The sequence below is a fragment of the Pantoea sp. GW821-FHT03E06 genome (assembly GCF_059420725.1).
Genome location: NZ_JBWKUG010000001.1, coordinates 1,720,090 through 1,950,775 on the forward strand (window position 1 = coordinate 1,720,090; position 230,686 = coordinate 1,950,775).

General features: G+C 54.4%; 214 protein-coding genes, 3 tRNA genes, 1 other RNA gene and 1 other annotated feature (2 of these 219 running past the window's edge). Of the genes, 121 read left to right on the forward strand and 97 right to left on the reverse strand.

From position 1 onward, the window contains the following. The 10 genes from cheA to AC07WB_RS08050 form a co-directional block, all read left to right on the forward strand. Window positions 1-1,847, forward strand: partial view of a chemotaxis protein CheA gene (cheA, locus tag AC07WB_RS08005; RefSeq protein ID WP_494941059.1) — the 3' portion only. 136 nt of this gene lie to the left of the window's left edge; only the last 1,847 of its 1,983 coding nucleotides appear in the window; its start codon lies off the left edge, out of view; it ends in the stop codon at window positions 1,845-1,847. A 22-nt stretch (window positions 1,848-1,869) separates the two neighbouring features. Further along, window positions 1,870-2,367 carry a chemotaxis protein CheW gene (gene cheW / locus AC07WB_RS08010; RefSeq protein ID WP_097094148.1) on the forward strand — a complete coding sequence of 166 codons (498 nt, stop codon included), beginning with the start codon at window positions 1,870-1,872 and terminating at the stop codon, window positions 2,365-2,367. A 163-nt stretch (window positions 2,368-2,530) separates the two neighbouring features. Further along, window positions 2,531-4,210 (forward strand): methyl-accepting chemotaxis protein, encoded by a 1,680-nt coding sequence (locus AC07WB_RS08015; protein WP_494940283.1) that lies wholly within the window; start codon window positions 2,531-2,533, stop codon window positions 4,208-4,210. Window positions 4,211-4,479: 269 nt separating this feature from the next. Then, the gene (locus tag AC07WB_RS08020) at window positions 4,480-6,144 is read left to right on the forward strand and encodes a methyl-accepting chemotaxis protein (protein WP_400455512.1); all 1,665 of its coding nucleotides are present in this window, start codon (window positions 4,480-4,482) and stop codon (window positions 6,142-6,144) included. Between the two features lie 165 nt (window positions 6,145-6,309). Beyond that, window positions 6,310-7,989, forward strand: a complete 1,680-nt coding sequence (locus AC07WB_RS08025; protein WP_097094145.1) for a methyl-accepting chemotaxis protein — start codon at window positions 6,310-6,312, stop codon at window positions 7,987-7,989. 103 nt (window positions 7,990-8,092) lie between these two features. Then, window positions 8,093-8,968, forward strand: coding sequence for a protein-glutamate O-methyltransferase CheR (gene cheR / locus AC07WB_RS08030; protein ID WP_097094144.1), 876 nt, complete (start codon window positions 8,093-8,095; stop codon window positions 8,966-8,968). After that, a complete protein-coding gene (locus AC07WB_RS08035; RefSeq protein WP_097094143.1) occupies window positions 8,965-10,014 on the forward strand; it encodes a protein-glutamate methylesterase/protein-glutamine glutaminase in 1,050 nt (349 codons plus the stop codon). Before cheR ends, AC07WB_RS08035 begins: the two co-directional genes overlap by 4 nt. 39 nt (window positions 10,015-10,053) lie before the next feature. Beyond that, entirely contained in the window at window positions 10,054-10,443 is a 390-nt protein-coding gene (cheY, locus tag AC07WB_RS08040) for a chemotaxis response regulator CheY (RefSeq protein WP_007892562.1), read from the forward strand. Between the two features lie 9 nt (window positions 10,444-10,452). Further along, a complete protein-coding gene (gene cheZ / locus AC07WB_RS08045) occupies window positions 10,453-11,094 on the forward strand; it encodes a protein phosphatase CheZ (RefSeq protein WP_097094142.1) in 642 nt (213 codons plus the stop codon). Window positions 11,095-11,361: 267 nt separating this feature from the next. Beyond that, complete coding sequence (locus AC07WB_RS08050) at window positions 11,362-12,798, forward strand: YchO/YchP family invasin (protein ID WP_176519183.1); 1,437 nt, start codon at window positions 11,362-11,364, stop codon at window positions 12,796-12,798. Between the two features lie 82 nt (window positions 12,799-12,880). On the opposite strand, the gene AC07WB_RS08055 is transcribed toward AC07WB_RS08050, so the two are convergent. Beyond that, window positions 12,881-13,954, reverse strand: a complete 1,074-nt coding sequence (locus AC07WB_RS08055) for a porin (protein WP_097094141.1) — start codon at window positions 13,952-13,954, stop codon at window positions 12,881-12,883. Between the two features lie 877 nt (window positions 13,955-14,831). Here AC07WB_RS08055 and AC07WB_RS08060 point away from each other — a divergent pair. The 6 genes from AC07WB_RS08060 to spy all read left to right on the forward strand — a co-directional run bounded on the left by AC07WB_RS08060 (window position 14,832) and on the right by spy (window position 21,738). After that, window positions 14,832-16,052 (forward strand): aspartate aminotransferase family protein, encoded by a 1,221-nt coding sequence (locus AC07WB_RS08060; RefSeq protein ID WP_097094140.1) that lies wholly within the window; start codon window positions 14,832-14,834, stop codon window positions 16,050-16,052. Beyond that, window positions 16,049-17,080, forward strand: coding sequence for an arginine N-succinyltransferase (astA, locus tag AC07WB_RS08065; RefSeq protein WP_097094139.1), 1,032 nt, complete (start codon window positions 16,049-16,051; stop codon window positions 17,078-17,080). The genes AC07WB_RS08060 and astA overlap by 4 nt, the downstream gene beginning before the upstream one ends. Beyond that, window positions 17,077-18,543, forward strand: a complete 1,467-nt coding sequence (gene astD, locus AC07WB_RS08070) for a succinylglutamate-semialdehyde dehydrogenase (RefSeq protein WP_494940284.1) — start codon at window positions 17,077-17,079, stop codon at window positions 18,541-18,543. The genes astA and astD overlap by 4 nt, the downstream gene beginning before the upstream one ends. Beyond that, entirely contained in the window at window positions 18,543-19,871 is a 1,329-nt protein-coding gene (astB, locus tag AC07WB_RS08075; protein WP_494940285.1) for an N-succinylarginine dihydrolase, read from the forward strand. The genes astD and astB overlap by 1 nt, the downstream gene beginning before the upstream one ends. Before the next feature lie 46 nt (window positions 19,872-19,917). Further along, window positions 19,918-20,913, forward strand: coding sequence for a succinylglutamate desuccinylase (gene astE, locus AC07WB_RS08080; protein WP_345826833.1), 996 nt, complete (start codon window positions 19,918-19,920; stop codon window positions 20,911-20,913). A gap of 327 nt (window positions 20,914-21,240) precedes the next feature. Beyond that, window positions 21,241-21,738 (forward strand): ATP-independent periplasmic protein-refolding chaperone Spy, encoded by a 498-nt coding sequence (gene spy / locus AC07WB_RS08085; RefSeq protein WP_097094135.1) that lies wholly within the window; start codon window positions 21,241-21,243, stop codon window positions 21,736-21,738. A gap of 76 nt (window positions 21,739-21,814) precedes the next feature. Here spy and cho read toward each other — a convergent pair whose 3' ends face one another. From cho to AC07WB_RS08100, 3 genes are all read right to left on the reverse strand, one after another. After that, a complete protein-coding gene (gene cho, locus AC07WB_RS08090) occupies window positions 21,815-22,675 on the reverse strand; it encodes an excinuclease Cho (RefSeq protein ID WP_097094134.1) in 861 nt (286 codons plus the stop codon). A 110-nt stretch (window positions 22,676-22,785) separates the two neighbouring features. Beyond that, window positions 22,786-23,613, reverse strand: a complete 828-nt coding sequence (nadE, locus tag AC07WB_RS08095) for an NAD(+) synthase (protein WP_097094133.1) — start codon at window positions 23,611-23,613, stop codon at window positions 22,786-22,788. A gap of 117 nt (window positions 23,614-23,730) precedes the next feature. Then, entirely contained in the window at window positions 23,731-24,921 is a 1,191-nt protein-coding gene (locus tag AC07WB_RS08100) for a multidrug effflux MFS transporter (RefSeq protein WP_097094132.1), read from the reverse strand. Window positions 24,922-25,113: 192 nt separating this feature from the next. Between AC07WB_RS08100 and osmE the strand changes: the two genes are divergently transcribed. Beyond that, window positions 25,114-25,449 carry an osmotically-inducible lipoprotein OsmE gene (gene osmE, locus AC07WB_RS08105; protein WP_007892614.1) on the forward strand — a complete coding sequence of 112 codons (336 nt, stop codon included), beginning with the start codon at window positions 25,114-25,116 and terminating at the stop codon, window positions 25,447-25,449. 54 nt (window positions 25,450-25,503) lie between these two features. Here osmE and AC07WB_RS08110 read toward each other — a convergent pair whose 3' ends face one another. The 6 genes from AC07WB_RS08110 to hxpB all read right to left on the reverse strand — a co-directional run bounded on the left by AC07WB_RS08110 (window position 25,504) and on the right by hxpB (window position 30,791). Then, window positions 25,504-25,881: a DUF6515 family protein gene (locus AC07WB_RS08110; RefSeq protein ID WP_400455531.1), complete on the reverse strand. Its 378-nt coding sequence runs from the start codon at window positions 25,879-25,881 to the stop codon at window positions 25,504-25,506. 197 nt (window positions 25,882-26,078) lie between these two features. Next, window positions 26,079-27,470, reverse strand: coding sequence for an L-cystine transporter (locus tag AC07WB_RS08115; protein WP_097094130.1), 1,392 nt, complete (start codon window positions 27,468-27,470; stop codon window positions 26,079-26,081). Window positions 27,471-27,623: 153 nt separating this feature from the next. Further along, the gene (locus tag AC07WB_RS08120; protein WP_097097547.1) at window positions 27,624-28,214 is read right to left on the reverse strand and encodes a metal-dependent hydrolase; all 591 of its coding nucleotides are present in this window, start codon (window positions 28,212-28,214) and stop codon (window positions 27,624-27,626) included. 140 nt (window positions 28,215-28,354) lie between these two features. Further along, entirely contained in the window at window positions 28,355-29,116 is a 762-nt protein-coding gene (kduD, locus tag AC07WB_RS08125; protein WP_494940286.1) for a 2-dehydro-3-deoxy-D-gluconate 5-dehydrogenase KduD, read from the reverse strand. Window positions 29,117-29,128: 12 nt separating this feature from the next. After that, entirely contained in the window at window positions 29,129-29,965 is an 837-nt protein-coding gene (gene kduI, locus AC07WB_RS08130; protein WP_345826831.1) for a 5-dehydro-4-deoxy-D-glucuronate isomerase, read from the reverse strand. Between the two features lie 157 nt (window positions 29,966-30,122). Further along, a complete protein-coding gene (gene hxpB / locus AC07WB_RS08135) occupies window positions 30,123-30,791 on the reverse strand; it encodes a hexitol phosphatase HxpB (RefSeq protein ID WP_494940287.1) in 669 nt (222 codons plus the stop codon). 142 nt (window positions 30,792-30,933) lie between these two features. Between hxpB and AC07WB_RS08140 the strand changes: the two genes are divergently transcribed. After that, window positions 30,934-31,470, forward strand: a complete 537-nt coding sequence (locus AC07WB_RS08140) for a YniB family protein (RefSeq protein WP_345826829.1) — start codon at window positions 30,934-30,936, stop codon at window positions 31,468-31,470. Between the two features lie 4 nt (window positions 31,471-31,474). On the opposite strand, the gene AC07WB_RS08145 is transcribed toward AC07WB_RS08140, so the two are convergent. Both AC07WB_RS08145 and ghoS read right to left on the reverse strand, forming a co-directional pair. Beyond that, window positions 31,475-32,368: a fructosamine kinase family protein gene (locus AC07WB_RS08145; RefSeq protein WP_494940288.1), complete on the reverse strand. Its 894-nt coding sequence runs from the start codon at window positions 32,366-32,368 to the stop codon at window positions 31,475-31,477. An 89-nt stretch (window positions 32,369-32,457) separates the two neighbouring features. Continuing rightward, window positions 32,458-32,748, reverse strand: a complete 291-nt coding sequence (gene ghoS / locus AC07WB_RS08150) for a type V toxin-antitoxin system endoribonuclease antitoxin GhoS (RefSeq protein ID WP_494940289.1) — start codon at window positions 32,746-32,748, stop codon at window positions 32,458-32,460. A gap of 332 nt (window positions 32,749-33,080) precedes the next feature. Here ghoS and AC07WB_RS08155 point away from each other — a divergent pair, with 332 nt between their 5' ends. From AC07WB_RS08155 to AC07WB_RS08230, 16 genes are all read left to right on the forward strand, one after another. Next, on the forward strand, window positions 33,081-33,842 hold the full coding sequence (locus tag AC07WB_RS08155; protein ID WP_097094123.1) for a DUF481 domain-containing protein: 762 nt from the start codon (window positions 33,081-33,083) through the stop codon (window positions 33,840-33,842). A 246-nt stretch (window positions 33,843-34,088) separates the two neighbouring features. Next, window positions 34,089-36,026 (forward strand): threonine--tRNA ligase, encoded by a 1,938-nt coding sequence (gene thrS, locus AC07WB_RS08160; protein ID WP_494940290.1) that lies wholly within the window; start codon window positions 34,089-34,091, stop codon window positions 36,024-36,026. Continuing rightward, a complete protein-coding gene (infC, locus tag AC07WB_RS08165) occupies window positions 36,022-36,573 on the forward strand; it encodes a translation initiation factor IF-3 (protein WP_036621995.1) in 552 nt (183 codons plus the stop codon). The genes thrS and infC overlap by 5 nt, the downstream gene beginning before the upstream one ends. Window positions 36,574-36,672: 99 nt before the next feature. Then, a complete protein-coding gene (gene rpmI, locus AC07WB_RS08170; protein ID WP_004157374.1) occupies window positions 36,673-36,870 on the forward strand; it encodes a 50S ribosomal protein L35 in 198 nt (65 codons plus the stop codon). Between the two features lie 94 nt (window positions 36,871-36,964). Continuing rightward, window positions 36,965-37,321: a 50S ribosomal protein L20 gene (gene rplT / locus AC07WB_RS08175; protein ID WP_007892678.1), complete on the forward strand. Its 357-nt coding sequence runs from the start codon at window positions 36,965-36,967 to the stop codon at window positions 37,319-37,321. A 115-nt stretch (window positions 37,322-37,436) separates the two neighbouring features. Then, window positions 37,437-37,563 (forward strand) — a sequence feature (Phe leader region). Then, window positions 37,442-37,486, forward strand: a complete 45-nt coding sequence (gene pheM, locus AC07WB_RS08180; protein WP_121626058.1) for a pheST operon leader peptide PheM — start codon at window positions 37,442-37,444, stop codon at window positions 37,484-37,486. (Overlaps the previous feature by 45 nt.) 71 nt (window positions 37,564-37,634) lie before the next feature. Then, window positions 37,635-38,618: a phenylalanine--tRNA ligase subunit alpha gene (gene pheS / locus AC07WB_RS08185; protein WP_007892680.1), complete on the forward strand. Its 984-nt coding sequence runs from the start codon at window positions 37,635-37,637 to the stop codon at window positions 38,616-38,618. Between the two features lie 14 nt (window positions 38,619-38,632). Then, window positions 38,633-41,020 (forward strand): phenylalanine--tRNA ligase subunit beta, encoded by a 2,388-nt coding sequence (gene pheT, locus AC07WB_RS08190; protein ID WP_494940291.1) that lies wholly within the window; start codon window positions 38,633-38,635, stop codon window positions 41,018-41,020. A gap of 4 nt (window positions 41,021-41,024) precedes the next feature. Continuing rightward, window positions 41,025-41,327 (forward strand): integration host factor subunit alpha, encoded by a 303-nt coding sequence (gene ihfA, locus AC07WB_RS08195; RefSeq protein WP_007892687.1) that lies wholly within the window; start codon window positions 41,025-41,027, stop codon window positions 41,325-41,327. A 190-nt stretch (window positions 41,328-41,517) separates the two neighbouring features. After that, on the forward strand, window positions 41,518-41,883 hold the full coding sequence (locus AC07WB_RS08200) for a DUF2502 domain-containing protein (protein ID WP_494940292.1): 366 nt from the start codon (window positions 41,518-41,520) through the stop codon (window positions 41,881-41,883). A 90-nt stretch (window positions 41,884-41,973) separates the two neighbouring features. Continuing rightward, on the forward strand, window positions 41,974-42,957 hold the full coding sequence (gene btuC / locus AC07WB_RS08205; protein ID WP_494940293.1) for a vitamin B12 ABC transporter permease BtuC: 984 nt from the start codon (window positions 41,974-41,976) through the stop codon (window positions 42,955-42,957). Window positions 42,958-42,996: 39 nt separating this feature from the next. Beyond that, window positions 42,997-43,542 carry a glutathione peroxidase gene (locus AC07WB_RS08210; RefSeq protein ID WP_494940294.1) on the forward strand — a complete coding sequence of 182 codons (546 nt, stop codon included), beginning with the start codon at window positions 42,997-42,999 and terminating at the stop codon, window positions 43,540-43,542. Next, window positions 43,543-44,289, forward strand: a complete 747-nt coding sequence (gene btuD, locus AC07WB_RS08215) for a vitamin B12 ABC transporter ATP-binding protein BtuD (protein ID WP_494940295.1) — start codon at window positions 43,543-43,545, stop codon at window positions 44,287-44,289. 69 nt (window positions 44,290-44,358) lie between these two features. After that, window positions 44,359-44,817, forward strand: a complete 459-nt coding sequence (locus tag AC07WB_RS08220; protein WP_097094116.1) for an NlpC/P60 family protein — start codon at window positions 44,359-44,361, stop codon at window positions 44,815-44,817. A 313-nt stretch (window positions 44,818-45,130) separates the two neighbouring features. Further along, on the forward strand, window positions 45,131-45,874 hold the full coding sequence (locus AC07WB_RS08225; RefSeq protein ID WP_097094115.1) for an EAL domain-containing protein: 744 nt from the start codon (window positions 45,131-45,133) through the stop codon (window positions 45,872-45,874). A gap of 99 nt (window positions 45,875-45,973) precedes the next feature. Further along, window positions 45,974-47,413, forward strand: coding sequence for a protein adenylyltransferase SelO (locus AC07WB_RS08230; RefSeq protein WP_494940296.1), 1,440 nt, complete (start codon window positions 45,974-45,976; stop codon window positions 47,411-47,413). A 3-nt stretch (window positions 47,414-47,416) separates the two neighbouring features. On the opposite strand, the gene AC07WB_RS08235 is transcribed toward AC07WB_RS08230, so the two are convergent. Both AC07WB_RS08235 and ppsR read right to left on the reverse strand, forming a co-directional pair. Next, the gene (locus AC07WB_RS08235) at window positions 47,417-48,466 is read right to left on the reverse strand and encodes a 3-deoxy-7-phosphoheptulonate synthase (protein ID WP_494940297.1); all 1,050 of its coding nucleotides are present in this window, start codon (window positions 48,464-48,466) and stop codon (window positions 47,417-47,419) included. A gap of 288 nt (window positions 48,467-48,754) precedes the next feature. Continuing rightward, on the reverse strand, window positions 48,755-49,582 hold the full coding sequence (ppsR, locus tag AC07WB_RS08240; RefSeq protein ID WP_097094112.1) for a posphoenolpyruvate synthetase regulatory kinase/phosphorylase PpsR: 828 nt from the start codon (window positions 49,580-49,582) through the stop codon (window positions 48,755-48,757). 450 nt (window positions 49,583-50,032) lie between these two features. Between ppsR and ppsA the strand changes: the two genes are divergently transcribed. Further along, the gene (gene ppsA / locus AC07WB_RS08245; protein ID WP_494940298.1) at window positions 50,033-52,420 is read left to right on the forward strand and encodes a phosphoenolpyruvate synthase; all 2,388 of its coding nucleotides are present in this window, start codon (window positions 50,033-50,035) and stop codon (window positions 52,418-52,420) included. A 99-nt stretch (window positions 52,421-52,519) separates the two neighbouring features. Here ppsA and rprA read toward each other — a convergent pair. Together rprA and ydiK are read right to left on the reverse strand one after the other, a co-directional pair. Continuing rightward, window positions 52,520-52,627, reverse strand: an RNA gene (gene rprA / locus AC07WB_RS08250) — antisense sRNA RprA. 369 nt (window positions 52,628-52,996) lie between these two features. Continuing rightward, window positions 52,997-54,109, reverse strand: a complete 1,113-nt coding sequence (ydiK, locus tag AC07WB_RS08255; protein ID WP_097094110.1) for an AI-2E family transporter YdiK — start codon at window positions 54,107-54,109, stop codon at window positions 52,997-52,999. Between the two features lie 205 nt (window positions 54,110-54,314). On the opposite strand from ydiK, the gene ydiJ reads away from it, so the two are divergent. Further along, on the forward strand, window positions 54,315-57,368 hold the full coding sequence (gene ydiJ / locus AC07WB_RS08260; RefSeq protein WP_494940299.1) for a D-2-hydroxyglutarate dehydrogenase YdiJ: 3,054 nt from the start codon (window positions 54,315-54,317) through the stop codon (window positions 57,366-57,368). A gap of 30 nt (window positions 57,369-57,398) precedes the next feature. On the opposite strand, the gene AC07WB_RS08265 is transcribed toward ydiJ, so the two are convergent. Further along, window positions 57,399-57,803 (reverse strand): hypothetical protein, encoded by a 405-nt coding sequence (locus AC07WB_RS08265; protein WP_097094108.1) that lies wholly within the window; start codon window positions 57,801-57,803, stop codon window positions 57,399-57,401. A gap of 388 nt (window positions 57,804-58,191) precedes the next feature. Here AC07WB_RS08265 and sufA point away from each other — a divergent pair, with 388 nt between their 5' ends. The 7 genes from sufA (at window position 58,192) to AC07WB_RS08300 (ending at window position 64,835) form a co-directional block, all read left to right on the forward strand. Next, window positions 58,192-58,566 carry a Fe-S cluster assembly scaffold SufA gene (sufA, locus tag AC07WB_RS08270; protein ID WP_097094107.1) on the forward strand — a complete coding sequence of 125 codons (375 nt, stop codon included), beginning with the start codon at window positions 58,192-58,194 and terminating at the stop codon, window positions 58,564-58,566. Between the two features lie 7 nt (window positions 58,567-58,573). Further along, window positions 58,574-60,067 carry a Fe-S cluster assembly protein SufB gene (gene sufB / locus AC07WB_RS08275; protein ID WP_097094106.1) on the forward strand — a complete coding sequence of 498 codons (1,494 nt, stop codon included), beginning with the start codon at window positions 58,574-58,576 and terminating at the stop codon, window positions 60,065-60,067. A gap of 34 nt (window positions 60,068-60,101) precedes the next feature. Further along, window positions 60,102-60,848 (forward strand): Fe-S cluster assembly ATPase SufC, encoded by a 747-nt coding sequence (gene sufC, locus AC07WB_RS08280; RefSeq protein ID WP_008102973.1) that lies wholly within the window; start codon window positions 60,102-60,104, stop codon window positions 60,846-60,848. Then, window positions 60,823-62,100, forward strand: coding sequence for a Fe-S cluster assembly protein SufD (gene sufD / locus AC07WB_RS08285; RefSeq protein WP_097094105.1), 1,278 nt, complete (start codon window positions 60,823-60,825; stop codon window positions 62,098-62,100). Before sufC ends, sufD begins: the two co-directional genes overlap by 26 nt. Beyond that, window positions 62,097-63,320, forward strand: coding sequence for a cysteine desulfurase SufS (gene sufS, locus AC07WB_RS08290; protein WP_345826818.1), 1,224 nt, complete (start codon window positions 62,097-62,099; stop codon window positions 63,318-63,320). The genes sufD and sufS overlap by 4 nt, the downstream gene beginning before the upstream one ends. Window positions 63,321-63,340: 20 nt before the next feature. Further along, window positions 63,341-63,757, forward strand: a complete 417-nt coding sequence (gene sufE / locus AC07WB_RS08295; protein ID WP_097094103.1) for a cysteine desulfuration protein SufE — start codon at window positions 63,341-63,343, stop codon at window positions 63,755-63,757. A gap of 61 nt (window positions 63,758-63,818) precedes the next feature. Beyond that, window positions 63,819-64,835 carry a L,D-transpeptidase family protein gene (locus AC07WB_RS08300; RefSeq protein ID WP_345826817.1) on the forward strand — a complete coding sequence of 339 codons (1,017 nt, stop codon included), beginning with the start codon at window positions 63,819-63,821 and terminating at the stop codon, window positions 64,833-64,835. Between the two features lie 75 nt (window positions 64,836-64,910). Here the strand turns inward: AC07WB_RS08300 and AC07WB_RS08305 are convergent, their stop codons facing one another. The 6 genes from AC07WB_RS08305 to AC07WB_RS08330 form a co-directional block, all read right to left on the reverse strand. Further along, window positions 64,911-65,147 (reverse strand): major outer membrane lipoprotein, encoded by a 237-nt coding sequence (locus AC07WB_RS08305; protein WP_007892735.1) that lies wholly within the window; start codon window positions 65,145-65,147, stop codon window positions 64,911-64,913. A gap of 305 nt (window positions 65,148-65,452) precedes the next feature. After that, window positions 65,453-66,865 carry a pyruvate kinase PykF gene (gene pykF, locus AC07WB_RS08310; protein WP_097094101.1) on the reverse strand — a complete coding sequence of 471 codons (1,413 nt, stop codon included), beginning with the start codon at window positions 66,863-66,865 and terminating at the stop codon, window positions 65,453-65,455. A gap of 340 nt (window positions 66,866-67,205) precedes the next feature. Then, a tRNA-Val gene (locus AC07WB_RS08315) sits at window positions 67,206-67,282 on the reverse strand. A 19-nt stretch (window positions 67,283-67,301) separates the two neighbouring features. Then, window positions 67,302-67,378 (reverse strand) — tRNA-Val (locus AC07WB_RS08320). Window positions 67,379-67,381: 3 nt separating this feature from the next. Continuing rightward, window positions 67,382-67,458: transfer RNA gene (locus AC07WB_RS08325), tRNA-Val, on the reverse strand. Window positions 67,459-67,611: 153 nt separating this feature from the next. Then, on the reverse strand, window positions 67,612-68,985 hold the full coding sequence (locus AC07WB_RS08330; protein ID WP_494940300.1) for an MATE family efflux transporter: 1,374 nt from the start codon (window positions 68,983-68,985) through the stop codon (window positions 67,612-67,614). Window positions 68,986-69,183: 198 nt separating this feature from the next. Here AC07WB_RS08330 and AC07WB_RS08335 point away from each other — a divergent pair, with 198 nt between their 5' ends. After that, window positions 69,184-69,825 (forward strand): riboflavin synthase subunit alpha, encoded by a 642-nt coding sequence (locus tag AC07WB_RS08335; RefSeq protein WP_494940301.1) that lies wholly within the window; start codon window positions 69,184-69,186, stop codon window positions 69,823-69,825. 48 nt (window positions 69,826-69,873) lie between these two features. Here the strand turns inward: AC07WB_RS08335 and cfa are convergent, their stop codons facing one another. Together cfa and punC are read right to left on the reverse strand one after the other, a co-directional pair. After that, complete coding sequence (cfa, locus tag AC07WB_RS08340) at window positions 69,874-71,022, reverse strand: cyclopropane fatty acyl phospholipid synthase (RefSeq protein WP_097094098.1); 1,149 nt, start codon at window positions 71,020-71,022, stop codon at window positions 69,874-69,876. 301 nt (window positions 71,023-71,323) lie between these two features. Next, complete coding sequence (gene punC, locus AC07WB_RS08345) at window positions 71,324-72,526, reverse strand: purine nucleoside transporter PunC (protein ID WP_494940302.1); 1,203 nt, start codon at window positions 72,524-72,526, stop codon at window positions 71,324-71,326. 110 nt (window positions 72,527-72,636) lie between these two features. Between punC and punR the strand changes: the two genes are divergently transcribed. Next, on the forward strand, window positions 72,637-73,548 hold the full coding sequence (gene punR / locus AC07WB_RS08350; RefSeq protein WP_097094096.1) for a DNA-binding transcriptional activator PunR: 912 nt from the start codon (window positions 72,637-72,639) through the stop codon (window positions 73,546-73,548). Here punR and purR read toward each other — a convergent pair. After that, complete coding sequence (gene purR / locus AC07WB_RS08355) at window positions 73,545-74,570, reverse strand: HTH-type transcriptional repressor PurR (protein WP_097094095.1); 1,026 nt, start codon at window positions 74,568-74,570, stop codon at window positions 73,545-73,547. The genes punR and purR overlap by 4 nt on opposite strands. 274 nt (window positions 74,571-74,844) lie before the next feature. Between purR and cydH the strand changes: the two genes are divergently transcribed. Next, entirely contained in the window at window positions 74,845-74,934 is a 90-nt protein-coding gene (gene cydH, locus AC07WB_RS08360) for a cytochrome bd-I oxidase subunit CydH (RefSeq protein WP_097094094.1), read from the forward strand. A gap of 60 nt (window positions 74,935-74,994) precedes the next feature. On the opposite strand, the gene AC07WB_RS08365 is transcribed toward cydH, so the two are convergent. Next, the gene (locus tag AC07WB_RS08365; protein ID WP_494940303.1) at window positions 74,995-75,786 is read right to left on the reverse strand and encodes a C40 family peptidase; all 792 of its coding nucleotides are present in this window, start codon (window positions 75,784-75,786) and stop codon (window positions 74,995-74,997) included. 364 nt (window positions 75,787-76,150) lie between these two features. Here AC07WB_RS08365 and AC07WB_RS08370 point away from each other — a divergent pair, with 364 nt between their 5' ends. Beyond that, window positions 76,151-76,486 carry a Grx4 family monothiol glutaredoxin gene (locus tag AC07WB_RS08370; RefSeq protein ID WP_175501675.1) on the forward strand — a complete coding sequence of 112 codons (336 nt, stop codon included), beginning with the start codon at window positions 76,151-76,153 and terminating at the stop codon, window positions 76,484-76,486. 35 nt (window positions 76,487-76,521) lie between these two features. On the opposite strand, the gene rnt is transcribed toward AC07WB_RS08370, so the two are convergent. The 5 genes from rnt to eptA form a co-directional block, all read right to left on the reverse strand. Continuing rightward, complete coding sequence (gene rnt, locus AC07WB_RS08375; protein WP_494940304.1) at window positions 76,522-77,193, reverse strand: ribonuclease T; 672 nt, start codon at window positions 77,191-77,193, stop codon at window positions 76,522-76,524. Between the two features lie 108 nt (window positions 77,194-77,301). Continuing rightward, window positions 77,302-77,709, reverse strand: a complete 408-nt coding sequence (gene gloA, locus AC07WB_RS08380) for a lactoylglutathione lyase (RefSeq protein WP_007892766.1) — start codon at window positions 77,707-77,709, stop codon at window positions 77,302-77,304. A gap of 100 nt (window positions 77,710-77,809) precedes the next feature. Further along, on the reverse strand, window positions 77,810-78,907 hold the full coding sequence (locus AC07WB_RS08385; RefSeq protein ID WP_097094091.1) for an alkene reductase: 1,098 nt from the start codon (window positions 78,905-78,907) through the stop codon (window positions 77,810-77,812). 51 nt (window positions 78,908-78,958) lie between these two features. Further along, window positions 78,959-79,555, reverse strand: coding sequence for a TetR/AcrR family transcriptional regulator (locus tag AC07WB_RS08390; RefSeq protein WP_345826812.1), 597 nt, complete (start codon window positions 79,553-79,555; stop codon window positions 78,959-78,961). A gap of 45 nt (window positions 79,556-79,600) precedes the next feature. Further along, complete coding sequence (gene eptA, locus AC07WB_RS08395; protein WP_494940305.1) at window positions 79,601-81,232, reverse strand: phosphoethanolamine transferase EptA; 1,632 nt, start codon at window positions 81,230-81,232, stop codon at window positions 79,601-79,603. 228 nt (window positions 81,233-81,460) lie between these two features. On the opposite strand from eptA, the gene AC07WB_RS08400 reads away from it, so the two are divergent. The 4 genes from AC07WB_RS08400 (at window position 81,461) to AC07WB_RS08415 (ending at window position 83,867) form a co-directional block, all read left to right on the forward strand. Then, window positions 81,461-81,700, forward strand: a complete 240-nt coding sequence (locus AC07WB_RS08400; RefSeq protein WP_097097546.1) for a DUF1289 domain-containing protein — start codon at window positions 81,461-81,463, stop codon at window positions 81,698-81,700. 72 nt (window positions 81,701-81,772) lie between these two features. Beyond that, window positions 81,773-82,669, forward strand: a complete 897-nt coding sequence (locus AC07WB_RS08405; RefSeq protein ID WP_494940306.1) for an aldo/keto reductase — start codon at window positions 81,773-81,775, stop codon at window positions 82,667-82,669. An 81-nt stretch (window positions 82,670-82,750) separates the two neighbouring features. Further along, window positions 82,751-83,269, forward strand: a complete 519-nt coding sequence (gene sodC, locus AC07WB_RS08410) for a superoxide dismutase [Cu-Zn] SodC (RefSeq protein WP_400455589.1) — start codon at window positions 82,751-82,753, stop codon at window positions 83,267-83,269. A gap of 130 nt (window positions 83,270-83,399) precedes the next feature. Continuing rightward, window positions 83,400-83,867: a hypothetical protein gene (locus AC07WB_RS08415; RefSeq protein WP_494940307.1), complete on the forward strand. Its 468-nt coding sequence runs from the start codon at window positions 83,400-83,402 to the stop codon at window positions 83,865-83,867. Here the strand turns inward: AC07WB_RS08415 and AC07WB_RS08420 are convergent, their stop codons facing one another. Genes AC07WB_RS08420 through AC07WB_RS08430 form a run of 3 tightly spaced genes read right to left on the reverse strand, consistent with a single transcriptional unit; the run spans window position 83,868 to window position 86,976 of the window. Further along, window positions 83,868-85,868, reverse strand: coding sequence for an FUSC family protein (locus AC07WB_RS08420; RefSeq protein WP_494940308.1), 2,001 nt, complete (start codon window positions 85,866-85,868; stop codon window positions 83,868-83,870). Between the two features lie 7 nt (window positions 85,869-85,875). Then, window positions 85,876-86,733: an efflux RND transporter periplasmic adaptor subunit gene (locus tag AC07WB_RS08425; protein WP_097094084.1), complete on the reverse strand. Its 858-nt coding sequence runs from the start codon at window positions 86,731-86,733 to the stop codon at window positions 85,876-85,878. A gap of 6 nt (window positions 86,734-86,739) precedes the next feature. Then, window positions 86,740-86,976 (reverse strand): DUF1656 domain-containing protein, encoded by a 237-nt coding sequence (locus AC07WB_RS08430; protein WP_097094083.1) that lies wholly within the window; start codon window positions 86,974-86,976, stop codon window positions 86,740-86,742. A gap of 151 nt (window positions 86,977-87,127) precedes the next feature. Between AC07WB_RS08430 and slyA the strand changes: the two genes are divergently transcribed. After that, entirely contained in the window at window positions 87,128-87,565 is a 438-nt protein-coding gene (gene slyA / locus AC07WB_RS08435; protein ID WP_007892783.1) for a transcriptional regulator SlyA, read from the forward strand. A 40-nt stretch (window positions 87,566-87,605) separates the two neighbouring features. Here the strand turns inward: slyA and slyB are convergent, their stop codons facing one another. Then, a complete protein-coding gene (slyB, locus tag AC07WB_RS08440; RefSeq protein ID WP_097094082.1) occupies window positions 87,606-88,073 on the reverse strand; it encodes an outer membrane lipoprotein SlyB in 468 nt (155 codons plus the stop codon). A gap of 273 nt (window positions 88,074-88,346) precedes the next feature. Here slyB and anmK point away from each other — a divergent pair, with 273 nt between their 5' ends. The 5 genes from anmK to pdxY all read left to right on the forward strand — a co-directional run bounded on the left by anmK (window position 88,347) and on the right by pdxY (window position 92,816). Continuing rightward, entirely contained in the window at window positions 88,347-89,468 is a 1,122-nt protein-coding gene (gene anmK / locus AC07WB_RS08445) for an anhydro-N-acetylmuramic acid kinase (RefSeq protein ID WP_097094081.1), read from the forward strand. Between the two features lie 9 nt (window positions 89,469-89,477). Then, a complete protein-coding gene (locus tag AC07WB_RS08450; RefSeq protein ID WP_097094080.1) occupies window positions 89,478-89,807 on the forward strand; it encodes an MliC family protein in 330 nt (109 codons plus the stop codon). A 22-nt stretch (window positions 89,808-89,829) separates the two neighbouring features. Next, window positions 89,830-90,486, forward strand: a complete 657-nt coding sequence (gene pdxH, locus AC07WB_RS08455) for a pyridoxamine 5'-phosphate oxidase (protein ID WP_097094079.1) — start codon at window positions 89,830-89,832, stop codon at window positions 90,484-90,486. A 139-nt stretch (window positions 90,487-90,625) separates the two neighbouring features. Continuing rightward, complete coding sequence (gene tyrS / locus AC07WB_RS08460; RefSeq protein WP_494940309.1) at window positions 90,626-91,900, forward strand: tyrosine--tRNA ligase; 1,275 nt, start codon at window positions 90,626-90,628, stop codon at window positions 91,898-91,900. A 52-nt stretch (window positions 91,901-91,952) separates the two neighbouring features. Then, a complete protein-coding gene (gene pdxY / locus AC07WB_RS08465) occupies window positions 91,953-92,816 on the forward strand; it encodes a pyridoxal kinase PdxY (protein ID WP_176519181.1) in 864 nt (287 codons plus the stop codon). Window positions 92,817-92,990: 174 nt separating this feature from the next. Here the strand turns inward: pdxY and gstA are convergent, their stop codons facing one another. The 3 genes from gstA to dtpA form a co-directional block, all read right to left on the reverse strand. Next, a complete protein-coding gene (gstA, locus tag AC07WB_RS08470; protein ID WP_097094076.1) occupies window positions 92,991-93,596 on the reverse strand; it encodes a glutathione transferase GstA in 606 nt (201 codons plus the stop codon). 100 nt (window positions 93,597-93,696) lie between these two features. Then, on the reverse strand, window positions 93,697-94,578 hold the full coding sequence (locus AC07WB_RS08475; protein WP_345826803.1) for a LysR family transcriptional regulator: 882 nt from the start codon (window positions 94,576-94,578) through the stop codon (window positions 93,697-93,699). A 151-nt stretch (window positions 94,579-94,729) separates the two neighbouring features. After that, entirely contained in the window at window positions 94,730-96,235 is a 1,506-nt protein-coding gene (dtpA, locus tag AC07WB_RS08480) for a dipeptide/tripeptide permease DtpA (protein WP_345826802.1), read from the reverse strand. A 653-nt stretch (window positions 96,236-96,888) separates the two neighbouring features. Between dtpA and AC07WB_RS08485 the strand changes: the two genes are divergently transcribed. Then, window positions 96,889-97,578 (forward strand): CTP synthase C-terminal region-related (seleno)protein, encoded by a 690-nt coding sequence (locus tag AC07WB_RS08485; RefSeq protein ID WP_097094073.1) that lies wholly within the window; start codon window positions 96,889-96,891, stop codon window positions 97,576-97,578. A gap of 342 nt (window positions 97,579-97,920) precedes the next feature. Here the strand turns inward: AC07WB_RS08485 and AC07WB_RS08490 are convergent, their stop codons facing one another. The 10 genes from AC07WB_RS08490 to ydgT all read right to left on the reverse strand — a co-directional run bounded on the left by AC07WB_RS08490 (window position 97,921) and on the right by ydgT (window position 105,323). Beyond that, window positions 97,921-98,076 (reverse strand): hypothetical protein, encoded by a 156-nt coding sequence (locus AC07WB_RS08490; protein ID WP_494940310.1) that lies wholly within the window; start codon window positions 98,074-98,076, stop codon window positions 97,921-97,923. 26 nt (window positions 98,077-98,102) lie between these two features. Continuing rightward, window positions 98,103-98,738 carry an endonuclease III gene (nth, locus tag AC07WB_RS08495; RefSeq protein ID WP_400455608.1) on the reverse strand — a complete coding sequence of 212 codons (636 nt, stop codon included), beginning with the start codon at window positions 98,736-98,738 and terminating at the stop codon, window positions 98,103-98,105. Beyond that, complete coding sequence (locus tag AC07WB_RS08500; protein ID WP_097094071.1) at window positions 98,735-99,436, reverse strand: electron transport complex subunit E; 702 nt, start codon at window positions 99,434-99,436, stop codon at window positions 98,735-98,737. Before AC07WB_RS08500 ends, nth begins: the two co-directional genes overlap by 4 nt. After that, entirely contained in the window at window positions 99,429-100,064 is a 636-nt protein-coding gene (gene rsxG, locus AC07WB_RS08505) for an electron transport complex subunit RsxG (RefSeq protein ID WP_494940311.1), read from the reverse strand. The genes AC07WB_RS08500 and rsxG overlap by 8 nt, the downstream gene beginning before the upstream one ends. Window positions 100,065-100,066: 2 nt before the next feature. Beyond that, complete coding sequence (gene rsxD / locus AC07WB_RS08510; RefSeq protein ID WP_097094069.1) at window positions 100,067-101,125, reverse strand: electron transport complex subunit RsxD; 1,059 nt, start codon at window positions 101,123-101,125, stop codon at window positions 100,067-100,069. Beyond that, window positions 101,126-103,279 (reverse strand): electron transport complex subunit RsxC, encoded by a 2,154-nt coding sequence (rsxC, locus tag AC07WB_RS08515; RefSeq protein WP_494940312.1) that lies wholly within the window; start codon window positions 103,277-103,279, stop codon window positions 101,126-101,128. Next, a complete protein-coding gene (gene rsxB / locus AC07WB_RS08520; protein ID WP_097094067.1) occupies window positions 103,272-103,850 on the reverse strand; it encodes an electron transport complex subunit RsxB in 579 nt (192 codons plus the stop codon). The genes rsxC and rsxB overlap by 8 nt, the downstream gene beginning before the upstream one ends. Next, the gene (gene rsxA, locus AC07WB_RS08525) at window positions 103,850-104,431 is read right to left on the reverse strand and encodes an electron transport complex subunit RsxA (RefSeq protein WP_007893776.1); all 582 of its coding nucleotides are present in this window, start codon (window positions 104,429-104,431) and stop codon (window positions 103,850-103,852) included. The genes rsxB and rsxA overlap by 1 nt, the downstream gene beginning before the upstream one ends. Window positions 104,432-104,551: 120 nt before the next feature. Beyond that, complete coding sequence (locus AC07WB_RS08530; protein ID WP_345826795.1) at window positions 104,552-104,998, reverse strand: DUF2569 domain-containing protein; 447 nt, start codon at window positions 104,996-104,998, stop codon at window positions 104,552-104,554. A 109-nt stretch (window positions 104,999-105,107) separates the two neighbouring features. Continuing rightward, window positions 105,108-105,323 carry a transcription modulator YdgT gene (gene ydgT / locus AC07WB_RS08535; RefSeq protein ID WP_097094065.1) on the reverse strand — a complete coding sequence of 72 codons (216 nt, stop codon included), beginning with the start codon at window positions 105,321-105,323 and terminating at the stop codon, window positions 105,108-105,110. 674 nt (window positions 105,324-105,997) lie between these two features. Here ydgT and ytfQ point away from each other — a divergent pair. Genes ytfQ through yjfF form a run of 4 tightly spaced genes read left to right on the forward strand, consistent with a single transcriptional unit; the run spans window position 105,998 to window position 110,523 of the window. Beyond that, window positions 105,998-106,954, forward strand: coding sequence for a galactofuranose ABC transporter, galactofuranose-binding protein YtfQ (gene ytfQ, locus AC07WB_RS08540; RefSeq protein WP_097094064.1), 957 nt, complete (start codon window positions 105,998-106,000; stop codon window positions 106,952-106,954). Between the two features lie 56 nt (window positions 106,955-107,010). Continuing rightward, entirely contained in the window at window positions 107,011-108,531 is a 1,521-nt protein-coding gene (locus tag AC07WB_RS08545) for a sugar ABC transporter ATP-binding protein (RefSeq protein WP_494940313.1), read from the forward strand. Beyond that, the gene (gene ytfT, locus AC07WB_RS08550; protein ID WP_097094062.1) at window positions 108,524-109,540 is read left to right on the forward strand and encodes a galactofuranose ABC transporter, ATP-binding protein YtfT; all 1,017 of its coding nucleotides are present in this window, start codon (window positions 108,524-108,526) and stop codon (window positions 109,538-109,540) included. Before AC07WB_RS08545 ends, ytfT begins: the two co-directional genes overlap by 8 nt. Continuing rightward, a complete protein-coding gene (gene yjfF, locus AC07WB_RS08555) occupies window positions 109,537-110,523 on the forward strand; it encodes a galactofuranose ABC transporter, permease protein YjfF (RefSeq protein ID WP_494940314.1) in 987 nt (328 codons plus the stop codon). Before ytfT ends, yjfF begins: the two co-directional genes overlap by 4 nt. 553 nt (window positions 110,524-111,076) lie before the next feature. Here yjfF and araA read toward each other — a convergent pair. Next, window positions 111,077-112,579 carry an L-arabinose isomerase gene (gene araA, locus AC07WB_RS08560; protein WP_097094060.1) on the reverse strand — a complete coding sequence of 501 codons (1,503 nt, stop codon included), beginning with the start codon at window positions 112,577-112,579 and terminating at the stop codon, window positions 111,077-111,079. Between the two features lie 12 nt (window positions 112,580-112,591). Then, window positions 112,592-114,277 (reverse strand): ribulokinase, encoded by a 1,686-nt coding sequence (locus AC07WB_RS08565; RefSeq protein WP_494940315.1) that lies wholly within the window; start codon window positions 114,275-114,277, stop codon window positions 112,592-112,594. 365 nt (window positions 114,278-114,642) lie between these two features. Between AC07WB_RS08565 and AC07WB_RS08570 the strand changes: the two genes are divergently transcribed. The 5 genes from AC07WB_RS08570 (at window position 114,643) to AC07WB_RS08590 (ending at window position 120,344) form a co-directional block, all read left to right on the forward strand. After that, complete coding sequence (locus AC07WB_RS08570) at window positions 114,643-115,626, forward strand: arabinose ABC transporter substrate-binding protein (RefSeq protein ID WP_494940316.1); 984 nt, start codon at window positions 114,643-114,645, stop codon at window positions 115,624-115,626. A 91-nt stretch (window positions 115,627-115,717) separates the two neighbouring features. Continuing rightward, on the forward strand, window positions 115,718-117,238 hold the full coding sequence (gene araG, locus AC07WB_RS08575; protein WP_097094057.1) for an L-arabinose ABC transporter ATP-binding protein AraG: 1,521 nt from the start codon (window positions 115,718-115,720) through the stop codon (window positions 117,236-117,238). Window positions 117,239-117,255: 17 nt separating this feature from the next. Next, window positions 117,256-118,242, forward strand: coding sequence for an L-arabinose ABC transporter permease AraH (gene araH, locus AC07WB_RS08580; RefSeq protein WP_097094056.1), 987 nt, complete (start codon window positions 117,256-117,258; stop codon window positions 118,240-118,242). A gap of 66 nt (window positions 118,243-118,308) precedes the next feature. After that, on the forward strand, window positions 118,309-119,226 hold the full coding sequence (gene araC / locus AC07WB_RS08585; RefSeq protein WP_345826789.1) for an arabinose operon transcriptional regulator AraC: 918 nt from the start codon (window positions 118,309-118,311) through the stop codon (window positions 119,224-119,226). A gap of 77 nt (window positions 119,227-119,303) precedes the next feature. Next, window positions 119,304-120,344, forward strand: coding sequence for an oxidoreductase (locus AC07WB_RS08590; protein ID WP_494940317.1), 1,041 nt, complete (start codon window positions 119,304-119,306; stop codon window positions 120,342-120,344). A 142-nt stretch (window positions 120,345-120,486) separates the two neighbouring features. Here the strand turns inward: AC07WB_RS08590 and add are convergent, their stop codons facing one another. From add to malX, 3 genes are all read right to left on the reverse strand, one after another. Next, window positions 120,487-121,485: an adenosine deaminase gene (gene add, locus AC07WB_RS08595; protein WP_494940318.1), complete on the reverse strand. Its 999-nt coding sequence runs from the start codon at window positions 121,483-121,485 to the stop codon at window positions 120,487-120,489. Window positions 121,486-121,603: 118 nt separating this feature from the next. Further along, complete coding sequence (locus AC07WB_RS08600) at window positions 121,604-122,782, reverse strand: MalY/PatB family protein (protein WP_494940319.1); 1,179 nt, start codon at window positions 122,780-122,782, stop codon at window positions 121,604-121,606. Beyond that, the gene (malX, locus tag AC07WB_RS08605) at window positions 122,782-124,368 is read right to left on the reverse strand and encodes a maltose/glucose-specific PTS transporter subunit IIBC (protein WP_097094051.1); all 1,587 of its coding nucleotides are present in this window, start codon (window positions 124,366-124,368) and stop codon (window positions 122,782-122,784) included. Before malX ends, AC07WB_RS08600 begins: the two co-directional genes overlap by 1 nt. A gap of 174 nt (window positions 124,369-124,542) precedes the next feature. Between malX and malI the strand changes: the two genes are divergently transcribed. Next, on the forward strand, window positions 124,543-125,571 hold the full coding sequence (gene malI / locus AC07WB_RS08610) for a Mal regulon transcriptional regulator MalI (protein ID WP_097094050.1): 1,029 nt from the start codon (window positions 124,543-124,545) through the stop codon (window positions 125,569-125,571). A 28-nt stretch (window positions 125,572-125,599) separates the two neighbouring features. Here the strand turns inward: malI and AC07WB_RS08615 are convergent, their stop codons facing one another. Further along, a complete protein-coding gene (locus tag AC07WB_RS08615) occupies window positions 125,600-127,099 on the reverse strand; it encodes a YdgA family protein (RefSeq protein ID WP_494940320.1) in 1,500 nt (499 codons plus the stop codon). 130 nt (window positions 127,100-127,229) lie between these two features. Further along, window positions 127,230-128,405, reverse strand: coding sequence for a mannose-6-phosphate isomerase (manA, locus tag AC07WB_RS08620; protein WP_400455642.1), 1,176 nt, complete (start codon window positions 128,403-128,405; stop codon window positions 127,230-127,232). 197 nt (window positions 128,406-128,602) lie between these two features. Between manA and fumC the strand changes: the two genes are divergently transcribed. After that, a complete protein-coding gene (gene fumC, locus AC07WB_RS08625) occupies window positions 128,603-130,000 on the forward strand; it encodes a class II fumarate hydratase (protein WP_494940321.1) in 1,398 nt (465 codons plus the stop codon). A gap of 50 nt (window positions 130,001-130,050) precedes the next feature. Here fumC and AC07WB_RS08630 read toward each other — a convergent pair whose 3' ends face one another. The 4 genes from AC07WB_RS08630 to tus form a co-directional block, all read right to left on the reverse strand. Further along, complete coding sequence (locus AC07WB_RS08630; protein ID WP_494940322.1) at window positions 130,051-130,698, reverse strand: anti-sigma factor; 648 nt, start codon at window positions 130,696-130,698, stop codon at window positions 130,051-130,053. Continuing rightward, entirely contained in the window at window positions 130,695-131,249 is a 555-nt protein-coding gene (locus AC07WB_RS08635) for a sigma-70 family RNA polymerase sigma factor (RefSeq protein WP_494940323.1), read from the reverse strand. Before AC07WB_RS08635 ends, AC07WB_RS08630 begins: the two co-directional genes overlap by 4 nt. A 43-nt stretch (window positions 131,250-131,292) precedes the next feature. Continuing rightward, window positions 131,293-131,856, reverse strand: a complete 564-nt coding sequence (locus tag AC07WB_RS08640) for a fasciclin domain-containing protein (RefSeq protein WP_097094044.1) — start codon at window positions 131,854-131,856, stop codon at window positions 131,293-131,295. A gap of 92 nt (window positions 131,857-131,948) precedes the next feature. After that, the gene (gene tus, locus AC07WB_RS08645; protein WP_345826781.1) at window positions 131,949-132,878 is read right to left on the reverse strand and encodes a DNA replication terminus site-binding protein; all 930 of its coding nucleotides are present in this window, start codon (window positions 132,876-132,878) and stop codon (window positions 131,949-131,951) included. 157 nt (window positions 132,879-133,035) lie between these two features. Here tus and AC07WB_RS08650 point away from each other — a divergent pair, with 157 nt between their 5' ends. Continuing rightward, the gene (locus AC07WB_RS08650) at window positions 133,036-134,229 is read left to right on the forward strand and encodes an MFS transporter (protein WP_494940324.1); all 1,194 of its coding nucleotides are present in this window, start codon (window positions 133,036-133,038) and stop codon (window positions 134,227-134,229) included. Between the two features lies 1 nt (window position 134,230). Here AC07WB_RS08650 and AC07WB_RS08655 read toward each other — a convergent pair whose 3' ends face one another. Genes AC07WB_RS08655 through AC07WB_RS08665 form a run of 3 tightly spaced genes read right to left on the reverse strand, consistent with a single transcriptional unit; the run spans window position 134,231 to window position 135,619 of the window. Then, window positions 134,231-134,647, reverse strand: coding sequence for a hypothetical protein (locus tag AC07WB_RS08655; protein ID WP_494940325.1), 417 nt, complete (start codon window positions 134,645-134,647; stop codon window positions 134,231-134,233). After that, window positions 134,644-134,946 (reverse strand): hypothetical protein, encoded by a 303-nt coding sequence (locus AC07WB_RS08660; RefSeq protein ID WP_400455653.1) that lies wholly within the window; start codon window positions 134,944-134,946, stop codon window positions 134,644-134,646. The genes AC07WB_RS08655 and AC07WB_RS08660 overlap by 4 nt, the downstream gene beginning before the upstream one ends. Continuing rightward, window positions 134,897-135,619: a hypothetical protein gene (locus tag AC07WB_RS08665; protein ID WP_494940326.1), complete on the reverse strand. Its 723-nt coding sequence runs from the start codon at window positions 135,617-135,619 to the stop codon at window positions 134,897-134,899. Before AC07WB_RS08665 ends, AC07WB_RS08660 begins: the two co-directional genes overlap by 50 nt. Before the next feature lie 572 nt (window positions 135,620-136,191). Here AC07WB_RS08665 and AC07WB_RS08670 point away from each other — a divergent pair. After that, complete coding sequence (locus AC07WB_RS08670) at window positions 136,192-136,677, forward strand: RrF2 family transcriptional regulator (RefSeq protein WP_008110154.1); 486 nt, start codon at window positions 136,192-136,194, stop codon at window positions 136,675-136,677. A 112-nt stretch (window positions 136,678-136,789) separates the two neighbouring features. Here the strand turns inward: AC07WB_RS08670 and oqxB are convergent, their stop codons facing one another. Then, window positions 136,790-139,942 carry a multidrug efflux RND transporter permease subunit OqxB gene (gene oqxB / locus AC07WB_RS08675; RefSeq protein WP_494940327.1) on the reverse strand — a complete coding sequence of 1,051 codons (3,153 nt, stop codon included), beginning with the start codon at window positions 139,940-139,942 and terminating at the stop codon, window positions 136,790-136,792. Between the two features lie 18 nt (window positions 139,943-139,960). Continuing rightward, window positions 139,961-141,115 (reverse strand): efflux RND transporter periplasmic adaptor subunit, encoded by a 1,155-nt coding sequence (locus tag AC07WB_RS08680; RefSeq protein ID WP_097094037.1) that lies wholly within the window; start codon window positions 141,113-141,115, stop codon window positions 139,961-139,963. A 293-nt stretch (window positions 141,116-141,408) separates the two neighbouring features. Between AC07WB_RS08680 and AC07WB_RS08685 the strand changes: the two genes are divergently transcribed. The 3 genes from AC07WB_RS08685 (at window position 141,409) to AC07WB_RS08695 (ending at window position 142,554) form a co-directional block, all read left to right on the forward strand. Further along, window positions 141,409-141,756, forward strand: coding sequence for a helix-turn-helix domain-containing protein (locus AC07WB_RS08685; protein ID WP_097094036.1), 348 nt, complete (start codon window positions 141,409-141,411; stop codon window positions 141,754-141,756). An 88-nt stretch (window positions 141,757-141,844) separates the two neighbouring features. Continuing rightward, the gene (locus AC07WB_RS08690) at window positions 141,845-142,279 is read left to right on the forward strand and encodes a ribonuclease domain-containing protein (RefSeq protein WP_097094035.1); all 435 of its coding nucleotides are present in this window, start codon (window positions 141,845-141,847) and stop codon (window positions 142,277-142,279) included. 2 nt (window positions 142,280-142,281) lie between these two features. Beyond that, window positions 142,282-142,554, forward strand: a complete 273-nt coding sequence (locus AC07WB_RS08695) for a barstar family protein (RefSeq protein WP_494940328.1) — start codon at window positions 142,282-142,284, stop codon at window positions 142,552-142,554. A gap of 1 nt (window position 142,555) precedes the next feature. Here AC07WB_RS08695 and AC07WB_RS08700 read toward each other — a convergent pair whose 3' ends face one another. From AC07WB_RS08700 to AC07WB_RS08715, 4 genes are all read right to left on the reverse strand, one after another. Continuing rightward, window positions 142,556-144,928, reverse strand: coding sequence for a virulence factor SrfC family protein (locus AC07WB_RS08700; RefSeq protein WP_494940329.1), 2,373 nt, complete (start codon window positions 144,926-144,928; stop codon window positions 142,556-142,558). Next, entirely contained in the window at window positions 144,925-147,897 is a 2,973-nt protein-coding gene (locus tag AC07WB_RS08705) for a virulence factor SrfB (protein ID WP_494940330.1), read from the reverse strand. The genes AC07WB_RS08700 and AC07WB_RS08705 overlap by 4 nt, the downstream gene beginning before the upstream one ends. Before the next feature lie 2 nt (window positions 147,898-147,899). Next, the gene (locus tag AC07WB_RS08710) at window positions 147,900-149,243 is read right to left on the reverse strand and encodes an SrfA family protein (RefSeq protein ID WP_494940331.1); all 1,344 of its coding nucleotides are present in this window, start codon (window positions 149,241-149,243) and stop codon (window positions 147,900-147,902) included. 153 nt (window positions 149,244-149,396) lie between these two features. After that, window positions 149,397-150,575, reverse strand: coding sequence for a benzoate/H(+) symporter BenE family transporter (locus AC07WB_RS08715; RefSeq protein WP_494940332.1), 1,179 nt, complete (start codon window positions 150,573-150,575; stop codon window positions 149,397-149,399). A 96-nt stretch (window positions 150,576-150,671) separates the two neighbouring features. Here AC07WB_RS08715 and AC07WB_RS08720 point away from each other — a divergent pair, with 96 nt between their 5' ends. From AC07WB_RS08720 to AC07WB_RS08730, 3 genes are all read left to right on the forward strand, one after another. Further along, entirely contained in the window at window positions 150,672-151,217 is a 546-nt protein-coding gene (locus AC07WB_RS08720) for a helix-turn-helix domain-containing protein (RefSeq protein WP_345826773.1), read from the forward strand. A 157-nt stretch (window positions 151,218-151,374) separates the two neighbouring features. Continuing rightward, window positions 151,375-151,800 (forward strand): MarR family winged helix-turn-helix transcriptional regulator, encoded by a 426-nt coding sequence (locus AC07WB_RS08725; protein WP_097097443.1) that lies wholly within the window; start codon window positions 151,375-151,377, stop codon window positions 151,798-151,800. Between the two features lie 17 nt (window positions 151,801-151,817). Continuing rightward, on the forward strand, window positions 151,818-152,372 hold the full coding sequence (locus tag AC07WB_RS08730) for an isochorismatase family protein (protein ID WP_494940333.1): 555 nt from the start codon (window positions 151,818-151,820) through the stop codon (window positions 152,370-152,372). Window positions 152,373-152,479: 107 nt separating this feature from the next. Here AC07WB_RS08730 and pqqU read toward each other — a convergent pair whose 3' ends face one another. Further along, window positions 152,480-154,591 (reverse strand): TonB-dependent receptor PqqU, encoded by a 2,112-nt coding sequence (pqqU, locus tag AC07WB_RS08735; protein WP_494940334.1) that lies wholly within the window; start codon window positions 154,589-154,591, stop codon window positions 152,480-152,482. Between the two features lie 220 nt (window positions 154,592-154,811). Between pqqU and AC07WB_RS08740 the strand changes: the two genes are divergently transcribed. Together AC07WB_RS08740 and AC07WB_RS08745 are read left to right on the forward strand one after the other, a co-directional pair. Further along, the gene (locus tag AC07WB_RS08740) at window positions 154,812-155,675 is read left to right on the forward strand and encodes an NAD(P)-dependent oxidoreductase (protein ID WP_400455674.1); all 864 of its coding nucleotides are present in this window, start codon (window positions 154,812-154,814) and stop codon (window positions 155,673-155,675) included. A 1-nt stretch (window position 155,676) separates the two neighbouring features. Continuing rightward, entirely contained in the window at window positions 155,677-156,459 is a 783-nt protein-coding gene (locus AC07WB_RS08745; RefSeq protein WP_400455676.1) for an AraC family transcriptional regulator, read from the forward strand. On the opposite strand, the gene leuA is transcribed toward AC07WB_RS08745, so the two are convergent. Next, entirely contained in the window at window positions 156,410-158,095 is a 1,686-nt protein-coding gene (gene leuA, locus AC07WB_RS08750) for a 2-isopropylmalate synthase (protein WP_494940335.1), read from the reverse strand. The two genes, AC07WB_RS08745 and leuA, sit on opposite strands and share 50 nt — an antisense overlap. Before the next feature lie 186 nt (window positions 158,096-158,281). Between leuA and AC07WB_RS08755 the strand changes: the two genes are divergently transcribed. The 7 genes from AC07WB_RS08755 (at window position 158,282) to pqqF (ending at window position 164,991) form a co-directional block, all read left to right on the forward strand. Continuing rightward, window positions 158,282-159,307, forward strand: a complete 1,026-nt coding sequence (locus AC07WB_RS08755) for a dipeptidase (protein WP_494940336.1) — start codon at window positions 158,282-158,284, stop codon at window positions 159,305-159,307. Window positions 159,308-159,458: 151 nt separating this feature from the next. Next, window positions 159,459-159,530: a pyrroloquinoline quinone precursor peptide PqqA gene (gene pqqA, locus AC07WB_RS08760; RefSeq protein ID WP_002905689.1), complete on the forward strand. Its 72-nt coding sequence runs from the start codon at window positions 159,459-159,461 to the stop codon at window positions 159,528-159,530. 55 nt (window positions 159,531-159,585) lie between these two features. After that, entirely contained in the window at window positions 159,586-160,512 is a 927-nt protein-coding gene (gene pqqB / locus AC07WB_RS08765; RefSeq protein WP_097097437.1) for a pyrroloquinoline quinone biosynthesis protein PqqB, read from the forward strand. Further along, window positions 160,509-161,264, forward strand: a complete 756-nt coding sequence (gene pqqC / locus AC07WB_RS08770) for a pyrroloquinoline-quinone synthase PqqC (protein WP_494940337.1) — start codon at window positions 160,509-160,511, stop codon at window positions 161,262-161,264. Before pqqB ends, pqqC begins: the two co-directional genes overlap by 4 nt. Window positions 161,265-161,268: 4 nt before the next feature. Continuing rightward, window positions 161,269-161,547 carry a pyrroloquinoline quinone biosynthesis peptide chaperone PqqD gene (gene pqqD, locus AC07WB_RS08775; protein ID WP_097097435.1) on the forward strand — a complete coding sequence of 93 codons (279 nt, stop codon included), beginning with the start codon at window positions 161,269-161,271 and terminating at the stop codon, window positions 161,545-161,547. After that, complete coding sequence (pqqE, locus tag AC07WB_RS08780; RefSeq protein ID WP_097097434.1) at window positions 161,534-162,673, forward strand: pyrroloquinoline quinone biosynthesis protein PqqE; 1,140 nt, start codon at window positions 161,534-161,536, stop codon at window positions 162,671-162,673. Before pqqD ends, pqqE begins: the two co-directional genes overlap by 14 nt. Beyond that, complete coding sequence (pqqF, locus tag AC07WB_RS08785) at window positions 162,673-164,991, forward strand: pyrroloquinoline quinone biosynthesis protein PqqF (protein ID WP_494940338.1); 2,319 nt, start codon at window positions 162,673-162,675, stop codon at window positions 164,989-164,991. The genes pqqE and pqqF overlap by 1 nt, the downstream gene beginning before the upstream one ends. On the opposite strand, the gene AC07WB_RS08790 is transcribed toward pqqF, so the two are convergent. Then, on the reverse strand, window positions 164,982-165,281 hold the full coding sequence (locus tag AC07WB_RS08790) for a helix-turn-helix domain-containing protein (protein WP_007891812.1): 300 nt from the start codon (window positions 165,279-165,281) through the stop codon (window positions 164,982-164,984). The two genes, pqqF and AC07WB_RS08790, sit on opposite strands and share 10 nt — an antisense overlap. 1 nt (window position 165,282) lies before the next feature. Next, a complete protein-coding gene (locus AC07WB_RS08795; protein ID WP_494940339.1) occupies window positions 165,283-165,633 on the reverse strand; it encodes a type II toxin-antitoxin system RelE/ParE family toxin in 351 nt (116 codons plus the stop codon). 219 nt (window positions 165,634-165,852) lie between these two features. On the opposite strand from AC07WB_RS08795, the gene AC07WB_RS08800 reads away from it, so the two are divergent. Beyond that, entirely contained in the window at window positions 165,853-166,437 is a 585-nt protein-coding gene (locus tag AC07WB_RS08800; RefSeq protein ID WP_345826764.1) for a YceI family protein, read from the forward strand. Window positions 166,438-166,581: 144 nt separating this feature from the next. On the opposite strand, the gene dld is transcribed toward AC07WB_RS08800, so the two are convergent. Beyond that, window positions 166,582-168,282, reverse strand: a complete 1,701-nt coding sequence (gene dld / locus AC07WB_RS08805) for a D-lactate dehydrogenase (protein ID WP_494940340.1) — start codon at window positions 168,280-168,282, stop codon at window positions 166,582-166,584. Between the two features lie 435 nt (window positions 168,283-168,717). On the opposite strand from dld, the gene AC07WB_RS08810 reads away from it, so the two are divergent. The 15 genes from AC07WB_RS08810 to AC07WB_RS08880 all read left to right on the forward strand — a co-directional run bounded on the left by AC07WB_RS08810 (window position 168,718) and on the right by AC07WB_RS08880 (window position 180,716). Beyond that, complete coding sequence (locus tag AC07WB_RS08810) at window positions 168,718-169,698, forward strand: 6-phosphofructokinase (RefSeq protein WP_345826762.1); 981 nt, start codon at window positions 168,718-168,720, stop codon at window positions 169,696-169,698. A 10-nt stretch (window positions 169,699-169,708) separates the two neighbouring features. Next, window positions 169,709-170,023 (forward strand): PTS sugar transporter subunit IIB, encoded by a 315-nt coding sequence (locus tag AC07WB_RS08815; protein ID WP_034827292.1) that lies wholly within the window; start codon window positions 169,709-169,711, stop codon window positions 170,021-170,023. Further along, window positions 170,016-171,389 (forward strand): PTS sugar transporter subunit IIC, encoded by a 1,374-nt coding sequence (locus tag AC07WB_RS08820; RefSeq protein WP_097097429.1) that lies wholly within the window; start codon window positions 170,016-170,018, stop codon window positions 171,387-171,389. Before AC07WB_RS08815 ends, AC07WB_RS08820 begins: the two co-directional genes overlap by 8 nt. Beyond that, the gene (locus AC07WB_RS08825) at window positions 171,376-172,218 is read left to right on the forward strand and encodes a class II fructose-bisphosphate aldolase (protein WP_494940341.1); all 843 of its coding nucleotides are present in this window, start codon (window positions 171,376-171,378) and stop codon (window positions 172,216-172,218) included. The genes AC07WB_RS08820 and AC07WB_RS08825 overlap by 14 nt, the downstream gene beginning before the upstream one ends. Before the next feature lie 62 nt (window positions 172,219-172,280). After that, window positions 172,281-172,550 carry a hypothetical protein gene (locus tag AC07WB_RS08830; RefSeq protein WP_097097427.1) on the forward strand — a complete coding sequence of 90 codons (270 nt, stop codon included), beginning with the start codon at window positions 172,281-172,283 and terminating at the stop codon, window positions 172,548-172,550. Between the two features lie 9 nt (window positions 172,551-172,559). Beyond that, window positions 172,560-172,997 (forward strand): PTS sugar transporter subunit IIA, encoded by a 438-nt coding sequence (locus AC07WB_RS08835; protein ID WP_345826761.1) that lies wholly within the window; start codon window positions 172,560-172,562, stop codon window positions 172,995-172,997. After that, on the forward strand, window positions 172,994-173,578 hold the full coding sequence (locus AC07WB_RS08840) for a P-loop nucleotide/nucleoside kinase family protein (protein WP_400455693.1): 585 nt from the start codon (window positions 172,994-172,996) through the stop codon (window positions 173,576-173,578). Before AC07WB_RS08835 ends, AC07WB_RS08840 begins: the two co-directional genes overlap by 4 nt. Before the next feature lie 162 nt (window positions 173,579-173,740). Beyond that, window positions 173,741-174,535 carry an SDR family NAD(P)-dependent oxidoreductase gene (locus AC07WB_RS08845; protein WP_494940342.1) on the forward strand — a complete coding sequence of 265 codons (795 nt, stop codon included), beginning with the start codon at window positions 173,741-173,743 and terminating at the stop codon, window positions 174,533-174,535. 203 nt (window positions 174,536-174,738) lie between these two features. After that, window positions 174,739-175,095 (forward strand): hypothetical protein, encoded by a 357-nt coding sequence (locus tag AC07WB_RS08850; RefSeq protein WP_494940343.1) that lies wholly within the window; start codon window positions 174,739-174,741, stop codon window positions 175,093-175,095. A 49-nt stretch (window positions 175,096-175,144) separates the two neighbouring features. Continuing rightward, complete coding sequence (locus AC07WB_RS08855) at window positions 175,145-177,145, forward strand: protein-disulfide reductase DsbD family protein (RefSeq protein WP_494940344.1); 2,001 nt, start codon at window positions 175,145-175,147, stop codon at window positions 177,143-177,145. Continuing rightward, window positions 177,145-177,867: a DsbA family protein gene (locus AC07WB_RS08860; RefSeq protein ID WP_494940345.1), complete on the forward strand. Its 723-nt coding sequence runs from the start codon at window positions 177,145-177,147 to the stop codon at window positions 177,865-177,867. Before AC07WB_RS08855 ends, AC07WB_RS08860 begins: the two co-directional genes overlap by 1 nt. Further along, the gene (locus tag AC07WB_RS08865) at window positions 177,864-178,361 is read left to right on the forward strand and encodes a protein disulfide oxidoreductase (RefSeq protein WP_097097421.1); all 498 of its coding nucleotides are present in this window, start codon (window positions 177,864-177,866) and stop codon (window positions 178,359-178,361) included. Before AC07WB_RS08860 ends, AC07WB_RS08865 begins: the two co-directional genes overlap by 4 nt. Window positions 178,362-178,546: 185 nt before the next feature. Then, a complete protein-coding gene (locus tag AC07WB_RS08870) occupies window positions 178,547-179,185 on the forward strand; it encodes an RpiB/LacA/LacB family sugar-phosphate isomerase (RefSeq protein WP_494940346.1) in 639 nt (212 codons plus the stop codon). Between the two features lie 144 nt (window positions 179,186-179,329). Next, the gene (gene zntB, locus AC07WB_RS08875) at window positions 179,330-180,313 is read left to right on the forward strand and encodes a zinc transporter ZntB (protein WP_345826755.1); all 984 of its coding nucleotides are present in this window, start codon (window positions 179,330-179,332) and stop codon (window positions 180,311-180,313) included. A gap of 256 nt (window positions 180,314-180,569) precedes the next feature. After that, window positions 180,570-180,716 carry a hypothetical protein gene (locus tag AC07WB_RS08880; RefSeq protein WP_176519178.1) on the forward strand — a complete coding sequence of 49 codons (147 nt, stop codon included), beginning with the start codon at window positions 180,570-180,572 and terminating at the stop codon, window positions 180,714-180,716. 58 nt (window positions 180,717-180,774) lie between these two features. Here the strand turns inward: AC07WB_RS08880 and ttcA are convergent, their stop codons facing one another. Continuing rightward, window positions 180,775-181,710, reverse strand: a complete 936-nt coding sequence (gene ttcA / locus AC07WB_RS08885; protein ID WP_494940347.1) for a tRNA 2-thiocytidine(32) synthetase TtcA — start codon at window positions 181,708-181,710, stop codon at window positions 180,775-180,777. Window positions 181,711-181,991: 281 nt separating this feature from the next. Here ttcA and AC07WB_RS08890 point away from each other — a divergent pair, with 281 nt between their 5' ends. Then, window positions 181,992-182,192: a DUF2767 family protein gene (locus tag AC07WB_RS08890; protein WP_097097417.1), complete on the forward strand. Its 201-nt coding sequence runs from the start codon at window positions 181,992-181,994 to the stop codon at window positions 182,190-182,192. A 40-nt stretch (window positions 182,193-182,232) separates the two neighbouring features. On the opposite strand, the gene nifJ is transcribed toward AC07WB_RS08890, so the two are convergent. Together nifJ and AC07WB_RS08900 are read right to left on the reverse strand one after the other, a co-directional pair. Continuing rightward, window positions 182,233-185,760, reverse strand: a complete 3,528-nt coding sequence (gene nifJ, locus AC07WB_RS08895) for a pyruvate:ferredoxin (flavodoxin) oxidoreductase (RefSeq protein ID WP_494940348.1) — start codon at window positions 185,758-185,760, stop codon at window positions 182,233-182,235. A 138-nt stretch (window positions 185,761-185,898) separates the two neighbouring features. Then, a complete protein-coding gene (locus tag AC07WB_RS08900) occupies window positions 185,899-186,555 on the reverse strand; it encodes an MgtC/SapB family protein (RefSeq protein ID WP_097097415.1) in 657 nt (218 codons plus the stop codon). 188 nt (window positions 186,556-186,743) lie between these two features. Between AC07WB_RS08900 and AC07WB_RS08905 the strand changes: the two genes are divergently transcribed. After that, entirely contained in the window at window positions 186,744-187,016 is a 273-nt protein-coding gene (locus AC07WB_RS08905; RefSeq protein ID WP_097097414.1) for a putative hemolysin, read from the forward strand. Window positions 187,017-187,032: 16 nt separating this feature from the next. On the opposite strand, the gene AC07WB_RS08910 is transcribed toward AC07WB_RS08905, so the two are convergent. Beyond that, complete coding sequence (locus AC07WB_RS08910) at window positions 187,033-188,025, reverse strand: 2-hydroxyacid dehydrogenase (RefSeq protein ID WP_097097714.1); 993 nt, start codon at window positions 188,023-188,025, stop codon at window positions 187,033-187,035. Window positions 188,026-188,195: 170 nt separating this feature from the next. Here AC07WB_RS08910 and AC07WB_RS08915 point away from each other — a divergent pair, with 170 nt between their 5' ends. Genes AC07WB_RS08915 through AC07WB_RS08925 form a run of 3 tightly spaced genes read left to right on the forward strand, consistent with a single transcriptional unit; the run spans window position 188,196 to window position 191,328 of the window. Further along, window positions 188,196-190,814, forward strand: a complete 2,619-nt coding sequence (locus AC07WB_RS08915; protein WP_494940349.1) for a YdbH family protein — start codon at window positions 188,196-188,198, stop codon at window positions 190,812-190,814. After that, window positions 190,811-190,996 carry a YnbE family lipoprotein gene (locus AC07WB_RS08920; protein ID WP_097097412.1) on the forward strand — a complete coding sequence of 62 codons (186 nt, stop codon included), beginning with the start codon at window positions 190,811-190,813 and terminating at the stop codon, window positions 190,994-190,996. The genes AC07WB_RS08915 and AC07WB_RS08920 overlap by 4 nt, the downstream gene beginning before the upstream one ends. 11 nt (window positions 190,997-191,007) lie before the next feature. After that, entirely contained in the window at window positions 191,008-191,328 is a 321-nt protein-coding gene (locus AC07WB_RS08925) for a YdbL family probable chaperone protein (RefSeq protein ID WP_400457073.1), read from the forward strand. Between the two features lie 83 nt (window positions 191,329-191,411). Here AC07WB_RS08925 and azoR read toward each other — a convergent pair whose 3' ends face one another. After that, window positions 191,412-192,011, reverse strand: a complete 600-nt coding sequence (azoR, locus tag AC07WB_RS08930; protein WP_097097410.1) for an FMN-dependent NADH-azoreductase — start codon at window positions 192,009-192,011, stop codon at window positions 191,412-191,414. Window positions 192,012-192,243: 232 nt separating this feature from the next. Here azoR and hrpA point away from each other — a divergent pair, with 232 nt between their 5' ends. Further along, window positions 192,244-196,140, forward strand: a complete 3,897-nt coding sequence (hrpA, locus tag AC07WB_RS08935; protein WP_494940350.1) for an ATP-dependent RNA helicase HrpA — start codon at window positions 192,244-192,246, stop codon at window positions 196,138-196,140. Window positions 196,141-196,245: 105 nt separating this feature from the next. Here the strand turns inward: hrpA and AC07WB_RS08940 are convergent, their stop codons facing one another. From AC07WB_RS08940 to rstA, 6 genes are all read right to left on the reverse strand, one after another. Next, complete coding sequence (locus AC07WB_RS08940; protein ID WP_097097408.1) at window positions 196,246-197,052, reverse strand: trypsin-like serine peptidase; 807 nt, start codon at window positions 197,050-197,052, stop codon at window positions 196,246-196,248. A gap of 116 nt (window positions 197,053-197,168) precedes the next feature. After that, window positions 197,169-197,249 carry a small membrane protein YdgU gene (gene ydgU, locus AC07WB_RS08945; protein ID WP_455843913.1) on the reverse strand — a complete coding sequence of 27 codons (81 nt, stop codon included), beginning with the start codon at window positions 197,247-197,249 and terminating at the stop codon, window positions 197,169-197,171. Window positions 197,250-197,331: 82 nt separating this feature from the next. Beyond that, window positions 197,332-197,805, reverse strand: a complete 474-nt coding sequence (asr, locus tag AC07WB_RS08950; RefSeq protein ID WP_097097407.1) for an acid resistance repetitive basic protein Asr — start codon at window positions 197,803-197,805, stop codon at window positions 197,332-197,334. 169 nt (window positions 197,806-197,974) lie between these two features. Continuing rightward, window positions 197,975-199,462: a carboxypeptidase M32 gene (locus AC07WB_RS08955; RefSeq protein ID WP_097097406.1), complete on the reverse strand. Its 1,488-nt coding sequence runs from the start codon at window positions 199,460-199,462 to the stop codon at window positions 197,975-197,977. A gap of 12 nt (window positions 199,463-199,474) precedes the next feature. Beyond that, window positions 199,475-200,785, reverse strand: coding sequence for a two-component system sensor histidine kinase RstB (rstB, locus tag AC07WB_RS08960; RefSeq protein WP_097097405.1), 1,311 nt, complete (start codon window positions 200,783-200,785; stop codon window positions 199,475-199,477). Next, on the reverse strand, window positions 200,782-201,507 hold the full coding sequence (rstA, locus tag AC07WB_RS08965) for a two-component system response regulator RstA (RefSeq protein WP_097097404.1): 726 nt from the start codon (window positions 201,505-201,507) through the stop codon (window positions 200,782-200,784). Before rstA ends, rstB begins: the two co-directional genes overlap by 4 nt. 176 nt (window positions 201,508-201,683) lie before the next feature. Here rstA and AC07WB_RS08970 point away from each other — a divergent pair, with 176 nt between their 5' ends. Continuing rightward, the gene (locus tag AC07WB_RS08970) at window positions 201,684-202,097 is read left to right on the forward strand and encodes a hypothetical protein (protein WP_097097403.1); all 414 of its coding nucleotides are present in this window, start codon (window positions 201,684-201,686) and stop codon (window positions 202,095-202,097) included. Here the strand turns inward: AC07WB_RS08970 and AC07WB_RS08975 are convergent. Then, window positions 202,094-203,485: an amino acid permease gene (locus tag AC07WB_RS08975; RefSeq protein WP_345829814.1), complete on the reverse strand. Its 1,392-nt coding sequence runs from the start codon at window positions 203,483-203,485 to the stop codon at window positions 202,094-202,096. The two genes, AC07WB_RS08970 and AC07WB_RS08975, sit on opposite strands and share 4 nt — an antisense overlap. Window positions 203,486-203,696: 211 nt before the next feature. Beyond that, a complete protein-coding gene (gene ydgH, locus AC07WB_RS08980) occupies window positions 203,697-204,653 on the reverse strand; it encodes a DUF1471 family protein YdgH (protein WP_097097402.1) in 957 nt (318 codons plus the stop codon). A 538-nt stretch (window positions 204,654-205,191) separates the two neighbouring features. Here ydgH and pntA point away from each other — a divergent pair. Beyond that, complete coding sequence (gene pntA, locus AC07WB_RS08985) at window positions 205,192-206,721, forward strand: Re/Si-specific NAD(P)(+) transhydrogenase subunit alpha (RefSeq protein WP_494940351.1); 1,530 nt, start codon at window positions 205,192-205,194, stop codon at window positions 206,719-206,721. 11 nt (window positions 206,722-206,732) lie between these two features. Then, window positions 206,733-208,121 carry a Re/Si-specific NAD(P)(+) transhydrogenase subunit beta gene (gene pntB, locus AC07WB_RS08990; RefSeq protein WP_494940352.1) on the forward strand — a complete coding sequence of 463 codons (1,389 nt, stop codon included), beginning with the start codon at window positions 206,733-206,735 and terminating at the stop codon, window positions 208,119-208,121. Between the two features lie 76 nt (window positions 208,122-208,197). Here pntB and uspE read toward each other — a convergent pair whose 3' ends face one another. Both uspE and fnr read right to left on the reverse strand, forming a co-directional pair. Next, window positions 208,198-209,154: a universal stress protein UspE gene (gene uspE, locus AC07WB_RS08995; RefSeq protein WP_099686945.1), complete on the reverse strand. Its 957-nt coding sequence runs from the start codon at window positions 209,152-209,154 to the stop codon at window positions 208,198-208,200. Between the two features lie 117 nt (window positions 209,155-209,271). After that, window positions 209,272-210,024, reverse strand: a complete 753-nt coding sequence (gene fnr, locus AC07WB_RS09000) for a fumarate/nitrate reduction transcriptional regulator Fnr (protein WP_097097399.1) — start codon at window positions 210,022-210,024, stop codon at window positions 209,272-209,274. A 297-nt stretch (window positions 210,025-210,321) separates the two neighbouring features. Here fnr and smrA point away from each other — a divergent pair, with 297 nt between their 5' ends. Further along, window positions 210,322-210,888 carry a DNA endonuclease SmrA gene (gene smrA, locus AC07WB_RS09005; protein ID WP_097097398.1) on the forward strand — a complete coding sequence of 189 codons (567 nt, stop codon included), beginning with the start codon at window positions 210,322-210,324 and terminating at the stop codon, window positions 210,886-210,888. Here the strand turns inward: smrA and AC07WB_RS09010 are convergent. Further along, the gene (locus AC07WB_RS09010; protein WP_345829808.1) at window positions 210,885-211,805 is read right to left on the reverse strand and encodes a LysR substrate-binding domain-containing protein; all 921 of its coding nucleotides are present in this window, start codon (window positions 211,803-211,805) and stop codon (window positions 210,885-210,887) included. The genes smrA and AC07WB_RS09010 overlap by 4 nt on opposite strands. Window positions 211,806-212,128: 323 nt before the next feature. On the opposite strand from AC07WB_RS09010, the gene AC07WB_RS09015 reads away from it, so the two are divergent. After that, window positions 212,129-213,463 (forward strand): MFS transporter, encoded by a 1,335-nt coding sequence (locus AC07WB_RS09015; protein WP_494940353.1) that lies wholly within the window; start codon window positions 212,129-212,131, stop codon window positions 213,461-213,463. 88 nt (window positions 213,464-213,551) lie between these two features. Then, a complete protein-coding gene (gene hglS, locus AC07WB_RS09020) occupies window positions 213,552-214,895 on the forward strand; it encodes a 2-oxoadipate dioxygenase/decarboxylase HglS (protein ID WP_400455734.1) in 1,344 nt (447 codons plus the stop codon). A 50-nt stretch (window positions 214,896-214,945) separates the two neighbouring features. On the opposite strand, the gene AC07WB_RS09025 is transcribed toward hglS, so the two are convergent. Beyond that, window positions 214,946-215,380 (reverse strand): DoxX family protein, encoded by a 435-nt coding sequence (locus AC07WB_RS09025; RefSeq protein WP_097097395.1) that lies wholly within the window; start codon window positions 215,378-215,380, stop codon window positions 214,946-214,948. 192 nt (window positions 215,381-215,572) lie between these two features. Here AC07WB_RS09025 and AC07WB_RS09030 point away from each other — a divergent pair, with 192 nt between their 5' ends. After that, a complete protein-coding gene (locus AC07WB_RS09030; protein ID WP_494940354.1) occupies window positions 215,573-217,090 on the forward strand; it encodes a carboxylesterase/lipase family protein in 1,518 nt (505 codons plus the stop codon). Window positions 217,091-217,303: 213 nt separating this feature from the next. Further along, on the forward strand, window positions 217,304-218,974 hold the full coding sequence (locus AC07WB_RS09035) for a methyl-accepting chemotaxis protein (protein ID WP_345829801.1): 1,671 nt from the start codon (window positions 217,304-217,306) through the stop codon (window positions 218,972-218,974). Here the strand turns inward: AC07WB_RS09035 and AC07WB_RS09040 are convergent. Beyond that, a complete protein-coding gene (locus AC07WB_RS09040; RefSeq protein ID WP_494940355.1) occupies window positions 218,971-219,813 on the reverse strand; it encodes a LysR family transcriptional regulator in 843 nt (280 codons plus the stop codon). The two genes, AC07WB_RS09035 and AC07WB_RS09040, sit on opposite strands and share 4 nt — an antisense overlap. 126 nt (window positions 219,814-219,939) lie before the next feature. Between AC07WB_RS09040 and AC07WB_RS09045 the strand changes: the two genes are divergently transcribed. Together AC07WB_RS09045 and AC07WB_RS09050 are read left to right on the forward strand one after the other, a co-directional pair. After that, window positions 219,940-221,106: a methionine aminotransferase gene (locus AC07WB_RS09045; protein WP_400455742.1), complete on the forward strand. Its 1,167-nt coding sequence runs from the start codon at window positions 219,940-219,942 to the stop codon at window positions 221,104-221,106. Window positions 221,107-221,122: 16 nt separating this feature from the next. Further along, the gene (locus AC07WB_RS09050) at window positions 221,123-221,902 is read left to right on the forward strand and encodes a transporter substrate-binding domain-containing protein (protein ID WP_345829795.1); all 780 of its coding nucleotides are present in this window, start codon (window positions 221,123-221,125) and stop codon (window positions 221,900-221,902) included. A gap of 72 nt (window positions 221,903-221,974) precedes the next feature. On the opposite strand, the gene pepT is transcribed toward AC07WB_RS09050, so the two are convergent. Continuing rightward, window positions 221,975-223,201 (reverse strand): peptidase T, encoded by a 1,227-nt coding sequence (gene pepT / locus AC07WB_RS09055; protein ID WP_494940356.1) that lies wholly within the window; start codon window positions 223,199-223,201, stop codon window positions 221,975-221,977. A 126-nt stretch (window positions 223,202-223,327) separates the two neighbouring features. Between pepT and AC07WB_RS09060 the strand changes: the two genes are divergently transcribed. Then, a complete protein-coding gene (locus tag AC07WB_RS09060; protein ID WP_494940357.1) occupies window positions 223,328-224,923 on the forward strand; it encodes an ABC transporter substrate-binding protein in 1,596 nt (531 codons plus the stop codon). A 1-nt stretch (window position 224,924) separates the two neighbouring features. On the opposite strand, the gene AC07WB_RS09065 is transcribed toward AC07WB_RS09060, so the two are convergent. Continuing rightward, window positions 224,925-225,851, reverse strand: coding sequence for a LysR family transcriptional regulator (locus AC07WB_RS09065; protein ID WP_097097387.1), 927 nt, complete (start codon window positions 225,849-225,851; stop codon window positions 224,925-224,927). A 148-nt stretch (window positions 225,852-225,999) separates the two neighbouring features. Between AC07WB_RS09065 and AC07WB_RS09070 the strand changes: the two genes are divergently transcribed. Further along, entirely contained in the window at window positions 226,000-227,421 is a 1,422-nt protein-coding gene (locus AC07WB_RS09070) for a M20 family metallopeptidase (protein WP_345829791.1), read from the forward strand. Beyond that, window positions 227,418-228,692, forward strand: a complete 1,275-nt coding sequence (locus AC07WB_RS09075; protein WP_494940358.1) for an MFS transporter — start codon at window positions 227,418-227,420, stop codon at window positions 228,690-228,692. Before AC07WB_RS09070 ends, AC07WB_RS09075 begins: the two co-directional genes overlap by 4 nt. A 38-nt stretch (window positions 228,693-228,730) precedes the next feature. Here the strand turns inward: AC07WB_RS09075 and aldA are convergent, their stop codons facing one another. From aldA to AC07WB_RS09090, 3 genes are all read right to left on the reverse strand, one after another. Continuing rightward, the gene (gene aldA, locus AC07WB_RS09080) at window positions 228,731-230,167 is read right to left on the reverse strand and encodes an aldehyde dehydrogenase (protein WP_494940359.1); all 1,437 of its coding nucleotides are present in this window, start codon (window positions 230,165-230,167) and stop codon (window positions 228,731-228,733) included. A 202-nt stretch (window positions 230,168-230,369) separates the two neighbouring features. Beyond that, entirely contained in the window at window positions 230,370-230,468 is a 99-nt protein-coding gene (locus tag AC07WB_RS09085) for a YoaK family small membrane protein (RefSeq protein ID WP_141400252.1), read from the reverse strand. Between the two features lie 14 nt (window positions 230,469-230,482). Next, on the reverse strand, window positions 230,483-230,686 hold the 3' portion of the coding sequence (locus AC07WB_RS09090) for a hypothetical protein (protein ID WP_097097383.1). It continues 120 nt past the right edge of the window; only the last 204 of its 324 coding nucleotides appear in the window; the start codon falls outside the window, past its right edge; its stop codon occupies window positions 230,483-230,485.

Below are 230,686 nucleotides of genomic sequence, written 5' to 3' on the forward strand. Positions count from 1 at the left end.
ACTCCATCAAAGGGGGCGCCGGTACGTTTGGCTTTACGGTTTTACAGGAAACCACCCACATCCTGGAAAACATTCTGGATGGTGCGCGCCGCGGCGAGATGCAGCTCAGCACCGATATCATCAACCTGTTTTTGGAAACCAAAGATATTATGCAAGAACAGCTCGATGCCTATAAAACGGCGCAGGAGCCGAATGCAGAAAGTTTTAAATACATCTGCGAAGCGCTGCGCCAGCTGGCCCTGGAAGCAAAAGGCATCGCGCCTGAAGCGGCAAACGTCGCCGAGGTGGTGGCCATCGCCGCGCCGGCTGCCACCTCAGGCCTGCGCCTGCAGCTGGTTGATCTGAAAGAAAAAGAACCGGAGCTAATGCTGGAAGAGCTCGGCAACCTTGGCACGGTCAGCAATGTGATAAAGAGCGCGAATTCACTCGAGGTCACGATTGATGGCGTGGGCCAGGATGACATCGTCGCCGTGCTCTGTTTTGTGCTGGAAGAAGCACAAATCCTCTTCCCGCAAGAGCGCGCCCCCGCTGCTGCCGAGACGCCGATGGCCGACGCGGTGGTCGCGGAACCGGCACCGGTACAAACTGCCACCGTGACCGAGATTACCCCCGCCGCGAAACGCGAGCCTAAGCGTGCAGCGGCACCGGCGAAAGTGAGCGAATCCAGCAGCATTCGCGTGGCGGTGGAAAAAGTTGACCAGCTGATCAACCTGGTGGGCGAACTGGTGATCACCCAATCGATGCTGGCGCAGCGTTCTGGCGCGCTGGATCCGGTGGCACACGGTGACCTGCTGAATAGCATGGGACAGCTGGAACGCAACGCCCGCGATTTGCAGGAATCGGTGATGTCGATTCGTATGATGCCGATGGAGTATGTCTTCAGCCGCTTCCCACGGCTGGTACGCGATTTGGCCAGCAAGCTGGGCAAAGAAGTGGAGCTCACGCTACTCGGCAGCTCGACTGAACTGGATAAGAGTTTGATCGAACGCATCATCGATCCGTTAACGCACCTGGTGCGAAACAGCCTCGATCACGGCATCGAAACCCCGGAGAAACGCCTCGCGTCCAGCAAAACCGCGGTCGGTAATCTCACGCTGTCTGCGGAACATCAGGGCGGCAATATCTGCATCGAAGTGATCGATGACGGTGCCGGTCTCAACCGCGAACGCATCCTGGCCAAAGCGCTCTCATCCGGCTTGCCGGTCAGCGAAAGCATGAGCGATGAAGAAGTCGGCATGTTGATCTTCGCCCCGGGCTTCTCCACCGCCGAGCAGGTTACCGACGTGTCAGGCCGTGGCGTGGGCATGGACGTGGTGAAACGAAATATTCAGGAGATGGGCGGCCACGTCGAAATTTCCTCGAAGCAGGGTAAAGGCACCACCATTCGCATTCTGCTGCCACTGACGCTGGCGATCCTTGATGGCATGTCGGTGCGCGTGGCGAATGAAGTGTTCATTCTGCCGCTCAACGCGGTGATGGAATCGCTGCAGCCAACCGCCGAAGAGTTGAAACCGCTGGCCGGCGGCGAGCGCGTGCTGGAGGTGCGTGGCGAATATCTGCCGCTGGTGGAGCTGTGGAATGTGTTTGAGGTAGAGAACGCCAAAACAGACGCCACGCAAGGCATCGTGGTGATCCTGCAAAGCGCAGGCCGTCGCTACGCACTGCTGGTCGATCAGCTGATTGGGCAGCATCAGGTGGTAGTGAAGAACCTTGAAAGCAACTATCGCAAAGTGCCGGGCATCTCAGCCGCCACCATTCTTGGCGATGGTAGCGTGGCGCTGATTGTGGATGTCTCAGCACTGCAATCGTTGAACCGTGAAAAACGTGTGGCCGGTGCCGCAGCGTAATAGATAACTAAAGGGTAAAAAAATGACTGACATGGCAACCGTGACCAAAATCGCTGGCGAAACCGTTGGCCAGGAATTCTTAGTTTTCACTCTGGGTGACGAAGAGTACGGCATCGACATTCTGAAAGTGCAGGAGATCCGCGGCTACGATCAGGTCACCCGCATCGCCAATACGCCAGAGTTCATCAAAGGCGTCACCAATTTGCGCGGCGTGATCGTGCCAATTATCGACCTGCGAGTGAAATTCTCGCAGCCGGATGTGGAATATAACGAAAATACCGTGGTTATCGTGCTGAATCTGGTTCAGCGCGTGGTGGGTATTGTGGTTGACGGCGTTTCGGATGTGCTGTCGCTGACGCAAGAGCAGATTCGCCCGGCACCGGAATTTGCTGTCACCATGTCTACCGAATACCTCACCGGCCTTGGCGCGTTGGGTGAACGCATGCTGATTCTGGTCGACATCGAAAAGCTGCTGAGCAGCGAAGAGATGGCGCTGGTGGACAACCTGCGTTCCGCGTAAGAAACCAACGGGTCGCTGCGGCGGCCCGTTATCATCACGCCCGTGAATTAATTCTTTGTTAGTAAACAAGAAAATAGTAAAATACCCGCGTTTTTCCTCAATATTCCAGCCGCTCAGTCGATAACTGCTCTGTACGATTTTTCTTCATTTTCCAGGGCAAGCTATGTTTACGAAAATCCGCGTTGTGACCAGTTTATTGCTGGTGTTGTTGGTATTTGGTTTTCTGCAGTTGTCGTCCGGCTCGCTGTTTTTCAAAGCGCTGAGCGATGACAAAAACAGTTTTAACGTTTCACAGCTGGCGAGCAAAAATATCGCCGCCATCAACGATGCCTTCATGAGTCTGAATCAAAGCCGTGTGGTATTAACCCGCATCCAGCTCCGCATGGCAACCAGCAAGCTCAGCGGCAGTGAAGCGGATGTGGCGGGCTTGTATGAAGACAGCAAAGCCTTCCAGAAAGATGCGGCGGATAACTACCAGCTGTTTAAAGCCACGCCGGATACGCCGGGACAGGATGCTGCGCTGAATCAGCGGGTTGATGATACCTATTCAGCTTACGCGCGCGCGCTGGCTCAGATGCAGGATGCGCTGGTGGCAAAAGATTTGGTGCAGGCCGGCAAGGTCCCGGTGGCGCCAAGCCAGAGTGCATTCCTGAAAGAGTACCGCCAGTGGCGTGCCGACCAGGACCGTTTAACGGCGGCGGGCGCGGCGGCCAACAGCCTGGCGTATCAGCACATGATATGGCTGCTGAGCGCGGTCATGGCGCTGGTGGTGGCCGTGATTGTGCTGTGCTGGTTTGGCATGCGCAAAATCCTGATTACCCCGCTCAACGGGAATATTCAACACATCCAGCATATCGCGCAGGGCGATCTCACCCAGCACATCGTTGTGACGGGCCGTAATGAGATGAGCCAGCTGGCGGCCAGCCTGCATGATATGCAGCAGTCGCTGGTGCGTACGGTGAGTGATGTGCGCGACGGTTCGGATGCCATTTTTACCGGAGCCAGTGAGATTTCCGCCGGTAATAACGATCTCTCGGCGCGTACTGAAGAGCAGGCTGCCTCACTGGAGCAGACCGCGGCCAGCATGGAACAACTAACCGCAACGGTAAAACAGAACGCGGAAAATGCGCGTCAGGCGTCGCAGCTGGCGCTGAGCGCGTCAGGAACCGCCCAGAAGGGGGGCGATGTGGTGCAGGGCGTGGTGCGTACCATGAGCGACATCGCCGGTAGTTCGAGGAAAATTGCCGATATCACCAGCGTGATTGACGGCATCGCTTTCCAGACCAATATTCTGGCACTGAACGCTGCGGTAGAAGCCGCGCGTGCCGGGGAACAAGGGCGCGGATTTGCGGTCGTCGCGGGTGAGGTGCGTAATCTGGCGCAGCGTAGCGCTCAGGCGGCGAAAGAGATTAAAGCCTTGATTGAGGATTCGGTGAACCGCGTCAATTCAGGCTCGAAGTTGGTGGGCACCGCCGGTGAAACCATGAGCGATATCGTCAATGCGGTCACACGCGTCACCGATATCATGGGAGAAATTGCGTCGGCGTCAGATGAGCAGAGCCGCGGCATCGATCAGGTCGGCCAGGCCGTGACGGAGATGGATCGCGTCACGCAGCAGAACGCCTCGCTGGTGGAAGAGTCTGCCGCAGCGGCGGCCTCGCTGGAAGAGCAGGCGAGCCGCTTGAGCCAGTCGGTGGCGGTGTTCCGCGTGCCGCGTGCTGCATCTTCGTCGCCGCAGGCAACTGCGGGTATGCGTCACCCGCAGATTGCGCCGCCAACCCTGAGCGCACCGCGTAAAGCGGTGATCGCCGCGGCAGGCGACAGTAACTGGGAAACGTTTTAATTCGCTGAAAGTCCGGTCAGCATCAATGCCGACCGGACACGATTGACCCGTAGGGGCGCCATTCATGGCGACCAGAACAACCCTGAAAATGCGCCTTTATCGCTCACCCGATAAAGGCGCATTTTTTTTAGTGTTAATTTCTTTAGTTATAAAACACTGCAATCACACTAAAACACAGAATTTTAATTCGTAAACTCGTGTAGGCACCCTGAAAAATTCAGATTGCCGGTCGATAACTGGGGGAGCCGAAACACATTTCTGGAGACCCCATGTTAAAACGAATCAATGTTGTGACCAGTTTAATCGTTGTATTGCTGGTTTTTGGTGCTTTGCAGTTACTTTCTGGCGGCCTGTTCTGGTCCGCATTACAAAAGGATAAAGAGGCATTTGCCGTTGCGCAGATCTCAAGCAACAACGTGGCGGCGATGTCCGATGCCTGGATCGAACTGAATCAAACGCGCACGGTACTGAATCGCGCCATGTTGCGTATGCAAGGCACCATGGCCGCGCAGGCTAACGGCGGTCAGCTCGGCGCGCTGATTGCGCAAACCGAAAAACAGCTCGATGTCGCCGCGGGCCATTATCAGCGTTATGCCAGTTTGCCCGCCACGCCGGGCTTGCCGCAGGCGCTGCGCGATAAGTTAGAAGCCAACTACGCTGCGTTTAACGACGGGCTGAAAGCGATGCTGGAACGCCTGAAGGCGAACGATCTACAAGGCATGTTTGCGCAAAATATCGAAACCAAACAGGTGGCAATGAAAGCCACCTACGAAGAGTGGCGCAGCGCGCAAAGTGAGCTGGCAGCGGAAGGCGTGGCGCAAAATCAGCGTGCTTTCCAGACCATGATGTGGCTATTGGCGGCGGTTGCGCTGGTTGTCGTGGTGGTCATTATCGGCTGCTGGTTTGGCCTGCGCAGCGTGCTGATCCAGCCGCTGCATCAATTACTGGGACATATTCGTCATATCGCGGCGGGCGATCTTACCCAAACCATTGCGGTGGAAGGACGTAACGAAATGAGCCAGCTGGCGAGCAGCCTGCATGAGATGCAGCAGTCGCTGGTTAGCACCGTAAGCAATGTGCGTGATGGTTCCGACGCCATTTTCACGGGCGCCAGCGAAATTTCTGCCGGGAACAACGATCTATCGGCGCGTACCGAAGAGCAAGCCGCGTCGCTGGAGCAAACGGCCGCCAGCATGGAACAGCTGACTGCCACGGTGAAACAGAACGCCGAGAATGCGCGTCAGGCATCACAGCTGGCGCTAAGCGCTTCTGATACCGCGCGCAAAGGTGGAGAAGTGGTAGACGGCGTTGTCCGTACCATGCATGACATTGCCGGTAGCTCGAAGAAAATCGCCGATATTATCAGTGTGATCGATGGCATTGCCTTCCAGACCAATATCCTGGCGCTGAACGCGGCAGTGGAAGCGGCGCGTGCCGGTGAGCAGGGCCGTGGCTTTGCGGTGGTGGCTGGTGAAGTGCGTAACCTCGCACAGCGCAGCGCCCAGGCGGCGAAAGAGATCAAAGGGCTGATTGAAGATTCAGTTAATCGCGTGAATAACGGCTCTCAGCTGGTGGGCACCGCTGGTGAAACCATGAATGATATCGTCGGCGCGGTGACGCGTGTCACCGATATCATGGGTGAAATTGCCTCGGCTTCCGATGAGCAGAGCCGTGGCATCGACCAGGTAGGGCAAGCGGTAACCGAGATGGATCGCGTTACGCAGCAGAATGCCTCACTGGTGGAAGAGTCCGCCGCTGCTGCCGCTTCGCTGGAAGAGCAGGCCAGCCGTCTCAGCCAGTCGGTGTCGGTGTTCCGCATTCCGCGTGCATCGCAGGCTCAGCCAGTCAAAACTCCCCTCGCGCGTCAGGTCATCAACGCGCCGCGCAAAGTGGTTGCCGCGCCGGTCAGCGACGGTAACTGGGAAACGTTTTAACGCTGAGTAGCAGGTCGGCATACATGCCGACCCTACGAAATCGGTACTTCAGCCGCAGGGTCGCCATTGATGGCGACCTCCTTCCTCTTTCCCTCCACGAACACACATAAAGATCCCCTCGCATACGCCGATAACAGGAGCGTTCCGCCAACCAATGAGGTGTTTATGTTTAGTCGTATTCGTGTTGTTTCCGGCCTGCTGTTTGTGCTGGCGCTGTTTGCCTTACTGCAGCTGTTTTCGGGGGGAGTGTTCTATTCCACGGTGAAAGCCGATAAAGATAATTTTGCCTATAACCAGCGTCTTAGCACGCTGCAGCGGGCGATGGGCACCTCATGGGTATCGCTGGTGCAGGCGCGTAATACGCTGAACCGTGCGGGGATCCGCTATCTGCTGGACAGCCAGCAGGCGGGATCGGGCGCTACCGTAAAAGATCTGGTGGCGCTGGCAAGTGAGGAGTTGAAAAACGCAGATGCGGGGTTCGCCGAATTTAACGCCAATTTGTCCGAAAAGGGCAAAACGGCGGAAAACGTGCTGACGCTGCAGGCCAACTACAACGCCTATCGTGGGGCACTGAGCGAGCTGATCGATTTCCTGGGAAGCGGGAATTTCAAAGGATTTGTCGATCAGCCGACGCAAGGATTCCAGGACAAATTTGCTAAAGATTACAACGCGTGGATGGCCTACAACATCGTGCTGGCCAATAAAGGGGTGGAGTCCAATAACGCGGCCTACAGCCAATCCATCATGCTGGTGGTTGGCACGTTGCTGGTGACCTTGCTGGTGATTGCGCTGGTATGGAGCGGCATGCGCAGCGTGCTGATCCGTCCGCTGAAGCAGAGCATCGAGCATATCCGTCATATCGCCCGCGGTGACTTGACGCAGCAGGTGGAAATCAACGTGCGCAATGAGATGGGTGAGTTGCTCACTTCGCTGCAAGAGATGCAGCAAGCGCTGGCGAGTACGGTGCGTACCGTACGTGATGGCTCCGATGCCATTTATACCGGTGCCAGCGAAATCGCCATGGGCAATAACGATCTCTCCTCGCGTACCGAGCAGCAGGCGGCCTCGCTGGAAGAGACAGCGGCCAGCATGGAGCAGCTTACCGCCACGGTGAAACAGAACGCGGAAAACGCCCGCCAGGCATCGAAGCTGGCGCTAACCGCCTCAGAAACTGCGCAGCAGGGCGGCAAAGTGGTGGATGGCGTGGTTACTACCATGAAAGAGATTACCGGCAGTTCGAAGAAAATCGCTGACATCATCAGTGTGATTGATGGCATCGCCTTCCAGACCAACATCCTCGCACTGAACGCAGCGGTTGAAGCCGCGCGTGCCGGTGAGCAGGGCCGTGGTTTTGCTGTGGTGGCGGGTGAAGTGCGCAGCCTGGCACAGCGCAGTGCGCAAGCGGCCAAAGAGATTAAAGCCTTGATTGAAGACTCGGTTAGCCGCGTCAACACCGGCTCAGTGCTGGTAGAGAGCGCTGGCGAAACCATGACGCATATCGTGAATGCGGTCACGCGCGTCACCGACATCATGGGCGAAATCGCCTCGGCGTCGGACGAGCAGAGTCGTGGTATCGATCAGGTTGGACTGGCGGTGAATGAGATGGATCGCGTCACGCAGCAGAACGCCGCGTTGGTTGAGGAGTCTGCCACTGCCGCCGCCGCGCTGGAAGATCAGGCAAGTCGACTGAAACAGTCGGTTGCGGTGTTCAATATTGGTAAAGAATTTGTCGTTCAGGCCGTTAACGTATCTACAGCGGCAAAAAATTTGCGTTCGGTAGCGCCAAAAACACTGGCACAACCCGCAGGCGCACGTAGCTCTGACGATAACTGGGAAACCTTTTAACCCTTGTGGCCGCCGCAGGGCGGCCCATAAGCATGGCGCGACTGGCAGCACAGTAGCAACCGCAGTATCACAATTTAATCAGTTTGTTGCCGGGTGACCTGAAATGAAGAAATCGACGTTATTGGATCAAAGTGAAGCGACAACGCTGCTCTCGCAAATGGTGCAGCGTTTACCGCTCTCGGATACTCATTTTCGTCGTATTAGCCAGCTGATCTATCAGCGAGCGGGCATTGTGCTGGCCGACCATAAGCGCGAGATGGTTTACAACCGTTTAGTGCGTCGCCTGCGTATGCTGAATATTGATGACTTTGGCCGCTATCTGGCGCTGCTGGAACAGGACCAAAACAGTGCGGAGTGGCAGGCATTTATCAATGCGCTGACCACCAACCTGACCTCCTTCTTCCGCGAGGCGCACCACTTTCCGATCCTCGCGGAACATGCGCGCAAGCGTACGGGTAATTACAGCGTCTGGAGCACGGCCGCCTCAACGGGCGAAGAGCCATACTCCATTGCCATGACGCTGGCAGAAACGCTGGGCACCGGCCCGGGCAAGTTCCAGGTGCATGCCAGCGATATCGATACGCAGGTGTTAGAAAAAGCCGTTGCCGGCGTCTATCGCCAGGAAGAGCTGCGCACCTTATCGCAGTCGCAGCTGCAGCGCTTTTTCCTGCGCGGTACCGGTCCGCACGAAGGCATGGTGCGCGTGCGTCCTGACCTCGCCAACATGGTGAACTATACGCAACTGAATTTACTGGCTCATGACTGGGCGTTGCCCGGCCCGTTCGACGCCATTTTTTGTCGCAACGTGATGATTTACTTCGATAAAGAGACGCAGGAACAGATTCTGCGCCGTTTCGTGCCCCTGCTGAAACCCGGCGGCCTGCTGTTTGCCGGGCATTCAGAGAACTTTAGTCAGATCAGCAAAGAGTTCTGGCTGCGTGGACAGACAGTCTATGGACTGAGCAAGGAAAGACGATGAGCAAAATCACCGTGATGTGCGTGGATGACTCTGCGCTAATGCGTCAGCTGATGACGGAAATCATCAACAGCCATCCCGATATGGAGATGGTCGCGAGTGCGCCAGATCCGCTGGTGGCACGGGATTTAATCAAACAATACAACCCACAGGTGTTAACGCTGGATGTGGAAATGCCGCGCATGGATGGCCTCGACTTCCTTGAGAAGCTGATGCGCCTGCGTCCGATGCCGGTGGTGATGGTTTCCTCACTGACCGGCAAAGGCTCTGAAGTGACGCTGCGTGCGCTGGAGTTAGGCGCGGTGGATTTCGTCACCAAACCGCAGCTCGGCATCCGCGAAGGCATGCTGGCCTATAGCCAGATGATTGCCGATAAGATTCGCGCCGCAGCGCGCGCCAAACTGCATGCGCGTGCGGCCTCGCCGATGCCGGTGACGCTTAAGGCCGGTCCGCTGCTGAGTAGCGAAAAGCTGATTGCCATCGGCTCTTCCACCGGCGGCACCGAGGCGATTCGCCACGTACTCCAGCCGCTGCCGGCCACCAGCCCGGCGCTGCTGATTACGCAACATATGCCGCCAGGGTTTACCCGCTCGTTTGCCGAGCGGCTGAACAAGCTGTGCCAGATCACCGTGAAAGAAGCGGAGGATGGCGAGCGTATTTTGCCGGGCCATGCCTATATCGCGCCGGGCGCAATGCACATGGAACTGGGGCGCAGTGGCGCCAACTATGTGGTGAAACTGAATGACGGTCCGCCGGTGAACCGACACAAGCCCTCGGTGGATGTGTTGTTCCGTTCGGTGGCGATCCATGCAGGACGAAATGCGGTTGGGGTGATCCTGACGGGGATGGGGAATGACGGCGCGGCCGGGATGCTGGAAATGCATCGCGCGGGTGCCTGGACCATCGCCCAGGATGAAGCCAGCTGCGTGGTATTTGGCATGCCGCGCGAAGCGATAGCGATGGGCGGCACCAGTGAAGTGGTCGATTTAGGCCACATCAGTCAGCACATGCTGGCGAAAATTAGCGCCGGACAGGCATTGCGAATTTAACGAGCCCGTCCTGCTGGACGAGACAACACAGGAGTAGATATGGCTGATAAAAATATGCGCTTTTTGGTGGTGGATGACTTCAATACGATGCGTCGTATCGTCCGTAACCTGCTAAAAGAGCTGGGATTCAATAACGTCGAAGAAGCAGAAGACGGCGTGGATGCGCTGACCAAACTGCGTGCTGGCGGCTTTGATTTCGTGGTCTCTGATTGGAACATGCCCAACATGGACGGTCTGGAACTGCTGCAGACCATTCGTGCAGATGCCGCGCTGAGTAAACTGCCGGTGCTGATGGTGACCGCCGAAGCGAAGAAAGAAAACATCATCGCGGCAGCACAGGCGGGTGCCAGTGGCTACGTAGTGAAACCGTTCACTGCCGCCACGCTGGAAGAGAAGTTAGGCAAAATATTCGAAAAACTGGGTATGTAAGGAGATGTGATGAGCGACCTTCCGAAATCAACCGAAGAAGCCTCGGCACACGACATTATTACCCGCATCGGCTCACTGACGCGCATGCTGCGTGACAGTCTGCGTGAGCTCGGGTTAGACCAGGCGATTGCTGAAGCGGCGGAAGCGATTCCTGACGCGCGCGATCGTCTGGACTATGTTGTGCAAATGACGGCGCAGGCGGCTGAACGTGCGTTGAACTGCGTTGAAGCCGCGCAGCCACACCAGGACCAAATGGAAGCCAACGCCAACCAGCTGAAAGGCCGCTGGGACGCGTGGTTTGAAAATCCGATTGAACTGACCGATGCGCGCGAGTTGGTTTCGGATACGCGCCAGTTCCTGACTGACGTTCCGGGACACACGTCGTATACCAATAAGCAGTTGCTCGAAATCATGATGGCACAGGATTTCCAGGACCTTACCGGTCAGGTGATCAAGCGCATGATGGATGTGATTCAGGAGATCGAACGTCAACTGCTGATGGTGCTGCTGGAAAACATGCCAGAAGCGAACGCGGCGGCCCGTAAAGAGGGCAATAGCCTGCTGAACGGTCCGCAGATCCATGCCAATGCACCCGGCGTGGTGGCGAACCAGGATCAGGTTGATGACCTGCTGGATAGCTTAGGTTTTTAATGTTTGGCTAGCGGTGGGCATAAATGCCCACCCTACAAAACTACGTAGGGTGGGCATTTATGCCCACCTGGTCAACGCGTGCCGTAACATCACGATGCCGCACGTTTTCTTCACCCTTCCGCTCAGCAAAATCGTTGTCCCCAACTCGTCATTGTCCTAATCCGCACCCGACATCCCCGGCACTTAGCGCAGAATGTGCTAGGGTAGACAGATGCAATTTTGTGATCTACCTCTAATTATGAGCTGAGCCGAACCCTATTTTTGACTATGTTATCTACTTTGCTATCACTCAAAAGCGTGCGTTACGTTTCTGGCATATCCTTACTGGCCGCTGCCACGCCCGCTCTGGCGCTGATTACCGATACTAAACTCTCGGATACGCCGTTTAGCGATCCCACACGTTTCCAGAAAATGGCCGATGCGTTGCCAGCATTGGGCTATCAGGACGAAACGGCGGCATTCGATAAAAAACTGGCGACCATCGCGAAAAGTATTGGCGAAGCCAGCCAGAACAGCAGTGATGATAATGCCCTGAGCCAGCAAGCCAGTCTCTGGGCTTTTAATCATTTCCGCGATGAAGTGGGAAGTCGGCTGGTGGATGAAGGGCAGTCGCTGCTGTCACCTTATGGCAGAGCGCAGATCGACTTTAACGTCGATATCGACGGAAACTTCAACGGTAGCGGCGCCTCACTGCTGACACCCTGGGCCGATAACTACCGTTATCTGACGTTCAGCCAGGTGGGGTTTCATCAGACCGATGATGGATTGGTGGGCAACGTTGGCCTTGGCCAGCGCTGGGTCGCGGGTAAATGGTTGCTGGGTTATAACGGTTTTGTCGATCGTATGTTCAATAGCGGGCAGCAACGTGCCTCGCTGGGAACGGAAGCGTGGGGCGATTATCTGCGTTTTTCCGCCAATTATTACACCCCGCTGTCAGGATGGCAGGATCGCGATCCCTTCCAGCAACAGCGTCTGGCGCGTGGCTATGACTTCACCACGCAGGGCTATTTGCCTCAGTATCGTCAGTTAGGCGCATCGGTTAGCTGGCAGCAATATCTGGGGGATGACGTTGATCTCTTTAGTTCCGGTAACCGCTACCATAATCCTTCAGCGCTGACGTTTGGTGTGACCTATACGCCGGTGCCGCTGGTCACGCTGTCGGCCAGCCATAAAACCAGCGATACCGGTGAAAGTCAGGATCAGCTGGGCTTACGCCTCAACTACCGTTTTGGTGTGGCGCTGAGCCAGCAGTTAAGCCCCAATAACGTTGCGGAAGCACACTCGCTGCGCGGCAGCCGCTACGATAATGTCACGCGTTCCACCACGCCGGTGCTGGAGTTCCGTCAGCGCAAAACGCTATCGGTATTTCTCGCTACGCCGCCGTGGCAGCTGAATGGCGGGGAAAGTTTGCCGCTTAAATTGCAGATTCGTAGCACCAATCCCATCGCGAAAGTGCTGTGGCAGGGCGATACCCAGGCGCTGAGCCTGACGCCAGGCGCAAATCCGAATGATCCACAGGGCTGGAGCGTGATTATCCCCGCGTGGGATAGCTCGCCAGGGGCTCGCAACAGTTATCGCTTGTCGGTGATGCTGGAGGACACTAAGCAGAATCACGTCACATCGAATGAAATCATCCTACAGCTGCAGCCGCCATTCTCGCTGGATCAGGACCAGGAGAGCCGCTTTAATTTGCTGGCACCCTGAGAAAACAAAAAAGGGCAGCTTGCGCTGCCCTTTGCTCATCTTCAGCCGACACTAGCCGAAGATGCCATGAGGGTACTGCCGGTTAAAACTGATACACCAAACCTACCGCGGTCACATCGTCAGTTGGAATATTCAGCGCATTGTTGTCTTTCAACAGGTTGATTTTATATTCGCTGTACACAGACATGTTTTTGTTGAAGTAGTAGGTTACGCCGACTGCAACGTATTTAAAGATGTCAGCATCGCCAATATTTTCAATGTCTTTGCCTTTCGACGAGACATAGCCAACAGAGGGACGCAGACCGTTCAGGAACTGATACTGCGCAACCGCTTCAAAGTTCACTGCTTTGTTCGCAAAGCCACCGCTAATTGGCGTGGCGTTCAGCGTTTCGCCGTAGATGGTGGCCAGGTAGATCTGGTTAGCATCGTATTTCAGGCCGGCAGTCCAGTGCTGTGCTTTCTCGCCTTCACCACGTGTGGCCAGGTTCTGCGCATTGGTGCGATCCAGGCTGGCGTATGCGCCGACCAAACTCAAACCGAAATCGAAATCATAGGAGGTAGAGAGCGCGTAGCCATCCCCATTCGAACGGCGCACCGCGACACTCGGATCGGTGCGATCGTTTTTACCTTCATACTGAGCGGCCACGCTCCAGCCTTTTACCAGACCGAAGAAATCTTTATTGCGCCAGGTCAGCACGCCGCCCGAGCGGCCAGAAAGAAATGCATCGGTATAACCGGAATCACCGCCGAAGAATGGCAGCATATCGGTATAGCCCAGCACGTCATAGATCAGGCCATAGTTACGACCATAATCCACGGAACCGAACTGACCAAACTTCAGACCGGCAAAGCCCAGACGGGTTTTGTTGCCGGTCTGCGCGTCGGTGCCTTCAGAGTTGCTCAAGCTGTACTGGTACTGCCACTGACCATATCCGGTCAGTTGGTCATTAATTTTGGTTTCGCCTTTAAAGCCCAGACGGGTATAAGACGAATTATCACCATCGGCCGCATCGTTATCAGAAAACAGATGCGAGACGTTAATTTTGCCGGTCAGATCCAGCTTATTGCCATCTTTGTTATAGATTTCGGCGGCCTGAGCCGTAGAAAGTCCCAGCAGTAAAGGCATCACTGCTGCCAGTAAGGAGCGCTTCATCATTTAATTTTTACCCTGTGATATTTTTTAATTTTATCCCCAGCTTTGGGGTGAAAAGAAAATGACACAAAAGGTTCAAGATCGACAGTGCAATATATGTAACTAAATATTTCCAATTGGCTTTTTGTGTGATTTTTAATCTTTAATTCCATTATGCGGAATTTTACATTGGAGAAACTTATCCATAATAAGCAAGGGTTAAAACTAGAACTAATACTTAGTTAATTGATATTAGTGCAATTTTTATAAATTAAAGATGCGTAAATATCTTAAATTCATTGTTGGTTAAATAGCACAAGCCTATGCATTATTGTTCGAAAGGAAATATTCAAATCTGGCTAATCATTAGCAGGGTAATTACTTGGTTCATGGCTTTGTGTCTGTTTATTTCCATTATGATAATAACCTTCGTCATGAAATGATATTGAACGTTGGATAAACGCATGCCTGCTTAAATAATATTCAACCCTGCCACGCAATTGTTAAAACACTCTGACATTGAGCACGCCCGGTTCGACCCACTTTTTATCTTTATTTGCACCACGCGCGAGCATGTATGCCCCAAAAAAGTGCTTCAGCTGCGCCTTTTTGGCGAAATATTTCCTGTGCGATCACAAAAGCAATATTTCATTTTGCAGATGCATAAATCAGCTAAATAAATCTCTGGCGTTCAACGTTCATCAGACATTTATTCACTTTTTATGCAATTTATGTGAATAGTGGTGGTGATTAAGTTATTGATATTTCGTAGTGTCCAGGCATTTATGCATTTTCCCTGCTGGCTGGCACGCTAACTGCAATATACAGTAGAGCGGTCACTTAACATTTTTAACAATTTTAAAACAAAGGCTTTGCTAAATGTGAAGCAGGAGAACGGGCTATGTCACTGCAGGTTTCGCGTCACGATTTCGATCAATGGATGATGCCGGTTTATGCTCCGGCGGCTTTTGTACCGGTACGCGCTGAGGGCTCAACGCTGTGGGATCAGCAGGGAAAAGAGTATATCGATTTTGCCGGCGGCATTGCCGTTAACGCGCTGGGTCATGCACATCCTGCGTTACAACAGGCGCTGACTGAGCAAGCCGGCAAATTGTGGCATACCGGGAATGGCTACACCAATGAACCGATTCTGCGTCTTGCCAAACAGCTGATTGATGCCACTTTTGCCGACCGCGTGTTCTTTTGTAACTCCGGTGCTGAAGCGAATGAAGCGGCACTTAAGCTGGCGCGTAAAACGGCACACGATCGTTTCGGGGCCGAGAAAAATGGCATCGTGGCGTTTAAGAATGCCTTCCACGGCCGCACGCTGTTCACCGTGACTGCGGGTGGGCAGCCAGCTTACTCCCGCGATTTTTCTCCGCTGCCTCCGGCGATTGACCATGCTGTCTTTAACGATTTGGCGTCAGCGGCGGCATTAATTAATGATCAAACTTGCGCGGTGATCGTCGAGCCTATCCAGGGTGAAGGCGGCGTGCTGCCTGCCGACCCTTCTTTCCTGCGCGGCCTGCGTGAACTGTGCGATAAACATCACGCGGTGCTGATCTTTGATGAGGTACAGAGCGGCGTAGGCCGAACCGGTTCGCTGTATGCCTACATGCACTACGGTGTGACGCCAGATGTGCTCACCACCGCTAAAGCGCTGGGTGGCGGCTTCCCGATTGGTGCCATGTTAACGCGCGAAGATTTGGCGCAGGTGATGGGCGTGGGTACGCATGGCACCACCTATGGCGGCAACCCGCTGGCCGGTGCCGTGGCGGGAAAAGTGATGGAGCTGATCAATCAGCCTGATTTCATGGCGGGCGTGGCCGAGCGTCATCAATGGTTTGTCGCCGCGCTGCAAGAGTTGAATCAGCGTCTGCCGGTATTTAAAGAAGTACGCGGCCTTGGCCTGTTAATTGGCGCGGTACTCAATGACGACTTCGCCGGTAAAGCCAAGCAGTTCAACCTTACTGCTGCCGAAGAGGGCGTAATGGTTCTGATTGCTGGCGCCAACGTGGTGCGCTTTGCGCCCGCGCTCAACATCAGCGAGCGTGAGGTGAAGGAAGGATTGGCACGCTTCGAACGTGCCTGTGAACGCGTGCTCAAAGGAGCCACATCATGATGGTCATTCGCCCCGTCGAACGTGACGATCTTGCGCAGTTATTGTCGCTGGCGGGCAAAACCGGAGGCGGCTTAACCTCGCTGCCTGCGGATAGCGATACGCTTAAAGCCCGCATTGAGCGGTCGCTGCTCACCTGGCAAGGCGCGCTGCCGCGTGCCGAACAAGGCTATGTGTTCGTGCTGGCCGACAGCGAAGACAATCGCGCCGTCGGCATCTGTGCCATTGAGGTCGCCGTTGGCTTGCAGGATCCCTGGTATAACTTCCGCGTGGGGACGCAGGTGCATGCCTCGAAAGAACTTAACGTTTACGCCAGTTTGCCCACACTATCGCTGAGCAACGATCACACCGGCAGCAGCGAGATGTGTACCCTGTTTCTCGATCCCGATTACCGCGATGGCAAGAATGGTCATCTGCTATCGAAATCGCGCTTTCTGTTTATGGCTAACTTCCGCGATCGCTTTATGAAACGTGTTGTCGCGGAGATGCGTGGCGTCAGCGATGACAACGGGCATTCGCCATTTTGGGATAGCGTAGGTAGCCGCTTCTTCTCCATGGAGTTCAGTAAAGCGGACTTCCTCAGCGGCACCGGACAGAAAGCGTTTATCGCCGAGCTGATGCCGAAACATCCGCTCTACATTCACTACCTGTCTGAAGCGGCGCAAAAAGTGATTGGCGAGGTGCACCCCAAAACGGCACCGGCGCGCGCGGTGCTGGAGGCCGAAGGATTCCGCTACCTCAACTATGTCGACATCTTTGACGGCGGCCCCACGCTGGAGTGCGAAATCGATCGCATCCGCGCCATTCGCAAGAGTCGGCTACTGCATGCCGCCGAGGGTGAAGCCGAGGAGAGTTGGCCGCTTTGCCTGGTGGCCAATGCAGATTACCAACATTTCCGGGTAGCGATGCTGCCGGTAGATATCGCTTCCGGCGTGGTGCGTCTTAATGAGCGCCAGCGCACGGCGCTGCACTGTAATAATGGCGATGAGCTGCGTGTGGTCACGCTGTGTCGCGAGGAGAAAAAAGCATGACGCATTTTATTAATGGTCAATGGGTGACCGGCGGCGCTGACGCCTTGAGCAAAAACAATCCGGTTACCGGCGAGACACTGTGGCAGGGCAAGGCCGCCAGCGGTGAGCAAGTAGCGGCAGCCTGTGAAGCGGCGCGCGCGGCGTTCCCGCAGTGGGCGAGAATGCCTTTTACGCAGCGTCAGGATCGGGTAGAGCGCTTTGCGCGTTTACTCGAAAGCCATAAAACCGCGCTGGCGGAAACCATCGCGCAGGAAACCGGCAAGCCGCGCTGGGAAACCCTGACGGAAGTGCAGGCGATGATCAATAAAATTGCCATTTCAATTAAGGCTTACCACAGTCGCACCGGCGAGCAGGCGGAAGGTGAGAGTTCACTGCGCCATCGTCCACACGGCGTGCTGGCTGTGTTTGGTCCTTACAATTTCCCCGGCCATCTGCCAAACGGTCATATTGTACCTGCGCTGCTGGCAGGTAACTGTGTGGTGTTTAAGCCGAGCGAACTGACGCCTAAAACCGCCGAAAAAACCGTTGAGCTGTGGCAGCAAGCGGGATTACCCGCAGGAGTGATTGCGCTGGTGCAGGGCGGCCGTGAAACGGGTCAGGCGCTGGCGAACGCGTCACAAATTGATGGCCTGCTGTTTACCGGCAGCGCCGCCACTGGATACCACCTGCATCGTCAGTTTGCCGGTCAGCCGGAAAAAATGCTGGCGCTGGAGATGGGCGGCAACAACGCGTTGATTGTCGACGATCCTGCCGATCGCGATGGCGCGGTGCATATTGCCATTCAGTCGGCCTTTATTACTGCTGGACAACGTTGCACCTGTGCACGCCGTCTGCTGGTGAAGCGGGGTGCGGCAGGTGATGCCTTCCTGCAACGTTTAGTCGAGGTGTCCGCACGCCTGCAGCCTGGCGCGTGGAATGCCGAGCCGCAGCCGTTTATGGGCAGCGTCATCTCGCCAGCGGCGGCCGGACAGATTTTTGCCGCCTGGCAGCAGCACGTTGAACGCGGCGGCAAAGTGTTACTGGCGATGCATTGGCCGGATCGTGACAGCGCAATCATCACCCCGGGCATTATTGATGTGACGAATGTTGCTGACCTCCCCGATGAGGAGGTGTTTGGTCCGCTGCTGCAGGTGATTCGCTATGACAGCTTTGAACAGGCGATTGCTATTGCCAATAACACTCGCTATGGCTTGTCATGCGGCTTGATTTCACCGCAGCGCGCGCAGTTTGAACAACTGTTACTGGAGGCGCGCGCCGGGATTGTTAACTGGAACAAACCGCTCACCGGCGCGGCCAGCACCGCGCCATTTGGTGGCATTGGTGCCTCGGGCAACCACCGCGCCAGTGCGTGGTATGCAGCAGATTACTGCGCCTGGCCGATGGCCTCGCTGGAAAGTCCAAGTCTGGCCATGCCTGCCAGCTTGTCGCCGGGACTCGATTTCTCGCCACAGGGAGCAAAATAATGAAAGCGTTTGAAGCCAACTTTGATGGATTGGTCGGTTTGACGCACCATTATGCCGGGCTGTCGTTTGGTAATGAGGCGTCGACGCGCAATCAGCTGCAACCTTCGAATCCGCGTTTGGCGGCGAAACAGGGGTTGCTTAAGATGAAAACGCTGGCTGATATGGGCTACGTGCAGGGGGTGATCCCGCCGCATGAGCGTCCTAATCTGCCGCTACTGCGTCAGCTTGGCTTTAGCGGCAGCGATGAGCAAGTGCTGGCGCAAGCGGCAAAGCAGGCACCGCAACTGCTTTCGTCGGCTAGCTCGGCTTCAGCTATGTGGGTGGCGAATGCCGCTACGGTTTCTCCCTCGGCTGACAGCGCCGATGGTCGCGTCCACTTCACCGTCGCCAACCTCAATAACAAATTCCACCGCGCTATCGAAGCGTCGGAAACGGCCGATCTTTTGCGCGCCATTTTCCGCGACACCCAGCACTTCAGCGTGCACGATGCGTTACCACAGGTGGCGCAGTTTGGTGATGAAGGTGCGGCGAATCATAATCGCTTTGGCGCTGACTATGGTGAAGCTGGCGTGCAATTGTTTATCTATGGTCGTGATGGCCAGCAGCAGGGTGCCACACCTGCACGCTATCCGGCACGGCAAACGCGTGAGGCCAGCGAAGCGGTGGCGCGTTTGCATCAGCTTAACCCTGAGCGCACGCTGTTTGCCCAGCAGAATCCAGCGGTTATTGACCAGGGCGTATTCCATAACGACGTGATTGCGGTGAGTAATCAGCAGGTGCTGTTCTGCCATCAGGATGCATTTGTTAATCAACCGCAACTGCTCAACGATCTCGCCGCGCGCGTCAGCGGTTTCCAGCCGATTGAAGTGCCGCGTGATAGCGTCTCGGTTAGCGATGCAGTAAATACGTATTTGTTTAACAGCCAGCTGTTACAACGTGCTGAGGGCGGCATGCTGCTGGTGCTGCCGGAAGAGTCGCGTCAACATGCTGGCGTGTGGCGCTATCTCAGTGAGCTGGTAGAGAGCGGCGGCCCCATTCGTGAACTTAGCGTGTTTGACCTGCGAGAAAGTATGTTTAACGGTGGCGGTCCAGCATGTTTACGCTTGCGCGTGGTGTTAACGGAAGCTGAGCGCCAGGCGCTGAATCCAGCCGTACTGATGAACGATCGTCTGTTCGCCACATTGAATGATTGGGTTGACCGTCACTATCGCGATCGCTTAACCCAGGCGGATTTAGCCGATCCGCAGCTTCTGCGTGAAGGGCGTATTGCGTTGGATGAGCTGACGCAGCTGCTAGACTTAGGCAGTGTCTACGCGTTTCAGCGTTAACGCCGGGGCGAGAGGTTCGCCCCACGTCGTTAAAAAAGGAGTGAACATGCAGGATTTTTTACAGCAGACACTGTCTGGTGTGCCGCCACAGCAAAAAGAGGGCAGCAACGAACATCTTCGTTGGCAATGGCATAATGAGGGACTGTTGTCTCTCACACCGCATACCGCGACGCAGCAGGCTTTGGTGCTTTCCGCCGGCATTCACGGCAATGAAACCGCGCCGGTTGAAATTCTCAACCTATTGCTGACGCCGCTGTTAAAAGGTGAAAAGCCGCTAGCGGTGCGCCTGCTGGTGATTTTAGGTAATCCCGCGGCGTTACGCAGCGGTAAACGCTATCAGCAATACGATATCAACCGGCTGTTTGGCGGACGCTGGCAGCAGGTGGCTGATGTGCCGGAAGCGCAGCGTGTGTTACAGCTGGAGCAGGAGCTGGAGAATTTCTGGCGTGCCTGCCTCGATCATGAAGTGCGCTGGCATCTCGATCTGCATACTGCTATTCGCGGCTCATATCATGCGCGATTTGGCGTGATGCCGCTCAATCCGAATCCGTGGCCTGAAGAATTTATGCATTGGTTAGCGGCGGCGGAACTGGAAGCGCTGGTGTTCCATCGTTCACCCGGCGGCACCTTTACCCATTACAGCTGTGAACACCATGATGCGGCGAGCTGCACGCTGGAGCTGGGAAAAGCTTTACCTTTTGGTGAAAACGATTTGAGCCAGTTTGCAGGGGTACAGCAGGCGCTGGCGGCGCTGCTGTATGGCGAGACGTTGCCGGAAGTGCGTGAACGTCCGCGTCATTATCGCGTGGCGCAGCAAATTACCCGCCACGGTGAGAAGTTTGTCCTGCATATGGGGCCGGAAACCTTGAACTTTACCGCCTTCCCGCAGGGCACGCTGCTGGCAGAGGAGGGCGACACGCGCTATTACGTGCAGCAAGCGCGCGAATTTGTGCTGTTTCCCAATCCTCACGTCGCACCAGGATTACGCGCAGGACTGATGCTGGTGGAAGAGAATGAGCAGACGCAGGCGCTGGCGCTTTAATGTGCTTTCACCTTCACCCTAATCCTCTCCCGCCGATGGGAGAGGGACATTTCGGAGATGACGCTGGCACCGCCCACATTTCCCTTTCTGAAAACCGACAATGCCGTTACACTCCTCCTTAATTCCTGCCTTTTTCCTTTGATTGTCATAAACTTTTTCAATTCCTCACGCATTTCTTCGCTTTCTCTCCATGATTGCCTGATTTTTGTCTTTTATGCTTTCAGGGCTTTACTCAGCCTCTGAGTAGTTGACGTTCAGCGTCGTATGCTTGTTTCCGAAGACGCGACACAGGCTGTCGTCATTAAACTGATAAGTAAGGACAATATTATGCGTAAATTAACTTCTGTTTTCCTGGCTACCGCAATGGCTCTTGGTGCTGCAAATATCGTCCATGCTGCGGCAGACAACCTGACTCCGCCGCCAGCGGGCAGTGAAAAACCGATGCACAAGCCGCCGATGCGCCATCACGGCATGGAGATGATGTTTAAAGGACTGAATCTGACGGATGCGCAGAAAGCGCAAATCAAAACTATCCTGCGAGATAGCCATAAAGAGATGAAACGCCCGTCGCTGGAAGAGCGTCGTGCTGACCATGCCATCATCGCTTCCGATACCTTTGACCGCGCGAAAGCCGAAGCGCAGGCCGAGAAGATGACCGCGAACGCGAAAGATCGCGCTCTGCAGATGATGGAAACCCAGAACAAAATCTATAACGTGCTGACGCCAGAACAGAAAAAACAGTACAACGCGAACTTTGAGAAACGCTTAACGGAAAAAGGTCCGCACGATGGCAAAACCCCGCCAGCGCCGGCTGATGCTGAGTAAGCATTTTCGCTAACTGAATAGAGACCGCCGACGTTGTCCATTGCGTTCGATGCTTTGGGCAACGTTGGCGGTTTTTTTATAGCTCGATCAGCGGGAACACGCCTGAGAGCAGCGGACGGCAGAGAATTTTGTAGCCATCATGATCAAAGCCGTGCGAGGCACGCTGCAGCTGGCGCGCTTCGGCTTCGCTACTCACCGAACCCAACCAGAACCAGTGATCGATCACATGGATTTGCGTAATATCGGCACCGCGCTCCACCATGCCAACCGGACCTTGCCATGGCCAGCACAGGATACGCATCTGCTCTAAGGCGGCATGCAGACGCTGCTGATGCGCAGCAACCGACTCCTTTCCGCAGCACGCGCCGGCACAGCGGTTAAGCGCCGCACGAAAACAACCTCGCCCCGGACGCAACGATTCCAGTCCCAGCAGGCCGTGACACAAGCGCTGCTCATCGGCAAGCGTTTTCAGTTTCTCCAGCGCGGCAAAGCGGCTGCGAAACAGGCCATAAAGGTTGGGCGAACGGGAGAAGTCGAGATCCTTCGCATAAACCACCTGCGGCGCGCCGTCGCCTAATTGCAGCGAACAGAGCTGACGATTTTTACGAAGTCGCTTGTTGAATAGCGGCTGCTGAGTTTTGATCATTTGTGCTTCCAGCAGCTGCGCACCGACATCTCCTGCGGTGGGGATCCAGGTCACGCGCCGCGCCTGACGCAGCATGCTGGCTTCATCTGGCGTACGAAAATGTGCCATGACCCGACTGCGCAGGTTAACGCTTTTGCCGATATACAACGGCAGATTTTCATTTTCGCCATGGAAGGTATACACGCCTGGCTGGTTAGGTAACCCTTCCAGCCATTGACGTAGATGTTCGGGATATTGATAGATTGCTGCCGCATCGAAATCGAGGCGGTGGCTGGCTGCACGTCTGACCAAAGCACACTCCGATTACTGGTTGTCCATCCAGTGTATCAAAGTGTGCTTTTTCTCGCCAGTCAGCGGGGAGGAGAAAGTTTCCCGCATAGACGGCGGGAAAGGAGGAGCGCTTACTTCTTCCAGAAGTCGTCGAACACGGTAATCGGCGGACGACGTTTGTGCTCGGTTTTCAGATACCAGCCTTCAATGGTTTTTGCTGCGGCGGCATCAATGGTTTTGCCTTCCAGATAAGCGTCGATTTGCTGATAGGTGACACCAAGCGCCACTTCATCCTGCAAGCCGGGGCGATCATCTTCCAGATCGGCCGTCGGATGCTTCAGATAGAGATGTTCCGGGCAGCCGAGCGTTTTCAGCAGCTGTTTGCCCTGGCCTTTGTGCAAGCGGAAGATCGGATTGATATCGCTGCCGCCATCGCCGTATTTTGTGAAGAAGCCGGTGATCGCCTCAGCCGCATGATCCGTTCCTACCACCACACCTTTGGTCATGCCGGCAATGCTGTACTGCGCTTTCATGCGCTCACGGGCTTTCTCATTGCCACGCACGAAATCTGAAACGGTAATACCCGCCTCTTTCAATGCACGTTCACTGGCTAGGATCGCTTCTTTAATATTCACTACCAGCGTGCGGTCCGGCTGGATAAATGCCAGCGCATCCTGACAATCCTGCTCATCGGCCTGCACGCCATACGGCAAGCGTACGGCGATAAAGGTGTAGTCATTATCGCCGGTCTCTGCACGCAGTTCGCGAATTGCCGTTTGTGACAAAATGCCGGTAAGCGTGGAATCCTGGCCACCGCTGATACCGAGGACCAGCGTTTTCAAAAACGGGTGGGCTTGCAGATAGGATTTCAGGAAATCAACGCTGACGCGGATCTCCTGCTGCGGGTCAATAACGGGCTTAACACCAAGGGCTTCAATGATTTCCTGTTGCAATGACATGGACCTCTCCTCAAGTCAGTAGCCTGACGGCACAATGCGAATCATCTGCTAAAGCTAACGCCTCTGTCCCCAAACAACAAGCCGCACGGATTATTGTCGAAGTTAAAAGCTTACAAATCAGGCGCTTTTTGATTTCTGTACCAATATATTGAATGACACAATCGCCAGCATGAAGCAGCCAAAAATCGTGCCCGTCATGCTCACCACCGAGGTGCCGCCCAGGCCGGTGATTGGCACGCTAATGGCACCAAAGGTAAACATACACACGCCGATAACCGCCGATGCGCTGCCCGCACGATGTCCCTGGCTCTGCATTGCCAGGGAGGAGGCTGTAGTGGCAATCACGCCATTACTGGCAATGGTGAAGAACAGGGCCACCAGCAGGATCGGCAGCGCGGCACCTGTTAGTCCAGCCAGTAGTAAACAGCTTGACGCCACAAACGCCAGCGTAAGACCGCCTTTCAACACACGATACTCTCCCCACAGCGGGCAGAGGCGTGCACTGGTTTGGGATGCAATAATCAGGCCGAGGCCGTTGGCGGCGAAGCAGAAGCTGAATGCTTGCGGCGTGAGTCCGTAAAGCTGCTGCAGCACAAACGGTGACGCCCCGATGTAGGCAAACATACCGGACATCATGAAACCCTGCGTCAGGCAGAAGCCCATGAACTGACGATGCGTCACCACCTGGCCCAGTGCTGCCCACGCTGAAAAAATCGAGCCCTGGCTACGACGTTCGGCCGGTAAGGTTTCATGCAGCTTCCAGCGCGTGAGGAAAATTAACACAATGGCAATGCAGCCGAGCACCACGAAAATGCCGCGCCAGTTAAGCACCGTCATTAACGCGCCGCCCAGCACCGGCGCACCAATCGGTGCCAGGCCGTTGACCAGCATCAGCAGAGCAAAGAAACGCGTTAATTCATGGCCGCTGTACATATCGCGGGCAATGGCGCGCGACAGCACGGCACCGCCCGCACCGGCCAATCCTTCAAACAGACGAGCCACCAGCAACGCGTTGATATCTTTTGCCAGCGCGCAGCCAATCGAGGCAATAAACAGCAATATCAGCGATAACAGTAACGGACGGAGGCGACCAAATTTGTCGCTCATTGGTCCAAACAGCAGCTGACCGGCCCCCAAACCGAGCAAACCTGCCGTTAGGCTCAGCTGCGCCGTGGCCGTTTCGGTGTGCAGATCGCGCGCCAGTTCCGGCAGCGCAGGTAGATAAAGATCGATACAAAGTGGCCCGAGTGCCGCGAGCAGCCCCAGCGTAATGGCATAAACCAGGCGGTGAGAAGGTGCAGGTGTCATTTATCCTCAGTCTTAATTCATTGCTATCGGTATTTTTTCGCGGGTGATTATACGAACCCTGGCGCATCAACACAGCATTTTTACGAAAACCTGACGCTTAAGATTTTGGTGAAATTTATCCCATAAAGTTGATAAATCTGGATTTATGTTCCAGGCTTACTTCACATGGACAAAAAAACGAGGAACAACAACATGAATAAAGTGATGGGATGTATCGCTGCCGCTATGACGCTGGCAGCCCTGTCGGGTTGTACGACTTATGACAAAGCTGAAAGCTACGTAACCAAGCCGGTGGTAAAGGATGTGAAAAAAGGCATGACGCGTGATCAAGTGCGTCAAATCGCAGGTCCAGCCTCAACCGAAATCACCATGGTTCATGCGCGCGGTACCTGCCAGACTTACGTGATTGGCGAGCGTGACGGTAAACCGCAGACCTACTTCGTGAGCTATAACGATACCGGTCGCGTGATGAATTACGGCTTCCAGAGCTGTAAGGATTACGATACCGACCCGCAAGCGGCGCAATAAGCGCAGCAGAATAATAAACGGCCCGTCATTGACGGGCCGTTTTTCGTTGCAGGCTTATAAGCCGTAAGGGCGAGGCACTTCAATATAGCTGCCGCCGATTTCGCGCTGGTAGTAATGGCCTTCCTGCACATAGTAGCGCTTGCCATTGAAATCGAGCACGCGCATGCCGCCAGCGGGCGGGCTGTCAGGCGGTTGTACTACCACGTAAGTGTCGCCCTGACGCTGATAGTAGCTGCCATTCAGCATGTAGTAGGTGAGTCCGCCAATCAGCACCGCCGTTGCCGCTTCAGGTAAGAAGCGTAGCGGGCCAGGCCCACCCCAATGCGGGCCTCTCCCCCAATGTGGACCAGGGCCCCAACCGCCGGGATACGCATGACTGATAGCTGGTGTTAATAAGGTTAACGCCAGCACCGAGGCGATAACATTTTTCATCGGTGATTCTCCTGCTGTGATTAGCAGCAGAATTGGCCTTCTGGCGGCAAAACTCAAGCGAAAAGCGGTCGATTTTTCCTCTTTTTACTATGCTTAACGCTTTCCTGACACAGCCGCCATGATTGGGGTGAATTGGGGAGAAAAGAGCATAAAAAAACGGCAGGCCCATTGGCCTGCCGTTGTGTTAATGCGGTGCGTTAGCGGTGCGCCAGTTCAGCGTGTTCGTCGCTCTCCAACACTTTTTTGTCGGTCAAACCGAGCCAGCGGCTGGTAAGTGAACCGGCCGTCATTGAGCCATTAACGTTGAGCGCGGTACGGCCCATATCAATCAGCGGCTCGATGGAGATCAGCAGCGCGACCAGCGTGACCGGCAGGCCCATCGCCGGCAACACGATCAGCGCGGCAAACGTTGCACCGCCACCGACGCCCGCCACACCGGCGGAACTCAGCGTCACGATACCCACCAGCGTGGCAATCCACATCGGATCGAAGGGATTGATGCCAACCGTAGGAGCAACCATTACCGCCAGCATCGTCGGATACAAGCCCGCACAACCGTTCTGACCAATGGTGGCACCAAACGATGCAGAGAAGCTGGCAATGGATTCGGGTACGCCGAGGCGACGCGTCTGCGTTTCCACATTCAACGGAATGCTCGCGGCGCTGGAGCGGCTGGTGAAAGCGAAGGTGATCACCGGCCACACTTTACGGAAGAAGCGCATTGGGTTGATACCGTTGACCGACAGCAGCAGGGCGTGCACGGCAAACATAATGGCCAGACCGAGATACGATGCAACAACAAAACCACCCAGCTTAATGATGTCCTGCAGATTGGAGCCGGCCACCACTTTGGTCATCAACGCCAGCACACCGTACGGCGTCAGCTTCATGATCAAACGTACCAGCTTCATCACCCAGGATTGCAGAGTATCGATCGCCACCAGCACGCGCTCGCCTTTGACCTTGTCATCTTTCAGTAGTTGCAGCGCCGCCACGCCGAGGAAGGCAGCGAAAATCACCACGCTAATGATGGAAGTAGGGTTGGCACCGGCCAGATCGGCAAACGGGTTTTTCGGAATGAACGACAGCAGCAGCTGCGGCGTGCTGAGGTCAGCGACTTTGCCAACATAGTTGCTTTGAATTGCACTCAGACGCGCGGTTTCCTGCGCACCCTGTACCAGACCTTCAGCGCTTAGGCCGAACAGGCCGGTAACCAGTACGCCGACCAGCGCGGAAATCGCGGTTGTCACCAGCAGCACGCCAATGGTTAGCACGCTGATTTTACCTAGCGATGAGGCATTATGCAGACGCGCAACGGCGCTCAGAATCGAAGCGAAAACCAGCGGCATCACAATCATTTGCAACAGCTGAACGTAGCCATTACCGACGATATTGAACCAACCAATTGACGCTTTTACCGTGGCGCTGTTTTCGCCGTAGATGGTTTGCAGCGCCAGACCGAAGGCCACGCCTAATACCAGACCGGTCAGCACGCGCTTTGACAGGCTCCAGCTTTGGTTGCCAATGCGGTTCAACAGAATCAGTAGCGCGATAAACGCCACAATATTAATGATTAGGGGAAAATCCATGCTCAACTCCAGAGTGTGCCGCGCCAGCAGATTATGATGGTGCGGATAACAGTAAGTCCCCGTTAGGGAATATTTAGAATGTTATCAGTTCAGCGTTGGGCGGGCTTATACCCAAAAAGAATGTTTTATAACTTTATCGCTGTATTTGTGTGGTTATTGACCGTTTCGACCATTAACCATGCGACCGACGCCATTTTGTAGCGTATTGAACAGTTGTTCCGGCCAGCCATTGGCACCAAAAGAGGGCATTCCGGGCGGGAACCATAAGGCATAACCGACCAGCGCGAGACAAAGCGCGCGTTCAAGTTGGTTACCTTTTTGACTATTAAGAATCGGTAAGCGGAAGCGCCAACGGCAGGGCCACAGCAGCGGCACGCCTGCGGGGGTGAGCATATCGGCCACGATATGGCTGAGATAGCCAAGCGTCATGCCTTGCAGCACATCAGCGGGCAAAAACCAGTCGGCAGGCACGTTAATCTGGAATAGCCACAACCCCACCGCCACGGCCAGTAAACTGTGAGTAAAGCCGCGGTGACCAAAAGCGCGGGCAATGGGGTGCGATAGCCACCTTAGCCGCTGGCCTAACACGGATTTAGGGTGATCGATATCGGGCAGCAGACAGGTTAGCAATGCAGCAGGCACCAAATGCCACCAGTCGGCGCTGGCCAGGACTGGCGTCAGTTCCGCACGCTTGGCAAAAATGGCGCTGGCAATGGCAAAAATGATATGGCCTTCGGCCGTCATGATGGAACCTGGCTGCATAAAACTGTCGATGCATCCAGTATAGGGATTTATCCAGTAAATGAGAATGGTGACGCTGTAACGAAGCGTTAATAATTTCTGCTTTCCCGCGCCACAATGACGCGGGAAAATAAGGGGTTAGCTTAGCGTGCTAACCATCCGCCGTCGACAGCCAGCGTGTAACCGTGCACGTAGTCTGCAGCGCTTGAGGCAAGGAAGACAATCGGCCCCATCATGTCGTCAGGAATGCCCCAGCGTCCGGCAGGAATACGGCCTAAAATCTCCTCATTGCGCGCTTCATCACTGCGCAACTGCTCAGTATTATTGGTCGCCATATAACCCGGCGCAATGGCGTTGACGTTGATACCGTGTTTTGCCCATTCATTTGCCATCAGGCGTGTTAAGCCCATCACCGCGCTTTTCGAGGCGGTATAGGAGGGCACGCGAATGCCGCCCTGGAACGAGAGCATTGAGGCAATATTGATGATCTTGCCGCCATGGCCTTGCGCGATAAACTGACGCGCCACCCGCTGCGACAGGAAGAACAGACTCTTACTGTTAATGTTCATCACATCATCCCAATCTTTTTCGCTGAAATTAAGCGCATCTTCGCGGCGAATAATGCCAGCGTTGTTGACCAGAATATCAATACGACCGGCGTGGGCTACCGCCTGTTCAACAACGTGTGGAACCACGGAAGATTGGGTGAGATCGGCCTGTATCGACCAGAAGCGGCGTCCTAGCGCCGCGACTTTAGCTTGGGTATCGTCAGGCCCCGCGCGGTTGACGCCAATAATGTCACAACCCGCCTGCGCTAAACCGAGCGCCATGCCCTGGCCCAGTCCGGTATTGCAGCCGGTGATCAGCGCCACTTTGCCTTCCAGATTAAATGCATTGAGTATCATGATTGCTCCTTGTTAGCGCAGCGCGCTGATGTTGACGTGGTCCATGTCATCAAATACCTGGTTTTCACCCACCATCCCCCAGATAAAGGTATAACGCTGCGTACCGACGCCAGCATGAATCGACCAGCTGGGGGAAATCACCGCCTGCTCATTGTGCACCAGCAAATGACGCGTCTCTTGCGGCTGGCCCATCATGTGGAATACCGCGCTGTCATCGGCCATATCAAAGTAGAAATAGACTTCCATGCGGCGCTCATGCGTGTGACACGGCATGGTATTCCACAAGTTACCGTCATCGAGGCGGGTTAAGCCCATGGTCAGCTGGCAGGTAGGCAACACATCCGGCACGATGAATTTATTGATAGTGCGACGATTCGAGGTGGCGGCATCGCCCAGCGTGGCTTTAACCGCTTCGTTGAGGGTGATTTTTTTGTCAGGATAACGCGTGTGCGCCGGTGCGCTGTTGTAGTAAAACTTCGCGGGATGATGGGCATCGCTGCTGCGAAAAATCACGCTCTGCGCACCTTGCCCAACATACAGTGCTTCCTGCTGGCCAATCTCCCAGGTTTTGCCGTCTACTTCAATTAAGCCCGGTCCGCCGATGTTAATCACGCCGAGCTCGCGGCGTTCGAGGAAGTAACTGACGCCTAACTGCTTGCCGACTTCATGGCCAATAGTGACTGCAGTGTGCACCGGCATTACGCCACCGATGATGATGCGGTCAATATGGCTGTAGGTGAGGGTGTAATTGTCAGCGTCGAAAATTTTCTCGATGAGAAACTCGCGGCGTAAACCGGCGGTGTCGAGGGTTTTGGCGTGATCGCTGTGTATGCTTTGACGAACGTCCATCTCAGGCCTCTCAAGAGTCAAAGGAAGTGGTCCCGATGCGGGTCTTTGGGCATCTTAGGCAGGATGGGATGTGAATTCAATAAAAATGAAACGATGTTTTATTTATTTGAGCAGTTGATCAAATTGCATAAAAAAGCCCGCGTTCAGCGGGCGACGGTTAACCGTGCAGATGCTCGGGTTTGAGCTGGGTTAAATCATCAAGAATAACATTCGCCAGCGACCAGCGCGCATCATCACGATGTTCGGGGGCAGGCACTACAATCGAACGCATGCGTGCCGCTTTGGTAGCGATCATGCCGTTGAACGAGTCTTCCAGCGTTACGCAGTTCAAGGGATCAATCCCCAGTTTGGCTGCCGCATCCAGGTAAACCTGCGGGTGCGGTTTGCTGTAGGGCAACGCTTCGGCTGAAGCCAGCACGTCAAAGTAGTTGCGCAGGTCGAACATCTCCAGCACGCGTTCCAGCATGTGCAGGGGCGAAGCGGAGGCGAGACCGATTTTCAAACCCTGCTGCTGGCACAGTTGCAGTGCCTGCTCCACGCCCGGCAGCAGCGGACGTGTCTCTTCAACCAGCGCGATCGCACGCGCAATGATGCGCTTTGTCACTTCCTGCTGGTCCGGACCGCTCCAGGGCAGCGCTTCAAACCACATGCGCACGGTTTGATCGATGCGCAGACCTAGCGTATCCGGTAATTCATGGCGGCGGGTGATATCCACATTGAGGCTGGCGAAAATATCCAACTCAGCCCGATCCCATAACGGTTCAGAGTCAATCAACAATCCGTCCATATCAAAGATGGCGGCCAAAACAGGACGACGGTATGACATAAAACTGCTCCCTAAGACATTTTGCTTACCTTAGCACGAGTGCTCAAAAAAGCCGACTTACGGCAGGTTACGCATTTTTCAGGAAAAATTGCGATAGTGCAGGTAGACTTAGGCAAAACGATGATCAGTTCAGGGAGACTCCATGACTTACCAACAGGCTGGCCGCATCGCCATCCTTAAGCGCGTGGCTGGTTGGGTGATTTTTATACCTGCATTGCTGTCCACCCTTATTTCGCTACTGGGTTATATGTTTAAGCACAGTGAAAAGCAGCCCGGCATTGATGCGGTGATGCTCGATTTTGTGCATGTGATGGTCGATATGGTGAAATTCAATACGCCGTTTCTTAACGTGTTTTGGCAGAACTCGCCGATACCGGAATTTCACGGCGGCACGAATGTGGGCTTTTGGCTGATCTACATTCTGATTTTTGTTGGCATCGCGTTACAGGCTTCAGGCGCACGCATGTGGCGTCAGTCACGCCACATTAAAGAAGGTATTGAGGATCAGTTGATTCTGGAGCAGGCCAAAGGAAGTGAAGGGCGAACGCGTGTGCAGCTGGAAGATAAAATCCACATACCGCGTCACACCATTTTCTTACAGATTTTTCCGCTCTATATTTTGCCCGTCATTATCGCTATCGCCGGATACTTCGTGCTGAAGCTGCTCGGTATGTTGTAAAGCGTCAGGCCGGTCTGGCCTGACGTTCTCCCAATACATCTTCATCTAACAACTGGCCGACGGCCAATTGCGCTGCGCCGGTCCAGTTGCCGCCAAAGACATTGGCGCGATTGAGCAGGTAATAGAGCTGATAAACGGGCTGTCGCTGCGAGAAACCGTCCGCCAGCGGCCACACAGCCTGGTAGCCATCAAAAATCTCACGCGGAAGATCGGCGTAGTAGCTCAGCATCGCCAGGTCGCATTCACGATCGCCCCAATAACAAGCCGGATCAAAGAGCCAGGGCCCGTTCGTGCTGCCCGCACAGTTGGCTGGCCATAAATCGCCATGCAATAAAGAAGGCTGCGGGTGATGGTTGGCCAGCGCGCGCTGTACGCAATCAACAATCAGTTCGGTATCGCCGTAATGCACGCCTTTTTCCGCTGCTAACTGCAGCTGCCAGCCGATGCGTTGTTCAGCGAAAAACACCGACCAGCGGCGTAGCCAGCTATTAGGTTGTGGTGTGGTCGTGATGTTGTTGTCGAAATCGAGGCCAAATTGCGGTTGCTCGCTCCATTGATGCAGATGCGCTAATTGCTGGCCGAGCTGAAAAGCACTTTGATGATTGAACGGCTCGGGCGAGATGTACTCCAGCAGCAGGAAGCTGGTGTCGCGATCGTTACCGACGCCATACACTTTTGGCACCCGTACGGTCTGCGTGCGCGCTAACAGGTCAAGCTGGTCCGCTTCCCAGCTAAATAGGGTGAGCATATCGCGAGTGTTGCATTTAACGAACACATCTAACTCGCCATAACGAATGCGCCATGCCGGATGGACATCGCCGCCGGGCAGTTCCTGACGTTCGGTAATGTCGGCATCGCCGGCGTACTCGCTTAACAGTCGACTAATGGCTGACCACATCGGGTAATCCTCTTTATTCGCTGTGTAAGTTCGATTGTAACGCGCAAAACTTCAGCAAACCTGACGTCGATGCCGTTTTTTGCAATGAGTCAGGATTGTTCTTTCAAAAAAGCGTCCAGCGTCGTGATTTTAACCTCAGGTTTATGTTTCAAGGCAATTTCGGCATAGCCCGCCGCTTGCTCTGCCACTTCACGTTCCTCTAAAGCACTGACGAAACCGAAGCTATTGGTTCCCAGTTCGTGTGGATGGCCGTCATCATCGCTGAGAGTGGTGCTAAATCCAGCATTGATCATTGCACTGTTAACCGACTGGAGGTCACCCAATCCATTTTCTTGATACTTCAACGTGACAATGTAACGTTTGACATCATGGTCGCTCATTATTCACCTCATTGTTATCGAACAGATTTCAGCGTAGACCAGCAGGCAACATAGAGCGAATTTTAGGCGATTTAACGCTGCTAAGTGGAGGGTAAATCTTCGTCAATAAGGTTCGGAAAATTCTTGTGGCTTTTGGGCTGCTATTTAATTAATTGCCTCCTATAATGCGCAGCGAAAATGGGAAGATTCCCATTAAATAAGCGCTTCAGCGACTTTTTTGGCTTTTTTTGTGAGTACATGCTTTTTTACAAAACTTACGCTAAATTGCATTGCTTGGCCGGAGAAACGCTTCAAACTCTTCGTTTTTTAAACTGTCGTACGGGTTACTTTTAATGAAAGCCTTCAACAAGCTGTCCGCTGTTTTATTGCTCTCTGCTGGAGCATTTTGTCACCAGGCATTTGCAGATAACGCCGTTTTCACCTCTATGGATGACCCTTCCACGGCAAAAAAACCGTTTGAAGGCAATCTTTCAGCGGGTTATCTGGCTCAAACAGGTAACACCACCAGCTCGTCGCTGAGTGCTGCTACCAATATGACATGGTACCAAACCAATACCGCATTGAGTCTGTGGGGCAACGCTTCGAACAACTCTTCAAATGATGAGCGTTCGTCTGAGACCTACAACATTGGTGGCCGTAGTCGTTATAACCTCAACAGCGCCGATTACCTGTTTGGCCAGGCAAGTTGGTTGAGTGACCGTTTCAACGGTTATGACTCACGCGATGTACTGACTGCCGGTTATGGTCGTCAGATCCTTAACGGTCCTGTTCACTCACTGCGTGCTGAAGTCGGTCCAGGTGTGCGTTACGACGACTTCCATGATGGCGGACATGAAACCAAAGCGCTGGGTTACGGTGCGGTGAGCTATCAATGGCAGCTGACGGATACCACCAAATTTATTCAGGGTGTATCTGTGCTGAGCAGCTTCGGTGAAGACACCACGCTGAACTCAGAAACTGCGCTGCAGGTGGCGATTAATGACCACTTTGCGTTGAAACTAGGTTACAACGTGACCTGGAATAACAATCCGCCAGAATCTGCACCGGATCGTACTGATACCAAAACGACGATCCAGCTCTCATACGCAATGTAAGCGAGCCCGATATAAATCACCGCTGCCAGGCCTGTGCCTCGCGGCGGTTTTTTTTATTTCTCTTTAGCTTAGCGAATCTCTGCACGGGTTTTGATCGGCAGCGAAAGCTGCTATTATCATCGCCGCTTTACATTCCTGGCGTCATTCCGACAACGTGGGTCTGACATTACGCCGGGTTACTTATTACCAAACTGATTTTTGCATGTAGGCTTTCGTGTGGCTTACCACTGCAATTAAGGATATGAAATGCCAGTAATTACTCTTCCTGATGGCAGCCAACGCAGCTTTGACCGTCCCGTCAGCGTGATGGATATCGCTTTGGATATTGGGCCAGGTTTGGCGAAAGCCTGTATCGCCGGTCGCGTGAATGGCGAATTGGTTGATGCGGTTGATCCGATCACCGAAGATGCTCAGGTAGCGATTATTACCGCTAAAGACGAAGCCGGTTTAGAAATCATTCGTCACTCTTGCGCGCACCTGTTAGGGCATGCGATTAAGCAGCTGTGGCCAAACACCAAGATGGCTATCGGCCCGGTGATTGATAACGGTTTCTATTATGACGTTGATCTGGACCACACCTTAACGCAGGAAGATCTTGAGCTGCTGGAAAAGCGTATGCACCAGCTGGCTGAAAGCAATTACGATGTGGTTAAGAAGAAGGTGAGCTGGCAAGAAGCACGTGATGTGTTTGCTGAGCGTGGCGAAAGCTACAAAACCACCATTCTTGACGAGAACATCAGCCATGACGATCGTCCTGGCCTGTATCATCATGAAGAATATATCGACATGTGCCGCGGTCCGCACGTGCCGAACATGCGTTTCTGCCATCACTTTAAACTGCAGAAAATCTCCGGGGCTTACTGGCGCGGCAACAGCGATAACAAAATGCTGCAGCGTGTTTACGGTACGGCCTGGGCGGATAAAAAGCAGCTGGCTGCTTACTTGCAGCGCCTGGAAGAAGCGGCAAAACGCGACCACCGTAAAATCGGTAAGCAGCTTGATCTCTACCACATGCAGGAAGAAGCGCCGGGCATGGTGTTCTGGCACAATGACGGCTGGACCATCTTCCGCGAGCTGGAAGTGTTTGTGCGTACCAAGCTGAAAGAGTACGACTATCAGGAAGTGAAAGGTCCGTTTATGATGGACCGCGTGCTGTGGGAAAAAACGGGTCACTGGGAAAACTACAAAGAAGCGATGTTCACCACCTCATCCGAGAACCGTGAATATTGCATCAAGCCCATGAACTGCCCAGGCCACGTGCAGATCTTCAACCAGGGTCTGAAATCCTACCGCGACCTGCCGCTGCGTATGGCGGAATTTGGTAGCTGTCATCGTAACGAACCTTCAGGTGCGTTGCATGGCCTGATGCGCGTGCGTGGCTTTACTCAGGATGATGCTCACGTCTTCTGTACCGAAGATCAGGTACGTGATGAGGTGAACAGCTGTATCCGTATGGTATACGACATGTACAGCACCTTCGGTTTTGAAAAAATCGTGGTGAAACTGTCGACCCGTCCGGAAAAACGTATCGGAACCGACGAAATGTGGGACCGTGCGGAAGTAGATTTAGCAGAAGCCCTGAAAGAGAATGACATTCCATTCGAATATCAGCCGGGAGAAGGTGCCTTTTATGGCCCGAAAATTGAGTTTACCCTGTACGATTGCCTCGATCGCGCCTGGCAGTGTGGCACCGTTCAGCTAGACTTCTCCCTGCCTAAGCGTCTGGACGCTACTTATGTAGGCGAAAACAACGATCGCCAGACACCGGTAATGATTCACCGTGCAATTCTCGGTTCGATGGAGCGCTTTATTGGCATCCTGACCGAAGAATTCGCAGGATTCTTCCCGAGCTGGTTGGCGCCGGTGCAGGCTGTGGTGATGAATATCACCGATAGTCAGTCAGAATATGTCAGCGAATTGACAAAGAAATTGCAGAATGCGGGCATTCGTGTCAAAGCAGACTTGAGAAACGAGAAGATAGGCTTTAAAATCCGCGAGCACACATTACGTCGCGTCCCTTATATGCTGGTTTGCGGTGACAAAGAGGTGGAAGCAGGCAAAGTTGCCGTGCGCACCCGCCGTGGTAAAGACCTTGGGAGCATGGACGTAGATGTGTTTGTTGAGAAGCTGCAACAAGAGATTCGCAGCCGACATCTTCACCAATTAGAGGAAACAGGTTATTAAAGGCGGAAAACGAGTACAACCAACACGTCCGAACCGTATCAACGGCGAAATCCGAGCCACCGAAGTGCGCTTAACTGGCGTAGACGGTGAGCAACTTGGCATTGTCACCTTGCGTGAAGCCATTGAGAAAGCTGAAGAAGCTGGCGTAGATTTAGTTGAAATCAGCCCGAACGCCGAACCGCCGGTTTGCCGTATTATGGATTACGGCAAGTTCCTTTATGAAAAGAGCAAGTCTTCTAAGGAACAGAAGAAGAAGCAGAAAGTTATCCAGGTTAAGGAAATCAAATTCCGTCCTGGTACCGATGATGGCGACTATCAGGTCAAACTACGCAACCTGATTCGCTTTCTGGAAGAGGGCGATAAAGCCAAAATCACGCTGCGTTTCCGCGGTCGTGAGATGGCGCACCAGCAGATCGGTATGGAAGTGCTTAACCGCGTCCGTAAAGACCTGTGTGAAGACATGGATTTGGCGATTGTCGAATCCTTCCCTTCGAAGATCGAAGGTCGTCAGATGATCATGGTGCTCGCTCCTAAGAAGAAGCAGTAGGCCTTCAAGTAATAAAACCGCGCAGCGCTTGCGTTGTGCGGATTTTTATTCGCCTATCTGATTCATTTTATTAACAATGCGAAGTGGATATTTGTAAAAATGCCAAAGATTAAAACTGTACGTGGCGCCGCTAAGCGCTTCAAGAAGACCGCTTCTGGTGGCTTCAAGCGTAAGCACGCAAACCTGCGTCATATTCTGACTAAAAAGTCTACTAAGCGTAAACGTCACCTGCGTCCGAAAGGCATGGTGTCTAAAGGCGATCTGGGTCTGGTTATTGCCTGCCTGCCGTACGCATAAGTAAACTTTTTATAAATTTGCCTGAAAACGTTGCGTAACAGCCATTGGCTTGCAGGGTATAAGGCGTCACAGAATATGATATAGGAGAGCTCACATGGCTCGCGTTAAACGTGGTGTAATTGCTCGCGCACGTCACAAGAAAATCTTAAAACAAGCTAAAGGCTACTACGGTGCACGTTCACGTGTATACCGCGTTGCTTTCCAGGCTGTTATCAAAGCTGGTCAGTATGCTTACCGTGACCGTCGTCAACGTAAGCGTCAGTTCCGTCAACTGTGGATCGCGCGTATCAACGCTGCGGCTCGTCAGAACGGTATCTCTTACAGCCGTTTCATCAATGGCCTGAAAAAAGCCTCTATTGAAATCGACCGTAAGATTCTGGCTGACATCGCTGTATTCGACAAAGTGACATTTACTGCACTTGTTGAAAAAGCAAAATCAGCTCTGGCGTAAGTCAGTTGAAAAAGGGAGCTTGCTCCCTTTTTTATTGCCTGCAACTCACGCAAAAGATTGACATTTTGGCCGCTGCGCATTTCAATAGTGCGTTTTCTATCATTACCAGGTAACGCAAGCATGCATGCTGCAATTTTCCGTTTCTTTTTTTACTTTAGCGCCTGAACATCAGGGGCTTTTGCGCATTAAGAAAAGAAACGAAAAATCGCGCTGAAAGCCTCCCTCGTGGAGGCTTTTTTGTTTCTGGCGACACTTAATCGGATCACACGATCCCAACGAGAACTGACCAGCCCGGCTGGAAGAAGAGGAAATCATGTCCCAACTCGCAGACCTGGTGGCCCGTGCCACGGCCGCCATCGACGAGGCGGCGGATATCGCTGCTCTGGACGCCGTGCGCGTCGAATTTCTGGGTAAGAAAGGGCACCTGACGCTGCAAATGACCACCCTGCGTGAATTGCCGGCAGAAGAGCGCCCGGCCGCAGGTGCGGTTATTAACGACGCCAAGCAGCAGGTGCAAGACCGTCTCACTGCCCGTAAAGAGACGCTGGAAAGCGCCGAGCTCAACGCGCGTCTGGCTGCCGAAACTATCGATGTGTCATTGCCGGGTCGCCGCGTTGAGAATGGCGGCTTGCATCCGGTGACGCGTACCATCGATCGTATCGAAAACTTCTTTGGCGAATTGGGTTTTGCGGTGGTAACCGGGCCTGAAATCGAAGACGATTATCACAACTTCGATGCATTAAACATTCCGGGCCATCACCCGGCACGTGCCGATCATGACACCTTCTGGTTTGATGCCACGCGTCTGCTGCGTACCCAAACCTCAGGCGTGCAGATTCGTACCATGAAAAATCAGCAGCCGCCAATCCGCATCATCGCGCCAGGACGCGTTTATCGTAACGACTACGATCAGACGCACACGCCGATGTTCCATCAGATGGAAGGTTTGATCGTCGATAAAGACATCAGCTTCACCAACCTGAAAGGCACGCTGCATGATTTCCTGAACAACTTCTTCGAAGAGAATCTGCAAATCCGCTTCCGTCCTTCTTACTTCCCGTTTACCGAACCCTCTGCTGAAGTGGACGTGATGGGTAAAAACGGCAAGTGGCTGGAAGTGCTGGGCTGTGGGATGGTACATCCCAATGTTTTGCGCAACGTGGGCATCGATCCGGAAGTGTATTCCGGCTTTGCCTTTGGCATGGGCATGGAGCGTCTCACCATGCTGCGCTACGGTGTGACCGATCTGCGCGCCTTCTTCGAAAATGATTTACGTTTCCTCAAACAATTTAAATAAGGGCAGGTTATCCAATGAAATTCAGTGAACTCTGGTTACGCGAATGGGTAAATCCAGCCCTGGATAGCGCTGCGCTGTCTGAGCAAATCACCATGGCCGGACTTGAAGTCGACGGCGTGGAGCCGGTTGCCGGTGCGTTCCACGGTGTTGTCGTGGGTGAAGTGGTTGAGTGCGGCCAACATCCTAATGCTGACAAACTGCGCGTTACCAAAATCAACGTCGGTGGCGACCGCCTGCTGGATATCGTCTGTGGCGCACCAAATTGCCGTCAGGGTCTGAAAGTCGCGGTTGCCACCGTTGGCGCGGTACTGCCGGGTGATTTCAAAATCAAAGCGGCAAAACTGCGCGGTGAACCCTCTGAAGGCATGTTGTGCTCGTTCTCGGAACTGGGTATTTCCGACGATCACAGCGGCATCATTGAGCTGCCTGCCGATGCACCGGTTGGTGCCGACATCCGTAGCTATCTGCAGTTGGATGACAACACCATCGAAATTAGCGTGACGCCAAACCGCGCCGATTGCCTCGGCATCATCGGTATTGCGCGTGACGTCGCGGTGCTGAACGGATTACCGTTGACTGCACCAGCCATTGAGCCGGTTAACGCGACCATCGCCGATACGTTCCCGATTCGCGTCGATGCGACCGCCGCGTGCCCACGCTACCTTGGCCGCGTGGTGAAAGGTGTGAATGTAAAAGCCGCCACGCCGTTGTGGATGCGTGAGAAGCTGCGTCGCTGCGGCATTCGCTCAATCGATCCTGTCGTCGATATCACTAACTATGTGCTGCTGGAACTGGGCCAACCGATGCATGCGTTTGACCTCGATCGCATCGAAGGCGGCATCGTGGTGCGCATGGCGAAAGAGGGCGAAGTGCTGACGTTGCTGGATGGCACCGAAGCCAAACTGAGCAGCGATACGCTGGTGATTGCCGATCACTACAAAGCGCTGGCGATGGGTGGCATCTTTGGTGGCGAGCATTCTGGCGTCAACGAAGAGACGCAAAACGTCCTGTTCGAATGTGCCTATTTTGATCCGCTGGCAATTACCGGCCGCGCGCGTCGTCAGGGCCTGCATACCGATGCCTCGCATCGCTACGAACGTGGCGTCGATCCGGCGCTACAGCACAAGGCGATTGAACGCGCCACGCAGCTGCTGCTGGATATCTGTGGTGGCGAGGCGGGCCCGGTGATCGATCAAACTGACGCCAGTGCACTGCCGCCGCGCGCCACCATTACGCTGCGTCGTGAAAAGTTAGACCGCTTAATTGGTCACGTCATTGCCGACGAGCAGGTGACGGATATCCTGACGCGTCTCGGCTGCGAAGTGACGATCGGCAAGGGTGAATGGCAAGCCGTTGCGCCAAGCTGGCGTTTCGATATGGCCATCGAAGAGGATTTAGTGGAAGAAGTCGCGCGTATTTACGGCTACAACAACATTCCCGATGTGCCGGTTAAAGCCAGCCTGATCATGACTCAGCATCGTGAAGCTGATTTGTCGTTGAAGCGTGCGAAAAATCTGTTGGTCGATAAAGGCTATCAGGAAGCGATTACCTACAGCTTCGTTGATCCGAAGGTACAGCAGTTGCTGCATCCGGGCGAAGAAGCGCTGATTCTGCCAAGCCCCATCTCCAGTGATATGTCTGCGATGCGTCTGTCGCTGTGGACCGGCTTACTAAGTGCGGTGGTGTACAACCAAAACCGTCAGCAGGGGCGTGTACGCCTGTTTGAGAGCGGCTTGCGCTTTGTTCCTGATACACAGGCCGATCTGGGCATTCGCCAGGATCTTATGCTGGCCGGTGTTTTAAGCGGTAATCGCTACGAAGAGCATTGGGATCTGGCGCGTCAGACGGTTGACTTCTATGATTTGAAAGGCGATTTAGAGTCGCTGCTGGATTTGACCGGTAAACTTGATGAGATTTCCTTCCGTGCGGAAGCCAATCCGGCGCTGCATCCAGGACAAAGTGCCGCAATTTATTTACGCGGCGAACGAATCGGATTTATCGGGGTGGTTCATCCAGAGCTGGAACGTAAGCTGGATCTTAACGGTCGCACCTTAGTGTTTGAACTGCTTTGGAATAAGGTCGCAGACCGCGTCCTGCCTGATGCGCGCGAGATTTCCCGCTTCCCGGCAAACCGTCGTGATATCGCCGTTGTGGTGGCTGAAAACGTGCCTGCAGCAGATATCATTGCGGAGTGTAAGAAAGTTGGCGTAAATCAGGTAGTTGGCGTAAACTTGTTTGACGTGTACCGTGGTAAGGGCGTAAACGAAGGCGAAAAGAGCCTGGCGATTAGCCTAATTTTGCAGGATACCAGCCGGACACTCGAAGAAGAGGAGATTGCCGCGACCGTTGCCAAATGCGTTGCGGCATTAAAAGAGCGATTCCAGGCAACCTTGAGGGATTGAACCTATGGCGCTTACAAAAGCTGAAATGTCAGAGTACCTGTTTGAAAAACTCGGGTTGAGCAAACGCGATGCCAAAGAGTTGGTGGAACTTTTTTTTGAAGAGGTTCGCCGCGCGTTGGAAAACGGAGAACAGGTAAAGCTGTCCGGATTTGGTAACTTTGATCTGCGTGACAAAAACCAGCGTCCGGGCCGTAACCCGAAGACGGGGGAAGATATTCCTATCACCGCGCGCCGAGTGGTGACATTCCGTCCGGGACAGAAGTTGAAAAGTCGCGTCGAGAACGCGACACCCAAGGATGCTGACTAATTTCAGTACGACAAAAAGGCCGCTTAGCGGCCTTTTTTTTGCCTGAAAATTGGCCGTTCTGCATGATTTATACATGATGTAAGGATTTTGTAAGTATGCAGAAAATATGACGAAAATCGGGACCCGCTGATAGTGACCGCTGCAAGCTATTTGTTATAACAGCGCCATCACATTACAAGAGGTTTCGCTGATGAAAAAGACAGCACTTTTATTAAGCATCCTATTAGGGATGCCGCTGCTGGCAAGCGCCAACGTGTCCGTTAATATCAATTCGCCGGGCGTTTCGATTCATATCGGCGATCAGGATAAGCGCGGCTATTATTGGGATGGCTACGACTGGCGTGCGCCAACGTGGTGGAAGCAGCATCACAATCAGCGCATTGGCACCAAGGGTCCGCACGGCTACTGGAATGGTAACGGTTGGCAGGCGCAGCATCCGGGCAAAGGGCCGCACAAGGAGAATTCGCGTCAGCCGCATCCGCAGCAGCGTCACGATCAGCACGATGATCATCAGCAGCATGATAATCACGGTCAGCCAATTCCCCCGCATCAGTAATGCACTTCCAGCGGCGCCTGCACAGCGCCGCTTTCTTTTTGCTGCAATCCCACTACAATCAAATCTCTGTTTTCTCAGCCAATCTTACCTATGACTCTGCTGGATCAGCTTGCCCGTCAGGCAAATCGCCGCAGTCAGCGCTGGCTCATCGCACTTAGCGTGCTGTTAATGCTGCTCATCGGACTTAGCCTGTGTGCCGGTGAGAGCTGGATTTCTCCTGGCCAATGGTTTTCGACCCGCGGCGAGCTGTTCGTCTGGCAACTGCGTATGCCGCGCACGCTGGCGGTGCTGCTGGTGGGCGCGGCGCTGGCGGTGTGCGGGGTAGTGATGCAGGCGCTGTTTAATAATCCACTGGCTGAACCGGGTTTACTTGGCGTCTCCAACGGTGCAGGCATTGGATTGGTATTAGGCGTGATGCTCGGCAACGGTTCGCTCTGGAGCTTAGCGCTGGCGGCGATGGCGGGAGCCTTACTGATCACGTTGATCCTGCTGCATTTTGCCCATAAACAGCTGTCAGTGAGCCGTTTGCTGCTAACCGGCGTGGCGCTGGGCATTATCTGTAGCGCCATCATGACGTGGGCGGTGTACTTTAGCACCAGTCTCGATCTGCGCCAGCTGATGTACTGGATGATGGGCGGCTTCAGCGGCATTGACTGGCGCTATGGCTGGATGATGCTGGCGCTGCTGCCGGTAACGCTATTGCTGCTAACTACCGCACGAACGCTGAATTTACTGGCGCTGGGCGAAACCTCGGCACGTCAGTTGGGATTACCTCTGCTGCTGTGGCGCAATCTTCTGGTACTGGCGATGGGATGGCTGGTCGGCGTGAGTGTGGCGATGGCCGGTGCGATTGGTTTTGTTGGCCTGGTGATCCCGCATTTATTGCGGCTGAGTGGGTTTAGCGATCATCGTTATCTGCTGCCCGCCGCGGCGTTGGCCGGTGCGGGTGTGCTACTTGGCGCGGATATCATTGCGCGGCTGGTGCTCACCTCCGCTGAACTGCCAATTGGTGTCGTCACCGCCACACTCGGCGCACCCTTGTTTATCGTGTTATTAGTGAAGTCTTCGCGCTAGCTTTGGCTGGCAACTTGTTATCAACAACAGGAATCGACTATGAGCATTTATCAAACTGCACTGGTTACGCTGGATGGTGAGAAAACCTCTCTGGCAGAGTTTGAAGGCAAAGTACTGCTGGTCGTAAACGTGGCGTCAAAATGTGGTCTGACGGCACAGTATGAGCAGCTAGAATCGCTGCAGAAGGCCTGGCAGGATAAGAACTTCAGCGTACTGGGCTTTCCGTGTAATCAATTCCTCGAGCAAGAGCCGGGCAGCAATGAAGAGATTAAAACCTTCTGCAGCACCACATATGGTGTGACCTTCCCGATGTTCGATAAAACCGACGTTAACGGCGAGCATCGTCATCCTTTATATGCCCAATTGACTGCGGCGCAACCGGTGGCGCAACGCCCGGAAGGCAGCGGTTTCCTTGAGCGGATGGAGAGCAAAGGCCGCGCGCCGAAAGCGCCGGGCGACATCCTGTGGAATTTCGAGAAATTCCTCATCAATAAGCAGGGCAAAGTGATTGCGCGCTTCTCGCCGGATATGACGCCAGACGATCCTATTATCCTCAAAAGCATTGAGCAGGCGCTGGCCGGGTAAATGGTATTGCAGTGTCAGGGAGTCAGCGTCCCAGGACGGTTGGCTCCCGTTGACCTCAACGTCAATGCCGGTCAGCTGGTGCATCTGGTCGGGCCGAACGGCGCAGGGAAAAGCACTTTGCTGACTGTGCTTTCTGGCCTGCTATCAAGTCAGGGTACGATTCTGCTGGATGGCAAGCCGCTGTCCGCCATGAACGGTGCTGCACTGGCGCAGCTGCGTGGCTGGTTGCCGCAGCAGCAGATAGCGCCGGGACAAATGCCGGTATGGCACTATTTGCGCATGCACGCTGCCACGGAGGCGGTACAAGCGGACGCTATTTTGCACGATGTGTTAGACCAGCTCGGCCTGCAAGACAAATTATTGCGCAGCCTAACGCAGCTTTCCGGCGGGGAGTGGCAGCGCGTACGCCTGGCGGCGGTGGTCATGCAAATTCATCCGCAGCTCAATCCACGTGGGAAAGTATTGCTGCTGGATGAGCCGATGAGTGCATTAGACGTGGCACAGCAGCGGGCTGTAGACAGGTTGCTGGCAGAACTTTGTCACAGCGGTCTGGCGATTGTTGCCAGCGGGCACGATCTCAATCACAGCTTGCGCCATGCCGATCGTGTGTGGTTAATGCATCAAGGTAACGTCGTGCGCCAGGGAAGCGGCAAAGAGGTGTTAACCGCAGCCCAATTAGCGCCGCTCTACCAAACCACGTTTGAGCAAATCGATACCCCACAAGGGCCGCTGCTGTTTATTCCCTGAGACCTTATTGCACGCTGAGGCGCTTTGCCGCTAAAGTGTTTGCCGGGCGAGGGATGAAGGAAAACACTGATGCGGCTACTGATTTTTATTCTGGCACTGTTGTTGGCGGGCTGTAGCCATCACGCGCCGCCACCCAATGGTCGCCTGTCTGACTCCATCACCGTCATTGCCCAACTTAACGATCAGCTGAGCCGCTGGCGGGGAACGCCGTATCGTTATGGCGGTCTTAGTCGCGGTGGCGTCGATTGTTCTGGCTTTGTCTATCTCACTTTCCGCGATAAATTTGATATGCAGCTGCCGCGCTCAACGATCGATCAGACCGATATTGGTACGCGCATCGACAAGGATGAACTGCTGCCAGGCGATTTGGTGTTCTTTAAAACCGGCAGCGGTGAAAATGGTTTGCATGTGGGTATTTATGATACAGATAATACCTTTATTCACGCCTCTACTAGCCAGGGTGTGATTCGCTCTTCGCTGGATAATGTTTACTGGCGTAAAGTATTTTGGCAGGCGCGTCGCATCTAAACGCGGTTTACTTGTGCGTTAAAAGGCGCGAAAAAAGAAAGGTTATCCCACCCTGAATTAATTCCGAATTGTGCCGATATTTAACTATCATTTAAAATGGCACTTTACCCGCCATTGATTTAATACTAAAAATAAAGCTAAGTTTATTTAATTGGTATGGACATTAACCCCGGCTATTTGGCTTAAGTGTTATTTACGGCTTAAAACAGCGTAATAGTACAAAAAACGTCTTCTCTTCTAACGTTTGGTCCTATTGCCTGACTGTTTTCGTTGATATACGATGCGCTAATTGCCACTGCCTCTGGCTTGTAAAATGAAAGTCCATTTATCTGCCGACTATCAGTCGGAAACCTGGTTTTATCCAGCATACTCTCCGACGGGCCAACTGACCGCGGTGGAGCTGGTTACGCAATTTGTTCATGATAGCGCGCCTATTACGCTGCCTCAGGATCTGCTGTTGCCACAGTTAGATGATGCTCAGCAATTGCGTTTGCTCCAGAGCCAGCTTTCATTGCTGGAAAAGTACCGCGACTTTTTTGAGCTTAATCAAATTATCGCTTTGGTTCGTATTGATGATTCGATGGCAAATACGCTTTTATCCAGCGAGTTTTTGTTAAGGAAATTCAAACAAATTTCTTTTCTTGTTTTGGATATCAGTGAAGCATTTCCACAATTATCATTGGGTAAAGAGCAACCGTTGCTCGCGGCTTTACAGCGGGAATTCCGCTTATCGCTTTCTCAATTTGGTGCAGGAAAAGCACCGGCAACCGCAGTGTACGATAATCTGTTTAGCGTGCTAAAACTGGATAAAACCTTTATTCAAGAGTTGGCTAAACGTGCATCCTTTACGCCATTTATTCAGACGGTTATCGATAACTTTTCGGATTTTGCCGAGCAAATTATTATTTGCGGCATTGATGATAATTTGATGCTGGAAAAAATGACCACGCTTCGCGGCGCACATCTGCAGGGTAGCCTGTTTCCGGTGGTAAAAGCCGACCGATTAAGCGATCTCATTTATTCCGATCTTAATTTACACACGCCTTCTCAGCAGTAATCCTTTCACCTGTCATCCTGGCAGCGTCAGCGTTACACTCTTCCTTATGTTAAAAACTCAATGCTGGTGCCTTATCTAAGTGCACCTTCAGGAGTATCGATGCAATTTACTAATAGCTGGCAGCAAGAATTAACTGGATTCTACACCGCACTGGACCCAACGCCGCTGGCGGGAGGACGACTGTTTTACCACAATGCTGCGCTGGCAAAGGAGATGGGGTTAGATGATGCTCTGTTTCAGGGCAGCGGTCATGGCGTGTGGTCAGGACGTGAAATGCTGCCGGGTATGTCGCCGCTGGCGCAGGTCTACAGTGGCCATCAGTTTGGCGTCTGGGCCGGGCAGTTGGGTGATGGACGCGGTATCTTACTCGGCGAGCAACAGCTGGCGAATGGACGCAAGCTTGATTGGCACTTGAAAGGCGCGGGGCTAACGCCTTATTCGCGTATGGGTGACGGACGCGCCGTCATCCGCTCCAGCGTGCGCGAGTTTCTCGCATCAGAGGCGTTGCACCACCTTGGCATTCCTACCACGCGTGCGCTGGCATTAGCGATTGGTGATGAGCCCGTACTGCGTGAAACCCAGGAGCGCGGCGCGATGCTAATGCGTATCGCCGAGAGCCATTTGCGTTTCGGCCATTTTGAACACTTTTATTACGGCGGCGAGCAGGACAAGGTACGCATGCTGGCGGATTACGCTATTCGCCATCACTGGCCCCACCTGCAGGATGAGGCCGATCGCTACCTGCTGTGGTTTACCGATATCGTGAAACGCACGGCCGGATTAATAGCACTTTGGCAAAGCGTTGGCTTTGCGCATGGCGTGATGAATACCGATAACATGTCGATTCTTGGCTTGACGTTGGATTATGGGCCTTATGGATTCCTTGACGACTATCAGCCCGGTTACATCTGCAATCACAGCGATTATCAGGGGCGCTACGCCTTCGAAAATCAGCCAATGATTGGTTTGTGGAATCTGAATCGCCTGGCTCACGCGTTATCCGGCCTGATGACCACCGAGCAGCTCAAGCAGGCACTAAGCCATTATGAAAGCGAGTTGATGCGAGTTTGGGGTGAAAAGATGCGTGCCAAACTCGGTTTGCTGACCGCGGAGAGTAACGACAACACCATCCTGACCGGCTTGCTGGCGCTGATGACGGCAGAGCGCAGCGATTACACGCTGACTTTCCGCATGCTTAGCGAGACGCAGCAGGATGAAACCCGCTCGCCGCTGCGTGATGAGTTTATCGACCGCGCCGCTTTTGATGGCTGGTATAGCGATTACCGCCAGCGCTTGTTACGCGATCAGGCTAGCGACGAGCAGCGTCAGACGGTGATGAAGGCGGCCAATCCAGCGCTGGTATTGCGCAATTATCTGGCGCAGCAGGTGATTGAAGAGGTAGAGAAAGGCGAAACGGCCGCATTAGAAAAGCTGCATAACGCACTGCAACAACCCTATAGCGATGCGGCCGTGAGCGCGGAGCTGCGCCAACGGCCGCCTGAGTGGGGCAAAACGCTTGAGGTAAGTTGTTCGAGCTAGGCGTTAATTAAAGCGGCTGTCGACTGCGGCAGCCAGTTTCTCCAGCACCTCAGCGCTCTCTTCCCAGCCGAGACACGGATCGGTGATTGACTGACCATAGATCAGCGTTTCGCCGCTGACCACTTTCTGGTTCCCTTCCTGCAGGAAACTCTCAATCATCACGCCCGCGACCGCTCGTGAACCGGCGCGGATTTGCGCCGCCACATCATCGGCGACATCCCGTTGGCGACGATGCTGTTTCAGGCAGTTGCCATGGCTGAAGTCGATCACCAGCTGTTCTGGCAGATTGAAATCGCGCAGGTTGGCCGCCGCCGCCGCCACGTCTTCAGCGTGATAGTTTGGCTGACGACCGCCGCGCAGAATGACATGACCATGTGGATTGCCGCTGGTTTGATAAATGGTCATCTGACCGTTTTTATCCGGCGACAGGAACATATGACTGGCGCGCGCGGCGCGGATCGCATCAACCGCGATTTGCACGTTACCGTCGGTGCCGTTTTTGAACCCCACCGGGCAAGAGAGCGCCGAAGCCATCTCACGGTGTATCTGGCTTTCAGTGGTGCGAGCACCAATGGCACCCCAGCTAATCAGGTCGGCAATAAACTGGCCGATCACCATATCAAGGAATTCGGTGGCGGTCGGCATGCCCAGCGCGTTGATGTCCAACAGCAGTTTACGTGCGATAGCGATACCGCGATTCACATCGTAGCTGCCATCCAGATCGGGATCGGAAATAAGACCTTTCCAGCCAATCACGGTACGCGGTTTTTCGAAGTAGGCGCGCATCACGATCTCCAGGCGATCCTGATGACGTTCACGCAGTTCATTCAGACGTTTAGCGTATTCAATCGCTGCTTTAGGATCGTGTAGCGAGCAGGGGCCAATAATGACCAGCAAACGCGGATCTTCGCCGGTCAGAATACGTGCAATACGTTGACGGGCCGCAGTAACGTTGGCGGCGATTTCCGCCGAAATAGGATGTTCTTGCGCGAGCGCAGCTGGAGTCAGCAGGCTGCCGATGCGCGCAGTGCGCAGTTCATCAGTCTTGTTCATTGGGATTCTCAAAAAATGGTTCTTCGCAGCGGTGAAATACCGGGAAGTGATGGTGATCACAATAAACCATTAGCCTGCGAATTCAACCTGCTAAAAACAAAGGTCTTAAAACAAGACGGAAGCCAGGCTTTACGATCGTATTACCGATGAGGTCACCATAAATGGCGACTCTACGTTTACAGAGCTGGGTTTTTGTAGGGTGCGCATTCATGCGCACCTGCATAATCAGGCAATGATTTGCTTAAGTGAGCAGCATTACGCCATAAATGGCGACCCTACAGAAGGCAGTTAATACATGCTACGACTCAGGCCCATGATATCGAGGATTTTGGTGGCAATCTCTTCCACCGAATAGTTGGTACTGTTGAGGTAACGAATTTGGTTGGTGCGGAAGAGCGCTTCTACTTCTCCCACTTCCAGACGACATTGGCGCAGCGAAGCGTAACGAGTATTTTCCGCACGCTCCTGACGAATCGCTTCCAGACGTTCCGGATCGATAGTTAATCCAAACAATTTATGCTGATGCGCACGCAGCGCCGGCGGCAGCTTCAAATTGTCCATATCATCGGCGATAAACGGATAGTTAGCGGCCCGCACGCCAAACTGCATCGCCAGGTACAAGCTGGTGGGCGTTTTACCGCAGCGCGACACGCCAAGCAAAATTACCTGTGCATCTTCAAGGCCGCGCAGGGAAATGCCATCGTCATGCGCGAGGGTATAGTCGATTGCCGCGATGCGCGCGTCATATTTGCCAAGGTTACTGGCAGTCAAACCATGCGTACGGTGCGCCACCGGCATCGAAGCCACACCTAATTCGCTTTGTAACGGTGCCACCAACGCTTGAACGATATCCTGACAAAAGCCTTCGCTCTCCAGGATAATTTCACGCACATCGGGCGTGACAATCGAAAAGAATACCAGCGGCCGCACGCCGCTCTGCTGATAGAGTGCATTAATCTGCGCTTTCACGGCTTGTGCACGCTGAACATTCTCCACAAAGGGTAGCGTGACGCTGTTGGTGATAACCGGGAACTGTGAAAGCACCGCGTGCCCCAGCACTTCGGCAGTGATGGCGGTACCATCAGAAATGTAGAAGACGCTACGTTCAGTGCTCATAGTCTGCTTAACCCTCATGTCTATAAATGACAGATATCATCAACCTTACTATTTCATTTTAAAGTGATAAGAAATGAAATATCCATACTGTTTAATGCTCGTTGGCGAAAATGAGCAAGTTGATAATCAATATTAGATGAAATGCTGTTTTGAAAAGCGTTATTTTCGCGCATTTTCTTTTTCGCGCATGAAATAAAGTTTGCAGGCGTTGCGCAACGTAAATCAATGGCTAACCCTCTGAAAAAGGGAAAAATAACGATATAGCAGTTTGTTAGCGTTAAATCGGCCGTTTGCGCAACATCATTAATTCTGGGTACTAATCCTATTTTGCCGCTCTTTTCCTGCTTTAACGATTCAACACTTAGTCTTTATTTATGGGTTGTGCCAAGCTATTTCTGCGAATAGCAAAATGTTCCATGTGTGAACCAATCATTTAAAAGGATAATCTCAATGTCCATTCAAGACCAACAGTCGCTAGTGCTCTGGTACAACCAGCTTGGCATGCATGATGTTGATCGGGTGGGAGGCAAGAATGCTTCCCTCGGAGAAATGATTACGAATTTGTCGTCGCTGGGTGTTTCCGTTCCCAACGGTTATGCGACCACATCTTACGCGTTTAATCTGTTTCTCGATCAAAGCGGACTGAACCAGCGCATTTATGATTTGCTGGATAAAACGGATGTTGATGATGTTGCTGAGCTCGCGCAAGCGGGTAAACAGATTCGTCAATGGGTGGTGGACACGCCATTCCAGCCTGAGCTGGAAGCGGCGATTCGCAGTGCCTACGAACAACTCTCTGCTGATGATGCCGAAGCCTCCTTCGCTGTGCGTTCGTCGGCCACCGCCGAAGATATGCCCGATGCCTCATTTGCCGGTCAGCAGGAGACTTTCCTGAACGTGCAGGGCTATGACGCGGTGATTATCGCGGTTAAGCACGTATTTGCTTCCTTATTTAACGATCGCGCCATCTCTTACCGTGTGCATCAGGGCTACGACCATCGCGGCGTCGCGCTCTCTGCAGGTGTTCAACGGATGGTACGATCGGATCTCGCATCGTCCGGCGTGATGTTTACCATTGATACTGAATCGGGCTTTGATCAGGTGGTGTTTATCACCTCGGCGTTCGGTTTGGGTGAGATGGTAGTGCAAGGCGCTGTCAACCCGGATGAGTTCTACGTGCATAAACCGACGCTGGCAGCCAATCGCCCAGCGATTGTGCGCCGTACCATGGGCTCGAAAAAGCTGCGCATGGTCTACGCCGATTCACAGGAACATGGCGAGCAGGTGCGCATTGAAGACGTCGAGCAAGAGCAGCGCGATCGCTTCAGTTTAACCGATGACGAAGTGCAGGCGCTGGCGCGTCAGGCGGTGCTGATTGAGCAGCACTACAAGCGCCCAATGGACATTGAGTGGGCGAAAGATGGCCACACCGGTAAGCTGTTTATTGTGCAGGCGCGGCCGGAAACAGTGCGATCTAACGGTCAGGTGATGGAGCGCTATACGCTGCAAGGCAAGGGCAAGGTCGTAGTAGAAGGACGCGCCATAGGCCATCGCATCGGTGCCGGTGAAGTTAAAGTTATCCATGACATCAGTGAAATGCACCGCATTGAAAAAGGCGATGTGCTGGTCACTGACATGACCGATCCCGATTGGGAACCGATCATGAAGAAAGCCTCAGCGATCGTAACCAATCGCGGTGGACGAACCTGTCATGCGGCCATTATCGCCCGTGAGCTGGGCATCCCTGCCGTAGTGGGTTGTGGTGATGCGACCGACCATCTGAAAGATGGCCAGAAGGTGACGGTGTCCTGTGCCGAGGGCGATACCGGTTATGTGTATGGTGAACTGCTGGACTTTGAAGTCACCAGCTCGCAGGTGGATACCATGCCGGATCTGCCGCTGAAAATTATGATGAACATCGGTAACCCCGATCGCGCCTTCGACTTTGCCTGCTTGCCGAACGAAGGTGTGGGTCTGGCGCGTCTGGAATTCATCATTAACCGCATGATTGGCGTGCATCCGAAAGCGCTGCTGGAGTTCGATCAGCAAACGCCTGAGCTGCAGCAGCAGATTCGCCAGATGATGAAAGGTTTTGATGATCCAATTGAGTTCTACATCGGTCGTCTGACAGAAGGGATTGCCACCCTGGGGGCGGCGTTTGCGCCGAAGCGCGTTATCGTTCGTCTCTCTGATTTCAAAACTAACGAATACGCTAACCTGGTGGGCGGCGAGCGTTATGAACCGGAAGAAGAGAACCCGATGCTGGGATTCCGTGGCGCCGGCCGCTATGTGGCTGACAGCTTCCGCGACTGCTTCAAGCTGGAGTGTGAGGCGGTGAAACGTGTGCGCAATGAAATGGGATTGACCAACGTCGAAATCATGATCCCCTTCGTGCGTACAGTGGATCAGGCCGAAGCGGTGGTTGCGGAGCTGGCGAAAAATGGCCTGAAGCGCGGCGAAAACGGTTTGAAGGTCATTATGATGTGTGAAATCCCTTCAAATGCCTTGCTGGCAGAGCAGTTCCTCGAGCACTTTGATGGCTTCTCGATTGGTTCCAACGACATGACGCAGCTGGCGCTGGGTTTGGATCGCGACTCCGGCGTGGTGTCAGCGCTGTTTGACGAGCGTAATGATGCCGTCAAAGCATTGCTCTCCATGTCCATTAAAGCCGCGAAGAAACAAGGTAAATACGTGGGGATCTGTGGTCAGGGTCCATCTGATCATCAGGATTTTGCCGCGTGGCTGATGGAGCAGGGCATTGACAGCCTGTCCCTCAATCCAGACACGGTAGTAGAGACATGGCTGAGTCTGGCAGAACTGAACGCCGTGAAACACTGATCAAGAGGAATAAAGACACGTTAGAGGTGAATCTAATGTGTTCTTAATGAAATCATTAAGGCCAGCGCTGCTGGCCTTATCTTTTTACGTGAAAAACAGGCAAAAAAAAGCCCATCACAGGGGATGGGCAAAGACTACACACAGCAATTCTTCACTTTACTCAGGGGAATAAGGTTGTTTAGAAATCAGTAGCTTGATTTCAAACATAGGAAACATGTTATTCATCAGGCCTTGTGGCGTCTTTAAGAATCCTCTTATTAGTTTAAAGCTGATAATCTTTCATGGTCATTTTCATCGGTGTACCCCCTTGATTCAGTCCGAAAAATAATCATTCCATTAGCCAAACCCCGCTAAAGCCGCTAAAACATCGTTTTTTCTTAAAAATCGCTTATGAAAAAAAATAATTCCTGCAGGGTAATGACCGATGACGATGAAGTGGCATTAGGCCGGTTTAAGTAAGGCCAATCTAAAGCGGAGAAATTGCAATGTTACTTTGCAGAGCGTAATGCTTACGGGGCGGGGGTAAAGCGGGTCGCCATTCACGCGCGGCGACCCTACAACGGTGCGCGACAAAACTTAATGTGGGTGTTCTTCGTGATCGTCAAGCGCTTCGATAGCCGTTTGCATATCATCATCCGGCTCGGGTGCTTCATGCATCCACACCGTTACCAGGCGATAAGAGACCGCCAGCACCACGGGGCCAATAAACAGCCCAATCATGCCAAAGGCAATTAAGCCACCAATGACGCCGGAAAGAATCAGGATCATCGGCAAATCCGCGCCCATACGAATCAGTACCGGCCGCAGCACGCTATCCAATGTGCCTACCACGCAACTCCAGACTAATAGCACGGTGCCCCATGTGGTATCACCGCTCCAGTACAGCCAGATAATGGCCGGGACCAACACCACCAGCGGGCCGAGTTGCACCAGGCAAGTCAGAATCATCAGCACGGTTAATAATGTGGCATAGGGGATACCGGAAATGGCCAGGCCAATGCCGCCGAGCACGCCCTGTACCAGCGCCGTGACCACCACGCCCAGCGCCACGGCACGAATCGCCTGACCTGCCAGCAGCACGGCGGCATCACCGCGGCGACCACTCATACGGTAAGCAAAATGTCGGATGCCTTGCCCAACTTGCTCCCCGCGCCAATACAGCAGCACGCTGAACAGCAACATCACGACGAGATGCATCATGAAGCGGCCAAAGTGTCCGGCCTGCGCCACAAAGAAGCCGGTAGTACGACCTATATAGGGTTGTACCTGGCTCAACATCGCCGATCCTCCGCCATCCACTAATTTGTGATAGCTCGAATAAAGCTTGTTGCCACCATAAGGAATGTCACGTAGCCAGGCAAAATCGGGCATCACCAAATGGCGTTGCGTTGCCCAGGCGATCACCGGCGCGCTGTTATCAATTAAGCTGCTTACCAGCAGGGCGATAGGAATAATGAACAACAGCAAGAGCAGTAGCGTCATGGCAATAACCGCCAGCGAGCGTCTTCCCCACATCAGCTGTTGCAGGCGGATCATCAATGGCCAGGTAGCGATCACCACCATGCTGGCCCAGGCGAAGCCCAGAATAAACGGCTGAACCACCCACAGACAGGCGACGATCATGATCAGAATGAACATCAACGAGAACAGCATTTGCGGTAAATCCATACCGCGTTGCAGGCTTTTCATCACAACATTTAACCTCGATTGAATCCTTCAGAGTGGGGCTGAACGGCCCTAATTAATGATGATCTATTTCCGGGAAATTAAACAGGAAAAGCAGCGGCGGCCATGCGCTTTCCTGAAAAAACAGCGTGCGGCAAAAAAGTATGATAAAACCAAGGGCTGAAAAAAATCACGACGCAAACGTTTACAACATCTCGGTCACTCAATAATGATCCCACAGATTTCTCAGGCACCGGGCCTCGTTCAACTGGTGCTGACATTCCTGCAGTCCTTAAAAGAGCAAGGGTTCACTGGCGATACGGCCACCAGCTATGCCGATCGCCTGTCGCTATCCACCGATAACAGTATTTACCAACTGCTGCCTGATGCGGCGCTGTTTCCGCGATCGACGGCTGATGTGGCGCTGATTGCGCGTCTGGCCGCAGAGGCGCGTTTTAATAGCCTGGTCTTCACCCCGCGTGGTGGTGGCACCGGTACTAACGGGCAATCGCTTAATCAGGGCATCGTGGTTGATATGTCGCGCTACATGAACCGCATCCTCGAAATCAACACCGAACAGGGTTGGGTGCGGGTTGAAGCGGGCGTGGTGAAGGACCAACTTAATGCGTGGCTAAAACCTTACGGCTTCTTCTTCTCGCCGGAACTCTCTACCAGTAACCGCGCCACCTTAGGTGGCATGATCAATACTGACGCCTCCGGGCAAGGTTCGCTGGTGTATGGCAAAACCTCCGATCACGTCGAAGGGCTACGCGCGGTGCTGTTGGGCGGCGATATCCTCGATACGCGCGCGATGCCAACCGAACTGGCAGAACAGCTGGCGAGCACGCCAACCGCTGAAGGGCGCATCTATCAGCAGGTATTAACGCGCTGCCGTGAACAGCGCAGTTTGATTCTGGAAAAATTCCCTAAGCTGAACCGCTTTCTGACCGGTTACGATCTGCGGCATGTGTTTAGCGATGATCTGCAAACCTTCGATCTCACGCGCCTATTATGCGGTGCGGAAGGTACGCTGGCCTTTATCACTGAAGCGCGCCTGGATATCACGCCCATTCCCAAAGTGCGTCGTTTGGTGAATATCAAATATGATTCGTTCGACTCGGCGTTACGCAATGCACCTTTTATGGTGGAAGCCAAAGCCCTGTCGGTGGAAACGGTTGATTCGAAAGTATTGAACCTGGCGCGTGAAGATATCGTCTGGCACTCGGTGCATGAATTGATTACCGATGTGCCAGATAAAGAGATGCTGGGCCTGAACATCGTGGAGTTTGCCGGTGATGATGCTGAGCTGATCGAGCAGCAAATTGCAACGCTGTGCCTGCGTCTGGATGCGTTAATGCTGCAGCAATCCGGCGGCGTCATTGGTTATCAGCTGTGTAACGATGTGGCCGGCATTGAGCGCATCTATAACATGCGCAAAAAAGCGGTGGGCCTACTAGGTAACGCCAAAGGGCGCGCTAAGCCGATACCGTTTGTTGAAGATACGGCGGTACCGCCAGAACAGCTGGCCGATTACATCGTTGAGTTTCGCGCGCTGCTCAACAGCCACGGCCTGAGTTACGGCATGTTTGGCCACGTGGATGCGGGCGTGCTGCACGTGCGCCCGGCGCTGGATATGTGCGATCCGCAGCAGGAGCTGTTGATGAAGCAGATCTCCGATGAAGTGGTCGCGCTAACCGCCCGCTACGGCGGTTTATTATGGGGCGAGCACGGCAAAGGTTTCCGCGCACAGTACAGCCCGGCATTCTTCGGTGAAACGCTGTTCAATGAGCTACGTCGTATTAAAGCGGCGTTCGATCCCGACAACCGCCTCAATCCTGGCAAGATCTGCACACCGCTGAAGAGCAACGAACCAATGATGCAGGTGGATGCGGTGAAACGCGGTACCTACGATCGTCAGATTCCCGTCACGGTGCGCAATGAGTGGCGCGGTGCGATGGAGTGTAACGGCAACGGTTTGTGCTTCAATTTTGACGTGAACAGCCCGATGTGCCCGTCGATGAAAATTACCCGTAATCGCATTCATTCGCCGAAAGGCCGCGCCACGTTAACGCGTGAATGGTTACGTTTGCTCTCTGAGCAGGGGGTTGATCCTCTGCAACTGGAACAGGCTTTGCCCAAACAGGGTGCCAGCCTGCGCACCTTGATTCAACGCACGCGTAATTCCTGGCACGCGAAGAAAGGGGAATATGACTTCTCCCATGAGGTAAAAGAGGCGATGTCGGGTTGTCTGGCCTGTAAAGCCTGTTCGACGCAGTGCCCAATCAAGATTGATGTGCCGAATTTCCGTTCGCGCTTTTTGCAGCTTTATCACACCCGCTATTTGCGTCCAGTGAGCGATCATCTGGTGGCAACCGTTGAAAGTTATGCGCCGTTGATGGCGAAAGCCCCTAAGGTGTTCAACTTCTTCCTGAAACAGCCGTGGATGCGCGATCTCAGTAAAACGCACATTGGTATGGTGGATTTGCCGCTGCTGTCATCACCGAGCCTCAAGCAACAGTTGAGCGGTCATCCGGCGATGAACCTCACGCTGGAGCAGCTAGAGGCAATGGAGACCACACAACGTGAAAACTGTGTGCTGGTGGTGCAGGATCCCTTTACCAGCTATTACGAAGCGCAGCTGGTGACCGATTTCGTCAAGCTGATCGAAAAGCTCGGTTATCGCCCGGTGCTACTGCCGTTCTCTCCCAATGGCAAAGCGCAGCATGTAAAAGGCTTCCTGCAGCGCTTTGCGCGTACCGCCAGTAAAACCGCAGATTTCCTCAATCGCGTGGCGAAACTTGGCGTGCCAATGGTGGGCGTCGATCCGGCAACCGTGCTTTGTTATCGCGATGAGTACAATCAGGTGCTGGGTGAGCAGCGCGGTGAGTTTAACGTGCAGCTGGTGCACGAATGGCTGCACACGGCGCTGGCTGAGCGTGCGGTGCAAACTGCCAGCGGCGAGGCTTGGTATCTGTTCGCGCACTGCACCGAAGTAACGGCACTGCCGTCCACGCCGAATCAGTGGCAGGGCATTTTTGCTCGCTTTGGCGCAAAGCTGGAGAACGTCAACGTGGGCTGTTGTGGCATGGCAGGTACTTACGGCCATGAGAGTAAAAATCTGGAGAATTCGCTGGGGATTTACGAGCTGTCATGGCATCCAAAGCTGCAAAAGCTGCCACGTCAACGCTGCCTGGCTACCGGCTTCTCCTGTCGCAGTCAGGTGAAGCGCGCGGAAGGCAACGGGATGCGTCATCCGTTGCAAGCATTACTGGAAATGATGTAAACAAATTGTAGGAGTCGTCACAAAGCTGGATTAGAATATCCAGCCTGCGTGACGGACGAAATCACTCTGCAGGCGGGTAGCTTGATCCCACTCGCCGCTGAGCGCCAGTTGATGACACAAACGTGTTAATGACAGGCGCGCCAGTTGATAGGCCTGAATGCGAAATAAACGGTCACGATCGGCATTGCCCATCTCCTGGACTAAGCGGTGATGGAGCTTACCCATGGCGTGCAAAAAACTGAGGTCGTCACCATTTATCTCACAGATTTCTGCCATGTCGAGACAGGTGTCATTGAAACGGCGCAGTTGTTCGAGAGTGCAATCGGTGCGGTTGAGCTTTGCCTGAGCCATATAGAAGTCCACGGTGATATCGCGCACCGCAAACTTATAGTCGTCGATTTTATGTTGTAACCAGGCTGAGACGGTAAGCGTCATATCGCCACCTTAAATAGGTTAATGATAATCATTATCATATTCAACCGTGTCAGGAATGCAATTCCCGCCGTGAATTTTATTGATTCCCTCTGCCTGTTAATAAAATCGGCAATAACAATTTCTTTACATACTAGAAAGGCGTAACCTATCAATTATGAATGAAACGTAAAATTGATTTATAAAATTTTACGCCAATTTAAGGGGTTACGTTGCAGTGGTGCGCACGGGAATGCCGCCGTCAATCTGCTTTGAAGCGACTATGCTTAATAAAGCAGCAGTAAAAATAGCACGAGATGATTATCCCTGCAAAACAAGAGGTTGAAGTGATATCTGATATCACTACCATAGGGGGATAGCCTGAAAAGGCCCAGACTTACGAGGTAGCACAATGTCATCAGTTAATGCCGACTCTTTTTCACCCGAAGATTTCGTCTGGAAAGGGCTCACGCTGACCGAATCGGCAGCGAAACAGATTCTTAACCTGGTAGAACAAGACCCTGAAGTCAAGGGTTTGAAACTGGGTGTGAAAACGTCCGGCTGTGCCGGTTTTGGGTACGTTATGGACCTGGTGAAAGAGCCTGCCGATGACGACCTGCAGTTTGAGCAGTTTGGCGCAAAACTGTTTGTGCCGCTTCAGGCGATGCCGTTTGTTGACGGTACCGAGCTGGATTATGTCCGCGAAGGCCTTAACCAGATTTTTAAATTCAACAACCCTAAAGCTCAACACGCCTGCGGGTGCGGTGAGAGCTTTGGCGTCGAGTAAGTGAAATATGTCACGACACAGCGAAGCATCTGACGATGTACAAATGTGGGAAGGCAAGCTCAATTATAAAGAGGGCTTCTTTACCCAGTTACAAACCGACGAATTTGCCCACGGCATCAATGAAGATGTGGTGCGCGCGATTTCGGCCAAACGTAACGAACCTGAATGGATGCTTGAATTTCGTCTGAAGGCGTTCCGCGCCTGGGAACAGATGGAAGAGCCGCACTGGCTGAAAGCGCACTACGAAAAACTGGATTATCAGGATTACAGCTACTACTCCGCGCCGTCCTGCGGCAACTGCGACGACAGCTGTGCGTCTGAACCCGGCGCTACCCAAACTTCCGGCAGCGTCGCGTCCAGCGATTATCTGACTCAGGAAGTGGAAGATGCGTTCAACCAGTTAGGTGTTCCGGTGCGTGAAGGACGTGAAGTCGCGGTCGACGCTATTTTCGACTCCGTTTCCGTCTCAACAACTTACCGCGACAAGCTGGCCGAGCAGGGCATCATTTTCTGCTCCTTCGGCGAAGCGATTCACGATCATCCTGAGCTGGTACAGAAGTATCTTGGCACGGTCGTGCCGCCAAACGATAACTTCTTTGCTGCGCTGAACTCCGCTGTGGCCTCCGACGGTACCTTCGTTTACATCCCGAAAGGCGTACGTTGTCCGATGGAGCTGTCGACCTATTTCCGCATCAATGCGGCAAAAACCGGTCAGTTCGAACGCACCATTTTGGTGGCCGATGAAGACAGCTACGTGAGTTATATCGAAGGTTGCTCGGCACCGGTGCGTGACACCTATCAGCTGCATGCCGCTGTGGTTGAAGTGATTATCCACAAAAATGCCGAAGTGAAATATTCCACCGTACAGAACTGGTTCCCGGGCGGTGAAGGCGAGGGCGGTATCCTCAACTTCGTGACCAAACGTGCGCTGTGCGAAGGCGATCACAGTAAGATGTCTTGGACGCAGTCCGAAACGGGTTCAGCGATCACCTGGAAATATCCTAGCTGCATTCTGCGCGGTGATTACTCGATTGGTGAGTTCTATTCCGTTGCCCTGACCGCAGGTCGCCAGCAGGCGGATACCGGCACCAAGATGATTCACATTGGTAAAAACACCAAGTCGACCATCATCTCAAAAGGGATTTCTGCCGGTAAGAGCCAGAACACCTATCGCGGCCTGGTGAAAATCATGCCAACCGCCACCAACGCGCGTAACTTCACCCAATGTGATTCGATGCTGATTGGTGCTGAGTGCGGCGCGCACACTTTCCCGTACGTGGAAACGCGCAACAACACGGCACATCTGGAGCACGAGGCGACCACTTCGCGCATCGGTGAAGATCAGATGTTCTACTGCTTGCAGCGTGGCATTAGCGAAGAAGATGCGATTTCAATGATCGTCAACGGCTTCTGTAAAGACGTTTTCTCCGAGCTGCCACTGGAATTCGCCGTGGAAGCGCAAAAATTGTTAGCTATCAGCCTTGAGCACAGTGTGGGCTGATGCCCGTTGCCGGAAGCAATGTGAAGGAAAGAGTATGTTAAGCATTAAAGATTTGCAGGTTAGCGTTGAAGACAAAGAGATTTTGCGCGGTCTGAACCTTGAAGTAAAACCGGGCGAAGTCCACGCGATTATGGGACCAAACGGTTCAGGTAAAAGTACCCTGTCTGCAACGCTGGCTGGTCGTGAAGATTACGAAGTCACTGGCGGTTCGGTTACCTTTAAAGGCAAAGATCTGCTGGAGCTGGAGCCAGAAGAGCGTGCCGGTGAAGGCATCTTCATGGCGTTCCAATATCCGGTAGAAATCCCGGGCGTCAGCAACCAGTTCTTCCTGCAGACTTCAGTCAACGCGGTACGTAAATACCGTGAGCAGGAGCCACTGGATCGTTTCGATTTCCAGGATTTTATCGAAGATAAAATCCAGCTGCTGAAAATGCCGGAAGATCTGCTGACCCGTTCAGTAAACGTCGGCTTCTCCGGTGGTGAGAAGAAGCGTAATGACATCCTGCAGATGGCGGCTCTGGAACCTGAGCTGTGCATCCTTGATGAAACCGACTCCGGTCTGGATATCGATGCGCTAAAAATCGTGGCAGAAGGCGTGAACAGCCTGCGCGATGGTAAGCGCTCTTTCATCATCGTTACGCACTACCAGCGCATCCTGGATTACATCAAGCCAGATCATGTACACGTGCTGTATCAGGGTAAAATCGTTAAGTCTGGCGATTTCTCACTGGTTAAACAGTTGGAGGAGCAAGGCTATGGCTGGCTTACCGACCAAGAGTGATAACGCTCTGCAGCAGTGGCATCATCTGTTTGAATCGCGCGGTGAAGTCCGTTCACTGCAGGCACAGCAGCACTGGCAGCAACTGATGCGCGTCGGCCTGCCGACGCGTAAGCATGAGAACTGGAAGTACACGCCGCTTGATGGTCTGCTGGCGCAGCAGTTTGTGCTGCCTCAGCCGCAGGACGTGAGCGCGGAACAGGTTGATGCGCTGGCATTGCCAATTGATGCGGTGCGTCTGGTGTTTGTTGATGGCCGTTTCCATGCCGAGTTAAGCAGTCGCGATACTGGCCTGTTTGAGATTCAACATGCGCAAGCCTCCGATCGTCGTCCGTTACCGGCACCTATTCAGCCGGAAGTGTTCCTGCATCTGACCGAAAGCCTGGCAGAAGAGGCCACGACGATTCGTCTGGCGCGTGGCAAATCAGCGGCCAAACCGCTTTATCTGCTGCACATTACCAGCGGTCAGGATGCAGGCACTACTACCGTGCATCATCGTCACCATCTGCAGCTGGAAGCCAGTGCAGAAGCGGAAGTGATTGAACACTACGTCACTCTGAATGATGTGGCGCATTTTACCGGCGCACGTTTTACCTTCGACGTGGCCGATAACGCTAAACTGCAGCATATCAAACTGTCATTTGAGAGCGAGAAGGCTTACCACTTCGCGCACAACGACGTGGTGATGGGCCGTGATGCGAATGTGTCAACCACCAGCTTCCTGCTAGGGGCCGGCTTATCGCGCCACAACACCAGTGCGCAGCTGAATGGCGAAAATACCAATCTGGCGATTAATAGCTTGTCATTGCCGGTGAATCAGGAAGTGTGCGATACCCGCAGCTACCTCGAGCACAATAAAGGCCACTGCATTAGCCGTCAGATGCACAAAGTTATCGCGCGCGACAAAGGGCGTGCGGTGTTTAACGGTATGATCAAAGTGGCACCTCACGCGCTGAAAACCGACGGCCAAATGACCAACAATAATCTGTTGCTGGGCCGTTTGGCGGAAGTGGACACCAAGCCGCAGCTGGAAATCTACGCTGACGACGTGAAGTGCAGCCACGGTGCGACCATTGGTCGTATTGATGAAGAGCAGATGTTCTATCTGCGCTCGCGCGGCATCGATGAGACTGCCGCCCAGCGTATGATCATTCATGCTTTTGCCGCTGAACTCACCGAAACGCTGGAGAATCCGGTACTGCGTCAGGTGGTGCTGCAGCGCATTGCCGCGCGTATCCCGGGAGTTGAGTCATGAGTTTCGATCTCGAACGCATCAGAGCGGAATTTCCGATTCTGAAACGTGAGGTCAACGGACATCCGCTGGCCTACCTTGATAGCGCGGCCAGCGCACAGCGCCCGCTCGCGGTCATCAATGCGGAAAGTTATTTCTATCAGCACGGCTATGCAGCCGTGCACCGCGGTATCCATTCGCTGAGCGCGCAGGCGACCACCGACATGGAGAACGTACGTCATCAGGCGGCGCGTTTCCTCAATGCTGCTACGCCCGAAGAGATCATCTTTGTCAAAGGCACCACTGAAGCCATCAATCTGGTGGCGAACAGCTGGGGTGGCAGTCAGCTGCAGCCGGGCGATAACATCATCGTCACCGAGATGGAGCATCATGCGAACATCGTGCCGTGGCAGATGGTGGCACAGCGCACCGGCGCAGAGATTCGCGTACTGCCGCTTAATGCGCAGGGTGAACTGGCGCTGGAGCAGCTGAGCGGCTTGATCGACAGCCGTACCCGTTTGTTGGCGGTGACTCACGTTTCTAACGTGCTCGGCACGGTTAACCCGGTGAAAGCCCTCGTCGCGCAGGCGAAAGCGGCCGGCGTAGTCACCCTGGTGGACGGCGCGCAGGCGGTGATGCATCACACGGTGGATGTGCAGGATATTGACTGCGATTTCTACGCGTTCTCAGGCCATAAAATTTATGGTCCGACTGGCATTGGTGTGTTGTACGCGCGTAAAGCGTTGCAAGAGATCATGCCACCATGGGAAGGCGGCGGTTCGATGATTTCTGAGGTTGTGTTGCCAACGGGCACCACCTGGAATACTGCGCCGTGGCGTTTTGAAGCGGGTACGCCCAATACCGGCGGTATCATCGGTCTTGGTGCAGCGTTAACCTGGATCACCGAGCTGGGCCTTGATGTGATTCATCAGCGCGAATCAATGCTCATGCGCTATGCGTTGGATAAGCTGGCGTCGGTACCGGATCTGATTATTTATGGTCCGGAAAGCCGCAGCGGTGTGATTGCCTTTAACCTCGGCAAGCATCATGCGTTTGACGTTGGCAGCTTCCTTGATCAATACGGTATTGCGATCCGCACTGGCCATCACTGCGCGATGCCGCTGATGCGTCATTATGCGGTGCCGGCAATGTGTCGTGCCTCCTTCGCGTTGTACAATACCGAAGAGGAAGCCGATCGTCTGGCCGCAGGTTTAACCCGTATTCATCGTCTGCTGGGTGGTTGAGCAGATTTCAGGAGTGATTCATGGCGAATTTGCCAGATAAAGAGAGACTGGTGCGTAACTTTAACCGTTGCGCAAACTGGGAAGAGAAGTACCTCTACATCATTGAACTCGGTGGGAAATTACCAGAATCCTCCGAAAGCTTACAGCAGCCTCAATACGTAATTTCAGGTTGTCAGAGCCAGGTGTGGATACGCATGACACCACAGGCGGATGGTACCATCGCTTTCGAAGGTGATAGTGATGCTGCCATTGTTAAAGGCTTGATTGCAGTGGTATTTAGCCTGTATCAAGGGCTTAAGGCGCCGGAGATTCTCGATCTCGATGTGCGTCACTGGTTCGGCGAATTAGCGCTAACCTCACATCTCACCCCCTCGCGTTCGCAGGGGCTTGAAGCGATGATTCGCGCGATCCGTCATAACGCTCAGAGCCTCAGCTAAGTTACACTCTCCAGACCCCGGCTTGACCGGGGTCTGTTCTATCCGACAAAGAGAAAATTGCATGAAACCTGCCTTACGTTTAGCCGGTGCATTGCTGTTGTCCTGTTGCGGACTCTCTGCACCTGCATTTGCAACGGAATATCCCCTGCCTGCCGATAACAGCCGTTTAATTGGCGAGAATACCCTGACCATCGTACCAGATGACAAAAGGCCGCTAGAGCGCATTGCAGCGCATTACAAGATAGGCTTACTTGGCATGCTAGAGGCCAATCCTGGCGTCGATCCCTGGCTGCCGAAAGCGGGCACCCAATTGACCGTACCGCTACAGATGCTGCTTCCCGATGCGCCACGTGAAGGAATCGTCATTAACCTTGCTGAGCTGCGGCTTTACTACTATCCCAAAGGCGAAGATCGTGTCGTGGTCTACCCGATTGGTATCGGTCAGTTGGGCGCTATGACGCCGACGATGGTCACCAGCATTAGCCAGAAAATCCCAAATCCAACCTGGACACCGACCACCAATATCCGTAAACGCTATGCCAAAGAGGGCATCACCTTACCTGGCGTGGTGCCAGCAGGACCGGATAATCCCATGGGCCTGTTTGCCATGCGTCTGGCGCGCGGTACCGGGCAGTACCTGATTCACGGTACCAATGCGGATTTCGGGATTGGTATGCGAGTGAGTTCGGGCTGCATTCGCCTGCGTCCTGATGATATCGAAGCACTGTTTAATAGCGTGCCAAAAGGAACGCGCGTGCAGGTCATCAACCAGCCAATCAAGTATGCGATCGAACCTGACGGTAAGCGTTACGTTGAGGTGCATCAGCCCTTGTCGCGCAATGAGCAGGACGATCCGCAAACGATGCCGATTGCACAATCCACTGCGCTGAAATCTTTCATTAAGAGCGCGGGGAGCGATACGGCCCTGATCAAGGAGGCGATAACGCGCCGTTCTGGTATGCCGGTGTTAGTGAGCAGCGGAGAGCCGGTAACGGATGAGGCAGAGATACAGCAGGGAAGGGGTTCGGAGCAGACAAAGATTGTCGAGGCGAAAGGTGAAGCGGTGACGCAACCTTAAATTCGGGCCAGCGCATCACAGAATCAAGACAAAAAAAATGGTGCCACATGGGCACCATTTTTCAAACCAGAACTCTTACTTACGGTAAGAGTGAGCCTGGTTGTCCAGACGCTGGTTAGCGCGAGCTGCGTCATCTTTAGCAGCCTGAACGTCAGAACGGATTGCGTTCACGTCGTTGCTCAGCTGATCAACTTTAGCGTTCAGAGTCTGAACGTCTGAAGACAGCTGATCGATTTTAGCGTTGCTTGAGCAACCAGCCAGCATAGTTGAAGCCAGGATTACCGCGCCCAGTACCAGTTTAGTACGATTCATTCTTTATACCCTCTAGATTGAGTTAATCTCCATGTAGCGTTACAAGTATTACACAAAGCTTTTTGAGTTGAGAATAAATTTTTGATGAGAACATGCTTAAATTTGATCGTTCGCTCAAAGAAACAGCATTTAACAGAAGATGATGAAAATAATTAGCTAAAACAGAGAGATTTAATCGGACTAACCTTAATCATACGAGATTTTGAATAGTTAATTTCGATTGGAAATTTCTACTATTTGTATTACCCGAGGAATAAAAAAAGCGCCTGTAAAAGGCGCTTTTTAAATAAATATTCAGTAGCTAATCAGAGTACGTGCACAGAAGCGGTGTTTGTCGTTCCGCTTGGTACTAATGCACCTGAAACCATTACCACAACATCGCCTTTTTGCGCATATCCGCTTTCCAGCGCCATTTCTTTTCCAATGCGGTAGAAATCATCAGTTGAGGCAATTTCTTTAACCAGATGCGTTTCGATGCCTTTGCTCAGAATCAGCTGGCGAGCAGTGGTTTCATTGGTGGTCAGCGCCAGAATGGTGGCATCCGGGAAATATTTACGGATAGCTTTCGCTGATTTACCGCCTTCGGTAGCTACAACAATCAGTGGTGCTTCCAGCTTCTCGGCAGTTTCCACCGCGCCACGGCACACCGCTTCGGTAATGCGCAGTTTACGTGAGTCCTGCAGTGAATCGATGCGGGATTTCATCACGCGATCGGTACGCTCACAGATGGTTGCCATGATGGTAACCGACTCCAGCGGATAACGGCCTTTTGCGCTCTCGCCAGACAGCATTACCGCATCGGTACCATCAAGGATGGCGTTAGCCACATCGCCTGCTTCCGCGCGGGTAGGGCGTGGGTTTTTGATCATGGAATCCAGCATTTGCGTTGCGGTGATAACCACTTTGCGTGCTTTATTACATTTTTTGATCATCATCTTCTGCGCGAAGATCACTTCTTCAACCGGGATTTCAACGCCCAGGTCGCCACGTGCCACCATGATGCCGTCAGAAGCTTCCAGGATTTCGTCAAAGTTGTTCAAGCCTTCCTGGTTCTCGATTTTCGAGATGATCTGAATGTGCTCGCCGCCGTGAGCTTTCAGGTGCTCACGGATTTCCAGCACGTCAGAGCGCTTACGGATAAAGGATGCTGCAACAAAATCAACGTTCTGCTCGCAGCCGAAGATCAGGTCGCGTTTATCTTTTTCGGCCAGCGCAGGCAGCTGAATGGAAACACCCGGCAGGTTAACGCCTTTGTTCTCACCCAAATCACCGTTGTTCAGTACATTACATACCACGGTATTTTCAGTGACTTCCGTTACCTGCATACCGATCAAGCCATCATCGACCAGCACGGTGTTACCAATTTTCAAATCTTCGGTGAAACCGGCGTAGGTAACGGCAACACGTTCGCTGTTACCAATTACCGATTGATCGGTGGTGAAGGTGAAGGTTTGGCCCGCTTTCAACGACACATCATTGCCACCTTCCAGCTTCATGGTGCGAATCTCTGGGCCTTTGGTGTCCAGCAGAATGGCGGCCTGACGACCGGTTTTTTCCATAACGGCACGCATATTAGTAATGCGTTGACCATGCTCGGCGTAATCCCCATGAGAGAAGTTCAGGCGCATAACGTTCATGCCTGCTTCCAGCAATTGGGTCAGCATCTCTTCAGATTCGGTTTTTGGGCCGATAGTACAAACGATTTTGGTCTTTTTCATGTCAGGTTTTCTGTAAGTTGTGATGGATGATAAAGGTCGGAATTCGATGCATACGGCACCGAAGTGAGAATGTGTATGGTGTTGGAACGGATTTCACAGAAATAAGAATAGGAGACGAAAGCAAAGCGTGCAGAGAAGTTATGCAGTACGCGAGAGAACTGGCTGAGCAGTGTTGCGCAAATTATGTGAGTTGTTTGCATAGGCACGTTAGCGCTGAAACCTTTCAGTGGAACAACGCGGCATAGTATAGTCGCTAAGTATGCGAAAACCAATATAAAAGCGGCGCCAGAAAAACGATGCAGATCAAGAAAAGGGTGTTGCGCAAGGAGATAAACCAGAGTGGTGCGCTCTAATGGACTCGAACCATCGACCCCCACCATGTCAAGGTGGTGCTCTAACCAACTGAGCTAAGAGCGCATTCAGAAAATTCAGTAATTGGTGCGTCCGAGTGGACTCGAACCACCGACCCCCACCATGTCAAGGTGGTGCTCTAACCAACTGAGCTACGGACGCACTTGGTGCGCTCTAATGGACTCGAACCATCGACCCCCACCATGTCAAGGTGGTGCTCTAACCAACTGAGCTAAGAGCGCAACACGCTGTCAGGGCGACAGCGGGGACGAATATTAACGGCAGGCCGTGATGCTGGCAAGGGGAAAAAGCGATTTTCCCCGGTGACTGACCAGCAACTGTGCTATGCGTCGTTTTTTTCGCCGCTGGGAACCAAATAATGCACGTTCAGGAACTTAGCGCGCAGCACGTGCCAGAATGACCTGCGCGGGTAAGCGCTGTAAACGACGTATACGCCAAATCATCATTACGGCTGCCGAGGTGAGTCCGACAATAAAGCCGCACCAGAATCCGGCAGGACCAAGCTTCGGTAATACCCGATCTGTCATCGCCAGCACATAACCCACGGGCAAACCCAGCACCCAGTAAGCAATAAAGGTGATGAAAAAGATGGAACGGGTGTCTTTGTAACCACGCAGTATGCCGCTGCCAATCACCTGAATCGAGTCGGAGAACTGATAGAGAGCCGCCAGCAGCATCAGCTGCGCGGCAAGGGTAATCACTTCCGGATTCGCGGTATACAGCGCAGCGATATCATGACGGAAGATCACGGTAAACGTTGCCGTCAGCACCGCCATGCTGATGCCTACACCCTGTCCAGTCCATGCGGCGACCCGCGCCTGTTCGGTCGATCCTTGCCCCAACCGATAGCCAACACGAATGGTCGTTGCCACACCCAGCGACAGCGGCAAGACAAACATCAGCGAGCTGAAGTTAAGCGCAATTTGATGACCCGCGACTTTGACAATGCCGAGCGGTGACACCAGCAGAGCGACGACGGCAAACAAGGTCACTTCAAAGAACAGCGCTAAAGCCACCGGCAAGCCCAGCGTGAACAGGCGAGACAGGATAGCTCTTGAAGGCGCAGACCAGCGTGCGTTCATACGGATATCGCGCATATTCGCCATGCGTTTTACCCAAAAGCGCATCACCAGGAACATTACCCAATAGACCGAAGCCGTTGCAACACCGCAGCCAACCCCGCCCAATGCCGGCATGCCAAAGTGACCATAGATGAATACATAGTTAAGAGGAATGTTCACCATTAATCCGAGGAAGCCGAGCAGCATCGCAGGCTTGGTTTTCGACAAGCCTTCACACTGGTTACGCATTACCTGGAAGAGGAGATAACCGGGCGCTCCCCACAGCAACGCATGCAGATACCCTTCGGCTTTCGCGGCCAACGCAGGATCAATATCATGCATGGTGTTAATGAAGTAGCCGGCGTTCCACAGCACCACCATAATTAATAGTGCGACGCCGATCGCCATCCAATATCCCTGACGCACTTGTTCCGCGATGCGTTCACGTCGTCCTGAACCGTTGAGTTGCGCAACGGTGGGCGTCAAAGCCAGCAGTAGACCATGGCCAAACAGAATGGCGGGAAGCCAGATAGAGGTGCCGACAGCAACGGCGGCCATATCCGTGGCGCTTACCGCACCGGCCATAACAGTATCTACAAATCCCATTGCAGTCTGAGCCACCTGAGCAAGGATGACCGGGATCGCAAGGGCCAGCAATTGACGCGCTTCTGTAAAATACTTCTGCACGTAACACCTGCTTAATTTAAGAAGAGAGCGGGGAGAAATCCCCAAAGAATGCGCGGCATAGTGTAGCGGTCGCGATGGCTTCCGCCAAACGTTGTTCGCATTTTGTTTCGTTATTTGTGTAAAGTTTGAACTCCGCCAAATTAAGCTGTGGCTGACAAGCTGTGATAAACTGACGCAAACTTTGCAGAGGCTGAGATTATGTTTACTGGAATTGTGCAAGGCACGGCTGAGATTGTTGCCATTGAAGAAAAAGAGCTGTTTCGCACTCATACTGTACGTTTACCCGCAGATCTCGTGCCGGGTCTGGCGCTGGGCGCATCAGTGGCGCATAACGGCTGCTGCCTGACCGTGACAGAGATTAAGGGCGATCTTGTTAGCTTTGATTTGATCAAAGAAACACTGCGCATCACCAACCTTGGCGAATTAAGCGCCGGTGATGTGGTGAATATTGAACGTGCGGCGAAGTTCAGTGATGAAATTGGCGGCCATTTAATGTCCGGTCATATTATGACCACGGCGGAGATCTGCAAAATAATCCAGTCAGAAAATAATCGCGAAATCTGGTTTAAATTGCAGGACGCCAGCCAGATAAAATATATTCTGCATAAAGGTTTTGTGGGAATAGACGGAATAAGTCTGACGGTAGGCGATGTCACTAAAAGCAAGTTTTGTGTCCACCTCATCCCAGAAACATTAGAGCGTACCACCCTGGGCGCCAAGAGATTGGGTCAAAAGGTCAACATTGAGATCGATCCCCATACCCAGGCGATTGTGGATACCGTTGAACGCGTACTGGCTCAGCGAGAAGCGGCCTTAATTCACGCGGATAGCACAGAATAACGCAATAAAAAAGGCGCCATTTGGCGCCTTGATTTTTTCATCAGATGATTAACGCGCTACGCGCAAACCACCCTCTTTACCGCGACTGAATACGACCTGCCAAAGCTGAATATCACGCGCGCGGAATGCACCCGCGCAAGCATTGAGATAATAGTCGAACATGCGTTTAAACCGTTCACCATATTTCTCGGCCAGCTGTGGCCAGGCAATTTGAAATCGTTCATGCCAGGCCATTAGCGTCGTATCATAATCTGCGCCAAAGTTATGCCAATCTTCCATAACGAAATGAGGCTCACTGGCTTCGGCGATTTGTCGAACAGACGGTAGACAACCGTTCGGGAAGATATATTTGTCAATCCACGGATCAACGTTCATATCCGTGCTGAGGGCACCAATGGTGTGCAGTAAAAATATGCCGTCTGGTTTTAGGTTGCGATCGGCAACTTCAAAATAAGTGGCATAGTTTTTCGGCCCGACGTGTTCAAACATGCCGACGGAGACAATACGATCATATTGCTGATTAAGATCGCGATAATCCTGCAGCAAAATCGTAACGTCTAATCCTTCACAGCGTTGCTGTGCCAATTTCTGTTGCTCGGCAGAAATGGTAACGCCATGCACCTTCACGCCATAATTACGTGCGGCATATTCCGCTAATCCGCCCCAGCCGCAGCCAATATCGAGAAGTGTCATGCCGGGCTCGAGTTGCAGCTTACGGCATATCATATCCAGTTTTGCCTGCTGAGCATTTTCCAGCGTGTCCGCATCTTTCCAGTAGCCACAAGAATATTGCATATAGGGATCGAGCATCAGTGAGAAAAGATCATTACCCAAATCGTAATGTTCTTTACCGACAATCCAGGCACGCTTTTTCGACTGTAAATTAGTAAGACGTGCCGCTGCAATTCGCAGCGTGTCTTTGAAATGACGCGGTAATTGTTTATCCAGATGGTGTTTCAATACGCGATGGAAGAACATATCGAGCTGTTCGCACTCCCACCAACCATCCATGTAACTTTCACCTAAGCCCAGTGAACCTTCTTCCAGGACGCGTTTAAAAAAATCTGGATGCTTTACCTGAATATCCCAGGGACGAGTGCCATTCACTGCAATATCAGCGCGCTCTAGCAGTTCATTGACGATACGATACCAGTGGTTTTCTTCAAGGCTCACTTCTTCTATAACAGATGAACTCATAGCTTCTCCATCACCTTCCGATCTGAACCTGAGAAATAGAATAGTCAATTTCTCAAGAGCTGTGAGAGAACTCACGGAAATTCCGTGCGCCAGAAATCCGACGTTTTACAGAGGTATGCTTTTGAATAGAACAGTTTGACGCAACACAGCAGCATCGTGCAGACGCCATCCCACGACAGAGTCGTAAAGGTATTACATTTATATTATTGATTTATAGCAGAAATACTGACCCAGTGATTATATGCTCACGTGGGTCAATATTCAACGGCTTATCGTTAGTTTGCTAACGATAATCGTTGCCTTAATGATTATCTTCGCAGGGACGGGAAGTGTGGGCAATATCACTTTGTGCGCTTACACCGCGTTGGCAGACAAAGCCAACCCAAGCGAGTGCGACGGTTGCTACCATGACAAGTGTGGTGTTGTAGAGCGCATGCGCTAATCCAGCAGAGACCAGCAGGCTGGCAACAAAACACAGACCTAGCTGGAAAAGGTTTTGCAAACCTGCTGCTCTCCCGGTCGCATGCGGGAAAGGGGAGAGCGCGCTAGCCACCACAATGGGATAGATTGCGCCATTAGCGAGCGCCATGCCGCAGAAAGGCATCAGCAATGCAAACAGTGGCGTTGCTGGCATTAATGCCACCACAAACAGGCTAAGGATGCTCAAACTGTAAAGCACCAGCAACCATGGCAACAATTGAGCGCCTTGATAGCGGTTGAGCAGCGCGCGGCAGCCAAATCCGCCCATTAAAAAGGCGATGGTTTGAGGAATATAGCTCAGCCCAATATCGGCAGGCGTTAAGCCGGCGGCGGCGAGAATAAAGGGCGAACCGGTCAGCCAGGCAAAGAAACTTGCGGAGCAGGCTGAATAAATCAAGACGTTACCACTATACACTCGCGTACTAAGTAAAGTTAGCCAGCCGGGCTGGGTGCTCTTAGCGACGTTTTCGCGTTTCGGCGAGGTTAACCGCAGCGTGCCAACCAGCAATACCACTGCGACAAGCGTGAGGGTGATAAAGATGCTGCGCCAGTGGAAGTGACTGATTAGCCAGGCTCCCAGCAGCGGAGCGAGCGCCGGTGACAAGGCGACCAGCGGCATAATCGTGGCAAAAACTTTATGAGCCTGTGCTTTTGGATAGCGATCAACGACCAATGCCTGCCAGCTCACCGCTGCAGCACATACCCCAATCGCCTGCACAAAACGTAACGCCAGCATCAGGCGTACATCGGTCACCCAAAGCATACCAAGACAGCCAAGTGCAAAGATGGCTAAGCCCGCCAGCAGAATAGGTTTACGACCGTAGCGATCTGATAGCGGTCCCCAAAAGACCTGCGCACAAGCAAAGCCGGCAAGGAACAGACTCAGGCTGGCACTGATGGTGCCCGGTGCAGTGGCAAAATCACGTTGCATATCGCCAAAGGCGGGTAAATACATATCCGTGGCAAGAAAGCCGAGCATGCTGAGCACGGCAAGGTAGGGCATAAATGCTTTAGACGACAACATGTTATTTCTCTTATGGGCAGGTTGAACGCGGGGGAGTGTAAAAGGATGCAACACGCTTTGTGAAACGCTAATATTTGCACAGTGCTGTTAAATTTTTTGAAGGTGAATTCATGTGGTCAGAATACGCGCTTGAAGTGGTAGATGCCGTAGCGCGAACCGGCAGCTTCAGCGCCGCGGCGCAGGAGTTGCACCGTGTGCCTTCTGCCATCAGCTATACCGTACGCCAACTGGAAACCTGGCTGGCGGTACCGCTCTTTGAGCGCCAGCATCGGGAAGTGGTAATGACACCGGCAGGTGAGCATTTTGTGCGTGAAGGACGATCTGTTATCAAAAAAATGCTCGCCACCCGCAGGCAGTGTCAGCAGCTGGCCAATGGCTGGCGCGGTGAGTTGAGCATCGCCATTGACTGTATTGTAAAACCGCAGCGTACGCGGCAATTAGTGAAGGACTTCTATCGCCATTTCCCGGACATGGAGTTGATCATCAGTTATGAAGTGTTTAATGGCGTCTGGGACGCGTTAGCCGATGGACGCGTTGATGTCGCGATTGGCGCCACCCAGGCAATTCCGGTTGGGGGACGTTTTGCTTTTCAGGATATGGGGGCGCTTAACTGGCGCTGTGTCGTGAGTCCTCATCATCCTTTAGTCAGTAGCGTTGAACTGGATGATGAAACTCTGCGGGCATGGCCTTCGCTGGTGCTGGAAGATACCTCGCGAGCGTTGCCGCGCCGCATGACATGGACGCTCGATAATCAGCGGCGCCTGGTGGTGCCAGAATGGGAAACCGGGCTCGACTGCTTGCAGGCAGGATTGTGCGTTGGGATGGTGCCGGGCCATTTAGCCCGACCGCTGCTGGATAACCATGCGTTGGTGGAGCTGCAATTGCCGCAGGCCTTTCCAGACAGCCCCTGCTGCGTTAGCTGGTCAGAACAGCGCGCGTCGCCGGCGCTGGATTGGCTATTAGCCTATCTCGGGGATGCCGAAACGCTGAACCACGAATGGCTCAGTGAAGTGACACACTAGCGACGATAGTCGCGGAATGGCCCGTCTGCCACGGAGCGGCGCTCAATCAGCGTGGGTTGAACCTCAATGGTTTGTGGCTCTTCGCGCTTGCTGGTGATGCGATCGAGCAGCATCTCCAAAGCTTTTTCACCTAATTCGGCTTTAGGCTGATGCACGGTGGTCAGGGCGGGCGTGAAATAACGCGCGTTGCGCACGTTATCATAGCCAATCACTGAGATATCCTGCGGCACGCGCAAACCCATTTCATCTGCTGCGCAAATTGCGCCCATCGCCATAATGTCACCACCGCAGAACACGGCGGTGGGGCGCTGTTTCTGATTAAGGATTTGCTGCATCGCCTGATAACCCGATTCCGGTTCAAAGTCGCCCTGAACGATCCATTCCGGGCGCACAGTGATGCCCGCTTCATTCATCGCCTGAAGGAAACCGGCATGACGTCCGCCGCCGGTATTGCGCTCCAATTGGCCAGGAATTGCGCCAATGTCGCGGTGACCACGTTCAATCAGATATCGACCAGCGAGATAGCCACCCTGGAATGCATTATCCTGCACGGTATCGGTAAAATCGCCGCGCGAAGCACCCCAATCCATAACAACCATCGGAATATTGCGATTTTCTTCAAGCATTTGCAGCAAATCATCGGGATATTCTGAACACATCACGAGCAATCCATCGACACGCTTCTGCGCCATCATGGAGAGATAAGCGCGCTGCTTTTGTAAGTCGTTATGCGCGTTACCCAGAATCAACGTATAGCCGCGATCGAAGCAGTGATTTTCTACCGCTTCAATAATTTCGGCAAAATAAGGCGCTTCACTGGAGGTCGCCAGCAGGCCCAACGTTTTGGTGTGATTGACTTTCAGGCTACGCGCCACGGCGCTTGGCGAGTAGTGCAATGCTTTGATCGCTTCCCATACGGCGTTACGCGTCTCTTCTGCTACGAAACGCGTTTTGTTGATGACATGCGAAACCGTGGTGGTCGAAACACCCGCGCGTTTTGCCACATCTTTAATTGTTGCCATGAAAATGGTACTCCTGGGCTTATCGCAACTTACTGATAAGTATATTGTTAAACGTTTGCGTCTGCTAATGCTTTTATCGCCCAAAATAAGGGGCAAAACGGTGTGGTTTAGCAGACAAAATCACTTTATCGCGCTGTAAACACACCCTGCACAAAATGTGTTGCGCAACGAAAGGCGGCGATTCTAGCAAGCCCGGGCGGATAACACGAGATTTTTGCCCATCGCTGTGCGAAAATCGGTTTAACCCTAAGAAATGTGTGACTAAGGAGGAGTAATGAGTACGGATTTGAAGCTGGCGCTAATGACAACCGTTGGTGCTCTGTTAATGATTATTGCCTTTAGCTTTACTGCAATCATGCATTAATAAAAAAAGCCGGAGCAGCTCAATGCAGCGTCCGGCTTTTTTCTGCGCGTTGCGCAACAACTAACGAATGGTTTTCGGCGTCATCATACGACGCGCCCCAACATAGTGTTTCTGCCAGTAATCCTCACCCAACGCGCTAATCTGAATATCTTTGCCGGTACGCGGCGACTGAATGAATTTGCCATTACCAAGATACACGCCAACATGATCGGCAGTGCCACGATTATTGATGCGGAAGAACACCAAATCACCTTTTTCCAGCATTTCACGCTTAATTGGTGCAGCATCGCGCAGGTGATACATCTCATTGGCGGTGCGCGGGAACTTGAACTTCACCAAATCTTTATAGGCGTACCACACCAGGCCGCTGCAGTCGAAGCCGGTATGCGGGGAGGTGCCGCCCCATTGATAAGGTTTGCCGAGCTGGCCCATTAATTTTGTCATCGCAGTTTCACGCGCCTTTTGATAACGCTGGCGATGCGCCTTGCTCATTTTGATGCCGGTGAGCGGCAATGCTTCATCATCAACGTCGACGTCTGCGGCTTTTTTTATCTGTCGTTGATGACCATATTTCTTCGTCGTGGGTTTTAGCAGGGATTTTTTGCGGCTGGTTTTAGTTAGTGCGATTTCTGGCTTTGCCAGTTTTTTAATTTTGAGTTTTTGGACGGCAGGCAGCCGCGATTTTTTCGTAGTGGTTTTCACCGGACGTCGTTTGCGGCGCTCGTCTTCACGTGCGCTCTTTTTCTCTGCTTTTTGCGAGCTGGCATTAACCGGCGCATGCGGAGACGCAGAGGCCACGTTAAAGAACAGTTGGGCAAAAGCCAGTATGAAAAGCGTAATCAGTAAACGCATAATCCGGTTATAGGTTCAGCAGGCTGGAAACAAACAGACTGCGGCAGAGTGAGAGTAATCTGATCAAACGATCAGCGCCGAGGCAATTCTAATCCACTTTTTTTCCAAAAGGTAAGGCCTTTTTCTATTAAACTGTTACCAGATTGATTCTGTCGCAAAAATGAACTAATTCAGCTGGTTAACGCAGCGAAACTATTGCTAATTATTAATTTAGTCATGCCTATTAATGATATGAAAATGTTATTTGTGGCGGCCCAACTTAACAAACATGGCGATTCCCCGACGCTAACGTAAAATCCCGTTTTCAGTACGGGAGCGAAATCGCTACAATAAACAAACACGAAGTGAAGCATTAAGGAAGGCAATAATGAGTACTGTTGAAAAAATTCAGCGTCAGATCGCAGAAAACCCGATCCTGCTGTACATGAAAGGTTCGCCAAAGCTGCCAAGCTGCGGTTTCTCGGCGCAAGCCGTGCAGGCGCTTTCTGCGTGTGGTGAGCGTTTCGCCTACGTGGACATTCTGCAGAACCCGGATATCCGCGCTGAAATGCCTAAGTACGCTAACTGGCCAACCTTCCCGCAATTGTGGGTAGATGGTGAACTGGTTGGCGGCTGCGACATTATCGTTGAGATGTTCCAGCGCGGCGAACTTCAGCCCCTGCTGAAAGAAACCGCAGAGAAGTATAAAGAAGCGGAATAATGAAGAAGGCCGACAACGATGTCGGCCTTTTCTTTTTACTCTTCGGACGATGCGTCTTCCTTCGGCGCGTCATCAAAGGCCAGCGGCCAGCCGCCAAGGCGCTTCCAGCGGTTCACCAGTTCGCAGAACAGCGTTGCGGTTTGCTCGGTGTCATACAGTGCCGAGTGCGCCTGAGTGCTATCAAAATCCATTCCTGCCGCTTTACAGGCTTTCGCCAACACCGTTTGCCCGAACACTAAACCGCTTAACGCGGCCGTATCAAAAGTGGCAAAAGGGTGAAAGGGATTGCGCTTCAGGCTGGCACGCTCGGCGGCTGCCATCACGAAGTTGAGATCGAAAGTGGCGTTATGCGCCACGATAATGGCGCGATTGCAGCCGCTGTCTTTTGTGCCTTTGCGCACCATTTTGAAAATGGCATGCAGGGCTTCGTATTCACTTACGGCGCCGCGCAGCGGATTAGTGGGATCGATACCGGTAAACGCCAGCGCCGCTGGATTAAGAATGGCGCCTTCAAACGGTTCCACGTGGAAATGCAGCGTTTCGTCACGATGCAACCAGCCATCTTCATCCATCTTGAGCGTGGTGGCCGCAATTTCCAGCAGCGCATCGGTTTGCGCGTTAAAACCGGCCGTTTCGACGTCGATCACTACAGGATAAAAACCGCGGAAGCGTTGGTGGAGAGCGTTTAAAGCGTTCGATTCAGACATCAGGATCTCATGGCAATAAATAGGGCAGCGCGCATTATGGCAAAAATCGCAGGAGGGTGCAGCAGGAGAGGGAAGTCAGCCCGCAAATAAGCAGGCTGACAAGCAACATTAGTTGCCGAGGCCGTGACCGGCATGTTTGTTTTCAATCAACTCGATTTTATAACCGTCTGGATCTTCAACAAACGCAATAATGGTGGAGCCGCCTTTTACCGGGCCCGCTTCACGCGTCACGTTGCCGCCAGCGCTGCGGATACGCTCGCAGGTGTCAGCCACGTTATCCACGCCCAGCGCGATATGACCGTAAGCATTGCCGAGGTCGTATTTATCCACGCCCCAGTTGTAAGTAAGCTCAATCACCGCGCCTTCACTCTCTTCGGTGTAGCCAACAAACGCAAGGGTGTATTTGTACTCGGTGTTTTCGCTCTGGCGCAGCACGCGCATGCCTAGCACACGGGTGTAGAAATCGATTGAACGTTGCAAATCGCCAACGCGTAACATGGTGTGAAGTAAACGCATAACATCCTCTTTTTTAAAACGTCATCAGTGAATGACAAGACAACTTAGTATACACACTGATGAAACAACGCTGCCGCCTATCCACAGCGGCAGCCATTACTTACAGCGTTGGATAATCGGTATACCCTTCTGCTCCGCCGCCGTAGAAGCTTTCTGGACGCTGTGGGTTGAGTGGGGCATCTTGCTGCAGACGCGCCACCAGATCCGGGTTAGCGATAAAGTCGCGACCAAAGGCCACGGCATCAATCAGGCCGCGCGCGATCAGATCGTCGGCTTTTTCAACGGTATAAGCGCCAGCGCCAATGATCACGCCAGGGAACAGCGCACGCACTTTCTCGCGGAAGGCATCGCTGTAAGGCTGGCCACCCGCCCAGTCTGGCTCGGAGAGATGCAGATACGCCAGGCCACGTTTGCCCAGTTCCGCGATATACCACAGTGCGGCTTTCTCTTCTTCCGGACCATTTTCCAGGTTTTGGAAGGCACCGATAGGCGAAATACGGATGCCGATGCGATCGGCCGACCAGTTGGCAATCGCCGCATCCACCACTTCCAGTGCGAAACGGCCACGTTTCTCGATGGAACCGCCGTATTCATCGTTGCGCTGGTTTGAGTCTGGCGCGAGGAACTGATGCATCAGATAACCGTGTGCAGAGTGCAGTTCCAGCAGGTCAAAGTCCGCTTCGCGTGCATTTGCCGCCGCCTGGCCAAAATCTTTCACAATCTGCTGAATTTCAGCTACCGACAGTTCGCGTGGCAGCGACGTATCCTCACGATAAACGCTGCCATCGGCGGCACGCAAAGAGGTGCGGGTGCCTGCGGCCAGCGCGGTTGGTGCCACCGGCGCTTTACCTTCTGGCTGCACGCTGTTGTGAGAAATACGGCCGGTATGCCACAGCTGTACAGCGCTGTGACCGTGCGCAGCGTGGATACCTTCATTAATTAATTTCCAGGCGGCGATTTGCGGCTCAGTGTGCAGACCCGGCGCACCGGCATAGCCTTTCGCCTGGAAAGAGATCTGGGTTGCTTCGGTGATGATCAAACCGGCACTGGCACGCTGCTGATAATATTCAGCCATCAGCGGCGTGGGGATATCGCCCGGTTCAATACTGCGCAGGCGCGTCAGCGGGGCCATGAAAATGCGGTTTGGTACGGTAATCGCGCCCACTTTCAGTGGGGAGAACAACTGCTTACTCGCCATAATGACTCCTCTGGGAAGACCGGTCGTCTAGTAACTGCGGTTTTTTAAAAATCAGCGACTTATCAGCCACTGTTCGATAGTTTCAAGAGCCAGGCTAATGGGGCCAGGCTCGCGGGAAATCTTGCTTTGTAAGCTGGCACCCAGCCAAAGTAAGTAACAACGCTGTGCCAGCTGCTGCGGCGTTTGGTTAAAAGGCAACGGCTGCTCAGCCGCTACCTCGGTTAAGCAGCGCGTGTAGGCGGCAATAATCGCATTAGCGCCATGCTGCAATGCATCACGCATCGGCTCGGAGAGATCGCACACCTCTGCGGACAATTTCACGCCCAGGCAACCCACAATATGGCCCTGCTCGATAAACAGCGTTTCGGCATAACGAAAATGCTGTAACAGACGCTCAGTCGGCGTAAGACCCGGCTGGTTTAATTGCTGTTCAATCTGCTGTAAAAAGTTGGCGAAGTAGCGTTCAAGCAACGCCACGCCGAACGCTTCTTTTGAGCGGAAATAGTGATAGAACGAGCCCTTGGTGACGTCTGCCAGCGCCAGCATCTCGATCAACCCCATGCCGGTAAAACCGCGCTGCAAACAAACCTGCTCGCCAGTAGCGAGCAGATGTTCACGGGTGTCGATGCGTTGCGATGTCTTATTCATGGCACGCAGGTTATTAGACCAGTCAGTCTAATGCAACTGTCCGGCTCAGCTTTGGCACGATCTGATCATATCCAGCTGCGGCTGGTACGCCTGTGTTTGCACGTTAAACATGGCAAGCACCGTATGGAAGAGATTGTCCTGCGAGACTTTCGCGTCCGCTGCTTGCTGGCGCAAACAGGATGCGTTGATGTGCAAGGCGGCGGCATAGCCGGGTGACATCCACAGCAGCAGAGGGATGTGCGTTTGCTGGGTTGGGGCAAAAAGATAGGGCGCACCGTGCAAATACATGCCGCGTTCGCCGAGTGATTCGCCATGGTCAGAGAGATAAATCAGCGCCACATTAAAGCGGTCGCTGAGCCCTTTCAGTTTATCGATGGTGCGGCTGACCATATCGTCGGTGTAGAGCAGCGAATTGTCGTACGTATTGACCAGCGCCTGATGGTCGCAATCCTGGATTTGGTTGCTGTCACAGGTTGGTGTAAACCGGCGGAACTGCGCGGGGTAACGCTGATAATAGGCTGGACCGTGGCTGCCCATCTGATGCAGCACAATCATCCCGTCGTTGTGTAAGCCAGCAATATAGTTATCAAGGCGGTGCAGCAGCACATCATCCTGACAGAAACCGTCATGACAATATTCCGGCAATTTCCATTGGGTCATGTCCGTGTGCGGTACACGATCGCAGGCGCCTTTACAGCCACCGTCATTCTCACGCCATAGCACGCTGACACCAGCGTGGGCAAGGATGTCAAGCACGCCTTCCTGATGATGCGCCAGATTAGCGTCATAGTGCACGCGTGGCATATTCGAAAACATACAGGGCACTGAAATGGCGGTTTCTGTACCACAGGAGGTGGTATTTGGATAATAGATCACCTGCTGTTTTTTCAGTTCTGGGTTAGTTTCTCGCCCATAGCCCCCGAGTGAAAAATTCTCCGCACGCGCGGTTTCACCCACCACTAATACCACCAGCGTTTTTTTGGCTGCTGCGCTCATTAACGGGCCTTTGTGTGCATCCTGTCCGATTTTCACCAGCGCCTGGTCACCTTGCAGATAGCGCTGATCGACATAATGGCCAGTACCGCTGACGATATTGGCTGGCGTAATCATTTTCACCAGACCTTTGTTATTGCGGATCAGCGAGGCGTAATCTTTGTAAAACAGTACCGCCATCAGCAGAATCAATAATATCGCGCCCAACGCGCCGACCAGCCGTTGTAATAGATTCCACCACCAACGTTGTCCCCGACGAATGCGCACTAAACAGAGGACGACGGCCGGTATCACGCCCATTAAAAACATCCATACCACATAGCGACTGCTTATCAATGCCCCGGCTTCTTGCGGATCCGATTCAAAGACATTTTGCATCATATTGGCATCGATAACCGTGCCGAAACTGTGCATGAAATAGTTGGCGGCAGCGCTGATGAAGACCAGCACAATCAGCAATGGCTTACGGATATAAGGCCATGCAGCAAGCGAGAAAAGAAAATAAAAAGCGCAGGCGAGGACGACTGGAATACTGGCGGCAAACAGATAGTCGTGAAGATGATCGTAGGAAATCATTTCCCAGGCGCGCAGCAAGAAAAGTGCATTCAGTACGAATGCGAAGAACAGAGCAGCAATAAGGTTAAACCCGCTGGTGCCGCACTGCAGTGTGTTCGGGAATCTCATGAAAACTCAACGGTAGGGAGTAGTGTGACAATCGTATGAAGACAATATGAGGAAAACCTTAACCAAGGTTAAACATACCCAATCTAAAACATCATCTTGCTGGATATTTGGTAAACAGTGGTTACGAAGTGCGGCGATGTATTGATTGCGAGCAATTAACGTTTACTCTTTGTACTATGTCATCAAGCTGTGATCGCTGTGCAACCAGATGTTAATTCCGGAGTGGATGTGGCCGAACAATTAGAGTTCTTTCCTGTTCCCAGCCCGTGCCGTGGCATTTGCCAAAGTGATGCGCGTGGCTATTGTCGTGGTTGTTTGCGCAGCCGGGAAGAGCGCTTTAACTGGATGAAACTCACCGATGCGCAAAAGCGAGATGTGCTGCGTTTATGCCGTCAACGCTGGCTGCGGTTGCATCGCCAGCAGAAACTCGATGAAGATCATGATCCGCAACAACCAGAGCTGTTTTAACAAAGCGCTGGATTGCCGTTCCGTTATACTCCTGCTTTCGCCATCTGGATTTGTGATTGAGGGAGTTTAACCATGTTACAACCGCAACTAATTGCACCGCAGGGACCGTCTTTTTCACCGCTGATTGCGGGCTACTGGCGCTTGATGGAGTGGGGCATGACGCCACAGCAGGTCGTGCAATTCATTGAGCACCATCTTTCTCTCGGGGTCACCACCGTCGACCACGCCGACATTTATGGCGATTATCAGTGTGAAGCCGCCTTTGGCGCTGCGCTGCGGCTGGCGCCGGGATTACGCGAAAAACTGCAGATCGTCACCAAGTGCGGTATTGCAACGCGTGCAAAACCAGAACACCGTATCGGTCACTACATTACCGAAGCCAGCCATATTCTGCACAGTGCCGAAAACTCGCTGCGTCATTTCAATACTGATTACCTCGATCTCCTGCTCATTCACCGTCCCGATCCGTTGATGGACGCGGATGAAATTGCCCAAGCCTTTGTTGCACTGCATCAGAGCGGCAAGGTGAGCCATTTTGGCGTTTCTAATTTCACGCCTTCCCAATTCACACTGCTGCAATCGCGCTTACCTTTCAGTTTGGTCACCAACCAACTGGAAATTTCACCGCTGGAGCAAACCGCGCTGCTGGACGGTTCGCTCGATCAGTGCCAGCAGGGACGTATTCGCCCCATGGCATGGTCGTGCCTGGGCGGCGGCCGACTGTTTAACGATCCGCATTATCAACCGTTGCGTGATGAGCTTGAACAGGTGAAGCAGGAAATTGGCGCGCGCAATATCGAGCAGGTGGTGTATGCGTGGGTGATGAAACTGCCAAGTCGTCCACTGCCGATTATCGGCTCAGGTAAAACCGAACGCGTTACCGAAGCGGTGGCAGCAAGCCAGTTAACGCTTGATCGCCAACAGTGGTTCCGTATTCGTAAAGCCGCAATCGGCTACGATGTGCCCTGAAGCGTAAAACTGCGTCAAATTACGGCAGCCTGGATGAAAGCGGTCCAGGCTTAGTGAGTATCTCAACCGTAAGGAGACGTTATGAAGAAAACCCTGATTGTTATGCTTGCTCTGGCCTGCGCCGCTGGCGCGCAAGCTGCCTCTGAAGAAGTCACGCTGCATCAAACCACGGCGCAAGGCATTGGCGCGGCCATAGGTAAAGTCACCATTAGCGAAACACCCTATGGTCTGCAATTTACGCCCGCCTTAACCGGCCTGAAGCCGGGCATTCATGGTTTCCATGTGCACGCTAAAGGTAGCTGTGAACCGGGTGAGTCCGATGGCAAAACGGTAGCGGCCGGCGCGGCGGGAGGACACCTCGATCCGCAAAACAGCGGCAAACATCTTGGGCCGTATGCTGATGGGCATCTGGGCGATCTGCCCGCGCTGTTCGTCACGGAAGAGGGCAAAGCGGATTATCCCGTGGTTGCGCCACGCATCAAATCTCTAAGTGAAATCAAAGGTAAAGCGTTAATGGTGCACGTTGGCGGTGATAATCATGCCGACCATCCGCAACCGCTCGGCGGCGGCGGGGCACGTTTCGCCTGCGGCGTCATTTAACGGCTAGGGCGGCAGCGCCTTGTCGCCCTCATTAACCGCGCCTGAAAAAAGTTGACCCATTTTGTTGCTACTCTCTGCGTTTTTTCCGTCCTATGATATTGATTCAGGAATAAAACGTGCAGGGGCAGGAATGAAAACGCGTGGGATGATGCTGTTATGTTTATTGTTGGTAGGATGCGATCAGCCGAATGACACGCAGCTGCGTCTGGATGCCAGCCGGCAATTGCAGCGCACCATCGATACTAATCCGCTACGCAGCAGCTGTGAAAATATTGCCCGCGGTCGCGAATGGTTGACTCAGCACACCGTTGAGCGTCTAAAAGCCCAGGGCTGTGAAAATGTATTTCGTAGCGCCACCGAAACCAATTTTGTCCGCAGTGAAACGTATCGTCATGCAATGACGGTAGTTTGTGGTGCCATTGAGGGTAAAAGTTTCACGGGGAGCACGCTGAATCGACGTTTTATCTACTCTTCTGAAGAGAAGGCGCTGGTGATCGAGCCCATGTCCGATCAGGATAAAACCCGGTTTGAAGGGCAGAAATCGCTGCAACAGCTGCAGGACGATTTCAACCGTCAAACCAGCCAGTATTGCCAGTGATCAATCCGGTACTGCCTGCGCTAACTGTGCAAGTGAACAGCGCAGCCGCCACAAAATACCGGCCAGAGTGTTGGCTTCGCTCTCCGGCTGCCGTTGAAGCTGATCAATCATCGTTTCCAACTCATCCAGCGTGGCTTGTAACGCAGTGTGATGTACGCCACGCAGGCTCATAATGCGCTGTAAATCCTGCAGGCCGCTATCGCGCATCTGAGTTAAGGTCGCGGATGCGGGCTGCCATTCGCGGAGTTGCCAGACAATGTGCGAACAGTTCAGCAGCACCACGCCCCAGCGCAATAGCCAGACTCGTGCCTGCTCATCGCGGCTACTGCTTAGCTGACTAATGTGGTGATAAATCTGCGATTCAAAATGGCTTTCACTCAGCCGTGGATGGCGACGTAACTGATCGAGGAAGGCATGACGCAAGGCGCGAATATGGCGACGGCTGCGGCGTGCATCGGAACTGGGACGCAATACCTGAAAGGCTAACCACGCTAATAATACCCCGCACACTTTGGCCAGATTATCATTCAGGAAGCTTTGAAAATCCCAATCCGGCGGATTGGTAACGGCAATAAACGATCCCATAAAAACAATAAATTGCCCCCACATGCCTGCGCGCTTCTTCTGCTGCAATTTGAATAACTGCAAAGTGATGAGCAGCGGGAAGAGCACCAGTAAAAATTGCCACAGCGCGCTAATCTGTACCATCAGGCCAAACTGCAGCACAAAGCTAAACACGGATAGCCATAGCAAGGTTTTCAGCAGAAGCGATACGCTACCACTCGGCGAAGGCGCGGAGGAGTAGAGCACGCAGGCAATCGCCGTCAGCGTTAGCGCGGCAGCGCCTGAATCCCACTGGGTGATGATCCAAAAGGCGCAGCCGAGCATGATCACGCTAAAAGTGCGTAATGCGCTCCAGCCGGCTTCTGCGCTATCACTCTCGCGCGCCAACGAAGGGGCATATGGCGGCTGGAAGCGGGTATCAGCGTCGGCGCGTTCAATCAAACGAATCCACCGATTCACATTGAGGTATACCCAGCAGAAATAGCGCAGGCGCTGTACAAAGGCGCGCTGACGAAAATCGCCGGTTGCGGGCGGCGTAATGCCGCGCAGGATCAGCGCCAGCCGGTACTTATCACACTGCGGTGCGGCGAGCTCTTGCAACAGCTGAGACATCGCATTGTAGAGTTCCGGTGGCGCATCGGGCCAGTTCAGCAGCATCCGGCGCAGACTGGAAAGGACGCTGGTAAGTCGCAGTTGCTGATGAAGCACATAGTTCAGCACGTTGTTCTGCCGGCGGAAGCGGTAATGACTCCAGAATGCCTGGATACGCAGCAGGTTCATCGTCAAAATCTGGCTGATGACATTCTCATGGGCGGTACGGACGTTATCGGTGCTGCCCTGCTGCAATAGCAGCACCGCATGATCCAGCAGGCGCGCATGCATCTGGCGCAGCGAACTCATCAGTGCGCTGCCATCAGACGTACTGGGCAGAATCATCATCATGAGTCCGGCGCACAGAATGCCTGAGATGACTTCACAGACACGCGCCTGGGCGATATCCCACAGCTGGGTCACGTCGGTGATATTTACGCTGCTAAAGGCAATAATAGCGGCGGTGTAGCCCGCCAGCGAGAACGCATAAGCGACGTTATTTTGGTAGTGATTGGCAATCCAGGTGCAAAATGCCAGCCAGCCGGCCATGAAAAAGGCAAATAGCCAGGGTTCGTTTAGTGTATGCCCGGCAATCAACAACGCTGCTGAGGCACCAAGCAGGCTGCCGACAATACGTCCCAAACTTTTACTGATCGCACCGCCAACGGTGGGGAAACTCACTACCGCCGCCGAGGTCATCGCCCAATAAGGCTCGTCAAGTTGCAGCGCATAGGCGATGGTCAATGCCAGGCACATCGCAATAGCGTTGCGCAACGCGTAGCGCCACTCGCCACCGGTTGCTTTTATCCAGGGTAAATTTTGCCAGGCCAGCCACTGAAAATTCATCGCGGCCTCAGTGGGCAATAGAAATGGTGCAGGTGGTGCCTGCGACCAGCGCCATGCCATCCGGCAGCGCGTCCAAACGAATACGTACCGGCACGCGCTGCGCCAGACGCACCCAAGGCACGTTGGGCTTAATATCGGGCACCAGGCCACCATCGCTGGCGACGCTCTGGTCATAAATCGCACGGCCAATACTTTCCACCTGGCCTTTTAAGCGTGCGCCGTTGCTGTACAACACAATGTTTGCCGCCGCGCCGGGTTGGATGTGACGCAATTTAGTCTCTTCGAAATAACCCATCACGTAATAAGAGTGGCTATCGACTAATGCGAACAGCGGCGTGCCGGCGCTGGCATAGTTGCCGGTGCGCAGCGTCAGGTTGCTGATCCAGCCATCGGTGGGCGCGGTGATGGTCGTTTGATCGAGGTTCCAGCGCGCCTGATTGAGACTGGCCTGCGCAGCTTTCGCTGTGGCTGCCGCCGCATTGGCAGTTAAGCGCGATGCGTCCATATCCTCCGCTGAAATCACATTGCGCGGCAGGCTCGCACGGCGATTAGCTTCATGCTGCGCCTTGGCGAGATCGGCTTGCGCTTTAGCCAGTTGCGCTTCGGCGTTCGCCTCGGCAATCTGCCATGGCACGGGATCGAGCTTGAGCAGCGTGTCGCCTTTGTGCACAAACTGATTATCTCGCACCTCAAGCGCCACAATGCGTCCTGAAACTTCGGGCGTGATATCAACCAGTTCGGCGCGCACTTTGCCGTCGCGCGTCCACGGCGATTGCATGTAGTAATTCCACATCCACCATCCCGCGAGTAAAGCCAGTGCAAAGATCACTACGGTTGAAAAGTATTTAAAAGGGTTGAATTTCATAGTGATTTATCCGAGGCTCAGTAACCACAATGCGCTCGCAACGCAAAGTACAAAGAGGGAAAGATCCATTAACGTGGGATGCCAGACATCGCCGGAGTACATCCAGCCACGCAATAGCGGGTGGATCAGCAGCCAGAAAAAGAAACCGAGCAGTACCGCTTTAAACAGCGGTGGAAAAAATAGCGAGGCGCCGAAAACCAGATCGGTTAGCGGTGCGCTGGTGGAAAAAGCGGTTAGGGACACGTGTCATCATCCTTTTTGACCGGGAATCATCTCAATAGAGTCTAGACAGCAAGCGTATCGTCCGGGGTGGGATTTGTAATTTGCCCTGTAAACTCGCAGAATAGTGTAAAATCTGGCTTAATAGCTAGCAAGCTAATTATAAGGAGATGCAATGGATACGCCCTTGGGAACCGATCTATCTCGCTTAGTGCGCATTTGGCGCGCGTTAATCGATCAGCGTTTGAAACCGCTCGAGTTGACTCAAACACACTGGGTAACGTTACACAACATTCATCAACTTCCGCCAGAACAGTCGCAAATTCAGCTGGCAAAGGCGATTGGCATTGAGCAACCTTCGCTGGTGCGCACGCTGGATCAGCTGGAAGAGAAGGGGTTAATTACGCGCGCTACCTGTGCCAACGATCGCCGTGCTAAGCGTATCAAACTGACCAAGCAGGCTGAGCCTATCATTGAACAGGTCGAAAATGTGATTGATGCGACGCGCGATGACATTCTCTCCGGTATCAGTCTGGAGGAGATCAATCAGATGGTGACGCTGATTGCGCGATTGGAAAAAAACATTCTCGAATTTCATAACCGCGAGAAATAAAAAAACCGACGCCCAGCGTCGGTTTTTTTTATCTGCCTGCTTAACGCGGAGAAACGGTAACCTGGCTGCCGTTGGAGGCCATCACAACGCGCTGACCCACCGAGTAACGGCTGGCGGCCTGCTTCTGAACCACCATGATGGTATTGCCATCATCCTTGCGGATCTCCAGCTCAACACCGTCAGATTTGTTGACTGCACCCTGAACGCCCTGACCGGCTACGCCACCGAGTACTGCACCGCCCGCAGTCGCCAGACTGCGTCCCGCACCGCCACCAATGGTGTTACCGAGGAATCCACCCAGTACCGCACCACCAATCGCGCCAATCACATTGTTCTCATCGCCACCCTGGATTTTTACCGGACGAACCGATACCAGCGTACCGTAAGAAACACTTTGTACTTGTTTGGCTTCGTTGGCACTGTAAACGTCCCCGGAGAGGGTGTCGTTGTTGGCACAACCTGCCAGAGTTAAGCCGGCTAATGCCACGGCTACATAACGCTTAATCATCAGAACGCTCCTTAATGCAAAATAACACCATGTTCTCATCCTGTACTGCAAAGAGTATAAGACAGAAAGCTAGTAATTGACGCTAAGTCCGAACAAAACGCGGCTGGGCGAAGCATAGACCATCTCCCCTCAACAAAAATTCAATTACATGACGAAAATATTTCTTCGCTGGAATAGATGGCGCAGTGACGCTGAAAAGCGGAATTTTATCATAGAATTAGCCTGTGTAATTTGCCAGGCTTAACCCAGATGATGTTAAGGGAGTGAACCGCGATGAAATCAGGACGCTATATCGGCGTGATGTCTGGAACCAGCCTTGATGGTGTAGACGTGGTGCTGGCAGCGATTGATGGCCAGATGGTGGCGCAGCAGGCCAGCTACTGCCATCCCATACCGCAGGACATACGGCAGCAGGTGTTGGCGATTTGCCAGGGACAAACGCTCACGCTATCGCAACTTGGGCAACTCGATACGCGTTTAGGCAAGCTGTTCGCCGACGCAGTGTTGACGCTGATGAAGCAACAATCGCTCGAGGCCAGCGACATCATGGCGATTGGTTGTCACGGGCAAACGGTATGGCATGAGCCGCAAAGCGATGCGCCGAATACCCTGCAAATTGGGGATAACAATCAGATTGTCGCCGCCACCGGGGTTACGGTGATTGGTGATTTTCGCCGTCGTGACATGGCGCTGGGTGGGCAGGGCGCGCCGCTGGTACCGGCCTTTCATCAGGCGCTGCTAATGGATAGCGTAGAGCGCCGCATGGTGCTGAATATTGGTGGCATCGCGAATCTCTCCCTGCTGATCCCCGGGCAACCGGTACGCGGCTTTGACACCGGTCCTGGCAATATGCTGCTTGATGCATGGATTTGGCGCAATAAAGGCCTGCCTTATGATAAAGATGCGGCCTGGGCGCGTAGCGGTCAGGTGGTTCCTGCACTACTGGAGTTGATGCTGAGCGATCCCTGGTTTGCATTGCCGCCGCCGAAAAGTACCGGGCGTGAATACTTCAATCTCGGTTGGATCGAACAGCAATTGCAGCGTTTTCCGGCGCTGGCTCCTCAGGACGTACAGGCCACACTCAGTGAACTCACGGCTCTGACCATTGCGCAACAGGTGCAACTTAATCACGGCTGTGACCGTTTGATGGTATGCGGCGGCGGCGGTCGGAACCCTCTGCTGATGGCGCGTCTCTCAGCGCACCTGCCAGGCACTGAAGTGGGTAGCACCGACGAAGCGGGCATTCGCGGTGATGATATGGAAGCATTAGCATTTGCCTGGCTGGCGTTTCGCACGCTGAATGGTTTACCGGGAAACTTGCCGGCAGTAACCGGCGCACAACAAATGAGTGTATTGGGCGCGATTTATCCGGCCAATGCCCGACCAATACGTTAAGAGGTGAACATGAAAAAAAGGGTGATAGTGCTGACGAGCATTGCGATATTAAGCGGTTGCGGCATGCTGCATAAACCAGAGCAAACGCCGCAGCAGTTGCATTACCAGTGCGGCACGCTGCCGCTGACGGTCACGCAAGATAACGCAAAGCAGCAGGTAAGCTTTATTCTTGATGGCAAACCGCTGACGCTGACACAAACCGAAGCCGCATCCGGCGCGCGCTACAGTGATGGTACCTACGTCTTCTGGTCAAAAGGCGATAGCGCTTTTGTTGAACGTAACAACAAAATCGTGATTAATGATTGTGCATTGCAGAACGCGGATACGTCCGTTAAGTAAACGTCAGAGAATGAGAAACAGCATGAGCGACAGTGACAGCTTGCAAAATATTGCCCATCTGCGTCGTGAATACACCCGCGGTGGGCTGCGACGTAAAGATTTGCCAGAAACGCCTCTGGCGCTGTTTGAGCAGTGGTTGCAGCAGGCCTGTGCTGCACAGCTGCCCGATCCAACGGCGATGACGGTGGCTACCGTTGACAGCAGCGGTCAGCCGTATCAGCGTATTGTGTTACTCAAGCACTACGACGATAAAGGGATGGTGTTTTACACCAACCTTGGCAGCCGCAAAGCGCTACAGCTGGCTGAGAACCCGCGCATCTCGCTGCACTTCCCGTGGCACTTCCTGGAACGTCAGGTGATGGTGCTGGGTGAAGTGGAAAAACTGTCGCCGCTCGACGTGCTGAAGTACTTCAGTAGCCGCCCGCGCGACAGTCAGATTGGCGCCTGGGTGTCGAAGCAATCGAGCCGCATCTCGGCACGTGGCGTGCTGGAAGGTAAGTTTCTCGAACTCAAACAGAAATTCCAGCAGGGCGAAGTGCCGTTGCCAAGTTTCTGGGGGGGTTACCGCGTTAAATTTCATACCATGGAGTTCTGGCAGGGCGGCGAACATCGCCTGCACGATCGCTTCCTCTACCAGCGCACAGAAAATGGCTGGACGATTGACCGCTTAGCCCCGTAAAACTACGTTTTAACGCCTTTCAACGCTGGCGCAGTTGGCGTCAGCGCTTTATGCTATAGCCCTCTTTTTTTTCGTCTCCGCGCGTCGGCGGAAAGCTGTGTACCAGCCAAGGTGCAGTCTGATCAATTTGGAGTCAGTGATGACCAGCAGTAACCTGATACAACAATTGCAAGAAAGGGGCTTAGTCGCCCAGGTAACGGATGAAGAAGCGTTAGCAGAGCGACTGGCGCAAGGGCCAATTGCACTCTATTGCGGCTTCGATCCGACCGCTGATAGCTTGCATTTGGGCCATCTGGTGCCGCTGCTCTGCCTGAAGCGTTTTCAGGATGCCGGACACAAGCCGGTCGCGCTGGTGGGTGGTGCCACCGGCTTGATTGGCGATCCCAGCTTTAAAGCAGCAGAACGTAAACTCAACACCGCGGAAACCGTGGGTGAGTGGGTAGATAAAATCCGCAATCAGGTTGCGCCATTCCTGAGTTTTGATTGCGGTGATAACAGCGCCATCGCGGCTAACAACTATGACTGGTTTGGCGGCATGAATGTACTGACCTTCCTGCGCGACATTGGCAAGCACTTCTCCGTAAATCAGATGATCAACCGTGAAGCGGTGAAACAGCGTCTGAATCGCGAAGATCAGGGTATTTCGTACACCGAGTTCTCCTACAACCTGCTGCAGGGTTATGATTTTGCCGAACTGAACAAGCGTCACGATGTGGTGCTGCAGATTGGCGGTTCCGATCAGTGGGGCAACATTACATCAGGTATCGATCTGACGCGCCGTCTGCATCAGCAGCAGGCTTGGGGGTTAACTGTACCGCTGATCACCAAATCTGACGGCACCAAGTTCGGCAAAACCGAAGGTGGCGCGGTGTGGCTGGACGCGAAGAAAACCAGTCCGTACAAGTTCTATCAATTCTGGATCAACACGGCGGATGCCGACGTTTATCGCTTCCTGAAATTCTTCACCTTCATGAGTATTGAAGAGATCAATGCGCTGGAAGAAGAAGATAAAACCAGCGGTAAAGCACCGCGTGCGCAATATGTATTGGCCGAGCAGGTGACGCGTCTGGTGCATGGCGAAAGCGGTTTGACGGCGGCGCAGCGTATTACCGAAAGCCTGTTCTCAGGCAGCCTGAGCGCAATGACCGAAGCTGACTTCGAGCAGCTGGCGCAGGACGGTATGCCAACCATTACGCTGAATGCGGAAGACGATCTGCAGCAGGCGCTGGTGGCAGCAGAGTTGGTACCATCACGCGGTCAGGCACGCACCATGATCGGTTCTAACGCGGTATCACTTAACGGTGAAAAGCAGTCAGATGCTGAGTACCGCTTCAGCGATAGCGATAAACTGTTTGGACGCTTCACGCTGTTGCGTCGCGGTAAAAAACATTACTGCCTGATTAACTGGCAGTAAGCGTTGAGGGCCGGCAACCGGCCCTTTTTTCATGGCAAGGCAGTACAGGGCAATAATGAAAAATATCCTCGCAATTCAATCTCACGTTGTTTACGGACACGCCGGCAACAGCGCCGCCGAGTTCCCGATGCGCCGCATGGGCGCAAACGTTTGGCCGCTGAATACCGTGCAATTTTCTAATCACACGCAGTACGGTCACTGGACCGGCACCGTGATGCCTGCTACGCATTTGACGGATATCGTCAAAGGTATCGCTGCTGTCGATCGTTTAAAAACCTGTGATGCGGTGCTGAGTGGCTATTTAGGCTCGGCCGAGCAGGGCGAACAGATCCTGGAGATCGTGCGTCTGGTCAAAGAGGCGAATCCGAAGGCATGGTTCTTCTGCGATCCGGTGATGGGTCATCCGGAAAAAGGCTGTATCGTGGCACCGGGCGTGGCGGAATTCCATTGCAAAATGGCCTTGCCTGCGAGCGATATTATCGCGCCAAATCTGCTCGAGCTGGAAATGCTCAGTGGACATGAAGTATCCAATATTGAGCAGGCGGTGGTTGCCGCGCGCGAATTAATCGCGGTGGGCCCGAAAGTGGTATTGGTTAAGCATCTGGCGCGCGCCGGACGCCGTAGTGACCGTTTCGAAATGCTGCTGGTCACCGCCGATGAGTGCTGGCACATCAGCCGTCCGCTGGTGGACTTTGGTGTGCGTCAGCCGGTGGGCGTGGGCGATCTTACCAGCGGTCTGCTGCTGGTCGATCTGCTGCACGGTAAGTCGCTGCAGGATGCACTTGAGCACATCACCGCTGCGGTATATGAGGTGATGCTGAAAACCCACGAAATGGGCGAGTATGAATTGCAGCTAGTGGCGGCGCAGGACGCAATTGCTAAGCCGACCCAACATTTCTCAGCCGAAAAGCTTTAAGCGCACACATTGTAGCGGCGCAGTTCATTGCGCTATAAATCGCGCCGCTACAGAATGTGCGGTGATTTAATGCCGCTCAGTTAGGCGTGAATCGGGCACCATGCATGGCGCCCCTGGGTGGATATAGCCGGATTTTCGTAGGGTGCGCGTTCATGCGCACCCTGGCATCAATGTTTACACCAAACCTTCTGCTTTCATCGCCGCTTGCACCGCAGGGCGCTCCGCGACGCGGCTAAACCAGGTTTCCAGCGCATCCAGTCCACTCAGATTCAACTTGATAGCTTTAGCCCAGCGGGTCACCACGAACAGATAGACATCCGCGACGGTGAAGCGCAGCCCTAACAGCCACTGCTTATCCTGCAGCGCCTGATTCACCGCCTGATACTTTTTCTCCAGCTGTGCACGCACAATGTTTTTGTACTCTTCTGGCGTATCCGAGCGAAACAGCGGGCTGAAACTCTTGTGCAATTCGCTACTCACAAAGCTAAGCCACTCCAGGGTGTGGTAGCGCGTCAGGCTGCCCGTCGGCGCCAACAGATTGCGATCCGGTTTGAGGTCCGCCAGATACTGCACAATAGCCACACCTTCCGTCAGTATGCTGCCATCATCTAACTGCAGTGCCGGCACTTGTCCTTTCGGGTTTATTTGCCAGTAATCGTCTCCCTGCTCGGTAACTTTCTTTTGCAGATCGACATTGACCTGCGTAAAGTCCAAATCGCATTCAAGCGCGACGATATGCGGTGAAAGTGAACAGGCTCCGGGCTTGCAATAGAGTTTCATCGAGGCTTCTCCTGAAGTGATGTTGCGATCGAGGTAGCATAAGTCTGCCCGCTATTTTTACCAATGATCGCGTTCAGGATTTGCGGTTATCCTTCAGCTTTTATTCAGCAAAGCAGGGCAGTAACGGCAGCTTTTCGAGCGCAAAATCCCAAAAATGCCGGACTTTGGGCGTCATATTTTTAACACGTTGTGTCACCAACTGTACCGGCAACGGTGCGGGTTCCCACTCAGGCAGTAAATGCAAAAGCTTACCATCATGGATATCGTCAATAACCTGATACGACAATAAACGACCGATACCCTGGCCGCTACGCAGGGCCTCCAGTTGGCTCTCCACATCATTTACACGTAGACGCGGCGCAATACGCACCCGCAAATCCTGGGCGAAACGCCATTCACGCGTATGACGCAGGCTCGTCACGATGGCATGTTGCGCGAGCTCAGTGGGATGCGTTGGCGTTCCAGCTCGTGTTAGATACTCAGGACTAGCAACCAGCGTTGAACGTACGCTGCCAACCTGACGCGCCACCATCGAGGAGTCTTGCAGCTCGCCGATTCGCAGGGCGATATCCAGAGCGTTTTCGATCAGATCCTGATAACTGTCGCTCAGCACCACTTCAATCTGCATTTCCGCATGCCGCTGCAAGAAGGCGTTGACTAAGGGCATAACGTGCCGGCGACCGAACTGCACCGGCGCCGTTACCCGCAGCAGGCCGTGCAGGCCACTATGATGAGCGCTGTCCACGGCACGCTGATAGTCACTTAGCAAACGTTGTGCCTGTTCAAACAGCTGCCAGCCGGCTTCCGTTGGTGCCAACTGGCGCGTGGTGCGCTCAATCAAGGTCGTTGCAAGACGCGCTTCGAGCGTATTCAGCGTACGGGTAATAACCGGTGGCGATCGCTGTAATAGACGCGCGGCACCCGCCAGGCTGCCTTGCTGAATGACAGCAACAAATACCTCTAGCTCATCAAACCTATCCATGATTGTTCCCGTCTGGTAACCGTGAGCTGTCATGATGAAGTTAAGTGAGTGAAAAGCGAAGCGTTGACGGCAGAAAACGTTAAAGGGGATGCGAACAATGGGAAGATGAGAGAGTGGGTGAAAAAAAGCCGGGACATGCCCGGCTCTGATTTTACTGATTCGCGTTAGCGCGTTTCAGTTCAGTTTGTTCATCATCCTGTGTCATGCGATTAAGCAGCGGCGCAGTGATCAACATCAGAAGAGCGATTGCGCCGGTGGCGATACCAATCTGCTGGAATACCTGGCTGTAAACGGCCAGCGAAGCGTGCGGGTCGGTTACGTTTTCGGGCACTGCCATCAGATTAGCGACTTTACCGGCAATCATCGCGGCACCGGCGGTAGTCAGGAACCATGAACCCATGATAAAGCCCATCAGACGCTGAGGGACCAGCTGCGCCACCATCGCCAGGCCCAGGCCGGAAATCATCAGCTCGCCAATACTCTGCAGGGCGTAGCTAATAATCAACCAGTTAACAGAGACGATCCCGGCGTCATTGGCAAATTTGGCACCAAACGGCAGCACCAGGAAAGCACCTGAACACAGCACCATACCGATGGCAAATTTGTGCGGCATCGGCATTTTGTCACCCAGCTTGTTATACACCGCGGCCAGAATCGGACTCGCCAGCATAATCCAGAACGGGTTCAGCGCCTGGAACTGCTCTGGCTCAAAAGTGATACCAAGAATCGCGTGTTCAACGTTGCGGATAGCAAAGAAGTTGAGTGAGGTTGGCATCTGCATATAGAGCACGAAGAACACAATCGCTTCAACCATCAGCAGGAAGGCGACAATCATCTTACGACGTGCAGCGCCCTTGAGAGCAAAGGCTTCTTTAGCGAAGATCACTACGATACCCGCGGCAATCACGCCCAGCGTCATGCGTGCGATGCTCTGGTGATGCAGCAGCCAGGCCGCCAGCGCAACCAACGCCACTACGCCGACCAGCGTCATCAGTAATTTACCCATCTGCAAGGGAGCAAAATCAGGCTTGGAGCCGTAATTCTTCACCAGACGCTGGCAGAACAGGAAGTTCAGCAGAGTGATGACCAGACCCACCACGGAGAGCGAGAACGCCGCGCCCCAGCCATATTTTGCCGCCAGCCACGGTGTCAGCATCATGGAGAACAGCGAACCAATGTTGATCGACATGTAGAACATGGTGAAAGCACCGTCGAGGCGCGCATCATCTTTCTCATAGCAGGTCGAAAGCAGGGAGGAGGGGTTCGCTTTGAACAAGCCGCTACCGACGGCGATGGTCGCCATGCCGATATAGACCATTGAGGTGTCATGGCCGGAGAAAGCGATCAGTGCGTAGCCCAGCGCCAGTACAATAACGCCCAGCACGATCACACGTTTGGTGCCCAGCACTTTATCACCGAGCCAGCCGCCAATGGCGACTAAACCGTAAACCAGCGCGCTAAACGAGGTAAACAGCGTAATGGAGTCCGCTTCGGACATCCCCAGCTGCTTCACCAGGTAAACCGCCATAATGGCCTGTAGGCCGTAGTAGCCAAAACGTTCCCATAGCTCGATGGAGAAGATCAGATAAAACGCTTTGGGTTGCTTAAAAGCGTTGAGGCTTGGCGCCCCTTCAGTGTGTTTGTTTGCAGTTGACACATGTACCTCAGTTTATACATAGCCTGTTTTGCGACAGGAATTAAGTCTGCGTCGGGCTGGGTAATCCCGCGCAACATTGTTATTAGAAAGGAAAAACGGCGACTAATTTGGCTGAATCAGTCCATCAGGGCAAGCATTTTCTGCACGCTGAAATACTTGCTATAGGTAGGGTTAATGCCGTTATACAAAGTTGTAAATCAGTGTTAAATCTTGCTGTGCGGTATTATATCAGGAGAAAGATGCTAAATGGAGATCTGGAAGCGCTTTTTCCTGATATAAACTGCTTCTGCGCTGTTTTTTGGAATATAACGCTAAAGTACGTAATTTATACCAATTATTTTATTGTCTATGCTCACAATGTAAGCACAATAGATTGATTGATGAGCATATTAAGCAGTCAAAAGATTCCAGAACGCTAATTAATTGATCCTGCGCACAAAACCACGAATTAATTAAATCGGCAAAAGAAGTAAACGTTTGCGCCGCTGGCGATTGTCGAATATTTCCTCACCTTAAGGCGGTTTATACCGCATAAAGATGCTGCTTTAAACGCAATGCGTGGAAACGAAAGGCAGAAAATGAAACCGGTTTTGCTATTTAGACAGCGTGGCAACTTTGCTGTAACCTCCTTTTTTCCCTGAAAGGACGTAATCATGACGCAGTCGATTCGTGTCGCCCTGATTGGCGATTACCGTGCAAATGCCGTAGCACATCAGGCTATTCCTCCCGCTATACAACTTGCCGCACAAGCCCTTTCCCTGAACGTCAACGCAAACTGGATTGCCACGCCTGAACTCGAGCAGCATAACCTCGCCGACTACCATGCGATTTGGCTGGTGCCGGGAAGTCCTTATCTTAATGATGAAGGCGTGTTTGCCGCGCTGCGTTGGGTGCGTGAAAGCGGAAAGCCTTTTCTGGGATCTTGCGGGGGCTTCCAGTATGCCATCGTGGAGTACGCGCGTAATGTGCTGGGCTGGGCAGATGCCTCGCATGCCGAAACCGATCCTGCTGGCCGCTGGGTGATTGCGCCGCTGGCCTGTTCGCTGGTGGAACAGCGCGGTACCGTTAGCTTCCAGCCAGACTCACGCATTGCGCGTGCTTATGGCGCCCTGCAGAGTGATGAAGGCTATCACTGCAACTTTGGCGTTAATGCGGAATTCAGTGATGCACTGGCGACACAAAATCTACGGGTGACTTCCTGGGATCTTGAAGGCGACGTGCGCGGCATTGAGTTAACCGATCACCCGTTCTTCGTCGCCACGTTATTCCAGTCTGAGCGGGCGGCGCTACAAAATCGGTTATCGCCGCTGGTGGTCGCCTGGCTGCAGGCCGCCGCAGGCTAAACCTACACCTGACGACAATCGCGTAAAGCAGCCGTAAGGTCGCCATTCATGGCGTAATGCTCGTCAGTTAAGCGTGAATCGGTCACCATGAATGGTGACCCTACGTGAATATCGCCGGGTTTTCGTAGGGTGCGCATTCATGCGCACCTGCATAAACAGGCATTTTTTTGCTTAAGTGAGCGGCATTACGCCATTCATGGCGACCGTTATTACAATAGCTGTAACAACGGCTTACGATCCCGGCCCGATTGATGATAGCAGTGGATCGCCTCGCGCCATTGTGCCAGCGGGAAAATCTCTACCTCACCGCAATCACTGACACGTAACAGCGGCCAAAGCGCCTCAAACAGCCGCCGTGGGCAGCGCTTGCCAAATCGATTGCCCGATGTCCCCGCCGACCGCATCAAACACGATATCGCAGTGCCGCGCGGCGATGGCGATGTCTGCACGCTGGTTTTCGAGCAAGGAAGCAATGCCTAACGCTTGCAACCAGCGCACGATTTTGCGTGGCTATCGGCAGCGTGTCACAGGTCGGTTTTGGCGTCGAACTCACACAAATCTTCGATCAGGCAGGATCCGCAGCGCGGTTTACGCGCCACGCAGGTATAGCGGCCATGCAAAATTAGCCAGTGATGACAATCAACCTTAAACGCGGCTGGTACCACTTTGAGCAGCTTATCTTCCACTTCCTCGACATTCTTGCCGGGGGCAAAACGGGTGCGATTGCTGACGCGGAAAATATGGGTGTCAACGGCAATGGTCGGCCAGCCGAACGCGGTATTAAGCACCACGTTGGCGGTTTTGCGGCCCACGCCCGGCAACGCTTCCAGCGCCGCGCGATCTTCCGGCACTTCGCCAGCGTGTTGCTCCAGCAAAATGCGGCAGGTCTTGATGACGTTTTCGGCTTTGCTATTAAACAGGCCGATGGTTTTGATGTATTCCTTCACGCCATCGACGCCCAACGTCAATATGGCCGCCGGCGTGTTCGCCACCGGATAGAGCTTAGCGGTGGCTTTATTGACGCTCACGTCTGTCGCCTGTGCGGAAAGCAGTACCGCGATCAGCAATTCAAACGGCGAGCTGAAGTTCAGTTCGGTGGTTGGATGCGGATTCTCATCGCGCAGGCGCGTCAAAATCTGGTGACGTTTCTCTTTATTCACACCACTTTCCCGGCTGCGCCCTGCGGCTCTACGTCTGGTGCTGCGGCGCGAAGGGCCGCGCGCTGTTTCATCTTCTGATCGATCAGGTATTTACCCGCCAACAACATGCCAAGGCCGATAAAGGCGCCCGGCGGCAGCATCGCCAGTAGCATCGGTGAATCAAAATGGACGACTTCAATGCGCAGCGCTTTGGCCCACGGGCCTAGCAGCTGATCCGCTCCGTTAAACAGCGTGCCGCTGCCAATCAGTTCGCGAATCGACCCCAGCGTCACCATCGCGCAGGTGGCGCCCATGCCGATGGCAAAGCCATCCAGCGCGGACAATGGAATGCTGCTTTTTGACGCAACCGCTTCGGCGCGGCCCACCACGATGCAGTTGGTGACGATGAGCGGGATGAAGATGCCGAGCGACTGATACAAACCGTATGCATAGGCATTGATCAGCATCTGCACGCAGCTCACCACTGACGCAATGATCATGACATAAATAGGAATACGGATTTCCGCAGGCACCCAGCGGCGCGAGGCTGAAATTGCGCTGTTGGTGATGGTCAGCACCAGCGTAGTTGCCAAACCCAGGCCTAAGGCGTTTGTGGCGGTAGAGGTGACCGCCAGCAGCGGACACAGGCCGAGCAGCTGGACCAGCGCAGAGTTATTTTTCCACAGTCCGCCGACCAGTAAATTTTTGGCTTCACTCATTTGCATCTCCACATTCAGGCAACGAAGCGAGCTTCGCTGGCAGTGTTTCAATTAGCAGCGCGGTGCGCTTAGTGGCATTCACCACGGCGCGAGGCGTAATGGTTGCGCCGGTAAATTGGTCGAATTCACCGCCGTCTTTTTTCACCGCAAAACTTTTATCATCTGCACCGTGGATCACCTTGCCGTTAAAGCTGTTGATCCAGTCGGAAATACGCAGTTCGATTTTATCGCCGAGCCCCGGCGTTTCATGATGCTCAACAACGCGCACGCCCAGCACTTTGCCATGGAAATCGGCACCGACTAACATCTGAATCGCCCCAGAATAGCCATCTGGCGCGGTGGTCTCAAGCGCCGCCGCCACCGGTTGGTCGCCTTTACGCGCGATATAGAGATGGTGCGGCTTATCATTACCGAGCGCCACGGCATCAGTCACCAGAAAACACTCTTGCTGGATGTGATTGTCGTACAGATCGGTCGGCACCACCTGATCTAACAGATTTTTCTGTTGCAGTGCAGTTTGATGTTCTACCGTGGGTTTCGTGACATAGTTAACCACCGCCGTCACGCCGGTGGTAATCACAGCAAAAGCTGCCAGCGTTACCGCATTTTTACGAATAGCCTCGATCATCTTCAATCCTTGCGATGGCCGTAAACGCGCGGCTGGGTGTAGTAATCAATCAGCGGCACACAAATGTTAGCCAGCAATACAGCGAAAGCGACGCCGTCCGGATAGCCGCCAAAGCTACGAATCAGCCACACCAGCAGGCCAATCAGCGCGCCGTAAACCAGGCGTCCGCGATTAGTGGTCGATGCCGTTACCGGATCGGTAGCAATAAAGAACGCACCCAGCATGGTGGCGCCGGAGAACAGGTGAATCAGCGGTGAATTCAGCGATTCCGGCGCGAACAGCCAGCCGAGCGTGGCGCAGAACGCCAGCGAAACCAGGAAACTTACCGGGATATGCCAGCGAATGGCATTTTTTGCCAGCAGCAATACGCCACCCAATAAATAACCGAGATTAATCCACTGCCAGCCCAGGCCGGCTAACACGCCGGTATAGATTGGCTCGGCCAGCAGCTGTTCGGCGCTGTGTCCGGCACGCAGACCGGTTTTGAACGTATCCAGCGGTGTCGCCTGGCTAACCCCATCAGCGCCGAGCTGCAGCTGCTGCATGGTCTCACCGGCCAGCGTGTGGTGGGTGAAGATCATGCTGAGCGAATCCATCAGACCGGGCTTGATGGCCTGTAAGCTATCAGGCGGCAGCCAGCTGGTCATCTGCACCGGGAAGGAGATCAGCAGCACCACGTAACCAACCATGGCTGGGTTGAACGGGTTTTGCCCCAAGCCGCCGTACAGCTGTTTGGCGATAACGATGGCGAAAATCGTGCCTAACACCACCAACCACCACGGCGCGAGCGGCGGCAGGCTGATACCCAACAGCAGCGCGGTAAGCAGAGCAGAGTTATCAGACAGGGTTGGCACCACCGGAGCTTTGCGCAGGCGCAGAATCGCCCCTTCGGTTGCCCATGCGGTGGCGATGGCCAGCAAAACCTGAATCAGGAATCCAATGCCAAAGAAATACCACTGTGCAGCCATGCCCGGCAGCGCGGCGAGTACCACCAACAGCATGATATTGCCGGTGCTGCGGCGGTTGTGGGTATAAGGAGAACTTGCAATACGAAAAGCCATTTATTCCTCAGTCGTCGAAGGCTGCTGCTGCGCTTTACGCGCTTTGGCACGGGCGACCGCAGCGGCAATCGCCGCTTTACGTGGGTCGGCGGGGTCAGGAGAGGCAGCAGCCTCCACTTCAGGCGGTGTTGATACTTCTGACGGCTGCGCGGCAGAAGCCGCCGCCTTTTTGGCTTTAGCGCGGGCAATCGCCGCTTCAACTGCGGCTTTGCGTGGATCGACTTCGGGTTCAGCCGCCGGTGCGACTTCGGCCGGTTGCGCGGCGGCGGCCTTTTTAGCCTTAGCGCGGGCAATCGCCGCTTCAACCGCGGCTTTGCGCGGATCGACTTCCGGTTCAGCCGCCGGTGTGGCTTCGGCCGGTGGCGCGGCGGCGGCCTTTTTAGCCTTAGCGCGGGCAATCGCCGCTTCAACTGCGGCTTTACGCGGATCGACTTCTGCCTCCGCGGCCGGCGCTATCTCAGCTGGTTGCGCTCCGACTTTTTTGGCTTTAGCGCGCGCAATCGCCGCTTCAACCGCAGCTTTGCGCGGATCAACAGCTTGTCGGCTCAGCGCCTGAGTTTCGGCTTGTTTCTCGGCCTGCTGGGCTAAGGCCTGAGCGTGACGTGCTTCGCGTTCGGCGGCATCTTGTTCCGGCGTTTTTTCCTGACGTGCTTTAATGCGTGCCACGGCAGCATCGCGTTCACCCTGATCGCTACTCGCCACGCGCTGTTTAGCCTGCTCATGGCGGGCTTCACGCGCCTGTTTTTCACGTTCTAAACGCATCTGCCGCGCTTCAAAACGGGCCTTCGCTTCGGCGGTGCGCTGCGCCTCGAGGTCGATAGCGCGCAGTTCAGCTTTCTCCTGGCGATAATATTGCACCAGCGGAATGTTACTTGGGCAAACATAGGCGCAGGCGCCACACTCAATGCAGTCATCGATATGGTGCGCGCGGGCTTTGTCGTGATCGCCGCCCTGGCTATACCAAAACAGCTGCTGAGGCAGCAGCTTGGCCGGGCAGGCATCGGCGCAGGCACTGCAGCGAATGCAGGATTGTTCTTCCTGATCGTTGCCCATTTCGCTGGCGGAAGGGGCCAGAATGCAGTTGGAGATCTTCACCAGCGGCACATCCAGCGATGGCAGAGTAAAGCCCATCAACGGACCGCCCATGACCACCATCTGACGTGATCCTGGCGTAAAGCCTGCGTGCTGCAGCAGGTGGCTAACCGGCGTACCAAGCCGTCCCCACACATTGCGCGGGCGTGCCAGCGCTTCACCGGTCAGCGTTACCACGCGTTCGGTAATCGGTTCACCATCAACGATGGCGCGCTTCACCGCCCAGGCGGTGCCCACGTTCTGCATCAGTACACCGATATCGGTGGATCGTCCGCCGTGCGGGACTTCGAGTCCGGTCAGAATTTGCGTGAGCTGTTTGGCGCCGCCGGACGGATATTTGGTGGGGATGACGCGAATTTGCAGTTCACGATCGCCGCCTAAGGCCTTTTTCAGCGCGGCAATCGCCTCTGGTTTATTATCTTCTATGCCGATCAACACCCGCTCAGCCTGCAGTACCCAGGCGAGAATTCGACAACCTTCCAGCACTTCTGCGGCGCAATCCTGCATTAAGCGATCGTCGGCGGTAATATACGGCTCGCACTCTGCAGCATTGATGATCAGCGTTTTGACGCCGCGCAGGCCGCCGCGCAGTTTGGTGGCGGTGGGGAAGCCCGCACCGCCCAGACCAGCAATACCGGCATCGTGGATACGCTTAACGACGTCTTCACGTGAGAGCGCGCGATAATCGGGCTGCGGATCGAGCGTGGTCCAGCGGTCTTCGCCATCGGCGCGCAGGAAAATGCACAGCTCCGATAAACCGGAAGGATGCGCCGTCATATGTGGCGCAATAGCTTCGATGGTGCCGGAGGTCGGCGCGTGCACCGGCAACATGCGTCCGCCGCCAAACGTCAGCGGCTGCCCGCGCAGCACCTTGTCACCGGGTGTGACACAAATTTCGCCTTCATGGCCAATATGCTGTTTCAACGGAATAATAAAGCGTTCAGGCAGCGGTAGCTGGCTGAGCGGCGTACCGTTTGACTGGGTTTTCATTTCCGGCGGATGGATGCCGCCCTGAAAATCCCACAGTTTCTCTTTGCGGAACAGGTTGAACAAATTAAGCATGGGTTTCTACCGGGATCACCCGTACAGGAATGGTGTCGAGATTCCACTTCCAGTTGGCCGTGGTGGTGGCAACCGGGCGCATCTCAATACAGTCGGTTGGGCAAGGCGCAACGCAGAGGTCGCAGCCGGTGCAGACGTCGCTCAGCACCGTATGCATAGCGCGCGTGGCGCCTACAATGGCATCAACCGGGCAAGCCTGAATACATTTGGTGCAGCCAATGCAGTTCGCTTCATCGATCCACGCCACGGTACGGATCGGCTCCAGTACCTCGGCACCGCCGTCCAGCGGTTGTGGTTCAACGTTGAGCAGCGATGCCAGCTTGAGCATGGTTTGCTCGCCACCGGGCGCACATTTATTGATTGCTTCGCCGTTATTACCCACCGCATCCGCGTACGGGCGGCAGCCGGGATAGCCGCACTGACCACACTGGCTCTGCGGCAGAATGGCATCAATCTGCTCAACAATCGGATCTTCTTCCACCTCGAAGCGACGCGAGGCGTAACCGAGCAGGGCGCCAAACACCAGGCTCAGCGCCGCGAGTACCGCAATAGCAATCCAAATCGCGGTCATTAGAATTTCACCAGCCCGGTGAAGCCCATGAAGGCCAGCGCCATCAAACCTGCAGTGATCAGCGCGATCGAATTGCCTTTGAACGGTGCAGGGACGTTAGCCAGCACTAAACGTTCGCGCATGCCGGCGAATAACACCATCACCAGCGAGAAGCCGAGTGAAGCACTGAAGCCATACAGCGCGGCCTGCAGGAAAGTGTGGTTCAGGTTGACGCTCAGCAGCGGCACACCCAGCACCGCACAGTTGGTGGTGATCAGCGGCAGGAAGATGCCCAGTAAACGATAGAGCGACGGACTGGTTTTACGCACCACCATTTCGGTGAACTGCACCACTACCGCGATGACCAGGATGTAGGCCATGGTACGCAGATAAACCAGATCGAGCGGTACCAGGATCAGATGATTCACCAGCCAGGCGCAGATCGCCGCCAGCGTGATCACGAAAGTGGTGGCAAGTCCCATGCCAATGGCCGTTTCCAGTTTTTTTGACACGCCCATAAATGGGCAAAGGCCGAGGAATTTGACCAACACGAAGTTGTTCACCAGCACGGTGCCAATAAAGAGAAGTAAATAATCGGTCATTTTTTAACCTGGGAAGCCGAAAGGCGTCTATTATCCGGAATTGAGAGGTGCATCTCAACCTTCACGCCGTTTGTGTGGTCGTTGAGAGCACTCAGAATTAAATTGCTGACGAAACTGGCGTCATTCGGGCTGGATAAACGTCTGTTTTACGCGTTGCGAGCGTTTGAAATAGGGCACAAACACTGCCGCAGCCAGCAGCGACAACAGCAATGTCTGAATCGCTTTACTGTCCGCAACCGGAGTAAATGCGAAGGTTTTTAGCGCCAGCAGCACGGTCATCAGCAACCACAGGATGTAATGGCGGGGTAAACGTTGCGAACGTTTACAGAAAATCCAGCACACCCAAATGCTGTAAAGCCAGACGACAGCAGCGGTGAGCAACGAAATGGACCATTGCGTCAGCAGCGTGCCGCCGTGTGAAAACAGCGTCGTACGCAATTCGGTATTAAATAGCGGGCTCAAATACATCGCCACGACAAGCGCACTGGTGAGCATGGTCATAATCAGCCACGCCAGCGGCAGCAGCAGCCAGCCAGCAATACGTGGCGGATTCACTTGTTTGATCATCTCAAAGATCCTGTTTGCGAAAAGAGGGCGATGCAGAGCGTATCATGTCCAAACGGGACACGCCCGACCTGGACAACGCAAAAGCGCAGATAAAGAGAGGGGGAATCAATTAGATCACGTAGCGCCATACAGTTTTAGGCACGCGTCCAAGATCGTACAAACGACCGCCTGAAACCAATTCGGCACGTCGATGGTCAGCCGCACGATACATATTGATGATCTCATTATCATCAGTCAGCGAATAATTGAGATGGTCATAGAGCTTTTCCAGACTATCGAGATTATTCACCTTACGGAATTTCAGCAGGTAATCTAATGCAGTCATGATTGCCATTTAAAAATAAAGTACTCGGAAGTGCCCAAGTATAGGGAGCGGGCGGCCAGAGTCCATACGCTGCTTATAAAAAAATACAAAATTCAGACAACATGCGCTAATTCGCTCATGAAAGGACACTTTTGTGACTTTTTAACTTTTTTAACGCGCATTTATTGCGCGATATCAGGCAAATTAAAACGCGCGATACCCGGGGTTGTGAGAAAAACTCACCATATTTGGCGTGTTAATCAAGGCCGCTATTTGTGCGTCTCTATAATAGTATTTTCCTCTATTGTCGCCGGGTAATCCGTTATTTATTCCGAGCAGGTTGGCAAAATCATGAACACGCAATGAAACTGTCATTCACAATCTGTGCGAATAATCACAAATCTCATAATTCCTCGCGGGTTCTGCCCACAACCATTCTTTACGTATTCGCTGTAATCGTTTCCAGTACTTTGCTGCATAACCGATTCTGTTTATTACATTTATTTAACGACAGAAGCGTTAAGCACCAATCGTTTTGTCCATAACGATTAGACTTTATAAGTTATACCCATTCGCGTAACTCCTTTAATTCACTCTGATTTGTGAGGTATGTCGCGCTTGTTTACGCGCTTTTAGGCCAGGCTTAATTCGCGTTTTGTACCCCTACAGCACACTCCCTTCAGAGGAATGAAATTATGTGGAAACGTTTACTCTTAACCGCCATGGTGAGCTCGGCACTGAGTACGTCGGTGCTTGCCGCTGATATGACGGTGGGCTTCTCACAGGTTGGCTCGGAATCTGGCTGGCGTTCAGCGGAAACCAACGTGGCGAAAAGTGAAGCGCAGAAGCGCGGTATCACCTTGAAAATCGCTGATGGTCAGCAGAAGCAGGAGAACCAGATCAAAGCGGTACGCTCCTTCATTGCACAGGGTGTCGATGCCATCTTCATTGCGCCCGTGGTGCAAACGGGATGGGAACCGGTGCTCGAAGAAGCGAAAGACGCCAAGATCCCGGTGTTCCTGTTAGACCGCGCTATCGTGGTGAAAGACAAGTCCCTCTACATGGCGGTGGTCACCGCGGACAACGTGCTGGAAGGCAAGTTGATTGGCGACTGGCTGGTAAAAACCGTTGCTGACAAAAAATGTAATGTCGTTGAGCTGCAAGGCACGGTTGGTGCCAGCGTGGCGATTGACCGTAAGAAAGGCTTTGCCGAAGCCATCGCCGGCCATAACAACATCAAAGTAATTCGCTCGCAGTCGGGAGACTTTACCCGCAGTAAAGGTAAAGAGGTGATGGAGAGTTTTATCAAGGCGGAAAACAACGGCAAAAACATCTGCATGGTTTACGCACATAACGATGACATGGCCATCGGTGCCATTCAGGCGATTAAAGAAGCGGGCCTGAAGCCAGGCAAAGATATCCTTACCGGCTCAATTGATGGCGTACCGGATATCTATAAAGCGATGTTGGCTGGTGAAGCCAATGCCAACGTGGAGTTAACGCCAAACATGGCGGGGCCGGCCTTTGACGCCCTGGAGAAATTCAAGAAAGACGGCACGCTGCCGCCAAAAATCATCAAAACCGAATCGAAACTGTATCTGCCCGACTCCGCGCAGGCGCAGCTCGATACCAAAAAAGGCATGGGTTACTGATCCCCGCAACCGCCCTGCGGGGCGGTTTTTGATGACGTAAGGCGAGGTAGAACCTGATGAGCACCTCCGATGAAACCGCACTGCTGACCATCAGCGGCGTCAGCAAAGGTTTTCCCGGCGTGAAAGCGCTGGATAATGTTTCGTTCAGCATTCGCAAAGGCGAGATCATGGCATTGCTGGGCGAAAACGGCGCGGGCAAATCCACGCTGATCAAAGTGCTGACCGGCGTCTATACGCGTGATGCCGGCACAGTCACGCTCAATGGCAAGGCGATTACGCCACACAATACCGCCGATGCGCAGGAAATGGGCATCGGCACCGTTTACCAGGAAGTGAATCTGCTGCCGAACATGTCGGTGGCGGATAATTTATATATTGGCCGTGAACCGCGCCGTTTTGGCATGATCGACCGTAAACGCATGGTACGTGATGCGGATACGTTAATGCACAATTACGGTTTTGCGCTCGATGTGACGCGCCCACTCGGCCACTACTCGGTAGCGATGCAGCAAATCATTGCGATTTGTCGCGCGGTGGATCTCTCTGCGCAGGTTTTGATTCTGGATGAGCCAACCGCCAGCCTTGACGCCAGCGAAGTTGAAATGCTGTTTACCCTGATGGCGCAGCTTAAAGCCAAAGGAATGAGTCTGATTTTTGTCACCCATTTTCTCGACCAGGTTTACCGCATAACCGATCGCATCACCGTGCTGCGCAACGGGCAGTTTATTGCTACCCGGGATACCGCCACGCTGCCGCAGATTGAACTGATCAAACTGATGCTGGGCCGCGAGCTGCTGGAAACCGCCTTACAGCGTCAGGGCAGTACGCTGCGCAGCAACCAGCCAATCGTTTCGTTTGAAGATTATGGCAAGAAGGGCACCATCGAACCGTTCAATTTGCAGGTGCGGCCCGGCGAAGTGGTGGGTCTGGCCGGTTTGCTGGGTTCAGGTCGTACCGAAACGGCGGAAGTACTGTTTGGCATTCGCCGCGCCGATCGCGGCACCGCGACCATTAAAGGCAAGGTGCAAAACATTCGTACACCGGCGAAAGCATCCCGCCTCGGCATGGGCTTCTGCCCGGAAGATCGTAAAACTGACGGCATTATCGGCGCTGCCTCGGTACGCGAAAATATCATTCTGGCGCTGCAGGCGCAGCGCGGCTGGCTACGGCCACTCAAACGCCGTGAGCAGCAGGAGATTGCCGAACGCTTTATTAAAAGTCTGGGCATTCGCACGCCGCATGCCGATCAGCCGGTTGAGCTGCTGTCCGGCGGCAATCAGCAGAAAGTGCTGCTGTCGCGCTGGCTGGTAACCAAACCCCAATTCCTGATCCTCGACGAGCCGACGCGCGGCATTGATGTGGGCGCGCACGCCGAGATCATTCGCTTAATTGAAACCTTATGTGCCGACGGACTGGCGCTACTGGTTATCTCCTCTGAACTCGAAGAGCTGGTGGGCTACGCCGATCGCGTATTGATCATGCGTGATTTGAAGCAGGTGGCTGAAATCCCGCTAGAACAGCTGTCGGTGGCATCCATCGTCAACGCCATCGCCGATGGAGGAGCACAACATGCTTGAATCCCCTATGACACATGAAAAACCCGTACGGCGTAAGCCGAAGCTGCCGCCTGGGATGCCGCAGATTATTGCGCTGATTCTGGTGCTGCTGGTGGATAGTCTGGTGGCGAATAACTTTTTTGCCATCCATATACAGGACGGGCGCCTGTTCGGCAGTCCGATTGATATCCTCAATCGTGCTGCGCCGGTTGCGCTGTTGGCCATTGGCATGACGCTGGTGATTGCCACCGGCGGCATCGATTTGTCCGTGGGCGCAGTGATGGCGATAGCCGGGGCCACGGCGGCAACCTTAACCGTCGCGGGACACAGTCTGCCCTTTATTATTCTGGCCACGCTCGGCACGGGTCTGGCGTGTGGTTTGTGGAATGGCGTACTGGTGGCGCTCCTCAAAATTCAGCCGTTTGTTGCCACGCTGATTTTGATGGTGGCGGGGCGCGGTGTGGCGCAGCTGATTACCCAAGGTCAAATTGTCACCTTTAATAGCGATAGCCTGGCGTGGTTCGGCAGCGGTTCGCTGTGGCTACTGCCGGTGCCGGTGTGGATTACGCTGCTGGTGGCGTTGCTGGTATGGCTGCTGACGCGCAAAACCGCACTTGGGCTGTTTATCGAAGCGGTGGGCATCAATCTGCGCGCGGCACGTAATGCGGGCGTCAATGGCTGGCTGGTGGTGATGTCAACCTATGTTATCAGCGGCGTGTGTGCGGCAGTTGCGGGGATGATTGTCGCGGCGGATATTCGCGGTGCCGATGCTAATAACGCCGGTTTGTGGCTGGAGCTGGATGCGATTCTGGCGGTGGTAATTGGCGGCGCCTCGCTGATGGGTGGACGGTTTAATCTGGTGCTGTCGCTGATTGGTGCGCTGATTATCCAATCAATGAACACCGGCATTCTACTGTCCGGCTTCCAGCCTGAACTCAATCAGGTGGTGAAAGCGGTGGTGGTGATGTGCGTGCTGTTGCTGCAGTCGCCTCGCTTTATTGCCATGTTGAAACGGAGACGCCCGAAATGATTAAACGTCATCTGCCTTTAATGATCACGCTGCTGGTGTTTGTCGCGGGTTATCTATTCTGCCTCAGTCAATTTCCCGGTTTCGCCTCGACGCGCGTGATTTGCAACATCCTCACTGATAACGCCTTCCTCGGGATTATTGCCGTGGGGATGACCTTCGTGATTTTGTCCGGCGGCATTGATTTGTCGGTGGGCGCGGTGATTGCCTTTAGCGGCGTGTTCCTGGCGCGGGTGATTGGCGATTACCATGTCGATCCGCTGCTGGCGTTTGCATTGGTATTGGCGATGGGCGCGCTGTTTGGCGCGATGATGGGCTGGCTGATTGATGCGCTGAAAATCCCGGCCTTTATCATTACGCTGGCGGGGATGTTTTTCCTGCGCGGCTGTAGCTATCTGGTGTCGGAGAATTCGATTCCTATCGACCATCCGCTCTATACCACGCTGTCGAGTTTGGCATGGAAGATACCGGGCGGCGGCCGACTCAGTTTGCTGGCGGTGATTATGCTGATAGTGGTGAGCGGCGGCATTATTTTGGCGCACCGCACGCGCTTTGGTAATCAGGTGTACGCAATTGGCGGCAGCCTGACCTCGGCGCAGCTGATGGGCGTTTCAACCCGCGCGACCACCATTAAGATTTATATGTTATCGACCACGCTGGCGACGCTGGCGGGCATTGTGTTCTCTATCTATACCTCGGCGGGTTATGCGTTAGCGGGATTAGGCGTCGAGTTGGATGCCATTGCCTCGGTAGTGATTGGCGGCACCTTGCTGTCTGGCGGCGTGGGCACGGTGTTGGGCACGCTATTCGGCGTGTTAATTCAGGGATTGATTCAGACCTGGATTAACTTTGACGGCACCCTGAGTTCGTGGTGGACGAAGATCGCCATCGGCATTCTGCTGTTCGCTTTTATCGCGCTGCAACGTCTGCTGACCGTGATGTGGGATCGCCAGCAGAACGCGCCGGTTAAGCGTTTAATCTCTTAAGTACTAAACCCCATTGTTTCTGAAACATCGTAGGGTGGCCATTTATGGCCACCTGGTTTGCCTTGTGGCTGTGGGATTGGGTGCTCCGGCCAGGAAAGGCCTTGTGGACAATCTCATTGCTGCTATGGGCAGTAAAATTAAACTTTCTGCCCGGTCGTAGCGGCGCAATTTATTGCGCAATGTTGGGATGGGCTTGATGCCGCCATCGCCATTCTGCTGTTCGTCTTGCTCACTTTCGTAGGGTGGCCATTTATGGCCACTTGGTTTGCTTTGTGGCTGTGGGATTGGGTGCTTCGGCCAGAAAAGGCCAGCCCGATCGCAAAGAAACCCTGCATCCATGCAGATCGGCCTCGCCATCCCTGGCTCGGACGCTTTGCTCTTCGGGCTGGCCTTTCCCGGCCTTGTGGACTATTTCATTGCTGTTTACACCTGGTGCGCATAAATGCGCACCCTACAGAACTCCGGATCGACTTTTGTAGGGGCGCCATTCATGGCGACCAACACCGATAAAAAAAGCCGCGAATCATCGCGGCCTTGGTTAATCCATTTCACTTCAACGCGCTAAGCGGTAATACGCCTCGTTCCAGCGCAGCGCATCTTTAAAGGCCGGCAAACGCGTTTCTTCATCAATCACCACGACTTCAATGCCGTTCAGCTCGCCGTAAAGATACATATCATCCAAATCCAGCGCCTGGCTAAACACCGTGTGGTGCGCGCCGCCGGCCAGAATCCAGGCTTCGGAGGCGGTGGCCAGCGACGGCTGCGCACGCCACAGCGCACGCGCCACCGGCAGCTTCGGCAGCGGTTTTGGCTGTTCGATGGCATCCACCACATTCACCAGCAAACGGAAACGATCGCCGAGATCGATCACGCTGGCATTCACCGCGCGTCCTGCCGGCGTAGAGAAAATCATGCGCGCCGGGTCGGCTTTAGCGCCAATGCCGAGGAACTGCACATCAATCAGCGGCTTCTCCTCTTTGGCGATAGACGGGCACACTTCCAGCATGTGCGAGCCCAATACCAAATCGTTACCCGGTGAGAAGTGATAGGTGTAATCCTCCATAAAGGAGGTCCCGCCCGCACGAGCGCCCGCTTGTACCTTGAGGATGCGCAGCAGCGCGGCAGTTTTCCAGTCGCCTTCACCGGCAAAACCATAGCCCTGGCCCATCAGGCGCTGCACCGCTAAACCCGGCAGCTGCGTCATGCCATGCAACGTCTGAAAGTTGGTGGTGAAGGCTTTGCAGCCTTCGGCTTCAAGGAAGCGCTTCAGTCCCAGTTCGATGCGCGCCGCATCCAGCACGTTTTGACGTTTATCCCCGTTGACGGCGGCCACCTCGCTAAAGCGATATTGGCTCTCATATTCGTCGATCAGCGTGTTGACGTCGCCATCGCTGACGCTGTTCACCACCTCGACCAAATCACCGACGCCCCAGCCGTTCACCGAGTAGCCGAACTGAATCTGCGCCGCCACTTTATCGCCTTCGGTCACCGCCACTTCACGCATGTTGTCACCGAAGCGGGCCACTTTCAGCTGCTGGCTGGCCTGTTTCGCCAGTGCAGCATTGATCCAGCGTCCAATGCGCTGCTGGCTGGTTTTATCCTGCCAGTGGCCGGTCACCACGCTGTGCTGCAAACCCATGCGCGCGCCGATAAAGCCGAATTCACGGCCGCCGTGTGCGGTTTGGTTGAGGTTCATAAAGTCCATATCCATGCTGTCCCACGGAATTTCTGCGTTGAACTGGGTATGGAATTGCAGCAGCGGCTTATTCAGGATGCTCAGGCCGCCAATCCACATCTTGGCCGGAGAAAAGGTGTGCAGCCAGGTAATGATGCCGACGCACTGATTGTCGTGATTAGCATCACGGCATAAGGCCAGCGCTTCGTCGGGTGATTTCACCAGCGGCTTCAGCACCAGCGGCACCGGTAAGGTTCCAGCCTGATTTAATCCTTCCATCACCTGGCGAGCGTGTTGCTCCACCTGACGCAAGGTTTCCGCGCCGTAAAGGTGCTGCGTGCCAATAACAAACCACACCTGTTGTGCGTTGTGCTGTTCCATTAAATCTCTCCTTTACTGAGCGGATGCGGTGCGTGCGGCATACTGCGGTTCAGCGGCCTGGCACCAGTGTTGATAACGTTGATAAAGTCGCTGATAAACCACAACGCGCTCGGCGTTGGGTTGTAGCGTCACGTCGATTGGACTTGCCATTACCTGTTGCGCAGCAGGTACATCGGCATATACGCCAGCAGCCACGGCGGCAAAAATGGCGGCACCCAGCGCGCAACATTCGTCAGAGGCAACGATATCCAGCGGCCGGTTCATTACATCGCAGCAGGCCTGCATGATGGCGGGGGATTTGCGTGCAATGCCGCCGAGCGTCAGGATGCTCTGCACCGGGATCTGCTGCTGCTCGAAACACTCCATAATGGCGCGCGCGCCAAAAGCGGTGGCGGCGATAAGGCCACCAAACAGCGCAGGCGCATCGGTACCAAGATTGAGATCGGTGATCACACCTTTTAAGCGCTGATTGGCATCCGGCGTGCGACGACCGTTGAACCAGTCCAGCACCACTGGCAGGTGATTAAGCTGGGGATTAGCGGCCCAGGCTTCCGTGAGATTGTGGATCAGATCCTTTTGCAATGCGGCCAGCTGCGGCTGCATTTCCGGATGCTGCAGCGCGGCCTGTTGCAACGGCCAGCCCAGCAGGCGGCTGAACCAGGCATAAATATCACCAAATGCTGATTGACCGGCTTCACAGCCGATCGCGCCCGGCACCACGCTGCCATCCACCTGGCCGCAAATGCCTTTAATGGCGCGGTCGCCGACGGTGTCGCTGTCTGCAATTAAGATGTCGCAGGTTGAGGTACCAATCACCTTCACCAGCGTATAAGGCTGTGCGCCAGCACCAACCGCGCCCATATGGCAGTCAAAAGCACCACCCGACAACACCACCTGTTCGGATAAGCCGAGACGCTGCGCCCACTCGCGGCTCAGCGTGCCGACCGGGATATCGGCGGTCCAGGTTTCAGTGAAGAGCGGGGAGTCGAGCTTATCGCTCAGGATCGGATCGAGCGCGTTGAAGAAGTCAGCCGGCGGCAGGCCTTGCCATTCCGGATGCCACAATGATTTGTGTCCGGCAGCACAGCGCCCACGGCGCAGTTGCGCCGGTGCGGTGGTGCCGCTCAACAACGCGGGAACCCAATCACACAGTTCCACCCAAGACACTGCCGCATCTCGCACCGTAGCATCCGCGCGCGACACGTGCAGTATCTTGGCCCAGAACCACTCCGACGAATACACGCCGCCAATATAGCGGGTGTAGTCGTTGAAACGACCGCTGCGACACAGCTGATTGATCTCTTCGGCTTCCTCAATCGCGGTGTGATCTTTCCACAGCACAAACATCGCATTTGGATTGCTGGCGAACTCAGGACGCAGCGCCAGCACGTTGCCATCGCGATCGATCGGTGCCGGTGTGGAACCAGTGGAATCGACGCCGATGCCGACAACCGCAGCGCGCTGCTCCGGTGTTAACGCCTTCACCACCGCCACAATCGCCTGTTCCAGCGCATCAATGTAGTCCTGCGGATGATGGCGAAAGCGGTTGCTATGGGGATCGCAGAATTCCCCCCTGGCCCAGCGCGCGTAGTTCACGACGGCTTTTTCCAGCTCTTTACCGCTGTGGCAATCCACGGCCAACGCGCGCACCGAGTCACTGCCAAAATCCAGCCCAATTGTTATGGTGCCAGCACCCATTGGGATTCTCCTGTGTGAGTTATCTGGCTCTATCCTGGAATGGGGGGCAATTAGCGGTTAGTCACCAGCGGCTGAGAATATGCACTTTTCTGTCATCGGTAAGGTTGTGTGATCCATAGCAAAAGTTAATGGCCGGTTAAATTCGCTGAATATATGGAGGATTTTGTCATCGTTTTGGGATGTGATACCGCTCTACATTTTTCCTTTCCATTCTCGCTACAACTAGCCCAGCGTTTGCGCAGCCTTTGCACAACCGTTGCGCTAACGCACTGATTTTCAGCCTTGCCCTACAAGTAAATTTGATTGGTAGCGTTTACACCGATTGGTTAATAACAGCCAAAAACACCATTGTGCCGGAGAGCATCATGCATAAATTCACTAAAGCGCTGGCGGCGGTTGGTCTCGCCGCGGTTATGTCACAATCCGCTATTGCCGAGACCATGAAGCTCGGTTTTCTCGTTAAGCAACCGGAGGAACCCTGGTTCCAGACCGAATGGAAATTCGCTGATAAAGCGGGCAAGGATCTTGGCTTTGAAGTGATCAAAATTGCGGTGCCTGACGGTGAGAAAACCCTCAACGCCATCGATAGCCTCGCCGCCAGCGGCGCGAAAGGCTTTGTTATCTGTACGCCTGATCCTAAGCTGGGTTCGGCGATTGTCGCCAAAGCGCGCGGTTATGGTCTGAAAGTGATTGCCGTTGACGACCAGTTCGTCACCGCCAAAGGCAAACCAATGGATACCGTTCCGTTAGTGATGATGGCGGCGACCAAAATTGGTGAGCGCCAGGGACAAGAACTCTACAAAGAGATGCAGAAACGCGGTTGGGATGTGAAAGAGACCGGCGTGATGGCGATCACGGCTAATGAGCTCGACACCGCGCGTCGTCGTACCAGCGGTTCGATGGACGCCCTGAAAGCCGCCGGTTTCCCGGAAAAGCAGATCTATCAGGTGCCGACCAAATCTAACGATATCCCAGGCGCGTTTGACGCCGGTAACTCGCTGCTGGTGCAGCATCCGGAAGTGAAACACTGGCTGGTTCTCGGCATGAACGATAACACCGTGCTGGGTGGCGTGCGCGCCACCGAAGGTCAGGGCTTTAAAGCGCCGGACGTCATCGGTATCGGCATCAATGGCGTGGATGCGGTGAGTGAGCTGTCGAAAGGGTCCGCCACCGGTTTCTATGGCTCGCTGCTGCCAAGCCCGGACGTGCACGGTTATAAGAGCAGCGAAATGCTCTACAACTGGGTCACCAAGGATCAGGAACCGCCGAAGTTCACCGAAGTCACCGATGTGGTGCTGATTACCCGCGATAACTTCAAAGCCGAACTGGATAAGAAAGGGCTGAAGTAAGCATCAGCGGTCGCCATTAATGGCGACCCTACGATGCGGTTTTGTAGGGTGCGCATTTATGCGCACCTCGGCCAATGACTGAGGAGTAACCATGAACTTAGATTCTGAATTTCTTTCGTTTCATGGCATTAGCAAGACCTTCCCGGGCGTAAAAGCGCTGCAGGACATCTCATTCAGCTGCCGCGCCGGTGAAGTGCACGCGCTGATGGGGGAAAACGGTGCCGGTAAATCGACATTGTTAAAGATCCTCAGCGGCAGCTATCAGCCGAGCGGCGGTGAAATTCGCATCAAAGGCCAGCCGAAGAGCTTCAACAATACGGTGGATGCGCTGGATGCCGGCGTTGCCATCATTTACCAGGAGCTGCATCTGGTGCCGGAAATGAGCGTGGCCGAGAACATCTATCTTGGCCAGCTGCCGCACAAGCGTGGGCTGGTGAATCGTAAACTGCTGCGCTATGAAGCCGGGTTACAGCTGCAAAATCTGGGGATGAATATTGACCCGGATATGCCGCTGAAATACCTGTCGCTGGGCCAGTGGCAGATGGTGGAAATCGCTAAAGCACTGGCGCGTAATGCACGCATCATCGCTTTTGATGAACCCACCAGTTCGCTGTCAGCGCGCGAAATCGACCATCTGTTTCGCGTGATCCGCCAGCTGCGCGAGCAGGGTCGCACCGTGCTGTACGTCTCGCACCGCATGGAGGAGATTTTTGCCCTTAGCGATGCCATAACCGTGTTCAAAGATGGCCGCTACGTGCGCACATTCACCGATATGAAAAACACCCATCACGATGATCTGGTACAGGCGATGGTGGGACGCAATCTCGGGGATATTTATGGTTACGCGCCGCGTGAGCTGGGGCCGGTGCGGCTGCAGCTGGACAATGTTGAGGCGAAAGGCGTGCGTATGCCGATTTCGCTGACGGTGCGTGCGGGTGAAATTGTTGGCCTGTTTGGTCTGGTCGGCGCGGGACGCAGCGAGCTAATGAAAGGGCTATTTGGTGCCACCAAACTGCGTGGCGGCACGGTGACGCTGGATGGCAAAAAGCTCAATATTCGCCAGCCGATAGATGCGATCCGCGCCGGCATTATGCTGTGCCCGGAAGACCGCAAATCGGAAGGCATCATTCCGGTGCATTCGGTGCGCGATAACATCAACATCAGCGCGCGTCGCCACAATCTCACCGCCGGCTGCCTGATTAAACCGGGCTGGGAAGCGAAAAACGCGGACATCCACATTCGTTCGCTGAATATCAAAACGCCCGGCCCACAGCAGCTGATCATGAACCTCTCCGGCGGCAACCAGCAGAAGGCGATTCTGGGGCGTTGGCTGTCGGAAGAGATGAACGTGATTCTGCTGGATGAGCCGACGCGCGGCATTGATGTCGGTGCCAAACACGAAATCTACAACCTGATTTATCAGCTGGCGAAGAAGGGGATTGCGGTGCTGTTTGCCTCCAGCGATCTGCCCGAGGTGATGGGCCTGGCCGACCGCATTCTGGTGATGCGCGAAGGCGAAATTGCCGGTGAATTGCCACACGATACCGCCACAGAGCAGCTGACGCTGAGCCTGGCGATGCCGAAAACCCCTCAAGCGGCCGCCGTGGCCTGATGTAAAGGAGAGCAATAATGGCTTCATCTACCACTTCCAACACGCCACCGGTACAGCGCAATGGCTTGCAGCTGGGGCGAATTTGGGACAACTTCGGCATGCTGGTGGTGTTCGCGCTGCTGTTTATCGTCTGTGCCATTTTTGTGCCGAACTTTGGTTCAATCATCAACATGAAAGGGCTCGGCCTGGCGATGTCGATGTCCGGCATGGTGGCGTGCGGCATGCTGTTCTGCCTGGCATCTGGTGACTTTGATCTGTCTGTGGCTTCAGTGATCGCCTGTGCCGGTGTGGTCACCGCCGTGGTGATCAACATGACCGAAAACCTGTGGATTGGCGTGGCAGCCGGTTTATTGCTGGGCATGGCGACGGGTTTTATCAACGGTTTCGTTATCGCCCGACTGAAAATCAACGCCTTAATCACCACGTTGGCCACCATGCAGATTGTGCGCGGCCTGGCCTACATCTTCTCCGACGGTAAAGCAGTGGGAATCGAAGATGAGCGCTTCTTTACCCTCGGTTACGCCAACTGGCTCGGCGTGCCCGCGCCCATCTGGCTTACCATTGCGACCATGGTGCTGTTTGGCTTCCTGCTGAATAAAACAACGTTTGGTCGTAATACGCTGGCGATAGGTGGCAACGAAGAGGCTGCCCGTCTGGCGGGTGTGCCGGTGGTGCGTACGCGCATCATTATCTTTATCCTGTCCGGCCTGGTGTCGGCGGCGGCGGGGATCATTCTGGCTTCACGCATGACCAGCGGCCAGCCGATGACCTCACTCGGTTATGAGTTGATCGTCATCTCGGCCTGCGTGCTGGGCGGCGTCTCGCTGAAAGGCGGCATCGGCAAAATTTCTTACGTGGTGGCGGGGGTGCTGATTCTCGGTACGGTTGAGAATGCGATGAATTTATTGAATATCTCGCCATTCTCACAGTATGTGGTGCGCGGTTTGATACTGTTAGCGGCGGTGATTTTTGACCGTTACAAACAGAAAAACAAAACCGCCTGATAATCCCCGGCTGAGCGCCTCATCTAGGGCGCGCTCAGCGCATTTCACGCGAAAAGTGAGGGCACTATGTACCATCGTGAACCCCCGAGTGAGCAGCAGAATCCCTTATTGCCGGGTTATCCCTTTAACGCCTGGCTGGTGGCGGGATTGACGCCGATTAACGCCAACGACGCGCTGGATTTCTTTATTGACCGTCCGCACGGCATGAAAGGCTACATTCTGAACCTGACGATCAAGGGCCAGGGCCGCGTGTTCGATGGTGAATCGGCTTTCGATTGTGAACCCGGTGATTTGCTGCTGTTTCAACCGAAAACGCCGCACTATTATGGCCGCGCGCCGGATAGCCCGTGCTGGTTCCATCGCTGGGTCTATTTCCGTCCACGCGCTTACTGGACGGATTGGCTGCAGTGGCAGGATGAAAGTCAGGGCGTCGGGCGGTTACGTTTGTCGGAAGCTCAGCGCGCCGAGTTTGATCGCCTGTTTGCCAGTATCGAACAGACGCACAACTCCGGGCGCCGTTTCGCCGAAGAATTGGCGATGAATCTGCTGGAGCGTTTGCTGCTGCGTGCAGTGGAAGAGGATCCGCGCAGCCATCAGCAAATTCGCGATCCGCGCGTGATTGAAGCCTGTCAGTACGTCACCAATCATCTGGCGGGCGAGGTGAAGATTGAAGAGGTGGCGCGCCACGTCTGTTTATCGCCGTCACGTCTGGCACACCTGTTCCGTGAGCAGATGGGGATTAATCTACTGCGCTGGCGTGAGGACCAGCGCGTGATCCGCGCCAAGCTGCTGCTGCAAACCACCCAGGAACCGATTGCCTCGGTGGGGCGTGAAGTGGGGTACGATGACCAACTCTATTTCTCGCGCGTGTTCCGCAAACGCGTGGGTGTTAGCCCCAGTGATTTCCGCCGCCGCAGTCAGGATGCGCAGGATGCTTTAGTGGCGCATGAGAGCTGGCAATCCGCACGGAGTGCTATTTCCTGAGTTTTCAGGTGATTCCGCCTTGTTCTTATAGACTGATTCGTCTTAAATCAGTCTGGTAACGAACAAGAGGAATGAGAATGAGCGATAAATTACGTGTCGGCCTGATTGGCTACGGTTTTGCCAGCAAAACCTTTCATGCACCCTTGATCGCCGGTACGCCGGATGTTGAGCTGGCGGCGATCTCAAGCAGCGATGCCAGCAAAGTGCATGCAGACTGGCCTTCAGTGCAAGTGGTATCCGATCCACAAGCGCTGCTGGATGACCCGACACTGCACCTGATTGTTATTCCCACCCCGAATGACACCCATTTCCCGTTAGCCAAAGCGGCGCTGAACGCCGGTAAACATGTGGTGGTCGATAAACCCTTTACCGTGACGTTGTCACAAGCTCGCGAACTGGATGCGCTGGCAAAGGCCAAAGGTCTGCTGCTATCAGTGTTCCATAACCGCCGCTGGGACAGTGATTTCCTGACGCTGAAAAATCTGCTTAACGAGGGAACGCTGGGCGAAGTACGCTACTTTGAATCCCACTTTGACCGCTTCCGTCCGGAAGTGCGTCAGCGCTGGCGCGAAATGAAAGGTGCGGGCAGCGGTATCTGGTTCGATCTTGGACCGCACGTGCTGGATCAGGCTTTGCAGCTGTTTGGAACGCCGGTGGCTATCAATGTGGATATGGCGGAGCTGCGTCCAGGCGCACAAACCACCGATTACTTCCATGCGGTGCTGACCTATCCCTCCCGCCGCGTGGTGCTGCATGCCAGCATGCTGGTGGCGGCAGAATCTGCGCGCTTCGTGGTACACGGCACGCGCGGCAGCTACGTTAAATATGGTCTTGACCCGCAGGAAGATCGCCTGAAAGCAGGTGAACGGCCGCCGCAGGAAGATTGGGGCTATGACATGCGCAACGGCACGCTGACGCTGGCGGAAGGCGATGTGATGGTCGAAAAAGAGTTGCTGACGCTGCCAGGCAACTATCCGGCGTACTATGCAGGCATTCGCGATGCGATTGCGGGTACCGGTGCCAATCCGGTGCAGGCGGAAGAGGCGATTCAGGTGATGGAGTTGATCGAGCTGGGCTTGCAGTCTGCCGAGAAGCGCCAGACTATGTCGTTGCGATAATCGCTTACTACCTTTCCGTTGGGAGCGCTGATACTCGCTTTACTCCCTCTCCCTTTGGGAGAGGGCCGGGGTGAGGGAAAGAAGACTCCGTGCGCTTTATCCCTCACCCTAACCCTCTCCCGCATGCGGGAGAGGGAATGTTTTATCCCGCCACGCGCGCACGCAGCGCTGCTTTCTCTGCATCGTTGAGGAACGCGATGGTCACGCCATTGTCCTGCGCCTGACGTATCTCTTCAGCGCTTAATCCTGCCTGCGGCGCCGCCACTTCATATTCATGTGCCAACTCAACGCCCTGAACGGCCGGATCGTCAGTGTTAATGGTGGCGAGAATGCCGTGTTGCAGGAAGGTTTTCAGCGGATGATTGTTCAACGACGACACCGTGCTGGTTTGAATATTCGACGTCAGGCAAGATTCAATTCCAATACGTTGTTCGGCGAGGAAATCCATCAACGCGCGATCTTCAATCGCTTTAACGCCGTGACCAATACGTTCTGCACCCAGTTCACGAATCGCCTGCCAGATACTCTCCGGGCCCGCCGCTTCACCGGCATGCACCGTAATGCGGAAACCGGCATCGCGTGCACGATTAAAGTGGCTTAAGAATTCGCTGCCCGGGAAGCCAAGCTCGTCGCCTGCCAAATCGACCGCAGTGATGCCATCGCGATGCGCCAGTAAACCTTCCAGCTCACGCAGGCAGGCTTCTTCGCCAAACGTACGGCTCATGATGCCCGTCAGGCGCACATCGACACCGTATTGCTCAATACCGGCACGCACGCCGTCAATTACCGCTTCAACCACGCCGGCAATCGGCAGGTTGTGCGTCATCGCCATATAGCCTGGAGAGAAGCGCAGTTCCGCATAATGAATACCGGCACGCGCCGCATCCTCGACGTTTTCCAGCGCAATGCGACGGCAGGCATCAAGATCGCCCAGCACTTTCACGCCCCAATCCAGTTTCTGCAGGAAGCTCACCAGGTCCGGCTCATTGGCGGTAACCTGCACGTGCGGACGCAATGCATCGAGTGAATCGGCGGGCAGCGCGAGATTATACTGGCGACCTAAATCGAGAATGGTTTGTGCGCGGATATTGCCATCAAGATGGCGGTGAATGTCGGTGAGGGGGAGTTTAAGATCAATCATGGCGCACTCGCTTAAGTTTCATAAAGTGCAGAGGATTATAAAAACATCTTGCGCAACAGCGCCAGCGATTTGCGCAAACAGTAAAACGGATGCTGAATTAATCAGCATCCGTGGCATTTTAGAACGATTTTAACCCGGCGATCAGCCGATCCAACCCATCATCGAGTTTGCTGCGCGGGCAACCGGCGTTGAGACGCAGATAACCGCGACTCGCCGTACCGTAAGTCGAACCAGGCATGATCGCTACTTTGTGTTGCTGTATCAGGCGCTGTTGCAGCGCCTGTTCATCAACGCCCAGCGGATTAAGATCGATCCACGCCAGGTAAGTGGCAGCGGGCGGCTGCCAGTTGAGCTGCGGAAACTCAGCATTCAGGCGCAGGGCGATATGTTGCAAATTGCCGCGCAGGTAAGCGCGCAGCGCATCCAGCCACGGTGCGCCATCACGATAGGCGGCGATGGTTGCCGCGATCGCCATCACCGCCGGCGAGGAGAGGCCGTCTTGTTGCTTCAACGCGCGAAACCATACCTGACGATCGTGCTCGTTGGGAATGATGCCCCACGCGCCGGTCAGCGCCGGAATATTGAAGCTCTTGGAAGCCGAGGTAAACAGCGCCCAATCGGAAGTTGCCACCTGGCTCCATGGCGTATGCGGCATATCACTTAGCACCATATCCATATGGATTTCATCGCTGATAACCTTGACGCCATGCCGTTCGCACAGCGCCGCCATCTGCTGCAACTCCTGCAATTGCCACACTTTTCCTGTTGGATTATGTGGACTGCAAAGCAGCATCACTTTGCAGCGCGGGCGTGCCAGCAGCGTTTCCAGCTGTGCCATGTCACAAACCCATTGGTTACCGTGACGCTGCAGCGGCAGTTCCAGCACGTGACGCTGATTGCCGTTGATGGTGTTGTAAAACGCATCGTAGGCGGGCGTGTGGATCAGCACTTCATCGTCGGTCTGCGTCCAGTGGCGCAGCAGCTGCGCCACCATATAAATCACTGACGGACCATAAACGAATGATTCTGCCGGGATTTCAGTATGAAAACGGCTGCGCATCCAGTGCTGAAGTGCGGAGAGAAAATCAGCGTGCTGCCAGCGGCTGTACCCGAACACGCCATGCTCGAGTCGCTGCTGGAGCGCCGCAACAATGCACGGGGCGGTGGCGAAATCCATATCGGAGATAGTGAAGGGCAGTAAGTCCGCCACGCCGAAGCGATCGGCGACGAAATCCCACTGCGTACACCAGCTGCCGTGGCGATCGACCACGTGATTAAAATCGAAATCCTGCATCATTACACCGTTGCGCTCATCAGGTGCGCCATCTCGTCTTTCACCGACTGCACCTGCGGCCCCATCACCACTTGCAGGTTAGTTTGATTAACGTGCACCACGCCAATCGCGCCGTTAGCTTTCAACGCTGCGTCATCCACTTTGCTCATATCGACGACGGTCAAACGCAGGCGCGTCAGGCAGTTATCCAGCGAGGCGATGTTCTCCACGCCGCCCAACGCTGACAGAATCGCCGGCGTATTAAAGCCAGATTTACCTACGCTCGCACGGCTAACCTGCTGTGCAACGCTGTTAGTTTCAACTTCGCGGCCCGGCGTTTTGATGTTGAAGTGACTGATTGCAAAACGGAAGATGGCGTAATAACCCACGAACCACACCGCAGCAATCACTGGCACCCAATACCATTTAGTTGAGAGACCATGCAGCACACCAAAGACGAAGAAGTCGATCACGTTACCGTCGGTATTACCGATAGTGACGCCGAGTATCGCCATGACGGTAAAGCCTAAGCCAGTCAGCAGCGCGTGGATGAGATACAGCACTGGCGCGACAAACAGGAACAGGAATTCGAGGGGTTCCGTGGTACCGCCTACTACGCAAGCCACCACGCCGGAAATCAGCAGGCCTTTAATCTTGTGGCGATTTTCAGGGCGTGCGCAGTGATACATCGCCAAGGCTGCGCCCGGCAAGCCACCGAGGAAGGCCGGCATTTTACCCTGCGACAGGAAGCGTGTGGCGCTCTCGGCAAAGCCGTGCGTGTCCGCACAAGCAAGCTGCGCCTGGAAAATAGTTAATGCGCCGCTGACGCTTTTGCCGCACACATCCAGCGTGCCGCCAGCATCGGTAAAGCGAATGATCGCCACCAGAATATGTTGTAAGCCAAACGGCAGCAGCAGACGTTCACCGGTACCGAAGATCATCGGGCCAAATTCACCGGCGCTGTTGATCACCCAGCCAAGGCCGGTAATGGCGCGCGCAAAGAAAGGCCAAATCAGCGGCACCACTAAGCCCAGCACGCCCATGGCCATCGCCGTGACGATCGGGACAAAGCGCGTCCCGCCAAAGAACGCCAGCGCATCCGGCAGGCGAATGTTATGGAAACGTTCGTGCAGCCAGAACACCACGATGCCAACAATCACCGCACCGAGAATACCGGTATCTATCGATTGGATGCCAAGGATGTTTTGGACGTTATTGGCTTTCAGCACGGCCGCATCGGTCGTGGGCAGAATGCCATTGATGTTGAGCCAGAAATTGATGCTCAGGTTCAGCACCGCATATCCGACAAAGCCGGCAAATGCCGCGACGCCTTTGTTCTCACGCGCCATGCCCAGAGGAATCGCGATAGCAAACATCACCGGCAGGTAGCTGAAGGCAAAAGAACCGATCTTCGCCAGCCAGATAAACAGGTACTGCAGCAGCGGCTGATCGAGCAGTGGGATCAGCGTAAGTACGTCGTGGCTGCTGAGTGAACTGCCAATCCCTAACAGAATGCCGCAGAACGACAGCAGGGCGACGGGCAACATAAAGGTTTTACCCAGACTTTGGAAAAACTCCCAAAGCGACATTTTAGGACGGCTAGCGGGCATATTCTCTCCTGGCAATAAAAAGGAAGGTGTTCAATGTGGTCAAGGATGATAAAACGTTTTATCACTTATTTTTGTGGCTATAATCACAAAGAGTGACTAATTGCAGACTTTATTTTTGATGAAATCAGTGTAACGTTTTAGCCCTTTGTATCTGGACGTTGGTAACGGAACGCTATGTCCCAGCAGAAAACCACAATTCATGACGTGGCATTGGTCGCCGGGGTTTCGGTCTCAACCGTGTCATTGGTGCTCTCCGGAAAAGGGCGCATCTCACCCGCCACAGCCACACGCGTCAACCAGGCGATTGAACAGCTCGGCTACGTCCGCAATCGCTCGGCATCCATTTTGCGCGGTGGTGAAAGCGGCGTGATCGGCTTGATTGTGCGCGATCTCAGCCAACCGTTTTATGCGGCGATGACCGCTGGACTCAGCGAAGTGCTAGAGCAACAGGGCAAAGTGCTGGTGCTAACGCAAAGCGGTCAGCATGGGCAGCACCTTAAACGGTGCTTTGATACGCTGGTGGCGCAGGGTGCGGAGGGTATTGTGCTCGGCGGTGCGGTAGCACAGGCGGAAACGCTGGTACCGTTAGCGCAGGAGCAGAGCATTGCTTTAGTCTGCGCCGCGCGCGCCAGCAGTCTGGACAATGTCGATTCATTACGTCCCGACAACAGCCAGGCCGCGCGCATGGCCACCGAATATCTGATTCGACAGGGACATCAACGCATCGCCTGGATGGGCGGATTAGGTTCGTCATTGACGCGCGCTGAACGCATTGGTGGCTATTGTGCCACCTTGCTGCAGTACGGCTTACCTTTTCGATCTGACTGGATTATTGAGTGCGACGATCGTCAGCAAAGCGTCTCGGCGTTGACGCTTGAGTTATTGCGGCAACATCCGGGCATCACGGCGATTCTGGCGCACAACGGCAGCACCGCGCTCGGCTGCTATTTTGGTGCGCTGCGCTGTGGGCGAACGTTTGGTGAAGGGGCGGTAGACAGTTATTACACGCAGCAGCTGGCGTTGGTTGGATTCAACGACGATCCGCAGCGCGAGCTGCACGATCCCACCATGACCTTTGTCAGCAGCGAAGCGCGGGACGTGGGAAGGCGAGCGGCCGAACGAATGATGCAGCGACTGGCACAGCCGGAAGCAGAAATACAAAGTTTGATCGTGCCGCCCCAGCTGGTGCGCGGGGAAGCGTAAGGGCGGCCGGTCGACCGCCCACGAACGATTACTCCGGCATACCTTCGCTGGTTGGCGCACCCAGCATATAGCGTGACAGGAACTGCTCAAGCGTCATCTTATCGCCATTCATCGTCACCTGACCGTTGCCGTACTGCAGGCTGGTAACGATGTTGTCATCCTGCTGCTGCGTCAGGCGGAACATCTGGCCCATCGCCGCTAAACCTTTCACCTGCTGGTCCGCCAATTTCTGCGCATCGTCGCCCTGATAGCCTTCCGCCAAACCAACGTGACGCATGGTTTCGGTCGCCATTGGCATATTAACCGTCAGCTTGCCGTCGAGGGTTTTCAGCACGCGATCCACTGCGGCCCCCAAACTTTGCGCTTCGCCGGTCACGGTAGCCGGATCGTTAAAGCCCAGGTTCAGAGTGAAGCTGCTTTCGCCCTTGTCATTTTTCCAGCTCAGCGGCGCAATGCTTAACGTTGGCGAGCCTTTTAACAGCGTGGGCAGGTTGTTACGCAGGATGGTTTGCACGCTGGCCTGATAGCGAATCGGATCTTCCGCTACGCCCGGCTGGCTCAGCAGATCCTGCATCTGGGCATTGTAGGTGTCGGAGAAGGCTTTCACGGCCTGCGCATCGAATTGCGCGAACGTCATCGCCAGTTTGGCTTCACCAAACGGCTGCTTCTGCAGGGTGATTTTGTCAACGTTGACGTCCAGCTTGCCGCCAATCTTGCCGTCTTTATTATCGAAGGAAGAGGTGGTTTTCAGGTTCTCCAGCGAGAGACCTTCCTGGCCGTTGATGCTGGCATTCAGTTTATCGAGGGAAACCGATTGATCGCCTACGCGCACGCCTTCCGGGCTGAGATGGGTATCACCGCTCAGTTTCAGGCCATTGAGCGTGAATAGCACCGGCATGTCGACCTGATTTTTACTGGTTACCGCAATGCTGGAGAAATCGCCGTCAAGGCTGACTTTATCGCCTTTACTGTCGGCGCTGATGTTGAGCGTGCCGCCGTTGGTCGCCAGACGATCGCCAGTTTGCGCATTATTGTAATCCACGGCTAACAGGTTGAGATCGGTGTCGGTGGCTCCGCTGTAGCCCACGCGGGTATCCGCGTTAACCAGTGATTTACCGTTGGTCAGTTCAAATAACTTCTTCACCGCATCGGTGTTTTCCAGCTCGGTGTGCACTGACGCCATGCTTGGGATCAGGCTGCCGCGCTTCAGCTGTGCGAACGGGAAAGGGCCGTGATCGATAATCTCGTTTAGCACGATGCTTTGACCTGGCTTCAACAGCGGATTGTCATTGGTTTGTGAACTGGCCTGCACCACCAGTTTCGTTTTGCTGCTGAACACGCCGCGCTGATAATCCTGATAGCTCAGCGTTAAGCGGCTGTTAGGCGCATAGGCATTCAGCTGTGCGTTGGCATTCTGCAACATTTCATCCATGTGGCTTTCAAGCTGTTTACCGGTAAACCATGAAGCGCCAGTCCAAATCACGCCGAGCGCCACAATCACACCTACGGCAACCTGGGTCTTTTTCATCGCTGTGTCGTCCTTATCCTTGCGTCCGCACGCCGCTGGTCGGTGCGCGACGGGTGAAGAAAAACGCCCGCAGGCGTTTTAAATTAATAGTTTGAAAGAATAGCAGTTAATGCTGGAAGCGTCAGCCGGATCAGTTCAGCGTATTAAACACGCGCGCCAGACGTCCGGTGCCCGCGGCGCTCACCGGCGACTCTTCAGCGGTGATAAAGCAGGATTCACCGGGTTTTAGCACCAGCTGTTGACCGGACTTCTCAATCACCGCCTGGCCTTCAATGCAGAACAGCACCGCCGCGCTGTTTTGCGCCAGCGATTGGGGTGTGGCAGAAAGTGCATGAATGGCAAAGGCAAAATCGTCAACCGGGATCGGGAAGTTCAGCGTGTCGCCGTCACGCTGGGGTTGGGTCAGCAGCGTGGCGGCCGGTTTTGCCTGGAATTTCAGATTGGCCAGCAGCTCCGGGATATCGATAAACTTCGGCGTTAAACCGGCACGTAATACGTTATCAGAGTTCGCCATCACTTCCAGCGCCACGCCTTTCAGATAGGCGTGCGGCGTTTCAGCGAACAGGAACATCGCTTCGCCTGGTTGCAGCGTGATGACATTGAGCAACAGCGGGGAAAACAGCCCGCTATCGTCCGGATAATCGACGGCAATCGCTTTAATGGTTTGCCATGGTTCGCCTTCACGGGCATTCAGCGCGGATTTCAATACGCCAATCGCGCGCGATTTCGCCTCATCCTGCAAGGACAACAGCGTGGCGAACAGTTTGGCCAGATTGGCTTCGTTGGCATTTTCCAGGAAGTGCGCGATTTGCGGATGCGCACCGGCTACTGGTTCAAGCAGCGAGACAATCTCATGCAGCTCGCGGAAGCCGTTCATCGCCTGGAAGGAGGTCAGCGCATACACCAGCTCCGGCTTATGATTGGCATCTTTATAGTTGCGTTCGGCGGCGCTGAGCGGAATACCTGCCGCATTTTCACGCGCAAAACCTTCTTCAGCGGCGGCTTTGCTGGGATGGACCTGAATTGACAGCGGCTGATCGGCGCACAGCACTTTAAACAGGAAGGGCAGCTCGCCAAACCGTTCAGCGACCGCTTTGCCCAGCGTCGCTGGCTTATCGGCATCAATCACCTCACGCAGCGAACGCGCTTCACCGTTGATCTCCACGGTTGAAGGACTTTTCGGGTGCGCGCCCATCCACAGTTCTGCCATCGGCAATCCCTGCGGATTCTCAATGCCGTAAAGTTCAGTCAGCGCAGTTTTGCTGCCCCAGGCGTAATTTTGCAGCGAATTGTTCAATTTTTGCATCGTTTACCCTTAATAACCGTAAGTAAATAGGCTTATTAAAGCAGAAAGTGCCATAGAAAATACACGAACATGTGCAATAAACGCGATAGGCTCGCATAATGTTAAATTCTTGTATGTGACAATCTTGCTCGTTCTGCAGCGCCGCGGGAAGGCGTTGGGAGCGGAAACCTCAAAATCTGAGCTAAGGAGACGTAGTCATGGCAGCCAATCGCATTGAAAAAGACTCAATGGGACCGATCGAAGTACCGGCAGATAAGTTGTGGGGCGCACAAACGCAGCGATCGCTGGAGCATTTCAAAATCTCAACCGAGAAGATGCCGGTGGCACTGGTGCATGCGCTGGCGCTGACCAAGCGTGCGGCAGCTCAGGTCAATCAGGATCTCGGCCTGCTGCCTGCCGATCGTGCAGAAGCGATTTTGAAAGCCGCTGACGAAGTACTGGCTGATAAGCACAGTGATGAGTTTCCGCTGGCGATCTGGCAGACCGGCTCCGGCACCCAGACCAACATGAACATGAATGAAGTGTTGGCTAACCGCGCCAGTGAAATTCTGGGCGGCGAGCGCGGCATGTCCCGTTTGGTGCATCCGAATGATGATGTGAATAAAAGCCAAAGCTCGAATGATGTGTTCCCCACCGCCATGCACGTGGCCGCGGTCATCGCCGTGCGGGAGCAGCTGATTCCGCAGATTCATGTACTGAAAAAGACGCTGAGTGAGAAATCCGAGGCATTTAAAGACATCGTTAAGATTGGTCGTACCCACCTGCAGGATGCAACGCCGTTGACGCTGGGCCAGGAGATCTCCGGCTGGGTCGCAATGCTGGAGCACAATCTCAAGCACATCGAAAACAGTATCCCACACGTGGCGGAGCTGGCACTCGGCGGCACCGCCGTTGGTACCGGCCTGAATACGCATCCGGAATACGCGGTGCGCGTAGCAAAAGCGCTGGCCGAACTGACCAAACAGCCGTTTGTTACCGCGCCGAACAAGTTCGAAGCGCTGGCAACCTGTGATGCGCTGGTGCACGCGCATGGCGCACTGAAAGGTCTGGCAGCCTCGCTGATGAAGATTGCCAACGATGTCCGCTGGCTGGCATCCGGCCCGCGCTGCGGTATCGGCGAACTCGCTATCCCGGAAAACGAACCGGGCAGCTCTATTATGCCGGGCAAAGTAAACCCAACGCAGTGCGAAGCGCTGACGATGCTGTGCTGTCAGGTGATGGGCAACGATGTTGCGGTAAACATTGGCGGCGCATCCGGCAACTTTGAGTTGAATGTCTTCCGCCCGATGGTGATCCACAACTTCCTGCAATCAGTACGCCTGCTGGCCGACGGCATGGACAGCTTTAACCATCACTGCGCGGTGGGTATTGAACCGGTGCGTGAGCGCATCGATCAGCTGCTAAACGAATCGCTGATGCTGGTTACCGCGCTGAATACGCATATCGGCTACGATAAAGCGGCGGAAATCGCGAAGAAAGCCCACAAAGAAGGTCTGACGCTGAAAGGCTCGGCGCTGAAATTGGGTTATCTGACCGAAGAGCAGTTTGACGAGTGGGTGCGTCCGGAAGAGATGGTTGGCAGCATGAAGCAGTAATCTGCCGCTAACCGTAATGAAGGCCGTTCATCTGAACGGCCTTTTTTATGCTACAGCTGCCCGCTGTACAATACCGGTCCGGTTGGCTGACCGGTAGGCGATCCGCCCTGCGGCTCCAGGCTGATGGCAATGATGCCCGTGCCCGTAAGTTCGCGATCGTTTAGCGCAATGGCGGTGGCAGTATTGCTGTTGAGCAAGCCCAGCGAAATCGGCGCTTTGCCGGCCAGAATCAGCCACAGTTCAAGGCTATTGCTGGAGGCGACCGCGATCGGATGCAGCGGCGTCAAACTCAGTTGCTTAAGTTTGTTATCAGCACTTACCACCCATTGTTCACGATGCTGTGTGTCGCTCAACACGGTTAATGGCGAGAGCGTTGCGGGCTGCAAAACAAGCTGAACGATCAATGCAATCGCCGCAATACTGGCGGCCACCATCCAACCAGCGTAGGAGCGTTTAGCCGGCACCACAGGTTTCTCAGGCAAGCTGAGCGTAATCTTTTTCCACACTTTTTCTGGCGGAGTGATGGGCGCGAGCTGACTATCGAGCCCTGCCAGCAAGGTCTGCCAGCGCGCCACGCTAGCCGCGAGTTCCGGCTCAGTGTGCAGCCTTCTCGCGAAGCGCAAACGCGCAAGGCCGCCTAATGTTCCCAGCGCATATTCCGCGGCTAACGCATCATCACGTTGTTGTCTATCGTTCATAGGCCCACACACTCCCGCAGATGCTCCAGCGCGCGGCGGATCCAGCTTTTTACCGAGCCAACCGGCTGCTGCAGCCAGGCGGCAATATCACTGTGTGACATCCCCTGATAATAGGCGAGCGTGATGCTTTGCTGCTGTTCGCTGCTCAGGTGGCTAATGCAGTGTCGCAGGCGATCGGCTTGCGCCGGATCGTGCCAGTTATTGCGATCCTGTTCTTCGGCGATCTGTAGCTCATCATTAAATACCTCGGTGGCCAGCGCCACGCGCGCTTGTCCACTTCGCAAACCGTCAATACAACGATTGCGTACAATGTGCGTTATCCACGTCATTGGGGCGCTAAGGGCACTATCATAAGATGCTGCGCGGTTCCAAATGGTGAGATAACAGTCATGCAGCACCTCTTCAGCCCAACCTTGCTGGCGCAACATCCGTAAGGCGAGGGCGTAAAGGTGCGGTGAAGTGAGTCGATAAAGCTGCTCAAAAGCGCGGCGATCGCCCTTAGCGATCGCCGGCAATAATGTCTCTAGCCGTTCAGTCAGCTTTGCGTCCATATTTATCCCGGTTGGCTAAAACGCCCAATCCGAGTATAGGCAATTACTTAGGCATCAATACGGTATCAATCACATCGATTACGCCATTTTTCTGATTGACGTCATAAGTGCTGATATTTGCCACATTGCCCTGACCATCTTTCAGCTGAATGTTGTGCGGGCCATTGTTCATGATCCACAGCGGCTGGCCGTTTACGGTTTTCAGCTCAGCATGTCCGCCACCTTGCTTAATTTTCTTCTCCAGCGCTTGCATGTCGTATTTACCGGCCACCACATGATAAGTGAGGATCGCGGTCAGTTTGGCTTTGTTCTCCGGCTTGACCAAATTATCAACGGTGCCGGCAGGCAGTTTAGCGAAAGCCGCATTGGTTGGCGCAAAGACGGTAAACGGCCCTTTGCCTTCGAGGGTTTCTACCAGGCCAGCAGCTTTGACTGCCGCCACCAGGGTGGTGTGATCTTTGGAATTAAGCGCATTTTCGACGATGTTTTTTTGCGGGTACATCGCGGCTCCGCCTACCATCACCGAGCCATTGTCCATGGCGGCAAATGCGCCCGCGGTGAACAGTAAGGTGCCGGATACGACTGCAATGCTCATTAGCTTTTTCATCATGAATCCTCTTAGAAGGGAGCGAAGAAGTTGCTCACATCTGGATATACGAGAGAAGGTGGCGAATTGGATGCACGCATTTTTATCTTTTTTTATGCCAACCTGTCGCTCCATAGATGCAGGCGCGGAATGATCAGGTGTAGCGGCTGAGCCAACGGTTTGTGGCGATACGCGACATTTTCCGCATCATAGTTCAGCAGTTCCCCCAAAATGGGCACCTGGGTTTTATCGCGACACAGCACCAGCAGGGGAGAGGGGCAGGCAAGCTGCACCTGTTTTTTAACGCTGGCGCGCCATACGCGAGCAATCGGCTGTACTTTTACCGGGCGTTTGATTTTCAGTTTGGCGCCAACCGGTAACGCGAGAAGCGCCTCCAGTTCTTGCTGAACTTTCTCCGCCCATTGTTCCCGCGTCCACGGTGCCTGGGCACGATTGGCCTTCAGGCTGCGTTCCAGCTGTTCGACCACCGCATCCCGCGTGACATTTTTGATAATGTTTTTATTCGCCCAGCCGAAACGCAGGCTATCCGGCGAATTGAGTAGCGTCACGCTGCGGTAAGCGTTGAGAGTAATCAGGCCGCGCAGATGTTGGTGGACAAACTCAAAGCGCGCCTCGCTTGGTAAGCCGGACTCTACGGTAATTAACTGTTCCAGCCGCAGTTTGAGGGCATTGATTTCTGCCACCTGTTGGGTGATGCGATCGTGGATATCACCGTCGGCCTGAATACAGATCGCACCCGGCAAACGCACGGCGGCTTTCGTACTGAGTTTTTCCGATTGATGCTGCATAAACAGGCGGCAGTAGTGGGCCAGCGCCATGTCGCGCGCGGTTTTACCTAAATGTTGCGTCACCGCAATGCGTTCAATTTCATCATTTTCGCGGCCTTTCTCAATTTCCGGCAGGCTAAACACGCGGGCGATCAGCAACGGCTGCTGTTCAACTTGCTGGCGTAAAGCATTTAAACCCCGCTCCAATGCGTTCACACATTCATGTAAATCGCTCACCAAATCATAGCGCGCCATAAAAACCTCATTATAGTTACAACATACTATTAAGCATACTCGCTCTGGTGCCAATCTGCCAGAAGGGCGCACAATTTTGCTGAACAGGAAAGGTCGGGATTTTTCCGCCAGGATTAGCGTGTTATAACAATGCTTTGCCTGCTAACGGAAAACTGTCGTGACGTCTCAGCCAAAGCCACCTGTTCCCGCCATCATTACGCTGGGATTAGTTCAAATCCTTTCCTGGGGCGGTTCTTTCTATTTAATGGCGGTAATGGCCAATCCTATCGTGGCGGAGACCGGCTGGTCGCAACAATGGGTTTATGGTGCGTTATCACTCGGCATGTTGGTTTCCGGTTTGCTGGCACCCTTAAGTGGCCGTCTGATTTCCCATTCCTATGGACGTCTATTACTCGCCGGGAGTGGGGCGGTGATGGCGCTAGGGCTGATCATTATGGGCCTAAGTCATAACCTGTTGCTGTTCCTTTTTGCCTGGCTGGTCATCGGTATCGGTATGGCGATGGGCCTTTATGATGCGCTGTTTGCCACGCTTGGAACGCTGTATGGCGGCCAGGCGCGCGGTGCTATCACGGGCATCACGCTGATTTCCGGTTTCTGCACCACCCTTGTGTGGCCAGGCATTGCACTGCTAATTCACTGGCTGGATTGGCGCGGCGCCTGTTTTACCCTTGCGGGAATGTTGTGCCTGCTGGTGTTGCCTGCGTATTTTTATGCGCTGCCCGCGCCAGAACCTAAAATTTCTACGGCAAAGCCCAAAACCTCAGCTGATGGCACCGAATTATCTTCAACGCTGTTCTGGCTGCTGTGCAGCATATTCACCCTCGCTTCAGTGATCATGACAGCCATCTCCGTGCAGCTGATCGCGTTGCTGCAAGCCAGCGGACACACGTTGACGTCGGCTTTAGCCATCAGCGCCATTCTGGGGCCGTGTCAGGTTGGCTCGCGTATTGTCGATATCGCGTTTAAGCGTGGTCATCCCATCTGGACCACTTTTTTCTCGGTAGGCTTAGTGGCGCTCGGCTTATTGCTGCTAGCGTGTTATCCGCAGTTTGCCGTGCTGAGTATGGTGTTATACGGCGCCGGCAACGGTTTACGTGCCATCGTGCGTGGAACCTTGCCGCTGGTAATGGTGAAACCCGAAGCTTACGCGATAGTGGTAGGGCGGATGGCCCGCCCGGCGTTGATCGGCCAGGCTTTAACCCCGCTGGTGGGTGGCTACGTCTTCCAGCATCTTGGTGCCAATGCCACGCTGTGGTTACTGTGCCTGCTGGCGCTGTGTAACGTGTTGTTGGTGGTGCTATTAAAGCAAAAACTCCCGCGCGCCAGCCTGGCAGTGCAGGAGAAAATATAAATCAAAATTTCGATCTGGCCGCTGCCAATGCTGTCGCACGGCGGCTCAGACGGAATGGAGTCAGCAGAGCCCCCCAAACCACCAGATTGCCGATAGTTGTTAAGACCAGCTTTGCGATACCGGTGACGGTAAAAAAAGACAATCCGGTGATATTTTCGCCATATGCCATAAAACAAAGGCCAATAATCATCATTACAATGAAAAATGTTGCGCAGGAATAGAGCGTCCAGCAATTGCTCGCCGTCGCGAATTTCCACATGAGAAAGGCATTCACCAGCGCAACCAGCAGTGCGGCGTTGAACAGATCGCTGCCATGCGGCAGATGGCGTAAATATGTCATCTGCACGATCCCCAGCAAAATGAGCAGCGCAAGGACAACAACCGCAGCGGCTTTGGCAACAGATATTTTTGCTGTCATAGCGCATTCCTTTCTGACGTATCCTCTTCTTCCTGAATTTGAATAGAGACGATGTTCCAATAGCGATATTTCCAGCGCTGCCCTTCGACTATCACTGAAATAACCTGATTTTTGTCGTCCCACTCCAGTCCATCAATCAGATGAGTGAAACCTTCATGCGCAATGAGTCGTTGTCCACGCTGCAGGTGTTCGGCCTTAATGCTTTTTTCAATGGTTCTAAATTTACGCTTCATATCAGGAGTGATGGCCTCACCAATGACCGACGTTCTGGCTACCTGATTGTGCAGCGCCGCCGCCAATGTGGTTTGCCCCACCCATGCCGTGTGCGCTGTTAGTGTTCGCTGCGTTGCTTTCACCATTGCCCTGGCCACCATTGTGCGTATGTCCATGGTCGTGGCTTTGTTGTCCACCTTTCAATGACGGGCTGTTGATGATGGCATCAACATGTGGAACAGAGACCTGTACCGCAGGAGAAAGAGTCGAAGCCGCAACAGTGGTTATTTTTCCATCATTCGTTTGCACTTTAACCGGTGTGTTCGCTGGCAGGCTGCCCGCACTGACGTTGATAGAACCCGCAGCTACCTGTGTAGCATTTAATTTTACTGCTGCGACCTGCATCGCTGCAACCTGAGTGCGATAGTTGATGCCATTTACGGCTGCGTCTGCTGCTTGTTCTTTATTATAAGCTCTATGAAATGCGACATTTGCATTCGCTGCGTTACGGTCGGCCACATCAGCAGCATGGGCTAAGCTGTCATTGATAGACATATCTGTAGAACTGCGTTCAGTGTTGTAATGAGAGTCAGCAAGGGCCGCTATTTTATTCGCTCGCTGTGCAGAGCTAAGAGCTGAATTAAAGTTGGATTGCATTACGGCTCGATGGCTTACCGCATCATCAAATACGGCAGCAAAAGTGCTAAATGAAGTGGCAACAGCGATAGCGATAACAGCGAATTTCAATGAGTTTTTCATTCTGTATTTCCAGGATTTTTATGCTGAAAGAACGGTGCATTTAACGTTCGCCTAGCGGGGGAATTTATTTTTCACCAGAACTTAATTTTCGCTGAAAAATGTCGCTAACGGCTTTCGTCTGACAGCATTAAATCGATTGGCGATTTGCTCGATATTGATCGTGATCAACATCACAAATCGCACTTTTGGTCAAAGAGTATAGGTACTTAATTTACAAAGAAAAATAATTGGATTGTTTCTTCTATAGAAACACCTTGTCTTGAATGAAGTTTGGTAGAGGAGTTGAGAACGGATAACGCTGGACAGGATGAACTGATAGTGCGGTAAGTGAGATCAAGTTTGCATTTTATGCCTTTATCATCATCTGATAATTGAGGCGGAATAAGCATCTGATATTGATTTATTTTATTGATAATAAAGGTTATTTAATGACGCTCCGGCATGCGTTATAACCACATGTCGTACTATTTGGCCCTTCTAAAAAGCAACAGTGTTTGTTATATTTATTGCTCATTGATTACTCACTGTCGCGGCATAAAAACAACAAGATAACCGCAACTCAGGATATAGAAATGCTTGATTACCGCTTCCCGACAGCTTTGCAGATGGTTTTGAGCGTAGCGATGGCGGAGCAATTGGGTAAACGCTCGACCAGTGCCATTTTGGCGTATGGTCTTGAAGCGAATCCCAGTTTCATTCGGAAACTGATGGTTCCGCTCACGCGAGATGGCATCATCGTCTCAACGCTTGGCCGCACTGGCTCCATTCATTTGGGGCGTCCGGCTGCTGAAATCACGCTGCGTGACATCTACACCTCTGTGATAGAGGACAAAAAGCTCTGGGCCTCACGTCCGGACGTTGCTCCACGTTGCCTGGTGAGCGCCAACTTGTGTTGGTACTTCAAATCGATTGCTGAAGAGGCTGAAGAAGCCTCGTTGAAAGTGCTGGAAACCCGCACCGTGGCGGATGCGCTGGCCGAGCTGAAGCATAACGACACCAGCAATTGTGAAGAGCTGCCCGACCTCGAACTCGCCGACCTGTGTAAAAAAGGTCGCTAAAACCGCACCAATCCCGTAGGGTCGCCATCCGTGGCGACCTTTTTTTTCGCCGAACTCCAGCCATAAAAAATCCGGGCACCTTGGCCCGGATTGTTCATCTCACACTTAACGTTTACGCCGTCTGCACTTCCGCTTGTGGCTGCTTGCGCGTCACCAGCTTACGCAGCGTCACGTAGAACACTGGCGTCAGGAACAGACCAAACAGCGTGACGCCCAGCATCCCTGAGAACACCGTAATTCCGGTCACGCCGCGCACTTCCGCACCCGCGCCTTCGCCCAGAATCAGCGGAATAGTACCGGCGATAAAGGCGATTGAAGTCATGACGATGGGGCGCAAACGCAGACGACAGGCTTCCAGCGCCGCATCGACAATGCTCTTGCCCTGCATCTCCAATTCGCGCGCAAATTCGACGATAAGAATCGCGTTCTTACATGCCAGCCCCATCAATACCACCAGGCCAACCTGCACAAACACGTTGTTATCGCCGCCGGTCAGCCACACGCCGACCAGCGCGGAGAGCATGGTCACCGGCACGATCAGAATTACCGCGAGCGGCAGCGTCCAGCTTTCATACAGCGCCGCCAGCACGAGGAAGGCCAACAGTACCGCCACCGGGAACACAATCAGCGCGGTGTTGCCCTGCGTTGATTGCTGATAGCTCAGATCGGTCCACTCGATATTCATCCCGTTCGGCAGCACCTGCGTGGACATCTCTTCCAGCTTTTGCATCGCCTGCGCTGAAGAAAGTACGCGCGGATCGGCATCACCAATCAGGTCCGCCGCCGGATAGCCGTTGTAGCGGATCACCGGATCGGGGCCGTAAGTGGTGGTGATATTGACCATGCTGCCAATCGGCACCATCTCGCCACGATCGTTACGGGTACGCAGATTACCAATGTCCTGCACGCTATCACGGAAATCACCGTCCGCCTGCGCCATCACGCGCCAGGTACGTCCAAACTTATTGAAGTCGTTAACGTACGACGATCCCAAATAGGTTTGCAGCGTACTGAACAGCTCGGTCAACGACACGCCTTGCGCTTTGGCTTTGTCACGATCCACCTGCACATCCAATTGCGGCACGTTGGCCTGATAGGAGGAAATCGGGAACATCATGCCCGGCGTCTGCAGCACTGCGCCGGTCATGGTATTGATGGCGGTTTGCAGCGCCCCATAACCCAGTCCAGCGCGATCCTGCACGTACAGCGAATAGCCAGAACCTTGTCCCAGACCCAAAATCGGCGGTGGCATAATCGAGAAGCCGAAGCCTTGCTGAATTTTGGCTATCTTGGCGTTGATCTCCGCGTTAATTTCCGCCGCGCTACGCTTACGCTCGTTGAATGGCTTCAGGCCGAAGAACACCGTGCCGGTATTTGGCGTGTTGGTAAACTGCAACGCATTCAGACCGGGGAAAGCGACCGAATAGGCCACGCCTTCGGTATTCATGCCGATTTCGCTCATCTTACGAATCACTTCATCGGTACGCGCCAGCGAAGAACCTTCCGGCATTTTCACGCCGCCAATCAAATACAACTTATCCTGCGTCGGAATAAAACCGCCAGGCACGGTATGGAACATAAAGCCCGCACCGGCCAGCAGCAGCACGTAAACGGCAAACACCGCGCCGCGCCGACGCAGCGTTTTGCCCACCAGTGATTCATAGCCATCTGAACTGCGCTGGAAGAAGCGGTTGAACGGACGGAACAGCCAGCCGAGCAGGCGATCAATAATGCGCGTCGGCATATCTTTCGCGGCGTTATGCGGTTTCAGCAGCAGCGCCGCCAGCGCCGGAGAGAGCGTCAGCGAGTTAATCGCCGAGATCACCGTGGAGATGGCAATCGTCACAGCAAACTGCTTGTAGAACTGACCGGTCACGCCCGACAGGAAGGCCATCGGTACGAATACCGCACACAGCACCAGCGCGATGGCGATAATCGGTCCTGATACTTCCCGCATCGCCTGATGCGCCGCCGCGGTGGGTGACAAACCTTGTTCGATATTTCGTTCAACGTTCTCTACCACCACAATGGCGTCATCCACCACGATACCGATCGCCAACACCAGGCCAAACAAACTCAAGGTATTGAGCGAGAAGCCCAGCAGGTAGAGGATGCTGAAGGTACCGACCACCGAAACCGGCACGGCCAGCAGGGGAATGATCGAAGCGCGCCAGGTTTGCAGGAAAAGAATCACCACCAGCACCACCAGCACAATCGCTTCAAACAATGTCTGCACTACAGCGCGGATCGAATCACGCACGAATACGGTGGGATCGTAAGGCGCGGCCCACTGCACATCGTCCGGGAAGCGGGTGGCCAGCTCGGCCATTTTGTCGCGCACCGCGTTGGACAAGTCGATGGCGTTGGCACCCGGCGCCTGGAAAATACCAATGCCGACCGCATCTTTGTTATTCAGCTGCGAACGCAACGCATAGCTACCGGAACCCATCTCGATACGCGCCACGTCACGCAGGCGTACCAGCGTGCCGTCGTCGGCGGTTTTCAGAATGATATTGCCGAACTGCTCCTCGCTCTCAAGACGACCTTGGGTGTTGATCGACAGCAGGAAATCACTTTGCTTCTTCAGCGGCTCCGCACCAAGCTGACCGGCAGAGACCTGCACGTTCTGCTCCTGCATCGCGCTAACCACGTCGGAAGCGGTTAAGCCTCGCGCCGCCACTTTGTTGGGATCGAGCCATACGCGCATCGCGTATTCACCGGCACCGAAGATCTGAATCTGACCAACGCCCGGCAGGCGCGCCAGCTCATCCTTCACTTTCAGGGTGGCGTAGTTACGCAGATAGAGCGAATCGTACTTGCCGTGCGGCGAGAACATGTGCACCACCAGCGTCAGCGTCGGCGACATCTTCTGCGTGGTGAGGCCAAGTTGGCGCACCTCTTCCGGCAGACGCGCTTCGGCCTGCGCTACGCGGTTCTGCACCTGCACCTGCGCCTGATCCGGATCGGTGCCTGGACGGAAGGTCACGGTCGTGACCAGCACGCCATCGGAACCGGCCACCGACTTCATGTACATCATGTTTTCCACCCCGTTGATGGCCTCTTCCAACGGCGTCGCCACGGAATCTGCAATCACTTTGGGGTTAGCGCCCGGGTATTCGGCGCGCACCTGCACGCTGGGTGGCACCACGTTGGGATATTCACTGATCGGCAGCAGCGGAATGGCGATCAGTCCGGTGGTAAAGATCAAGATAGACAGCACCGCGGCGAAGATCGGTCGGTCGATAAAAAAGCGGGAGAAATCCATAAAAGGCAGTCTCGAAGGTTATTGAGCGGAGCGCATCGCCACCGGTTGGGCGGTCACCGGCATGCCAGGCATAAAGACTTTCTGCAAGCCATTAACGATCACCTTGTCGCCGGGCTTGAGGCCCTGCTGCACAATGCGCAGACCATTGGCTAAATCACCGGCCTGAATATCGCGGCGCTGGGCTTTGCCCTGCGCATCGACCACATAAACGTACTTACGATCCTGATCGGTCAGCACGGCTTTATCGTCAATCAACAGCGCGGTGAAATCAGCGCTGCCCGGCAAGCGCACGCGCGCAAACAGGCCCGGCGTGAACTGACGCTGCTGGTTGTCCAGCGAGGCGCGCATACGGATGGTACCGGTGCTGGCGGTGAGCTGGTTATCGAGGAAATCCACGGTACCGCGATGCGGATAACCCTCTTCACCGGTCAGCGCCACCTCAACCGGCAGCGATCCGCGATTTTCGCCTTTACGCGCCATCGCCTGATAGTGCAGATAGGTGGCTTCATCGACATCAAAGTAGACATACATGCGATCCTGCGACACCAGCGTGGTCAGCACGCTGGCGCTGTCGCCCGCGGTGACGAGGTTACCGGTGGTGATCATCGCGCGGCTGGCGCGGCCCTCAATCGGTGCGGTTACGCGGGTGAAATCAAGGTTCAACTGCGCCATATCGACTGCGGCTTGTGCCGACAGCACGTTGGCCTGCGCCTGATTCGCCGCAGAACGACGCTGTTCCCACTCTTCGCGTGACACCACATTGGTGCCGATCAGCTTATCGGTACGTGCCGATTCACTGCGTGCCAGCGCCGCCTGGCTACGCGCATTTGCCAGCTCGGCCTGCGCCTGCTCCAGCGTAGCGCGATAGGTGCGATCGTCGATGGTAAACAGGACCTGGCCTTTCTTCACTTCATCGCCTTCGCGATAATTAACCTGATCGATATAGCCGGAAACGCGCGGACGCAGCTGTACGCTCTGCACTGCTTCGAAACGGCCGTTGAAGCTATCCCATTGGCTGACTTTTTGCTCAACCACCTGCGCGACACTCACTTCGGGCGGCGGCGGCGGGGCGTTTTGCGCCACTCCGCGATCGCAACCGGCCAGCAGGCTTCCCAGCAACATCACTCCTGACAGGCTTACTGCCCGACGAACCCCATTTGTTTGCAGATGCATTGTTGTTATTCCGCGTTGGTGAAAAAGAAAGGAGACGTACGAAAAATCTGCAACTTTAAAGATTGCATTAAAACGCGACGAGTGTAGGCTTGTGCAAACTGCATCTGCAAGAATATCTGATACACTTTATGTGCGGTTTTGATCATTGAGTTGCAAAGCGATCAAAGCCCCTACGCGCAGTGCGGCATTTAATGCAATAATAAAACTTGCATTAAATGCCATCATCAGTCACCCTTAAAGTGTAATTGCAACTGATACTGATACTGTTCGCAAAGGCGACGGGAGAGAATGGGATGATGAGCGACGCATTTATTCACGATCTGATCGACTGGATTGATAACAACATTGAAGCACGTCTGGATCTGGACACCGTAGCGGGGCGCGCGGGCTATTCGAAGTGGCACCTGCAGCGTATGTTCAAAGAGCACACCGGCTATCCGCTGGGTGAATACATCCGTAACAAAAAACTGAAAAAATCGGCAGATAGGCTAACCACCAGCAATGAGCCGATTCTTAACGTGGCAATCTCACTCGGTTTCGACTCGCAGCAGTCGTTTAACCGCAGCTTCAAGCGCCAATATGGCGTAGCGCCGGGAGCATGGCGCCGTCACGCTGCGCCATCCGCCAGCGCGATGCAGTAATACCCCCGCCAGGGCCAGCGATGCTGGCCCGCGTTTTTCTCCGTTTTAAATCTGTTATTATCTGCGTCCTGTCATTCAGGATGTCACCATGTCAAAGAAACTCTGGATTGCCTTAATTCTGATCCTGGCCGCACTATGGCTTGGGCTAAAACCGCATTTGTCCGACAAATGGGCGAACAGTCACCCCGACATTTCTCAGCTCACCGATGCCAACACCGTGGCGCGTTGGGTGCAGCAGCACCATCGATTACCCGATCTTTACCTCACCAAAAATGAGGCGCGTCGTCAGGGCTGGAACCCGGGCAAGGGCGATTTGTGTGAAGTGTTGCCGGGCCGCGCTATTGGTGGCGATCGCTTTAGCAACCGTGAAAAAAGGTTGCCGATGCAGGCGGGCAGGCAATGGTATGAAGCCGATGTGAATTACGATTGCGGCCACCGCGATGCCGATCGTCTGCTTTACTCATCGGATGGGCTGATCTTCCTCACCACCGATCACTATCGCAGCTTCAAACCGGTGCCTTAAACATGTTGACGCTCCATTTTGATTTTCAAACCTTGCCGGATCGCCAGGCGTTTTACCGCGCGCTGGTGCAGCAAAGTGCGGCTACAGATGATTTTGGCAACAACCTTGATGCGCTGTGGGATTGGCTGACCGGCGGCATGGCGCTGCCTGCAACGCTCGTTTTGCAACATGCGGAAGATGCCAGCGCAAGTGCAGAGTTCGCGCCCGTACTGGCATTGTTGGAAGAGGCGCAGCAGCAATTGGACGGCGAGCTGCGCCTGGTACGAAAAGGATAAATCAGGCGTGCAGCGGCAGCAGCAAAATCGCTAACATCTGACGCGCATTGGCCGGCAGATCGCCGCCGCCGGTGTAGCCATTGTTCTCGACGATCACCGAGTTTAACCCCACCAGCCAATCATAGATGTAGTACGCCGTATGATTGGCGGGAGCGGCCGAAAGACGCGTTAAACGCTGCCCCGGCGAGAAACTGACGCTTGGCGCAGGCGGACGAGCAAAAATCGTCTGACCACGATTGACGCGGCTTTCCGGACGTTCACTTTCCGGACGCTGTAAAAAGCCTAGCCACGCCACAAAGTCACCCAGTACCGTCATCGCGCGGGACACCTGTCGATCGGTGCGCGCTTCATGTGCGCTGGCTTGCGCATCCGGTTCGTTAAGCGTGCTTTGCAGTTTGCTCAGTACCTTGAGGCGGAAGCTGGCGGTGATCAGCTCTTCCACCAGCAGCTCCAGCGTGGGCTTATCGACATTCAGCAGCGCCAGCAGGCTGCGGCTCTCCGGCAGCTGACGCAAATGCTCCAGCCACAGCGCAAACACCTGCTGCGGGAATTGCTGATCGCGCTGGCCACCGGAACTGCGCGGCTCAGCCGCCGTCACCGGTTCGTCTTTAAACAGATCAAACTCGAAACCGATGCCGAAATAGCTCTGCTCGGCGGCGGCGGTTTTGGCGCTGTGTTGGCTATGATTGCTGCTGCTTTGGCTCAGCCACAGTTGACGCACCGCTTCACGCGAAGGCTGCAAACGCTCCAGCAGTTCGCCGTGCAAACCGGTGCGATGTTGCAAACATTTCAGCAACGTATCGGAGATCGCCTGTTTGCGCGCTGCCTGCTCTGGCGTCGCGCTGGATTCCGTCCACGGCTGCAGGCGTTCCACCAGTTTTTGCTGCAGCGCGCTGAGCTGGATCGCGAGGCGATCGCGTCGTGCTTCCGGCTGCATTTCATCCTGCAGCCAGCTGCCCATGCGATCGACCCCGGCACGATCGAGTGCCAGCATCGATCCCCAGCTTTGCCCCGGCTGGCCAATTTGCCGTTGTACCGCTTCGTCGACGTTAATCTGCTGCTGCTGATAACGCGCATCATGCGGGGTAATCGCCCAAATCAGGCGCGGCTTCTCACCGCTGGCGGCTACGGTTTGATGCATGTGCCATTCACGCAGCGCGCTGGCAGCAACATCGGTGTCCTGACGCTGGCTGGCAGCGGTGCAGATCAGCATCAGGTCAATGCCTTGACGCGCGGCGTACAAACCGGGCAGCAGCGCACGTTTTTGCTCCAGCAGGGTGGCGCGCAGGGGATCGCGTTGGCGTAACTGCGCCAGTTCGTCCTGCTGTGTGCGATCGGCAGGCGTGCCCGGCGCAGGCAGCTCCAGCATATCGGCGTCATCATACAATGCCTGGCGCGGCGTCGAGCTGAGCGGCAGGGCGATTTCCAGCGTCAGCAGCGCCAGTAAACCCAGCGGGACATGCTGCGCTTTACCTACGCGATTGGCGACGATCGGGCAAACTTCGATCATCTCCTGCCAGTCGGCGTCGTTGCCGATCAGTTTTTCTGCAGGCAGCGCGGCATCGTCTACCAGCAGGCTGAGCGGCGCTAACACGCGCGGCGCGTGACGCAGCTGATGGCGCAAATGCATCAGGCTGCGCAGGCTTTCATTCAGCGCGTTTTGGCCCGGCCACAGCAGCGCAAACAGCTGTACGCGATCGTCAACGCTCAGCCACGGCGCCAGCGCAATCGCCTGCGGCCAGAAGTGACGATCCAATACTTCTGCATGACGATGGTGGCGACGGCTCCACCCCCACAGCGTGATCAACGCATCGCTGTCCAGGCCAGGTTGTACGTCGTCCTGACGATGACGCTGCAAACGCTGCAGTGCCGCGTCAATCTGCGGCGTATCGGGCTGCTCCTCGGTTTTGGCGCAGGCCAGCATCAAACGAATCAGCTCCACTTCGCTCAGCAGCGTCATCTCCAGCGGCCAGGCGTTGGATTGGGTTTCACGTTGGTGGCTGAAGCGAGTAGCGATGGCAAAATCGACGTTGCCGGGATTAATGTTCTGGAAATAGTTGAGGGTCTTGTCGCCAAGACGCGCAATCAGTTGACCTTGCGCGTCCCCAACCATTTCACTCAGCAGCCAGGCTTTGCCCGCCTGCGATTGACCAAACAGCGCCAGCGTCACCGGGCGCGCCAGCTGACGCGCCAGCGCATGACTTTCGACGCGTGCGCGACGCAGCTGCAGCGTCAGCGTTTCGGCTTCCATTGCCAGCCGCGGCGCGTGCGCCTGATGGGTTTCCACCCAGTTCAGCGCGCCATCCAGCGTTTCCTGCATCAGGCTCAGACGTTTCGCTGGCGTAACCGGCGAGGCTTTTTTGGCAGTTCTCATCGTTTGCAGACGCTCCCGCTGTCGATCCAATATTGCGCATTCACGTTGCCGGTGGCAGAAAGCGTGTTCAGTTTGAGGCTCAGTTGTTCCAGCGGCACGCGTGTGCCGTCATCCATGCGGGCATCGCTCAATACTAAGCGCTCCGGGCCAAAATTATCCGGTCCTGGCTGCACTGCCAGTTTAATGCGCAGCACGCTCTCTCCGGCAACCTGACGCGCCAGCGTCGGATCGACAATGCTTAAACTATAGAGCGGTGACGCCGGCCAGCGATCGTTCTCCAGCTGGCGGAAGCCGAGGCAGACATTGCCGCGGATGCGGAAGCTGCTTTTGCGATCCAGCGCGAAGTCGCTGCGGTCGAGATCGATCTCGCTGTAGCACAGGTTATCGTCGCTCAGCGCGCTCGTTTCATCCAGCACGCCAAGATAGCGGATGGTGGAGTAAGGTTCGAAGTCACCGGCGCGGAACCAGAAACTGCTCAGGCGCAGGTCGAGCGCCAGCAGGCACAGCATCGCGCCCACCGCCGCGGTCGATTTCGGGTTATCAATGCGGCCCTGTTTGTTAAACGGATACCAATCGCTGGTGTGATAGCCCTCCAGCGACAAAATACGGCTGCCCGGCAGCGGCTGCAGATGGCGCACCAGCGCCTGAATGCCGGGGAAGCGCGACGGACGACCGGTGAGTAACAGCACATCGCACTGATAAAGCGACACCACTTCACACATGGCGCGCAGCGCTGGGATGATGGCCATACGATGTTGCAGGAACTCGCCGTGCAGCTGCGCCATGCTGACCACCAGCGGCACGTCGAGCAGATCGAAACGGCTGTCGCCACCGAGCGTGCGCTGAATTTCGCCATTTACAAACGCCAGCACCGCGCTTGCCGGTTTTTGCGGTACCAGCTCGCCAAACAGCGCATTGATTTCGCTGTGGCTGTCGAGCGGATCCCAGTTTTCATAGCGCTCAAGCACCGCCTGCGCCAGCGGAATAAACAGCTGCAGCGTCACCTGCTGACGCAGCGTGGCCTGACCATCCATGCGGCTGTCGTGGCCGAACAATTTGTTCATCAGCGGTTCGGCCAGCGTTAAGCCGGCTTTCTGCAAACTCTGCTGCAACGCCGGCAGAATCCACAGTTGAATCACATCCAGCAGAATGTCATCGCCCGCGACTTTAAAACCTTCGCGGAATAATAAGCGCGGGGTAATTTTGACGTTGTTGCCCTGGCCATCGTCGAGGCGATATTGGGTAATCGCCAGGTCAGTGGTGCCGCCGCCAATATCGATGGAGGCGATGCGCAGGCTTTTGCCCGGCAGTTCATCGGCTTCACGCGGACGATCCGGGCGCGCCATGCTGCTGAAGAAATCTTCGGCACGACCGGCAAAGTTGACCTGGGTTTCGTTGAACAACCATACCATTTGACCGCAGGTGGCTTCATCCCACTCCATTTGCACATCGGGCACCGGGCGCAGGCTTTTCGTCTGGCTGGCGGCGGAGAAATCATCTTCAGCCGGATGCCAGCCTTCCGCTTTCCACACCAGCGCGATGGCTTCCTGCATGCGACGACGGAAAATTTCCCGCTCGGGTTTCGGCATGGCGGAAGGCAGCGTCAGAATCACATGACGCAGCTGGCGTGGCGCCTGGCTTTGCGGCATCCGCTGACGCTGCGCTACGCTGTTCATCTGCATCATCGCCTGCGCCAGCAGTTCGCACAGCATAAAGGTCATCAGCGAGCTACGGCTGTAGCTGGCGGAGAACACCGGCAAGCGGTCATCTTCTGCCAGCGCGTGCAGCGGTTGACCTTCATCATTGATCAAGAGAGTGAACGGCAGTGCGGTGGCCTGTGGTTCATCGCTGCTGCCGTTGGCGTTGAAACGCCAGCCTGGCAGATAACGTGCTTCATCCCACAAATAGCGGCGTGGGCTGGATAAACCGGTACTGCCTTCGGTGCCCGCGCGCAGCAGCGCCAGGCGGCTGGCTTCACGTCCCACGCGCGTCAGCGATGGCCACATAAAGGCGTTTTCACGCCCGCTTTCCAGCGAGAAGTTAGATTTGCCGAACTTCGTTTCGGCAAACTCCAGGCGGCTTTCGAACAGTTCGTTATAAACCTGATGCGGCTCGGAAAGATCGCGCAGCTGCAGTTCATAGGTTTGGCGCAGGCCGTTGCTCTCTTCGGCGTGGTCTTCCACCAGAATGCCGCAGGTGTGCGAGTTGCCCACATCCAGAATGATATCGACATTCACCGCCGGCGTTTGGTGTGACGCGGCATGCAGGGTGATCTCCGCCAAATCAAGCTGTTCACCGAGCAGTTCCAACAGGTTGAGGTAGTGCGCCTGATACTCGAATTCACGCAGTGCCTGATTCACTTCCTGCTCACGACGTGACTCTTGCGCATGCACTTGCTGAGTAAAGGTTTCACGCAGCCAGCCATCCACCCAGGTATGATCGAGGAATTCGCCCAGCTCATAGTTATGCCACGCAAGGGCGAAACTGACGCCATTCTGCGCATCGGCTTTACTTAAACCGTGCTGCTCGCCGCCATCCTGTTCCGGTACGATACGTGTATCGAACGCAAGGGTGATGCGATGGGTGTTGCCTGCGCCGTCGGGCTGGCTGAGCGGCGCCAAATGCAGCCGCGCCCAGTTATCCGGTCCACCAATAAAACGGCGTCCGCTGTTGCAGCGCAGCACCGGCAGCGGCAGCCATTGATGGGCCAGCAGCGCCAGCGAATCGGCCAGTGCGATATCCGATTCCGGACGCACCACTTCTGCCGGTCCGCCATCTTCCGGATAGAGCAGAAACTTACCGCTGTTACCGTCAACGTTCAGGCGCAGCAGCGGGCCGTTGGCCGTTTGACGCACAAACTGACGGCGTGCCTGTAGCGCAGGCAAACGCAAACCGAAATCAAGAAACTGCACACCGCTATCTTCAATCAGCGTGATTTTCTGTTTGTCATCGATGAGGGGAGCCAACATGTTTACTTACTCTCACGCTTAATCGTCAACGGGAACACCTGGTCTGCGCCATATTGCGCAGTACAGCTGGCAATGCCATCACCGGCTTTACACACCAGTTCCGGCATGCGGTAGCGCGATTTATCGCTGCAGCTGGCAGTATAGCGGCTGCGCACTTCCATGGTGCCGGCGGTCGTCATCGCGGCGGTGACATCGGCTTTGCAGCGGATGTTGTCGCCCTGGGTAATGGTGGCGGTGCCTTTACCATTTTTGATCTGATATCGCAGGCTGGGCGGCTTACCGGTGGGCAGATTGGTCTGACGCAAGGTGACGCGCCAGGTACCATTAATGAATTTCACTGAGCCGAGACGCGCATCTTCTGTGGTCATCACCAGATCGTCCGCTTTTGCCGGTTCGGTGTGCTCAGCCACCACTTCCGGCGGGGCTTCAGGTTTCACGGGGGCAACCTCCGGCGCAGCGACGATCACGGTCGCGTGAGTTTGTGGCAGCGTGGCGGGCAATTTTACCGCTTTTAACACAATCGCAGGCGGCGTACTGACGACGGCGGGCGCGTCGGCCACCGCAGGCGTCTGGGGTTCAGGTGCACTGTGCAGCCAGAAGGCGACGCCAGCGGCAACCGCCGCCGCAATCGGCAGCAGCAGCGCCAATGGACGCAGGCCGCGACGGGTAGGCGGGGTAGGTTGCGCTGCGGGTTGCGGTTCTGGCGGCGGAACGTCCTCTGCGGGTGCGATTTCTTCTGGCTCCGGCTCAGCAACCGGCTCGGCCGCCACGGCAGGCACTTCGATCAGCGGCGCAATAACCGGCGCAACCACTAATGGCGTAACCGTCGGTGGTTCTGGCAACAGCGGCGGCAGCTCATCTTCAAGCGTATCGCGCAGACAAGCCAGCGCGTCATCACGCGAACGCGCCTGAGGATCAACAAAACCCCAGAAGGTAATCACTGGCTTGCCATCCACCAGATAAACGTACTGCTGATCGGGGAACTGCAGGGTTTTGCTTAGCAACGCACCGAAAAGACGCAGGGCAGGATTATCTGCATCACGCGCACGCAGGCTCAGCGCCTGAAGATCCTGCTGGTTTAACGTCAGCAGTTCCAGCGCCTCACGGCGCTCGCGATCGCTGGCACCAAGCCAGGACTTTACTTTGCCGTTAAAAGGGGCGTACCAATCGAGGCGATCACCGCGCTCATTGGCCTGCGGAATGGCCAGGCAGTTGGCCAGCGTAGTTTGGCGGCGCAGACGCAAGGTTTCACGGATTTGCAGCGCGGAGGTCCAGACGGGCTGGCCGTTTTCACCCAGTGCCAGTACCGTATCCAGATTGCCGCTGCGCAGAAAAGTTTTTGCCACTCGTTGGGCCCTTATCGGTGGTTGTCTGAGGCAGAACAGTGTGTGTTTTTGGCGATGGTAGTGATCTTAAGCCAAATGCAGGAAAATCAAACGGCTGATAAAGGGGGAAAAACAGGGCGTTTTTCCCGCGTGTAAACCTAAGTTGTTGAAGTTTTAAGCGCGAGAGCGCGGCGTGAGAACAAAATAAGTGAGTGCGCCGCCGAGCAAGCCCCAAAATGCCGAGCCGATGCCGAGCAGGGAAATGCCGCTGGCGGTGATGAGAAACGCGATAATCGCGCTGTCCCGCTGCTGCGGTTCGGCCAGCGCGCGCTGCAAACTGCCGGCAAGCGTTGCTAATAACGCCAAACCTGCCAGCGTGGCAATCAACACCGGCGGCAGTGCGCTCAACATCACGGCAATTAAGCCGCCTGTAAAGCCGGTGAGCAGATAAAAAACACCTGCCAGTGCCGCAGCCATCCAGCGCCGTGCCGGATTCGGATCGACATCCTCACCCATGCAAATCGCGGCGGTAATGGCGGCGATACACACTGAAAACCCGCCAAAAGGTGAGAGAACTAAAGCAATAAAGCCAGTCCAGCCCGTTAGCGCCGACACCGGTGGTTGGTAACCGTGCGCCTGCAAGGTCGCGATCCCTGGCGCGTTCTGCGATGCCATCGTCACCAGGAAATAGGGCAAACCCACGCCAATCAGCGATGCCAGCGTAAATTGCGGCATGATAAACACAGGCCAACTGATGGCCAACGCATGCGGCGGGAAATGGATGGTTTGTTGCCCCAGCGCCACCAGTACCCCTGCGACAAGCGCCAGCAGGATGGCGTAACGCGGCAGCCAGCGTCGACTTATCAGCCAGACCAAACACATGCTGCCACACAGGGCGAAATGGCTCTGCAATCCGCTAAACGTGCCGATACCAAAACGCAGCAAAATGCCGGCTAACATGGCGGCCGCCAGCGATTGTGGAATGTGGTTCATCAGTTTGGCAAACAGGCCGGTAATGCCAGCAAGTACAATCAACAGATTGGTCGCGACAAATACGCCGACCACTTCATTCAGCGTTAATCCTTGCACGCTAGTGGCGAGCAGAGCCGCGCCGGGCGTGGACCATGCTGCAAGAATCGGCATGCGTGTCCAAACGGATAAACCCAATGAAGCCAGCCCCATACCGATGCCGAGCAGCGAAAACCAGCCCCCAATCTGTTCTGGCGCAGCGCCCGCCGCCTGTGCGGCCTGAAAAATCAGCGCGGCCGTACTGCTGTAACCCACCAGCACGGCGATAAAGCCAGAAATCAGCATCGGAAAAGAGAAAGCGCTGCGCGGGGTAGCAGTAATCATCAGGTTACATCCTCTTGTGCGTTATAACGCACATTGTTGCATGGGACGCTATAGCGCACAAGTGCTACACTGCGCGCCAGCAAGAGGGGAGAACACATGGAAAATCTGCATCAACATCTGAGTCTGGCGCTGAAACAGCTGCGTCAGGCGAATGGCTGGAGCCTGACGCTGGCAGCGGAACGCACAGGCGTAAGCAAGGCGATGCTTGGCCAGATTGAGCGCGGCGAATCAAGCCCTACGATAGCGACGCTCTGGAAGATCGCGACCGGCTTTAATGTGCCGTTTTCTTTCTTTGTGCAGGGCAGCGATCAGCCGCCGGGCAGCGCTGCGACTTTCCGCCAGCCAAACGCGCAGATGCAGGTCAAACCGCTGCTGCCGTACGACGCGACGCTACGTTTTGATCTGTTGGAAGTGATGCTGGCGGCTGGCGCGCAGAGCGATTCATCAGCGCACGAAAGTGGCGTGATTGAGCAAGTGGTGGTGCTGGAAGGTGAGTTGCTGTTGGGATTGGACGGCACATGGCGCCGCTTACAGTGCGGCGAGGCCAGTCAGTTCGCCGCCGATAAACCACACAGCTATCGCAATCCGCTCAGCACGCCGCTGCGTTTTCACAGCCTAATCCACTATTTGCAGCGGCCATAGGGGCGCCATTTATCGCGGCTAACACCCGCTGCGCATAAATGCCGCACCCCACGAAACCCGGCGACAGCGCGCGCAATTACAAATTGATACGAAGGTAAACTACACAGTTTGCCTTCCTATTTATATACTCGCGCTTCATTAGTAAGGAGAAGGTGCCATGAGCGACCTTAATAGCGCGGCCGCGCTACTGCGCAGCATCAATGGCAAACTGGCGCGCCGCCTGCGTGAATCGGCCCCACCGGGCGATCTCACCTGGCCGCAGGTTTCGGTGCTCGGTTATCTGGTGCGCGACGGTGCGATGACGGTGACGGAATTGGCGGCTCGGGAAGCGGTACGAACCCAATCAATGGGCGCGACCGTTGCCAGCTTACAGGCGCTGGGTATGGTGCAGGGTGCTGTCGATCCGCTGGATGGCCGCAAAACCCGCTATCAGCCCACCGACGCCTGTTTAGCGCTTATCGCCGCCAACCGCGCGCAGCGGGATGACTGGCTCGTTGAGAGCATCGCTACACAGCTAACGCCACACGAGCAGCAAACGCTGCTGGCCGCCATTCCTTTACTTCAACGACTTGCCGACCATTAATCCTGAGAGGACTCAACATGGCTTTAACTACCCTTGATGACAATACCGCGCTGATTGTGATTGACCTGCAGAACGGCATCGTCGCGCTGCCCGTGGCACCGTTAGAAGCCAACGAGGTGATTGAGCGCTCAGCGCGTTTAGCGGATGCCTTCCGGGGGCAAAAACGTCCGGTGGTGCTGGTTAACGTAGCGGGAGGCGCGCCAGGCCGTAATGAACAACCTCGCCACGGCGGCGATCTGCCAGCCGATTGGGCAACATTAGTGCCGGATTTGGCGCAGCAGCGCGGCGATATCGCCATCACCAAAAAGACCTGGGGCGCGTTCCACAACACCGACCTGCATGAGCAGCTGCAGCAACGTGGCGTTACCCAGGTGGTCATCTGCGGTATCGCTACCGCTATTGGCGTAGAGTCCACTGCGCGTCAGGCTTATGAGCTCGGTTACAACGTCACGTTGGCAACCGATGCCATGACCTGCCTGGATGCCGAAACGCACAAAAACAGCGTTGAACGTATCTTCCCGCGCTTGGGTGAAACCGGCACAACGGAAGACGTGCTGGCGTTGTTGAAGTAATCGACAGTTTCGGTCGCCATGCATGGCGACCCTACGTGTATATAGCTGGGTTTTTGTAGGGTGCGCATTCATGCGCACCTGGATATCAATCTTGGCAACGCGTTTATTTACTGAAACGCATAACTCACCGTTAAACCGACGCTGTAGTTGCGGCCCGGTGCCGGTTCGTAATAGCGGCCGTTGCTTTCGTTGACAATCACCGAGCCGATGTAGTTACGGTCAAACAGATTATCGACGCGGCCAAACAGATCCAACGTCCAGTTTTGCACCAGCCATTTATAACCGCTATTTACCCCCACTACGGTGTAAGACGGCGCTTTCACATCGTTCTCATCATCAGCGGCGATATCGCTCAGGTAACGCACATCTGTTCCAGCATACCAGCCTTGTTCTGGCGCATAGGCCAATCCGGCATACGCCATATTGCGCGCAATGCCAGGAATGCGGTTGCCGTCGCAGCTTTCGGTACCACAGGCGTTGGAGCGATAGCGGGCATCCAGCAAGGTCCATGCGGCTTTAAAACGCCAGCTTTCACCGAATTGCTGATCCAGCCCCAGCTCTAAACCACGACGACGCGTTTCACCGGCGTTTTTGTAGCTGGTGCGGCCCTCAAAGCTGCTATCGGAAACGATCTCGTTTTTGGTATCCGTCTGGAATACCGCCGCGGTTAACAGACCATTGCCAATACGTTTTTTGCTGCCCAACTCAACCGTCTCGCTGGTGGCCGGTTGCAGATCTAAATTGAGGCCGGCCTGATTGGCGGCACGATAGGACAACTCATTCAACGTAGGCGTTTCGAAACCGCGTCCGGCAGAAACGTAGGCGTTCCAGCTGTTATCAATCGCGTAGTTCAGCGCCGCCGCCGGCAGCCAGCGATGGTAGCGACGGTTGCCGCTGTCGTCCGGATCGGTAGCGGTCACGTAATAGTCGTTGGAGTCAAAATTCACCGTACTGAAACGCACACCAGCATCCAGCGACAGTTTATCCGTTAGCTGCCACGCGGTTTGCAGATAGGGATCGAGATTCCACATCAGGTTGCGCTCGTTACGACGCAGATCGCCCTGTACACCAAGCTCGTTGGCGGTGAAGTTTTGATAGCCCTTACGCTTTTCGGTCATGGTTTCATAGTCTACACCGCCGGTGAACGTCACCGGGATGGTGAACAGCGCGTCGCGGTGCGTCCAGCGCGTATCAATGCCCTGATAATGACGCGCCAGCGAAATCACGCCGCCCGCATTGCCTGCGCTTTGCTGAGCACTTTTAGGAATCGATTGGTACTGTGTGGTTTCACGCTCGCCTGCATACATCATGACGCTTAGATCATCGTTTTCACTCATCTGGCGCTGATAGTGCAGGCCTGCTTGCGTCTGATCGACGGTTTTACGTGCGTTGTACAAGGTCACATTGCTGGCCACCTGGCGCGGATTATCTTTCCACTGATCGGCGGTTAAGCCGCCCGGATCCTGCGCATCCACGTGTACGCTGTTAAACAACAGCGTCAGGGTGCTGACATCGTCAATGCGCACGCCGAGTTTGGCGTTACCCAGGTTTTTTTGTGCCGAGCTGTGATCGCGATAGCCGTGCGTGGTAAAGCGTGAGGCGGAAACGGTGTAATTGACGTCGCCGGCGTGCGTGCCGTCGCCGGTTGCGCCGCTGGCTTTCACACTGTTGCGCCAGCTGCCGTAGCTGCCATACCAGCTGCTGGCTTCCAGCGTGGTGGGCTGCTGACCGGTTTGGGTTTCGACGTTAATCACGCCGCCGGATGAGTTGCCGTACAGCGCCGAGAACGGGCCGCGCAGCACGTCAATATGATCAATCGATCCGATATCAATATTGGAGGTTTGGCCCTGGCCGTCTGGCATGGTGGCTGGGATCCCGTCAACATACATGCGGATGCCGCGCAGGCCGAAAGTGGAACGCGAACCAAAGCCGCGCACCGAAATCTGTAGGTCCTGGGCGTAATTTTGTCTGTTTTGTATCTGCAAACCGGGCACGCTGGCGAGATTTTCAGACAAATTCACGCGCGGTGCCGCGTGGCGCATATCGTCGCCGGAAACCACGCTAACCGCTGCTGGCGTATCCAGCTCAGAGAGTCCGGAAGCCGCTGGTGCGGCACTCACCACCATGGTATTGCTGCCTGCATCCGCCGCGATGACAGCAAGCGGGAACATTGCGGGCACCATCAGCAACGAAGCCTGTCGCAGTAAAGCTATTTTCATTATGAAAGACCGTAAAAAAGGGCGTGGAATGTACCGAATGGAACATTTATGGCGCGTATGTTAATCGTTTTTTCATTTGTTTGAAAAGCGTTAATAGTATGACGGATTATTACTCTTTGCGGTGTTGAATATGTTTTTTCATCGCATCTCTCGCCTGGCTGCGTGAGGAAAATTCTGTCAGTCTGGCGGTTTTGTCTGTAGGCACAAAAGAGAGGGATAGATGAGTCAGCAACCTGTGGTAGCGGTACTGGGATTGGGCGCAATGGGTCATGCATTTGCCGCCAACCTGTTGAAAAAAGGCTTTACGGTACGCGGCTGGAACCGCACGCGCGCCAGGGGCGAAGATCTGCTGGACGCTGGCATCACCTTAGCCGATAGCGCCGCACAAGCGGTTGAGGGCGCGGATGTGGTGATCGCCATGCTGGCTGATGGGACCATTACGCAACAGGCGTTGAACGATGCCCGCAGCAACCTTAAGCAGGGCGCAACCCTTTGCCAGATGGGCACCATCGGCGTGGAAGCCACCGATCAACTGATCACCGAATTCAAAAGCGCGCGTCCGGACGTGGTGTTTATCGATGCGCCGGTTTCCGGTACCAAAGCGCCGGCAGAAAATGCGCAAATTCTGGTGATGGCGAGCGGCGATCAAAGCAAAGCGCAGGCCGCCGAGCAGGTGTTTGCTGCCATCGGTAAAGGTACGCAGTGGCTGGGCGCAGCGGGTGCCAGCTCGCGCATGAAGCTGGTGGTGAATAGCTGGCTGATTGGTCTGATGCAGAGCCTGGCGGAAAGTACCCGTTTGGCGGAAGAATTCGGTTTCAGCACCGACGATCTGTGGAAAGTGCTGGATGGCGGCCCACTCGCCGCGCCGTATGCCAAAATGAAACTCGGTATGATCGCCAGCGGTGATTTCACCCCACAGATGCATCTGGTGTGGGCACTGAAAGACGCCAAACTGGCGCTGGACGCGGCGGGCGACAGCAAACTGCCGGCGCTGGAAAACATCGTTGACGTCTGGCAGCAAGCGGTGGACGCCGGTTATGGCGAGCAGGATCTGGCGGCGGTTTATCAATATCTGAAACGCTAGCATGAGTGCGCGGCTCAATTTCGACTTCACGCATCGCCCGCTGGTGCCGTATGCGCATGATTACGCACATGGCGACGCCGAGCCGTGGCATCACCACGCTTGCGCGCAGCTGATTCACACGCTGAGCGGGGTGGTAAAAGTTGAAACCCAGCACGGCAGCTGGATTGTGCCGCCGAGTCGCGGCGTCTGGTTACCGGCGGGCACGCGCCACGCGCTGCAGATTGTTGGCGCGGTGGCAGCGCGCACGTTGTTTGTTGATCCGCTGGCGCGCGCCGATCTGCCCGCCAGCTGTCAGGTGGTGCAGATTTCGCCACTGCTGCGCGAGTTGATCGTCAGCGCGCTGGCGTTGCCGGAGCAGTACGGTTCCGGCAGTCGCGCTGAGCGCATTTATGAGCTGATTCTGGATGAAATCCGCGTGATGGATGTGCTGCCGTTTGGCCTGCCGCTGCCGGAAAGCAGGCGGCTGCTGAGTTTGTGTCAGCACATTCAGCACGCGCCGGGGGAAAACTGGACGCTGGCACGCGCCGCCGCTGAACTCTGCGTGGCCGAACGCACGCTGGCGCGCCATTTCAGTCGCGAAACCGGTTTGCAGTTCAGCGACTGGGTACGACGCGCGCGCCTGAGCGTAGCGTTAACCCGTTTAGCTCAGGGAGAAAGCGTGCTCACGGTGGCGCTTGAGCTCGGTTACGACAGTCCAAGCGCCTTCAGCGCCATGTTCCGCCGGGTGCTCGGCGTTACACCAGCGAACTACTTTCCTGCGGCAGAAAAGCGTGCGCCGCGTTGAGCAGCGCCTGCAACGACGCGCGCGCCACATCATTGTCAATTCCCACGCCCCACGCCCGTTCACCGCGGGCGTTAATACAGCTGATGTAGCTCACCGAACGGCTATCGCTGCGTTTACCCAGCGTATGTTCGTGATAATCCTCAATGGTGATGGCTAAGTCATAGCGCTGATGCAGCGCGGAAACGGCAGCGGATAGCAAACCATTGCCTTTACCTTCCAGCGTTACCTGCTGCGCACCTTGCTGCAATCGCGCTTTGAAACGCGTTTCGCCTTTGTCGTCGCTGTGGCTTTCCGCTTCCAGCAAACGCCGTGCGGGCTGCGTTAAACCATAATGCTGGCAGAATAGCTGCCACAGGGCGTGATGCGTCATCTCCTGGCCATGGCCGTCGGTTTGCTGCTGCACTAATCGGCTGAAATCCTGCTGTAAAGCGCGCGGCAGCTGCAGGCCGTGGTTCTGCTCCAATAGCCATGCCGCACCGCCTTTGCCCGATTGACTGTTCACGCGGATCACCGCTTCATAGCTACAGCCGATATCCAGCGGGTCGAGCGGCAGATACGGCATTTGCCACATTGTTTCTTCCCGTTCAGCGCGTTCGGCAAAGCCTTTACGAATCGCATCCTGATGCGAACCGGAAAACGCGGTAAACACCAGTTCACCGGCGTAAGGATGGCGCGGGTGCACCGGCAGCTGATTGCAGCGCGTCACCACTTCCAGCACCTGCTGGATATCGCTGAAATCGAGCTGCGGCGCAACGCCCTGGGTGTAGAGATTGAGCGCCAGCGTAACGATATCAACGTTGCCGGTGCGCTCGCCGTTACCAAACAAACAGCCTTCTACGCGGTCTGCTCCCGCCAGCAAAGCCAGCTCGGCACAGGCGATGCCGGTGCCGCGATCGTTATGCGGGTGCACGCTGATCGACACCTGCGATCGCTGGCTGAAGTGGCGACAGAAATACTCAATCTGATCGGCATACACGTTGGGCGTATTCACCTCCACGGTCGCGGGCAGGTTGATGATCATCGGGCGCGTGGGACCCGGTTGCCAAATCGCGGCAACCGCTTCGCAAATTTCCAGCGCAAATTCGGGTTCGGTAAAGCAGAAGGTTTCTGGTGAATACTCGAAAGTCCACGCAGTAGCGGTTTGTGCTTCACAGCGGGCGCGAATCTGCCGTGCACCGGCGCACGCCAGCGCAATGATTTCACTTTTGCTTTGACGGAACACGCGCTCGCGGAACAGCGGCGCAGTCGCGTTATACATATGGATGATGGCGTTTGGTGCACCGCGTAGCGCCTCAAAAGTACGATCGATCAGGTCGCTACGCGCCTGCGTCAGTACCTGAATGGCTACGTCGTTGGGAATGTGATTGTGCTCGATCAACAGGCGCACAAAATCAAAATCGGTCTGCGAGGCTGCCGGAAACGCCACTTCTATTTCCTTGAAGCCACAGCGCAGTAACAGTTGCCAGAACTCCAGCTTGCGCGCGCCATCCATTGGCGTGGCGAGCGCCTGATTGCCGTCGCGCAGATCGGTGGAGAGCCAGCGCGGGGCGTGCGTCAACTGACGCGATGGCCACTGGCGGTCGGGTAAATCGATAACCGGAAACGCGCGGTATTTGCTAGCAGGTTGAGTGAGCATAACAGTCTCCTTGTGGTGTTGTGATGAGTCTCGCCTGGCAGCACGCTGCTCGGCTCGCGCATTGCTGACAACCACCCGCGCGTAACTGACAACCTCTGCGTCACGTAACCCTTTGTGCGCCCACATTTGGCGAAACCGCAGCGCGCGCGTAGCATGGTGGCATGTTGTTTCACCAAAGATCGCCTCATGTTACTCACTACCTTCGACGGTCATAATGACCTGCTGCTTAACCTGTGGCTGCATCATCGTGATGCGCCCGCCCAGGCATTCTTTCACGGCATTGAAAAAGGCCACCTCGATTTTCCGCGTATGCAGCAGGGCGGCTTTGCCGGTGGCCTGTTCGCCCTGTTTGTGCCGCCGCCGCGCTATGTGCAAGAGGTGGCACCGCTGCGGGCGGCGGAGAATCTGTCGCCGCTGGCGATCCTCTGGCAGCAGCTCGATATTCTCAAAGCGCTGGCTGCGCAATCTGACGGGCGGGCGCGCTTATGCCTCAACGCCGCCGATATGGCCGCCTGCCGCGCTGAAGGTGTGCTGGCGCTGGTGGCGCATATCGAAGGCGCGGACGGTTTTGATGTCGATGGCGCAGCGCTCGATGCGTTCTATCAGGCTGGCGTTCGCAGCATCGGGCCATTCTGGAATTTGCCTAATTGCTTTGGTGAGGGGGTTAGCGGCTCTTTTCCGCATTCGCCGGATACCGGGCCAGGATTGACGGTGGCTGGTGAGCAGCTGATTGCGGCGGCCAATCATCATCGCATGCTGATCGATATGTCACACATGAACGAAAAAGCCTTTTGGGACACGGCGCGCCTCTCATCGGCGCCGCTGGTGGCGACGCACTCTAATGCGCATGCGCTGTGTGCGCAGCCGCGCAATCTCACTGACGACCAACTGCGCGCAATTCGTGACAGCGGCGGCGTGGTAGGTGTGAATTTTGGTAACGCTTTCTTACGCAGCGATGGCAAACGCGATAGCGATACGCCGTTGATCGAAATTGTTAAACATGTTGAGCATTTGATCGCGATAATGGGCAGCGATCATGTAGCGCTGGGTTCCGATTTTGATGGCATCAGCGTGCCTGATGCGCTGAAAGATGTTTCCGGATTACCGCGCTTGTATGCGTTATTGCGCTCACTGGGCTACGATCAAACGGCTCTTGAGCAGCTCGCCTGGGGCAACTGGCAGCGCGTGTTGCAACAGATTTGGCGGGATTAGCACAATTCCCTTACCGAATCAGGGTTGATCTGCTCGCTACATTGGCGCAACATCTGCGCGCGTCATGATTGCAATGTGATCTACGTCACAGCTGCAATGATCTCCAGCAGAGCGTGCTCTGCATTTTTGAATGAATAAGAGGAAGAATATTATGTGGAAAAAACCTGCGTTTATTGACCTGCGTCTGGGCCTGGAAGTGACTCTGTACATCTCCAACCGCTAAGACTTCTGCCCGCCGCTCGTGCGGGCATTTTGTTTTCTCTCTCTGGTCAAATTTCATGTTTATTAAAGTCCTCGGTTCAGCGGCTGGTGGCGGCTTCCCGCAGTGGAACTGTAACTGCGCCAACTGCAGCGGCCTGCGTAACGGCACTATTCAGGCGCAGGCGCGCACGCAATCCTCGATCATCGTCAGTGATAACGGTGAAGATTGGGTGCTGTGCAACGCGTCACCGGACATCAGCCAGCAGATTGCCCACACCCCAGAATTGATAAAAAAGGGCGTGCTGCGCGGTACGGCCATTGGCAGCATCATTCTCACCGACAGCCAAATCGATCACACCACCGGTTTGCTGAGCCTGCGTGAAGGTTGTCCGCACCAGGTGTGGTGCACGCCGGAAGTGCATGCCGATCTCACCAGCGGCTTTCCGATTTTCACTATGTTGCAGCACTGGAACGGCGGCTTGCAGCATCATGCCTTAACACCGCTGGAGCCATTTCGCGTCGATGTGTGCCCGAGCCTGCAGTTCACCGCGATTCCGATTCTCAGCAATGCGCCGCCGTATTCGCCATATCGCGATCGTCCGCTGCCGGGCCACAACGTGGCGCTGTTCATTGAAAACACCGCCAATGGCCAAACGCTGCTGTACGCACCGGGACTCGGCGAGCCCGATGCGGTGATCATGCCCTGGCTGGAAAAAGCCGATTGCCTGCTGATTGATGGCACGGTATGGCAAGATGACGAGCTGCTCGCCACCGGCGTCGGCAAAAATACCGGCAAGGCGATGGGGCATTTAGCGCTGGCCGAAGAACAAGGTTTAATGGCGCTGCTGGCCTCGCTGCCGGCCAAACGCAAAATTTTGATTCACATTAACAACACCAATCCCATCCTTAACGAGCAATCGCCGCAGCGCGACTATTTAGCGCAGCAGGGCATTGAAGTGAGTTGGGATGGCATGGCGATTCATCTGCAGGAGTTTGCATCGTGATCATTACCGAAGCACTAGCGCCCGCCGCTTTTGAGCAGGCGCTGCGCGATAAAGGCGCGTTCTACCACATTCATCACCCGTACCACATCGCGATGCACAATGGTAATGCCACGCGCGAGCAGATTCAGGGCTGGGTGGCGAACCGCTTCTATTATCAGACCAATATTCCGCTGAAAGACGCGGCGATCATGGCCAACTGCCCGGATCCCGCCACGCGGCGCAAATGGGTGCAGCGTATACTCGACCACGACGGCAGCAACGGCCACGAAGGCGGCATTGAAGCCTGGCTTCAGCTTGGTGAAGCGGTCGGGCTGGAGCGCGATGTTTTACTTTCAGAGAAGCTGGTGCTGCCGGGCGTGCGCTTTGCGGTAGATGCCTACGTTAACTTTGCGCGCCGTGCCAACTGGCAGGAAGCCGCGTGCAGCTCGCTGACCGAGCTGTTCGCGCCGCAGATTCACCAATCGCGCCTTGATAGCTGGCCGCAGCACTATCCGTGGATCAAAGAGGAAGGCTACTTCTATTTCCGCAGTCGCCTGAGCCAGGCGAATCGCGATGTGGAACACGGTCTGGCGTTGGCGCTCGAGGTGTTTACCACCGCCGAGCAGCAGAACCGCATGCTCGAAATCCTCCAGTTTAAGCTCGATATTCTCTGGACCATGCTGGATGCCATGACCATGGCGTATGCGCTGCAGCGTCCGCCTTATCACACGGTCACCGATCGGGTGTCCTGGCACAGCACAAGGTTGGTATAACGATATGAAAGATAATCTGATTCCGGCTTTCCGTCGTGGCTACCGCATGCAGTGGGAAGCGGCGCAGGAGAGCCATGTCGTGCTCTATCCGGAAGGCATGGCCAAGCTGAACGAAACCGCCACGATGATCCTTGAACTGGTCGATGGTAAACAAGATGTGGCGGCCATTGTTGCCACGCTGGATGCGCGCTTCCCGGAAGCGGGCGGCGTAGGCGATGACGTGAAAGAGTTCCTGCAATCTGCCATCGAACAAAAATGGATACTGTGTCGTGAACCCGAGTAAAACCGTGACGCCGCCGCTGTGGCTGCTGGCAGAATTGACCTATCGCTGCCCGCTGCAGTGTCCGTATTGCTCCAATCCGCTGGATTTTTCCCAGCAGGAGAAAGAGCTGACCACCGAACAGTGGATTGAGGTGTTCCGCCAGGCGCGTGCCATGGGCAGCGTGCAGCTCGGTTTTTCCGGCGGCGAACCGTTAACGCGTAAAGATTTGCCGGAGCTGATCCGCGCCGCGCGCGATCTCGGTTTCTACACCAACCTGATCACCTCCGGCATTGGCCTGACGGCAAAAAAACTCGACGCCTTTGCTGACGCGGGCCTCGATCACATTCAGATCAGTTTCCAGGCCAGCGATGAAACGCTGAACGCTGCGCTAGCCGGGTCGAAGAAAGCCTTCCAGCAGAAGCTGGAGATGGCAAAAGCGGTGAAAGCGCATGGCTATCCGATGGTGCTGAACTTTGTGCTGCATCGCCACAATATCGATCAAATCGACAAGATCATCGATCTCTGTATCGAACTGGAAGCCGATGACGTCGAGCTGGCGACCTGTCAATTCTACGGTTGGGCGCAGCTTAACCGTGAAGGATTGTTGCCGACGCGCGAACAGATCGCCCATGCCGAAGCGGTGGTGGCCGATTATCGTCAGCGCATGAGCGCCAGTGGCAATCTGACCAATCTGTTGTTCGTCACGCCGGATTACTATGAAGAGCGGCCGAAACCGTGCATGGGCGGTTGGGGATCGATCTTCCTTAGCGTCACGCCCGACGGTACCGCGTTGCCGTGCCACAGCGCGCGCCAGCTGCCGGTTGAGTTCCCATCGGTGCTGGAACGCACGCTGGATGACATCTGGTACAACTCGTTTGGCTTTAACCGCTATCGTGGTTTTGACTGGATGCCGGAACCCTGCCGCTCCTGCGATGAGAAAGAGAAGGACTTTGGCGGCTGTCGTTGCCAGGCGTTTATGCTGACCGGCGATGCGGACAATACCGATCCGGTGTGCAGTAAGTCACCGCATCATGGCAAAATCCTTGAAGCGCGGCGTCAGGCTAACTGCAGTGATATCAAAATCCAGCAGCTGCAGTTCCGTAACCGTAGCAACTCCGAACTGATCTTTAAGCAGCGCGTCACCTGATGAACGCGCGCCAGATCACGCTCGCCAACGGCCTGCGCTGTTATCTGCACCATCAGCCCGGCGCACGCAATGCGGCGGTGCTAATGCGCGTGCAGGCGGGCAGCCTCGATGAGCCGGATCGCTGGCCGGGGCTGGCGCATTTGCTTGAGCATCTGCTGTTTTGCGGCAGTGAAAACTTCAGCGGTGACCATCGCTTCATGCCGTGGGTGCAGCAGCAGGGCGGCCAGGTCAATGCCACTACGCAGCTGAGCCGCAGCGCCTTTTTTTGCCAGCTACCGGCAGCGGCGTTATCAGCGGGCGTACAGCGGCTGTGCGATATGCTCGCGGCACCGCTGCTGAGTGCGCAGGCCATCCAGCAGGAAGCGGCGGTGATTGATGCCGAGTATCAGCTGCTGCAAAGCCATGCCGACACGCTGTGTGAAGCGGCGATACTGGATGCGCTGCAAGGCCGTTTTCAACGCTTTCGCGTAGGCAATCGCGTGGTATTTGGTGACGATGTCACGCAGTTGCGGGCGGCGTTACAGACATTTCATCAGCGTTGGTATCACGCTGATAACATGCAACTTTGGTTGCAAGGTCCGCAATCGCTCGATGAACTGGCGCAGCTGGCGTCGCAGTTTGGCAGCGGCTTATTAACGGGTGGTGCAACTCCAGCGGCAATCGAACCTTTACTGCTGCCAGGCGATGGTTTGCTGCAGCTGGCGGGTGAAGAGAGTTTCTGGCTGGCGCTGCTGATTGACGGCGATGAACCCACCATTCGTGACAACGTCACCTTGCTGAATGCCTTTTGGCAAGATGAAGCACCCGGCGGCTTAGTGGCGCAACTGCGGCATGAAGGGCTCTGTGAGTCCTTTAACGCCCAGTGGCTATGGCAGGATACGCACCACGCGTTACTGGCGCTGCGCTTTGGTGCGCCGCAGCTTACTCCCGCGCAGGCGCAACGTATCGAGCACTACTTCTGGCAGCATCTCACCGCGTTAAGAGAGGCACCTGCGCGGCAGCATCAGCACTATGCGCGGCTGGCACAGCAGGATTTTGCCGCCTCGTCCGCGCTGGAGCAGCTGCGCGGCCGGGCGCTCGGTTTTGCGCCTGGCTTAACGGTTCCAGATAATCTGGCTGACTTTGCCTCTGCGTTACCTCACCGCCCACGCAGGCGTTTGCTCACGCAGCAACAGCTGAAGGGTATGCCGCAGCAGAAACAGGGATTTACGCTGCAGCTGGCTGAATGGTTGCCCGAACAATGGCTCGCCACCGAACCTGCAACGTTTCACTTTTATCCGGCGTCAGCAGAGATAACGTTGCCTCGCTTACCGCCAGTGGCGCAGCCGCTGCCGGTGATTGCGCCCGTGCAATCGGTTGAGACGCTGCTGCTGCGCCCGGCGTTTTATCAGCTGTTGCGCGACGAGGAAGCACAGGCGCGGCAACGCTTATTGCGTCCGGTGCTAGCTGAGTTGCGCCACGCCGGTGGCAACGGCAGCTGGCAGCAAAAACAGGGTAGCTGGCAGCTGGTGCTTAATTTGCCTGCTTGCGCCGATCGCGCTTTGCTTAGCATGCATCAGGCTTTACAGGCGCTTAATGCACCGGTGCAGGATCGGGTCATCAAGACAACGCACTCTATCGTTATTCGTCAGCTGCTGGCCGCTTTGCCCAGCAAACTGATCCCGCCGCAGTCAACACCACAATGGTTGGTCGCGTGGTGTGGCGCAGAGGGTGCGCTAAGCCAGCGCGTGGGCCATCTGCTCAGCGAATTCTCCCTCGCGCTGGCACGCTATGCGCCACCTGCCATGCTGCATCGCGGCGTGATGCCGGTTGCCTGTGACGGGAGCGATCAGGCGCTGTTACTGTTTATGCCGCTGCCGCAGCAGGATGATGCCAGCCTCGCGGCGTTACGTGCGCTGGCGCTGATGCTGGAAACGCGCTTTTTCCAGCGTCTGCGGGTAGAGCAGCAAATTGGCTATGTGGTGTCGGCGCGCTATCAGCGAGTTGCGGATGTTGATGGTTTGCTGCTGGCGCTGCAGTCGCCGAATATCCCATGGCGCACGCTGCTTGGCCACAGCAAACGTTTTATGCGAGACATGCTTGCCGAAATCGCCGCTATTCCTGCGGCACATCTCGCGGCCTGGCAGGCGAACTTAGCGATGCAGTGCGTAAACCAGGACAACAGCGAGCGTGCGGAAGAAGCGCTGCGCCAGCAGCTTGGCTTACCAATCCTTAACCGCACCGCCATCCAGGCACTGACGCTGCCGCAGCTACAGCACCTTCACTATCACCTGCTGCGTGAAAGGCATCGCTGGTTGATTTTGGTTAATCAAAGTTGAAAGGCGATGTGTTTGCCGTTGGGCAACGTAACGTCAATACGCAGTTCACCACCCAAAGCGTCAACATAACGTTTTAATGTGGAGAGTCGCGGGTCGTTGCCGGGATTTTCCATTTTAGCCAGCGTGGGTTGCGAGACGCCAATGACACGCGCCAATTCAGTTTGCGAGAGATTGAGTTCTTCACGCAGCTGGCTCAAGGCAATCTCCTGGCGCAATTTCTCGACTTTTTTAGCGATCCGCTGCTGGCTTTCAGGTGATTGTTTTTCCAGTAACTCTTTCAAAGTAGACATCTTATCCCTCCATCTGCGCCACATGCTTACGGTATTCTGTTTCAGCAAGGCGAATCATCGTTCGGTAAAACTGTTTTTGGTTGCAGCCGGTTTTATTCCCTGCGCATAGCACAATAGCGCGTCGCACCGGATCAAAAGCGAAAAATGCGCTGATGGGGTTACCTGCATGCTGAATGCGCAACTCCTTCAGGTTAGGGACATCGCTACCTTTTAGCGTATCAACATAAGGGCGTCCCAATTGGGGTCCCATTTCACCTAAAATAGTCATCGCGGCTAACACATCCTCGCGCAGTGCTTCACTCTGCGCCAGGAACCACTTATCGAAAACATCCGTTGTCAGAATTTCCCACATAATGCCATCCCATAGCTTTTTTGCTATAAATAACCTATAGCCTTTAGGCTATGAAAGCAACGTGCATGCTACTTACGCGCTGTGATTTTATCGTATGATGATTATTACTCATTGATATATTTGAATATATTTGACAGTCACCAGCAAATCTCTTCACTGGTTAGTTACCAGGTAAAGGGCGACACTCACTGCATTATCCCGAACTAAAAGGAACTGCGAGTGAAAAACATTACCCGTCTTGCGCTGCCACTGTTGGCGGCGGCTACGCTTTATGCCCCCTTGTCACAGGCTGCAGCGATGCAGTATGCCCTCGATCCGGCGCACACCTCGGTCATCGTGACCTGGACGCACTTTGGTTTCTCTCACCCGACGGCCGATATCCCGAATAGCAAAGGGTCAATCGTATTTGATAAGGATCAGCCGCAGCAGTCGCGCGTTGATGTCACGCTGCCGATTACGCAAATTGATACTCACGTACCTGCATTGACCAAAGAGTTTCTCGGTGCTGAGTATTTCGATACCGCAAAATATCCTTCAGCGGTATTCCACAGCACCAAAGTGGAAGCCAAGGGTGATAACAAATTCGACGTGGAAGGTAACCTGACGTTGAAAGGGATTACCAAGCCGGTCACCTTGCATGCCACGCTGAATCAGCAGGGCATGCATCCGATGGTGAAAAAAGAGGCGATTGGTTTTGATGCCACTGGCGTGATTAAGCGTTCGGATTTCAAGCTGGATAAGTATGTGCCAGCGGTAGGCGATGACGTGACGTTGACCATCTCAACCGAAGCATACGCGAAATAATCGCATCGATGTTTGCTGAGTTTCAATCGCGATGAATCCGCCAGGATGCGCATTGATGGTGACCAGGTGCGCTTGAATGCGCACCCTACGAAATCCCGCTAAATAACCGTAGGGTCGCCCTTTATGGCGACCTGGCTACCGATGCTACATTTCCCGCCAAAACTTCTTCTTGCTGGTTTTGCCAATCCCCGGATTACAGCTGTTGGTGGGATCGAGCTGCTTCCAGTGATCCACATGCTCGCATGAAGCCTGATAGAGGTGTCCAACGTTGTGCTCGGCGGGATATTTAGCCCCGCGCTGCTCCAGATACCGCTTCACCTCTTCCTTAAACGCTTTGGCGTCGTAGCCCGGTTTCAGTACATAATCCTGATGATTCACGAAACAGAAGAAATGCCCGCAGCATGAATCGACCTGCACCTGTGCCGCCAGGTGATCCGGTAGCGTCAGGCGCCACGCATCATCATTACGACGCAGCGCCACGTCAAAGGCGACCAACCGCTCGTTAGGGTTATAACCCAGCGCATCGCAGTAGGAAATGGTGCAGCCGCCAACGCCAAAACGTACCAGGAAGGCATCTGCCGCTTCACGTGCATCGCAATGGAAAAAGCCGCCCTGATGAGCCGCAAAGAATGCCTGCAACAGAACGTGTAACTCAGCGCTTTGCTGAGACTCAACTTTGATCATCAAATGGTGTTGATACTCGCTGCGGTAATCCATAATGCGCGGCGCGATAAAGCTCGGTGTGAGCTGATTAAAGCATTGCAGCATCCGATCAACAAAATTGCGCGGCAGGCATTTCAAATGGCTGATGCGCACATCCCATTTGGCTTTATTCGCCATCATTTGCGGAATGGCCTGCGGGCCGAATTTACGTATCGCCAGATACATATGTTTGGCGTAGCGCACCGTCAAATCAAAGGCGTTACGATGGATATATTCCGCCTGTAACGGCAGCTCGCTCATGCGGGTCAACAGATAGCGACGCAGTTCCACCAGCACATGCTCATCGTTGGTACCGATGTAAAAGGTATCGCTACCGGTGCTGGCCTCAAAGGTGGGCAAACGCACGGCAAACACCACCACTTTACCGGCGCTGCCGGAACTGTCGTGCAGATAACGGAGATCGCCATTAAAACGTGCCGGGGAATCAGCGGTGACATCACGCAGGCGATCGGCATAATCTTCGGCCCAAATCTTTCCCTGCCAGTCGGGTTGTTCACCGGTTTGATACTGTTGCTGCGTCAGTGCTTCCAGCATGGCCTCTGGCGTTTCGCCCAGCGCAATACCGAGATGATTAACCATTTCTAAGCGGCCATCGTCATGGATGCGCGCGAACAGGGACTTTTCAGTAAAGGCCGGGCCGCGACGAATCAGTGATCCGCCGGAGTTATTACAAATCCCGCCCACCACTGACGCGCCGATGCAGGATGAGCCAATCACAGAATGCGGTTCACGCCCCAAAGGCTGTAAGGTCTGTTCCAGTTCAGTGAGGGTGGTACCTGGGAAGGCAATGACCTGACGCGCCTGATCAATGACCTGCACACCTTTTAACTGGCGGGTGCTGATGATCACCACATCGCGATCGTAATCGTTGCCGTCGGGCGTTGATCCGCCGGTAACGCCGGTATTTGAGGCTTGCATAAGCACAATGGCGTCATGGGCGACGCAAACCTGCAGTGTCTGCCATAGCTGCAGCAGGGTTTGCGGTAACACCACCGCCAGCGCTTCGCCACGCCCCACACGGAAGCCTTTTATGTACCAGGCTTTATCATCGGCATGGGTTAATAACTGTTTCTCACCCACCACGTCAGCCAGGTGACGCAACATCTCCTGCGGAATACTCATCTTCTCTCTTCTTCGCTAATTATTTGCATTCATATTGGACAAGTGCAGCAGCATTGAGTCAATCATTGACTGGCACGGATGCGGAAATAACGCACGTAATCATTATCCCTTTAACTTTCACGGAATAAACGCGCGTAATCGATAAAAATGCGCGGGAAATCACAAAATAGAGTGAAAGAAAAAGAGCGTCAGTAAAGATATTAAGGGCAGCGGGGCGCAAAGATAAATGTAAATATAACCTTATGATTTAAATGAATAATTCATATTTTAATCAGAATTGGCAATGTGATTTTAATCACAAAAAAGACTCATCAAAACCCTGTGTCAACGATCTCTGGCAGCAAATTCATGGCAAAAGTGTGACATTCGTTGCAAATAGCACTGCGGTTAATCGGAAGAATGAATATCAGACGCACAGCATGAAGGATGATGGCAATGAGAATTGGCATGGTGATCAGCGGTGGAGATGTTACCGGGATTAATAACTTTGTTTATCAAATATCCCGTCTGACAAAAGCGGAAATGGTGTTATTCAATGGCGGCATTCCTGGTTTACTGGAAAACAATCACCGGGAAATATCCCAACGTGATTTAGTCGATTACGCCATCGCTTCAATTCCGGTAATGCAGTCAGGAAGAACGACAAGGAAATTAATTCGCCCGGAATATGAAATCATTGCTAAACACCTCAAGTCGCTGCGAATTGACGTAGTAATTATGGCGGGAGGTGACGGTTCATTACAATTTTTGCACACGCTGAGCGAATTTGGCGTCAACTGTTTTGGCGTGGGTATGACTATCGATAATGACGTCTTTGGCAGTGACTACAGTATTGGTTTCTCCACTGCCTGCGAGCAGGTATTAAAAGAGGTGGCAAAATTACGCAATACCGGCCGCGCGTTAACCGGCCGCGTATTCATGGTGGAGCTGCTCGGCGGCTATTGTGGTGAATTAACGTTACAGTCGGCGATCAAGTCCAATGCGGATTTTGCGCTGATTCCTGAATGCCAGATTGCACCGCAGGAACTGGCCGAGCGCATCACACAGCGGCTGGCCGCGCAGAACAGCGTGATTATATTGTGCTCGGAAGGCTATACCCGTGAATATTCACCGGGCTTTCAGGGCGCCATCGATACCTTAATAAAACAAATTGAACCGCTGATTGGCGTACGTATTCGTAAAACTATTATCGGTTATGGCCTGCGAAATGGCGATCCCACCTGTGAAGAGATTTATCAGGGCACCATTATGGCCAGTGAAGTCGCGCGTTGTATTCAGTCGGGAATGCGCAATAAAGCGGTCATTATTAATGGCAGTAATCGACCGATTCCGATTGATTTGATAAGCATGAAAAAACGCCTGGTCGATACTGAAGGGCATCATTATAAACTCGCTAAACAACTGCAAATTCTGTGAGGAAATAGCCATGCTGAAAATATTATGTGTCTGTGGATGCGGTCTTGGATCGAGTTTCGCAATCGAGATGAGCGCTAAGTCGGTATTAAAGAAGCTCGAAATCGAAGCCGATATTGATCACACCACTATTTCTGAAGCCAACGCCTTTAAATCCGACATGATTTTAACTCAGAAAGCGTTTGCTGATGTGTTAAATGCCGATGCCAGCCCGGAGCAAATTAAGCGGGTGATTATTCTCAACAAGCTGACTGATAAAGCGGAAATTGAAGAAAAAATCGTGGCGTTTATGAAAGAACGTAACTTAAAGGTTGCTAATCATGAATAGTGTGATCGACTTCCTGGTAAAAGATCTATTAGGGCAGGCGTCAATACTGATTGCCTTTATCGCCCTGATTGGTCTGCTACTGCAAAAAAAATCGGCGGGCAAGGTGGTGGAAGGCACCTTTAAAACCCTGCTCGGTTTCTTAATTATGATGGCCGGTATCAACATTATTGTCGGTACCTTAACTTTCCTGAACACCATTTTCACCCACGGTTTTGGCATGCAGGGTTATATCACCGACGTTGCCGCCATCGCCGGGTTAGCGAACCGCGAGCTGGGTTCAGAAGTGGCGCTGACGCTGTTGGTGATCTTTATCGTCAACATCATTATCGCGCGCCTGACACCGTTCAAATACATCTTCCTTACCGGTCAGGCGCTGCTGTGGATGGCGACGATTGGTGCGGTGATTGGCTATAAAGCGGGGCTAACAGGCTTACCTCTGATCCTTACCGGCGGCATCTTTGGCGGCATTATGGCGGTTGTCATGCCTGCGCTAGCCCAACCGGTGGTGCGCCGCATCACCGACTCCGACGACGTGGCGCTCGGACATTTCTGCACCATCGGCTATCTGCTGACGGCGGCGGTGGCGAAGGTGGTCGGCAAAGGCTCGCGCTCTACCGAAGATCTCAAACTGCCCGACAACTTTAAATTCCTGCAGGATACCTACCTGTCGATGGCCGTGGTGATGGTGCCGATGTACCTGATTCCTGCGGTTGCCGCCGGTCCGGAATTTATCGGCCAGTACAGCAACGGCATGAACTACCTGATGTATGCCTTTATGCAGTCAATTCAGTTCGTGTGCGGCGTGTTCGTGCTGTACAGCGGCGTGCGTCTGCTGCTGAATGAATTGGTGCCGGCTTTCCGCGGTATTGCCATGCGCCTGGTTCCCGATGCCAAACCTGCGCTCGATTGCCCGGTGATGTTCCCCTATGCCCCAAATGCGGTGATCGTCGGCTTCCTCGCCACCACCCTGGGTTCGGTGGTTGGCATGCTGGTGTTCCCGATGTTTGGTCTGGCGATGATTCTGCCAGGGCTGCTGACCAACTTCTTTGCCGGTGGCACCGCAGGGGTGTTTGGCAATGCGCTGGGTGGACGTCGTGGTGCGATGATCGGCGGCTTCGTTCACGGTTTATTCATTACCTTCCTGCCGGCGATTCTGGTGCCGATGCTGGAAAGCTATGGTTTCACCGGCGTGACCTTCAGTGATTCGGATGTCATCAGTACCGGGCTGGTGCTCGGCCACGCGTTCCAGAATAACTGGCTGTTCGTCGCCCTGTTTATTGTCTTTATTACGCTTCTCGCCTGGTTTGTTAACGGAAAATCCACGAAATCTAAATCCCATGAGGAAAAGCTCCATGAAACTTTATAATTTTACCGATCTGTTACAGGTGGCAAAAGAACGTGAATTTAAAGCGCTCGGTTCCTTTAATTTACACTGTCTGGAAATGCTGCCGGCCTTTTTTAGCGCGGCAGAGAAAACCAATAGCCCATTAATGATTCAGATATCTACCGGTACCGCGAAATATCTCGGACATAAATTATTGGTGGATGCGATTCGCTCATTATCAGAGAGCCGCAATGTCCCGACCTGTTTACACCTCGATCACTGTTCCGATTTATCGGCGATTCAAACTGCGCTGGATGCTGGCTTCAGCTCTATTATGTATGACGGCTCACATTTACCGATTGAAGAAAATATTGCCAATACGCGTCGTGTTATTGATATGGCGCGTCCGCTGGATGTCTCAGTCGAAGCGGAGTTGGGTGCGATTGGCGGTTCAGAAGACGGCAAAGTCGTCGCCATGAGCGAAACAGCTTTCACCACGGTCGATGACGCTAAGCGCTTTGTGGAAGAAACCGGTGTGGATATGCTGGCCATCTCCATTGGTACCGTACACGGCTTGTATACCGGTAAAGCGCACATTCAGCATCAGCGCCTCGCCGAAATCACTGACGCCACGAAAACACCGCTGGTGCTGCACGGCGGCACGGGGGTGAGCGATGAAGATATGCGGCTGGCGGTGCGCAGCGGTATTGAGAAAGTGAACGTCGGAACTGAGATGAACGTGCAATGGGTAGCGAACTGCAAACAGACATTCGAAAAAGGCAAAGTTAACGACAGCGTACGTAATTTCCTTGTACCGGCTAACGATGCCGTAACCAATGTTCTGGTAGAAAAGATTCAGCTGTTCCGCTAATAGTTTATCACTTATGACGTAATAACCTGAGGTGCCCGGCGCCATTCGGGGCAGGAGACGCTATGTTTGGATTCTTGAAAAAGGGCTTGGAAAATAAGAGCCAGGATTCACAGGAAATAGATCTTCAGGCTGAAGCGATCAGCGGTAAAATAAACGAACTGGAACAACAGTTGGCGAATAATCCGCAGGCGAAAGATACGCAAAAGCAATTAATGCTGGAATATAACCGCGCATTAACGCTTTTTGCTAAAAGCCACCGCTTCCGTCAGGAAATTGATCCGCTGTTCGTTAAAATTGATGAACTGCGTAATACCATTCGCAAATCCTTTTAAGGAGGCAGTATGAGCATTAAACAGCTGCTGCAGGAAGCGAGTGCGATTCAGGTCGGAATCAGCGCCATGGACTGGCGCGAGGTGATCGCGCTGGCCGCGCTGCCGCTGGTCAACGGCGGCTACATCAAGGCCAGCTATCCGGAAGCGGTTATCGCCAACACGCTGGAGCACGGCGCTTATTACGTGTTTGAGGAGGGCATTGCCATTCCTCATGCACGGCCGGAAACCGGCGTGTTGAAAGACTGTTTCAGCATGATCGTACTGGATGAGCCGATTTCGTTTGATGGCAGCGATAAAGCCGACATCGTGATTATGTTCGGTGCGCGTGACAGCAACGCCCATATTGAAGAGGGCATCCGCGCGATTGTCACGCTGCTGGAAGATGAAGAGACGCTGGTGCGCCTGCGCAACGCCAGCAGCGCTGCGGAGGTGATAGATATCCTATGACAACCCATAGCGAAGAGAAAATTGTCGTGCTGGTAAACGGCATTCCCGCCTCCGGCAAAAGCACGCTGACCCGCGCACTGGCAGAGCAGTTTGGCTTTCCGGTATTAACGCTGGATGGTCTGAAAGAACCGTTTATGGCCAGCTTTGCACCGGTGGATCGGCAGCGCAATCGACAATTGGGCTGTGCGGCCTATCAGGCGATCTGGAACGTGGTGGCGCAGGCGCCGACGCGCTGCATCTACATAATTGACGCCTGGTTTGGCTTTCAGCCGCGTGAAGTACTGCAGCAAGGATTGCAAAAGGCGAACGTGACGCGGGTGCTGGAGCTGTGGCTGGCGATTACGCCGGATGATGCGGTAACGCGTTATCAGTCGCGTTTGACGGATCGTATGCCCGGGCATCCGGGGGCGGAGTATCTACCGGAACTGCGCAAGCTTGCGGAAACCGCTCAGCCGATGGGGCTGGGTCCGGTTTTGCAACTGGATGCGCGCGATCCGGACGAAGCAGCGGCTTTTGCCTGGCTGCAACGCCAGCTGCGAGTGCCCATCGCTGCCCAGCCTGCTTTATCAGCATCAGGTTAAATTCCTGTCTGCAACAGGCAAAAGGAGAGGCCTGAACAGCTGCCATTAGACGAAAATTCAGCGCGTGTTTTGCCGTGTCTTTCGATTAATCGCATGTTTCGTCAATGCGTGTCGCTGAGCTTCTACCAGGCTTTTGTGATTACGCTCACAGAGGAAACCTTCATGAATATCGATTTACACGGGAAAACAGCGCTGGTCACCGCATCCACCGGCGGCATAGGTTTTGCCATCGCACAAGGTCTGGCCGCCAGCGGCGCGGAAGTGGTCCTGAACGGACGCAGTGAAGCATCGGTCAGCCGTGCACGCGAGAAGCTCAACGGCCTGGTGGCGGGCGCAAAAATCCATACCGTTATCGCCGACCTCGGCAGTGCGCAGGGTGTCAGGCAACTGCTTAACGGCTTGCCGCCGATCGATATTCTGGTGAATAACGCCGGTATTTACGGACCGCAGGATTTCTTTGAGGTGGATGACGAAACCTGGGATGCCTACTGGCAAACCAATGTGATGTCAGGTGTACGCTTGTCGCGCGCGTTGTTGCCGGAGATGGTGAAACGCGGCTGGGGACGGGTAGTGTTTATCTCTTCTGAATCGGCGCTCAACATTCCCGCCGATATGCTGCATTACGGCGTCAGTAAAACGGCGCAGCTGTCGCTGGCGCGTGGTCTGGCAAAAGTGGCGGCGGGCAGTGGGGTGACGGTGAATAGCGTGCTGCCGGGACCAACGCTTTCCGACGGTTTTGCCGCCATGATGGAAGAAGAAGTGAAACGCACTGGTAAGCCGCTGGAAGTTTTAGCGAAAGAGTTTGTGATGACGCAGCGCCCGAGTTCGGTGATTCAGCGTGCTGCCACGGTGGAAGAGGTCGCGAATATGGTGGTGTACGTCTGTTCAAAACAGGCATCGGCAACCTCCGGTGCAGCACTGCGCGTGGATGGCGGCGTAGTGGATGATATTGTTTAGCCAGATGGCATAATTGAGGTCGCCATGAATGGCGACCCGACGGTGGATCGTGCGGTGTTTAGGTTGCTCGTCACGTAGGGTGGGCATTCATGCCCACCGTCTCAATAACGCTTCGCACAACAAAGACAAAAGTTTACACTGCAAAGCTTGGTGTTTCTGCTGTCGATGCTTAAAATGCCCGCACTTTTCTCTGAGGCTGCGGCATGACGATATCGCTATCACGCGCAAAATGGATTCTGGCACTGGTTTGTCTGGTGCTGGCATTTTGTCTCGTCCAGCGCAGCTTCAATTTGCCCTCCGCGCCGTTCCCGCAGATCAACGCCTCCGGGCAAACTCAATGTGTTGATGATGCCAGCGGCAGCGAAAAGCCCTGTGCACTGAGCGCGAAATCCCTCGGCGGCACGGCACCGCTCCTTGATACTGCATTGCCCTTTCTGCTGTTGCTATTAGCGTTAATGGCTAGCTTTACGCCAGCCATGAAGTCTGTCGGCTATCACCGCACACTACTGTTTCCACCGCTGCGACGGCGGCATCTCACCTTCTGTGTCTTCCGGGAATAACACGACGCGCTGCATCGCGTAAACCCTGTTATTTACTGGAGATATCAACATGTACTTATTAATCAGGAGCCTGCTGCTTCTGCTGGCGAGCTGTGCGATGACCGCGCAGGCCGCCGATTCCGGCTGGCTGCGCAATGCGCAAAATAGCCACGCCGAGGTGCGCCTGCGCAGCGCCAGCTTCAACGACAAGCAGCAACTGCTGCTGGATATTCGTCTGCAACCCGGCTGGAAAACCTACTGGCGCACCCCTGGCGAAGGCGGCGTCGCGCCGGAAATCCGCTGGCAAACGCCGGAGGTCAACGCGCGATGGTTTTGGCCAGCGCCCGAGCGTTTTGACGTTAGCGGTTTGACCACGCAAGGCTACAAAGGCGATATTACGCTGCCCATCGAACTGGCAACATTGTCGAGCCAACGGCTTGCAGGTACGCTGACGCTCTCGACCTGCAGCGATGTCTGCATTCTGACCGATTTCCCATTCAGTCTCGATCTCACCCGACCTGCGGATGTCAATTTTGCCCGCGATTATGCCGAAGCGATGGGGCAAATTCCCGCCGCAGGCGGATTAACCGATCGGCTCGACGCCAGCTTTGTTAACGGCGAACTGCAAATTCGCGCCCAGCGCCAGGATGGCTGGCAAAAACCGGCGCTGTTCTTTGACTATCCGCCGGGCAGCATGCTGGCAGCACCCAGCATCAGCGTTAGCGGTGACACACTCAGCGCGCGGGTGGCGGTGACCGACGAATGGGGCGAAGCGGCACCGGACTTGCGCGGCAAAACGCTGTCGCTGGTGGTAGCCGATGGCGGTATCGCGCAGCAAAGCTCAGTGACGATTGGCGCTGAAAGCCTGGTTTCGGGCGGGGCAGCGTCGACCTTGTGGTCCGTTGTGCTGCTGGCGCTGCTCGGCGGATTGATCCTCAACCTGATGCCCTGCGTGTTGCCGGTGCTGGCGATAAAGCTCAGCAGCCTGGTGCAACAGCAGGGGCAAACACAGCGTCAAACGCGCCAGCAGTTCCTTGCCTCCAGCGCTGGCATCATCTTCTCTTTCCTGCTACTGGCATTACTGATGACCGGGCTGCGGCTAAGCGGCCAAGCACTTGGCTGGGGCATCCAGTTCCAGAGCAGCGGTTTCCTGCTGGTGATGGTGCTGGTAATGTTCCTGTTCAGCGCCAGCCTGTTTGATTTGCTGCACTTCCGCTTGCCGTCGGGCCTCAATACCAAACTGGCGACACGGGGCAGTGATGGTCTGCTCGGACACTTCGGGCAGGGCGCGTTTGCCACCTTATTGGCTACACCGTGCAGCGCACCGTTCCTTGGTACCGCTGTCGCCTATGCGCTGACTGCACCGCTGTCGCAGCTGTGGCTACTGTTTGTGGCGCTTGGCGTGGGCATGAGTTTGCCATGGCTGCTGGTGGCCGCGCTGCCGGGTATGGCGCGTTGTTTACCGCGTCCCGGGCGCTGGATGGTGTATCTGCGCAGCGTACTCGGCTTGTTTATGCTGCTTGCCACCTTCTGGCTGGTCACGCTGCTCATACCTCACTGGGGCGCGACCTTTGCGCTGATGCTGGCGCTCACGCTGCTGGTGGTGCTTTGCATCTGGCTCGTGAAACAGCAGGCGCTCCAACAGGCTGGCGTCGTGCTCATCACGCTTACGCTGGCAGGCGCGCTGTTCCTGATGACGCGTATTGAGCCGGAAGAGGATTCGCTGCACTGGCTGCCGCTGACAGAAGCGGCGCTCAATCAAGCACTTGAGCAGGATAAACGCGTGTTTATTGATGTCACTGCTGATTGGTGTATCACCTGCAAAGTGAACAAATCCCGCGTGCTGAATCAGCCTGATGTGCGTGCTGCGCTAAAAGCCGACGACGTGGTACTGCTGCGCGGCGACTGGACACAACCCGATGCGGCGATTGGTGAATTCCTGCACCGCCGCGATCGTGTCGCCATCCCATTTAACCAGATTTATGGCCCGGCGCTGCCGCAAGGCCAGATTTTGTCACCGCTGCTGACTCGTGAAGCGGTGATTTCAACACTCTCTGAGGCGAAAAAATAATGAAGAAATCCCTGTTACTGCCACTGATGCTCCTTGCCATGCCCGCACTTGCTGCTACGCCGTTTACCCCAGAACAGGAAGCGCGCATTAAAGAGCTGATTCGAGAGACGCTGGTGCAAAACCCGGCGATTCTGGCCGAAGCGGCCGACGCCTTGGACAAAGAAGCCGCGCGCCAGCAGCAAAGCGTGGTGGCGCAGATGGTGGAGAAAAACCGCGATGTGCTGTTCAACGATGCCGCTTCACCGCGCATTGGCGCTGAAAAGCCCGCGCTGACGTTGGTGTACTTCACCGATTACAACTGTGTGTTCTGTAAGAAATTTGAAGCAGATATTGAAAAGCTGATCAAAAACTATCCGCAGGTAGCGGTGGTGATTAAACCGCTGCCGTATCGTGCCGAAACCTCGCTGACCTCAGCACGACTGGCGCTCACCGTTTGGGAGCAGCAGCCTAAAAACTTTCTTAAGCTGCATGAGCGTTTGATGGCTAAAAAGGGCAATCACGATGCGGCCAGTATTGAAGCTGCACTGGAAAAAACCGGCATCACCTTGAAAGAGCCCAGCAAAGCCAGTCTTGACACCATTAACAGCAATCTGACGCTGGCACAGCAGCTTGGCGTCCAGGGGACGCCAGCAACGCTAGTGGGCGATCAGATGATCAGCGGTGCGGTCCCTTATGAACAGCTGGAAGCGGCAGTGAAAGGCGCGCTGCAGGCGAAGAAATGAGTCGCCTGAAGCGCTGGCTACGTGAAGCGCTATTGCTGGTCCTCATTGCCGGAGCGGTACTGTGGGGCATGGATTGGTGGCGTGCGCCGCAACTGCCTGCGGATTTGGCGCAACAGCCGCTGACTTCGCTACAAGGTGACGTCAATCTCGCTGAAATGAGTCAGCATCAGCCGGTGTTGGTTTACGTCTGGGCGACGTGGTGTGGTGTGTGCAAACTCACCACGCCAACCGTGGCGGCGCTCAGCCAGCAGGGAGTAAAGGTGGTCAGCGTGGCGCTGCGCTCCGGCAGCGATGCGCGCGTTGCCACCTGGCTTGAGAAGAAAGGGGTGCACGGTGTGGCGATCAATGATGAAAACGGAGCGCTAGGTCAGCGCTGGGATATCAACGCAACGCCGACCTTTATCGTGTTACACCAGGGAAAAGTCGTTAGCACCAGCAGCGGCTGGACCAGCGGTTGGGGATTGAAACTGCGCCTGTGGTGGGCATCCCGATAAGGTCACTGGCGGCACATGCTCGTGCCGCCAGCAACATCGCGTTTTGCAGAACAATATGTTCTCGCTCCCTCGATTGCATGATCAGTCTGTGACTTGAATCACAGGCAATAAAGCATTTAAGGGCTGCATTTTACCGCTCACTGATTAAAATGAAACGGTGTTTCAATTTAATTTGAGGATGGATCATGAAAATCGCGTTGATGATGGAAAACAGCCAGGCTGCGAAGAACGCAACGGTGTTGAAGGAGCTTCAGTCGGTGGCACAGCCGCTCGGGCATCAGGTGTTTAACGTTGGCATGAGCGACGAGCAAGATCATCATCTGACATACATTCACCTCGGTATCATGGCCAACGTGCTGCTGAACAGTAAAGCGGTGGACTTTGTCGTGGCCGGTTGCGGCACCGGCCAGGGCGCGCTGATGTCGCTTAACCTGCATCCGGGCGTGGTGTGCGGTTACTGCATCGATCCGGCGGACGCCTATCTGTTTGCGCAAATTAATAACGGTAATGCGCTGTCGCTGCCGTTCGCGAAAGGTTTCGGCTGGGGCGCGGAGCTGAACCTGCGCTTTATCTTCGAAAAAGCTTTCACCGGAGAAAAAGGGCTGGGCTATCCGCCGGAGCGTAAAGCGCCGCAGGTGCGCAATGCCGGCCTATTGAACGAAGTGAAAGCCGCACTGCTGAAACAGAACACGCTGGATGCATTACGCGCCATCGATCCTGAGCTCGTAAAGACGGCGGTAAGCGGTCCGCGCTTGCAGCAGTGCCTGTTTGAACATGGGCAAGACAAGGCGATCGTAGGCCTGGTACGTGAACTGACGCAGTAGTGATGCTCTTAGGGCTGATCAGGTGCGCGCTGATGCGCACCTTTTTTTATGCTCGACTGTCATCTTTGCTCACAGCCTGATGATTGCAACTGCTCTGCGCCGCGCTAGACTGTATCGTATTGATTTTGATAGTGAGGCCAGTTCGTGAACGTCATTGAAGGAAAAGCACTGCAAGTATCTGATGCCATTGTGGCCTGTCAGCTTGATGGCGCAGGTGGCATGATTCCCATCGAAGATAAAGATGTGATTAATTGCGAGCGCCCCTGCTGGCTCCACCTCAATTATACCCAACGCCAAAGCGCAGAATGGCTGCAAAACACGCCGCTCATCCCCGATTCCGTGCGCGATGCGCTGGCAGGTGACAGTATGCGCCCGCGCGTGACGCGCCTCGGCGACGGCTTCATGATTGTGTTGCGTAGCGTTAACCATAACGCCGATTCGCGGCCCGATCAGCTGGTCGCCATGCGCGTGTTTATCAACGACAAGCTGATTGTCTCCACGCGCCGTCGCAAGGTGTACGCCGTCGATGAAGTGTTAACCGATCTCCAAAATGGCAATGGCCCGATTGATGGCGGCAGCTGGCTGGTGGATGTCTGCGATGCGTTGACCGATCACGCCAGTGAATTCATTGAAGAGATACATGACAAAATCATTGCGCTGGAAGATGGCTTGATGAACCAGGAAGTGCCTGCACGCGGTGACCTGGCGTTGATACGCAAGCAGCTGATTGTGATGCGACGCTATATGGCGCCGCAGCGTGATGTGTATGCGCGGCTGGCCATCGAAAAAATGGCGTGGATGAATGATGACGATCGCCGTCGTATGCAAGAAGTTGCGGACCGGTTGGGACGCGGACTCGACGATCTCAATGCCGGCGTGGCGCGTACCTCAATTCTGGCGGATGAAGTCGCTTCGATCCTGGCGGAGTCAATGAACCGCCGCACGTACACCATGTCGCTAATGGCGATGATTTTCCTGCCCGCGACGTTTTTAACCGGCTTATTTGGCGTTAATCTGGGTGGCATTCCCGGCGGTAGCTGGCCGCTGGGTTTCACGGCCTTCTGTGTGCTGCTGCTGATGATGGTTGCAGGTGTTGCGGTATGGCTTAAAAGGCGTAACTGGCTGTAAAACAGAAAAGCGGTTTAAACCTGATCGATATCAATATCTCCCGAGACCAACCGGGGCAAACTCTCTCCCGCAGGTGAATGCAACGTCAAGCGATGGGCGTTGCGCTCCATATTGTCTTACTTCCTTTTTTAGAATTACTGCATAGCACATTTGATTCGTACGACGCCGGCCTATCCGCCGGCTTTTTTTTGCCCGCTTGGCTTGCTCGGCCATCCTTTCCTATGCTTATAAGACATTCAGCAATAAGGAGAAGGGCATGCAACCGATCACCGCTAGCGAACCGATTCCTACCGATCCACCCCCCATTCCCGAACCGATTCCACAACCACAGCCGATTCCACCGGAGCAACCGCCTTACGACCCGGAGTTTCCACCGATTCAAGATCCGCCGCCGCATCGCTAATTGCAAATAAAAAAGGCGCGTTGCCGAAGCGACGCGCCTTTTATCTCTCAAAAAACGCTTACTTAATTTCCAGCACGTCCAGACGTACGCTAAGGCTCGGCGCATCATCTTCTTCAGGCTGCCAGCCCGCAGGCTGCACCGGCAACGTTTCGCGATCAAATGCTAAATCACCGCCATAAACAACGTCATCGCCGTGTTTGATACCTTTGAAATCAAACAGATTGATATCTGCCATATGTGATGGCACCACATTCTGCATGGCGGTAAACATGGTTTCGATGCGGCCTGGATATCGTTTATCCCAGTCGCGCAGCATATCGGCGACCACCTGACGTTGCAGATTTGGCTGCGAGCCGCACAGGTTGCACGGAATGATCGGGAACTGGCGTGCTTCCGCAAAACGAATGATGTCCTTCTCGCGGCAGTAAGCCAGCGGACGAATCACGATATGCTTGCCGTCATCGCTCATCAGCTTGGGCGGCATGCCCTTCATCTTGCCGCCGTAGAACATATTCAGGAACATCGTCTGGAGGATGTCGTCACGATGATGACCTAATGCGATTTTGGTACAGCCCAGCTCGGTGGCAGTGCGGTAAAGAATGCCACGGCGTAAGCGCGAGCAGAGTGAGCAGGTGGTTTTCCCTTCAGGGATTTTATCTTTAACTATCGAATAGGTATCTTCGTTGACGATGTGGTACTCAACGCCCAATTCATCCAGATAGGCTGGCAGGATATGCTCAGGAAATCCCGGCTGTTTCTGATCCAGATTCACCGCTACCAGCGAGAAATTCACCGGTGCGCTCTGCTGCAAATTGCGCAAAATCTCCAGCATGGTATAGCTATCTTTGCCACCAGACAGGCAAACCATGATGCGATCGCCTTCTTCAATCATATTGAAGTCAGCAATGGCTTCACCCACGTTGCGACGTAAACGCTTCTGCAATTTATTGAGGTTGTACTGCTCTTTTTTTGTTACTTCTTGATTTTCTGACATTATTTTCACGCTTAAGAGTGAAGACAAGGACCGTTAGCGGCTGAAGCAAACTTCAGCGGCAATAAACCCTTTTAACATGACTGCGTATGGTACGGATTGCGGGCGCGAATGCTAGCCTGAAGTGATCTCTTTTCTGCGAGTCACGCATTGCACTTGATAGCAAAGCGCACACTTTGCCAGCGCAATCTGTGTGTTTATTGATCTAAGCAAATATTTTCCTCATCCGGCCCTGACAGGATGGCCAAATAGTTTTTTTAGTTTCTTAAGGTGAGGAGTGAAAAATGCAAACGTATGACATGGTGTTTGAAGAAGCATGCCGGCTGGTGGGGCAATGTTATCTGGAGCTGGCACAGCGCGGTGCCGCAACCGAGAAAGAAGTGTTAGCGACTGAGTTACGTAATCTACAAGTGCGTTATCGTGAATTAACCGGCGCACCGAATCGCGCCGTGGAGATGGCAATCGTCCAGCTTAAACCCTGTTAAACCAGCAAAAAGCCCGGCCATCTGCGCCGGGCTTTTCCATTTACTCACTTTTCTCCCTTTTTCCTGCTAACTCCGCCAGCCGTTGATAGCGCTGCTCAGCGGCCTCCGTTGCGTCACGCCATAACTGAGACGCCTCTTCGGGGCGCTGGCTTTGTAATTGGCGGAAGCGCTGTTCGTTCATTAATGCCTGTTCCAGCTCTGAGGTGGGTGGACGAGAATCCAGTGACAGCGCGGCTTTACCTTGTTCCGCTCGGCGCGGATCAAAACGATACAAAGGCCAGAAGCCGCTGGTCGTAAGCAAACGCATTTGCTCATGGCTATAGGCGAGATCGTAGCCATGTTCTTCACACGGGCTATAGGCAATGATCAACGACGGCCCTGGCCAGGCTTCGGCTTCCTGAATCGCTTTCACCGTCTGATTAAGCTGCGCACCCAGTGAGATCTGCGCCACATACACATGCCCATACAGTAGGGTGGACATGCCAAGATCTTTGCGTGCTTTACGTTTGCCTTGCTCGCCAAATTTGGTCACGGCGCCCAGCGGTGTCGCTTTTGATGCCTGACCACCGGTGTTGGAGTAGCACTGTGTATCCAGCACCAGCACGTTTACGTTTTCGCTCAGGCTCATCACATGATCGAGTCCGCCGTAACCAATATCATAGGCCCAGCCATCGCCACCAATCAGCCAAACGGATTTCTCCACTAATGCATCGGCGGTTGCAGTTAATGCTACGGCTGCAGGCTGCGACGATGCGGCGAGCAGGGCGCGCAGTTGGGCAATCTGTTCGCGCCGCCGCGATATGGTGACGTTGTCACCTTTAAGGTCAGCAACTAATCCAGCGGGCAATTCTGGAGCACATTGATCGAGCAACCTGAGTGCGCGCTGTTTTTGCTGATCGACACTCAAACGGAAACCCAAACCAAACTCGGCGTTATCCTCAAAGAGTGAGTTAGCCCACGCCGGACCACGCCCTTCAGCGTTAGTGGTATAGGGCGTGGAGGGCAAGTTGCCGCCATAAATCGAAGAACAACCGGTAGCATTAGCAATTAATAGGCGATCGCCATATAGCTGCGTCAGAAGCTTGATATAAGGCGTTTCACCGCAGCCGGAACAGGCACCGGAATATTCAAACAGCGGGGTAATGAGCTGCGAGGTACGGATATCAATCCTTTCCAGCTGTTCTGCCGTTATCTCAGGAAGTGCGAGGAAGGCAGCGTAATTGTTCTTTTCAGTCTCAACATGCTCCAGCCGTGATTTCATGTTGATGGCTTTAATCTCTGGGTGCTGGCGATCGCTGGCTGGACACACCTCTACGCATAAGTTGCAGCCGGTGCAATCTTCCGGTGCCACCTGCAATACATATTTCTGCCCGCGCATATCGCGCGATTTCACATCAAGGGATGCGAGCGAAGCGGGTGCATCGGCCAGCGCTTCAGGGGCCACCACTTTGGCACGAATGGCCGAATGGGGGCAGGCGGCGACACAATGATTACACTGCGTACACAGATCAGGCTGCCAGATGGGGACCGCTTCGGCGATATTGCGTTTTTCCCACTGCGTAGTGCCGACCGGCCAGGTGCCGTCGGGTGGCAAAGCCGAGACGGGGAGCTTGTCGCCAAGGCCTGCCAGCATTGCGGCAGTCACGGTTTTGACGAAATCGGGTGCGCTATCTGACACCACCGGCGGCCGATGTGGGCTGCGGGTATCAACCGGCTGTAGCGGCACCGCGTGCAATGCCTGTTGAGCTAGCGCCAGCGCCTGCCAGTTGCGCTGCACCAGCGCTTCGCCCTTGCTGCTGTAGCTACGTGCAATCGCGTTTTGCAATTCGCTCAGTGCGCTGTTGCCTGGCAGGATCTGCGTCAGCTGGAAAAAGGCCATCTGCATAACGGTGTTAATGCGTGCGCCCAGTTGGCATTCACGGGCAATGCGCGCAGCGTTAATCACATAAAATTGTGCCTGTTTGTCGTTAAGCTGACTTTGAACTTCCTGTGGCAAACGTGACCACACTTCATCCGCGCGGTAAGGCGTGTTGAGCAGAAAAATCCCGCCGGACTTGAGCTGATCAATCATCGAATACTTATCGATAAATTGCAGCTGATGGCAGCCGATAAAGTCCGCTTGCTGAATCAAATAGGCGGACTGGATGGGATATTCACTGACGCGTAAATGGGATACCGTCAGTCCACCGGCTTTTTTTGAATCGTAAACGAAATAGCCCTGCACGTGCCACGGCGTAGCGTTGCCGATAATCTTCAGATTGTTTTTGCTGGCGCTGACGCTGCCGTCGCTTCCCAGGCCGTAAAACAGCGCCTCAAGTCGCGCGCGGTTAGGCACAATATTGGCTTCCAGCGGCAGGGAAAGGTGAGTGACATCATCGTAAATGCCGACGGTAAAGCGCGCCGGAGGTTGTTCACGCTGTAGCGCACGGAATACGGCCAGGACCGCATCGGGTGCGAACTCTTTCGAAGATAAGCCATAGCGCCCACCACTTACTTTTGGCAGCGATGCACGCTCGCCACGGCTGTAAGCCTCAGCCAGCGCAGTCATCACATCGAGGAACAGCGGCTCACCCAGCGCGCCCGGCTCTTTGGTGCGATCCAGCACGGCAATGCGCTGCGCGGACGCAGGGATCACGCTGAGTAAATGCTTCGCCGAAAACGGGCGATATAAGCGCACTTTCACTAAGCCAACTTTCTCCCCGCGCTGCAGCATCTCATCAATCGCTTCTTCCGCAGTGCCGCAACCAGAACCCATCATGACTATCACGCGTTCGGCCTGTGGATGGCCATAAAACTCAAACGGCTGGTAGTGGCGTCCGGTATTTGCGCCAAATGCTGCCATCGCATCTTCAACGTGTTGGGTGCAATTGTCGTACCAGCGGTTAGTGGCTTCGCGTGCCTGGAAGTAGGTATCGGGATTCGCGGACGTGCCGCGAATGGCAGGACGATCTGGCGTGAGTGCGCGCGCGCGGTGGGCGGCAATGGCGTCAGCGGGCATCAGCGCCCGCAGGGTCTCATCGCTGATCGGTACAATCTTGTTAATCTCATGCGAAGTGCGGAAACCATCAAAAAAGTGGATAAAGGGGATACGGCTGTTAAGCGAGGCAATGTGCGCAATCAAGGCAAAATCCTGCGCTTCCTGCACGCTGGATGCGCAAAGCTGTGCGCAGCCCGTCTGGCGAACGGCCATCACATCGGAATGATCGCCAAAAATAGACAGTGCGTGAGTCGCCACGGTACGCGCTGCAACGTGCAGCACAAACGGCATCAGTTGACCGGCCAGTTTGTACAGCGTTGGGATCATCAGTAGTAATCCCTGCGACGAAGTAAAGGTGGTGGAGAGCGCGCCGGTTTGTAGCGCGCCATGCACGGTGGCAATCGCGCCGCCTTCAGATTGCATCTCGATGACACGCGGTACGTCGCCCCAGACGTTAGGGCGGCCTTCGCCAGACCAGCTATCTGCCAGTTCGGCCATAGTGGAGCTGGGCGTGATGGGATAAATGGCAATCACTTCACTGGTGCGGAAGGCGACCGAAGCCACTGCACCGTTACCGTCGACGGTAATCATAAATCGTCCTTTGCTACGCTGAGAAACCCGCAAAATTTACGGGGGTAATCAATTCAGTCTAGCAAAGTGTCATGAAGCGACTTTTTCATCTGTGTGCTCGTATGCTGTGAACGCACAAGCCTCTAAAATTGATGGTTTTTACATCATCTCCAGCGATTGTACTCCTTTGATTTCCATCACCTTGTCGTAAATATTGTGAATTGGCGATCTGCGTGACAACGTCACCTCAACGCTCAGCTCGCATAAGCCGCTCTCTTCATCGCGATTGACCACTGCTATATGCCCGTAGCGAATGTTTTCGCGCTGTAATACCAACAATACGATTGGCACGCTTTTCGGTTTGAGATGGACCAGCAGCGTGTGATGTCGGCCAATCAGCCAATGGCTGATGCGACGGAAGGTTTCCAGCACGACCAGCGCCAGCACCGTGCCATAAATGCCGATTTCATACATGCCGCTACCGATGACCAGACCAATCGCCGCGGTGACCCATAAACCGGCGGCGGTGGTAAGGCCTTTCACCACTTGTTTCTGAATGATGATGGTGCCTGCGCCGAGAAAGCCCATACCGCTGACTACCTGCGCCGCAATACGGCTGGGATCGAGCGCCACGTGTTCGCTGGCTAACATGTCGGCAAAGCCATATTTCGAAACCAGCATAAACATTGCACTGCCGATACCCACCAGAATGTGGGTGCGTAAACCCGCCTCTTTGGCGCGCAGCTGGCGTTCCAACCCGATCAGGCCACCGAGAATCCCGGCCAGAGCGATACGAATCAACATATCCGTTAGCATTTATCTCTCCTTAGTCATTGAAAAATGGGAATGTCACAGGAATAAAATGGGGTAAATATCCCAATCAGGATAATTCTGCTTGTAAAGCGTGGAAGAAAATTTTGTAAAAAGCTGTGTCACCCCTCGATCCCTTGCTAAGCCTGACATATGCTGGTGCGACTTTTTCGCTCATCCCCGGAGCCCAACCGATGAAAGCCGCTCTCTTCCTGCTGGCCGGAACGACACTGTTACTTTCTGCCTGCAGCAGCAATAGTGATAACGAACCGCCGCAACAAGCTACTGCCGCACACGTACAACCGCGCGTTATTATGTCATCGATGGCTGAAGTGAATTGCAGTAATGCCGGAGGATCGCTGGCGTTTTCCCGTCAGTTAGACGGTTCACGTATCGGTATGTGCCAGCTGGCGAATGGTCGTCGCTGTGACGAACAGGCGCTGATGGGTGGAAATTGCGCCCGCTAACGCAGGCGCAATGCGATTACGCCGTTACCTGATTGGGACTGGTTTCACCGCGCTCTAGCTGTTGTAGGTTACCGAGCGTAGTTTCTGAAATCGCCGTCAACGCTTCGGCCGTCAGGAAGGCCTGATGACCGGTAAAGAGTACGTTGTGGCACGCTGATAAGCGACGGAAAATATCATCCTGAATCACATCATTCGATTTGTCTTCAAAGAACAAATCGCGCTCGTTTTCATACACATCCATGCCTAGCGAACCAATCTTTTGCTGTTTAAGTGCATCAATGGCTGCCTGTGAGTCAATTAACGCACCGCGGCTAGTGTTGATGATCATCACGCCATCCTTCATTTGGCTGAACGCCTGCGCATTGAGCAAGTGATGGTTTTCCGGCGTCAGCGGACAGTGCAGCGTAATCACATCGGATTCGGCAAACAGCGTTTTGAGATCGACATATTCCGCGCCCAGATCGAGCGCCGCCTGGCTTGGATAGGGATCATACGCCAGCAGGCGCATGCCAAAGCCCTTCAGGATGCGCATCGCCGCAATACCGATTTTGCCGGTGCCGACCACGCCTGCGGTTTTGTTATACATGTTGAAGCCGGTTAAGCCATCCAGCGAAAAATTGGCGTCGCGGGTGCGTTGATAAGCGCGATGAATACGGCGATTGAGCGTCATCATCAGGCCAACGGCATGCTCGGCCACCGCTTCTGGCGAATAAGCCGGTACGCGCACCACGTTTAATCCCAGCGCTTTAGCTGCTGCGAGATCGACGTTATTAAAACCGGCACAGCGCAACGCGATATGCTTCACGCCCAGCGTCGCCAACTCTTCCAGCACCTCTTTACTGGCATCATCGTTGACGAAAATGCACACCGCATCGCAGCCAGCGGCATTTTTCGCGGTGGCTGGCGATAACAGGAAGTCAAAGAACTGCAGCTCAAATCCAAAGCTGGCATTGACGTGTTCAAGGTACTTCTGGTCGTAGTGCTTGGTGCTGTAAACCGCAACTTTCATTGTTTCGCTCCTGAAAAATGCTACGTCGGTATCATCAAAGGATAACGTTTTCCGCGGCATTTTGCTGGTCTTCAGCCAGACTATATGGCTGAAAACTTCATTTGCGAGACGTAACATGCCATCATTTGGCTCCTCGTCAGGATTGTGTAAAGAACAGGAAAGTTAACTGCATGACGCGTGGCCTTCGCCGAACACTTGCTGCACTACTGGCGCTGATACTGCTGCTATTAGGATTGCTGCTGACACTCACGCAGTGGCTGCCGCGTCTGGCGGGTATCTGGCTGCCAGAAAATACCCGCGTTGAACTCCACGGCACGCCGCGCTGGCAGCAAGGTGCGCTGCATTTTCCTGCGGTGCGCTATCTGGCGGGCGAGTGCGAGCTGGCGAAAGTAAGCGATGCCGCACTCGGCTGGCAGCACAAGCGCTGGCAGCTTAATGCCGAAGACGTGCAGCTCAACAGCGATTGCCTGCAATCGCTGCCGCAAAATGAGACAAACGGTACGCCGCGTAGCCTGGCCGAGTGGCAGAAGATGTTGCCGGGCGCCGATGTGCACTTGCAAACGATCACCATTTTGCCGTTTCAGCAATATGCTGGTCGTTTTGACCTCACCTTAGATAAAGATGTGCAGCAACTGCACTATCAGGGCGACAATCTTAAGGTTGATGCCCGTTTGCAGGGGCAGCAGATGCATATTGCCCAGCTGCAGCTCACACATCCTTTACTGCCCCAGCCGCTGAATTTACAGGGTGATGTCACCTTGCCAACCTTTGCCGATGGGTTACCCGTCGCTGGCCAACTGCACGCAGCGGTAAATTTGCTGCAATGGCCGCAGCCACTGGCGCTCACGCTTAACTGGCAACAACAGCAAGGGATGCTGGTAGTCAATCAACAGGGCGACGATCACCCGCTTTTGCAGCTGCCATGGCAAGGTGACGATCGCCAAATCCGTATTACGCAAGGTCAATGGCGCTGGCCGCAAGCCGAGCAGCCGCTATCGGGTGGCGTTACATTAACGCTGGAAAACTGGCAACAAGGGCTGGAAAACACCCAGGTCAGCGGACGATTCAATTTGCTGACGCAAGGGCGCGGTGGCAAAGGAAATCTGGTGTTAAGCATCGGCCCTGGCAAACTGAGCCTGACAGAGAGCGCGTTGCCGTTTCAGTTGACGGGGGAGAGTAAGTTCGCCGATCTGCAACTGTATGGCAGCATGCCCGGTTTGCTGCATGGCATGCTGACGGATCCGCAGCTCAGCCTGAAGCAAGGAGCACTGCTTCGTTTGCGCGGTCGTTTACTCTCAACATTGGAAGTGGATGAAGCACGCTGGCCGCTGGCCGGTGTTACCGTAGCCACGCGCGGTATTAATGGTCGCCTGCAGGCGATACTCAAGGCGCACGATCCCAACTTTGGTCGTTTCACGCTGCATCTTGATGGCCGCGCCACGGATTTTTGGCCGGACAGCGGCATATGGAACTGGCGTTATTGGGGAGAGGGCGTGATTGAACCGCTGGCGGCCAACTGGGATGTGAAAGGCACCGGCAGCTGGCAAGACACATTAATCACCCTTAGCACGCTGGATACCGGCTTCGATCAGCTGGCCTATGGCATGGTGCAAGTCGCTAAACCGCGCCTGACGCTCTCTGCACCGGTGCGCTGGCAGCGCGATCCCCAGCATCCCGCCTTTAACGGTGGCTTCACGCTGAAATCCGGCCAAACCCAGTTCAGTTACGGCGGCTGGCTGCCCCCTTCAGAACTCAATTTCGCAGCCAAAGGCAGCGATCCCAGCCAGTTTATCTGGCGCGGTCAGCTGATGGCGGAAGATATCGGCCCGGTACGCGTCCATGGCCGCTGGGATGGGGAACGTTTACGGGGTGAAGCCTGGTGGCCCGCGCAATCGCTGACGGTATTCCAGCCCTTACTCAGCAGCGACCTGAAAATGCGCATTCAGTCAGGTGAATTGCGTGCGCAAGTGGCGTTTTCGGCAGCGAGCGAGCAGGGTTTTGAAGCAGGTGGTCACTGGACGGTAAAAGAGGGCAGCCTGTGGATGCCCGACAGTGAAATCAACGGTATTGATTTCTCGTTACCGTTCCGTTTAAAAGATCATCAGTGGCAGCTTGGCCGACGTGGACCGGTTTCATTACGCATTGCCGAAGTGAAAAACCAGTTTTCACTGCAGAACATTACCGCCGATTTGCAGGGTCACTATCCCTGGCGGGAGCGCCAGCCGCTAACGCTCAGTAATGTGAATCTCGATCTGCTCGGCGGGCACGTGAGCATGCCCGAGCTGCGCATGCCGCAGCATCAGCCCGCGCGCGTCTCGCTCAAAGAGATCAACCTGAGCAAGCTGGTGACGGCGATTAAACCGAAGCAGTTTGCTATGTCAGGCAAGGTTAACGGCGAGTTGCCGCTATGGGTGAACAATCCCCATTGGCTGGTGGAAAAGGGCTGGATCGCCAACAGCGGTCCGCTGACGTTCCGCCTGGATAAAGATATGGCCGATGCCATCGTCAGCAATAACTTTGCCGCCGGTGCGGCGCTGGATTGGCTGCGCTATATGGAGATTTCGCGTTCATGGGCCACGATCGATTTGGATAATCTTGGCAATCTGACGATGCAATCAGAGGTGAAAGGGACCAGTCAGTTCAGTAATCGCCGTCAGTCCGTCAATCTCAACTACCGTCATCAAGAGAATCTATTCCAGCTGTGGCGCAGCCTGCGCTTTGGCGATAATTTGCAATCCTGGGTGGAGCAAAATGCCACCTTACCCTCGAAGAAGGATCCCCAACCATGAGCCTCAGGGCATTACTGGTGCTGGTGCTACTGCCATTGAGCGGTTGCGTCCCGCGTATTGAAGTTGCCGCGCCGAAAGAGCCGATCACCATCAATATGAACGTCAAAATTGAGCATGAAATTCACATCAAGGTGGATAAAGATGTGGAAGCGCTGCTGAAGAATCAAAGCGGGCTGTTTTGAGGAGAAGCATGATGAAACGCAAGGGGATTGCCCTGATTGCCGCGCTGCTGCTCGTGCCATCGGCCTGGGCGCTAACGCTGGATGAAGCGCGTCAGCAAGGGCGCGTTGGGGAAACGCTGAGCGGTTATGTGGCTGCACGCCAGCAGGACGACGAGACGCTCGCGCTGGTCAAGCGTATTAACGATGGACGGATGCAGCAGTATCAACGTGTCGCTCAGCAAAATAATCTCAATACCAGCGAAGTGGCACGCATCGCCGGCGAAAAATTGGTGAACCGCGCGGGCAGCGGCGAGTATGTGCGCGGTATCAATGGCCAGTGGCTGCGTAAATAGAACGTATAAAAAAGCCGGGCACTCAGGCCCGGCGATGATGGCATGATACCCGTTATTGGCGGGTATTTATGGTTTAATACGGATTATGCAGCCACGATCTGTTTGATGGCGTCTTTCGCATCGTTAGCCGCTTTGGTCGCCACTTCTGGACCATAAGCAATGCCTTCCGCGAACACAAAGTTCACGTCAGTGATACCGATAAAGCCAAGGAACAGCTTCACGTAGGGTGTCAGCAGATCGCTGGCGGTGTCTTTATGGATGCCGCCGCGGCTGGAGAGGATCACTGCACGCTTACCGGTGACCAGACCTTCAGGGCCGGCTTCCGTGTAACGGAAAGTCACGCCAGCACGAGCAATCAGGTCAAAGTAGTTTTTCAGCTGCGTTGGAATGTTGAAGTTGTACATCGGTGCCGCGATAACGATGGTGTCATGGGCTTGCAGTTCAGCAATCAGTTCATCGGACAGAGACAGCGCTTCCTGCTGACGCGGAGACAGCGGCGCGTCAGACGGACGCAGTGCGCCAACCAGCTCACCATCCAGTACCGGAATTGGCTGAGCAGCCAGATCGCGAACGGTAACCGAATCACCTTTGCCACGTGCTTCTTCAGCGTAGAAGTCGGCCAGTTGATTTGACTGAGAATAACCAGCCAGAATGCTTGATTTCAGAACTAAAACGTTGCTCATGGTATTTTCCTGTGCGTTACGCGGTTGGCTTACCGCTCAATGCTTTACACTGTACGGAGTAAGCCCGTGCGGTAAAAGCGCAATATTTCGAGCTCGATGTTCGAAATAATTGAATAAGCTCGCACGTCGCGTTCAGGCAGGTTTTCCAGATTGTGCTATGATGCCGACCATTAATTGCTTGAATCCGCCGGGAAAGTGTCCGGTTTGCTGCAACAATAGGTAACTCATCGCTATGTCATCACCCGCACCCACTTCTTTAGCCTCCCTTTGGACGCGGCTCGATAATCTGATGCTGCGTGATGGTCAACGCCTGCGCCGACGTTTGCAAGGTGCGGCGAAGGTAAAAAATCCTGACGCACAGCGGGGCATTGTGGCTGAACTTGAGCCAGAATTTGCCGCTGCCGAGCAGCGTATTGCCCAGCGCACCGCCGCTACGCCGCGCATTACCTTTCCGGAAAACCTGCCGGTCAGTCAGAAACAGCAGGATATTGCCGATGCCATCCGTGAGCATCAGGTAGTGATCGTTGCCGGTGAAACCGGATCGGGTAAAACCACCCAGCTGCCAAAAATTTGTCTGGCGCTCGGTCGCGGCGTAAAAGGGCTGATTGGTCATACTCAGCCGCGTCGTCTGGCGGCACGCACCGTGGCCAATCGCATCGCGGACGAACTGGAAACGTCACTCGGTGGCACCATCGGTTACAAGGTGCGCTTTAACGATCAGGTGAGCGAAACCACTCAGGTTAAGCTGATGACTGACGGTATTTTGCTGGCGGAGATCCAGCAGGATCGCCTGTTGCTGCAATATGACACCATCATTATTGATGAAGCGCACGAACGTAGCCTGAACATCGATTTCCTGCTCGGCTATCTGCGTGAACTGCTGCCGCGTCGTCCCGATTTAAAGGTGATCATCACCTCGGCGACCATCGATCCGCAGCGTTTCTCACGTCACTTCCACAATGCGCCGGTGATTGAAGTTTCTGGACGTACCTATCCGGTAGAGGTGCGCTATCGCCCGATGGTGGAAGACGCTGAGGACACCGATCGCGATCAGCTGCAGGCCATTTTTGATGCGGTGGATGAGCTGGGTCAGGAGAGTCGCGGCGATATCCTGATCTTCATGAGCGGCGAGCGTGAAATTCGTGATACCGCCGATGCGCTGATGAAGCGCGATATCCCGCACACCGAGATTCTGCCGCTGTATGCGCGTTTATCGAATGCCGAGCAAAACCGCGTGTTCCAGTCGCACAGCGGTCGTCGTATTGTGTTGGCCACTAACGTGGCGGAAACCTCGCTGACCGTGCCTGGCATCAAATATGTTATCGATCCCGGCACTGCGCGTATCAGCCGCTACAGCTTCCGCACCAAAGTGCAGCGCCTGCCGATTGAGCCGATTTCCCAGGCCTCCGCCAACCAGCGAAAAGGCCGCTGCGGACGCGTGTCCGAAGGGATCTGTATTCGTCTCTACTCGGAGGATGATTTCCTTAGCCGCCCGGAATTTACCGATCCGGAAATTCTGCGCACCAACCTCGCATCGGTCATTCTGCAGATGACGGCGCTGGGGCTGGGTGATATTGCCGCCTTCCCATTTGTGGAAGCGCCGGATAAACGCAACATTCAGGATGGCGTGCGCCTGCTGGAAGAGCTCGGTGCCATCACCTTAAGTGAAGACGAAACCTATAAGCTGACGCCTTCGGGTCGCCAGCTGGCACAACTGCCGGTCGATCCGCGCCTGGCGCGCATGGTGTTGGAAGCACAGAAATTTGGCTGCGTGCGTGAAGCGATGATCATCACCGCCGCGCTGTCGATACAGGATCCGCGCGAGCGTCCATCCGACAAACAGCAGGCCTCTGATGAGAAACATCGCCGCTTTGCCGATAAAGAGTCTGATTTCCTTGCCTTCGTGAACCTGTGGAATTACCTGCAGGAGCAGCAAAAAGCGCTCTCCAGCAATCACTTCCGCCGCCTGTGTAAAACCGAATTCCTTAACTATTTGCGCGTGCGCGAATGGCAGGATATCTACACTCAGCTGCGTCAGGTGGTGCGGGAACAAGGCATGCCGGTCAATAGCGAACCCGCGCCTTATCGCGAAGTGCACTGTGCTTTGCTCACCGGCTTGCTGTCGCACATTGGTCAGAAAGACAATGAGAAACAGGAATTTACTGGCGCTCGCAACGCGCGCTTCTCCATCTTCCCGGGTTCCGGTCTGTTTAAGAAGCCGCCGAAGTGGACCATGGTGGCGGAACTGGTGGAAACCAGCCGCTTGTGGGGGCGCGTTGCCGCGCGTATCGATCCCGAGTGGATCGAGCCGCTGGCGCAGCATCTGATCAAGCGCAGCTACAGTGAACCGCACTGGGAAAAAGCGCAGGGCGCGGTCATGGCGACGGAGAAAGTGACGCTCTATGGCCTGGCGATTGTGCAGGCGCGCAAGGTTAACTACAGCCGTATCGATCCGCAGCTGAGCCGCGAGTTGTTTATCCGTCATGCGCTGGTGGAAGGCGATTGGCATACGCGCCATGCGTTCTTCCGCAATAACCTGAAACTGCGTAACGAAATTGAAGATCTTGAGCACAAATCACGCCGTCGTGACATCCTGGTTGATGACGAAACGCTGTTCGCTTTCTACGATCGTCGCATTGGCAGCGAGGTGGTATCGGCGCGCCATTTCGATAGCTGGTGGAAACAGGCCAGCAAAGAGAATCCGGATCTGCTGAGCTTTGATAAGCAAATGCTGATCAAGGACGGTGCGGATAAAGTCAGCCAGCTCGATTACCCCAACTTCTGGCATCAGGGCAACCTGAAGCTCAAACTGAGCTACCAGTTTGAGCCGGGCGCGGATGCCGATGGCGTGACGGTGCACATTCCGCTGCCGCTGTTGAACCAAATTGAAGACACGGATTTTGAATGGCAGATTCCGGGCGTGCGCCGTGAACTGGTGATTGCGCTGATTAAATCGTTGCCGAAACCGGTGCGCCGTAATCTGGTACCCGCGCCCAACTACGCTGAAGCATTCCTCGGCCGCGTTACCGCGATGGAGCAGCCGCTACTGGATGCGCTGGAGCGTGAATTCCGCCGCATGACCGGCGTCACCATCGACCGCGACGCCTGGCAGTGGGATCAGGTGCCCGAGCACCTGAAAATGACGTTCCGTATCGTTGACGAACATAATCGCAAGCTGCAGGAAGGTAAAAATCTGCATCAGCTCAAGCTGTTGCTGAAGGGCAAAGTGCAAGAAACGCTGTCGAAAGTGGCGGACGATGGCTTAGAGCAGAGCGGTTTGCATATCTGGAGCTTTGGCGACTTACCGCAAAGTTATGAGCAGAAGCGCGGTAGCTATCAGGTTAAAGCCTGGCCTGCGCTGGTCGATGAGAAAGACAGCGTGGCGATCCGCCTGTTTGATAGCGAAGCAGAGCAGCAAAAAATGATGTGGCGCGGTCAGCGTCGTCTGCTGCTGCTGAACATCCCATCACCAACGAAATATTTGCACGAAAAGCTGCCGAACAAAGCCAAGCTTGGTTTGTACTTCAACCCGTATGGCAAAGTGCTGGAGCTGATTGATGACTGCATCGCCTGCGGCGTGGATAAGCTGATGGCGGAGGCAGGCGGTCCGGCGTGGCAGCAGGAGAATTTTGAGCAGCTGCGCGACAAAGTGCGCGCTGAACTGAATGAAACCGTTGTCACTATCGCCAAACAGGTTGAGCAGATTCTGACGTGCGTATTCAATATCAATAAGTTCCTGAAAGGACGTGTGGATATGTCGCTGGCGCTGGCGCTGGGCGATATCAAAGCGCAGATGAATGGTTTGGTCTACCGCGGTTTTGTGACCGGCAACGGCTGGTCGCATCTGAGCGATACGCTACGTTATTTGCAGGGTATTGAGCGACGCCTGGAGAAACTGCCGGTTGATCCGCATAGCGACCGCGCACGGATGTTGAAAGTGCAGGCCGTGGAACAAGCATGGCAGATTTGGCGCAATAAATTGCCACCGCAGCGTCAGGATGATGCCGAAGTGCAGGCGATTCGCTGGATGCTGGAAGAGTTAAGGATTAGCTATTTCGCGCAGCAGCTGGGTACGCCTTATCCGATTTCGGAAAAGCGTATTTTGCAGGCGATGGAGCAGCTGAGTTAAGCGATTCGCATGTGAGGTGGTCGCCATGAATGGCGACCCTACAATGCGGGCATCAATATCACATTAAGGAGAAAAAGGTGGGCAGTGGAATAAAGCGTCCGCAGCTTACTGCGCCAACTCTTCCAGCTTATCTTTAAACGATGGCACCGCAATCGCGCGGTTATCGGCACGATAACGATCGGCCGGTGCCGGTGCCGAACTCTGCACCGCAATTAACTGCCACTCATCGCCATTTTTCAACAGCAACGGTGAACCGCTGTCGCCCGGCAAGGTATCGCACTGATGCGACAACACCGCACGCTGCGCCCAACCGGTAATCAAACAATCACTGTGTGAATAGAGCGTATCCAGATGATCGGCAGGGTAACCTGCCTGCGTCACTTTGCGCTCGGTGGTCTTGAGCGCGGCGGTTAAATCACCACGTGAGCCGTCAAACAGGGGAATCGGCACAATACCCGACGGTGGGTTATGCAAAATAACCAGCCCATAATCGTAAGGTGCGGCGGCTGGCGGTACGATCCAGCCTTCACCGTCAGCTTGCAACCGGCGTGCTAACGAAGGTTCTACGCGCGCATCAATATCATGAATCTCATAACGCCAACCTTTCGCACTGGCCATAAAGCGCAACGCTACCGGCTTATCAAATTTCCCCGGCGGCGCCAGCAAACAGTGGCCGGCAGTCAATGCCAGATGGGCTGAAATCAAAGTGGCGGTACAAAGATTGCCGCTTTCGGTCTCTAACTGACCGATGGCATCCCAGGGCGCAGCACTTACGTCGCGTATCGCCTGGCGATTATCTTTACCAAAGAACAACGTTTTGATGTCTTCCGGGCTTGGCCCATCTTCATCATCGGCATGTGCTGCGAGGTTGAAACTGAAAAGACCAACAAGAAAAAGGGTAGCCAGGCGCATAGTTCTCTCAATGGCGAGAATAAGTAGAGGTTATTGTCATCACGCTTGAGCGATAACTATAGTCGGTGAGCGATGAAAAAGGGAGAAATATTGGAGTAATCAGCACGCTACAACGACTAGATAAAAAAGCTGGCTGCAACTATGCCACAGAGGATCATCACAATCAGAATAATTTCGAAGCGATAGCGACGCACCATTTTTCGCTACTCCAGTAAATAAACACCCGGCATAACCGGGTGTTGTCAATCGTTAAGGCGGTGTTGGCGCTACAAGGCAACCTTATTTAGCCGCTTTTTTCACTTTATGGTGCTTTTTAGCAGCCTGCGCTTTCTGCGCAGCAGGTTTAGTTACTTTTTTGTGGTGCTTTTTAGCAGCCTGCGCTTTCTGTGCAGCTGGCTTGGTTGCTTTGTGGTGCTTTTTAGCAGCCTGGGCTTTCTGTGCAGCTGGCTTGGTTGCTTTTTTGTGGTGCTTTTTAGCAGCCTGGGCTTTCTGTGCAGCCGGCTTGGTGGCTTTTTTATGGTGCTTTTTAGCAGCCTGAGCTTTCTGTGCCGCTGGCGCTTTCTTCTCTACTTTTTTGTGCTTCTTAGCAGCCTGCGCTTTCTGAGCAGCAGGTTTCTTATGATGTACTGCTTTGTGTTTCGCTGGAGCAGCAGTAGTCGCTGGAGTTGCAGGAGCAGCTGTAGTCTCAGCAGCGAAAGCAACAGAAGACATACCCATAGCAGCGGCGATCACCAGTGCAAATAATTTTTTCATTGCAAAATCCTCGAACTATTTTTTCATGTGTAGCCCACTGCGGGGCCGGTGAAAACACTATATGAAAAACAATTGAGGCTTTCCGTGAGGCATTGGTATCGGCGTGTAACCGATTGTACAAAGCGGGTTATAGGCGGAAAAAAGGGCGGCCTAATGGCCGCCGCGCAGTTTACGCAGAGAGATAGCGTTGTTCAAGATGTTGGCGGAAATAGTGCGGATTCAGCGCTTCGCCGGTGGCATTGATCAGCAGCTGTTGCGTAGGGAAGCGGCTGCCATGCTGCCAAATGTTCTGCTGTAACCAATCAAACACAGGCTGCAGCTCACCTTGCTGAATTAACGTCTCGACCTGTGGAATAGCACGCTTCACCGCCTGGAACAGCTGGGCGGCGTACATCGCTCCCAGCGTATACGTTGGGAAATAGCCAAACGCGCCGTCGGTCCAGTGAATGTCCTGCATGCAGCCATCGCGATAGTTACCGCGTGTGTCAATGCCCAGCGATTGCTGCATCTTCTCGTCCCATAGCGCTGGGATATCATCCACTTCAATCTCGCCTTCAATTAACGCGCGCTCAATTTCGTAACGTAAAATCACGTGCGCTGGATAGCTCAGCTCATCCGCATCGACGCGAATAAAGCCCGGCTTCACACGCTGCGTCTGGCGTATAAAGTTTTGCAGCTCCAGCGCCGGCTGATCGCCCATCAGCGCCACCACCTGCGGATGGATGTGCTGCAGGAAGGCTTTGCTACGCCCAAGCTGCATCTCCATAAACAGACTTTGCGATTCATGGATGGCGGTTGAACGCGCCTGAGCGACGGGCTGGCCGCGCCACTGTTGCGGAAGATTTTGCTCGTAACGCGCATGGCCTGTCTCGTGGATCACACCCATCATGGCGCTGAGAAAATCATTCTCGTTATAGCGGGTGGTAATGCGCACATCTTCGGGTACGCCACCGCAGAACGGATGCGCGCTGACATCAAGGCGACCGTGATTGAAATCGAAACCTAACGTCTTCATCACGCTGAGGCCTAATTGCTTCTGCGATTCGACGGCAAAAGGGCCCACTGGCTGATCGGTGGGCGTTTGCTGCTGTTTTGCAACCGCTTTCTGCAAGAGATCGGGCAACCAGGTTTTCAAGTCACCAAAGGTTTTATCCAGCTGCGCGCTGGTCATGCCGGGTTCAAAAACATCCAGCAGCGCGTCATAGCGCGAAACACCGAGCGCGTCGGCGCGTAACTGCGCCTCTTCACGGCTAAGTTTTACCACTTCCTTTAGATTGACAGAGAAACCTTGCCAATCATTCGCAGGCCGCTGCTGGCGCCATGCATGTTCGCAGCGAGAGCCAGCGAGCGATTTGGCTTCAACCAGCGCTGCCGGTAATAGCGTGGCCTGCTGCCATGCACGCTGCATCTCATTCAAGTTCACTTGCTCAACGTCGTTGAGCGATTCCTGCTGCGCCGCATCGAATAATCCACCGAGACGTTTATCGGTAAGCACTTCGTGCATGAACACGCTCAGCTCGGCCATCGCTTCACCGCGGGCCTGGCTGCCGCCCGGCGGCATGGTGGTCTGCATATCGACACCTGCAATGGCACCTAAGTGACCAAAGCGAGAAAGACGCTGAAATGTGCGGCTAAGTTCTTGATAAGCTGAAGTCACGTAAAAAGCTCCTTATGACGGTAAGCGTGGTGCAATGTCCCGCAAGGGTAGATCAACCGGCCAGCAAAAGCGAACGCTGGCGCCGCCTAACGGGCTGCTCTCGATAGAGACATTTCCCTGCATTGCCAACGCGATAGAGTGCACGATCGCCAGGCCCAAACCGCATCCGCCGGTGGCGCGGTCGCGGCTGGGATCGAGGCGTACGAAAGGTTCGAACACGCGGGCGCGTTCTTCTTGCGGAATGCCCGGGCCATCGTCTTCCACCTGTAAACAGCCAATCGCACCGTCAAACCACAAACTGACGCGTAGCCGTTGTTGCGCATAGCGCAGGGCGTTATTCACCAGGTTATCCAGCACGCGCTCCATCAGGCGGGTATCCGCGCTACCGACGTTCTGGAGCTGTGGGATGTCGAGTGCGATCTGCGCCTGCGGGTTCATGGTTTGCACATCTTCGATATGCACGCGCAGCCATTGAGCGAGATCAAAGGTCTGCAGATTGAGATCGACGCGCGGACGATCAAGACGCGCATAGGTCAGTAGTTCTTCAATCAAACTCTCCAACTGTCCAACGTCACGATTCAGCGCCGCGGATTCCGCTTCGGTGAGATTATCGCTCATCTCCAGCCGGTAACGCAGGCGCACCAGCGGCGTGCGCAGTTCGTGGGCGATGCCGTCGATCAGCTGCTTCTTACTGGCCACTAGCGTGTTGATATTATCGGCCATTTGGTTGAAGGCCACGCCCAGACTGTGCAGGCTAGAGGTGCTTTCAAAATGGGTGCGCACATCCAGCTCGCCGCGACCAAACCGCTGAGCGGCTTTTTCCAGCCGCTGCATCTCTTGCCAGTGTGGACGCAGCCAGATAAATACCGGCAGCGCCAGCGACATGCCAATAAATGCCAGCAGCGCAATATCCAGAATACGCATCTGGTGCAGATAAAACAGGTAGGGAATAGGGCCAACGGAAAGTACGTAATGGCTGCGCGGAATGTGCTGCAGAAAAGTGTATTGATCGTCGATCGCCACAATTTCCCCGGCGCGCAGGCGCTTCATATCGGCTTCACCCAGCTGATATTTACTCATCGGTTCGATATTCAGGTCGAATGACAGATCGAGATCGAGGCTACGAATGGTTTTACCCCAGTCGCGCGGTGGGATCTCACGCAGTTCGCTGCGCATCAAAAACAGCGAGCTGGCCATGAGATCATTCATTGATTGGCGACCGGCGCGTTCGGCGGTGAATTTGTACACTAGGCCAACCAGCAGCGTCATCACCAGAAAACAGACGAACAGCAGCAAATAGAACTGAATAAAGAGCTTTCTCATGCGGAACGGGTATCCCAGGCCTGCGGCGCGAACAGATAGCCTTTGTTACGAATCGTTTTGATGCGAAACGGCTCGGTGGCGCTGTCGTATAACTTTTTGCGCAGGCGCGAAATGGCCACATCGATACTGCGATCCATACCGTCGTAACTGACGCCACGCAGGGTTTTCAGCAGCGCGTCGCGATTGAGAATTTGTCCTGCGTGATTGGCCAGTTCCCATAACAGATCGAAATCGGCGGTGGAGAGAATGATATTCTCATCAAATAGCGTAACCTGGCGATTGAGGGAATCGATGGTCAATGAGCCAAAGCGCAGTACGCGCTGTGAGCTTTGTATGGCCGGCGTCACTTCGGGTTGACCAACCTGCGCCTGGCGGAGATGTAGGCGCAGACGCGCCAGCAACACCGCCGGTGGCGTTGTTTTCAGAATGTAGTCGTTTGCGCCCATTTCCAGCGACAAAATGTGGTTCATGTCGCTGTCAAGCGAGGTCAGTAGCACAATCGGACCTTGCCAGCTGGCACGGAGATCGCGGCACAATGTCATGCCATCTTTGCCGGGCAGCATGATATCAAGCATCACTAAATCGGGATCGTGCGCAGCAATGGTCGCTTCGGCGCGGTCACCGCGGGTTTCAACAATCACTTCTATATCGTGGCGGCCAAGATAAGCGGCGATCAATTCGCCAACCTCTGGCTCATCTTCCACATAAACGATTTTGTTCATAATTCACTGTGGCGGCTAAGAATGTCAGCAGCATAGCTTTTCCTGGTCCTGAGCTCTACGCTACCGCACGAAATATCCCTACCTTACTGGTATGTATACCGTGAAATGTGCCATTATTAGCGGCGCGTTGTCGCGCAAGGTTCGGAACCGTAACGAAAAATAGGGGGAGTGCGAGGGTGTCTGATAAAGAGCTGGCTTCAGCCGGATACAGTGATCGCATCTGCTTCAATTACAGTGATTTTCTCTCCGCTTCCTGCAAAAAACGCTGGAGCTTTGTTGACGCCATTTACGGCGTAATGCCGATCTTTGGCATGGTGACGCGTAAATCGACGCATAATCTGCAGGCCAGCGACGATCATCTCAAAGATTTAGCATTACAAATCATTTCAACGCAGGTCAGCGATGAGATTAATATCGCGCGTTTAATTACGCTCGCCGAGCAGCAGCACATCAGCCGTTTCGATATTCAGTTACCTTATCCTTTGTCAGCCGAGCAGCTTGACGCTATTCATCAGGAATACCGTAAGCCGCTTAACCTGACACAGCAGGATGACCTGCTGTGCGTTTCAATTCCCATCCAACCGCATTAATTCGTCAGCTGCCAGGTAGCGGGCAGAGCGGCTGCAATCAATAATACGATCGCGATGCGTTCCAGCTGTGACAATACCTTGTCACCACGGCCACCGCGTCGTGCATACAGGAACAGCATCAGACCAGGCGCATACAGCACCACAGAAAGTAAGAGATGCAGCGGGCCCGATGCATATAGCAACCATATACCATACGCGCTGGCGCCAAGACCGGTGAACATCGCCAGCGGCCTGTTCTGGCCGCGCACCATTTTAATTAAGTAGAGACCAACCAACAGATAAGGCACCAGAATCATTTCCGAGGCGATGGTAAGTAGCGTGTTGTAATCTGCACCGGTAGCGGCAATCAAGATCAGGCAAACCTGCACGCTGCCATTTGTCAGCCATAGCGAGGCAGACGGCGAATTGTGACGATTCTGACGTGCGATGCTGCGTGGAAACGCACCCTGCTGTGCCGCCAGGAACGGCACTTCGGCCGCCATTATCGTCCAGCTCAGATAAGCGCCGCATACCGAGATAATTAAACCGACCGCAATTACCGCATCCCCCCAATGCCCCAGCAGATGCTTCATCAGGCCGGCCATCGACGGATTGCGCATTTGCGCCAGTTCGGCGCGCGGTATCACGCCCAGCGACAGCAGCGTCACCAGTAAATAAACCAGTAGCGCGGCAATCACCGCCATTAGCGTGGCGCGACCCACATCTTTTTTATTGCGCGCGCGCGCGGATACTACCACCGCACCTTCAACCCCAATAAACACCCACAGTGTGATCAGCATGGTTTGCTTCACCTGCTGCCAAAGCGGCTGACCGAGTTCTACGCCGCTAAAATCAAAGCGGAAGCGATCGTAATTAAATGCCAGCAATGCCAATACCACGAACAGCAATAACGGCACTAATTTTCCTAATGTCGCGAGCAGGTTAATGCTGGCCGCAGTCTGTACACCGCGCAATACCAGACAATGCACCAGCCATAGCAGCACAGAGGCGCCGAGCATGGCCTGCCACGTATTTCCATCGCCGAATACCACGCGATCGGGGGTATCGGTAAAGAAACTTAGCGCGGAGAAGACGATCACCAGATAGGAGACGTTAGCGATTACCGCACACAGCCAATATCCCCACGCTGAGCAAAAGCCCATCAGCTCGCCAAAACCCGCGCGTGCGTAGGTAAAAATACCGCCATCCAGTTCAGGTTTCAGCCGCGTGAGTAATAGCATGGCAAGCGACAGGAAGATGATGCCAACGCCGGTGATGAGCCAGCCGATCAGCAGTGCTGCCGGGCCCGCAACCGCAGCCATATTTTGCGGCAAGCTGAAAACGCCAGCGCCGAGCATTGAGCTGAGTACCAACGCGGTGAGCGCGCTAAGACCTAATTTTTTATCCAAAACGCCCATCCTAAGCAGCAGAGTATGCTGGGTGGTGGTCATTCCGTTGGCGTGTTGCAGGGTGTTTTGCCAACTTTAGAACGGAATCACCTGAAAACAGGCGGCAGATTTTACGGAGAGCAGGCAGGTAAGGCAATGCAAGAATATGCAAATCTGCGCAGAGATTATGCAAACGACAGAGAAGGGCGACAGACGTCGCCCTTGAGAGAAATTACTTGAAGAGATCGGCGGTGACGGTGAGGTTGCCACCGCTCTGGTTCTGCCATTGACGTGTGATGTGATAGTACTTCGCACCTTTCTCAACGGCACGTTTGCCAACCGCTTCAGATATTTCAGTTGGTGTACCGAAGTGATCGGAGAAAGTAATGGTATCGAACGGCTGCATCTGAGCAGCGGTAATAGCATTAACTTCCTGTACGCTGCGACCATCCGCGGTTTTCACCGTATAACGTTGACCGGTTGAACTTTGGGTTTCGAAGAAACGACCCACATTACGGCTCGGCGTCTCAGAAGAGGCGACTCCCGGGATTGCCACTTTCGTCGCTGCGGTGCCACCGGCGGCCAACGCGGCTTTACCGGCTTCTGAATCAGCAGGGATGGAGTCTGATGTGTTTTGCACCTTACGCTCTGGCGCATCGGCTTTATACACATAAGCGGTGACGTACTGATTGCCGCCGTTATTGGCATCAACCTGACGCACAATAAAGAACGAGGCCGCGCCCTTATTTTTCGCCGCTTTACCAATTGCTTCGTTCACATCCGGCTGGCTAGAGAAGAATCCGTTGACTGACACAGTATCGTAAGGCTCAAGGCGATAGGCTTCTGCTTTCGGCAGCTCTTTCACGCCTGAGAAGCTGCGGTATTTGGTTGAGTCATCCGCTTTCGGCGCATTGGCTTTGTACAGATCAGCCGTTACGCGCCAGTTACCGCCATTACCGTTGCTGTCATTGATACCCTGAACATAGAAAGAGTCAGCGCCTTTGGCATCGGCTTGTTTAGAGATGGCATCTGTTGCATCGCCAATGGCATTGAAACGACCGCTGATATTAATACGTTCGAATGGTTTCAACGCGGCCGCTTGATCTGGCGTTAACTCTTTAGCAGCGAAAGCATTTGCTGCCAGCAGTGATAACAAGGTAGACGCCAGAATAGTGTTCTTCAGCTTCATAAAAATGATCCTTCGCCTTACGCAAAATGAGTACGAAAACGTGCTGGACTCTTGATGTATAACAGATTAGCCGCTGATTATTGCATGTAATAATCAGCCTGTCTCAGCCAATTTATACGCATCAGATTGACAATAACGGCACCTTATTCGCTGGCCTGTCATTTATTGTTGTTAAGCCCCTTTTTTGCACAGATAACCACTTAATCTGGTAACACTTAGTGCTAATACAGTTAATGCATTGTTAAATAAAGGTTTTTAAAAACACTTAATTCGACATGACACGATTTTGCGCAGCAGAATATTTTTTAATACGTTCCAAATGCAGTGGCAAACCATGGCATTCATTCTTTGCGTCTGAATATTTGTGTGAATGTCATAAGTGCGCGTTATCGCTGTGGATCACTCTTCACATTTTCAGTAGGTTATAAAGACTTTGTTACATTGTGCATTTTGCTCATAAAAAGCTGAAACACTGTTTCGGCTTTTGAGCTTTTGCCACTTACAGAACTCCATCCTTTAATTATTGAAAGGAAACAGTATGTTAATTGGAATACCCAAAGAACGGTTAGCCAATGAGTCACGCGTGGCCGCCACGCCAAAGACCGTTGAGCAACTGATCAAGCTGGGATTCAGCGTAACCGTTGAACAAAATGCCGGCCTGCGCGCCAGTTTTGATGATGAGAGCTTCATAGCTGCCGGTGCCACCCTCGCCAATGGCACCGATGTGTGGCAGTCCGACATCGTATTAAAAGTCAATGCGCCAGACGATCAGGAGATCGAACTGACTCGTGCGGGCAGTACGCTAGTTAGCTTTATCTGGCCGGCGCAAAATCCTGCACTGCTGGAAAAACTGGCTGCGCGAAACGTTACCGTGATGGCAATGGATTCAGTGCCGCGTATTTCACGCGCGCAGGCGCTTGATGCACTCAGCTCAATGGCGAACATCGCAGGTTATCGCGCCATCGTTGAAGCGGCCCACGAGTTCGGTCGCTTCTTCACCGGCCAAATCACCGCGGCAGGTAAAGTACCGCCAGCTAAAGTGATGATCATCGGTGCGGGCGTGGCTGGTCTTGCTGCCATCGGTGCAGCGGGGAGCCTGGGTGCCATTGTGCGTGCTTTCGATACGCGTCCGGAGGTTAAAGAGCAGGTGCAAAGTATGGGCGCCGAGTTCCTTGAGCTGGACTTCGAAGAAGAAGCGGGTAGCGGCGACGGTTATGCCAAAGTGATGTCTGAAGCCTTTATCAAGGCGGAGATGGAACTGTTTGCGGCGCAGGCGAAAGAAGTCGATATTATTGTCACCACCGCGCTGATTCCAGGACGTCCAGCACCAAAGCTGATTACCGCAGAAATGGTGGCCAGTATGAAACCAGGCAGCGTGATTGTCGATCTGGCCGCGCAAACCGGCGGTAACTGTGAATTGACCGTTGCCGATCAGGTGACGCTAACCAGCAATGGCGTGAAGATTATCGGCTATACCGATTTGCCTAGCCGTTTGCCAACGCAATCCTCCCAGCTGTACGGCACCAATCTCGTCAACCTACTGAAATTATTGTGTAAAGAGAAAAACGGCGAAATCACCGTTGATTTTGAAGACGTGGTAGTGCGCGGCGTGACGGTGATTCGTGATGGCGAAGTCACCTGGCCGGCGCCGCCGATTCAGGTTTCGGCGGCGCCAAAAGCGCAACCAGCTGCACAACCGCTGCCGAAGGAAGAAGCCAAACCGGTTTCACCGTGGCGCAAGTATCTGCTACTGGCGCTGGCGGTGGTGCTGTTTGCCTGCCTGGCGAATGTGGCGCCACCTGACTTCTTGTCACACTTCACCGTCTTTGCGCTCTCATGCGTGGTTGGCTATTACGTGGTGTGGAACGTAAGTCACGCTTTACACACGCCGTTGATGGCCGTCACCAACGCCATTTCCGGCATTATTGTGGTGGGTGCGGTGCTGCAGATGGGTCATGGCGGATGGGTAACATTCCTGTCCTTTATTGCCGTGCTGATTGCCAGCATCAATATTTTCGGTGGTTTCACCGTCACCCAGCGCATGCTGAAAATGTTTCGTAAGAATTAAGGGGTAGCAACATGTCTGGCGGATTAGTTACTGCAGCATATATTGTTGCCGCGATTCTGTTTATTTGCAGCCTTGCGGGTCTCTCGAAGCACGAGACCTCTAAGCAGGGTAATATTTTTGGCATGAGCGGCATGGCGATTGCGCTGCTCGCAACTATTTTTGGCCCTCATACCGGTAACGTTGCCTGGATTATCGTGGCGATGGTCATCGGTGGTGCGATTGGTTTGCGTCTGGCGAAGAAAGTCGAAATGACTGAAATGCCTGAGCTGGTGGCCATTCTACACAGCTTTGTCGGTTTGGCTGCGGTGTTGGTGGGCTTTAATAGTTACATCGATCATGCACCGGGCCTGGCGCCGGTGATGGAAAATATCCATCTCACCGAGGTGTTTCTTGGCATCTTCATCGGTGCCGTGACCTTTACCGGTTCGCTGGTGGCATTTGGCAAACTGCGCGGGAAGATCTCCTCTTCGGCGCTGATGTTACCGCATCGCCATAAGATGAACCTCGCCGCGCTGGTGGTCTCTTTCCTGCTGATGCTGTGGTTTGTGCAGACCAATAGCACCGGTGCTCAAGTGTTCGCGCTGCTGCTGATGACCCTCATTGCGCTGGTATTTGGCTGGCATTTGGTGGCTTCGATTGGCGGTGCCGATATGCCGGTTGTTGTCTCCATGCTCAACTCTTACTCGGGTTGGGCGGCAGCGGCGGCAGGCTTCATGCTGAGCAACGACTTGCTGATCGTGACCGGTGCGCTGGTGGGTTCTTCGGGGGCCATCCTCTCATACATCATGTGTAAAGCGATGAATCGTTCATTTATCAGCGTGATTGCAGGTGGTTTTGGCACCGATGTAAGTGTGGGTGGTGAAAGCGAAGAAGCGGGTGAACACCGTGAAATCACTGCAGAAGAAACGGCTGAAATGCTAAAGGCCTCCTCTTCGGTGATCATCACCCCGGGTTATGGTATGGCAGTGGCGCAGGCGCAGTATCCAGTTGCTGAAATTACTGAGAAGCTGCGCGCGCGTGGCATCAAAGTTCGCTTTGGTATTCACCCGGTTGCCGGTCGTCTGCCTGGCCACATGAACGTTCTGCTGGCGGAAGCTAAAGTGCCGTACGATGTGGTGCTGGAAATGGACGAAATAAACGATGACTTTAGCGACACTGATACTGTTTTAGTGATCGGCGCGAACGACACCGTTAACCCGGCAGCGCTGGAAGATCCTCGCAGCCCAATTGCTGGCATGCCAGTGCTGGAAGTGTGGAAAGCGCAGAACGTCATTGTGTTTAAACGTTCAATGAGCACGGGATATGCCGGCGTGCAAAATCCACTGTTCTTTAAAGATAATACGCAGATGTTGTTTGGTGACGCCAAAGCCAGCGTCGAAGGTATTCTGCGGGCGCTGTAATAAAGCAGGGCGGTGATGTGAGTCACCGCCCTGAACGTAATAACCAAGGCGGCCATTGTGGACCGCCCTGGTTTAATTAATCGTCTTCATCTTCTTCATCATCGTACTCAATCGGCGATTTGAAATCGTCCGGCTTGATCGCCAGCAAATCACAGCGCAAATGATCGATAACCTGTTCAGCCGTGTTACCGAGGAACGCCGCAGAAAGACCGGTGCGACCAATGGTGCCCAACACCACGATGCCGGCATCAAGATGCGATGCGATATCCGGAATCACCTCCTCAGGTAAGCCTTTCGCCACGTGGGTGAACTCTTCACTGATGGAGAACTTTTGCCGTAGCGCTTTCATGGCCACCAAGTGCTGGCCACGAATGGCGTCGTTGTAGACGCTGGGATCAAAGTCCGGTAATTCGATGGCAATATTAATGGGGGTAATCGGGTAGGCGCCCACTAAATGCACTTCAGTATGGTTAACCATCTCGGCGAGCAGTGTGGTTTCACGAATCAGTTTCTGGTTGAGTTCGTCATGATGCGGTTCTTCGCTCGCCAGATTAACCGCCACCACGGCTTTACCACCCTCAGGCCAGGCCTGATCTTTTACCATCCAGACCGGGCAAGGGCATTTACGCAGTAGATGCCAATCCGTAGGCGTGAAAATTACCGCTTCCAGGCGGTCGTGCTGGTGTGCCATTTTCAGCACCAAATCGTGCTGATGCGCCAGAATTTCCTGAATGATGGCTTCGTAAGGCCGGTTATGCCAAACCACCTTGATCTCAATTTCCACCCCGGCTTCCAGATACGCGTGAGCCTGCTGGCGAATCCACTCCGTGCGTTGGCTAATCACTCCCTTGCGCATGTTTGAGCGCTCATCGGGTGACAGTAACGTCGTCATTTCGTAGGAGAAGTCGTAGATAGGCAGGAAAGCTTTGATTTTTCCGCCAATACGTTGATTCAGATAAACCGCACGGCGCAGCGCGGGCTGGTCATCCTGTTGGGGATCAATAGCGACCAGAATATTTTGGTACCGGGACATAAGCCGATCTCCTAAACCAAAGCAAGTTGGATTAAAGATAGCCTAAGTTTGTGCAGGGCAGAAGAGGAAAAGTTGTTGCCGGATCAATAAAATAACTTTTACAGACCCGGCAAAGAATCATGCGGCTTGTTCAGTCTGGCCCGCTAATTCTGCCAGTAAAGCATGGTTCTCAATGGTGATATATTTGCCTTTTACGGCCAACATGCCACTTTTCTGGAAGCGACCGAGCAGACGGCTGATGGTTTCTACGGTTAGTCCCAGATAGTTACCAATGTCGCCGCGCGTCATAGTGAGGCGGAACTCACGCTGGGAGAAGCCACGTTGACCAAAACGACGGGACAAATTCCACACGAAAGCTGCCAGGCGCTCTTCCGCATTTTTCTTCGACAGCAACAGAATCATATCCTGATCGCCTTTAATTTCACCGCTCATCAGACGCATCATCTGCTGACGCAGCGCAGGCATTTTACCGGAGAGATCGTCCAGCGTTTCGAAGGGGATTTCACATACCATCGCCGTTTCCAGCGCCTGAGCAAAGCTCGGATGTTTCGCACCGACAATGGCGTCAAAACCGACCAAATCACCCGCCAGATGGAAGCCAGTAATTTGCTCATCACCTTGCTCGGTGATGGTGTAGCTTTTGATGGTGCCGGAACGGATAGCGTAAAGGGATTTCAGTTCATCACCGGCTTTGAACAGCGTCTGGCCTTTCTGAATGGGCTTTTTGCGTTCAATAATATTATCCAGCTGATCCAGTTCGTGCTCGTTCAGCGTGAAAGGAATACACAATTGACTGATGCTGCAATCCTGGCAATGAATGGCACAACCGCCAGACTGAATACGTCGTATGCTGCGTTTTTCCGGGATCATATAATTTCGCTCGATGATTATTGACTGTGGTCAATTTTAACATTTTTCTAAGCGAAGGGAACTCATCCGAGCAGTAAATGTACCTAAAACCCTACTATTGTCGGGTATTCCAGGGTTTGAGCGGGTTTTTTTGCAGGGCCATAATTGATCTGGAACGTTTTCTTGCCAGCTTTACAGTTAAGCCAGCCTTGTTACAACGCAATATGTGACAGATGTTTTGCTTAAAATCCTTTGCTACTCTTTGGCTTTGGCGTCGAAAAAGGGCGCTCAGTTAAACACCAGGCGAGAGGAAACACCATGAATCTTGATGATGAAGACCTTTTCCGGGATGCCATGGGTGATGTGACACCACTTAAAAATTGCGCCAATACTCAGTGGCTGCGTGCGCCTTCGCCTAAGGCACCGCGTGTGCCAGAGCAGAGCGAGGAGCAGGAAAACTTTCTGACGCGCGGCTTTCTGGACATTATCCCGCTCACCACCGCGCTGGAGTATAAAGCCGAGGGCATCCAGCAAGGCGTGCTGGATAAGTTGCGGTTAGGTAAATATCCCATTGATGCCAGTCTGAATTTACTGCGCCAGCCAGTTGAAACCTGCCGGCAATCACTGTTTAGTTTTATGCAGCAAGCCAACAAACACGGCTTACGCAATCTGCTGATTATTCATGGTAAAGGGCGTGATGATGAGTCGCATGCCAACATTGTGCGTAGTTATCTTGCGCGCTGGTTACGGGAATTTCCAGAAGTGCAGACGTATTGCATGGCTCGCCCGCAGGATGGCGGCGCGGGGGCGCTCTATGTCGGCTTGCGCAAAACCGACAAAGCGCGCCTCGAAAATCGCGAGCGGCATGCTAAGCACAGTCGCTAACTATGGAATTTGCGGATGGTCGCAATCAACACTTCAGCGCTAAGGCTCAAAGGACTGCCGCTGCGTGTAATGATGCCAACTGGCTCGCCCGGGCCCGGCGACGCAATCGGTAGTGCGCACAGCGCGTCGTGACTCAAATCTTCCTTAATTGCGCCTGAAGGTACAAACCACACATAGTCATAACGTAGCGCCAGCTGACGCGCCAGCGAGGTAGAGGAGGTTTCCACGCAGTTGGCCGGAAGGGTACAACCCTGTTCATTCAACATGTGCTGCGCAATGCGGCGCGGCGCGGTGCCTTCGGGTGAAATCACCACCGGCCATTGCATCGCCCGTGAAAGCATCACGTTGTCACTTAATAACGGATGATCTGGCCGCACCACAAGCTTGAGCGATTCCAGAAACAGCAGTTCATAAGTGAGTCCCGCCATCATTTCGCTGTCGGCCATGCGGCCGATCCCCACATCAAACTCGCCTGCACGCAAGCCCGCCAACAGCACATTATTATGCAGGGTAGCGACTTGCACGGTGGTATTCGGTTGCTGCTCGTGGAAACGATCGAGGATTTGCGGCAGCATACCCATGGCCGCCGTTGTGAGCGCGCCGAGGCGGATCACCACTGGGCGACCAGGCTGCGGAGCGTTAAAACTCTGCCCGGCATGATTCAGTGCATCCAGCACCTTCACGGCATGGATGAGGAATTGCTCACCCAAAGTGGTGAGCTGGGCGCCAAGGCGGCCGCGTTCGAATAGCCGCGCTCCCGCCAGTTCTTCCAGCTCATTAAGTGTTTTCGATAGGGCGGGTTGACTGAGATTCAGTGTCTCAGCCGCACGACCCAGCGTGCCCTGCTGCGCTACCGCAACAAAGGTATGTAAATGGCGCAAGCGAATGCGCTGATTGAAAAGGATATTTTTGTCCATACACTCAACATAATGAGTTCTGCCGAGCTGCGGCAATGGGGAAACTGAAATTATGTTAACCTGCCTGCAAAATAATATTAACAAAAATGCTGCAAAGTTAGGATTCTAGCTAACCCCTTGTATTGATGGGGTTTCATAAAAATGACTTTTTTTGCATTATCGTTATGCCGCTTAGAATCAAGTGCTTATCGAGCAAAACATTGAATAATTCTCAATTACATCTAAATTTTCTGCCAGTTATTCTTAACGATGAGCTATGATAAGCGCCGTTTTTTTTACTAAAACTGATGCCCTAAACGGTTTAAAAGTGCAGGAGTCGTTAAGTGACCAGCGTTGAAGCAGTAGACGTTCGCCAGCTCATCAATCAGAGTGCGCTAAGCAGCTGGCAGAAGCGCTTAATTGCGCTGTGCTTCGTGGTGGTCGCGCTTGATGGCATGGACATTGCCCTCATGGGATTCATTGCACCTACGCTTAAAGCCAGTTGGGGAGTGACCAATCATCAGCTTGGCATGGTGATCAGCGCCGCGCTAATTGGTCTGGCGCTGGGTGCCATGGTTGCGGGCCCGTTAGCCGATCGCTACGGCCGTCGCGTAATGATTTTGCTCAGCGTCCTCTTTTTTGGACTGTGGACGTTAGCCACCGCCATGGCACAGAACATCGAACAGATGATGCTGTTTCGATTCCTGACGGGGCTAGGGCTTGGCGCGGCGATGCCCAACGTTGGCACGCTGGTTGCTGAATATGCGCCTGAGCGCCGGCGCTCATTTATCATCACCGTTGTATTTTGTGGCTTCACCTTTGGCGCCGCGTCCGGGGGCTTTGCCGCCTCGTGGTTGCTACCACGCTATGATTGGCACTCTGTCATGCTGATGGGCGGCGTGCTGCCGCTGGTTGTGCTGCCTTTTTTGCTGCGTGGCTTGCCTGAATCGGTCCGTTTTCTCATCAGTCGCCGTGCCCCCGCCGCACGTATCCACGCCATTCTTGAACGCATGCTGCCCGGCGTCGTGCAGCCAAATAGTCATTATCAGAGTACTGAACTGCCAACGGCCCGCCGGGGATCTGTCGCCACGGTAGTGTCACGACGTTATCTGTTTGGCAGTTTGATGCTGTGGGGCGGCTATTTTATGGGGCTGTTCCTGGTTTATTTAATTGGTAGTTGGATGCCTTCGCTAATCAGCACGCTAGGTATGTCGGTGACGGAAGCGGCAATTGTTACCGCAATGTATCAAGCGGGCGGCACCCTCGGCTCGTTGTTTGCCGGTTGGTTAATGGACCGCATCAATGCCAATCTGGCGCTGGCAGCGATCTACTTCTGCGGCGGCATTGCTATTGTCGCGCTGGGTTTTTCGCCAGCGCAGGTCGGCCTAATGAGCGCCATCGCCTTCTTTAGCGGTTTCTGTTTTAACGGTGCTAACACCGGTATGAATGCGCTCTCTGCCAGCTATTATCCTACTCACGCGCGCGCGACAGGTTCCAGCTGGATGCACGGCGTGGGCCGCGTGGGAGCCATCATCAGCGCGTTTGTCGGCGCTGAGCTGTTAACTCTCGGCTGGTCATTTAGCCAAATTTTTCTGCTGCTGGCGATTCCTGCGGTACTGACCACCGTCATGCTGGTATTGAAATGCCGCTTTGGTGACCATCCAACCGCCATTGAGTGACAAGGCGATCACAGTTCCACGAAATTCTCACCCAGCGCTAAAGGGTTGATCTACAGTAGCAGCAGCCCTTTAGCCCAAGGTGATGATGATGCCAAACTTCCTTAGCAGCGATGCGATCCGCACGCTTTTCTCTCAGGCGATGTCAGCCATGTATCAGCAGGAAGTGCCTCAATATGGCACGCTGACGCAGCTGGTCACCGCTGTCAATGAACGCACGCTGGAAGCTAATCCCGCGTTAAAAAACCGTCTATCGGCGGCTGATGAGCTCAGTCGGCTGAACGTGGAACGTCACGGCGCGATTCGCGTTGGCACAGCAGAAGAACTCAGCACGTTGCGCCAGATGTTTGCCGTAATGGGGATGGAAGCGGTGGGTTATTACGATTTGTCACAAGCTGGAGTGCCGGTGCACTCCACGGCATTTCGCCCCGTAAGCGACCGTGCGCTGCGGCACAATCCGTTCCGCGTGTTTACCTCATTGCTGCGTCTGGAGTTAATTGACGATGAGGCATTGCGCGCTAAAGCCGCGGCGATTCTTGCCGCACGCGATATCTTTACGCCTGGCTGCCGCGCGCTGATTGCTCAACATCAGCAGCAGGGCGGTCTCAACGCGAATGATGCCGCCCGTTTTGTGCAGGAAGCGCTGGAAACCTTCCGCTGGCACGCGCACACCACGGTGGATAGCGGTACCTATCGCGCGCTCAGTGAACAGCACCGCCTGATCGCGGATGTCGTGTGTTTTCGCGGTTGCCATATCAACCATCTGACGCCGCGCACGCTGGATATTGATCGCGTGCAAGCGCTGATGCCCTCGCGCGGCATCGATCCCAAAACCCTGATTGAAGGCCCGCCGCAGCGTCAGGTACCGATCCTCTTACGTCAGACCAGCTTTAAAGCGCTGGAAGAAGCGGTACACTTTAATGACGGCACGCCGGGTACCCATACCGCGCGCTTCGGTGAGATTGAGCAGCGTGGTGCAGCACTGACGCCGAAAGGACGCGCGCTGTACGATCGGTTGCTGGCTGAAGCCGGCACCGGTAGCGACAATCAGCATCATCAGCAGCATCTCAGCGCTGTGTTCCGTGATTTCCCCGATGATGAAGAAACGTTACGTGAACAGCAGCTGGCCTGGTTCCGCTATCGCCTGACCGAGAAAGGGACGGATGTGCCGCCGCGTGCAGGTGAAAGCGTGGCACAATTGCTGACAGAAGATCGCTTAGCCGTCGAACCGATTGTTTACGAGGATTTTTTACCGGTCAGCGCTGCAGGAATTTTTCAGTCGAATTTAGGTGATGTGGCACAGGCACGCAGTGCGGGCAACGCCAGCAAAGCCGAGTTTGAAAGCGCGTTGGGTGTAGCGGTACTGGATGAAATGGCGTTGTATCAGCAGATGCAGCAGCGCAGTCTGGAACGCTGTGGTGTTGCATCGGCGTAAATAAGAGAGCCGGTCTGTAAAGTTCAGCAGACCGGCTGCTTTTCTTATGGTTATTGCAAGCGCGAATCCCGCACCAGCGTGTACTTCCCAGCCCCTAAAAACATAATGGCGAGTGCGCCAAGCAGGTAAAGTGCCTCTGTCTCCAGTGCCCAGGCACCGACATCAGTGCGATGCCAGACGTCGCCCATTTTTACCAGCAGTGTCGCAACAATCATATTCACCGCAATAATGAACGCCGCAGGGCGGGTCATTAATCCGATGATAACCATTACGGGTGCCGCTATTTCCCCGATGTAAGCACCGTAAGCGATGAAACCTGGCATGCCTTTGACACTGAGCATGTGCGCGATCCAACCCACGCCATGCACCGCTTTGAATGCGCCATGAAACAACAGCAGCCCGCCAAAGGTTAACCGTAACAGCAATTTACCGAAGTCCGGGTGATCGCTCATCCGGGTGAACATCTGGTTGATTCCACCAAACATGCTGTCTCTCCGCCGCGCCAGGTTAACTTGTAACCTTAAAACAAATGGTCGTCTTAGGGTTAACCAAAATATTTGATGAGGTTGTTCAAAGAATCACACCGCGTTTCGGCTTAATCTGCAAATGCTTTCAGAACATGGACATTCGCACAAGGCCTGCAAATAATGGAACGATGCTTTATCAGGGAAGCCGAGATGAAAAATGAACGACGTCTGAGGATCATGACAGCAGAGGGTGAACTCAGAGGCCTGATGGATGAAGATCTTTTTGTCTTTAAGGGAATACCTTACGCAGCAGCGCCGACCGGCGCCTTACGCTGGCGTCCTCCGCAGCCGGTCCAGCCCTGGCAAGGTGTGCGGAATGCAACGGAATGGGGCGCGGCGAGCTGGCAGAATCGCGATTTTTGTGTGGCGGCAGGCGGCGGTGATCCGGGATGTTTCAGTGAAGATTGTCTGTACCTGAATATCTGGACACCGGATGTTGAACCATCGCGTCCGTTGCCGGTAATGGTCTGGCTGCATGGCGGCGGTTTCACAATGGGTGCAGGCAACCTCGATCCTTATCGTGGCAAGGCGTTGGCGGCACAAGGCGTGGTTGTCGTCACGTTAAACTATCGACTTGGCCACTTCGGTTTCTTTGCGCACCCCGCGCTTGATGCGCAATATCCGGTTGGCGGTGTTATTAACAACTTCGCTTTACTCGATAAAATTGCCGCGTTGCAGTGGATTCAACGCAATATTCCGGCCTTCGGTGGCGATCGTCATAATATTACCCTGTTTGGTGAATCATCCGGTGCGCGCAGCGTATTATCGCTGTGCTGTTCGCCACTGGCCGAAGGGTTGTTTCATAAAGGCATCGTGCAAAGCGCTTACAGTCTGCCGGATGTGCCGCAGAAGCAGGCACAGCAACTCGGGCTACAGGTCGCCGCGCATTTCAATTTGCCAGAAAACGCCAGTGCAGAACAATTACGCGAACTGCCTGCCGATCGGTTCTGGCCACTGGAGCGTCCGCTGGCGTTAGCACCGGTTCCCATCAGCGGTGATGCTGTCTTGCCCAAACCGATGCTGCACACCTTTATGGCGGGCAAACAGCATCGTATTCCTTTGATGATTGGCAGCAACAGTGATGAAGCCAGCGTGTTGGATTATTTTGGCGTGGATCCCACCGCGGTATTGAAACAGATGCGTAGCAAGAACCGCATCAGCTATCGCCTGATGAAATGGCTTTATGATCTGCACGATGATGCGCTGCTCGGTCGCGCGGTGGCGCGTGACATGGCCTTTACCGTATTGCCACTAATCGTGGCGCAATCACAATACAATATTGGCATGCCTGCCTGGCGCTATTGGTTCGACTATGTTTCGGAAAATGCGCGCGACCTTTATCCGCACGGCACCTGGCATGGCAATGAAATTCCTTATGTTTTCAATACGCTCGACACCTTCACGCCGTTGAGCGAGCGCACTTACAGCGCACAGGATAAAGCGTTTGCTGCTAAGGTCAGCGCGTATTGGATCGCTTTCGCTCGTGAAGCCAGCGAGTTTAGCGCTCATTTACCGGGAGAGGTGGACTGGCCGGTTTGGCGTGCGGGCGAGGACATCACGCTAGCGTTAGGCGATCGGGGCAAAGCAGAGGCGGTATTGAAGAAAAAATTTATGCGTGGCCGGCTGCGTTTGTTCCGCCTGATGATGCGTAGCCATGTAAAGCTTTAGTTAGCTTGCTAATGGTGCAATTGCGCAAATGATTTTTTAAGGTAAATTTCACGCTATCTTACTGATAAGTATTACAAGCTAGCTTTAGTAACCTCAATTAGTGAGCAATTTATTAGCTTCCAAAACCGTTACATTTTCCCTTTCCCATGCCGATAAACGCAATATGCCCGATTTAATCGGGCCTCCTTCGCGTTTCACACCAAGGGATTATGTATGGGTATCTTAAAAAACTTCACGATTCGCGCCGTCATGCTCACCATTCTTGGGCTGTTTTGCCTGCTGTGGTGCGCTGTCGGATTGTTTAGCGTCCACTCGTTGAACGCTCTGGGCGACGGTAATGAGATTGACCGCCAGTTAGTTAATCAAATGACGGTATTAAGCAAAGGAAATGACCAATATTTTCGCGTAGTGACGCGCCTGTCGCGCGTGATGGAAGGTCGGGCATCGGGCGCACCAATCAAAGGCGAGGCCTTCACACCGGTGCAGCAGGCATTAGATAACATGAAAAGCCTGCTGACTCAGTTCAAAGCAATGGCTCCCGGTCCAATGGACGAGGAAACGGCCAACAGCGTAATCGTTAACTGGCAGAAATTGCTGGATGAGGGCATTGCGCCGCAGGTTGCTTTGGCGCAGCAGGGCACGCTTGAGGCCTACCGCGCGCAGGCGAATAACGTTACGCCGCCGCTTAGCCGTGCTTTTGGTGCCAGTGCTGAAGCCTTCAATAAAGCCGCCGGCAGTAAACTGGATGAGACGCGGGTGACCGTTGATAAGCTCACCAGCATCACCAAAGCGATCATATTGGTGGCGGTGGTGATTGGCCTGGTCATCCTGCTGTTTACCGATCGTTATCTGGTGGCAATGCTGGTGAAACCGCTCGAGCGCGTGCGTAACCATTTTTCCATCATTGCGCAGGGCGATTTGAGTCAGCCGGTGGCTGAGTTTGGTCGCAACTGCGTTGGCAAGCTGGTGCCATTACTTAGTGCCATGCAGGACAGCCTGCGTGAGGCGGTAAGCGCCATTCGCAGCGGTACCGAAAACATCTATCGCGGTGCGGCTGAAATATCCTCAGGTAACAACGATCTCTCTTCACGTACCGAAGAGCAGGCCGCCGCGCTAGAACAAACCGCAGCCAGTATGGAGCAGCTCACGGCCACGGTAAAATTCAATGCTGACAATGCACGTCAGGCTAGCACCCTGGCAGAAACCGCAACCAGCACCGCGCAACAGGGCGGAAGATTGGTCGGTGAAGTGGTGACTACCATGCAAGGTATTTCCGGCAGTTCGAAAAAAATCGCCGAAATCACCAGCGTCATTAATAGCATTGCCTTCCAGACAAATATTCTGGCGTTAAATGCCGCGGTAGAGGCCGCACGCGCGGGTGAACAGGGACGTGGCTTTGCCGTCGTCGCGAGCGAAGTGCGCAACCTGGCGCAGCGCAGTGCGGGTGCAGCTAAAGAGATCGCGACATTGATTGAAGATTCCGTGCAGCGCGTAGAGAAAGGTTCAGAACTGGTGAGCAGCGCCGGCAGTACCATGCACGATATTCTTAAGTCGGTGCAGGACGTTAATGAAATCATGAAGCACATCGCTGCCGCTTCGGAAGAGCAAAGCAAGGGAATTTCGCAGGTTGGGACTGCGGTGACGGAGATGGACAGCGTCACGCAACAAAACGCCTCGCTGGTTGAGGAGGTTTCTGCCGCCGCCAGCGCGCTGGAGCGTCAAACACAAGAGCTACAAGCCTCTGTGGCAAAATTCCGGTTATCGGACAACACACCCGCGAGCAACATGCCTTTATCGCCAGCTGCCCCGGTACTGCGTCGCCCGGTGTTATCTGGCGCCAGCGTTCAGCCTAAATCGACCACCGACGAGTGGGTTTCCTTCTAAGGCTGCGCTAACCACGCCACCAGTTCCGGCAGGAACGGTGGCGCATCTTTTTCCGCTCTCTGCAACAGACTGTAGGTTGCGCCGGTTGCCACACTCGCGGCGAACGGCGCGATTAATCGACCGTTCGCCAGGTCATTCTGTACCAGGGTGACATCCGCTACCGTGACGCCAAATCCCTGAATCGCTGCGCTAATCGCTAAATCCATGGTGGCGAAATGCTGGTTGCGCGCCATAGGCAGCGCTACTTCAACACTTGTCAGCCACAATTGCCAGTCGCGCATATCCTGCGTGGGATGGAGAAACGTAAGCTTTGCCAGTTCGGTGACCTGGGTGGGCGGCGTAACGCTGCTGGCCATTACCGGTGTTAAGCGCTCTTCAAACAGACAAAGCGAACCCGCGGGCGTTGCGCCAAACACAATCGCCGCATCAAAATTCTCGAGCTGCGAGCCATGATCGAGCGTGGTGGTAAGCGCAACGTGAATGTCAGGCCGGTGCTGTTCCAGCGCCACCAGACGCGGCACCAGCCAACGCATAGCGCAGGTGGGTGCTTTCAGGCGAATCGAGGTATTGCTGCGGCTGGCTTTTTCCGTTGCATTCACCAGCAGCGCAAAGCCTTGCTGTAGCTCCGGCAGCAGCGCAGCGCCTTGCTCGGTGAGATGCAGTCCACGCGCGTGACGCACAAATAATGGGAATCCAAGCCAGCTTTCTAACGTTGCAACTTTGCGACTCACTGCGCCTTGAGTAATGCAGAGTTCACTGGCAGCACGCGTCAGATTCAAATGGCGTGCAGTCACCAGAAACGCGTGAATGGCATTCAGCGGCAGAGCGGAACGGGACATAACAACCTCAAGCTATGATTTTTAATCATGGCTATTATGACAACAATTCGCTTGTCGACTCAAGCCACACGCCGTTGAATAGAAATCTATTTTCATTACGTGGTTATGCAACTTACCGAGGCAACGATGACCCTGAATAGCAGTGTTAACATCTCTTCCAAACAGCCTGATGTCGGCACGACGATTTTTAGCGTCATTGGCCAGCTGTCGGCGCAACATCAGGCTATTAACCTTTCGCAAGGCGCACCGAATTTCCCCTGCGATCCGCAGTTGGTGGAGCTGGTAAGTAAAGCGATGCGTGAAGGGCACAACCAATATGCCTCAATGACCGGCTTGCCGGCGCTACGCGAAGCGCTGGCCGAGAAAGTTCACACGCTGTATGGCCAGCAATATGATGCCAGCAGTGAAGTGCTGATCACCGGCAGCGCCAGCCAGGGCATTTATATGGCGATCTCGGCGCTGGTGCATCCCGGCGATGAAGTGATCTTCTTCGAACCGGCCTTCGACAGCTACGCGCCGGTGGTGCGTTTGCAGGGCGCGACGCCAGTCGGGCTGAAGTTGCAGGTGCCCGATTTCGCCATCGATTGGGATGAACTGCGCGCCACCATTACCCCGCGCACCCGCATGATCATCATCAACACGCCGCACAACCCCAGCGCACAGGTGCTGTCAGCGGCGGATTTGGATCAGCTCGCCGCGCTGACGCGCAATACCGATATTGTGGTGCTGTCTGATGAAGTCTACGAACACATTCTGTTTGATGGTCGCCAGCATTGCGGCATGGCAACGCATCCGGAGCTGGCGCAGCGTAGCGTGGTGGTTTCGTCCTTTGGCAAAACCTTCCACGTTACTGGCTGGCGCGTCGGCTATGCGCTGGCGCCGGCCGCGCTGATGGAGGAGATCGTTAAAGTGCATCAGTTCATGATGTACGCCGCTGATACGCCGATGCAGGTTGGCTTTGCTCACTATCTGCAACAGCCGCAAAACTACCTGCAGCTATCGCCGTTCTATCAGGAGAAGCGCGATCGCCTGCTGACCTTGCTGCAGGATTCACCGTTTAAGCTGCTGCCGAGCGCCGGCTCATTCTTTATGTTGGCCAGCTACGGACATTTCAGTGACGAGAGCGATAGCGAAATGGTAAAACGTCTCATCGTCGATCACGGTGTGGCCACCATTCCGTTGTCGGCGTTTTATATGGACGGCACTGACAATAAATTAATTCGCCTGTCATTCGCAAAAGACGACGCAACACTTCAGGCCGGTGCAGAAGCGCTCTGCCGGGTCAAAGGGTAACTTAGGGGTAAATATAATGAAAAAATTGAACGCACTGTTTGTCGCTCTCGGCATGCTGACCTCGGCGCACGCGCTGGCACAGGGAACCTTACGCTACGGTCTGGAATCGCAATATCCGCCGTTTGAAAGCCGCAATGCGCAGGGTGAACTGGAAGGTTTTGATATCGAACTGGGTAAAGCGATTTGTCAGGTAGGTAACTTCGATTGTAAGTGGGTGGAAAGCAGCTTTGATGCGCTGATCCCGGCGCTGCAGGCGAAGAAATTTGATGCCATTAACTCAGCGATGAACATTACCGAAGCGCGAGCCAAAAGCATTGATTTCACCAAGCCGATCTACCGTATTCCCACCATGCTGATTGTGAAAGAGGGTGAGAAGCTGCAGCCAACTGCGGAGTCGCTGAAAGGCAAAAATATCGGTGTGCTGCAGGGTTCCATTCAGGAAACCTACGCGAAGAAACATTGGGAAGCGCAGGGCGTAACCGTGACCTCTTACCAGGATCAGAACCAGGTTTACAACGATATGGTGGCAGGGCGTCTCGACGGCACGCTGGTGATGTCTGCAGCCGGTCAATCAGGCTTCCTGGACAAGCCGCAGGGTAAAGGTTTCGCCTTTGCCGGCAAGCCGGTTGAGGATGACACCATTCTTGGCAGCGGCATTGGCTTTGGTCTGCGTAAAGGGGATACCAGCCTGAAGCAAGAGCTGGATGCGGCCATCACTAAGGTGCAAAGCGATGGAACCGTGACCAAGCTGGCAGCGAAATTCTTCCCAGGCATTGATGTGTCAGCAAGCAAATAAAGTAAAAAAGGTCGCCAAAAATGGCGACCCCAATCCAACCGTAAGGTCGTCATTTATGACGACCTTTTTGTATTATTTCGCCGCTAAATAACACAGCGCTTCCGCCACCTGATACGACTTCACAAACGATGGAACCGGTAAAAACTCAAAGCGCGAATGGAAATTGTGCGCGCCGGTAAAGAAATTCGGCGTCAGCAGACCTTTCGCTGATAGCGCGGCACCATCGGTGCCGCCGCGCATCGGGATCACTTTCGGTTCCACGCCCACTTGCTCCAGCGCGGCAAAAATCAGGTCAATTGCGCGACGATCTTCACCAATCGCATTGCTGATATTGCTGTAGGTATCGTTAATGGTCAGCGCCACATGTCCGGTGGGATAACGCGCGGCAATCTCATCGGCCACCTCCACCAGCTGCTGCTTCCTGGCGTCAAAACCTTTCAAATCAAAATCTCGAATTGAGGCTTTCAGCACGGCACGGCTGGCATTGGCATTCATATCGTTAAACCAGATATAGCCTTCGCGTCCTTCAGTGTGTTCGGGTGTGGCAAGGCGATCAAATTGCGCGATAAAGTCATGCGCCATCAGCAGCGGATTAACCAGCACGCCTTTGCCTGACATCGGGTGCGCCGGTACGCCGGTAAACACCACTTCTGCCGCGGCGGCATTAAAGTTTTCATACACCACTTCGCCCAGCTCACAGCAGTCGATGGTCCAGGCGAAATCGACGTTAAAGCGCTGCTCCAGATCCAGCGCTTTGGCACCGCGCAGGCCAATCTCCTCATCGGGAACAAAGGCCACCACGATATCACCGTGATCGCCCTTTAAATTTTCCAGCAGCGTCATCACTACCGTCACCGCCGCTTTGTTGTCTGCGCCGAGCACGCTGGTGCCATCGCTGAAGATAATGTCCTGGCCAATATAGGGTTGGATTTCCGGATGTTCAGCAACGCGCAGCCAGATATCCTGCGTACGATTCAGACACACATCATCGCCGGTAAATGTCAGGGTTTGCGGGCGGATGTCCGGTGAAAGACCCACATCTACGGTATCGATGTGGGTGATAAAGCCAATACGCGGCGCAGCAGGACGATTGCCTGGTTTTACTGCCGTTACCGTGGCGTGCTTATCGATCACAATATCCTGCAATCCCAGTTCGCCGAGCTCCTTTGCCAGTAATTCTGCCATCGCATGTTGCGAAGGCGTACTCGGCAGCGTGGTTGATTTGGCATCGCTCTGGCTGGAAACCGCCAGATAACGGTAAAAACGCTGGGTCAATTGGCTGGCAAGTTGGTCTGTCATCACAATTCCTTATTAGCATTGCGGCGTCTGTAGTACGCGTGCTGGTTAAATCATGTTATTTATTAGTCAGATGAACATTAAATAACGAAGCTGACTCATGGAAGTCAATAAAAAGCGAGGATAATGATGAAAAAAGTGATGGCAAAACTGACGCTCACGGCACTGGGATTAGCGGTTGCCGGCGGGGTTTCGGCGAAAACGCTGGTTTATTGTTCAGAGGGATCGCCGGAAAACTTCAACCCGCAGTTGTATACCTCGGGCACCAGCGTGGATGCCAGCGCCGTGCCGATTTTCAACCGCCTGGTTGATTTCACCCCCGGTACCACCGAGCTGGTGCCAAGCCTGGCGGAGAGCTGGGATATCAGCGCGGATGGTACGGTTTACACCTTTCACTTGCGCAAAGGGGTAAAATTCCAAAGCAACAAGCTGTTTAAGCCTTCGCGCGACCTCAATGCCGATGACGTCATTTTCTCGTTTATGCGTCAGATGGACCCGAAAAACCCCTACCACAATGTCTCTGGCGGTAACTACGCTAACTTTGAAAGCCTTGAGTTGGCGAAGCTGATCAAAAATATTGAAAAAGTCGATGACAACACGGTGCGTATCACCCTGGCACATGCCGAAGCGCCATTCCTCGCCGATTTGGCGTGGTATTTCGCCTCAATACATTCGGCTGAATACGCCGACCAGATGCTGAAAGCCGGAACACCGGAAAAAGTGGATATGGAACCCATTGGCACCGGACCGTTTGAGCTGGTGCAGTACCAAAAAGATTCGCGCATTCTCTATAAAGCCTTCCCCGAGTATTGGCAGGGCAAGGCGAAGCTCGATCGTATAGTGTTCTCCATCACGCCGGATGCGTCGGTGCGTTACGCCAAGCTGGAGAAAAATGAGTGCCAGATTATGCCGTTCCCCAATCCGGCCGATCTGGAGAAGATGCGCGCCAATCCTGACTTAACCCTTGAACAGAAATCGGGCCTCAACACCGGTTTTCTCTCTTTCAACACCACCAAAGCACCGCTGGATAACGTTAAAGTACGTCAGGCGCTGGCGATGGCGATCAACAAGCAGGCGATCATTGATGCCATTTTCAAAGGCACCGGCACCGTGGCGAAAAACATCCTGCCGCCAGACGTGTGGAGTGCGGATAAAGACCTGAAGGATTACGACTACGATCCGGCGAAAGCCAAAGCGCTGCTGCAGGAAGCGGGTATCAAGCCGGGTACCGAAATTGCGTTGTGGGCAATGCCGGTACAAAGACCGTATAACCCCAACGCACGTCGTATGGCAGAGATGATCCAGGCCGATTGGGCTCAAGTGGGCATCAAAGCCAATATCGTGAGCTATGAGTGGGGCGAATACCTCAAGCGCGTCAAGGATGGTGAACATCAGGCGGCGTTGATGGGCTGGACCACCGCAACCGGTGACCCGGATAATTTCTTCGGTCCTCTGTACAGCTGCACGTCAGCTAACGGCGGCTCCAACTCCTCGAAATGGTGTTATCAGCCGTTTGAGAAGATCATCACCGACGCGCGGGCTGAGCAGAATCATGACAAACGCGTGGCTCTTTATCAGCAGGCGCAGCAGATGATGCACGATCAGATGCCTGCGGTGATGATTGCTCATTCAACCATTTTCGAACCGGTACGCAAATCGGTGAGCGGCTATCAGGTGGATCCGTTCGGTAAGCACATCTTCTATCCGGTGGATATTAAAAACTAAATTACGGCTTCCAGCGCTGACGTAAAGGCTCTTCCAGCGCATCAAGTTGCTGTAGCAAAAAAGTGAGAAACACATTCAGGGCGGCGCTACGGGGCCGCCCTGAATGCGTCTGCAGCTGCAAGGTGCGCTGGCTCAGCTGATCAATGCCCACCGAGCGCAATATCAAACCGTGTGTTTCAGCTTCCTGCAGTACGGTAAAGGCACTGCAAATAGTCACTGCCTGCGGCGTGCGTAGCAGAAATTGAAATAGCATGGAGAAGGTATCGCAGGTCATTACCGGCTCTAGCAGGCAGCCGCTCATGTGGCTGGCGAGTTCAAACAGCTGCCGTACCGTGGTGTTCTGCTGCGGCAATGCCAGCGGATAGTGGTTCAGATCGGCCAGCGTGACATGTGTAGCTTTGGCTAAGGGATGGCTGTGATGCATCACAATGAGTACTGGAGCAGGCCACGAACCCACAACATCAACGCCCCGTTCAGCGTGCAGGCTGAACTGCAGTGCCACATCACAATCGCCGTTGCGCAGTGCTTCCGCCACGCCTTGCGTGCTTAACACCTTTACTTCAAACAGCACGCCAGGATTGTGAACGCGAAAGTCTGCAATCATGCGCGGTAAAAGGGTAAATGCCAGTCCATCGGTACAGGCGATGCGAATCAACGTGCGGCGCACCGCGTTTAAGCCTTTAATTTCCGCTAGCGCGTACTCCATATCCAGCATGTTTTTATGCACGTGGTGCGCGAAGATTTCTCCAGCCTCATTCAGCGCCATTCCGCGTGCGTGGCGGTCAAATAGCGGTGCGCCAACCTGCTTTTCCAGCCGTTGAATTTGGCGACTAATAGCGGAAACGGCAACAAACAGCTGTTGACTGGCCGCGCTTAGCGAGCCGGTATTAACGACGGCGAGAAAATAGCGGATTTCAGTGCTTAACATGCAGACGCCTCATCGTGGAGCATGCCTCATAACCGGGCAGGCGAGTTTTGCTTTAAAAGCAAATGTTACTCGATAATTTGATAATTGTGGCAAAGCAGAGTTTCCGTAAAGATGAAATTACGACAAAACAATAAAAGACAGAGCAAACATGACGGCACAACAAGCGGTGCAACAAGCCAGCGCCTATTTTGATAGCGGGGAATTCCAACGTATTTTGGCGCGTCGCGTCGCCCAGCGCACAGAGAGCCAGCGACAAGATCGTGATAGCGAATTACAGCGTTACCTGCAGGATGAAATCGGCCCACAGCTGATTGCGCTCGGCTTCACCTTGCATTTTATCGACAATCCGGAAGCCGCCCATCGACCGTTCCTCGTGGCGGTGCGCATTGAGGATCCCGCTTTACCAACGCTGCTCAGCTACGGTCATGGCGATGTGGTGTTTGGCGATGATGAAAACTGGCGTGAAGGTTTATCACCGTGGCAGCTGGTGGAAGAGGGCGATCGTTGGTATGCCCGGGGTAGCGCAGATAATAAAGGCCAGCACTGCGTCAATCTGGCCGCGCTTGAGCAGGTTTCCCAGGCGCGCGGCGGCAAGCTGGGCTTCAACTGCAAAATACTGTTTGAGATGGGCGAGGAGATCAGCTCGCCAGGCCTGGCGCAGCTGTGCCATCAGCACAGTGAATTGCTGCAAGCCGATCTGTTTATCGCTTCCGACGGTCCGCGTCTCAATGCGATTCGCCCAACGCTTTTTCTGGGTTCACGCGGTGCCGTTAACTTTCGTTTGACGGTTAACGCCCGTGATAACGCCTATCACTCTGGCAACTGGGGCGGCTTACTGACCAACCCCGGCACGCAGCTGGCTAATGCGATTGCTTCGCTGGTCAACGCGCAGGGCGTATTGCAGGTTGATGCGTTGAAACCCAACTCACTCACGCCGCAGGTGCGCGAGATTCTGGCGGATATCGAGGTCGGCGGCATGCCGGGCGATCCCGCTATTGATGCCAACTGGGGCGAGCCAGGGCTTTCGCCTACTGAGCGGCTGTATGGCTGGAACACGCTGGAAGTGTTGTCATTTCTGACGGGCAATCCGGCGCAGCCGATGAACGCGATTCCAGGCAACGCAACCGCAGTATGCCAGCTGCGCTTTGTGGTTGGCACCGATTGGGAGCACCTTGCGCAGCATATTAGCGCCCATCTGCAACGACACGGTTTTGGCTACGTGGACGTTGAGTTCCTGCGCGGATCGCCCGCGACACGTCTCGATCCCACCGATCCGCTGGTAAATTGGGTGCTGACCAGCATGGCGGAAACGTGCGGCAAGAAACCGGCGCTGCTGCCTAATCTTGGTGGTTCGCTGCCGAATGAGGTGTTCTCCGATATTCTCGGCTTGCCAACGCTTTGGGTGCCGCACTCCTATCCGGCCTGCGGCCAGCATGGCGTGAATGAACACATGTTGAAATCAATTGCCCGCGAAGGTTTGCAGATCATGACGCGCCTGCTGTGGGATCTGGGTGAGCGGGGAACCGAACTGGTGGCGCAGCACCGTGCGCACGTGGGAGGTGGGCGATGAGCAGCGTGAATACCACCTTGTCATTGAGTACCACCAAACCTAACCTGCATAAAACCCTGTTTGCTACCTGTATTGGCAACGCGCTGGAGTGGTTCGACATCGCCGTCTACGGCTTTTTCGCCAGCTACATCGCGCATGCTTTCTTCCCCACCAGCGATCCCTCGGTCTCAATGCTGCTGACGTTTGGCAGCTTTGGCGTATCGTTCCTGATTCGTCCCTTGGGTGCCATTGTGCTGGGCAACTACGCCGATCGCCACGGACGCAAAAAAGCGTTGCTGCTGTCGATTAACCTGATGATGCTCGGTGGCGCGGTGATTACCTTTATGCCGAGCTACAGCAGCATTGGTGTGATAGCGCCATTGCTGATTTTGCTGGCGCGCCTGGTGCAGGGATTTTCAGCCGGTGGCGAATTTGGTAGCTCGACGGCCTTTCTGGTGGAGCATTTTCCGGAGCGCAAAGCTTTTATTGCCAGCTGGCAGTTCGCCACTCAGGGTGCCAGTACCTTGATGGCGTCAGCATTTGGGCTGGGATTGACGCAGGCTCTCACAGAAAGCCAGATTCAGGATTGGGGCTGGCGGATCCCCTTTGCCTTTGGTCTGCTGATTGGTCCGCTGGGGATTTATATACGCCGTCACGTCCATGAACCCGCAAGCTTCGCCGAACACAAACCGGAAGCCGCGCCGCTGAAACGCCTGTTGGGTCGGCAAAAAGAGCTCATGCTATTGGCGATCGGCCTGATGGTGATTTCGACTGCCGTCAATTACATGCTCAACTACGTGCCGACCTATGCCACTAAAAATCTGCACTTGTCGGGGAGCGTCGCGTTCACTGCCACGCTGTTGGCCGGGGTGATTTTGACGGTAGTGACACCGATTATGGGCCTGTGGGCGGAGCGCGTAGGGCGTGTGCCGCTGATGTGGGGTTCACTGATTCTGCTGATCGTCACCATCTATCCGGCATTTAAGCTGGTCGTGGAGCACGCCACGCCAACCACGCTGATTCTGCTGGTGTGCTGGATGGCGCTGCTGAAGTCGATTTACTTCTCAACGGTGCCTTCAGTGATGGCGGATCTCTTCCCGATCGGCACGCGCGCCAGCGGCATGGCCATTAGCTATAACGTGGCGGTAACGGTGTTTGGTGGTTTTGCGCCGCTGATTTGTACCTTGCTGATTAGTGCGACCGGCACCAGTCTGGCGCCGGGCTATTATCTGATGGCGATGTCACTATTAAGCGGTCTGGCCTTGCTACGCAGCCAGAAGCGCATCGCGTAATGATTTTCCGGTGCGTAGCAATGCGCACCGGGTTTTCCTCATGAGAACTGCAAATAGGCGACGTGCGTTTGTAAAAACTCCTCTAACCCGTGACGTCCATCGGCGCCCCCAATCCCCGACTTGCGCCAGCCCGCGTGGAAACCTTGCATCGCTTCAAAATTCTCGCGGTTGATGTAGGTCTCTCCAAACTTCAGCTTACGCAGTGCCACCATTGCGGTATTCAGATTTTGCGTATAAATCGATGAGGTAAGGCCGTATGCGCAATCGTTGGCCAGCGTAACGGCTTCATCAAGCGTTTTAAAGCTCATCACTGGCAGCACCGGTCCGAAGATTTCCTCTTGCATGATCTCCATATCCTGACGCACGTCAGTAATAATGGTGGGTTCAAAATAGAAGCCTTTATTGCCGGCACGTTTGCCGCCCAGAACCACTTTGCCGCCATCGGCGACCGCTTTTGCAACTTTCTGCTCAACGCGCTCCAGCGCGGCGGCCGTAATCAGTGGACCCATATCAATGTCGTTTTGCTCAGCTGGATTACCGAACTTCACCTGCTGCATCGCGCAAGTTAGTGCGCTGATAAAGCGGTCGTAAATGCCCTCCTGCACGTAAACACGCTCAGCACAGTTACACACCTGCCCGGTGTTGATTACGCGCGAGCTGACAATGGCTTTAACCGCTAAATCCAAATCGGCATCATCCATCACGATTGCTGGTGCTTTTCCGCCCAGCTCCAGCGACACTTTGGTGACATTTTTCGCCGCTGCTTCCATGGTTGCGATGCCGGCGTTGACGCTGCCGGTCAGGCTCACCAGGCCCACCTTCGGGTTGCCTGCTAGCTCCTGGCCAATTTCCGGGCCATAGCCGTAAACAAAGTTGATCACGCCTTTTGGCAGGCCAACCTCATGAATAATCTGCGCGAAAATTGCCGCATTGTTCGGCGTCAGTTCACTGGGTTTGATCACGATAGTGTTGCCGGTCACCAGCGCAGGCGCCGCTTTACGCGCAATCAGGAAGAAAGGGAAGTTCCACGGCAGGATGCCAGTGGTGACGCCGATGGCTTTTTTGAAAACAAAGATGTTTTCATTGGGACGATCGCTGTTAATGATCTCGCCGTCATAGCGGCGCGCCCATTCAGCCATGTACTCAAGATAATCGGCGGTGAATAGCACTTCGGTTTGCGCCAGGCCTTGCGTTTTGCCACCCTCAGCAACGATAGTCGCGGTTAGTTCCGGCTCGCGCTGGCGAATAGCTGCCGCAATTTTGCGCAGCCAGTTTCCGCGCTCCACGGCGGGCAGGGCTTCCCAATCAGGTTGCGCCGCTTCGGCGGCGTGAATCGCCTGCGCGGCATCTTGCCTACGCCCTTCGGGTATGCGCGAAAGCAATACTTCTGTCGCCGGATTAATAACTTCTATCCATTTATCATTCTGGTCGGCAACAAACGCGCCATTAATATAATGTTGGTGATGTGTTGTCATATGCAGGCTCCCCGCGATCGTTTTCGTTAAAATTCTGTGAAATAAAGAGTGAAACAGATCAGGGTGTCGCACCTTTTCGTCATTGCCAGGACGAAGGGTGGGATGGCAAAGAAGGGAAGAAGAGCGTGACGGACGCAGCATTCCTGGCGAAATGCCGCGTTTTCAGGTGGTTAGTTGCGCCTGGACAAATGTTAAATTGTTATCAGGAACCTGGTACAGCTGCACCACTTACAATAAACCACGCTAGAAAACTAACGCCGGCAATAATGATGGCAATGGGGAAAAGCAGTCCGATTTTCATAATAATCCCGTGAGTTATGCGAGTTGAACGATCGCGCGATGGGTTTTCATCATACTGAACAGCTGGAATTGCGTTGCGTCATCAACCTGACGCAGATGTTCACCTTTTTGATAATGAATACTGTGGACGTGTCCCAGCTGGCGCCACACCACAATCACCGACGCCAGCAGGGCGCAGTTCTCTTCGCTCTGAAGGCAATCAATCGTGGCGTAATGTGC

Bases quoted from the DNA above. Each gene is read 5' to 3' on its own strand.
- AC07WB_RS09035 (WP_345829801.1), top strand. From the start codon at position 217,304: ATGGGTATCTTAAAAAACTTCACGATTCGCGCCGTCATGCTCACCATT.
- AC07WB_RS08865 (WP_097097421.1), top strand. From the start codon at position 177,864: ATGAGTCGCCTGAAGCGCTGGCTACGTGAAGCGCTATTGCTGGTCCTC.
- aldA (WP_494940359.1), bottom strand. From the start codon at position 230,167: ATGACAACACATCACCAACATTATATTAATGGCGCGTTTGTTGCCGAC.
- AC07WB_RS08720 (WP_345826773.1), top strand. From the start codon at position 150,672: ATGGAAAATCTGCATCAACATCTGAGTCTGGCGCTGAAACAGCTGCGT.
- hrpA (WP_494940350.1), top strand. From the start codon at position 192,244: ATGTCATCACCCGCACCCACTTCTTTAGCCTCCCTTTGGACGCGGCTC.
- AC07WB_RS08565 (WP_494940315.1), bottom strand. From the start codon at position 114,277: ATGGGTGCTGGCACCATAACAATTGGGCTGGATTTTGGCAGTGACTCG.
- AC07WB_RS08915 (WP_494940349.1), top strand. From the start codon at position 188,196: ATGACGCGTGGCCTTCGCCGAACACTTGCTGCACTACTGGCGCTGATA.
- AC07WB_RS08145 (WP_494940288.1), bottom strand. From the start codon at position 32,368: ATGTGGTCAGCCATTAGTCGACTGTTAAGCGAGTACGCCGGCGATGCC.
- AC07WB_RS08415 (WP_494940307.1), top strand. From the start codon at position 83,400: ATGAAAACGCGTGGGATGATGCTGTTATGTTTATTGTTGGTAGGATGC.
- osmE (WP_007892614.1), top strand. From the start codon at position 25,114: ATGAATAAAGTGATGGGATGTATCGCTGCCGCTATGACGCTGGCAGCC.
- AC07WB_RS08305 (WP_007892735.1), bottom strand. From the start codon at position 65,147: ATGAATCGTACTAAACTGGTACTGGGCGCGGTAATCCTGGCTTCAACT.
- AC07WB_RS08830 (WP_097097427.1), top strand. From the start codon at position 172,281: ATGTTTGGATTCTTGAAAAAGGGCTTGGAAAATAAGAGCCAGGATTCA.
- tus (WP_345826781.1), bottom strand. From the start codon at position 132,878: ATGGCGCGCTATGATTTGGTGAGCGATTTACATGAATGTGTGAACGCA.
- pykF (WP_097094101.1), bottom strand. From the start codon at position 66,865: ATGAAAAAGACCAAAATCGTTTGTACTATCGGCCCAAAAACCGAATCT.
- fnr (WP_097097399.1), bottom strand. From the start codon at position 210,024: ATGATCCCGGAAAAACGCAGCATACGACGTATTCAGTCTGGCGGTTGT.
- pdxH (WP_097094079.1), top strand. From the start codon at position 89,830: ATGAGCGACAGTGACAGCTTGCAAAATATTGCCCATCTGCGTCGTGAA.
- ytfQ (WP_097094064.1), top strand. From the start codon at position 105,998: ATGTGGAAACGTTTACTCTTAACCGCCATGGTGAGCTCGGCACTGAGT.
- AC07WB_RS08225 (WP_097094115.1), top strand. From the start codon at position 45,131: ATGAAAGTCCATTTATCTGCCGACTATCAGTCGGAAACCTGGTTTTAT.
- rsxC (WP_494940312.1), bottom strand. From the start codon at position 103,279: ATGCTTAATTTGTTCAACCTGTTCCGCAAAGAGAAACTGTGGGATTTT.
- pheS (WP_007892680.1), top strand. From the start codon at position 37,635: ATGTCCCAACTCGCAGACCTGGTGGCCCGTGCCACGGCCGCCATCGAC.
- pepT (WP_494940356.1), bottom strand. From the start codon at position 223,201: ATGACAGACCAACTTGCCAGCCAATTGACCCAGCGTTTTTACCGTTAT.
- eptA (WP_494940305.1), bottom strand. From the start codon at position 81,232: ATGAGATTCCCGAACACACTGCAGTGCGGCACCAGCGGGTTTAACCTT.
- AC07WB_RS09050 (WP_345829795.1), top strand. From the start codon at position 221,123: ATGAAAAAATTGAACGCACTGTTTGTCGCTCTCGGCATGCTGACCTCG.
- AC07WB_RS08670 (WP_008110154.1), top strand. From the start codon at position 136,192: ATGCTTGATTACCGCTTCCCGACAGCTTTGCAGATGGTTTTGAGCGTA.
- AC07WB_RS08860 (WP_494940345.1), top strand. From the start codon at position 177,145: ATGAAGAAATCCCTGTTACTGCCACTGATGCTCCTTGCCATGCCCGCA.
- AC07WB_RS08600 (WP_494940319.1), bottom strand. From the start codon at position 122,782: ATGATGCAGGATTTCGATTTTAATCACGTGGTCGATCGCCACGGCAGC.
- ydgT (WP_097094065.1), bottom strand. From the start codon at position 105,323: ATGACTGCATTAGATTACCTGCTGAAATTCCGTAAGGTGAATAATCTC.
- ydiK (WP_097094110.1), bottom strand. From the start codon at position 54,109: ATGAAAAGCCTGCAACGCGGTATGGATTTACCGCAAATGCTGTTCTCG.
- smrA (WP_097097398.1), top strand. From the start codon at position 210,322: ATGAATCTTGATGATGAAGACCTTTTCCGGGATGCCATGGGTGATGTG.
- ghoS (WP_494940289.1), bottom strand. From the start codon at position 32,748: ATGAGCGACCATGATGTCAAACGTTACATTGTCACGTTGAAGTATCAA.
- rsxD (WP_097094069.1), bottom strand. From the start codon at position 101,125: ATGGCTTTTCGTATTGCAAGTTCTCCTTATACCCACAACCGCCGCAGC.
- AC07WB_RS08855 (WP_494940344.1), top strand. From the start codon at position 175,145: ATGTACTTATTAATCAGGAGCCTGCTGCTTCTGCTGGCGAGCTGTGCG.
- sufB (WP_097094106.1), top strand. From the start codon at position 58,574: ATGTCACGACACAGCGAAGCATCTGACGATGTACAAATGTGGGAAGGC.
- AC07WB_RS08140 (WP_345826829.1), top strand. From the start codon at position 30,934: ATGACTTACCAACAGGCTGGCCGCATCGCCATCCTTAAGCGCGTGGCT.
- AC07WB_RS08790 (WP_007891812.1), bottom strand. From the start codon at position 165,281: ATGTCTACTTTGAAAGAGTTACTGGAAAAACAATCACCTGAAAGCCAG.
- AC07WB_RS09060 (WP_494940357.1), top strand. From the start codon at position 223,328: ATGAAAAAAGTGATGGCAAAACTGACGCTCACGGCACTGGGATTAGCG.
- AC07WB_RS08715 (WP_494940332.1), bottom strand. From the start codon at position 150,575: ATGATTACTGCTACCCCGCGCAGCGCTTTCTCTTTTCCGATGCTGATT.
- pqqF (WP_494940338.1), top strand. From the start codon at position 162,673: ATGAACGCGCGCCAGATCACGCTCGCCAACGGCCTGCGCTGTTATCTG.
- rstA (WP_097097404.1), bottom strand. From the start codon at position 201,507: ATGAACAAAATCGTTTATGTGGAAGATGAGCCAGAGGTTGGCGAATTG.
- hxpB (WP_494940287.1), bottom strand. From the start codon at position 30,791: ATGTCATACCGTCGTCCTGTTTTGGCCGCCATCTTTGATATGGACGGA.
- cfa (WP_097094098.1), bottom strand. From the start codon at position 71,022: ATGAGTTCATCTGTTATAGAAGAAGTGAGCCTTGAAGAAAACCACTGG.
- nifJ (WP_494940348.1), bottom strand. From the start codon at position 185,760: ATGATTACCGTCGACGGTAACGGTGCAGTGGCTTCGGTCGCCTTCCGC.
- AC07WB_RS08690 (WP_097094035.1), top strand. From the start codon at position 141,845: ATGTCAAAGAAACTCTGGATTGCCTTAATTCTGATCCTGGCCGCACTA.
- astB (WP_494940285.1), top strand. From the start codon at position 18,543: ATGAAAGCGTTTGAAGCCAACTTTGATGGATTGGTCGGTTTGACGCAC.
- AC07WB_RS08615 (WP_494940320.1), bottom strand. From the start codon at position 127,099: ATGAAAAAGACCCAGGTTGCCGTAGGTGTGATTGTGGCGCTCGGCGTG.
- AC07WB_RS08910 (WP_097097714.1), bottom strand. From the start codon at position 188,025: ATGAAAGTTGCGGTTTACAGCACCAAGCACTACGACCAGAAGTACCTT.
- AC07WB_RS08845 (WP_494940342.1), top strand. From the start codon at position 173,741: ATGAATATCGATTTACACGGGAAAACAGCGCTGGTCACCGCATCCACC.
- nadE (WP_097094133.1), bottom strand. From the start codon at position 23,613: ATGTCATTGCAACAGGAAATCATTGAAGCCCTTGGTGTTAAGCCCGTT.
- sufE (WP_097094103.1), top strand. From the start codon at position 63,341: ATGGCGAATTTGCCAGATAAAGAGAGACTGGTGCGTAACTTTAACCGT.
- AC07WB_RS09030 (WP_494940354.1), top strand. From the start codon at position 215,573: ATGAAAAATGAACGACGTCTGAGGATCATGACAGCAGAGGGTGAACTC.
- kduD (WP_494940286.1), bottom strand. From the start codon at position 29,116: ATGATACTCAATGCATTTAATCTGGAAGGCAAAGTGGCGCTGATCACC.
- AC07WB_RS08500 (WP_097094071.1), bottom strand. From the start codon at position 99,436: ATGAGTGAAGCCAAAAATTTACTGGTCGGCGGACTGTGGAAAAATAAC.
- AC07WB_RS08025 (WP_097094145.1), top strand. From the start codon at position 6,310: ATGTTTAGTCGTATTCGTGTTGTTTCCGGCCTGCTGTTTGTGCTGGCG.
- sufD (WP_097094105.1), top strand. From the start codon at position 60,823: ATGGCTGGCTTACCGACCAAGAGTGATAACGCTCTGCAGCAGTGGCAT.
- AC07WB_RS08640 (WP_097094044.1), bottom strand. From the start codon at position 131,856: ATGAAAAAGCTAATGAGCATTGCAGTCGTATCCGGCACCTTACTGTTC.
- rpmI (WP_004157374.1), top strand. From the start codon at position 36,673: ATGCCAAAGATTAAAACTGTACGTGGCGCCGCTAAGCGCTTCAAGAAG.
- uspE (WP_099686945.1), bottom strand. From the start codon at position 209,154: ATGTCCCGGTACCAAAATATTCTGGTCGCTATTGATCCCCAACAGGAT.
- AC07WB_RS08485 (WP_097094073.1), top strand. From the start codon at position 96,889: ATGACGCAGTCGATTCGTGTCGCCCTGATTGGCGATTACCGTGCAAAT.
- cheZ (WP_097094142.1), top strand. From the start codon at position 10,453: ATGAGCGACCTTCCGAAATCAACCGAAGAAGCCTCGGCACACGACATT.
- AC07WB_RS08020 (WP_400455512.1), top strand. From the start codon at position 4,480: ATGTTAAAACGAATCAATGTTGTGACCAGTTTAATCGTTGTATTGCTG.
- AC07WB_RS09045 (WP_400455742.1), top strand. From the start codon at position 219,940: ATGACCCTGAATAGCAGTGTTAACATCTCTTCCAAACAGCCTGATGTC.
- AC07WB_RS09065 (WP_097097387.1), bottom strand. From the start codon at position 225,851: ATGTTAAGCACTGAAATCCGCTATTTTCTCGCCGTCGTTAATACCGGC.
- rsxB (WP_097094067.1), bottom strand. From the start codon at position 103,850: ATGACCGCGATTTGGATTGCTATTGCGGTACTCGCGGCGCTGAGCCTG.
- AC07WB_RS08015 (WP_494940283.1), top strand. From the start codon at position 2,531: ATGTTTACGAAAATCCGCGTTGTGACCAGTTTATTGCTGGTGTTGTTG.
- AC07WB_RS08665 (WP_494940326.1), bottom strand. From the start codon at position 135,619: ATGAAAAACTCATTGAAATTCGCTGTTATCGCTATCGCTGTTGCCACT.
- AC07WB_RS08120 (WP_097097547.1), bottom strand. From the start codon at position 28,214: ATGACGGCCGAAGGCCATATCATTTTTGCCATTGCCAGCGCCATTTTT.
- AC07WB_RS08685 (WP_097094036.1), top strand. From the start codon at position 141,409: ATGATGAGCGACGCATTTATTCACGATCTGATCGACTGGATTGATAAC.
- AC07WB_RS08570 (WP_494940316.1), top strand. From the start codon at position 114,643: ATGCATAAATTCACTAAAGCGCTGGCGGCGGTTGGTCTCGCCGCGGTT.
- AC07WB_RS08050 (WP_176519183.1), top strand. From the start codon at position 11,362: ATGTTATCTACTTTGCTATCACTCAAAAGCGTGCGTTACGTTTCTGGC.
- cheY (WP_007892562.1), top strand. From the start codon at position 10,054: ATGGCTGATAAAAATATGCGCTTTTTGGTGGTGGATGACTTCAATACG.
- AC07WB_RS09070 (WP_345829791.1), top strand. From the start codon at position 226,000: ATGACGGCACAACAAGCGGTGCAACAAGCCAGCGCCTATTTTGATAGC.
- AC07WB_RS08810 (WP_345826762.1), top strand. From the start codon at position 168,718: ATGAGAATTGGCATGGTGATCAGCGGTGGAGATGTTACCGGGATTAAT.
- AC07WB_RS08655 (WP_494940325.1), bottom strand. From the start codon at position 134,647: ATGACAGCAAAAATATCTGTTGCCAAAGCCGCTGCGGTTGTTGTCCTT.
- purR (WP_097094095.1), bottom strand. From the start codon at position 74,570: ATGGCAACAATTAAAGATGTGGCAAAACGCGCGGGTGTTTCGACCACC.
- AC07WB_RS08220 (WP_097094116.1), top strand. From the start codon at position 44,359: ATGCGGCTACTGATTTTTATTCTGGCACTGTTGTTGGCGGGCTGTAGC.
- AC07WB_RS09010 (WP_345829808.1), bottom strand. From the start codon at position 211,805: ATGGACAAAAATATCCTTTTCAATCAGCGCATTCGCTTGCGCCATTTA.
- AC07WB_RS08725 (WP_097097443.1), top strand. From the start codon at position 151,375: ATGAGCGACCTTAATAGCGCGGCCGCGCTACTGCGCAGCATCAATGGC.
- AC07WB_RS08700 (WP_494940329.1), bottom strand. From the start codon at position 144,928: ATGAGAACTGCCAAAAAAGCCTCGCCGGTTACGCCAGCGAAACGTCTG.
- AC07WB_RS08420 (WP_494940308.1), bottom strand. From the start codon at position 85,868: ATGAATTTTCAGTGGCTGGCCTGGCAAAATTTACCCTGGATAAAAGCA.
- spy (WP_097094135.1), top strand. From the start codon at position 21,241: ATGCGTAAATTAACTTCTGTTTTCCTGGCTACCGCAATGGCTCTTGGT.
- AC07WB_RS08680 (WP_097094037.1), bottom strand. From the start codon at position 141,115: ATGCATCTGCAAACAAATGGGGTTCGTCGGGCAGTAAGCCTGTCAGGA.
- AC07WB_RS08870 (WP_494940346.1), top strand. From the start codon at position 178,547: ATGAAAATCGCGTTGATGATGGAAAACAGCCAGGCTGCGAAGAACGCA.
- AC07WB_RS08200 (WP_494940292.1), top strand. From the start codon at position 41,518: ATGAAAAAGACAGCACTTTTATTAAGCATCCTATTAGGGATGCCGCTG.
- AC07WB_RS08740 (WP_400455674.1), top strand. From the start codon at position 154,812: ATGAGTCAGCAACCTGTGGTAGCGGTACTGGGATTGGGCGCAATGGGT.
- AC07WB_RS09025 (WP_097097395.1), bottom strand. From the start codon at position 215,380: ATGTTTGGTGGAATCAACCAGATGTTCACCCGGATGAGCGATCACCCG.
- AC07WB_RS08035 (WP_097094143.1), top strand. From the start codon at position 8,965: ATGAGCAAAATCACCGTGATGTGCGTGGATGACTCTGCGCTAATGCGT.
- araA (WP_097094060.1), bottom strand. From the start codon at position 112,579: ATGGAACAGCACAACGCACAACAGGTGTGGTTTGTTATTGGCACGCAG.
- AC07WB_RS08630 (WP_494940322.1), bottom strand. From the start codon at position 130,698: ATGAACGATAGACAACAACGTGATGATGCGTTAGCCGCGGAATATGCG.
- sufC (WP_008102973.1), top strand. From the start codon at position 60,102: ATGTTAAGCATTAAAGATTTGCAGGTTAGCGTTGAAGACAAAGAGATT.
- AC07WB_RS08635 (WP_494940323.1), bottom strand. From the start codon at position 131,249: ATGGACGCAAAGCTGACTGAACGGCTAGAGACATTATTGCCGGCGATC.
- ydgU (WP_455843913.1), bottom strand. From the start codon at position 197,249: ATGGTGCGTCGCTATCGCTTCGAAATTATTCTGATTGTGATGATCCTC.
- sodC (WP_400455589.1), top strand. From the start codon at position 82,751: ATGAAGAAAACCCTGATTGTTATGCTTGCTCTGGCCTGCGCCGCTGGC.
- araG (WP_097094057.1), top strand. From the start codon at position 115,718: ATGAACTTAGATTCTGAATTTCTTTCGTTTCATGGCATTAGCAAGACC.
- AC07WB_RS08840 (WP_400455693.1), top strand. From the start codon at position 172,994: ATGACAACCCATAGCGAAGAGAAAATTGTCGTGCTGGTAAACGGCATT.
- AC07WB_RS08925 (WP_400457073.1), top strand. From the start codon at position 191,008: ATGAAACGCAAGGGGATTGCCCTGATTGCCGCGCTGCTGCTCGTGCCA.
- AC07WB_RS08795 (WP_494940339.1), bottom strand. From the start codon at position 165,633: ATGTGGGAAATTCTGACAACGGATGTTTTCGATAAGTGGTTCCTGGCG.
- malX (WP_097094051.1), bottom strand. From the start codon at position 124,368: ATGCCCGCTAGCCGTCCTAAAATGTCGCTTTGGGAGTTTTTCCAAAGT.
- cheR (WP_097094144.1), top strand. From the start codon at position 8,093: ATGAAGAAATCGACGTTATTGGATCAAAGTGAAGCGACAACGCTGCTC.
- gstA (WP_097094076.1), bottom strand. From the start codon at position 93,596: ATGAAACTCTATTGCAAGCCCGGAGCCTGTTCACTTTCACCGCATATC.
- AC07WB_RS08210 (WP_494940294.1), top strand. From the start codon at position 42,997: ATGAGCATTTATCAAACTGCACTGGTTACGCTGGATGGTGAGAAAACC.
- gloA (WP_007892766.1), bottom strand. From the start codon at position 77,709: ATGCGTTTACTTCACACCATGTTACGCGTTGGCGATTTGCAACGTTCA.
- punC (WP_494940302.1), bottom strand. From the start codon at position 72,526: ATGTTGTCGTCTAAAGCATTTATGCCCTACCTTGCCGTGCTCAGCATG.
- cheW (WP_097094148.1), top strand. From the start codon at position 1,870: ATGACTGACATGGCAACCGTGACCAAAATCGCTGGCGAAACCGTTGGC.
- AC07WB_RS08940 (WP_097097408.1), bottom strand. From the start codon at position 197,052: ATGCGCCTGGCTACCCTTTTTCTTGTTGGTCTTTTCAGTTTCAACCTC.
- rnt (WP_494940304.1), bottom strand. From the start codon at position 77,193: ATGTCTGAATCGAACGCTTTAAACGCTCTCCACCAACGCTTCCGCGGT.
- kduI (WP_345826831.1), bottom strand. From the start codon at position 29,965: ATGGACGTTCGTCAAAGCATACACAGCGATCACGCCAAAACCCTCGAC.
- AC07WB_RS08705 (WP_494940330.1), bottom strand. From the start codon at position 147,897: ATGTTGGCTCCCCTCATCGATGACAAACAGAAAATCACGCTGATTGAA.
- AC07WB_RS08815 (WP_034827292.1), top strand. From the start codon at position 169,709: ATGCTGAAAATATTATGTGTCTGTGGATGCGGTCTTGGATCGAGTTTC.
- AC07WB_RS08745 (WP_400455676.1), top strand. From the start codon at position 155,677: ATGAGTGCGCGGCTCAATTTCGACTTCACGCATCGCCCGCTGGTGCCG.
- slyB (WP_097094082.1), bottom strand. From the start codon at position 88,073: ATGATTAAGCGTTATGTAGCCGTGGCATTAGCCGGCTTAACTCTGGCA.
- cydH (WP_097094094.1), top strand. From the start codon at position 74,845: ATGAGTACGGATTTGAAGCTGGCGCTAATGACAACCGTTGGTGCTCTG.
- astD (WP_494940284.1), top strand. From the start codon at position 17,077: ATGACGCATTTTATTAATGGTCAATGGGTGACCGGCGGCGCTGACGCC.
- AC07WB_RS08820 (WP_097097429.1), top strand. From the start codon at position 170,016: ATGAATAGTGTGATCGACTTCCTGGTAAAAGATCTATTAGGGCAGGCG.
- AC07WB_RS08880 (WP_176519178.1), top strand. From the start codon at position 180,570: ATGCAACCGATCACCGCTAGCGAACCGATTCCTACCGATCCACCCCCC.
- AC07WB_RS09075 (WP_494940358.1), top strand. From the start codon at position 227,418: ATGAGCAGCGTGAATACCACCTTGTCATTGAGTACCACCAAACCTAAC.
- AC07WB_RS08890 (WP_097097417.1), top strand. From the start codon at position 181,992: ATGCAAACGTATGACATGGTGTTTGAAGAAGCATGCCGGCTGGTGGGG.
- ppsR (WP_097094112.1), bottom strand. From the start codon at position 49,582: ATGAGCACTGAACGTAGCGTCTTCTACATTTCTGATGGTACCGCCATC.
- AC07WB_RS08450 (WP_097094080.1), top strand. From the start codon at position 89,478: ATGAAAAAAAGGGTGATAGTGCTGACGAGCATTGCGATATTAAGCGGT.
- fumC (WP_494940321.1), top strand. From the start codon at position 128,603: ATGGCAGCCAATCGCATTGAAAAAGACTCAATGGGACCGATCGAAGTA.
- AC07WB_RS08155 (WP_097094123.1), top strand. From the start codon at position 33,081: ATGAAAGCCTTCAACAAGCTGTCCGCTGTTTTATTGCTCTCTGCTGGA.
- AC07WB_RS08390 (WP_345826812.1), bottom strand. From the start codon at position 79,555: ATGAATAAGACATCGCAACGCATCGACACCCGTGAACATCTGCTCGCT.
- rsxG (WP_494940311.1), bottom strand. From the start codon at position 100,064: ATGATCGAGGCTATTCGTAAAAATGCGGTAACGCTGGCAGCTTTTGCT.
- AC07WB_RS08920 (WP_097097412.1), top strand. From the start codon at position 190,811: ATGAGCCTCAGGGCATTACTGGTGCTGGTGCTACTGCCATTGAGCGGT.
- AC07WB_RS08835 (WP_345826761.1), top strand. From the start codon at position 172,560: ATGAGCATTAAACAGCTGCTGCAGGAAGCGAGTGCGATTCAGGTCGGA.
- ydgH (WP_097097402.1), bottom strand. From the start codon at position 204,653: ATGAAGCTGAAGAACACTATTCTGGCGTCTACCTTGTTATCACTGCTG.
- astE (WP_345826833.1), top strand. From the start codon at position 19,918: ATGCAGGATTTTTTACAGCAGACACTGTCTGGTGTGCCGCCACAGCAA.
- asr (WP_097097407.1), bottom strand. From the start codon at position 197,805: ATGAAAAAATTATTTGCACTGGTGATCGCCGCTGCTATGGGTATGTCT.
- btuD (WP_494940295.1), top strand. From the start codon at position 43,543: ATGGTATTGCAGTGTCAGGGAGTCAGCGTCCCAGGACGGTTGGCTCCC.
- manA (WP_400455642.1), bottom strand. From the start codon at position 128,405: ATGCAAAAATTGAACAATTCGCTGCAAAATTACGCCTGGGGCAGCAAA.
- AC07WB_RS08425 (WP_097094084.1), bottom strand. From the start codon at position 86,733: ATGAAATTCAACCCTTTTAAATACTTTTCAACCGTAGTGATCTTTGCA.
- AC07WB_RS08695 (WP_494940328.1), top strand. From the start codon at position 142,282: ATGTTGACGCTCCATTTTGATTTTCAAACCTTGCCGGATCGCCAGGCG.
- AC07WB_RS09085 (WP_141400252.1), bottom strand. From the start codon at position 230,468: ATGAAAATCGGACTGCTTTTCCCCATTGCCATCATTATTGCCGGCGTT.
- ytfT (WP_097094062.1), top strand. From the start codon at position 108,524: ATGCTTGAATCCCCTATGACACATGAAAAACCCGTACGGCGTAAGCCG.
- AC07WB_RS08055 (WP_097094141.1), bottom strand. From the start codon at position 13,954: ATGATGAAGCGCTCCTTACTGGCAGCAGTGATGCCTTTACTGCTGGGA.
- AC07WB_RS08060 (WP_097094140.1), top strand. From the start codon at position 14,832: ATGTCACTGCAGGTTTCGCGTCACGATTTCGATCAATGGATGATGCCG.
- AC07WB_RS08900 (WP_097097415.1), bottom strand. From the start codon at position 186,555: ATGCTAACGGATATGTTGATTCGTATCGCTCTGGCCGGGATTCTCGGT.
- AC07WB_RS08110 (WP_400455531.1), bottom strand. From the start codon at position 25,881: ATGAAAAATGTTATCGCCTCGGTGCTGGCGTTAACCTTATTAACACCA.
- ppsA (WP_494940298.1), top strand. From the start codon at position 50,033: ATGTCCATTCAAGACCAACAGTCGCTAGTGCTCTGGTACAACCAGCTT.
- AC07WB_RS08335 (WP_494940301.1), top strand. From the start codon at position 69,184: ATGTTTACTGGAATTGTGCAAGGCACGGCTGAGATTGTTGCCATTGAA.
- AC07WB_RS08300 (WP_345826817.1), top strand. From the start codon at position 63,819: ATGAAACCTGCCTTACGTTTAGCCGGTGCATTGCTGTTGTCCTGTTGC.
- AC07WB_RS08475 (WP_345826803.1), bottom strand. From the start codon at position 94,578: ATGGATAGGTTTGATGAGCTAGAGGTATTTGTTGCTGTCATTCAGCAA.
- pqqB (WP_097097437.1), top strand. From the start codon at position 159,586: ATGTTTATTAAAGTCCTCGGTTCAGCGGCTGGTGGCGGCTTCCCGCAG.
- araH (WP_097094056.1), top strand. From the start codon at position 117,256: ATGGCTTCATCTACCACTTCCAACACGCCACCGGTACAGCGCAATGGC.
- dld (WP_494940340.1), bottom strand. From the start codon at position 168,282: ATGAGTATTCCGCAGGAGATGTTGCGTCACCTGGCTGACGTGGTGGGT.
- sufA (WP_097094107.1), top strand. From the start codon at position 58,192: ATGTCATCAGTTAATGCCGACTCTTTTTCACCCGAAGATTTCGTCTGG.
- AC07WB_RS08530 (WP_345826795.1), bottom strand. From the start codon at position 104,998: ATGATCAAACAAGTGAATCCGCCACGTATTGCTGGCTGGCTGCTGCTG.
- pheT (WP_494940291.1), top strand. From the start codon at position 38,633: ATGAAATTCAGTGAACTCTGGTTACGCGAATGGGTAAATCCAGCCCTG.
- pqqU (WP_494940334.1), bottom strand. From the start codon at position 154,591: ATGAAAATAGCTTTACTGCGACAGGCTTCGTTGCTGATGGTGCCCGCA.
- AC07WB_RS08850 (WP_494940343.1), top strand. From the start codon at position 174,739: ATGACGATATCGCTATCACGCGCAAAATGGATTCTGGCACTGGTTTGT.
- slyA (WP_007892783.1), top strand. From the start codon at position 87,128: ATGGATACGCCCTTGGGAACCGATCTATCTCGCTTAGTGCGCATTTGG.
- AC07WB_RS08590 (WP_494940317.1), top strand. From the start codon at position 119,304: ATGAGCGATAAATTACGTGTCGGCCTGATTGGCTACGGTTTTGCCAGC.
- AC07WB_RS08755 (WP_494940336.1), top strand. From the start codon at position 158,282: ATGTTACTCACTACCTTCGACGGTCATAATGACCTGCTGCTTAACCTG.
- AC07WB_RS08545 (WP_494940313.1), top strand. From the start codon at position 107,011: ATGAGCACCTCCGATGAAACCGCACTGCTGACCATCAGCGGCGTCAGC.
- AC07WB_RS08230 (WP_494940296.1), top strand. From the start codon at position 45,974: ATGCAATTTACTAATAGCTGGCAGCAAGAATTAACTGGATTCTACACC.
- ttcA (WP_494940347.1), bottom strand. From the start codon at position 181,710: ATGTCAGAAAATCAAGAAGTAACAAAAAAAGAGCAGTACAACCTCAAT.
- AC07WB_RS08115 (WP_097094130.1), bottom strand. From the start codon at position 27,470: ATGGATTTTCCCCTAATCATTAATATTGTGGCGTTTATCGCGCTACTG.
- pqqD (WP_097097435.1), top strand. From the start codon at position 161,269: ATGAAAGATAATCTGATTCCGGCTTTCCGTCGTGGCTACCGCATGCAG.
- azoR (WP_097097410.1), bottom strand. From the start codon at position 192,011: ATGAGCAACGTTTTAGTTCTGAAATCAAGCATTCTGGCTGGTTATTCT.
- AC07WB_RS08385 (WP_097094091.1), bottom strand. From the start codon at position 78,907: ATGGCGAGTAAGCAGTTGTTCTCCCCACTGAAAGTGGGCGCGATTACC.
- araC (WP_345826789.1), top strand. From the start codon at position 118,309: ATGTACCATCGTGAACCCCCGAGTGAGCAGCAGAATCCCTTATTGCCG.
- sufS (WP_345826818.1), top strand. From the start codon at position 62,097: ATGAGTTTCGATCTCGAACGCATCAGAGCGGAATTTCCGATTCTGAAA.
- astA (WP_097094139.1), top strand. From the start codon at position 16,049: ATGATGGTCATTCGCCCCGTCGAACGTGACGATCTTGCGCAGTTATTG.
- ydiJ (WP_494940299.1), top strand. From the start codon at position 54,315: ATGATCCCACAGATTTCTCAGGCACCGGGCCTCGTTCAACTGGTGCTG.
- anmK (WP_097094081.1), top strand. From the start codon at position 88,347: ATGAAATCAGGACGCTATATCGGCGTGATGTCTGGAACCAGCCTTGAT.
- AC07WB_RS08730 (WP_494940333.1), top strand. From the start codon at position 151,818: ATGGCTTTAACTACCCTTGATGACAATACCGCGCTGATTGTGATTGAC.
- yjfF (WP_494940314.1), top strand. From the start codon at position 109,537: ATGATTAAACGTCATCTGCCTTTAATGATCACGCTGCTGGTGTTTGTC.
- oqxB (WP_494940327.1), bottom strand. From the start codon at position 139,942: ATGGATTTCTCCCGCTTTTTTATCGACCGACCGATCTTCGCCGCGGTG.
- hglS (WP_400455734.1), top strand. From the start codon at position 213,552: ATGCCAAACTTCCTTAGCAGCGATGCGATCCGCACGCTTTTCTCTCAG.
- AC07WB_RS09040 (WP_494940355.1), bottom strand. From the start codon at position 219,813: ATGTCCCGTTCCGCTCTGCCGCTGAATGCCATTCACGCGTTTCTGGTG.
- ihfA (WP_007892687.1), top strand. From the start codon at position 41,025: ATGGCGCTTACAAAAGCTGAAATGTCAGAGTACCTGTTTGAAAAACTC.
- AC07WB_RS08100 (WP_097094132.1), bottom strand. From the start codon at position 24,921: ATGACACCTGCACCTTCTCACCGCCTGGTTTATGCCATTACGCTGGGG.
- add (WP_494940318.1), bottom strand. From the start codon at position 121,485: ATGATTGATCTTAAACTCCCCCTCACCGACATTCACCGCCATCTTGAT.
- punR (WP_097094096.1), top strand. From the start codon at position 72,637: ATGTGGTCAGAATACGCGCTTGAAGTGGTAGATGCCGTAGCGCGAACC.
- AC07WB_RS08825 (WP_494940341.1), top strand. From the start codon at position 171,376: ATGAAACTTTATAATTTTACCGATCTGTTACAGGTGGCAAAAGAACGT.
- AC07WB_RS08365 (WP_494940303.1), bottom strand. From the start codon at position 75,786: ATGCGTTTACTGATTACGCTTTTCATACTGGCTTTTGCCCAACTGTTC.
- malI (WP_097094050.1), top strand. From the start codon at position 124,543: ATGTCCCAGCAGAAAACCACAATTCATGACGTGGCATTGGTCGCCGGG.
- leuA (WP_494940335.1), bottom strand. From the start codon at position 158,095: ATGCTCACTCAACCTGCTAGCAAATACCGCGCGTTTCCGGTTATCGAT.
- btuC (WP_494940293.1), top strand. From the start codon at position 41,974: ATGACTCTGCTGGATCAGCTTGCCCGTCAGGCAAATCGCCGCAGTCAG.
- AC07WB_RS08265 (WP_097094108.1), bottom strand. From the start codon at position 57,803: ATGACGCTTACCGTCTCAGCCTGGTTACAACATAAAATCGACGACTAT.
- AC07WB_RS08905 (WP_097097414.1), top strand. From the start codon at position 186,744: ATGAAAGCCGCTCTCTTCCTGCTGGCCGGAACGACACTGTTACTTTCT.
- pntA (WP_494940351.1), top strand. From the start codon at position 205,192: ATGTTAATTGGAATACCCAAAGAACGGTTAGCCAATGAGTCACGCGTG.
- AC07WB_RS08235 (WP_494940297.1), bottom strand. From the start codon at position 48,466: ATGAACAAGACTGATGAACTGCGCACTGCGCGCATCGGCAGCCTGCTG.
- AC07WB_RS08405 (WP_494940306.1), top strand. From the start codon at position 81,773: ATGTTACAACCGCAACTAATTGCACCGCAGGGACCGTCTTTTTCACCG.
- rstB (WP_097097405.1), bottom strand. From the start codon at position 200,785: ATGAGAAAGCTCTTTATTCAGTTCTATTTGCTGCTGTTCGTCTGTTTT.
- pntB (WP_494940352.1), top strand. From the start codon at position 206,733: ATGTCTGGCGGATTAGTTACTGCAGCATATATTGTTGCCGCGATTCTG.
- rplT (WP_007892678.1), top strand. From the start codon at position 36,965: ATGGCTCGCGTTAAACGTGGTGTAATTGCTCGCGCACGTCACAAGAAA.
- thrS (WP_494940290.1), top strand. From the start codon at position 34,089: ATGCCAGTAATTACTCTTCCTGATGGCAGCCAACGCAGCTTTGACCGT.
- tyrS (WP_494940309.1), top strand. From the start codon at position 90,626: ATGACCAGCAGTAACCTGATACAACAATTGCAAGAAAGGGGCTTAGTC.
- rsxA (WP_007893776.1), bottom strand. From the start codon at position 104,431: ATGACCGATTATTTACTTCTCTTTATTGGCACCGTGCTGGTGAACAAC.